Below are 175119 nucleotides of genomic sequence, written 5' to 3'. Positions count from 1 at the left end.
TATTTATATCGAACTTTATCGATAAGACGTACCATTTATAAATAAATGGCGGAGAAGGAGGGATTCGAACCCTCGATAGGGCTACAAACCCTATACTCCCTTAGCAGGGGAGCGCCTTCAGCCACTCGGCCACCTCTCCGTGTCGTGGGGCGTATAATATAGGCTAGAAAAAATATGTCAAACACTTTTCTTGTAAAATCAGGCCGTATGGTGATAGATTAACCAGCTTGGTTGAAATCCTCACTTGAATAGGTCCTAGAATTAATCATGGTCTTGAAAACGACTGAGGGTATGCCTATCAATGAGTGCTTTTTTAGAGTCTTTCAATTCAGCTAAATAAGCATCTTGATATCCTAAACGCTGGAATTCGCAAATACACATCCGACAATATTCCATTCTCAACTCATCATTATCATCTTTTGAAGGTTGATATTTTTGTGGTTCTTTCATTTTTATGATTATCCATTAACCGCGCTCCAGCAGTATAGGAAACAATCAAAGACTTGCCAGTTCTAGATTTAATGGCATATGCAGTACGTATTTCATCTGCATAGACTAGCTAGTTGTTTTATTTGAGTAATTCATCTAATTAGCATTAGACTAAAGTCGCATACTGAGATATATCGCACGCAAATAACAGAAAAGCGCCATGAAGGCGCTTTTCTCAATCGTATCACTCTCAGGTGTACTTAGTCCGTTTGCGGTCTCATATGAGGAAACAAGATCACATCTTTAATCGTTGATGAATCAGTAAATAGCATCACTAAACGGTCAATACCAATACCTTCACCTGCCGTAGGCGGTAATCCATACTCTAATGCACGAATGTAATCTTCGTCATAATGCATTGCTTCATCATCACCCGCATCTTTCTCTTCAACCTGACGTGCAAAGCGTGCAGCTTGATCTTCAGCATCATTTAGCTCAGAAAATCCGTTTGCCAATTCACGTCCACCAACGAAGAATTCAAAACGGTCAGTAATGAATGCGTTGTCGTCATTACGACGCGCCAGTGGAGACACTTCCCACGGGTATGCAGTAATGAAAGTCGGTTGAATAAGTTTATGCTCTGCCACTTCTTCAAAAATTTCACATAAGAACTTACCAGGTCCCCATACACAGTTTTCAGGGATTTTAACGTGTACTTGTTTAGCAAACACTTTTAGTGCGTCAAAATGATTTTCAGGGTCTTGGAAAATTTCAGCTTGCTTAGCCGCTTCTTCACTGTGCTCAATGATCGCATCTGCCATTGTTAAACGCACAAACGGCTGACCAAAGTCATACTCAACGCTATCAGTAACTTCACCTTCCGCATTCTTAGTGGTATTCACAATCGTCGTCGTGCCCAACACATCTTGTGCCACAGTACGTAGCATATCTTCAGTTAAATTCATCAAGTCATTGTAATCAGCATACGCTTGATAAAATTCAATCATGGTGAATTCAGGGTTATGGCGTGTTGATAAACCTTCGTTACGGAAGTTACGGTTTATTTCAAATACACGGTCAAAGCCACCCACAACTAAACGCTTTAAGTAAAGTTCAGGCGCAATACGCAAGTACATATCAATGTCGAGTGCATTATGGTGTGTCGCAAACGGGCGAGCTGTCGCACCACCAGGAATAACCTGTAACATAGGCGTTTCAACTTCCATAAACTCACGTTCAGCAAGGAAACGACGAATACCTTCAATCACTTTTGAACGAATGCGGAATGTTTCACGCGTATCAGTATTGGTGATCAAATCAACATAGCGCTGACGGTATTTGGCTTCTTGGTCTGTTAAACCATGAAACTTCTCGGGTAGCGGGCGCAATGATTTAGTCAACAATTCATATTGAACCATATCAACGTATAAATCGCCTTTGCCTGACTTGTGTACAGGCCCCGTTACACCAATAATATCGCCAATATCAAGCTGACCATATTTTGCTTTTAGATCTTTTTGAACATCTTTAGACGCATACGCTTGAATACGGCCTTTCATGTCTTGCAGCACTAAGAAAGGGCCACGCTTTGCTAAGACACGCCCAGCAATTGACGCCTGCTGGTTTAATTCAACAAGCTCTTCTTTCGATTTATCACCAAACTTAGCTTGTAGATCAGCCGTATAATCTTCACGGCGGAAGCTGTTAGGGTGGCCATTGGCACTGCAATTCTCGCGAATCGCATCCAACTTAGTACGACGCTCAGCAATGAGTTTATTTTCGTCTTGGATTTGATCTGTCATTTTATAGCTCTTAGTTTAGCTTGTTGATTAAAGGCCTGATTTCAGGCTAGCTTCGATAAATCTATCTAGGTCACCATCAAGTACGGCTTGCGTATTTCGATTTTCGACACCAGTACGTAAATCCTTAATTCGAGAGTCATCCAATACATAAGAACGTATTTGACTGCCCCAACCTATGTCTGACTTGGCGTCTTCTTGTGACTGCTTTTCTGCGTTCTGAGCTTGCATTTCAAGCTCAAACAACTTGGCTTTTAATTGCTTCATCGCTTGCGCTTTGTTTTTATGCTGCGAACGCTCATTTTGACACTGTACAACGGTATTTGTTGGTAAGTGCGTAATACGTACTGCTGATTCAGTGGTATTTACGTGCTGACCACCCGCTCCTGACGCTCTGTATACATCAATGCGCAATTCAGCAGGGTTAATATCTATTTCAATATTGTCATCAACTTCCGGATAAACAAACGCTGACGCAAATGAAGTATGGCGACGACCACTTGAGTCAAATGGACTTTTACGAACCAAACGATGTACGCCTGTTTCTGTGCGTAACCAGCCATAGGCATATTCACCACTGAAACGTACCGTGGCGCCTTTAATACCGGCAACATCACCATCGGTGGCTTCTACGAGCTCCACTTTAAAACCTTTTGCTTCACCCCAGCGTAAATACATACGCAGTAGCATATTACACCAGTCTTGTGCTTCAGTACCGCCTGAACCGGATTGCAAATCGAGATATGCATCATTGTCATCGTGTGGGCCTGAGAACATTCTACGAAACTCTAGCTTTTCAAGGCTTGCAACCAAACCTGCGAGCTCCTGCTCTGCTTCATCAAAAGTTTCTTGATCTTCCGCTTCAACGGCCAACTCAACTAACCCTTCCACATCATCAGCACCGGCCACCAAAGTGTCAATGGTTTCAACCACAATTTCTAAAGCCGATTTTTCACGGCCTAGCGCCTGTGCTCTTTCTGGTTCATTCCATACTGCCGAGTCTTCAAGTTCAGCGTTAACTTCTTCTAAACGCTCTTGTTTAAGAGCATAGTCAAAGGTACCCCCGAAGCAGCTCAGTACGTTCGCGAATGTCCTTGATTTGGTTAATCACAGGATTCACTTCAAACATGCACATTACTCCAAAAATTTCACTACAATGATTGGTTATTGCACTCACCCAGCGGTAATCTGCAACAGCCTAATTGTTAAACGCGCCATACTAACAAAATTTGTTCCTGCTATAAATGTCTTTATGCCGTTATTGCGCTGATTTCTCGCACGATTAACTGTAATGTAAATTTACCGCGAAACTCATTGATATCTAATTGATACGCAACTTGTGCCAATTGCGCTTGATTATTAGGCCAAGCCCTTACATCAACATTAAATGCAATTGCATCGACTAATTTTCCTGATGAATGCTTCAACACCAATTTAAGGTGTTTTTCTCCAACAATACGTTGTTGAATTAATTCAAATTCCCCACAAAAAACAGGCTCTGGGAAATGCTGCCCCCAAGGGCCTGCTTGTTGTAAAAGCTGTGCGAAATCCATGGTAAAACACTCAGCAGGCAAGGCCCCATCGGTCAACAATACGCTCTGTTTATGCTCTTCAGACAACAATTTACTAACTGTGGCTTCAAAGACAAGTTTAAACTGCGCAAAACTGTCTTCATATATCGTCAAACCTGCAGCCATTGCATGACCACCAAACTTTAAAATTAAACCTGGATGTTGGGTATTAAGCTGCTCCAATAAATCTCGCATATGTAACCCATCGATTGAACGACACGAGCCTTTTATTTCGCCATTATCACCTTGAGCAAAAATCACTGCGGGACGATGATACTGCTCTTTTAATCGACCTGCCAAAATACCTATTACACCTTGATGCCAATCATCTTGATACAAACAAACTGCATCAGGAACCCCCTGACTACTTAACACTAAGCGTTCGAGCACCGAGTGTGCTTCTTGTTGCATGCCTTGCTCTATTTCACGACGCTCATGGTTTAAACCATCAAGTTCACCCGCGATACGACGGGCTTGATTCATACCTTTTGATAACAAACACGCTATACCCAAACTCATATCATCTAATCGACCTGCAGCGTTCAGTCTCGGCGCAAGTGAAAAACCAAAATCGCTTGCACTTAAACGCGCGGCATTACGATTGGCAACTTCAATCAATGCTTGAATGCCAGGCCTGGTTTTACCACTTCGGATCCGTGCAAGCCCCTGATATACCAACGTGCGATTATTTGCATCAAGTGCGACCACATCCGCAACGGTACCTAACGCAACAATGTCCAATAACGCGGCCAAATTAGGTTCGCGGTTTGTTGTAAAATAACCTTGCTCTCTCAACTTATTACGCAGTGCAATTAATAAATAGAAGGCAACTCCCACACCGGCGATTGATTTAGATGGAAATCCACAGTCATGTTGATTTGGGTTCACAATGGCATCTGCATTAGGCAAGTGCGCTCCCTGTAAGTGATGATCCGTTACGATCACGGTGATCCCTGCTTGTTTAACAAGATCAATACCTGCAATACACGAAATACCATTATCAACCGTGATCACTAAATTAGGTTTAAGCGCCACGATTTGCTCTGCTAAAGCAGGGCTTAATCCGTACCCTAAACTAAATCTATCTGGTACCAAGTAATCGACATGCGTAAAACCAAACTGGGGAAGCCCTTCCATCAATACTGCGGTGCTTGTTGCGCCATCCGCATCAAAATCCCCCACAACCAACACGGTCGCATTTTTAGCCAACATCTCTACAAGGATATTACTGGCCTTATCCATATCTTTAAATAACTTAAAATCAAGTAACGTTTTTGCACTGTTATCTAATTCGCTTGCGTCTAAAACGCCTCTCGTTGCATAAATTTGTTTGATAACAGGATGTAAGTGGGCGGGTAAATGACTATCTTCTACAAATGGGCGAGTACGGATCTCTGTGTTCATTTAACATCTCAAATTTTTTAGGCAACAAAAAAGGCCTTACGGCCTTTTCTAATTATAGAATGAGTATACCAAACTTAAGATTTTTTGCTGTTCTCTTCTAACGCTTTAGACAGTGCTGCTGCAGGCTGATAGCCTGGGATCAATGAGCCATCTTCTAAAATAATCGCAGGCGTACCTGTGATACCGAAGCTCTGGCCTAGTTCATAATGCTCCGAAACTGGCGCACTACAGTTTTCAACTTTAGCAACTGTTTGTCCTGCTTTAGCATCTGTCAGTGCTTGTGCTGCATCTTTTGCACACCAAACATTGCGTAAGTCTTCATAACCTGACCCACGTAAGCCTCCCCGTGGGAACGCCATATATTTAACCGTAATACCTGCGGCCAAATAATCATCTAGCTCACGGTGTAACTTACGACAATAGCCACATGTAATGTCTGTAAATACCGTTATTTGGTGTTTTTCATTTTCAGCTTTATACACAATCATAGAATCTTGATAATCGGCAACACCTTCTTTGCGTAATCCACTCAACGCCCCTTCCGTCAAGTTCTCACGGTTTTCAAGGTCAATCACCGTGCCCTGAATAAGGTACTTACCATCCGCGCTCGCATATAAAACACCTTTATCGGTGATCACTGTTTTAATACTTGGGATTGGGCTATCTGATATACTTTTAACTGTCACACCTAAACCAGAAAACTGCTCAATAATAGGGTCAGCCAACAATGGGGTTGGTGTTTCTGGTATCGTATTCGCTAAAGTTGAAAAGCTACACGCCAATGCGGCAGCTAAAATTAGTTTTTTCATATTCTGCTCATTAATTATTATGCGGTTACCCACTAAGACCGGAAAACCTCTAAAAAATTCCACTATGCTCTGGGATGATGTTGCTGATGTAACGATTTTAACCGTTCACTGGCAACATGGGTATAAATTTGTGTCGTCGATAAATCACTGTGACCTAGCATCATTTGGACGACACGTAAGTCCGCACCATGATTAAGCAAATGTGTTGCAAAAGCATGACGCAACGTGTGTGGTGATAATGGCGACGTTACATTAGCCAAAATAGCATAGTGTTTAATACGATGCCAAAAGGTTTGTCGAGTCATACCAACTCCTCGCTTTGATGGAAAAACGAAGTCAGTCGCATGTTTTATCATTTGCGGTCGACCCAACTTCAAAAACTGTTCGATCCAATGCAATGCTTCTTCGCCCATTGGTACCAATCGTTCTTTACCGCCTTTTCCTCGAACCAAGACAACGGCTTGTCGCAAATTCACTTGTTCAATACGTAGCCCTACCAATTCAGTTACGCGTAATCCCGTAGCATATAAGAGCTCCAGCATCGCTTTATCCCTGAGACCCAAAGGTTCATCAACCTCAGGAGCATCAAGCAAAGCTTCCACTTCTAGCTCTGTTAATGTTTTAGGTAGCGATTGTATTATTTTTGGTTGCGCAATACTGAGCAATGGCGTCGCTGTTATTTTTTGTTCTTTTACCCAATATAAAAAAAATCGTTTTAGTGCACTAATTGACCGTGCTGTGCTGCGTGACTTCAGCCCTAGGTCAACTCGATACGCTAAATATGCTTCAATATCGCTACTTTGCACCTCCATCAAAGAAATGTCTCGCTGCGACTTTATCAAAAACTCGGTAAACTTGCCTAAGTCAGATCGGTATGCTGCTAAAGTATTGTCACTCAGCCCCTGTTCTAAAAACAAGGTATCTAAGAATGCCTCTATATAGTCATCATTACTCGATATATTGGTATTGTCGTTGGGAAATTCGCTCACAGGCTTCCTGTATCAATTTTTAACATCATAGGGTAGACTTCGCGCCTATCATAACAGTCAATTAGAAAGTGATAAATACAATGCAAATAGCGTTATTTTATGGTTCAACAACCTGCTATACAGAAATGGCAGCTGAAAAGATTCGTGACATTATTGGTGAAGATACAATTTCATTACATAACATCAAAGATGAGCCATTAATAAATGCAGAGCAATATGACTTTTTAATTTTAGGCATTTCTACATGGGATTTCGGAGAACTTCAAGAAGATTGGGAGTCTAGCTGGGATGACATTGAAAGTGTGAAACTTACAGGCAAAACCATTGCGTTATTCGGTATGGGTGATCAACAAGGCTATGGTCAATGGTTTCAAGACGCTTTAGGCATGCTACATGATAAAATACAGCCTCAAGGTGTTAATTTTATTGGTTATTGGCCCAATACAGCTGACTATGAATTCGAAGCATCAAAAGCACTCACTGAAGATGCGAGTCACTTTGTAGGATTGGCACTCGATGAAGACAGTCAGTATGAAAAAAGCGATGAACGAATCGCCAGCTGGATAGAACTGATAATGACCCAATACGGCGATTCACTATAGCTCTATCACTGAACGGCTTTTCATTCTGTCATACATTCGGGCCATTTTATTTAACGTCTCTCAATGCAGTTAAACCGTAGCGGGATCCGCCCATGATACTTCTCGGATCCAAGTCTTGAGTGCCGGAAAGTCTTCAATAGAATCAATCATCCCCCATGCGGCTAACAAAGGTTGGCCGTACAATTCATTCTTTTCAAAAACCATAATCAGATTCTCACTGGACCCTTTGTAACCACCTGAGTGTAATACGACACTGGTTGGCAGACCGATATGTTGAATAGCAGCCACGGACCATGCGATTGCCGCAATTTCCTCACCCTTCATCCAGTTTTTATTACTGCGACTTTTGTATACATCACCACTTAACAAGTGACGCTCAGTCGGCTCACATACGGCAATATGGCCAGCCTCATGTAATATATCACCGGCATAACTCAATTTTTCAACATCAATCAGTAATACACCTTGTTGTAACTTCAAACCGGGTAAAAACGTATCACTTGTTAAACGACTCAGCTGAAAGGGTACCTCAATAGTTTCTAAAAATGTCAAAATCTTGCGTATGGTCTGATCCATCAAATATCCCCTTCACGTTATCAATCAAAATTCGCATTCTATGCTATTTTGAAGCACTTCCTCTTATAAATATAGTCATTGTAAGATGCTGTAATTTTAGATAAAAACAAGTTATCTAAAATTATTTCTTCTATATTTACTCAGTGTTATTGATGATAAATAGAATAGCGTCGTCATTACATCTTCAAGTAAAAATCCCGACATAATGCAATATACTCCGGTGTATAGGTATTATTGCTATTACGCACACATAGCGCACTCATCAGTGTTGTATCACACGACATTAATGAAAACTCCATAAGGCGACGACTCACTGGTTTATTTGGTGTCATTTTTACATTGCAGACTCTGTGTAAATATAAGCCCATCACACGGCCACATTCGATAAAAATATCAGCTTCAGAACAAGGTAAAATGACCGTCAAAGTACTCTTTGCATGACTCACTTGAATATAAGCGCTGAGTAATTCACTGAAACTCAAGCCATCAGTATGTCGCGCTTTATTTCTTTGCTTATCAGGGCTTTTTAGACTGTTATTAAAGTATGGAGGGTTGCTAATAACGCAATCAAATGTATGATTTGATTCAAATACTTGAATTGCACATTGATGAACCATAATATCAGGCCATGGACTCTGTGAAATATTATGCCGCGCATCATTAACTGCCTCCGCATCAATTTCAACAGCATCAATGATTAAGTCTTGATTACGCTGTTTACACATCAGCGCCAATAACCCAGTGCCTGTTCCTATGTCTAATAAACGCTGTGCACCTACTAAATTAGCCCATGCCCCCAACAAAATACCATCAGTTGATACCTTCATGGCGCTCTTGTTCTGTTGAACCTTAAACTGTTTAAATGCAAAGCTAGTCATTATTCACCTTTTCGAAAATCACCATCACGCGTATAATTGAGACCATTGTCCTTTATTTATGATGTGCTATGCAATTTTCTGAATTTGATCTTGATACCAAAGTGTTGAACGCGATTGACAAAATGGGTTATCAATCCGCTACCAGTATACAACAGCTGGCAATTCCTGAAGCGTTAATCGGGCGTGATATATTAGCCTCCGCCCCAACTGGTACAGGGAAAACCGCTGCATTTTTAATCCCTGCAATTCAGCATTTGCTTGACTTTCCTCGTAAAGACCCAGGTTTTGCACGTGTGTTAATAATGACACCAACACGAGAACTTGCTTATCAAATACATGAACAATGCCAGTTACTCGCTGCAAACACACACTTGAAAATTGGTGTGGTAACGGGAGGCATTAACTATGGTACACATAAAGAGATCTTTGAAAAGAACAATGACATTTTGATCTCAACACCTGGTCGGTTGATGGAATACCTTGAAACAGAAAACTTCCACGCAGAAAATGTTGAACTGTTGATTCTAGACGAAGCTGACCGCATGCTTGACCTTGGTTTCAAAAAAGAAATGCTCCGTATTTGTGAAGAAGCCAAAAACCGTCGTCAGTGCTTTTTATTCTCTGCAACATTAGAAGGCGATAGCGTTGAATTATTTGCTGAACGTATTTTAAATGATCCGGCTTTACTGGAGGCAGAATCATCTCGCAAAGAAAAAGCCAAAATACACCAATGGGTGCACTTAGCGGATAACTATACCCATAAACTAGAATTACTACTGCATTTATTACAAAGTGAAACTGAAGTACAAAAAGCCATCGTATTTGTAAAGACCCGAGAACGCTTAGAACAACTTGTTGGAGAGCTCTATACGCATGGCGTAAAAACCACATGGCTACGCGGTGAAATGCCACAAGATAAGCGTATGACCGCCATGGCCAATTTCCAAAGTGGCCGCACGCGTATTTTGATTGCAACCGATGTTGCAGCCCGTGGTATTGATGTTCCTGACATTACGCATGTTATTAACTTTGATTTGCCACGCACAGCAGATGTGTACGTTCACCGCATTGGTCGTACTGCTAGAGCTGGTAAAAAAGGCACAGCCATCTCATTTGTCGAAGCCCATGACGTAGCCATTTTAGCCAAAATTGAGCGTTATATTGACTTAGGCCTTAAACGAAGAGTGATAAAAGGCTTAGAAGCACAAAATAAAGAAGCGCGCCCACCGAAGAAGAAGAAAGATCCGCTCAAAATGAAAGCGAAAAAGAAAGCAAAAGCCAAGATCAAGAAAAAGAAATAAATATGAAAGGCCTCTATGAGGCCTTTTTTATTCTGCAGTAAAAAAACGCGTCACACTAAATGGCGTTAAATCTAATGTGGTGTCTTGTCCTGTTACCAGCTCTGTGATCAACTGACCTGTGATAGCTGAAGTCACAATGCCTGTTCGAAAATGTCCACATGCATTAATGTATCCTGCAATGCCAGGGACATGACCTAATATCGGCAACTCATCTGGCGTACCAGGGCGTAACCCAGCCCAACAGCGCTTTATATTACTTTCTTTTAAGATAGGTAAACATTTTAATGCCCCTTGGGACAGTTCGGTAATTTTATCCAAACTATTTGTCGTATCAAAGCCCTTTTCTTCCGTGGAGGAGCCAATTAAAATTTCACCATTATCTTTTTGCGCAATGTAGCAGTCACTGGTACTGATACAACCATTGAGTACTTTCGGTAAACGTTCAGACAGAACAATTTGCCCTTTCACTGGGTATACTGGCATGTGCAACCCAGTTGCCTGATTAAACAACGTATCAGCCCATGCACCAGCAGCATTAATGAGCGTGTCGCATAGATACGTTTCTTCATTGGTCGTCACACCAGTGACTCGATTTACCTCGCGTAAAACCGATGTCACTTCATTGTTTAAAACCAGTTCAACACCATTTTGTCTTGCCCCTTCGATGTACGCATCCACTAGCCGATAAGGATTTACTTGATGATCACAAATAAAATCTATTGCACCAATCGCATCCGGTGTGACATAAGGCTCTTCGGCTTTTAACTGTGCTGCATCTAACCACCGAACTTGATCAGCAAGATGAGGAATACCGCTGGTAATTTGGTCGGCATAAATACGATCATCTTCGTTATACATGATGAACTTTAGCCCCGTGCGTTCAAACTTAAAATCGACACCATGTCGCTCAAGCATTTCTTGATGAAGTGCCGGATACATGGCGTTTGAAGTCAAGGCGAACTCAAAGAAACAATCTGGCAACTGGTGAGGCCGCATAACAGGGATCTCTTTGCCTTTTGCTTCACTTTGCAACTTAGATAAGGTTTTGAAAAAAATAACGCCACAACCTAACCCAACAGATTCACCAATAGCCCATAATCCACCAGCAGAAGCTCGCGACGCGTTCCCCGGTTTTTTTATATCGATGAGTGCAATCTTCAAATCCGTATCTCGACTTAAAAAATAGGCACACGCGGCACCAATCACACCGCCTCCTGCAATAACAATATCGAATTTTCTCATTCGTGCTCTTCCAAAAAAGTAAATGGGATTGGATCTAACGGGAAACGTGGTTTAATAGTCCCAATATCATCTATACACCCTGCTTGATGTAATCTATCTACCGCATAACTTGAACACGTTTTACCTTGGCAATCTCCCATGCCAATGCGAGTACGCATTTTCAAGCTTGTAATATCTTTAACACCTTGAGCGAGTGCAATATCGACTTGTGCACGTGTTGTTTTTTCACATCGACACACAATCGTTTCCGGTTGGGCAAGTGCCATTAAACCTTTTTGCCGCGCTGAGAATCGATCAAAACCATAACGAAATCGCTTAATTCGATCTAACTTCCTCATCACCTTTCCAGCATGCTGTGCCGCCTGTTTCGCATTGAGCACCCCTCTGCGTTCAGCAATTCGTATGGCTGCGATTTGTCCTTCACAAATCGCGGCATCAGCACCCAATAACCCACTGCTATCACCAGCGATATATACATTTTTTACATTACTATGTTGCCAGCGATCTAGAATCGGAATACTGCCACTGACATTACTATATTCATGCTCAACACCCAATAACATCGCCAATTGACTACGCGCCACAAACCCATAGCCAACCCCAACAGCGTCGACTTCTATGGTTTTAGTATTTTGCAAATCGGCTTGCCACTGAGCATTGTAAGGCGCAACAACCACGCTACTAACTGAATGGTCTCCTAGTGCTTTAACAATCCCCCAGCCATAGTGAAAAGGAATATCGTGCTTTTTCAAATACCCCATCATGCTTAAACCAGATAAAGTGAGCTTGGGTTTATTGAGTAAAGCAACGGCTTCTTTGGCTAATTTACCAAATTGACTTGCTTCATAGACACCAGCGACTTCAACCCCTGACTTATGTAATTGACACGCAACTAACGGTAATAGAGGCCCCGTTCCCACCAATGCCATTTTACTCCCTGGCTTTACCAACCCACTTTTGAGTTGTAACTGCACTCCTCCCATCAACATCACCCCCGGTAGCTGCCACCCTTGAAACGGAATACTCCTTTCATGACAGCCCGTGGCTACCACAAGCTCTTCGTAGGCTAAATTTTCTAATCTCTCATCTTTGCTTACCAGTAAGTTTTTCTTACCTTCAGGCCCCAAAACTCGTGTATTCGTCAATAACCTAATATGTTTCACATTATTATCATAACGCCTTTGTAAGGCCGCCATGGCGCGTTTTAAATTATCGTCTAGATGTGGCAATGTTAGTGTGCTACGTAATGGCCCTCGATAAATCACCCCGCCAATTTTTGATGCTTCATCCACGACTGTACTCGTAATACCAAACTTTCCTAGATGGGCAGCTGTCGCGGTACCAGCGGGGCCGCCGCCGACAATGACCACAGGGTGATTATGTGTCATTTTATACCCTCTTCGAAAAATCGATTCACCAGTGTCTCGACTGTCATTTGTGGCTGAACAACCGTTTGACAAGCACGCTTTTTAAATCGTTTGTTCACTTTTACATGACAGCAATGGCATACGCCCATGCCACAATACGCCCCTGAAACACCTTGATGGTCATTCACCATCAACTCCTTATGCTCCGTTGCAAGCAAAACCGATAAAATAGTTTCCCCTTCGCTTACCGCAACCTTTTGATGATTAACGGTTATTTCAAATGACGGTGATGTGATGGGCGTAATGTCCTTTGTTCGCCTTAAACATTTCATAACTTGCCTCTGCTAAATAAATTATCTTGAATAAATTTTAATTTACTCTTCGATGCGCAGATTAATAACAATGAAAACAAAAAACAAACACATTAATTACGTAAAATTAACTTTATTGCGATTTGTTGATCTAGATCTTGATTTACTATTATTTATCACTGTTTACGCGGTATATTAACCAGCTGAAATGATGATATAAAATCCTAAGGACAACATAAAATATGGAAATTTCTAGCCACCAATTAAATTTACTGTGTGGTGCGCTTGCACAGTTACGTTTACAGGCTGATTTAATCTTAGCGCCCAAATACCCTACATTTGCAGGCAAACCATACCCACTTGGTCGATGTAAAGAAATTCGTGATGAAGTGTATTTGTTGTTAAAAGACCAGAATAGCTACAAAAAACATCCCGTTTTAAACCTCCTCAAAACACAGGGGCAAGCGTATCCAAACATAAAAAAAGTGTGGGGTTCACTGCGTGACGAGTATTTTCAAAATGCCATGATAATTGAGCAATGGTATATAGATGTGGCCAATGATACGGTCGATGCAAATAAGCCAAGAGTCGAAATGGTTCTGTCATCTCATGCTGGATTTGGCCCCATCACCAGCTTTACCCAATTTGCCAATATTGCCCGGCCATACTGGCAAGTAGATTTATATCGAAATGACGTTTGCCCTGCATTGGCTCCTTTTCTGCCTATCGTATGTGTCGGAAAGAATAACGTAAGTTGGCTTGCTGCTGCCAATGACGACATGCTCAATTTAGCAATGCAAAGCGAATTTAAAGCATCTGAAGATATTTTAAATAACCTGCCTCAGCTACCTATGAATATTCGTAACAAATGGCAAGCACTATTGACAAAACACGCTGCAACACAACTACTTACATCAGAAGGTCAAGCTGTGACTTTTTGTCAAAAATATAGGGCACAGTCATTACATTTAGATCTGTCATTTAGAGACAACGTTGTTATTGCATATAGCCAATTACCAAAAGGTGTTTAAGCTACCTCAAGTACCTTTTGCTGCACAGTACTAAACCAATATATAATACCAAGCGCTAATATCATGATAGGAATTGTCCACATATTTAGCGTTTGCCATCCCACGACAGCTTCTAGCCATCCCGCACCTAAAGATGATATTGCCACCATACTAAATACCAAAAATTCATTACTTGCTTGTGCCTTTGCTCGCTCACAAGGGTGATATGTCTCACTGACCATCTGTGTGGCAGAAATAAACATAAAGTTCCATCCTATTCCCAGTAAACACAAGGCAAACAGAAAATGTTCATGGCTCACACCTTGTAAATTAACTATACAACACAGCAAAATAATCAATGCACCCACCGCCATTATTTTGGCTTGACCAAATCGCTCAATTAACTTACCAGTGAAAAATGAAGGTACAAACATCCCCAATACGTGCCACTCGATAACCAATGCAGACTCCGCCAAATCAAACCCGTGGCGATGCATCGCCAACGGCGTAGCCGTCATCAATAAATTCATGATGGTATAACTCAACATGGCAATCACGACCGCAGTAATAAATTGTGGTTGAGCCACTATCTCTTTCAATGATCGTGCACTTGCGTTACTACTTGTTTTTGCCACCTCATTAAATGTCACGACTTGTAATAAACACAGAGCTAATAAATACAAGCCACTCAATGAGATAAAGACATTAGCATAATTTAGGCTCGGGAAGTTATTTGTCACCCATACGGCTAAATTGGGCCCCAGTATTGCGGCAATAACGCCACTGGCCATTATTGTAGATATTGCCGTTGCGGGATTATCGCTCGCTTCAATTGCTGCAAAACGATATAAGGTTGCAAATCCAATACCTACCCCGATTAACAACGTCGCCGCACAAAATAGTAAAAATGCACTTTGGCTCAATGCGACATAACCCAAAAATGTGCCAATAAGCCCAATGAAATTACCAAAGCTAAATCCCCAGCGACGGCCTATTTTCGCCATCAGCAACGATGCTGGAATCGTCGCGATTAATAACCCGAACATTTGTGTAGCAACAGGCAAAGTTGTTAATGCTGCTGACGGACTCAGAGCTTGCCCCACTAAAGCTGCAATAGTGACTAACAAAATATTACCCGTCGTAATTAACCCTTGGCACATAGCCAATAACAACACATTCTTATTCATTGCATTCTTTACCGTTGTTAAGCAAGTATTTTACCACCCCATACTGGGTGTTGACTGGCTATTTGGATCATTTGGTGATACACGGCAACGATTTAATGCTTCGAAACACTTATCTAGGCAGCTATTCTGCTGCGCACCCGGTATCGATGTATCATCACGGCAGTAATTCGCACAATTTGCATGTGCTTGCTCACAGCTAATCGTACCATTTGTGACCGATGTGCCAAATTGAGCACTACACCCTATTGCCGTTAATACAATAAATATCACTATGACACTTTGTTTTATCATGCTTGCTCCGCTCTTAGAAATACAGGTTCATTGGCTTTCATTGTCGCTTCTTCACTAAAGTAGTACCCTGCTACATTAAACGCTTTTAGTGCTTCTAAGCTCGTAATATTTTGTTCGATTATGTAGCGTGCCATCATGCCTCGTGCTTTCTTTGCATAAAAGCTAATCACTTTAAATTGGCCGTTTTTGCAATCTTTAAAAATAGGCGTAATAATTTCCGCGTTGAGCACTTTTTTATTGACGGCTTTAAAATATTCATTGGATGCTAAATTGACCAACTGAGAAGCTTGCTGCGCTGCCAATGTTGCATTTAAATTTTCAGCAATGGTCGTGCCCCAAAACTCATACAGGTTCTTCCCTCGGCTATTCTCTAATTTTGTGCCCATTTCTAAACGATACGGCTGCATTAAATCCAGTGGCCGCAATACTCCATATAAGCCAGACAATATACGGAGAGTGTTTTGCGCATAATTAAGCGCGTCATCACTCAAACTCGTCGCATCTAATCCGGTATAAACATCACCGTTAAATGCCAGTACAGCCTGTTTCGCATTATTTGCAGTAAATGGTTGCGACCATTCACTAAATCGCGCGGCATTTAACCCTGATAGCTTGTCGCTAATTTTCATTAAGCTGCCTATCTGCTGCGGCGACAAGGTTCGACATACTGCCATTAATTCTTCGCTATGATCGAGTAATTGCCCTTGTGTATGGCGTGAAATATGCGCAGGAGTATCGAAATCTAAATTTTTTGCAGGAGATATTACCGTGATCATGGCTAGCCTATTGACTTGAAAATTGTTTAGTGTCAATTTCAACACTATCCCCGCAGGACTTCAAGCTTTGAATAACCCTTGAATCTCTAAGGGATAGCCCTAAATTCGTGTAATGACCCGCTAGCTCCTTCTGGTTGCGCTTACCTTGGTCTGTATCTGTTTAGATACGGACAATTGACCTATTAAAGCTAATCACAGTATTGCAACATAGCGGAATTACACTTTTATATTTGCTGCAAATAGGAATGAGGACAGCTAATGACATCAGCACTAGATAGGCTTAAACAGTATTCATCCATTGTTGCCGACACCGGCGACATCGAAGCCATACGTAAGCATCAGCCTGAAGATGCAACGACCAACCCATCGCTATTACTCAAAGCAAGTGAAATGCCTGCATACCAAGCGTATTTACAAAAAGCATGGGACTTTGCTAAAAAAAACGAATCAGATGCTCGACAACAATTAGAGCTCGCTTGCGATTACTTCGCAGTATTGATTGGTAAAGAAATAGCCGAGATTGTGCCAGGCTATATATCTACCGAAGTGGATGCTCGCTTGTCTTTTGATACACAAGCCATGATCAATAAAGCCAACACCTTGTTAAGGCTGTATGAACAAGAGGGTGTGAGCAAAGATAAAATACTGATCAAGATTGCATCAACGTGGGAAGGTATTAAAGCCGCAGAACAACTTGAAAAAGAAGGTATTAAGTGTAATTTAACGTTATTATTTAGCCAAGCCCAAGCCCGTGCCTGTGCCGATGCAAATGTATTTTTAATCTCACCTTTCGTGGGTCGAATCTTAGATTGGCATGTGGCGAATGGTCTTGAGAAGCCTACCGATCCACTTAACGATCCTGGTGTACAATCTGTTTGTAGTATTTATGAATTCTATAAACGCCATGATTATAAAACCGTGGTTATGGGGGCTAGTTTCCGTAATACTGGCGAAATCATTGCACTTACCGGATGCGACAAGCTCACCATCAGCCCTGGACTACTTGAAGAACTTGGCAACCTAACCGATGCACAAGAATACTTGCTAGAAAACAATTACCCTGTGGAAGCTAAACCTGCGCCGCTAACTGAAGCCCAATTCCGCTGGTTGCATAACCAAGATGCCATGGCGACTGAAAAACTGGCTGAAGGCATTCGTTCATTCGCAGATGCCCAAGAAACACTTGAGACACGCTTTAAAGCGCTATAAACCACCCAGTTTATCTACCTCAAAAAAACGCTGCCTATGCAGCGTTTTTTTATTCTACCATTTTGACCTTCATCAAACTGTCACTTTATTTTAACCTAGATGACACATAGTTGTTTTATTTTTAGCCGTGTTGTGATATACCAAAGTTGCTTGTAGTGCAGGCATGCACACTGAGCTCGCGTTATTGAGGTTAATAATCAATTAGGAGATATTCATGGATAGCCTAGACGATATGATTGAACTACTAGAAGGTCCTGAAACAAAAAAACGTGCCTCTCAAAAAAGTAAAAAACGAAAGTGGCGTGAAATCGAAGCGCTGAAAGACAAACAGCGTCTTCGCAAAGAACTACAGGAATTAGACTACTTTGCAGACAACCTAGACTTAGACGACTTAGATTTGGTCTAAGTCCATAAAAAAGGCTCCGATGGAGCCTTTTTAAATACTAAAAACCTAAAAAATCAGCCTATCTAGCTTCTTCATACTTGCCAATCAATCACTTTTTTACCCATCTTTATCAACAATTGATTCGTTTTAGAAAAGTGGCTACACCCGAAAAAGCCTCGATGTGCAGACAAAGGGGATGGATGCGGCGCATGCAGTATATGATGACGGTCAGTATCAATTTTTTTGCCCTTTTTCTGGGCATGCGCACCCCATAATAAGAAAATTGTACCTTGGGTGTGTTCATCAAGGTGTGCGATAACTGCATCGGTGAAGCGCTCCCACCCTAGCTTTTTGTGAGAATGCGCAGCACCTTGCTCAACGGTTAATACGGTATTGAGTAACAATACCCCCTGCTCTGCCCAAGGTAATAAGTAACCGTGTTGGGGAATCGTAAAGCCATTAATATCTTGCGCGAGTTCTTTATACATATTCGCCAATGAAGGTGGCGGCTTTATACCTGGTAGAACTGAGAAGCATAAGCCATGTGCTTGATCCGGTCCATGGTAAGGGTCTTGCCCAAGAATAACGACTTTGACTTGCTCTAGTGCGGTGGCATTTAACGCCTCAAAAACATGCTGCTCCTGCGGATAAACAATCACACCTTCCGCACGACGCTGAGCCACATAGTCCAACGTCTCTTGCAAATAAGGTTGCGCCTGTTCATGTGCCAGTAACGCTTGCCAGCAATTCATTAATACCCCCTTCTTTTATAAAGTGTACAACCAAAGCTGATCACCTTATTTCACCTGTGCTTGATAAAAAGCCTTTGATGCCAAAATTTTATCACACATATCTGTCACCCCATCAAGCACACGCGTGCTATAACGGTGTAATAAGTCGGCATTCACCGTTATAAATTGGTCATACTTTACTGCGGGGAGCTCCGGCCACTTATGCCAATCCACCATTTCAACCTGCTTCTTGGTTTTTTCATCAGGAACAATGATCACTTGAGGGCTTACTTTTATCACATTCTCGATACTGATTTGTGGGTAATCAGTGGCATTATTTGCAAATGCATTCTCTACACCGCACACCATCAACAATTGGTGGATCCAAGTGTTTTTATTCACCGTCATCATAGGCTCAGGCCAAAGTTGATAAAACACTTTAAGAGAAGGTGTGTCTGCGTAACGCCCTTTTATCGCATTAAATTGCGCTGTAAAAGCACCTGCCGCCCCCTCTGCCTGCTGAACGTTTCCCGTCAACTGACCAAATAAACGCAGTTCGTCTGCGACCTTATTGATGTCTTTGGCTTCGCTATACACCACTTTAATGCCTAACTTTTCTACTTTCTCTAAATCAATTTTTTTACTGCCTGTTTGCCAAGCGATGACTAAGTCAGGTTTAAGCGCTAATAACTTTTCGAGTTGAATACCATTATAACCACCAATTCGAGGGATCTGGTTTGCTTGCGCAGGAAAGTCTGCGTAATCAACAGTCCCCACGATTAAATCACCCGCGCCTACCGTGAATAAGTTTTCAACAATATGAGGCGCTAAAGCGACGATACGCTTTGCCTCAGCAGCTTGGCTATTAAGGCTGATGAGTAATAACATCAAAAGTAACGAGCTGTAACGTTGCATTAAAAATCAAACCCTTTTTGCGCTTTTATGCCTGCTTCAAAGGCATGCTTTACGTTGCGAACTTCACTGACCGTATCAGCAAGATCTGTTAAACGCCGATGTGCCGCTCTGCCTGTGATTATCACTGACTGCATTTTAGGACGATTTTCAATTGCAGTAATGACCTCATCTAAATCAATATATTCGTAGGTCACCATATAAGTCAATTCGTCAAGTAAGACCAGATCTATACTGTCATCAGCTAACCAAGCTTTCGCTTGAATCCAGGTGTCTTGTGCTGCTTTCGTGTCGGTCACACGGTTTTGCGTTTCCCAAGTAAACCCTGTTTTCATCACCGAAAATGGCACCCCCGCTTTTTCCAGTAAGTTGCGCTCTCCACACTCCCACATACCTTTAATAAATTGTGCTACTGCCGCATTCATACCATGGCCAACACAACGGGCTACCGTACCAAACCCAGAAGTCGACTTGCCTTTACCATTGCCAGTAATCACTTGAAATATACCTTGCTCTGTTTGTGCAGCCGCCACTTTTGCATCAACACTTTCTTTTACTTTCTGCTGACGTTTCTGGTGCTTATCATGCCTTTCTTGTTGCGACTGTTGTGTATTCTCTTGCTTATTTGTACTCATAAAGCCCTCTATTGACCATATGTTATGGCGGTGATTTTTGGTATATCTAAATATTGTTCACATACATCAGCAAGGCGCTCTAGTTGTGCCTCGCGATGCGTATTGAGATCAAACATTGTATTTTGTAATTGGCCATTGCTCGCCCAGCCTAATATTGATTGGGCAGCGCAGGCACTATCGAACAAGCCATGTAAGTAAGTACCCGCCATCAGATTATCATCAGAAATAAAACCATCATGCTCGTAACCATTGGGATGATCTGTAAAAGATAAAAAAGGTTGACACATCGCAGGGCCAGTACTGTACCCACAATGGATTTCATAACCCGAAATACTCACCTTTTCGTCATCTAGATGACATTTTCCGCTGACTTGAGTCAACACTTTATCCGCGGTTAATACCGTTTTGAACTGTGCTAATCCTAACCCCTTAATTTCTGTTACTGTTGACTCTATCCCTAACGGATCACTGATGGACTCACCCAACATTTGCAACCCGCCGCACACCCCGAGCACTTTACCACCATAGCGTAAATGGCGCTTAATCTCCTGTGACCAAGTTTCTGACTGTAAAAAAGCCAAATCACTGATCACGTTCTTGCTACCTGGAAGAATGATCAGATCAACATTACCAATCTGTTGAGTATGACGTATATAGCGCAAATCCACATTGGGGTGTAGACGCAGCGCGTCAAAGTCAGTGTGATTACTAATATGAGGGAATAATAATACAGCAATAGTGAGCTGTTTATCTTCGACGACATTATCCATAGCAACCGCATCTTCGGCATCTAAATTTAATGCATGTAAATACGGCAATACCCCTAACACTGGTTTTCCTGTGCGCGCTTCTAACCAATCAAGGCCAGATTGCAACAAGCTGAGATCTCCGCGAAAGCGATTGATCACAAACCCTTTTACGAGGGCTTGCTCTTGCTCACTGAGTAACATTAGCGTGCCTACCAAATGTGCAAATACGCCCCCTTTATCGATATCTGCGATAATAATAACTGGGCAATGAACCTCAGTAGCAAACCCCATATTTGCAATATCATTTTCTCGTAAATTGATTTCTGCGGGGCTCCCTGCGCCTTCCACCATAATCATATCGAATGAGGTCATTAAGCGAGTATGCGATTGTAAAACAGCCTGCATAGCCACTTTTTTGTAATCATGATATTTCGTGGCTTCCATATTACTAATGGCTTTGCCGTGAATAATCACTTGTGCGCCAGTATCGCTGTTGGGCTTCAGTAAGATTGGATTAAAATCCGTATCAAGCGGAACTTTCGCTGCAACAGCTTGTAGAGCTTGTGCTCGACCGATTTCCCCACCGCATGGCGTCACTGCACTATTTAGTGCCATATTCTGCGGCTTAAAAGGTGCGACTTTACGATGTTTCCTAGCAAAAACACGACATAACCCCGCGACAAGGGTACTTTTACCAGCATCGGATGTGGTGCCTTGCACCATCAAAGTTTTCAATCGTTTTATCTCTATTTAATGCGTAAGGCACAGCCGGCCATAATAAATTCAACTCTATCCGCTAACTGTGCAATATCTTGGTGTAACCACCCAGACTGATCGACAAATACACGACTCAGCTCACCTAAGGGAACAATGCCATGTCCTACCTCGTTGCTCACTAAAATAATGCGCGCTTGGCTTTTCTCCAGCGCAGTTAAAAGCGCGGATTTTTGTTGCAAAAAAGCGTCTACCCCCTGTTCGCATAAACCATACGTTAACCAAAGTGTTAAGCAATCTACTAAAATACAGGTGTTCTTATCTGCATCCGTTATAACTTCAGGTAATGACCATGGTTCTTCAACCACTGACCAATCCTCAGACCTTGAAACGCGGTGGTGTTTAACCCGTTGCGCCATTTCTTCATCTTTTACTTGTGCCGTGGCAACATACACTAACTGGGATACCAAATTACTATGCAGCCATTGCTCTGCTTGGCGCTCGGCCAAACGGCTCTTTCCTGAACGAGCTCCGCCTAACATCAATACTATTTTTTCATTCATAACCATACCTGAACGCAAAAACCGTAAATAACCAATTCAGCGATTTGCTGTGCTGCACCGAGACAATCTCCGGTATAGCCTCTTAATTGACTTTTAAACCAGGTAATACACAGAAAACGAGTAAGCCATAACACACAGATCAACAACAAGCACTCGATAAAAGAAAACAACTGAGTTAACCACATCAACAATAAAAGGCTACCAGCGCTACAATATAAAACCTTTAGGCTTTGCCGAGATAAAGCTTTTGCAACCGGTTTAACCTTACTTTGTGCATCTTCTTGTACATAAGCTAACCTGCCAATAATACTGGTCGCCATTGCTCTGCTTAACGTATGAGCACAAATCAGTGCTGCGCTAACCCATAGCCAATGATCGGCCAACAACATAAGTAGTTCATATTTAGCTAATAACAGTAACACCAGCGATGTTGCACCGTAGGTACCTAAGCGACTATCTTTCATAATGGTCAGTTTTTGTGAGACAGACCAACCACCACCAAAACCATCCCATACATCCGCAAAGCCATCCTCATGGAAGGCCCCTGTTAATATTAACCCGCTCGCAAGCACGATGATAATCGCCATTGAATCAGGAAATAAAAACTGTAACCCACAATACAATAACGTCAATGCCGCACCAATAGCACCACCCACAATGGCAAAATAGCGACTCGCTTCGTTCAACGCATTATCAGCAATCGGCATCTCAATGTTTACCGGTATTCGCGTTAAAAAACTCACCGCTAATAACAATCCTTGCCTATTCACCTTGTACAACCTGAGTAACTTGCGCATCTTCAAAACTGGCCATGTCATTATATAAAGCCAGAGCACTTTGCATAATAGGTAAAGTGAGGGCGGCGCCGCTACCTTCACCTAAACGCAGACCTAAATTGAGTAACGGTTTTACATTTAAATACTCCAGCATTTTTGCATGAGCTTGCTCACCTGAGCAATGTGCAAAAATCATATATTGCTGAGCATTAGGTGATAGCGCAATCACAATCATGGCCGCAGCAGTGGCAATAAACCCATCGACCACAATGACAGCTTGCAACCGTGCTGCCTGCTGCATAGCGCCCACCATTTGACAGATTTCAAAGCCACCTAAACAACGTAAAATGTTACGCGCATTGGTGAGCTTCGATTCATGAAGCACCAGCGCCTGTGCCAGTAGCTGTTGCTTTTTAATAACAACTTCGCCGCTCACTCCAGTTCCTTTTCCTACCGTTTCTTCTGGAGACAATCCCGAAAGCGCGGAAAAAATAGCAGCCGCTGAGCTAGTATTGCCAATTCCCATCTCTCCAAATGCATATACATTTGCACCTTTTTGACTTTGTAATGTCAGTATTCGCGCGCCAAGGTTAAGACCTTGCTCAAGCTGTGCTTCACTCATTGCTTCATATTCATGGAATGCTTGAGTTATATTGCCCAATCGTTGAGAAATCACCCCTAAATCAGCTTCTGGTACATTCAAAATACCACAATCTACAACACTTAATTGCCAACCAAATTGGCGGCACAAAACGTTAATCGCCGCGCCACCGGCTGCAAAATTAGCCACCATTTGCCCCGTCACCTCACTCGGTGCTATCGATACGCCTTGTGAGGCAATACCATGATCCCCTGCAAATACGATTAACTGGGGTGCTATAACAACCCATTTTTTTGATAAAAACTCAGAATCTGATGTGTGTTGAGAAAAAATACTCACCAACTGAAAAGCAACACACTCTAACTGCCCTAATGCGCCGAGTGGTTTGGTTTTTAAATCAATCTTTTGTTTTATTTGTGCTGAAAATTTATTATCTAATGGCTTTACCATATGTTTATTCTCATTATGTATTTCACAACCCAACTAGGCTGACCGCTTTCGAAACATCAGCAGACCTAAGAAAAAGACACTGCCAATTGCTGAAGTGATCACGCCAATCGGTAACTCTTGATTTTCTAATGCGACCCGTGCAATAACGTCAACCCAAATCATTAACAACCCACCACTCAACGCTGTTGCGAACAGCCCTAAAGTTGTCGCTTGAGACACAAAAAAACGTACAATATGTGGGATCATCAATCCTACAAACCCGACGCCACCACACATTGCGACTAACACAGCCGTTAACAACGAACTCAACAGCAACATACCTAAACGTAGCTTTTCAACGCTCACACCTAGAGTCGTAGCACTTTCATCACCCAGTAAAAGGGCATTGATTGAACGGCGTAACAGCAGCATCACCAACATGCAAGCACAGACCACAAAAGAGGGTAACCATAGCCACTGCCAATCGGCTCTGCTAAAACTGCCTAAGTTCCAAAATAAAATAGCGCTGATCGCCTGAGGATCGCTCCAATACAATAATAAACTTGTAAACGCACTGAATAGGAAGGACAACGCAACCCCAGCCAATAACATCGCCTCTACTTGAGCAGAGCCTCGCCCTTTTGCAATCAACAACAAGAGCGTCATGGCCAACAAGCTACCGGCAAACGCTGCCCCTGAAAGCGCAAGACCAGCTTGAATGCCTGTCAGTGCGAACAGTAATACAACCCCAAAAGATGCGCCAGATGAAATACCAAAAAGATAAGGATCAGCCAAAGGGTTACGAGTCACCGTCTGTAAAATGAGTCCAGCCAATGCTAAGCCACTACCTGCAATAAATGCGAGAATAACGCGTGGCAAACGTAGCTCAACCACAATTTTTTGTGAGAAGTCATTTGCTTGATATTGCCACAGTGCATTAAAGACATGCTCCCCCGTAATATCAATTGCTCCCAACTTCAACGCCATAAAAAAACTGAATACACAACCAAAGAACAGTACACATATTGTAACGATACGCTTCATAATGCATATCCGTAATGATACCGAATATGTGGGACTTGCTCGATGCCTTCATAAGGGCATGAAACAGAACTTACCGATGCACATACGCCATAAACATCCGCCAACAATTGTGCATTGAACACGTCAAGTGGTTTTCCATGTGCAACTAAAGCACCTTCCTTTAAAACGAGTATTTCATCGCACAATGCACCAGCAAGATTTAAGTCATGAAAAGAAGCGAGTACTGTGATGTTGAGTGATTTAGCAAGCTCCATTATTTGAATTTGATACTTCACATCAAGGTGGCTCGTTGGCTCATCCATAATCAAAAACACAGGCTGCTGTACTATCGCTCGCGCAATTAATACCCGTTGCTTTTCACCACCGGAAAGATAAGAAAATGGCTGGCGAGTTTTATCACTGAGACCTACTTTATCGATAGCACTGGCTACAGCTAATTTATCTTGTAAACTCACAGCACTAAATAATGACTTGTGAGGTAATACCCCCATTGCCACTACATCAAAAACACTCAAATTAAATTGGTCTGGGATCTCTTGTAACACCACTGCGACTTGCCTTGCGTAGTCTTGTCTTGAGTAATGGCATAAAGGCTTGCCTAAAAAGACAATTTCTCCCGTCGTTGGGGTTGTATATCGATATAGGCTTCGTAACAACGAAGATTTTCCAGCTCCATTAGGGCCAATTAAGCCAACAAACTTGCCTGTATCAATCGAGAAGTTAATATCACTGAGTATCTGATTATCATCAATTTTCAGCGCAAGATCACGTACTTCAATAACTTTCGTTTGGCACTTTTTAGCGTCTTCCACAGTGCCCCTTTAGCATCAGTTAAGCTTTAACAAGCGATTGAATAAATCAGCAGTGTACGCGTTATATCAAGGTGAGCAATATAAAAGACAACCCATCATATCATTTGAAATATGGGTATTATGAAGCATATTGAACAACTCAGAGTACGCCCGCTCATGAGAAAGTTGTTGGTCTTGGTATCTGACTTTCGTACTCACAGTACTTTACAGTTGCGGGGACAGTTGAACATTTGCAGTTCATTCCCAAGAAATACCAACAAACAACCGTATTATGCTGTCTAGACGTCTAAAATACAACTTTAGGCCAAGCGACACCTTGTTCATCATAGTACACCTGCACTTTTATTACGCTAGCATACCCAACATCAAAAATACTAAGCTGTTTCACGCTATTACTAGGAAACTGCAGAATCATAGCCAACAACTGTTTAATAACACCTGCGTGGGTTATTACCAAGCTACACTCATCGTTTGGGATCGCTAGCTGTGATTGCCACCAAGTTTGAACTCGTAAATGAAAATTCGTCATAGACTCTGCATCTTGTGGCGTATGTGACCAAGGATCAGCCCAAAAATCACCGATGCTCGGTTTATCAGTATTGCACCATAACCACTCAAAAGGCTTGCCATCCCACAGGCCAAAGTCCATTTCTTGCAAATCATCAACTATCTCAACAGATAATTGCCTTTGTTCGCTAATTTTTGTCGCAAACTTACTGCATCTAACTAGTGGGGAGCTGAAGATTTGCGTTACTGCGGTAATACCTTTCATTACATCTTCTAGTTGCTGCCAACCGAGAGGACTGAGATTTATATCAGAACGGCCACATAATATACCTTGCTCGACGATTTCACCATGACGCAAAAAATACCATGTGCTCTGCATAACCCCTCCTCCCAAAATTCAGATACAAAAATGCGAGCCTATAGCTCGCATTAAAATTAGCAACAACCTGCTACTAACGTCATTTTATTAGCATATTATAAAATTTGGTTTTCTTTCCAAATTTGCTCTTTAGCTAAGCGCTTTTTGCGTCGATCACATGGATCATCGCAGTCACATGCTTTATCAATACCAACAGAACCAAGGCCACCACAACTACTTGCCATAGATTTCTTCTGAACAATCACACCGATTGCCATTGCCGTAACAATTAAAATCAGTAAACCAAATGTAAGTAAAAACAGCGACATTGCACAGGCCTCTTAAAATGCAAAAAAACAACTCAACTATTGAGCTGACGACGGTATAAAACACCCCTCATTATAACGCGGTTACTCCTTACTCACAAATAAGGTTTAAACTGTTCACTGGCATAAGTAACTAATCCAGTATCACTTTTGCTTATCAAATATACAGCCAAGTTATGTTTTTCTGCGTAAGCCTTAGCTCGTTCTGCTCCCATTACAGTGAGTGCGGTTGCCAATCCATCAGCGGTCATTGCTGAAGGATGCAGCACGGTTACAGATACCAATTCATGCTTCACTGGCATCCCTGTCGCTGGATCAATTAAATGTGTAAATGTCTCACCATCCATTTCATAAAAAATCCGATAATCTCCAGAGGTTGCAAGACCATTATTCCCAGGTTCAATAATTTTATGAATTTGTCGCTGTCCCATCGGCGCATCAGGTTGCTCAATGGCAATACGCCAAGGCTGGTTATCCGCTTTAGTGCCTGAAATTCTCAGCTCCCCACCAATTTCCACCATATAATTGCTCAAGCCTTGCTGCTCTAATAACATCGCGACTTTATCAATACCATACCCTTTCGCCGTTGCCGAAAACGACAACTCTAAACCATGTATTGTTTTGGTAAGGCCTTGCTCATTAAGCACGAGTTTTTCAACACCAATACGTGTACGCATCTCATCGAGTTGTTCCTGACTTGGTTTTTTTGTAGGTCGCTTATCAGGACCAAATCCCCATAAGTCAATGAGCGGTCCCATGGTGATATCGAGTGTTTTTGTGGATTGACCTAACCGAATAGATTCAGCTACAACCGCTCTAAAATCATCACTGATCGCCATAAATTTATTGGCTTCCAAGCCATTAAACTGATTAATTTCAGAGTTTTCAACCCAAGGAGACATCGATGCATTTACAGCAATGAGCGTGTCGTCTACTTGCTGCTGTAAAGCCCCCGCTTCAATTTCTTTTCCACTAGTAAACACTTTTATATTATACGTTGTACCCATAGTATTCCCGTGCAACGTAAGCGGTTCGACTGAGCGACTTGCTGAATTATCACAACCAGCTAAAAATAATCCCAACGATAATACAAATATCCCACTTATACTTTTCATTAAATTACAGCTCCCTAATAAACAAAAAGCCCTCAAGTCCGTGACTTGAGGGCTAACATATATTTCAACATATGCTGATAGAATTAAGTGTGCTAATTAGCCACCGAAGTCATCTAGTAAGATGTTTTCTTCTTCTACACCCAAATCTTTCAACAAGTTGATAACTGCTGCGTTCATCATTGGAGGACCACACATATAGTATTCACAATCTTCAGGCGCTTCATGATCACGTAAATAGTTTTCAAACAATACATTGTGAATGAAACCTGTGTAACCTTCCCAGTTATCTTCCGGTTGTGGATCAGACAATGCGGTGTGCCATACGAAGTTTTCATTATCAGCTGCTAAGCCATCAAAATCTTCTACGTAGAACATTTCACGTTTAGAACGAGCGCCATACCAGAAAGACATCTTACGCTTAGAGTTAAGACGTTTAAGTTGGTCAAAAATGTGTGAACGCATTGGCGCCATACCAGCACCACCACCAACAAATACCATTTCAGCATCCGTGTCTTTTGCAAAAAACTCACCGAATGGACCTGAAATAGTTACCTTATCACCCGCTTTTAATGACCAAATGTAAGATGACATCTTACCACAAGGCAGTGTTAGGTTATTTGGCGGCGGAGAAGCAATACGTACATTAAGCATGATGATACCCTCTTCTTCAGGGTAGTTAGCCATTGAGTATGCACGAATTGTTTCATCATCAACCTTAGACTCAAGGTTAAAGAAGCCAAAACGTTCCCAATCGCCACGATACTCATCAGGTACATCAAAGTCAGCATATTTAACATGATGAGCTGGGGCTTCAATTTGGATATAACCTCCAGCACGAAACGGTACAGACTCGCCATCAGGGATACCTAATTTAAGCTCCTTAATGAAAGTTGCTTTATTATCATTAGAGATAACTTCACATTCCCATTTCTTAACACCAAAAATTGACTCTTCTAACTCAATATCCATGTCTGTCTTCACATTCACTTGACATGCTAAACGACACCCTTCTCGCGCTTCACCTTTTGAAATATGGTCAAGTTCGGTAGGTAGGATATCGCCACCGCCGTTATGAATATGTACGCGACACTGGCCACATGAACCACCGCCACCACATGCAGATGATACGAAAATACCCGCGTCTGAAAGCGCGCCAAGTAGTTTAGTACCAGCTGATGTTTTGATGCCCTTTTCAGGATCACCATTAATATTAATTAATATATCACCGCTCGCTACTAGCTTAGATTTAGCCGCAATTATGACTAAAACAAGTAGTACAACGATAGCAATGAACATTCCTACGCCTAAATATACCTCAAGCATGATTTTTCCTCGCTACCTTACAGTGAAATACCAGAGAATGACATGAAGCCAAGACCCATCAAACCTACAGTAATAAAGGTAATACCTAAACCACGTAGACCATCTGGTACATCTGAATACTTCATTTTCTCACGAATACCAGCAAGCAATACGATTGCTAACGCCCAACCTACACCTGAACCAATACCAAACACCACTGATTCAGTGAAATTTAAGTTACGTTCAACCATAAAGGCTACCGCACCGAAAATTGCACAGTTTACAGTGATCAAAGGTAAGAATATGCCCAGAGCATTGTAAAGCGCAGGGAAAAACTTATCCAAAGCCATTTCTAGGATCTGTACAAGTGCTGCAATTACGCCGATGAACGTCAAAAACTTCAAGAAGCTTAAATCTGCTTCAGGAAAACCAAGCCATTCTAATGCACCTGGTGCTAATACTGCGCTATATACTAATTGGTTTACTGGAACAGCAACACCCAATACAAATACAACAGCAACACCTAAACCAAGTGAAGTGGTTACTTTCTTAGATACTGCTAAGAATGTACACATACCTAAGAAGAAAGATAATGCTAAGTTTTCAATGAAAACCGCTTTAACGAATAAACTAATATAATGTTCCATCTCTCTCCCCTTACGCCTTTGCTTCTACTTGGTCTTTCTTATAAGTACGCAGTACCCAAATGAAGAAACCAATAATGAAGAAAGAACTTGGCGGCAGGATCAGTAGACCCATAGGCTGGTACCAACCACCCTCAGAAACCAAAGGTAAAATCTCAGCACCAAACAATGTACCTGAACCACCTAACTCACGGATAAAGCCAACGGTAAGTAACACGACTGAATACCCTAAACCATTACCAATACCATCCAAAAATGACATAAGTGGTGGAGACTTCATTGCATATGCTTCTGCACGACCCATTACAATACAGTTTGTAATAATTAGGCCAACGAATACAGACAACTCTTTCGCTGTTGCATAAACAAACGCTTGTAATGTTTGATCAACAACGATAACCAAAGAAGCAATAATGGTCATTTGCACAATAATACGTACGCTTGAAGGAATATGGTTACGAATTATTGAGATAAACAGACTTGAGAATGCTGTCACTAGCGTCAAAGCTATTGACATTATTAACGCATTTTTAAGGCTTGAAGTTACAGCTAACGCAGAACAAATACCCAACACTTGCAGTGCAATTGGGTTGTTAGCGAATACTGGTCCAAACAAGACGTCTTTCATTTCTTTTGTATTAGCCATTAGTTCAATGCTCCATTACGTACATTCGCAAGGAATGGGCCAAAACCTTTGTTGCTTGTCCAAAAATCGACTGTGTTACCTACACCAACCGAAGTCAGTGTGGCACCAGATAAACCATCAACTTTATGCTTGTCAGTGCCAGCTGTACCTTTCACTAACGTAATTGGTAAAGACTTACCAGCCCAAGTTGCAGTCCATTTTGGATTTTCAATTTCACCACCAAGACCCGGCGTTTCATTGTGCTTATAAAACTTGATAGCTTTAACTGTTTCAGTATCTTTATCTAATGCGATAAAACCATACATAATACCCCACAAGCCATAGCCTTGAATGGGTAAAATAATAGTCGATACTTGGCCTCTTGCATCTTTAGATAAGTAAACAGGTGAATGCTTAGTCATACGTTGAATGCCGGCTTTATCGTCTGCTTTGTCTAATTTAATGCTGCGCTTTGCATCAAACTTTGTGCTTTCAAAGTCAAACGTTGTATGGTCTTGCTCGACATGGTCTTGCTCAACAAACTCACCCGTTTCCATATTGATAACACGTGCTTCGATGTTTTGACCAAACATTTCTTCAACATTGGTTACATCATTAAAACCAGCAGCGGCAAGAATATTACGCTGTACATCTTGCGCTTTGTTTGCTTTTTGTAATGGACGTAATTGTACTGAAGCTACCGATACAACAACCGCACATACCAAACATAAACCAACAACAACGCCTAACGTTTTACCTATAGATTCATTGTTACTAGACACGTGCTAATCTCCTCTTAACGTTTGACTGCACAACAAAGTGGTCAAATAGTGGCGCAAATAAATTAGCGAAAAGAATTGCTAACATCATGCCTTCTGGGTAAGCAGGGTTAACCACACGGACTAACACAACCATTACACCAATCAATGCACCGTATGCGAATTTACCTTTATTTGTGAAAGACGCAGAAACTGGGTCAGTCGCCATAAAGAACATACCGAATGCAAAACCACCTAATACTAAGTGCCAGTACCAAGGCATAGCAAATGCAGGATTTGTTGTTGAGCCAATTAAGTTAAGTAACAACGACATGATAACCATACCTAGGAAAACACCTAGAACAATACGCCATGACGCAATACGCACATAAATTAAGAATAAACCACCTAGCATCAGAGCCAGTGTCGATGTTTCACCCATAGAACCTTGGATGAAACCATAAAATGCATCCCACCAAAGAACCATATTGTTGAAATCAACAGCACCTTGTGCTACCTGGCCTAAGTAAGTTGCACCCGAGAATGAATCTACGGCTGTCCATACTGTGTCACCCGAGATATCAGCAGGGTAAGCAAAGAATAAAAATGCACGGCCAGCTAAAGCAGGGTTTAAGAAGTTACGACCTGTACCACCAAACACTTCTTTAGCAACAACAACACCGAAAGTAATACCTAACGCGGCTTGCCATAACGGAATGGTTGAAGGAAGAATAAGTGAAAATAATACTGATGTAACAAAAAAGCCTTCGTTTACTTCATGCTTACGAATAGAAGCAAACAAAACTTCCCAAAAACCACCCACTAAAAAGACGGTTCCGTAGATAGGTAAGTAGAAACATGCTCCGTAGAACATCTTCGCACCCCAACCTGCTTGTGCAGTTAACTCACCGCCTAGCGCTTGGAAAATTGCGACTTGCCATGTGTTGGCTATTTCAAAACCGTTACCAAGCGCTAATGCTGCTTGATGACCGATGTTAAACATACCAAAAAACATAGCTGGGAAAGTAGCCATCCACACTAAAATCATGATGCGTTTTAGGTCGATGTTATCACGCACATGCGTGCCGCCTTTGTTAACATAACCAGGCGTATAGAAAACAGTTGCTATCGCTTCATACAAAGCGTACCACTTTTCGTGTTTACCACCCGCTTCAAAGTGAGGTTCAATGTCTTCTAAAAATTTCTTTAAGGCCATTTTAACCTTCCTTCTCGATAGTATTCAGGCAATCACGAAGGATTGAACCGTACTCATACTTGCCAGGACACACAAAAGTACACAATGCTAAATCTTCTTCATCTAGCTCTAGCGCACCTAAGGTAATCGCACCATCTAAGTCACCTGAAATAAGGTCACGTAGCAAAGGTGTTGGTAAGATATCGAGTGGCATAACACGTTCATAGTTACCGATTGGCACCATGGCACGTTTAGAACCACCCGTAGACGTTGTCATTTTAAATAAACGACTCGGTGCAAAGTGAGAAATAAACATTCGAGTTACAGAAAACTTATTACTACCAGGGGCAATCCAACCAAATAGTTCTTTTTCGCGACCTTCAAGTAAAACAGATACTTGAACATGGTAGCGGCCTAAGAAAGCATGAGGTCCGGCTGCTGTTTTACCAGCTAACACAGAGCCAGAAATGACTCGGTTATCACCGTCTTCAAGCTCACCGGCAACTAGATCAGTTAGCGATGCTCCTAATTGAGTTTTCACTAAACGCGGGTTTTTCACACGAGGGCCAGCAAGGGCAACAACACGATCTGCATTTATCTCGCCAGTTAAAAATAACTGACCAAAGGCAATAACGTCTTGGTAGCCTAAATGCCATACCTGCTTGCTTGCAGAAACCGCGTCTAGATGATGAATATGAGTACCAACCAGTCCCGCAGGATGTAAACCACCAAACTCGTGCACTTCTACTTGAGAAAGCGACGAACTAGGTACTTGACTACCAGCTTGCTTACAAACGAATACTTTACCATCTGTTAAGCGAGATACCACAGCAAGACCCGCTTCAAATGCTTCCACATTTTCAGCGATGACCACAGCAGGATCAGCAGCTAACGGATTAGTATCCATTGCAGTTACAAACACAGAGCTAGGGTTAGCCTCTAATGCCGCAACTTTGCTAAAAGGACGAACACGAAGCGCTGGCCATTGACCAGACTCAACAAGCACCTCTTTGACTTTATCACGCTCAAGGTTGCTTAATTCAGCAGCCGAAAACTTGTCAAAAGTGATTTGCTCATTGCCTTGCACTTCAATCACGACGGATTGCAGTACACGCTTAGCACCACGGTTGATTTCTTTAACTACACCAGCAGCTGGTGCAGTAAACTTGACGCCAGGATTCTTTTTATCTACAAAAAGAACTTGGCCTTTTTTGACTTGGTCATCCACACGAACATGCATGGTTGGACGCATACCAATAAACTCTTCACCTAGCACAGCTACTCGTTTGACGGCAGAGCCATCATGAATAACTTGCTGAGGTGCGCCCTCTATGGGTAAGTCCAGACCTTTTTTTATGTTGATCATACGCACTTGCATTACATTAACGGAAAGAAATTGAAAAATCTTTAATTACCACGGCGCTTGTTGCCTCATATTCGTCAGGTATAAAAGAGCCACCTGTCCAAGTACTGAAACAAGCATCGTAGTCGTGTTCTCACATATTGCCGAGATTTTAACATTAATCCTACGGACTATGCGAGGAGAAATATTAAATTAATACGTCTTTACAATGGTTTTTATGTAGTTATGGGTCTTGTGATTATCTCAACATAGACCAAAGTCGAATTGATGAAAAATATAGAAGGGTTTTGTGCAAAAATAAAGCTAGATATTATTAAAAGTGTAGAATAAGTGAACTAGGCCTATAAAAAATAGCGCCTAGCCCTCATTAATCATGCCATTACAATAGGTGATTAATCGCTACGATTGAGTCAACTTCTTGATCATAATCAAGCGTTTCTATGCCAAAACCAAACAAACGCAGAAACTCATTATGATAACCAACATAGTCAGTTAATTCGTCAATTGTCTCTGTGGTAACTGAATCCCAAATGCCTTGGATCCGAGCTTGAACATCATCTTCCAGTTCTTTGTAATTTTGAAATAAGTGACCGCCGTCATCAAAACGTGGAGTTTCACCATACAAACTTTCACGGAATAAACCATTAATTTGCTCAATAGTACCTTCATAAGTACCATCCGCTTTCATCACTTTGAATAATGCAGAAATATAAAGCGGCATAATTGGAATAGCAGAACTGGCTTGTGTCACAACAGCATTTAAAGACGAAACATAGGCTTCACCGTTTATCGACGCCGTAGACGCTTTTATCGCTGCAGTTGCTCTGTCTAAATCTTCCTTCGCTTTGCCAATCGTTGCATGACCGTATATCGGCCACGTCAGCTCCTTACCAATGTAAGTATAAGCGGTTGTTTTAAAGTTCTCGGCGAGTACATCTGCCTCTTTAAGCGCATCGACCCATAGTTCCCAATCTTCACCACCCATTACCTTTACGGTATTCGCGATTTCTTCCTCGTTTGCCGCTTCAACAGTAATATCACCAATTGCACGTTGAGAGGTATTGAGGTTCTTCGTCGTAACATCTTTGCCGATTGGCTTTAATGTTGAAGAGAACACCTCCCCAGTTTTTGGATCTGTACGACGTGGTGATGCCAAACTATAAATAACAAGGTCGACTTTACCCATTTCAGCTTTTATTGCTGCAATCGTTTTTTGCTTAATTTCGTCAGAGAACGCGTCGCCATTAATGTTTTTTGACCATAAACCTGCATCATCCGCGGCCTGCTGAAAAGCAGCGGTATTATACCACCCGGCTGAAGCTGTTTTCCTCTCAGTACCTTCTTTCTCAAAGAAAATCCCCAAAGTTTTTGCACCAGCACCAAAAGCGGCTGTAATTCGAGACGCCAACCCATACCCTGTTGAAGCACCAATAACTAATACATTTTTAGGGCCATTTGCAATGGGACCTTGTGCTTTTACATAATCAATTTGCTCTTGAACATGAGCAGCACAACCAGCTGAATGTGCATTGGTACAAATAAAACCACGAATTTTCGGCTTAACGACCATGATAAATCCTATTTATTTTTCAAAAACTGCCATAGTTTAATGGCTGATCAGACAAATACAGGTCTGATCAGCTAGTTATCAAACTTCGAACCACCTAAACAACTTGGTGAATCAGGTGTTTGTCCATTCTTTTCGCTATACTCATCAGGGGTGTAAGCATGAATTGATAACGCATGAATATGATTAGCAAGTTCATCTTTTAGCACTTCATTGATAAAGCGGTGACGAGGCAACAAACGCTTGCCTAAAAACGTCTCACTGACAATCACCACCTTGAAGTGAGATTCCTCACCTCGGCTGTGCATATGACTTTCATTCACGACGTTTAGGTGCTTACAAACAATTGCGTCGGCTAATTTGCTGTGGATCTGCTGCTGCATGGACATGCTAAGCCCTTCATTTAAGTTGCGATTAGAGGCTACTATACGCTTTTGCTTGCTATTGACCAACTGTGCGAAAGGTTAAATTTATACGCCCGCTATTCACTTTCATTTGTTTAGGTAGAGCATGTTGGTAATGACTTTGGCTCTGTCCGTGCATTAATAAGCAGCTGCCATTGTCTAGCATCAGATTTTGTGTTTGTTTAGAATGCGAATTTCGAATTGTAAATTTTCGGGATGCGCCAAGTGAAATAGACACAATAAATGGTTGACACCCGAGTTCTTTTTCATCATCACTGTGCCACCCCATACTGTCATGACCATTTCTATACCAATTAACTAACAAGGCATTAAAGCTATATCCGTAATGCACCTGCAACCGTCGACGCATCGCCTTTAAAGGTTCTGGCCAATTTTCAACAACTAAAGGGTGATTAGAGTAGCTGTAATTAACCTGCTTATCAGCAATAAAGCACTGCAAACGCGGAATTTTATGATGCTTGCCAAAAATGTTGATTTCGGGTTGTTGCCAATTCAAGATCTCAGTCAAATACGTATAGAGGGACATTGCTTTAAAGTGACTCATTACTTGCTCAATATAGTCAAATCCATTCGGTAACAGCTGTTCAGGGTTTTGCAATGTCATGATACCATCTCTTTATTCTCTTTGACTGCTACTATTTATTGATATGACCACAGAAGCTTTTTTGGGTACTCACCCTCTGACATTACACCGTTTTCCTTTAGATCAAAAAAATCGCAGTCTACAAGCTTGGGATGCCGCTGATGAATACTTAATAGAGTATACCTTCGCCAATTATGAAACACCAAAGCATGCACTTATTTTCAACGATAGTTTCGGCGGATTGGCCGCAGCATTAATAGCACAGCATCCAACCATAAAAGTGACAACGGTGTCAGACTCTTTTGTAAGTCATCAAGCCTGCCAGTATAATTTAGCTGAAAATACGCTATCAAAGACGCACCTCTTCCAGCAAAATAGTTTGGCGCCATTACCTTCAGATTGTGACTTAATTCTAATGAAAGTTCCTAAAAATGCGGGATTTTTGCAACATCAGCTCGCACAGTTAAGTCATTTACCAGCCAATATCCCAGTCATTCTTGCTGGAAAAGTAAAAGAAATACACAGCTCAACATTAAAAAGCGTTGCACACTTTTTATCAGCACCCACAACCAGTTTGGCAGTAAAAAAATCACGGCTCATCTTTACACACACCACTTGCAAACCGGTCGATGATAAATTTCCTACAGATTGGCCATTAGAAAAAACCGACTTCACAATTTCTAATCACGCCAATGTGTTCTCTCGTGACTCGCTCGATATCGGAGCTCGATTTTTTGCTAACTATTTGCCTCAAGGTAAAAAACCAATTAAAGTCATCGACCTTGGCTGTGGAAATGGCGTAATTGGCTTACTTACTCTAGCAAAAATGCCCAACGCCAAACTCATTTTTGTTGATGAATCTGCGATGGCAGTAGCAAGTGCAAAACAAAATATTCAGCACAATTTACCTGAACAGATAGATAATTGTGAATTTCACCAAAATGACTGCCTAACCAACTTCACCCCAGGTTCAGTTGATTTGGTGTTATGTAACCCCCCATTTCATCAAGCTCAGGCGATCACTGATCACATTGCTTGGCAAATGTTTATACAAGCAAAACATACGCTAAAGCAAGGTGGTGAATTGCGTATTATCGGTAACCGACATCTGGATTATCAAGACAAGCTACATCGTTTATTTGGCAATTGTAAAATTATCGGCAACAACAAAAAATTTACCGTACTGAGTGCCACAAAAAGAGGTTAATTCATGCTAAAAACTTACTTTATATCCATTGGTGTTTTTATATTATCGGGATGTACAGCACAGCCTAAGTCTGTCATTTTGAATCCAACTTACTCAGCTCAGGCAGTCAGCCATTTCAATACGACCATAAACGCACGAGTCTCTGATCATCGAACAACCAATTTTGTCATTAAAGTGCTCAATCAAGAGCCAGCTGTTTATTTACCTGATGCCAGTTTACCAATAAAAATAGAACGTATATTTTTTGATGCTTTACGCAGTAATGGTGCAACGCTTGGTACCACAGAAAACAAAAAAGTAACTCTACAAATCAATACCTTTTATAGCAAGATTACTGAAAGCATTACCCAACATGAAAGTAACGCAACCGCTGATTTTCAGATCTTTGCATCACACAATGAACGTACTTTTGAAAAACGTTACACCGGCACATCACAATTGAAAGGGCCTTTAAAACACGAACAAGCAAAAGTGGAAGGCCAATTGAATAACTTGACGCAGAAAATAATCACTCGCATTGTATCGGATCAAGAACTTATCAATTTTTTACAAGGACAATAATATGAATCGAGTAATCATTGCTTGCGCCATTTTTATTTTTTCAAACCTATCTTTTGCTGCAAATAAGGAAGGCCGTTTTGTACAAAAAGACAACTTATTCCCTAGAGTTGAAATCACAACGAGCTTAGGGGTAATCACTCTTGAGTTAGATAGATCTAGAGCACCGATTACCGTGAATAACTTTCTCACCTATGTTGTTAATGGTGACTATAAAGGTTCTGTATTTCATCGTGTTGAACGTGATGAGGCCAATGAACAAGACTTTGTCATTCAAGGTGGTGGCTATGACAAAGAGTACGATGGCATGTTTGAACGCCCTCCTATATTCAATGAAAGTGGTAACGGCATGAAAAACGACATATACAGTGTCGCTATGGCATATCAAGATAGCAAGCCGCATTCTGGAACAAGACAATTCTTTTTTAATATGGATAACAATAAACACTTGAATCCGGGACGTGATTGGGGTTTCGCTGTATTTGGTAATGTGATTGAAGGGTACGAAACACTTGATAAAATAATGCAGGTAGAAACGGGGTTCAATGAGAAACTGGGCTATACATTTATTCCAAAGAAACCAGTTATTATATACGATGTGGCAATCCTAAAAGCAATAGAACTCTAATTTAAAAGAAGCATAAAACATGATCCTTAAAGCGAGTTTAAGTGACTACTTAAGTTATTATAAAGATCGGCGTTTGATTACTATTTTCATGCTAGGGATCAGCAGTGGCTTCCCTTGGGTTCTGATCGGTTCAGTCATGTCCGCATGGCTAAAAGACGAAGGTTTAAGCCGAAGTATGATCGGTCTATTTGGGATTGTATTTGGTGCGTACACCATTAACTTTCTATGGTCACCTTTACTCGATCGTGTCAAGCTGCCCTTTCTAACGACACTATTAGGTCAACGCCGAAGTTGGATTGCCTTATGCCAAGTCATTACCGCACTGGCCACCATTGCAATGTCATATATTATTATAAAAGATAACTTGTTCAGTGCCGCCCTATTGTGCTTTTTAATAGCAGCAGCATCTGCTACACATGACATCGCTATAGACGCATATAGAATTGACATATTACCTGAAAATGAGAGTGAAAAAGCCACCGCAGCTGCTGCAATGGCCACCTCTGGTTGGTGGACAGGATATGCTTTACTGGGCGCTATTCCATTTTTCCTTGCTGATTCTCCCTATTTTGATTGGCCAAAAATTTACTTACTGCTTGGCATTATTATGGGCTTATTAGTGTTGGTTACACTGTTTGCAAAAGAACCTAGCTCACAAAGAGATCATGTTCATAAACAGTTGGAATTGGCATATCAAGCAAGACTTGGCAACTCAAAAAGTGTATTTAGTCGAGTATTCGCTTGGTTTGCAGTGACATTGGTCGAGCCCTTTAGAAGCTTTTTTACCAAAAATGGCGTCAAAACAGCGCTCGCTTTATTGTTATTCATATTCTTATTTAAAATAGGTGAGTCATTCTTAGCGAGAATGTCCATCGTCTTTTATAAAGAGATTGGTTTCAGCAATACCCAAATTGGTCAATATTCAAAACTGGGGACGGGTGTCATTACCATTATTTTTGCATTTTTAGGCAGTATTTTTAATCATAAATACGGTATTGTAAAAGGGTTATTCATCAGTGGGATCGCAATGGCAGCATCCAACTTAATGTTCTCATGGATTGCCATAGCAGGCCCCCAAGAACATCTTTATGCGATGGCAGTTGTCATCGATGGTTTTACACAAGCTTGGTCATTAGTCGCAATGGTTGCATTCATTTCTATGCTATGTGACCGTGCATTTAGCGCAACACATTATGCCTTATTAGCATCGCTTGGGAGTTTAGGACGAACGGTGATGTCGAGTTATAGCGGCGTGGTCATTGATGATTGGTTGCATGGTAATTGGGCTATATTCTTTGTTATTACTGCATTAATGGTATTACCGTCACTATTATTACTTTATATAATACGTAATAAATTGTTTCAGATCGAAATGTCTTATCATGCATCAAAAAATAGGTAAGAATGAGAGAGTTGAGGTGCAGTTCCTTGCACCCTCTTACGCTATGTTAAATATTAGTCTTCTTCTTTAACTAAGTTCAACCCTTCATAAGGGTCAACTTCTAATGCTTCGCAGTAGCGTAAAAACTCTATCACATCAAGGCGACGTTCTTGGTTTTCAATTTTACCAATAAAAGAATGTGGCGTACCCAGAACTTGAGCTAAGCTACGCATTGTATGGCCTTTTTCGTGACGCTTCGATTTTAACCACTTCGTTAACTTACCGTTTTCTTCAGAAGAAACAGTTTTACCCATCATATTAAACATCTCCTACTCGATGATTTCTTTAATTAATACCAATATGAAATTTGCCCGTCTCACATCAGCGGTGTACTGTATACCATAGGCTTGATACGAAAATCTATCATTTGTTCCTATGTACCAAATTAGGTATAGACTATATTTCTGTTAACACCTAATTAAAATTTAACTTTTTACCGACTTTTTATCCAAGCGTTAACAGGCATTAACTTTAACAAATTTTTTATAAAATGCACCAGAAAATGAAATAATTTATTTTTACCTTTAAAACAATCACTTACAAAATCAGATTAAGGAATAAATTGATGATAGAGAATTATTTATGATTAGACTACTGTTTTTAATACCTATTTTATTATGTGCTGGTTGGTTTTGGTTTTTAAGAAGCAACCATATTCCTCTGAAAAAAGGAAGGCGAGGGTTTATCTACATACTAACATTTAGCACTTTTGTATTAGCATTCTTTGCATTAATGATCTACGTGACAAAAAAATAAAAAAGCCACGTATTAACGTGGCTTCTTCTCTAACTTAGAAAAGCTAAACACTAAAACTCGCACCGCAACCGCATGTTGTAGTTGCATTTGGGTTACTTACAAAAAAGCGTGCTCCCTCTAGGCCCTCTGTGTAATCCACTACACCATCAATTAAATATTGAATACTCATGGGATCAACAACCATAACCACACCATTTTTCTCAATTTCTAAATCACCTGGATTGGCTTTTTCATCAAAAGTAAATCCATATTGAAATCCAGAGCAACCGCCTCCTGTTACATAAACACGCAGTTTTAACTCGGGATTCTCTTCTTCTTCGATTAACTCTTTTACGCGATGTGCCGCAGCATCACTAAATTGAATTGGTAACTGTTCAGACATACTATTCGACCCTTGTACATTTTATAGCTGGATTATCTAATACCCGAGTATTTTAATCAAGTATAGTCATCGTACCTTAATTGATTAAAATTACACCATATCAAGGTAGGCTCAAAGGCAATGTCTAGCTTAAGTCTTAAGATGAATATTTATAGCAAGCATAATATATAAATTCCCCCTCAAAATTTGAGTTTGCCACTAAGACGAAGTGACATTTTTTTGATAGACTTAAGTCTTTAATATGACATGGAATTAAGATATGTCGCTGGATACATTACGGCGTAGGTTAGCCAAACCCAAAACATCTGTACAACTGTGTTTACTCGGCGTATGTGCTGGTTTAATTGCGGCTATTCTGATCATCTTATTTCGTCTGACCATCATATTCATACAGTCTACTTTCTTAGACTCCCCAGACCACTTCTCGCAACTCCCTGAATTTCAACGCGTTGCACTACCGGTGTTTGCTGCATTACTCATTGCTTTGTTTGCTAATTTGACTGGCTTTAGACATTACCGACTAGGTATTCCTTTCGTGATACACCGTATTAAACATCACTATGGGCAAATGCCAATTTGGAACACAGCAAATCAATTTTTTGGCGGTGCCGTCGCACTTATTAGTGGATTTTCTGTTGGTCGTGAAGGCCCTTCCGTTCATATGGGAGCCACTGGTGCAAGTATTTTAGCTGAACGACTGCATTTACCAATGAATGCATCTCGTACCCTTGCGGGGTGTGGTGTAGCAGCGGGTATTGCCGCATCATTTAATACGCCACTTGCTGCTGTAATTTTTGTCATGGAAGTCGTTTTAAGGGAATACAAAATACATATTTTCGTACCCATTATGCTCGCGGCTGTCACAGGCGCCTTAGCCACTCAGTTTGTATTTGGCGCCAGCTCTGAGTTGGCGCTTATCAACATCACGCCATTGAGCTTTTGGCATTATCCCTATTTAATTATATGTGGTGTAATACTTGGTGCAGTAGCCTTTAGTTTCAATCAAAACCTCATGCTCATTATAAAAACATTTAAACCTCTAAGCATGTTACCAAGGTTACTTTTAGCAGGGTTAATTGCTGGCCTTATTGGTTATATGGTCCCCCAAGCCATGGGCTCTGGGATGAGTGCAATTACCATTGCTGTTGATGCACCTGAGAGTATTCAGCTACTCACAACCATACTCATCGCCAAATTACTTGCAACATTATTTGCTATTGGGCTGGGCATACCAGGGGGATTAATCGGCCCTGTCATAGGGCTTGGCGTTGTCATGGGGACTTTGATGTCGTTTTTTGCACAATTTATTACTCCAGGCGTCGATGTCAGTGGCACATATGGCGTTTTAGGCATGGCTGGACTATTAGCTGCCACATTACACGCGCCATTGGCCGCTTTAACCGCGGTGATGGAGTTAACATCAAGCCATGAAATCATTGTACCAGCCATGCTGGTGATCTCCGCCGCCTATGTTACTGCACTACAAGTGTTTGGCAATCGCTCCATCTTTTTACAGCAGCTTGACTTCCAAGGCTTACCGTATCAAGTTTCACCTGCCAGTGAAGCACTACAAAAAGTCGGAATTATGGATGACATGGATGAGCACTTTAAATTACTCTACTCTGATGACAAAGATCAGATAAAAGAAACGCTTGGCGCAGTAAATAGCCAAACCCCTCTCATTGTATTTGATGAAGAAAATGGTTACCGGTTAGCTGAGTACGACCTCAATCTAATGAGCGACCAAAACATGAATATCTCTTACATTCCTCTGCAAGGGTTAAGCAGTCAAGCGACGTTATCAGATGCATTTGATGTCCTAAAAGACAAACGCAGTGGCGCTGTATACATTTATAACCAAAAAGACAATCGACAAATTATGGGGATATTACGATGGGATCATATCCGCCATATTTTAACCACTCGAAACAGCTTACTTTAAATTTGAGGGCACAATGAGCTTACTTTTGACTTATAAGGCACTACACCTTTTTTTCATGATCGCATGGTTTGCAGGTATTTTTTATCTACCGAGATTGTTTGTGTATCACGCTATGACACAAGAGAAGTCATGCAGCGCTATGCTCAAAATAATGGAACGTCGCCTCTTATTCTTTGTGACACCGTTCGCCATACTGACGCTCGTTTTTGGCGTACTCACCATTGTTGAATACGGACGAGAATGGTTTCGTCATAGCATGTGGTTACATTACAAATTGGTCTTTGTGATCGTGCTATACCTTTACCATGGTCTGTGCTTTAAGTTACTCGCAGACTTTAAACATGATAGAAATAAACGTAGCGATCGCTTTTATCGCTATTTTAACGAGTTCCCTGTGCTCATGTTACTTGCGATTGTATTACTCGCAGTACTCAAACCAAGCCTTTAATTATGTTACAATGGCGCGCCAAATAACCATGCGACTGCATGCCCGTTATCATGGTGGTTTGCTGTGCCGCAAGCCCGTTGTCAATCTGTGATTAGGAACCACCCCATGTTAAGTTTCCAAGGTGAAAACATTCTTTCCGTGAATCAATTGGATCGAGAAGCAATTGAACATATTTTTGCTGTCGCAAAACAAATGGAACCTTATGCCAAAAAGCATAAGCGAACGCGTGTTTTAGAGGGCGCTATATTAGCCAACCTATTCTTTGAGCCAAGTACTCGTACCCGAGTGAGCTTTGGTACTGCATTTAACTTACTCGGTGGCATTGTCCGAGAGACAACAGGCATGCAAAGCTCTGCATTGGCAAAGGGTGAGTCTTTATACGACACTGCTCGTGTGATATCTGCTTACGCCGATGCCGTTGCAATGCGTCACCCAGACGCTGGGTCAGTGTCAGAATTTGCAACAGGTTCAGACGTCCCCGTAATTAATGGTGGTGATGGCCCCAATGAGCACCCAACCCAAGCATTATTAGACTTACTAACTATCGATAGAGAGCTTGGACGTTTTGAGCGTGGTATTGATGGGATGCATATTGCGTTAGTGGGGGATTTAAAATACGGTCGTACCGTACATTCCTTATCAAAATTATTATGCCATTATAAAGATATCCGCTTTAGCATGGTTGCACCAGATGGATTGCAAATGCCCGATTACATTTTAGATAGTGTCAGTAATGCAGGTCATAAAATAGAAATCGTGTCAAAAATGGAAGGTAACTTAGCTGCTGATATCGTCTATCAAACGCGTATTCAAGAAGAACGCTTTCCTTCTCAAGAAGAAGCAAACAAATACCGCGGTGGCTTTAGGATCAGCCAGGCCATTTATAACGCGCACTGTAAACCTAACTCAGTATTAATGCATCCACTGCCGCGCGATAGCCGCAGTGATGCAAATGAGTTAGACAACGATCTCAATAATAACGACAACCTCGCTATATTCCGTCAAGTACAAAACGGTGTCTTGATCAGAATGGCGTTGTTTGCGTTAACGCTCGGTGTTGAAAACCAAATTACCAAGTATGAAGCCGATGTACCTTGGTTTAGCCGCAAGCGTAATAGTTAAATAATAGGAACTAAAAATGACCATTAGCCAAGATTTATTCTCCCGTGCACAAGCTTCTATTCCTGGCGGTGTAAATTCACCTGTGCGTGCATTTAATGGCGTAGGTGGTACGCCTTTATTTATTACCAAAGCCGAAGGCCCTTTTACATTTGATGCTGACGGTAATCGTTACATCGATTATGTTGGTTCATGGGGACCCATGATTTTGGGGCACAACCACCCTGAAATTAAACGCTCAGTACTGGAAGCAGTCGAAAACGGTTTAAGTTATGGTGCGCCGACTGAAACCGAAATACTCATGGCCGAAAAAGTGAAAGCGCTTGTACCATCAATTGAAAAAGTTCGTATGGTAAGTTCTGGTACCGAAGCTACCATGAGTGCGATCCGCCTTGCTAGAGGGTACACACAACGTGATAAAATCTTAAAGTTTGAAGGTTGCTATCATGGCCACGCAGATTCTTTACTTGTTAAGGCTGGCTCTGGCGCTTTGACAATGGGAGTACCTAATTCACCAGGTATACCTGAGGACTTTGCTAAACATACCCTCACGGTTTCTTTTAATGATTTAGAAGAAGTGAAAGCCATTTTTTCTGAATATAAAGATGAAATCGCGTGTATCATTGTGGAGCCTGTCGCAGGTAATATGAACTGCATTCCACCACAAGCTGGCTTTTTAGAAGGCTTACGTGAGGTATGTGATACCCACGGTACGGTATTAATTTTTGATGAAGTTATGACCGGATTCCGTGTCGCACTCGGGGGTGCGCAAGCATATTACAACATCCAGCCTGATTTAACTTGCCTAGGAAAAGTGATTGGTGGCGGTATGCCAGTAGGTGCTTTTGGTGGTAAACAGGTAATTATGGATTATATTGCCCCAGTCGGCCCCGTGTATCAAGCCGGTACGTTGTCTGGTAACCCTATCGCGATGGCTGCGGGTCTAAAAGCGCTGGAGCTATTATCTGTAGATGGCTTGCATGACGAGCTAGAAGCGAAAAGTAAAGCGTTATGCGAGGGTTTTCAGCAAGCTGCTGATGCCGCTGGTATTCCACTCACAACAAACTTTGCAGGTGGTATGTATGGCTTTTTCTTTACCGAGGCACAAACTGTCACGAGCTACCAACAGGCGACACAGTGTGATCTAGAGCGTTTTAAGCAGTTCTTTCATCTAATGCTTGAAGAAGGCGTGTATTTAGCACCTTCAGCATTTGAAGCTGGCTTTGTAAGTACAATGCATTCAGATGAAGATATTAAAAATACCATTTCAGCAGCTGAACGCGTATTTGCAAAACTCTAACTGTGCATGACTTAAAGTCGTAATAAATCACTAAATTAAAGCCCATTAGGGCTTTTTTTATGTCTACTTACTTTATTTTGAACTAATATAAACATTTACACGGTCTACTATTCTCGAATATTTTTAACATTCAAAAGTGAACAATATGCAAGGATTAAGAACGCTCAGCGCGCCTGCAACACAATTTATGGCGCAATTAAAATATAAAACAAAAATTAGCTTAGTTTTCGGTATTTTGCTGGTTCCATTGAGTTTAAGCCTATTCTTTTTGACAAATATATTGTCAGACTCAATTCGGGTCAGTAAAGAACAACAACATGGTTTAAGCATTTACCCCAAATTGCTCTCAAATATAATGCAAGAGCGTACTGAAAATAACCGACGCGTTGCCACTGAGGCTGGGTTTAAAATTGCAGCTCAAGAAAATTCATCGGTTTTAGAGCTCGTATCAATCCAGTCAAAATTGGCAATTGATGATAATTTAACTCGCTCGTATATAAATAGAACTTTAGTTGAATCAACGCCTCGATTACTGTCACAAATTAATGCGGTAGCAGAGCAAGCAAACAAAGTCATCAGCGCAGGACGATTCACTCCTGATAGTTTTATTGCACTATCTAATCTCAATAAAGGGCTCCCCACCTTTAATGAACAATTACAAAGTAAATTACAAGTTGCACTGCGAGCAATGCCAAGCACAAGAACAATATTACAACGACATATTGATGCTCTTGAGAAAAGCTTAGATGAATATAAAGCCGCTGTGACAGATAAACTCCTAGAACCAGATGATTTACAATTATCTCAAAATCAGTTTAGGCGCTTTCATCAAACCGTTCTTGATGATGTCAGCTCACTCGTTAACTCAGCAACACCTCAGTTAAAAGAATTACTCACGCACAAGCTCGATCAACAGCGAATGATACGAAACACCGTTGCTGTTGCTGCGCTAGTTAGCTTATTAATGGCTGTTTACTTAATGCTTGGTTTTTATTTTGCTGTTTCCGATAGCATTTCTAATTTTTCCCACACAGCAGCCAGAGCAGCCAATGGTGATTTAAGCGCGAAAGCAACAGCTCATGGTAAAGATGAAATGTCTATCATCGTAGAACAATACAATAAAGTGATTGATGCGTTTGTACATATACTAGAAGATGTTAATACTACCAGCAGTGATTTACATACAGCCACAAACCAGCTAAGCCAAATCAGTCAAGATACCCGTGATGATGTGGGCCAACAGCAAAATAAGATCCAAACAATTCACGGAGCACTAAGTGAAATGGCGCACTCTGCTGATTCTGTTGAAACATCGGCACTACATGCAACCGAATTAGCCTCAACCGCAGCCCAACATGTCAAACAAGGGACAAAGAATACGACTGAATTGGCGCAACATATGACTGAACTACAACAAGAATTTGAAGAAAGTCGCGGAGCACTCGATAAGCTCGCACAAGATAGTCAAAACATTAGTAAAGTCAGCGCTGCAATTAGCGAAATAGCTGAGCAAACAAATTTACTGGCATTGAATGCAGCCATTGAAGCAGCACGAGCAGGTGAACAAGGCCGTGGATTTGCAGTTGTCGCTGATGAGGTACGTACACTTGCCAAGCGAACACAACAACAAACTGAAGAGATCCACAGCATTATTAGCTCCCTACAAAGTGCTTCTAACGACACGCAAAGTAAAATGCGCAACAGTGTTGAAAAAATGGAACTTGGTGTGAGCGCTGCTAACCAAACTAATCAAGTCTTGCAAGCTGCTGAGCAGAGCATGATAGATATAGATAAACAAGGTCATTTAATTTCTGATCTAGTTAAACAACAATCCAACGCGACCCAACAAGCGCTTGCTGATTCTAGTGAAATTAGTAGCTTAGCGGAACATACACTTACTTCTGCAGAAGCAACACAAGATGGCGCACACAAATTATCGACCATGGCAACTCACTTACAAAGTGCTATGAGCCAATTTAAAACATAAGCACATTTATTTAGCCCAACAGAGCTAACACTTAGGTCTTGGCTCAAATTCACTCACTCGCACCGGTAACTGAATGACTTTCCCACAACTTGGCGGTGCTTGTTTCCCTGTCTGTTCATTGACAAAAGCCCAACGTATATCACTTGGTCGATTGTCAGCAATGGCTTGTGGGTTAAGCGGTTTTAAATAACGTATATACAATTCAAGTGCACCACTGGCTCCCGTTAAACCTGTTGGTCGGTTATCATCTCGGCCTAACCACGTCACTGTCACTGTATTATGGTCAAATCCGGCAAACCAACTGTCTCGCAAGTCATTGCTTGTACCTGTTTTCCCTGCAAGTTGAATGGAAGGGAAATGCGCGTTGAGGCGTCGAGCAGTGCCATCTTTTGTCACTCTCTTCAGACCATACTTCGTCATATAACTAGCATCATCAGAAAAACGTTTCTCGGCATCTACTTGATGTTCATAAATTACTTTACCTAATGCATTCGTCATCGCCGAGATACTGGTTAACTTGCTATATTCGCCATTACGGGCAAGCGTGCTATATATTTGTGCTACATCAAAGCTTGATAACTCTAGGGCACCCAATAGCAAAGATGGATACCGGCTAACATGACCTTCAAAGCCGAGTTTTGTAAGTGAGTTCGCCACATTATGAACGCCAATATCAAGTCCTAAATTAACAACGGGGATATTGATACTACGACTAAATGCTCTAAACAGCGGCATACTACCACGAAATTTATGATCGAAATTCTCAGGTGTCCACGTATCCCCGGCTTCATCTGTGACTTGTAATGGCGCATCCTCTAATAAGGTACCTAAATTGTACTGGGGTTGTTCTAATGCAGTTAAGTAGACAGCAGGCTTCACCAGCGAACCAATATTTCGTTTAGTGTCTAAAACCCGATTAAAGCCACTAAAACGCACGTCTCGACCCGCAGCAAGAGCTGATACACCGCCCTTCTCTACATTAACTGCCACCATAGCCGTTTCAAGTTGCTTTGTTTTAAAACGTCGCTCTAAATAAGGCAAACCTTCACGAATAGCATCTTCCATTGCGGTTTGTTTTTGTAGATCAAAATAAGTAAAGATCCGCACTCCAGCATGAATAATTTCTTGGTTTGGAAGTAACCTTTTGAGCTCTCGGTCCACTAACTCTAAATAACCTGGGTAGCTTTTGTGCAAACTATTTTTTAACGATTGAATTTTTATTGGCCTGGCGAGTGCCGCTCGAAATTCATTTGTCGTGATATGGCCTGATTCAACCAGTAAACGCAGCACTAAATCTCTACGTTCTCGAACCCTTTCAGGGTAACGTCTTGGATTATAATATGAAGGTCCTTTCACCATCGCAATTAATAAGGCTATTTGATCAAACTCAAGTTCATCTACTGGTTTAGCAAAGTAAAACTCCGCCGCCAACCCCATACCATGAACGCCTTGGTTATATGCTTGACCTAAATATACTTCATTTAAATACGCCTCTAAAATTTCATCTTTGCTGTAGCGATAATCTAAGATCAGCGCAATAAAAGCCTCATTGATTTTGCGGACTATTGAGCGCTCTCGAGTTAAGTAAAAATTTTTAGCTAACTGCTGCGTTAACGTACTGCCCCCTTGTACCGTCCGGCCAACTTTAATATTGGTATAAAATGCCCGCATAATAGACCACAATGACACACCGTGATGCTCATAAAAGTCTCTGTCTTCGACTACAAGTAATGCTTGCTTCAATATATTTGGGAACTTATCTAAAGGAACAAATTCTCGATCTTGATTACTTTCATTACCAATGCGTGCTATTTGAACAGGCTCTAATCTGGCCGATTTCACTCTACGACCATCTTGACCAACAATACTCGCAAGCTTTTTACCTGCAAAGTTTAAAGTAAATATTTGTGCTTGCTCAGCACCATCATGAAAGTTAAACGTTCGTCGATGTACTTTAATCGTGCGGCCTTGTTGCACATACTGCCCAGTTCGATTGAGTCGATTAACATGCGAATAGTTAAGCCGCTTTAACTCCCATAAAACTTCGTCTTCTGATAAGTATTGGTCGGGATAAAACGTCATTGAACGTGCATAAACCTGCACCGGCAATTGCCATTTGTTCCCCTCGAACTGACGTGTAATCTTGGCATCTAAATACACGACATAAAACGCAACCATCACAATACACGCCAAACTGCCTTTCCAAAATAGATTCCAGATAGTTTTCAGAATGCGCTGTTTAATACGCTGTAATGTTGAGTGTTTAGAGGGCATTTTTGCCGCTTTTTTTCGAGGCTTTGCTTTTGTCGTTTTTACGTTTCTTTTACTGGGTGATTTAACTGTTTTATCAGTGTTTTTTTTAGAACCCGCGCTTTTTTCTGCCATGCCTACCGTACTAAAGGGAGCGTTAAATAGTGGATAAGCCTAGAGTACCTCAGATTAACCTGACCTGAAAGACACTGCGGGCCTAAAAGGCCCGTTATCTTGAGATATCGTGATGCAAGTTACTGTGAGCGAACACTCACAAACTCTGGATAGGCGTCAATACCACAGTCATGCTGATCCATTCCATTGATTTCTTCTTCCTCTCCAACACGAATTCCTATCGTGCTCTTTAGTAAAGCCCATACTAAATACGACACAATAAATACAAACCCTAAAATACTTATTAAGCCAATAAACTGAATTCCAAATGTCGCATCTGAATTAGAAAGAGGAACTAACATAATACCTAACATGCCACACGTACCATGAACTGATATTGCACCAACAGGGTCGTCTACTTTTGCCTTATCTAAAAACACGATACTGAATACCACTAATGAACCACCCAATGCGCCTAACAGACAAGCCAATAAAGGGGTCGGCGATGCTGGCTCGGCGGTAATAACAACCAAACCTGCCAAGGCACCATTTAACACCATCGTTAGGTCCGCTTTTCGCCATAATGCCTTACACACTAGAAGTGCTGCAATCGCGCCAGTTGCAGCAGCTGCATTTGTATTAAGCAAAATTTGGCTGACCGCAATCGCATTACTTTTATCTGCGATGAATAACTGTGAGCCACCATTAAAACCAAACCAACCCATCCATAAAATAAAGGTACCCAATGTTGCTAGTGGCATATTTGAACCCGGTATAGGGTAAATCTCACCGTTTTTACCATATTTACCTTTTCTTGCGCCTAACAATAATACACCCGCTAATGCAGCTGCTGCTCCGGCTCCATGAACAATAGCCGAGCCAGCAAAGTCTACGAACCCTAAGTTAAATAAAAACCCTCCCCCCCAAGTCCAATAGCCTTCAACAGGATAGATAAAGCCTGTCAGCACCACCGTAAATGCAAGAAATGCCCATAGTTTCATACGTTCAGCAACAGCACCCGATACGATAGACATCGCGGTCGCAACAAACACCACCTGAAAAAAGAAGTCGGCCTCTAAAGCATGGTCTGCTTCAGCGCTCGCAGCACCAATTAAAGCGCCAAAGCTAGGCACTACCCCACCCTCCGTGTTACCGACATACATAATATTGTACCCAACCAGTAAAAACATGGTGCATGCTATGGCATATAATGCAATATTCTTGGTCAAGATCTCTGTGGTGTTCTTAGAGCGGACTAAGCCAGCTTCGAGCATGGCAAAGCCAGCAGCCATCCACATCACCAGTACCCCTGAAATTAAAAAGTAAAATGTATTTAGCGAAAATTTAAGTTCTATAATTGCGTTTTCCATAGTTTGGTCCTCAAATAGCTTCTTCGTCTAATTCACCAGTACGGATCCGCACAATCTGATCTAGTTCGTATACAAATATTTTTCCATCACCTATTTTTCCTGTATGAGCAGCCCGTGTAAGTACATCAACAACACGTTGTGTATTTTCGCTGTGTGTTGCAATCTCTAGTTTAATTTTAGGAATAAAATCAACCTGGTATTCAGCACCTCGATAGAGCTCAGTATGTCCTCGCTGTCGGCCAAAGCCTTTTACATCAATGACAGTCATCCCTTCTACCCCCAGATCTGCCAGCGCTTCTCGTACTTCATCCAACTTAAATGGTTTTATTATTGCACTTATCATTTTCATTGTTAGTCCCCTTAGGACAGGCTTATCCTGTAGTGACAACAATCCAACCTTCATGCCAGTAATTTTTTGTTTTTTATTTCATTAAGTTAACTATCGAGGGAATATGAATTGCATAAAAAATGCACCAATAAGGTGCATTATTAAGATAGCTGGGCTGAACTGGTGCGTACAGATTAACTGTTCACTACAACACAATTACGCTGCTGGGCCTTAGCTTGATACAACGCTTTATCCGCAGCACGCATGATTTGGCTTAATGAGCCATAATTACAAAAAGCCAAACCTATACTGACAGTACAAAATAGGGTTTCATCATTAATGTCAAACTCTGTTTTTGCCAACCTATGACGAAAATCATTCATCGCTTGCTCTGCAACTTGCATATTATTCCCAGGTAAAACAACAGCAAACTCCTCGCCACCAATTCGCGCCACCGTACAATGGTTAAATGCACTTTTTAATAAGTCTGCAACTTGAGTTAAAACTGAATCTCCGCCCTCATGACCATATTTATCATTAATGCTTTTAAATAAGTCTAAATCAAGTAACGCTAAAATATATTGCTCAGGTTTAGATTTAAATAACTTTTCCGCTTGTTGACAAAAGAACCGACGGTTATAAAGCCCTGTTAAATAATCACGGTGTGCATATTCTTTTATCTCAGCAATTAAATTTAGCTGCTCCATTGTTTGCATAATGCGGCAATGAAACTCTTCATTCATAAAAGGTTTTGCTAAGAAATCATTAGCACCAAATTTAATAAATTTAGCCGAGAGACCATGACTGCCCGCACCTGATAAACCGATTATGGCCAATTCATCACGTCCACGACTATTACGAATAGCTTTCACTAATTCAAAACCATCCATCGTTGGCATCGCATAATCCGTAAGCAGTAACTTAATGTTATAGTCTTCTTTAAGCATATGCAAAGCTTGCTCACCATCTTGTGCTTCGAGTACAGTAAACAGTTGCTTTTCCAGCATCTGCCTCATAACTGCCCGGCTGATCATTGAATCATCTGCGACCAGCGCCTTGCATCCTTGATTACGTAACAAGCGCGAAACCAGTTTAACGGCGTAAAGGTATGAGTCTCGGTTATCTTTGATTACATAATCAACCACACCCAGCTCTAGCATTTGTTGGCGACTATATTCGTCAATTTTAGAAGTTAAAACCACGGTAGGTACATTTTGTCTTAATGTCAGTTGAACAACCTCTCCATCCATCGCATCTGGTAATGTGAGATCCACTAACGCCAATGTATATTGATGTTGGTTTAAATATTCTTGGCTTTCTTTTAAAGACCAAGCAAAATCTATCTCAACCTCTAAATATAGGCTGGCCAAATGACGCAGAACTTGCTGCACCACTTTACTGTCTTCAACAATTAACACTCTTTGCATGGGAATGAGGCTCTATTACTACTAAGAGAAACTTAACGGATCAAGAATTTAAGAAAATAAATACTTTAATACGACATAATTAAGTCGTAAATATACGCGATTTTTGTTACAAAAAAAACCACAAATACGTTACAAACTACAATCAATTGAGCATTTTTAACTAGTCTTATTTTATTACTTACAACAATCTCATTGAGCACACCATTAAACTCAAATCCTTTGCAATAATGGCCCAAACCTTATTTAATAGATCAATTGTGAAAAGTAGGACTGATATGAAACTCATTAAAGCATTGGTGCTTATCGTCACCTTTATTAGCACAGTGGCATCAGCCACTGAAAATAGCAGAGCTATTGATGTTGATAGCCATATTATTACTAAACATAAAGCGACTATTAATAATCAAAAAATAAATTATACGGTTAATACTGGCACCCAGCCAGTGTGGAATACGCTAGGTCATCCCATTGCAACATTACATTATACCTACTATAAAAAAGACAAAGTAAAAGATGACAGTAAACGCCCGCTATTAATTTCATTCAACGGCGGGCCGGGCTCTGCATCTGTTTGGATGCACATAGCTTATACAGGGCCAAGAGTTCTAAAAATAGATAATGAAGGGTACCCAGTGCAGCCATATGGCTTACAAGACAACCCTTTTTCAGTGCTGGATGTTGCAGATATTGTGTTCGTAAATCCAGTCAACACCGGATACTCTCGCGTACTACCCAATAAAGATGGCACAATGCCCAGCAAAGCGGACCAGAAAAAATGGTTTTTTGGGGTCAATGCTGACATTAAATACCTCAGTGAATGGTTGAACACCTTTGTCACTCGTCATAATCGTTTTCGCTCACCTAAATTTCTCATTGGTGAAAGCTATGGCACAACCCGTGTTTCTGGGTTAGCTCATGCATTACAAAATCAACAATGGATGTATATTAATGGAGTCGTTTTAGTATCACCAACTGACATTGGCATCAAACGCGAAGGTCCCATGAAAGCCGCTAACCGCCTGCCGTATTTTGCCGCAGCCGCGTGGTATCACAAAGCATTGGAGCCCAGCTTACAAAATAAAGATTTATTAGAAGTATTAGCTGAGGTAGAGACTTATACTATTGATCAATATTTACCAGCTTTGGCCAAAGGCGCTTTTATTAGTACCAAAGAGAAAGCAAGCACCATTGCACAAGTAGCCAAATACAGTGGCCTATCTGAAAAGTTCGTAGCACAAAATAACCTAGACATCCCCACTGACGCTTTTTGGAAAGAGTTATTAAGAAGCAAAGGATTTACCCTAGGCCGATTAGATTCGCGCTATTTAGGTATTGATAAACGAGATGCTGGCGACAGTCCAGACTATTGGCCAGAGCTGACATCGTGGTTGCATTCATTTACACCAGCCATTAATTATTACTTAAGAGAAGAGCTCAATTATAAAACTGATGTTAAATATAATATGTTTGGAGATGTCTCCCCTTGGGATCGCAGTAATAATGAAACAGGTGAACAACTTAGATTGGCTATGGCTCAAAACCCTTACTTGAATGTGATGATTCAAGCTGGCTATTATGATGGCGCTACTAATTATTTTGATGCTAAATACACTCTTTGGCAGCTAGACCCCAGTGGAAAAATGCGGGATAGATTAAGTTTTAAAGGGTATCGTTCAGGGCATATGATGTACTTACGCCGTGCCGACCTTAAAAAATCAAATCAAGAATTGCGCGAGTTTATTCAATCTTCATTACCTAATCCTGATGAAGCTGCAAAATATTGATATATAAAAGTGTGAAGATGTTAGCTAATGCATTTTCGCACTGGCTCCGATAAATAACGAACTGAAAGTTGGCCCTCCCTCCTGTGCTTTGATAATATTGCTTTTTTATAACATCTTTAGGGGCGTAAAGATGCAAGGTACCTTGAGTAAGTTAAAAGCACAACTCACTGATCCTATTCAGTATCAATTACCTGTTGGTGATGCACTAATAGATCTTAACCCGTTTATCGGCAAGCATATTACATTAACCCACACAGGCAATATATTTTGTAGCAACTGCGGTAAAAAAACCAAAAAGAGCTATTCTCAGGGGCATTGCTTTGTATGTATGAAAAAGCTCGCAAGTTGTGACATGTGTATCATGAAGCCTGAAACTTGTCATTATGATCAGGGAACCTGCCGAGAGCCTGAGTGGGGCGAAAACAATTGTTTCACTCCTCACTATGTATATTTGGCCAACACATCAGGTTTAAAAGTGGGTATTACTCGACACACCCAGATCCCTACCCGCTGGATAGATCAAGGCGCAACACAAGCTCTCCCTATTTTTAAAGTACAAACCCGATTACAGTCAGGACTGGTAGAAGTTGCACTTGCAGAGTTCATTGCGGACAAAACAAATTGGCGCAACATGCTCAAAGGCATTAGTGTTGATGCCGATCTCAAAGCTGCAGCGGAACAGTTAATTCCACAAATCCAGAAAAAACTCAGTGAACTTGCCGAGTTGTTTGGTGCAACCGCCATTGAATTACTCGACGAAGAGGTCGTAGACCTCTCATTTCCTGTTGACGTATACCCAAAAAAAGTGAGCTCATTCAACTTTGACAAAAACCCCGAGGTCAGTGGGACATTACAAGGGATCAAGGGACAGTACTTAATCTTTGACACTGGGGTGATCAATATTCGAAAGTTCACCTCTTATGAAGTCAACTTTGCGCAATTATAAAAATTAATCCAATTAGTCGCAGCCAGAGGCTTACAAAATAAGAAACCTTGTAGTGTATGACAACCCAGTTTTTGTAGAAATTGACGTTGCTCTGGCTTTTCTACTCCTTCTGCAACAACGTGTAAATTCAGTGCTTTCGCCATCGCAATGATCGCACTTACAATTTCACTATTGCCATATTCATCGGGGATTTTTGCAATAAAGCTGGCATCAATTTTTAAGATATCTATTGGTAGCTTGGTCAGATAACTTAACGCCGAATAGCCTGTTCCAAAGTCATCTAAAGCAATTGATACCCCCAAATTTTTCAGTTTTTTTAATTCAGCTTTGGCATCATGTAAGTTACTAATAAAGCTGCTCTCTGTCAGCTCAAGTTCCACATAACGACCATTTAAACTATGCTTATTTAGCGCATGTGCAACTGTCATTGCAAGATCCCCTTGACACAAATGCTGCGCGGAAACATTGATTGCAATACGTCGAATATCTACCCCCTGATATCGCCAAAACGCCATTTGCTCACACGCTCGATTAATCACCCATTTATCCAACTGTATTATAAGGCCCAACTCTTCGGCAAGCGGAATAAACTGCGCTGGTGAGATCATACCCAAGTTAGGATCATGCCAACGAAGTAAACACTCTACACTGCTGATCTTGTTACTTGTTAAGCATTGCAATGGTTGAAAATATAATTCAAATTCATTGTTATCAAGTCCGCTCTGGAACCGGCTAAGCATTGATAAGCGTTCCAACGAACGTGCATTCATTGAGGCCCTATATAATTGAAAAGAATTTCGACCAATTTCTTTTGAGCGGTACATAGCAACATCAGCATGTTTCAGTAGCGCTTCACTGTCCAACCCATCTTCAGGGTAAATTGCAGCGCCGATAGATGCGGTAGCCGTAACACATATTTCCCCCAGTTCAAATGGCACACTCAACTGTTCTAAAATCTTATTTGCAAACTCAACAACACTGTCAATATCACTCACTTCTGTGAGCAAAATAACAAACTCATCTCCCCCTAAACGTGCCAGAGTATCCCCTTCTCTGAGTTTTTTCTTTATGCGTTCACTGACTTGGATCAATAATTGATCCCCAGCACTGTGCCCTAATGAATCATTTACTTCTTTGAAACGATCGAGATCAATAAACATAACCGCTAACGTTTGCTTATCTCGATGTGCCCCGGCTAGGGCCATAGATAAGCGGTCATGAAATAAACGCCTATTTGGTAAGCTCGTTAGTTCATCAAAATACGCCAACCTTGCTATTTTTTCTTCTGCATTTTTACGCTCGGTAATATCACTAAAAATCGCCGCATATAAAACATCTTCGCTATAAGGCTCTTTGATCTCAATGATTGTTAGCCATTCAACATATACATCGCCATTTTTTTTCCGGTTACAGATTTCACCTTGCCAAACTCCTTTATCATGAAGTTGTATCCACATTTTTTCGTAATACTCTGCACCATGTATCCCAGAACTCAACAAACTCGGATTCTGACCTAGTACTTCATAATCCTGATAACCTGTCAGTATACTAAATGCAGGGTTTACTTGAATGATCTCTCCATCACATCGAGTGATCATGATGCCATCTAATGAGGCATCAATGATGCGGTTCGCTAAGTAGAGGTTCTTTTCTGATTTTTGTAATGCAACATCACGTTGTGCTAAAACCTTCTCAAGCTCACTGCAATAAGCAGTTTCAATTTCCGTTAAAACGTTCTTGAGTGCCAACAATCCAATCACTAACTCTGTTTTCGGATCTTTAACAACCAAGTGCCGAATCGATTTAGCTGTCATTAACCGGTAGGCATCAAACAAGCTGTCTTCCGGTGTCACAGAGTACATTGGGTAACTTGCTAGTTGCCAACAGACCATTCGCCAGTCAGGATTTAACACCATATAGGCGATATCTCGTTGCGTAATAATGCCATATTCAGCTAACGTTTCGTTAAACACTAACACCGCGGTATCACGTTTTTCTTTCATTGCATTGATGGCGACAGATATACAATCATCGCTTTTTAGTACGCTAATTTTTCGTTCAAAATGATCTGCGATCGATCGAAAATGTAAATAGTGATCTAAGCCTTGATTACGCACAATATCAGATAAAGACACCGCACCAATGGCCTGATTATCTTCATCTTTCACCAAAAGATGCCTTATCCCTAATTGGTGAAACTTGATTGTCGCCTCTCCTAAGGTTTTATTGATGCGAATGTCGTGTACAGGCGACGCCATCAATGCCCCTATCGGCGTGAGAGAAAATGTTGGATTCTCAAAATTCAATTTAACACTATCTGATTCCGTCCAAATGCCAACGATGCGCTCATTATCGGTGACAAAAATAGCACTCACTTTATCCACTCTCATTAGTTTTACAGCATCAACCAAAGGTGTGTCTCGCCCACAAGAGAGTAACCTATTAGAAAATATATCTTTAATTTGTAATTGACGGTTACCAGTTTCCATAAGCTCAGTCTCGCTTTTTAGCAATCCGAACCAGTATAATGTTGCTCATCATTCATACTTTGATTAAGAACAAAAAATGACAATAAAATCCTACCCTTTATTATTATGTCTTCCAGAGAGTATTGACTTTATTAATAATGAAGAATGCTTGAAAATATCATTGTATTACATTGATAAACAAACACTTAAAGATGTAATTGTGATATACGAAAATGGCGAATGTTATAATTTATCACAGCAACTAGTTAGCCCAATCAACCTAGATACATTAACCCGATTGGTGCAACAATCACTTATTAACGAAGGTCAGTGCTGCGTTGAAAAAATACTTTTAACTTCACCCTCTCAGGCTTTCCCATTGTTAAAAAGTATTTCGTAATCACTCTATTTTGACTCAGCCATTAACCAACGCTTTAATATGCGTGACAGCACTGCGCCCCAATGCTGACAAATCATATCCGCCTTCTAGATAAGAGATAATACCAAGTGCATGGCTATCATTAACAAATTGCACTACTTGCTCTGTGAACCATTGATAATCTGACTCTATAAACTTCAAACTGCCCATCTCATCTTCTAAATGCGCATCAAAACCCGCGCTAATAAAAATGAGCTGAGGAGAGAATTCAATCAGTTTCGGTAACCATTGTTGAGTGAATAAAGCACGTAAATCATCACCATCACTGGCAATTGGCAGTGGTGAATTTAACACTGTATCTGTATTTTCAATCGCTGTATTTGGATAAAAAGGATATTGAAACAAAGAGCAAAATAATACATTTGGATCTGCTTTAAAAATATCTTGTGTGCCATTGCCGTGATGAACATCTATATCCAGAATCGCAACCCGCTCTACTCCCTGTTGTTTGGCATATGCAGCAGCTATGGCAACATTGTTAAATACACAAAACCCAGCAGATGTGTGCTGGTTAGCATGATGCCCTGGCGGGCGAACACTACAAAAAGCGGCATCCAAATTACCAGTCAACACTTCATCGACAGCTAAGAGGCCTGCGCCAATAGCACGCTCAATGGCTTTAAATGAATCCGGACATAACCAAGTATCACCATCTAACTCACTCAGACCCTGTGTAGGTAATTGCGTCAACACTTTATTTATCAGCGCGCTATCATGCACCAAGCCTATATGTTCAAGCGTTGCCGCAGGTGCTTGTTTTTGTGCAACAGCAATATCTAATCCTGACGCCAACAGTCTATCAGCTATTGCATCTAACCGAGCGGGACATTCTGGATGTTCAGTTATCATCTTATGTTTACGGCAATAAGGGTGACTGATCACAGCTGTACGCATGTTAGCTCCTTTTAAGTAGTTTGATAGCAACTCATATTTTAACATGCAGTGTAGCAAAGCCGCCTGCACCGGACTTTGCGACTTTGGTGTAATGACCCGAGTTTATTTCGCCATTAACTTCAAATCGTGAAAGTCAAAGCTAAAATCCGAAATATCTGGATTCACAAATTCCATTGTGGCATGGCTGACAGCCTGCTCTTTATTCAGTTGAAAATAAATATAGGCATCAGCTTCAAGGCGCTGCTCATCCCACCGAATAACAAACTGATTGCCTGAAACATGTTCTAATTGGCCTTTTAACATTTTGGTATGTGTAAAATCGATACGCAACTTACCGTCCAGTGATTCGACAATAACATCTCCATACCACTGGCTCGTGAGCGTCCCAGTATAATATTGCAGCGGTAATGACGCCTGCTTTACCGCTGGCGAAACAACCCCAGCCTCCGCGTACAACTTCGTCTTTTCTGACTTATATTCAGTGGCTAATAATGTAACCCAATCTTTATCTGTTCGTCCCAAAGCATCTTCAAATACTTCATGGATTATCGCTGTCAGTGCTGGATATTCTTGTTGATTTGATAACACCACTACACCTAGTTTTTTCTCTGGGATCATCGCCACTTGTGATACCATCCCTAAAATCCCACCACCATGACCTAGTTTTTTATAACCAAAGTAATCTTCGATAGCCCAGCCAAGACCATACCCTCGAAACTGCTGACGATAGGCATCAAACGATGACTGCTTTGGCAATCTCATAATATGAGGATGCCACATTTGCACCTGATGTTCGGCATTATACAATTGCGCTCCTTGTTGTGTTTTACCAGCGGCTAATTGCGTCAACAACCACTTGCTCATATCATCTACATTGGATGCAATTGCACCGGCACCACGAAAGTCTTGCAAATAGTCGACGAAAAAAGGCGTTAGCTTACCATTATCAGGGATATTACCTGTCGCCCAATTCTTATTATCCTTTTCGATACGTGAGAATCCCGCTTTCGATGCTTCCATGCCTAATGTTTTAAAAATGCGCCGCTCAACAAATTCACGCCAACTTACACCTGATACTCGAGCGATCACTTCACCTGCAACAACAAACATTAAATTGTTATATGCATATTCACTACGAAAGCTGGAAGCTGGAGGAATATGCTGTAACCCTTGAATAATATCTTGCACTGATTTATCCGTATCAGGCCAAATCATCAAATCGCCAGCACCTAGCCCCAATCCACTACGGTGGCTTAATAAATCTCTGATAGTCATATGTGCTGTTGCATACTCATCGTACAGGCGAAACTCGGGTAAATGTTGAGTCACTTTGTCGTCCCAACTTAATTTTCCGTCATCTATGAGCATAGCAATACTAGCAGCAGTAAATGCTTTAGAGTTGGATGCTATACCGAACAGTGTATACTCATCTACTTTAGCGCCCGAAACGATATCTCTGACACCATAGCCTTTTGACAATACGACCTGATCATTCTCCACGACAGCAATCGCAATACCTGGAATATCAAATTGCGCCATCGCAGCATGGACAGCTTTATCGACATCGGCAACATTCACTGTTACCTGACTTTTCGCCTCTGCAAATTCGCTCTGCACTAATAGAAGAGCGGTTGCGACGAACGTTCTAAAAGGTTTCATTATTTTTTACTTCTTTATTTTTATAAATCGACAGCTCATTCTCTGAACGGCATTTTTGCACATCAACAACAGTACGCTGTTGCTGAATGCACTCTAAATAAGATATCGGAAAGCCATGCTCCAACGCGCCTGCATACACATGCTGAACATACCAATCAAATGGCAACTGATCCGCAATAAACGTATTTGCAATGTAACAATATGCACTCACCTTTTCTCCTGAGATCAGCTCCACCAAGATCTCAGTTCGGTCGTAACGAGTCCCTTCAATATTATCAAGCAACAATTGTTCCTGCGCGTTCAAGGCATAGAGCACACCAAAAACTACGTTATGCTCAGAATGGGTTCGGTGAATATTGCATTTTGCGGAACCATCTGTACTTAACATTGAAAATTTAAGTTCAAAACCATACAACCGTGCAACACCCACTTTTTTGGCCTGCGGCAAGCGCGCAAGCAGTCGTTTACTCGACATATTTGAACCAAACGCAAAATTATAATAAGTCGCTATTTCCATTGTTGCGTACTCATTAAATAACGACTCTAATCGCCAGTGCAATTAAAATCACGCCTATTCCTCTATCAAACCAATGACCCGCTTTGTGAAAAAATGCCCGTACAGTATCTTTTGATAGCATGACCGATAAGAAAGAAAACCACAGCCATGTGGCTATGGCCATGTAGCCACCATATATCGCCTGCACATAACTGGGTGTATCTGCGGAAATAACTAACGTAAACAAAGATAAGAAAAATAATGTTGCTTTAGGATTTAATGCATTCACTAAAAAACCGCGGCGTAATGCCATAAAGTTAGATTCAATATGCCCAATATGCTGAGGCTGTGCAACAGAGTTAGTATTGGCTTGCGCCTGCAATGCTTGCAGCCCCATGTACGCTAAATACGCACCCGCGACATATTTTAAAACATTAAAGGCAGTCTCTGACTGAGCTAATAAAATAGCAACACCAAATAGACAGTAAGTAACATGTACAAGAATTCCCAATGCGACCCCCGCACTAGTCCATAAAGCATTTGCGCGCCCTTGCTGGACACTTTGTTTTAACACAAGTGCAAAATCAGGGCCTGGGCTTGCTACCGCAAAAAAATGCGCAATCGCTATCAGCAAAAACTCATCAAGATAGGCGAGCATGACGCTGCTCCTCAAGGGCCAACAATATTGGGTTTGGCGTGTCATTAATATACAATCTCAACTGCTTTTGTGCTTTTTTGTAAACGCTGCGCAAGTGAGGCTTCAAATGCTTTTTACCATCAACTTGAGGTTTGAAATGACAAATTAACGCGTGCATAAAAACTGTTTGTGGTTCAGTCAACGCTGCCTGACGGTTCGCATATGGATTATAACATGACCCACATCCGCCCTTAAACTGATACACCGTATTACTCATCATGACACCAAACCCCAAAAAACAAGCCAACGCATCGCTTGCTGCGGCAATTTGCTCCTCACCTCCTGGGGGTAACACGCCTCGATGGTAAATCATCACAGTAGCGAGCGAACCAGCAAAGCTCGCAACTAAATCTTGTGGCTGATTGATCTGATTAGGGTTATAAGACAATTGCATATTCAGTGCAGGGGGTTTAACTAATTTCGCTTTTTCACCCCGTATTTCATCAATAAAGCTAAACATAGGCATACTTTGTTGCGGCATATGTTGTTGCGGGTTAACCACACTAATTGGCCATGCTTGCATGCCCGCATAATGGCTTACTCGATTAAATACGGTACTGGCCATCTGTTCGACACTCGTTACTTGGTCTGGAAAAAATGCGCCTGTGGGCTCAATGATCTGAGTTTCAGTCATAAAATATTGGCCATCAAACTGCTCACATGCCCATACAAAAGTGTCAATTAGCCACTCAACTTCTGAGTCGCTTAATAATGGTTGTGATTTAAAAAGTGTCAACATAACTTACTTTGCCTTATTTGCCCATTCCCATGCCTGTGTGCCGTACAATGGTACAGTAGACAGGGCATGGTGGTGACTACCACTGGTCTCTTTTGTTGAATACGATAAATAAATTAAACTACGTGTCGGTGCGTCAAAAATACGTCTCACTTTGAGTGACTTAAATAAAATGCTTTTCGAAGTTTTAAATACAATTTCACCACTTTTCGACAAATCAATCTCCTGTAACTGCGCAGCAGTTATTGGGCCTGTTTGGCGGCAAGCAATAGACATATCAGAGGGGTCTGAAAAATCAAGATCTGCTTCAACATGGCTAATATGACAAGTCACGCCGCTGACCAACGGGTCTTGCTGAGCTGACACAACAACATCTTTAGTGGTGAATAATCCTAGACTTACTTTCGCTGCATCATCTGAGCATGCAGATAAAGTACTAATGCACAGTAATAACCCAACCAGTTTATAATTAAACATTTGGCTTTGCTCCTTAACTTCCTTAATAATTGACATTTACGCATAAACTACACAATAAGTCACCATGCCACACCTGATCATTGAACATTCTCATAACTTGCCCATTTGTGACAATGACCTATTAGAAAGTCTACATAATGCTGCTGCGTCAACGCTATTATTTGACCCAAGCATGATAAAGTCACGCTTGATTCAGTTTCAGCAATACAAACTTGGTAATGAAAAGTGCGGTTTTGTTCATGTGCAAGCGCATATCATGACTGGTCGAACTATCGAGCAAAAGCAGCACCTCAGCGACACTTTATTTCAACAACTGCAAATACACCTGACCGACAAATGGCAATTAAGTGTTCACATTTACGATTTAATACCACAAATATATCGAAAAAACTGAACTGAGTCGGTAGCTATCGTATAATAGAGTATTAGTTACATTTTCGAATGAGTTTATATGAAATTTCCATGTCGAATTGACAAGTTTGTCAGTCATCTAACCGAGCTTCCACGGACTAAAGTCAAAGCTGGTATCAAAAAAAATAAAGTCACCGTTAACGGCGAAATAATTACTAAGTTTGATTATTCCATCACTCAAGATGATGTCATTACTTGGCAAGGAGAGCAAATAAAGTACTTAGGAAAACGCTACTTTATGCTCAATAAACCCGCAGGTTATGTGTGTGCAAACAGTGACGAATTACATGCAACTGTGTTCGATTTATTACATGAAACAAACTTAAAAGATTTTCATGTTGCGGGTCGTCTCGATCTTGATACAACGGGACTTGTGTTACTAACAAATGACGGAGAATGGTCGCATCAGATTACGTCCCCAAAAAAACAAAAGTACAAAACCTACCTTGTTGAAACTAAAGAAGTAATAACCGAAGATTCATTACAACAGCTACGCCATGGCGTACAACTTCATAATGAAAAAGTGCCAACATCACCAGCGTTGGTTGAACAACTTGCAAGTTATAGCTTACGCCTCTCTATTTATGAAGGTAAGTATCATCAAGTGAAAAGAATGTTAGCAGCTGTTGGCAATAAAGTTGTTGAATTACATAGAGAAAATATTGCAGGCATCGAGCTTGATCCAACACTCAAAGCGGGTGAATACCGATTACTTTCAGAGCATGAAGTCAACATAATCAATGCAAGGTAATCGTATTTTTATGGGATTATGAGTAAATATCATCTCATTTTCCCCAGAAATGCGTTATATCTTACTTACATGATATCGATAAACATGATAGTTGTTAAAGCTAAGCATGTTTAAAGGGGTTTTTTGTGTTTTCATCATTTACTTTAAGAATTAAAATAATACTTTTCGCAGCGGCTTTTTTTCTCTCACTGTTATTGGTCGCAATTTTAGGCTTGCAATCATTACGTCACGCAAGTGAAGCCGATAATATTGCCCGCATCAATCAACTAATGAAAAGTACCGTTAATATTGTTGAGCAATTTGAGCAATACGTTAAGCGCAACGAGTTATCAGAACCTCTCGCAAAAAAGCTCGCTATCGAAATGCTACGTAATAACAAATATCATGATTCAGAATATGTATATGTTGTTGACGAAAAACTGAATTTTATCGCAACGCCACATGATCCCCAATTACACGGCACAAGCTTTAATGACTTTAAAGACACCAAAGGGCAAAGTATTGGAAAAATGGTTGAACGCCTTGTTGGCAGAAAAACCAATCAAATAATTACCTACCACTGGGATTCTGTACGCAATAATGAAACTGTTGACCTTACCTCTGTAGTACAAAAAACAACTGGGTTTGGCTGGTATATCGGTACCGGCATCAGTTATAAAGAAGTCGATGAAAGGTACTGGAATACCGCGCAATGGTTACTCACACTCTCACTCATCATTGCGGTAGTTTTGACATTTGCGTTAAGTAAATTCGGAATTGGCTTATCAAATAAGCTAGGCGGTGAACTAAATGATGTACTCACGATCGTCAATCAAGTCTCTAGGGGTAACCTTACATCACCTATCAATACGTTATCAGCGCATCGAGATAGTATGATTTCCGCGATGGATTATATGCAAAAAGGCTTACAAGGTGTCGTTGGGGGGATTGTTACTGTCAGTGATTCACTTAAAGTACAAAGCTTTGATGGCGAGAAACGTTCAGATGAACTAGAGCAGCTAACACAGAGCTTAAGCGAAGAAACACAAATGGTTGCATCTGCAATTACTGAGCTTACGGCATCGGCCCACACGGTAGTGGAACATGCTGAACAGGCTGCTAATTCTGTTCAAGAAGCTGAAAGTCAGGGACAAAATGCAGATAGATTGACATCAAATGCAGCCGAGGCAATTGAAGTGCTTGAGCAACAAATTGACAATGCCGGCAATAACATCCAATTACTAGATGAAGAAGTGAACAATATCGCCAATGTACTGAGTGTTATTCAGAGTATTGCTGAACAAACCAACTTACTTGCATTGAATGCTGCGATTGAAGCGGCCCGTGCTGGAGAACAAGGGCGGGGGTTTGCAGTCGTGGCAGATGAAGTGAGGCAACTTGCTCAAAGAACGCAAACGAGTACAGAAGAAATTCATACTATGATTGGTAAACTTCAAACAGCGACGCAAGATGCCAAGTCTTCAGTATCATTGAGTATTACCACAAGTGAGAAAACCGTAACAATGTCTAAAGAAGCCAGCGAAGAGTTGCGTCGCGTTGCAAGCTCATTAGGTGCAATATCACAAATGAGTCATCAAATTGCCCATGCAGCTAAAGAGCAACTTGATGCAGGGGAAGACACTGCAAGACGGATCGTGACTATTTCTGATACCGCCTCGCAAACAGCAAACGTTTCTCAGCAAGCTCACCATGCAACAGATAGCATCAAAGAGCTAACGGCTAAATTAGAACAAGAAATGGATAAATTCAGTTATTAAACCGGCGTCCCCTAACAAACTACCGACAGAATAAAAGCACTGCTAACATTGTAGTGCTTTAGCTTATTAGAAATAATTAAAAAAAATCAAATGATTAAATACATATTTATTAATGCTCCTCAAAAAGATAGGCATTTCTAAAAAAGTTTAATTAATTCATTTTTATTTTTGTTTATTTAGTGTTAAATTCTTATAAGCTTGAAGGTCGTTGTTACACATTATTCATTTTAAAAATATCAATACTACCAGTAATTCTGATTGATTTAAGTATTTTGGGATTTTATGTAACTTAAAACCACCTTTTCGCGCTAAACTTTTTTAGAAGGAATATCGAAGATGAAAACACTATCAACAGATCTATGTAAAAAAGTCTGCGGCGCAAATATATGGGCTCCGGAGAAACCAATCGTAGCGCACAAACCAGTAAAATGTAACCTCGGTCAAAAACGTGGCTAAATACGATGAAATCTGAGAAAAGCTTGTACCGACTACTATTGATTTATGCAGTATCAATAGTTACTTTGTTTATCGTAAAGGACGACCCTGCTATTTTCACCTATTCACTGTTTGCACTGGGTGTATTGGCCTTATTTCTAGCTCTTAGAATTGGTGATGTTAACATTGCCACAATTATTGTTTTAGTCGCACTATCGCCATTGGCTGAACTCATTATTTTTGGCTTTGGACTAGTTGATTTAAGGTCATCGGATGGTGATCGCTTAATACAAAACAGCATTATTTTTGGTACCCACTTTGTAATTGATGTCATTGTCCTAGTACCTATGACTTATCGCGTTGAAATATCTAAAAAACTATTTCCAATAGCAAAAATTAAATACAACATTGCTGATAGCTTATTACCATGGGTACAACTTATTGGTATATTCGTCAGCGTTTTTGCATTAGTGGAAAATTATTTACGAAATGCAAAAGACTATGATATTGCTTTCTTCTTTTATTCTTTTTCGATATCCGGTTACATCGTGTATTCTTTCTCTGCTATTTTAATAACCATCTTGTTAGCAATGGCTTACAAAGACTATTATGGCTTTAAGACACCAACCCTACTATCAAGGTCGTCTAAGCGATTGTGATAAATAAAGGGCCTAACTGGCCCGTTATTTAAACTTTGCTATCGCTATTTAATTTCAACCCTTTGTGAACGCATGACGATTTCATCATTCAACTCAATACCAATTCCGGGTTCTTCTGATACTTTGAAAACCCCTTTCTCAGGTTGTGGGTCTTGAATACACAGCTCTCTATTCCACTTTTTAATCGCATAGGTATGGTGCTCGTGAATTAAAAAGTTTGGAATCGCTGTTTCTAAATGTAGCGATGCAGCGGTCGCAACAGGCCCACCGCATACATGTGCTTGTACGCGAACATCAAAAATATCAGCATAATCACATACTTTTTTCGTTTCAGTAAAGCCACCACACAAACCAACATCAGGCTGTAATACGTCAATACTTTGATCTTCAAAGTACGGCCGAACTCCCCAGCGATTATATAGACGTTCGCCACCAGCAATTGGCACAGCAACTTTATCAGCCACTTTTGCATGTAAAGAGTGGTTAAGATAATTAACTGGCTCTTCGTAGAACATACAATCAAATTCTTGTGCAATTCCCCCAATTTGAATCGCAGAGGTTGCACCTGGTAAACTATGACACTCAAATATTATGTCAACTTCATCACCAACAGCCTCACGTATTGCTTGCATACGCGCCCGATACAATTTCATCTCAGGACGTGAAATAAGCTTAGTACGGTCATAATATGTGTTACCCGCCTTGTCATACATAATGGGATCAACTTTAACCGCGTCATACCCTTGTGCGACTGCTTTTAAAGCAGCTTCAGCATACTCTTGAGGTTGCACAAGCGCCTTGAATTCATCATCCCAATCAAACTGTAGCTGTGATGCATAGGTACGTAGCTCTGGGTTTACCTTACCGCCCAATAGTTGGTATACAGGTAATTTCAATGCCTTACCTTTAATGTCCCATAGGGCGATATCAATTGCGCTCATCGCTGCATAAACGACAGGCCCTCCTCCTAATCCCCAAAAACTCTCTCGAAGCATACGCGACCAGAGTAATTCAGTTTGAAATGGGTCATGGCCGATCAGAAAAGCTTCAGCCATCTCTTTAATCATACTAGCGGCAGCACTGTGCCCTAAATCATACGCGAGCCCTGCCTCCCCTACTCCTGAGATACCTTCGTCTGTATGAATACGAATAAAGACAGGGGTCCAAGCCGGTCGTTCTGGACAATAAATATCAAATACTTCGACGCGATTAACTTTCATGTAAACTCCTATTTAGCAAAGCCTGAGTCAAGACGATATGCCTTTCTTAGCATAGCAGGCCAGGCTAATTGCCCTCCAGTACTGCCGCTATGTACTACGCTTGCTTGTTTATAAATATTGTCAATAATGGGCTGTGGTACTTGTACTGATTGCTGTCCAGTCGCTTGGATAGCCACTTGGATTTCACACGCTCGTTGTAAATCATAAAAACGCATAAACGCATCTCCAACAGTGGGGCCAACCGTTAAACCACCATGATTGACGAGTAACATGTGGTTTGTTAACCCTAAATCATCTTGTAAGCGTTGCCTTTCATCATCATTCACTGCTAACCCTTCATAGCCATGATAAGACAATGAGGGAAGAGAAAACATTGAGTGCTGACTTAAGGGCAACAGTCCTCCTTCACAGCTTGCAACAGCTATCGTTTCTTTAGTATGCAAATGAATCACGCAATGTGCATCTTCACGAACTTCATGTATCGCACTGTGAATGGTAAATCCAGCGGGGTTTATTTCAAATGGTGTGTCATCAATAATATTACCCGATAAATCAACTTTCACTAGGTTAGACGCAGTGACCTCATCAAAGCTTAAACCAAAGGCATTAACAAGATAGTGATCTGTACCGGGTAATCTTGCTGACATATGCGTGTAGATTAGGTCTCCCCACCGCATGTGCTCAACCAATCGATAACATGCAGCTAAGTCAATTCTCAACCGCCACTCTTGTTCAGTTACCTTACCTTTAAGATCAAGTTTTGGTAGCTCAAACATGTACGTTCCTTTTAGTTTAGTAATACACCCACATATATAGATGTTTAGAAGTCTAAATGACTAGCGCCTTTTGTTCAATTAAAAATAAAAACCACCGACGTGCGGTGGTTTTTATTTTTTACTAAATTAAGTGCTACTTAACTTTAGATAAATACTCTGCAATCGCGTCAATTTCTGCATCAGACACATTAGCTACCATGGCTTTCATAGCCATAGACATCCCGTTATTACGTTTACCCGACTTGATGTCTTTCATTTGCGCAACTAAGTAGTCTTTGTTTTGACCATTCAACTTTGGATACATCCCCATAATAGGTGCTTTCCCTTCTGCACCGTGACATGTTTGACACATTTTCGCTGTATACAAAGCTGCACCGTCAGCTGCATTTACTCCCGCTGACCCCACTGTCAATATCGCGATACCAGCCCCTATAATCACTTGCTTCATCTTACTCATAACTTTACTCTTTTTATTAATAAACGGATAAATCTTATATAGTGTAGACCAATAACTTTCACTACACATACGCACACATCAAGTTAAAAGGTCATCACAGCAGCATTCAATTACAGCCTTTTGTGTCTATAAAGAAAGGTTAAGGCCTAACAGCTCAGCATTAAAGTATGTCGCTTTGAAACATAGATAAAGGGACTTAAAGCGTTACCAGACCAAATCATCTGGAATTTCATAATCTGCATATGGGTCGTTTTCATCTGGCCCTTGACTATCATCTTCAACATGAAACACGATGTATTTCTCATTAACCTCTGCAACTTTTCTAGCAGGTTCATCTTGTAAAACAAAAAACTGCCCTTCTAAAACACAAATAGCCAAACGCCCTTTTGATAAAGCATTTTTAGTTGGCTCATCAACATCGAGTTCTTTTACTTTCTTGTTGTAAGTGAAGTTAAATGTGAGTTCACCACGGATTTTATCTTGATTATGATGCTCTAAGATTTGTTTTACCCGTGCAACTTGCTCACGCTCTTTAATTTCAGCTTTTCTCGCCTCATTTTGCTCTTCAGCTTTTTGCTGTTGTTCTAATTTTGTTTGCGCGATGTGTTTTTGTAAATCACTCGGGTCGCTGGTTGCCCCTTTCTTCTTTTTCTTTTGCGCTTTGCGCTTTTCAGACTTAGCCACTTTCGCTTTATGCTCTGATGTTAAACCTGCTTTCAAAAGCTGATCTTGTAATGACCCCATAATCCTATGCTCCATGAAAATATAATGCGCTATATTTTAACCTAGTTGATTTTTTTCACCAGACGCAAAATATAATTTTCTGCGGCTTATTTGCAATATTGGGCACAGCCAATAATTTAACAAGTTCAATGCCTGACACTATGATTTAGCGCAACTAATTGGTTACTATTTAATTTAAAGTTATCATAGCCACTCAATGCTTTTAAAGAGCACTCCCCCACCGACTTAATTGTTAGGTTTATGTATGCCCATATTATTGCTACTTTGCTGCTCAATCTTTACATTTTTTGTACTATACGCTCCCCAACCATTACTCATGGTGTTTGCCACACAGTTTGGGGTGAGTGTTGCCAGCAGTGGCAGTTTAATGTCTATTACTATGCTCCCTTTGGCAATTGCCCCTATCTTTTATGGGCTATTATTTGCCCATCACAATGCTTTATACATACTGAAATATGCAATGCTGATGCTGGCAGCCACATGCATCATATTCGTTTACGTCCCAAACTTTGAGTTACTGCTACTGACACGATTTCTCCAGGGCCTAATTTTACCTGCTATTTTAACAGCACTGACAAGTTATATTGGTCAGCAGTATCAAGGTAAAGCGCTGCATAAAAATATGACTCGTTATATTGCCAGTACTATTATAGGAGGGTATTTCGGTCGGATGCTCGCAGCAAACTTTGCTAGTTTTTACAGTTGGGAAAGTTTTTATTATGTTATTGCCGCTGCTTTAACCATGCTCGCGATAACAATCAATGTACATCTTTTTGAAAAACACACACCCCCTATTTCATCTCCTAAAGAGTACTTAAAACCACTCAAAGAGCCGACTCTATTGAGGTTGTACTTAGCTGTCTTTTGTATGTTTTTCTGTTTCTCTGCATTACTAAATTACCTCCCATTTATACTTTCAACACAGTTCAGTATTATAGATAGTCGGCTTATTGGTTGGATTTATAGCGGCTATTTTGTAGGTGCTATATTGTCACTTACTACTCCATTACTAAAACGCCACCTGTACAATAACTGGCTATTTCTAACTGTTATTTTTTCAGTATATAGTTGCTCAATTATCGTATTAGACACGACTAGCCTCAGCATTTTTGTCAGCGCTTTTACACTTTTCTGCGCGTGTATGTTTATGATCCATGCCACAGCGGCGCCATTAGCAAATGTATTGAGTACAGCGCCCGTTTCGGTAACCAACGGTGCGTATGTGTCGTTTTATTATACTGGAGGAGCGCTTGGTTCTTATTTCCCTGGGTTAGTCATAGAACATTTGGGGTATCATGCCTTTATAATCAATTTATTTGTTTTGTGCCTATGTGGTCTTCTTTTGATTCATAAAAACTATAAACAAGGAATATCAACCACTTTGGGGGAATGGCCTGTATGACGCCAAAATGTATACAAATCATATTGCTGTATCACCCATGTTTTATCATTTTCTAACGGGTGACATTGCCATTCTAATTCATTCAATAAACCACTGTCTAACCACAATTCTACTGAATTGTTAATATCATTTACCAACGACAGAGCCGAGACACAACCCGGTTTAACACCTAGATATTTGTCTAACCTTTCCGGTGATGCTAACCCTAAGCGAGATAACTTCTGTTGGCTAGATAACGCTTTAAGATTGACTTTCAATTGTGCTCGAGTCAAACAGAGAATATGTTGTTTACCTCGATTATCACGTAAAAATAAGTTTTTTATCTGCACTCCTGAACGCTTAAGCCCTAATCTCTGTGCGTCAGTACAAGTAGGTAGCGGTTCATGCTCATAACTTTTGAATTCAATACTCAGTGTACTCAATAAGGCTTTTAACTTGACCTGTTCTTTATTCATGAACACGCACCACGTAATTGCACACTTCTATTTTGCCAAAATACCTGATGCACTTCGTACCCTTTCTGGCAATATTGCTGCGTTTCAAGTTCAGCTTCTAGCAACGTCACGGCTTCTTCTTCAAGCGCTAACTTTAATGCTGGTGAGTCCTCTACTCGCTCATGCTCTGCGAAACGTTTTAACTCTCTACGCGTCATTGGTTTTTGGCTATTCACTTTCATCATGGGAGTTGCGGCAACAGTGACTATGAAAGCAAAGAGTTCATCACCTTGTTTAGATTTCTTAGTATGCAAAACTTGTTTTTCGATACTGTAACTTTCTTTTGGTACACTACTACAACCCAACATTAATACAATGCAACTGAAAATAACAAAAAGATTTTTAGTCAAAATTATCTACTCCATTAACTGCTTATGGCAGTCTAACAAAGCTCACGTAAAAAATATCAATTTTTTAATATTGAAATCGCTTGACTATTATAGAGAAACGCTATAAATTTCGCTTCGTCTTTTGACGGAATTTGGGGCTATAGCTCAGCTGGGAGAGCGCCTGCCTTGCACGCAGGAGGTCAGCAGTTCGATCCTGCTTAGCTCCACCACTTTCCGTTTAAATTTCAATATAAGCTAACTCCTTTTAGCTACTATTCAAAACTACTCTCTTATTTGCCCAGTCCCTGTAACTAAGAACTTTTCAGTTGTTAATGATTCTAAACCCATTGGCCCGTACGCATGCAATTTTGTTGTGGCAATGCCAATTTCAGCACCTAGTCCAAGCTCTGCTCCATCGGAAAAACGAGATGACGCATTAACCATCACAACCGACGCATCGACACTTCTTTGGAACAATACTGCCGCGGTATTATCTTCAGTACAAATTACTTCTGTGTGATTGCTGCCAAACTGTGCTATATGTGCAATTGCACCAGCAAAGTCAGGGACAATACGAATGGCAACTTCTAAACTTAAATACTCTTGTCCAAATTCATCGTCATTAATCACTACCGCCTGTTTAAAGTACTTTGCTGCTGACGCACCAGCATTCACTTTCACCTTTTGTTTCTCAAAAGCACTGGCAAGCATCGGCATAAACTGAGTGGCGATGGCTTCATGAACAATAATCGCTTCTAATGCGTTACACACACCTGTTCTTTGTGTCTTACCATTTATAGCCAAGCTCAATGCTATTTCTAAATCAGCAGCTTTATCAATGTATAAGTGACACACCCCTTTGAAGTGTTGAATAACAGGTACCGTACTATTTTCCGTCACAAAATTTATCAACCCCTCTCCACCTCTTGGGATGATCAAGTCTATCAGTCCTTTTTGTTGCATAAGCTCCATAAGCAAAGCTCGGTCTGGGTCTGGGACAATCGAAATAAGGGCTGCAGGTAGTGCGTGTCGTAATAACACCTCATGCATTACCGACGCAATTGCTTGAGAGCTGCCTAAAGCCTCTCTACCACCACGTAAAATAACGCCATTTCCAGATTTAAAGCACAGCGCACCCGCGTCAGCTGTCACATTAGGCCGAGCTTCATAAATCATACATATTACACCCAGTGGAACGCGCATTTTATTAATTTGAATACCATTTGGTCTGGTGCCAAATTCTCTTAAACGCCCAACCGGATCCTCTAATTCGGCGATCGTTTCTATACCTTGCGCCATGCTTTCTATCCGTTCAGGAGTCAGGGTGAGTCTATCTATCATGGCATTCGGTAATTGATTATCTCTAGCTCGTGATAAATCAGCTTCATTAGCAAGTAAAATAGCAGCTTGCTCCTGTCGTAGACTTGCTGCCATATCTAACAAGACTGTGTTCTTTTTCTCTGTACTTAATAATGCCAATTGCTTTGCTGCCGACGCAGCCCCTGCTGATAACTCCGTAATTAAGCTCATGATTATATTTTCTCTAATTTTGAATGCGCTACATCCGATAATTATCAATTAACTGTAGCGGTTTATTATTTGTAATGAAGACCTTATGCACAAAAATAACGCCCGAATTAATAATGGCTTTGCACCAAAATTACGGACTATCTCCCCTAAAGCATAGGCCTGGCGACCAAATGACCTATAGTTATAACTTGGTTAACGGCTAAAATCACGAGAAACTATATCAAACTGATAAAAACTCATCTTAAAATCAGCTGTCCCTCTACGGCTTAGTCGCTATTTATAGTTAAACCTTCGTTTCTTTATCTTGCATCTGAGTTGAATATACATTCAACACCATTTTCATGTGAATTTTCATTACTAAGTACGAGTAAAAGGTCTATTGTTAAAGGGAGGAATCTATTCAAAAAAACAATATCAAATTGTTTTCTATTCACTTAACTATGCTATAACCGCTAGTAAGTTTGATGATTAATTTTGCTGAAATTAAAGTCAGCTGGAGAAGATATGTCAGCTATTTATATTGCTGGAATCGCATTATGTTCTGTTTTTGCACAGTGGCTTGCATGGGTATTTAAAGTCCCAGCCATACTTTTTCTGTTACTTGTCGGCTTATTACTTGGTCCAATTTCTGGCCAACTGAGCCCCGACGACTTGCTTGGCGATTTACTGTTTCCAATTGTCTCTTTATCCGTTGCCGTTATTCTCTTCGAAGGCGCATTAACTTTACATTTTAGAGAGCTAAAAGGCATAGGGAAAATAGTGCGAAACCTTTGCTCTATCGGCATGCTTGCTACGTTTATAATAATCGCACTTAGTGGTTACTTTATACTAAATTTAGACTGGCGTGTAGCAGGTGTGTTAGGTGCAGTACTCGTAGTGACCGGGCCCACAGTTATAGCGCCAATGCTCAACGCAATGCGCCCAACTCAAGATATTGACCGAGTCCTTCGTTGGGAAGGCATTGTGATCGACCCTATTGGCGCGCTATTTGCCGTATTAGTATTTGAAGCGGTTAGCTTTGTGGGTAAAGGAGAAGTGTTAAGTCATACATTGATTGCACTATTTACCACATTAGCCGTTGGTTTAAGCGTTGGAATAGTGAGCGGCTGGCTAACAAGTTTACTTATTAGGCGGGAGTGGCTGCCTTATGAGTTACACAAATTTGGGATCTTGGCCCTCGTACTTTTTAGCTTCTCGCTATCAAATTTTCTTAGCCATGAATCTGGATTACTCGCAGTCACCGTATTTGGGATCTGGCTTGCTAATCAAGATGACTTAGAAATCGACTCTGTATTAGAATTTAAAGAAGATCTATCGATGATCTTAATCTCTAGTTTATTTATTTTGCTTGCCGCACGACTTCAGATCAGCGACCTTATGCTGTTAGATATCAATATTTTTATATTTTTAGCCATTGTGCTATTTATCGCACGTCCAATCTGTATTGCAATTTCAACATTCAATAGTGATTTACCATTCAAATCTCGACTGCTGCTTTCGTGGATTGCCCCTAGAGGCATTGTTGCTGCTGCGGTCGGATCTGTTTTTGCTCTAAGCATGCATGAATCCGGTATCGCTGATGCGAATAAAATCGTACCATTGATCTTTACGGTGATTATTGTCACGGTTGTTTTACAAAGCCTCACCGCGACCCCTTTGGCTAAATTACTTGGTGTGCGACAGCCTAGCCCTAATACTTTACTCATCATTGGGGCTAATCACGTTGCAAGAGCCATAGCATGTGGTCTTAAGGATCAAAACATTGAAGTGCACCTATCAGATCCTGCTTGGGAAAACTGTAAAATGGCAAGAATGGATGGACTACCGTGTTATTACGGCAACCCACAGTCAGAACATGCTGAAAGATACTTACCTCTCACTAAACTAAAATCTGTAATCGCACTTTCACCTAACAGACACCACAATGCGCTAGGAGTGCAATACTTTTCACATCTATTAAATGAGCAAAGCGTATTTTCATTGCGCTCATCAACTAACCACGCTAAAGCAAATAAAGACAGTGCGACTTTTTTATCTCGGCAAATATTATTTGGTGAACAAGGAAATTATGCGCGACTAAGTAGCCTCATTGCGAAAGGAGGTAAAGTAAGTGCCACTCGATTGTCTGAAGAGTTCACTTGGGATCAATACCTCGAGGTTAATAAAGAAGCAATCCCTCTATTTATAATTTCAGAGCGAAATAAAGAAGATGACCCTCTGATGATCAGACCTTTTATTATGGGTATGAAAAAAGCACCCGAAGAAGGAGAGAAGATTGTGGCGATGCAACCTCCAAAAATGACGATATTAAAAGAGCCAAGCATCAATAAGGAAACGAATGAACAAGCCAGTATCGAAAGCTAAAATATGACAGAAGACATCTCATAATAGTTAGATGTTTCTGAGCTTAATCACATTGGTAATCGAGCTCGGCGTACGACACTCTGTGGCATTTTCTGTGCAAGCTGACTCAACGCCCGCTCAATTTTCTTGTGCTGGGCTTTATCTGCTACAGCAGAATGAAACAACCAACGGTAAGCATCTTCATAGTCTCTTGGGCTACCATGCCCTTGATTAAATAGCCCGACTAAACGCAATTGCGCTTTTAAATTACCCTGTGCAGCGGCTTCTCGTAAATAGGTAATCGCCATTGCCTTGTCTGCTTGAACTAACTGGCCCACATCATAGTACCGACCCAGCTGCTCTAACGCAGATGCTAAACCTTGCTCAGCAGCGCTACGCATGTAATATAAGCCAAGCTCCACATCTCTATCAACACACACTGCATATGCCAGCATATCGCCATACAAGAACTGATATGAAGGCAACGCCATTGTCTCGGCCCTTGCTTCGATATCTTGCACTAATTGGCATTCATCGCTTTTTACCCGCTGTAAATGCTGATTGTTCTTTATGAGTTCGATTAACTCGGCTTGTGTATATAAGGGCACCGCTTCAATCGGTTCTTGCGCGGCATACACTTGCCAACAGAGTAAAAAGCTCAGACTACACCACTTTTTCAACATAAGTACCTTGACGTCAATAACCACATACTCAAATATTTATACAAAGACTATACCAACAATCAAATTTTAGGTATAAAAAAAGCTGCAAAAGCAGCTTTTTTTATTTGGTGAAGCTTATTCGCCAAATGGGTTGCGTAAAACCATGGTTTCTACGCGATCTGGGCCAGTTGAAATAATATCAATTGGCACACCAGTAATTTCTTCTAAACGCTTAACATAGTTAACAGCGGCTTCTGGAAGCTGTTCAACTGACGTTGCACCGAATGTATTCTCAGTCCAACCTGGCATTTCTTCATACACTGGCGTTACTTTGTCATAACCTTCAGCAGCCAATGGTGTGATATTTGTTACCGTACCATCTTCTAGCTGATAACCAGTACAAATCTTAATTGTTTCTAAGCCATCTAAAACATCAAGCTTGGTTAAACAAAAACCGGTAATGCTATTGATTTGAATTGCACGACGCATCGCAACAGCATCAAACCAACCAGTGCGACGTAAACGACCCGTCGTCGCACCAAATTCATGGCCTTTATCACCTAAATGCTTGCCTACAGGGTCTTGCTTATCTAAACCATCATATAGTTCAGTTGGGAAAGGACCAGAACCGACTCGCGTGGTATATGCTTTTACAATACCAAGTACGTAATCTAAGTTTAACGGACCAAAACCAGCGCCAGTCGCAACGCCACCTGCGGTGGTATTTGAAGACGTTACATATGGGTACGTACCATGATCGATATCTAGTAATGTACCTTGTGCACCCTCAAATAAGATGTGTTCGCCCGCAGCACGCTTTTGATCGAGTAATTCTGTTACATCAACAACCATTGCTTTTAGGATTTCAGCAACAGCCATTGCATCGTCATATGTCTTTTGGAAGTCTACTGCGTCAACTTTATAGTAATTAACAAGGGCAAAGTTATGGTACTCAAGAACTTCTTTCAATTTCGAAGCGAATTGCTCTGGGTTGAATAAGTCACCAACACGTAATCCACGACGGGCAACTTTATCTTCGTATGCTGGGCCGATACCACGACCAGTTGTACCAATGGCTTTCTCACCACGCGCTAATTCACGTGCTTGGTCTAAAGCTACATGGTAAGGCAAAATAAGAGGGCAAGCTTCACTAATCAACAAACGCTCACGTACTGGTACGCCACGCTCTTCTAGCATGCCAATTTCTCTCATTAACGCATCTGGCGCTAAAACTACACCGTTACCGATAACGCACTGTACATTGTCTCGTAACACACCTGACGGGATCAAGTGTAAAACGGTTTTTTCACCGTTTATGACCAATGTATGGCCTGCATTGTGGCCACCTTGATAGCGTACAACAAGAGAAGCCTTATCTGTAAGTAAGTCAACAACCTTACCTTTACCTTCGTCACCCCATTGGGTGCCTAATACAACGACGTTTTTACCCATTGCAAAATCACTTAGAAAAAATTAGGCGCAGATTTTACCAGAAAACCATGGTTAAGATCACCTTGTTTAGATTATTTTTTCTTCTTTCAATTTTATATATGCAAAACTCATTGAATTAAAAACAAAAAAAGCTCTGAAAAAATCAGAGCTTTTTATTCAGGTCAGTTTGTACTACTGCACATTTGGCCCTTTTAAGTAATTAAAGAAATCACTTTTTGGTGATAACACCATCACATCATTTTTATTTCTAAAGGTGTTTTTATACGCCTCTAAAGAACGGACAAAACCAAAAAATTCAGGATCTTTGTTGTACGCATCCGCATAAATTTTAGCGGCTGTGGCATCACCTTCACCACGTACTCCTCGTGCATTTCGCTCTGCATCAGCCAGCATAACCGTCACTCGGCGATCAACCTCAGCACGAATCGTCTCCGCTTTCTCTTGACCTTCAGAGCGGTGCTCTTTTGCCACCGCAGTACGCTCTGCGCGCATACGTTGATAAATAGAGTTGCTCACTTCATTAGGTAAGTTAATTTGCTTAACGCGTACATCTAACACTTCGATACCCAGCTCTTGCGCACTTTCAGACGCTTGCACCAATGCTTCAGCCATGAGCTCACTTCGCTCACCTGAAACAATTTCACGAATTGTACGAGAACCAAAATTCGTTCTTAAGCCATTATTTACTTTTTGCTTAAGGAGGGTTTCTGCATACTGCTTATCCCCTCTAGCACGCAAGTAAAATGAGCTAAAGTCATTAACACGCCACTTAACAAACGAGTCAACGATCAAATCTTTTTTCTCACTAGTTACAAACCGATCTGGCGCACCATCAAGTGTCTGTATACGCGCATCCAAACGACGAACTTGGCTAAAGAATGGGACTTTCAAATGTAACCCTGGCCCATAAACTACCGCTGCATCATCACTGTCTTTTTGTACTTTACTAAACAACAAAACAATGGCTCGCTGTCCCTCTGTCACCACAAATACAGATGAAAAAGACATGATCACCGCTAATAGTAATAGCACAACACTAAAGTTCTTCATTGCGATTACCTCCCATTGTTGAATCTGTCTTGTGTATAGCGATCATTACTGCTATTCACGGTGCTGTTACGAGATTGACCCAAGGTCTTGCGAAGTTGATTAATATCATTCTGACTTGGTAAGGTCATTGGATTAGTGCCCGTTGATTGATTCATAATTTTATCTAGTGGTAAATACATCATATTGTTACCCCCATCAACGTCAACCAACACCTTAGTGCTATTTCCTAAAACTTCTTCCATTGCGTCAATATACAAACGCTGGCGTGTTACTTCTTTTGCTGCGGCATATTCAGGTAACAGCTTTTCAAAGCGAGCGACTTCACCTTGAGCTTCCAAGGTAATACGTTCTCTATAACCTTCAGCTTCTTGCGTCATACGTGTAACACGACCACGTGCACTTGGTTCGATCTCACGTGCGTACGCCTCCGCTTCGCGAATAAAACGTTCTTCATCTTCTTGTGCTGCGATTGCATCATCAAAAGCATCTTTCACTTCTGATGGTGGACGCGAGTCTTTAAAGTTCACATCTGTGACTAAGATACCTAAGTTATAGGGTTCAATGATTTTGTTTAGCTCATCCCACGTGCGTTGACGAACCAATTCACGACCCGTTGTTAATACTTGATCCATTCGTGAATGACCAACAACATAACGAAGCGCACTGTCTAATGATTGCTGTAAACTGTGGTCCGCGTCCGTCACACTAAATTTATATAATGTTGGATCCATCACTCGATATTGCACTTCAAACTCAACACTCACAACATTTTCATCTTCTGTAAGCATAAAGCCGGATGCTGATAATGAACGTACCGCTTCAATATTAATCGGTATAACACGTTCAATAAATGTCATTTTCCAACGTAAACCAGGTTCAGCAATACGATCAAATTTGCCAAATTGTAACACTATGCCACGTTCAGCTTCTTTAACGGTGTACATTCCACTCAACGCCCAAACAAGCGCTGCAATAAATAAAACAAAAATAATCCCTGCACCACCAATGCCACCATTGCCGCCGCCACCGGATTTGCCACCGAATAGACCACCAAATTTATTGCTGAACTTACGGAATACTTCATCTAGGTCAGGTGGGCCCTGATCTCGTCCACCACGGTTTTTCCATGGGTCGTTATCATTGCCATTATTACCCGGTTCATTCCAGGCCATAGCTATACTCCATTGTAATTAAAATGAATTAAGATAAATCTAACAAATATAGAACGCATCTCATACAAAAATGCGTGCAAAACTGTAATTTAATGTGAAAATTTTATTTTATGATAAAATTTTCTATCTCTGAGCCTTGCTCTTTCTTGAGCTTTTCCCAGTCGACATGGGGTACTCTCACATCGATTAACCAATTTCCATGCTCATCGAAGCTCTCTTTTTGTACCGCACTGAGATTAAACAGTGCGCCACGTAGACGCCCAAAACTCGCTGGAATACATAAACTTTCTGAGAAGATCTTCTTTGCAAGTAATTCTGAAATTGCTTGCGAAAGTAGCTCAACACCAGCACCGCTGTGTGCTGATAACCATACCCGAATCGGCATGCCTTCATCATTTCGATCGATTCGAGGCCTTACATCATCCAACAAATCTATCTTGTTATATATTAATAACTGCGGGATTTCATCTGCTTCAATCTCTGTTAAAACAGATTGTACCTCTTCTATATTCTCTTTTCTTCTACTATCCGCCGCATCAATCACATGAATTTGTAAATCAGCTTCTCTCGTCTCGGTTAGTGTTGCCTTAAACGCTGCAACTAAGTCATGTGGTAAATGTCGAATAAAGCCAACGGTATCAGCTAATATCACCGACCCTATATCGTCTATATGTAGCTTTCTGAGTGTCGGATCAAGTGTTGCAAACAATTGATCCGCCGCGTAAACATCAGCATCAGTGATATGATTAAACAAAGTCGATTTACCTGCATTGGTATAGCCTACCAAAGAGACTGTCGGCACTTCATTTCTCGTACGCGCTCTGCGCCCCTGCTCTCGAACAGTCGCAACTTTATCTAAGCGTTTACGAATACTTTTAATCCGTTCGCGTAATAATCTACGGTCCGTTTCCAGCTGAGTTTCTCCTGGCCCTCGTAAACCAATGCCACCTTTTTGGCGCTCTAAGTGAGTCCACCCTCGAATTAATCGCGTTGATACATGACGTAGTTGAGCCAACTCAACTTGCAATTTACCTTCGTGCGTTCTGGCACGCTGGGCGAAAATATCTAAAATCAGCGTCGTTCTATCTAACACTCGACACTGGCAGATACGTTCTAAATTTCGTTCTTGCGAAGGGCTGAGTTGATGATTAAATATGATGACGTCTGCATTGTGGATTTTGACAGTTTCAGCTATTTCTTCTGCTTTACCCGTACCGACGAATAGTTTGGCATGTGGTGATTGACGGCTGCCTTGCACAACCGTCAAACTACTAACACCAGCAGAAGATACCAACATTTCCAATTCATGAAGATCTTCACGATCCCCTTCATTAGGAAATTCGATATGTACTAAAACTGCCTGTTCGCCGGCTTCATAACGGTCAAACAAGCATTACGCTCCTAGTTTTTATTGATAGCTACCTTCATCGCCTTGCTCAGCAATTTCATTGCCTTGCGCACTTTGAAAATTAACCGCGCGCGCTGGCACAACGGTAGAAATAGCGTGCTTATAAACCATTTGGTTTACTGTATTTTCAAGCAAAATTACAAACTGGTCAAACGATTGAATTTTACCCTGTAATTTAATGCCGTTAACTAAAAAAATTGAAACAGGAATGCGCTCACGACGTAAGACATTCAAAAATGGGTCTTGTAACGATTGGCCTTTTGCCATTTTCTTTTCCTTCGTTCTAGGTGTTATTATAATTTCGCTGTCATCAAATCGGAACAGATTGATTTAACAACTACTATTAGCTTAGCGAAGTTAGTACGCGTTGCAAGTTTTCTTGATCATCAGTCTCTAACCAATTCACATTTGGCCAACTTCTTAACCAAGTTAGTTGGCGCTTCGCAAGTTGTCTGGTTGCCGCAATCCCTTTGAATACCATTTCGTCATGATCGCAGTTTCCCGCTAAATGCTCCCACATCTGTCGATAGCCAACACAGCGTATCGATGGTAAATCTGGGTGTAAGTCTCCACGCTGATATAAGGTCAAAACTTCATTTTTAAACCCCTGATCTAACATTATATTAAATCTTTTTTCTATTCGCTCGTGCAATACTTTACGATCATGTGGTGCAATCGCGAATTGGTGAAATTGATACGGCAATGTAGGCTGTTTTTGCTTCTGTAAAACGGTCATCGTTTGCCCAGTTAACCTATACACTTCTAATGCACGATTAATACGCTGAGAATCATTTTCACTGATTTTTGCTGCTGCATCAGGATCAATATTGGTTAATTCTTGATGTAAAGCAGCCCATCCATGCGCTTTTGCTTGCGCTTCTAGCTCTCTACGTACTGCGGTATCAGCCTCTGGCAATGGTGATAAGCCTTCAATTAATCCCTTAAAATACATCATAGTACCACCAACTAAGATAGGTACTTTTCCTTGCTTATGCAACATATCGATTTTTTCAATCGCATCACGACGAAAATCGGCCACAGAATAACTTTCGAGTGGATCTAACATATCAATCAGGTGATGTGGCGCAAGAGATAATTCGTCAGCGTTAGGTTTAGCGGTGCCAATATTCATGCCTTTGTAAATCAAAGCTGAATCAACACTTATCACTTGTGTATCTAAATGTTGGCATAGTGCTATGGCCAACGCCGTTTTTCCAGCGGCGGTCGGGCCCATTAGTGTTACAACCGGTAAATTACTCACTCTCAGACCTTTGCTGTAATAACGTCAAAAATATACTGGGATCTATTTTAACTGCTTTTTCCTGAATACGCGCCAAACATTCGGTATTTTTTTCTACTGCAGGTTGAATCTTTGCAAAATGCTCCGATTCAAAATAGCGTGTGGGTGTATGGCTATTGAGCCATTCAAGCCATTGCTCTAATGACTCAGAGCCTGCTGTACAGCCAATCAATAGCTCCGTCATAAATGTTGCGACATCAATACTGTATAAGCTCAGTGGCATTTTTTTTATCATTGCATATCGCTCAAACAATGAAATTTCAAACCCCAATAAGGTTAACCATGAACTTTGGTTATGCAACTTTGCAAGGTCCGCTTTTTCCAAGTTAACTCTAACGGGTAATAACAACGCTTTCCCCAACAATGCAGCATCCTGCTCAATGACTTTTTGCCAGTAAATCGTCAAAGCATATTCAAAGTGCGAAATACAGATATCGCTACCTTGCTTAATTAACACCGCACCATTGGGCATACTCAACCAAGAAATTGGCTTAACGGAACTTACTGTTGGCTCTGCTACCTCAACGACATTATCAAAATAGCTGGCCTGTTGATGAGATAACCCCTGATAAAGCTGATTTGCATTATATTTCCGAGCGTTATTCTGTGGTTGCGTAGAATGAGCGACATAACCCGCCTCATCACTTTTTCCGCTTGCTCCTCGTTCACTACCAGAACGACAACTACCTTCTGAGCCCTTTTGGCGCATACTCACGTCTGCAGGACTGTGACTCCCCTCTAGATCAGCGTAATCGCCATTCGTTTCATTAACGCTTTGCAGCGAACTGCGATATGCTTGGTGCTGTTCATCCTCTTGATGCTGCGTTTGCATAGCGTAAGGTTCATCAGCCAATCCAACCTGTTCGCCTTCCAAAGACCCAGCTTGGTCAGCGGGCAATACAACTTGCTTAATCGCTTGCACAATAAAGTCATGCACTAATCTCGCCTGATGAAAACGTACTTCATGTTTGGCCGGGTGTACGTTGACATCCACTTGTCGTGGATCAATATCAACATAAATCACAAACCCCGGCAAAGCCAGCTCACCAACCACCTCTTCAAAAGCTTGTCGAATAGCATGCAGTATCAGTTTGTCGCGCATCATACGCCCATTTACATAGCTGTATTGCGTGGTATTACTACTGCCGACAGGCATAACCCAACCATTCAGTTTTAAGCCATCTGAACCTGACTCAATAAATGATGCACACTGTTCAAACTCTTTCCCTGCAACTTGCGCCACCCGTTTAACTCCGTGTGCGCTCTCCCTAGCACGGTATTGCCGCACAACCTTTTGGTTATGGGTTAACGTCAATGAAATATCAAATCGACTCAGAGCTATCCGTTTGAGTAACTCGTCAATGTGGCTAAACTCTGTTTTTTCTGTTCGTAAAAATTTACGACGAGCTGGCGTATTAAAGAAAAGGTCTTTCACTTCAATGGTCGTCCCTGAGGGGTGAGCCGTGGGTTGGATTTTAACCGCCATATCTCGGCCTTCAGCAAATGCTTGCCACGCCGTTTCTTGTTCCTGTGGTTTAGAGCTTAATGTCAGCCGTGAAACCGAACTAATCGATGCAAGCGCTTCTCCGCGGAAACCCAGCGATGATATACACTCTAAGTCATCAAGGCTTTTTAGCTTACTGGTTGCGTGTCGCGATAACGCTAATGTTAGCTCATCCTTATAGATCCCTTGACCATTATCTCGAATTCGAATGAGCTTATGACCACCTCGTTCAATATCAATATGAATTTTGGTCGCGCCAGCATCTATACTATTTTCAACCAGCTCTTTAACCACTGACGCTGGACGCTCAACAACCTCACCGGCGGCTATTTGGTTCGCTAAACGGGCTGGAAGGATTTCTATACTCATACTCTACGCTTTTGGGATAGTCAGAATTTGGCCAATGTATAAGGTATTTTTCTTCAAACGGTTGTGTTTTTTCAAGGCCGTCACGGTGGTGCCATAACGACTCGCCAACACACTCAAAGATTCTCCTCTTTTCACTTTATGCTTAACCGGTGTATTATTTTTTAAACTTGCAAATAAGGAATTATCTGGCGGGTTTCGTTTGTAGTAATTACGAATAGAAAAAAATATAGCGCTAGCAAGCTTTTGTTGATGCTCTGCCGTATTCAACTTCCGCTCTTCTCGCGGATTAGAAATAAAACCAGTCTCGACCAAAATAGAAGGTATATCGGGTGATTTTAGTACACCAAAGTTAGCAGCTTGTGGCTTCTTTTTATGTAATTTAGAAACGCTTCTTAACTCTTTTACAACTTCATCAGCCACTTGAAATGCTGTTTTCATAGAATGATCCATCGACATATCTAACAAAGCTTTTGCCAAATATTTCTCATTAGCAGTGTCTTTAATTAACCCAGCAGCACCTCCCAATAATTGGGAATGCTTTTCTTTATCTTCTAACCACTTACCAATTTCAGAATTCGCGCGCCGTAATGACAAAACCCATACAGAAGTGCCGTTAGGGCCAGGACTCGAAAATGCGTCTGCATGTACCGAAACAAAGAAATCAGCGCGTTTTTCTCTTGCTCGTGCCGTTCGGGTATTTAACTTTAAATAGTAATCCCCTGTACGAATTAAACGCGCTTTCATCCCTGGCTCTTTATCAACTAATCGGGCAATCCTTTTGGCAATTTGTAATGTTACATTTTTTTCATACGTGCCCGAGGGCCCTATCGAACCAGGATCTTCTCCACCATGTCCTGCATCAATCGCAATGACAATATCTCTGTCAGCAACGCGGGTACGTTTCTTTGCGTTGACTTTATCAGCACTGCGTGAAGTTGTATTTGTTGAATATAAATCGACAACTAATCTATTTTTATAAGGCCCTGTCGGTGCCAACGCAAAAATCACAGGCTTAACCGCACCACTTAGTTCAAACACCACTCGTGTACTGTTCTTTTTCTTTGGCTTACTGTAGCGTAATTTACTAATTAATTTATGTTTTTTTGGTACAGTCGGTAAATACTTTGCCTGCTGCGTACTTTGCAAATCAACGACTAAGCGCAACGGGTTTTTCAGCATAAAATAACTAAAGTCAGGCTTAGACGACATGTCGAAAACCACTCGGGTACTATCTGGAGAGGGCCATACACGAACGCCTTCCATTTTATTTTTAGCTAACACTACCGCACTGTTCATAAAACACAGTAATAAAGCACATAGCACTACAATATGATGTACAAAGCGTCTCATTTTATTCCAAATTACTGATAATATTTTTACCGCGCTCACTCTGTGCTGTAATTGTCACGCTGCGCTGTTGATCTTGATATTTCATCTCTATATTTAAATCTGGGGTTGGGATAAAGCCGACCCCTTTTTCAGGCCATTCAATAATACAAATTGCACTTTCAGCAAAATAATCTCGAATCCCCATATATTCCAACTCTTCTGGATCACCCAGTCGATATAGATCAAAATGATATACTGAGACATCTTTGAGCTCATAGGGTTCAACCAACGTATATGTTGGGCTTTTCACTTTACCTGTGTGACCTAAGCCCTGAACGATACCTCGACTTAATGTGGTTTTCCCTGCACCTAAGTCACCATGGAGGAACAATACAGCCCCTTTATTTATTACTTGAGACAAGCATTGTCCCATTTTAACCGTTGCCGCTTCATCAGCTAAATGTAGGCAAAAAACATCATTCATGTTCACCCCAGTAAACGTCTAATATGCTCAAATAAATCACTGGCAAGTAGTCCTTTTTCACCATCGGTTGCCGCTTTTTCTGCTGCTAATCCATGAATATACACAGCCAAACTCGTTGCGGCAAATTTCTCCATACCTTGTGCAAGTAAGCCCGCAATTATACCAGATAACACATCCCCCATCCCAGCACTGGCCATTGCTGAACTTCCCGAACGGTTAATATTCATACGGCCACAGTGATAAACTATGCTGCCTGGACCTTTGAGTACAACCGTACTGTGATATGCATGCGCTAAAAATGACGTTGTCGTGAATCTATCCGACAGTTCTATGTCTGAATCATTTTCTATCAGTCGCTTGGCTTCACCAATATGCGGTGTGATCACGCTATCACTAAAACGCTGCTGGGTATTTGCTAATAAGTTAAGTCCATCTGCATCGCATACGATCGTCCGCTCAAATTCGAAACACCTCTTAAACAGCGTTTGCGCCCATGCATCTTGTCCTAAACCTGGACCTACCACCAACACATCAGCTTTGATAAATAAATTATCAATTGCTTCTTGCTCGTTGTTCAATGATCTCACTCCATGAACCATAAGTTCGTAACGTCCTTGTTGTACCAATGCGACATTATCGGCGTGTGTTAATACACTCACTAAACCTGCGCCCGCTCTTAAACATGCCTCACTGGCCAATCGAATCGCGCCACCCATCCCTTTATTCCCACCAATGAGTAAAACATGACCGCATTGGTTTTTATAACAGTCTGGGTCCCGATTTAGCCTCTGCGCCATAAAGGTTTGCTGAGCACTATAATGAACGGCAGCTTTTACACGTGCTGAAAAAATTTCCGCAATGCCAAGGGGTGCAAATAGCAGTTTTCCACAAAAATGTTTTGCTCTCCCTGTCAACATACCTTGTTTTAACGCGATGAAAGTCATCGTAATTGTGGCTTCAAAAGCGCCCTCAGCGACCACTCCAGAAGACGCATCAATGCCACTAGGCACATCAATACTTAAACGCATTGCCGAGCTACAATTGCAATAATCAAATATCGTCTTAATTGATGCACTCAATTCACCAGAATACCCCGTGCCAAAAACACCATCAACTATCACATCATAGCTGCCTCTTTCAGCAAAGTTTGCTATAAAAGGCACTTTAGCGGATACAGCTTTCTCATAAGCACTCTGTGCATCCCCAGTTAATAACTGCGGAGAAAACAGACTCATCACCGAAACGACTCTGCCCGTCATATGAAGTAAACGCGCCAGTAAATAGGCATCTCCGGCATTATTTCCTTTACCCGCAAGAATAAGAATGCGTTCAGCATTCAGCAGCTCATGATCAAATAAAGAAAATACCGCATCTGCGGCTCGCTCCATCAGGTGCGATAAGCTAATGCCTATCTCGCTGGCAGCCTGACCTTCATTGTCCTTTACTTGCTGGGCCGTATACGCAAACTGTGGTAAATTACCATGGTATTTAGCTTCCAAGATCGATTTCCTGTGACTATCACTCATATTGACTATATTGAACTCGCAAAAAAAATTAAGCAATGGGGCGTAGAGCTTGGCTTCGCTGAAGTTGGTATCACTGACATTGATCTCAGCCAACATGAAGCGCAGTTGCAGCGTTGGTTAGACAATGGGTACCACGGGGAAATGGCGTATATGGCCGCACACGGTATGAAACGAGCACGCCCTGCGGAACTTGTGCCTGGTACCCAACGCGTCATCTCAGTCAAAATGAATTATCTACCTCCTGATGCCAGTTTTGCCAAGGCGCTCAATAATAAACAAACAGCTTACATCAGCCGCTATGCACTCGGTCGCGATTATCATAAAGTAATGCGCAACAGGTTAAAAAAACTAGGCCAAAAAATTGAACGTGAAGTTGAACAACTGGGATACCGACCTTTTGTCGACTCTGCACCAGTCCTTGAACGCCAACTTGCTGAAAAAGCGGGGCTTGGCTGGCGCGGAAAAAATAGTTTACTGATCAATAAAAAAGCTGGGTCATGGTTTTTCTTAGGTGAGCTGTTTGTCAGTATTCCATTACCCATTGATAATCCCAATGAATCTGAAGGCTGTGGAAAATGTAATGCCTGCATCACTTTATGCCCAACAGGCGCAATCGTTGAGCCTTATGTGGTTGACGCACGAAAATGTATTTCTTATCTTACAATTGAGCTACAAGGCGCAATCCCAGAACAGTATAGAGCACTATTAGGTAATCGAATTTATGGCTGTGATGACTGTCAATTAGTTTGTCCGTGGAACCGCTTTGGCCAACTCACTGATGAACAAGACTTTCACCCTCGTCAAAATATCAAAGACCAAGATCTAATAACCTTATTCTCTTGGGATGAAGCAACATTCTTAAAAAATACTGAAGGCAGCCCGATCAGACGTATTGGGCATGAACGCTGGCTCCGTAATATTGCAGTAGGGTTGGGTAATGCAGACTACAACCCCGCTATCATTCAGTTACTAACTGAGCGGCATCAGCATACATCGCCGCTCGTACAAGAACATATTGAGTGGGCTATTTCCCAGCAAAATGAAAAACAAATTAATACCGAGCGAAAACAAGCACGCCTGATAAGGATTATTGAAAAAGGCCTGCCTCGAGACGCATAGCGCTAAGACTTATCAGTTAATAATGATAAGTCCCCTTCAATCTCTTTAAAAGCGCTTTGCACCATTTCAATCGCCTCCTCACGCGCCACTGAATTTTGAATTGCCTCATCTACATTACTAAAAATGAAAATTTCTTGGTCCTCATCTAAACCCATTGTCGGGATCTTAGATTCAAAACGCTCTTGTAGTGATCTAAACACAGACTCATTTTGTCGCCGGTTTGTGTTAAGCATACCCATAAGACTTTTAAATTTACCATTGATCATTGTGAGGGCATTATCTAAATTGTCTTTTTGTGTGTTAAGTTCTTTGCGCGTCATAATTGCAAGTAGCTGCTGCTCTGTCACACTGACCAAAAAACAAATATGGTCACGAATACGACCATGCTTATTTTCATCGCTAGGCATATTTAGAATCAAAACACTCACCAAATCGTAGTTTACCAGTATACGACTGGTGAATTCATGAAGACGCCCTTTTGACTTTAATATATCAAATAACTCCACCACAATTGGTGAACATAAGCCACTGGTGGCAAAGTGGTGACGTTGTGTATCAACTCGCACCTCAGCATTGCAGTTCAAGCCAAAACTAGATAAACACTTTATCATCACATTAATTAATGTGGAAGCATCATCAACCTGTGAAATTTGTTCGATATAATTAACGATTTGCCCCATTTCACTACTGGTAGCCATTGCATCAAATGCGGTTGATGTCGCATCTTCTACTTGCTGTTCCAATATGTCTTTATCTAATAACATTTGACTTAAGTTCATCAGCTTACTTTTGAGCTCGCCTTGGCCAAATGGCTTAACGATATAATCTTCAGCACCAACAGCATACCCTTCCATACGCTCTTCGACAGAACCTCTTGCAGAAACAAACATAACCACAATATGGTGAGTCTCCGGATTCGCTTTGATCGCCCGACAAACATCATATCCATTCATTTGAGGCATGCTCACATCGAGCAATATTACCTGAGGGTCAAATGTTTCAATGATCTCTAAACACTCAGGTCCGCTACTGGCTGTCAGCAAATCAAAATTCAGGTCTTCTAGAATTTCTTCCAGTATTTCTAAATTAAACGGTTCATCATCGACGGCTAAAATACGCTGAAGGGCCATATGTCTATTCCTTTTGTATGTTTGTCACTAACTTTAGTTATAGTCGTGATTTTCGTGATTGCTAACTACTTCAACTGTTTAATGTTGGCTTAATGGCAATTCAATAAACACAGTTGCACCGCCACATGCGTTGTTATTGACATAAATACAGCCTTTATGAAGCAACACAAACTCTTTGCATATCGCCAGGCCTAAACCTGTACCACCGGCACCACTATTCGTTTTACTACTTTGCACAAACTTAGAAAAAACCTGCTCTAATTCATCGTCAGGAATTCCCATTCCTTGATCACTAATTGCAACATTTACCTTATTGTCTGAAAGCGTAACATCAACAATCACTTGACTATTCTCAGGACTAAATTTCAACGCATTTCCTAGCACATTACGAACTATTTGATTTATTTGCTCTTGATCGCAATACAATAAAATAGGTGCTTCAGGCACATTTAATTCGACCTGTATTTTCTTTGCTAAGGCGCTCCCTGCAACATCATCAATGCCTGTTTTCAAAATGCCTGTGAAATTATGGTTACTGGGATTAAATGGAAAGCGCCCAGCATCTAAACGAGATAAATCCAATAAATTGTTCAACAAAAGCAGCAGCCGCTCACCGCTGGTCTCTATCCTCGACAAGTATTTCTGTAGCTTTTCAAGAGGTGCTTCTCCAGAATTTAACTTGTCTAAACCAAATCGAGCGAAACTCAAAATTGAATGCATAGGCGTGCGTAATTCATGAGACATATTCGCTAAAAATTCGGATTTACTTAAATTCGCAGCTTCGGCGGCCTCTTTTGCACTTTGTAGTTGTGCTGTGCGAGCCTGGACTTCAGCTTCTAAAACTTCTTTAGCTTCTTCAAGCACTTGTTGTTTTTTCTTTAAATGCGCAACATTTTTAAAAATAACAGCAAAGGCAATCTCTCCATGGTGGTCAATTTCATTAAACGTGCCCATCAAGGGGATATCCCCCGATGTTTGCGGCAAAACTAACTCGCAATTAAAATGTCGCTGGATGCCAACTTCCTTAATTGCTACTTTTAATGTGTCAGTACAGTCTGTTGCAAACAGATCATAGATAGAACGCGCTTGTATCTCGCTTTGTGACAATTTAAGTAACCGCATCGAAGCATCATTTGCTTCAATAATGGCGCCATTTCGTTTAAATAATACAATGGGATCCGGTGTATGTTTATAAATCACCCGCAATAAGCTGTCGCGCTCAATTAATGCATCAACGGTTTCTTGCAATCGTTCAACAAGCTCTTGATTATGCCGCCGTAGCAACTCAGTTTGCCAAAGCTTATGCAATGATTGTAATAATTCACTTTCATCAAAGGGCTTAGTTAAGACATCTTCAGCCCCTTGACGAATTGCTTCCATCATATCAACTTGGCTTGCTCGGGATGTAAACAGTAAGCATCGACAGTTTGGGTTCAGTGTTTTCAATTGTACAAATATCTCAACACCCGTTCCCACTTGAAGATTGAAGTCACTGATCAATAAATCAATATGTTGTTTTTCTGCGACAGTAACAGCTTCTTCTAAAGAGCATGCTGTAAATACCACCAGTTGCGCCCCTCTTAAGCTAGTCGCTAACTCATCTAAGCGATCATCTGCGTGATCCACCAGCAGGACAGTTGGCAAGACTAAACGCTGATTGGCCCCCACTTCTAAGACCCGCTCTAGCAAATGTGTGATTTCCTTATTTGCAAAGAACGGATAAATCACAATACCATTAGGCAAAGCTTTATTAAACTGACTGAAGACCTCTAAATGTTCAGTGTTATCAGGCTTTGGGGCTAAAAGAATTAACTTACAGTGTTCTTTTAAGGGTAATAAAACCGTTAAATAGTCACTGGGGATCCCATGAGCAATCGCGATGACATCATAACTAGAGAATTGAACACCGTCATCGAGCATATTGTAATGAATATGTTCTACTTCCCCACCTAACAGCTCAAAGAGTACTTTTAAACGCATCGCAAGCACGCTGTTACTGTCTATAATTAGTACTTTATTCGACATAGTCTATTTCTATTTCCGTGTTCTAACACACAAAAGTGTAGTCGAATTTTAGGAGCTGTTAATCTTTCAGGTTCATTTTTGCAGCAGTTTGATTGGATTTCATACAAGGCAGAGGCTGTGTAGCATGGTTATTCCATGTGAGTCAGCCGATAACATAGTATAAAAGCCAATCAAGCGCTGCCTACCGGTTCTTTTGAGCACCCTTTTCTCTTTGTTGCTTAATATTCGCTTAGATCACTAGGCCACATATTAAGCGCCGCGATAAAAGGGTGCTCAAAGAGAACAAAAATAGAACAGCAAAGTCCAACAGCCCCTAATACTTGCGATTTAAGGTAAAGATAATTGTTTACCAAATATAGCTAAGCTATAGCGTTTTTGGTCCATTTTAGCTATATCGGGTAATTCTCCCCAACGGCTATAACCTTGTCGTTCGAACAGTTTTATGCTGGGCTCATTATGAGAAAAAATAAACCCAAGTAATGTATCTACTGCAATATTCCTTGCATGCTGTTCAGCAAATTGCAGTAATGTTGTACCTAGTCCATTGCCTTGTGTATGCGCGGTAATATAAATACTCAGTTCACACGTTCCAATATAAGCAGGTCGACCATAGAATGATTTAAAGCTTAGCCAAGCTAGCACCTCTCCCGCCTCTTCATACACAAAAAGTGGACGTTCAACATTATGGCTAAAAAACCAGGTTTTATGCGCTTCAACCGTCGTAGGCTCGATCTCAGCAGTGACCATTCGACTGGCTATTGTCTCATTATAAATTGACACAATAGCGGGTAAATCTATCTCGCGAGCAACTCGTATATTCATAGTGTAATAAAATTGATCAATTTAAGGTCTATTGACGTATCATAAGCAAGTTCAACTAACAAAGGAAAGCCAATGCTTAACAAACTACTGCAACTGAGCCTACTTGCATCCAGCCTCTTAATGAGCACCTATACGCTGTCTTCTACTTGCGATGACTTTACTAACGTTGAATTAAGAAAATTGCGTTCTAAAGAAACCCTCAATTTATGCCAGTTTAAAGACAAACCATTGCTTATCGTAAATACAGCCAGCAATTGTGGTTTTACGGGCCAATTTGAGGATTTAGAAAAGCTCCATAAAAAGTATAAAGACCAAGGTTTGGTTGTGCTCGGCTTTCCTTCGGACGATTTTTTTCAAGAAGAAGACGATGAACAAGATACTGCAAAAGTCTGCTTTGTAAACTACGGCGTGACGTTCAATATGTTTGCAACATCTGATGTACGAGGGGATAGTGCTAACCCTATTTTTAAACATCTTGGAAACCAAACAAGTTCACCAAAGTGGAACTTCTACAAGTACCTTGTCTCCGCCGATAGAAAATCAATTACTCGCTTTAACAGTCGCACTAAGCCTTTATCAGACGAAATGGTGAGTGCAGTTGAAAAAGCATTACAATGATATCGTGAGTTTTTAATACATCTGTATTAGAATAAATTCTGAATAAAAACTAATCACAAGCGAAATATGGAGAAGTTATGACAGTTGCAAGCGCAAGGCACATCTTAGTAGATAGTGAAGCGGAATGTTTAGACCTAAAGTCACGAATCGCTGCCGGTGAAGACTTTGCTGAACTAGCAAAACAATACTCTAGTTGCCCGTCGGGACAAGATGGTGGGGCTCTTGGTGAATTTGGCCCTGGCATGATGGTACCTGAATTTGATACTGTGGTATTCTCGGCACCACTGAACGATGTGCAAGGTCCGGTACAGACTCAATTTGGTTACCACTTGCTAGAAGTAACCAGTCGCACTGAATAAAGCTGTTGCACATTAGAGTAAGCCGCTAAATGCGGCTTTTTTTGTGAATATTTTAAAGGAACATTATTATGCAACTTTTTGGCTCAGACTCATCTCCCTATGCCCGACGTATTCGACTTTTTATTGCCTTACATAAGCTCGATATTGAATATATCCATCTCGATATTTTTTCTGCACAAGGTAGAGCTAAACTTATCGAACATAACCCAGCTAGAAAAATCCCATTTTTAGTGAATGGTGATATCCAGGTGAGCGATTCTAACGTCATTTTTCGTTATTTAACGACACAATATGCGCTGCCCACGCTTACCTGGTGGCAAGAGAATCAATTGACTAATATCAATGCATGTAATGATTCTCTCGTGGAAATTCTTATTTCTCAGCGCTCTGGGCTTGATACCAACAGTGATATACTGTTCTTTAACTTACAGCGAGAGCGTATTCACGAAGTATTAACTGACTTAAATGAACAATGTGTTAAAAATGAATTTTTAGACTGCCAGTACTTGCAGATCAGTTTATACTGCCTGCTAGACTGGATAATATTTAGAGATCTAACCGATCTAAATCCTTTTGCCGCCCTATTACACTTTCATAAGAATCAAAATGAGCGTGTTGGCGTACAAGAAAGCGATCCTCGCACATAAATAAACATATTTAATAAGGTATACACCATGAGCGACATTGAAATTGAATCAGAACTTGTCACCTTCGTTGAAAAAGTTCGCCTCGGCGCTCAAATATGGGCACTTGGGGCTGACGATGGTGGTGTGGTTGTGTGTGAATCAAACCAATTTGAAACAACTGATGTGTTATTGGTTTGGGATAGCGCAGAGAAAGCACAAAACCAATGTAAAGATGAATGGCAAGGTTATACTCCAACCCCTATCGCACTTGATGAATTTCTAGATGAGTGGGTAGAAGACTTAAATGAAGACCAAGCACTACTAGGCCTAAATTGGAACGATGAGAATGTGTGTCTTGAGATTGAGCCTACCGGCTTAGCGCGTGCACTCACTGACTAGCGCAATAAGTGTTCCGTCAATAGCACGCACATAAGCTTGTGTGTGCTCATTCTTATTGCAAGGTGGCATTAAAGGCTCCGCGCCCGCATTCACTGCTTTATCATAACTCTCACTCACATTTTTACATCGCATGGCTAATTCAAACCCCAATGCAGGCTGCTTTGGCTGAGCTCGAATATAACTTTGCTTAAATTGCGCTTGCGCAAAAGGATGACTTGCAAACCCGAGCTTAACTTCTCCGGTATTCAATTCACCATAATCAGCCGACTCAGTTAACTCCGTCGCATTTAAGCCAAACGCCTGATAATAGAAATCAAGTACCTCTTCCACATTATCCACATAAATAACTGTTTTTAAATACTGCATGTTACTCGCTCAAAAAATGTAAACGCTTAAGAATTGCCACCACATTAACTAAAGCATACATTTTGAGCTGGGTAAAATACAATCATATCAAGCGTAAAGATATTCACATGGTGACAGAAGTGTAAATAACCTCAGCTCTGGATAAGCGAATTTGCCCAATAAAGCTATTTTTCTCACTCTCGGCGTTGCTTTCATTTGTAATAGCCCGCTATTACTGCATAAAAGCGCCTTGATATTGACCAAAATAACATCATTGGATTGTACGTAAGTTTGTTTTCAAAACATTTTCTATTCAAAACCCTTATCCAAACCTGAGGTTAAATAAAAACGCAGAAAGCAGTCTTGCTTAGATAAATTAACGTATTTTCGCCGGTATAGATTAAAGGGCTGGATTCAGCTACCGACGGTTTGAAACACTGATTTCAACATTGCAATGGGGATGATACGAAAAAACAAAATACAATGGCGCTCTCGGAAGGGATCGAACCTTCAACTTAGCCTCCGGAGGGCCACGTGATATCCATTTCACCACGAGAGCAGCACAGTATTCTTTGATCGCGTTTATAATAATGCTATCGATAGCTAAATACTAGCGTTTGTGAGCTACATGCTTAATTTTTAATCTAAAAATCAAAAAAACACTATACATTGCACAAAAAACACGATATTTAACTATGCTTAGTTATACCTTCGTCGATGTAACATGCCTTTTATGTTCATCGAGCAATGTGCAATAAAGTCGTAACTCGATAACAACAACCGCATTGTGCTTAAAAAATATCAAGAGGATTATTATTATGACCCCGATGACCACTGAACAAGTTGCTGAATTTCTAGGCGTAAAAGTTGAGCGTGTAAAAAGACTTGCTAGAGAGAATTTACTTGTCGCAAAAGATAACGATGCTGATGGTCAGCCTATCTTTGATAAAACAGATGTTGAAAAATACAAAGAACTGGCGCAAAGGTTAGGCGGGATCTAATCTAGTAGACTCATTAGTTTATTCTCTAAGGGGCTTGCATGTGTGTGAGCTCCCTTGTTTTGGTACCAATTGATGCTTAGTAATAAATACGCAATTTGGTAAGCTTTTAATTTCGTACCCGCATATTCAGGCATATGGATATTACGCAACATGTAGTATTGCTGTAGCAATACCGCACACTCAATCTCACCTAAATCAAAACTACAACTCAATGCCGCTAAGTCAAAATAAATGTCATTGTATTGTGCATATTCAAAATCAATTATCTTCGCGCCGGTGTCTGCATTAATTAAGTTGTCATATACCAAATCATTGTGACAAAATGCCAAATCTTCTGGCAGTAAATTAATGACTGATACAGCCCTATCACATTGCTCCTTTGCATACATAAGCTGACACATGTCTAGTTGCATAACTTGTTGCACTATATCCAGCTTCTCGTGATCCAAAAAGCCTTGGTACTCATGAAGTTTAACTAAACTCCTCACTATTTTTTCATCTAGATTTACAAATGGTTTTTTTTGAGTAAAGAATTCAAATATCGCAGTATGCACCTCTGTGCTATAAGCTATCACAGCTTGCGTAATTCCTTGTGCGGCTAGCGCATGTTGTGCGTCTAACAAAGGCTGTGATAAGCCACCTCTATAACACTTCATCAGCAATGCCCCTCGATCAGAACTGAACAAAAAGTTATCATTATTGAAGCCTTTATGCAGGCGAACAATGTTATCAATTCGTATACCAGGTAATAACGCCTCCAGTTGGGCTCTGAGATACTTATCAGTCATATTCTAATTGATGTAGTGACTTCCCTTCACGTTGCTCGTGCTCGTCATACCAGCGCTTATAGCCCCAGCAAACCATAATGGTATAAAACACAAATAACACTAACGTTGGGTAATAACCTTTCGCAAAATAAAGGTAAATCGACGCTGCATCGATCACAATCCAATAAAGGAAATTCTCAAGCACCTTTTTGGCCACCAAGTATGTTGTCACAACGGCGAAACACGTTGTAAAGCTATCTAAATATGCGAGTTCTGCATGGGTATACGTGTCTGTTAAATACCCTAGTAATATTGCTACACTTGCCGTTATAATAATAATTTTCACGTGCCGCTGAAGCGACCAAGACACAATTGGCACCACTGATTGTTCTGCGGTTTTCCGCCACATTCGCCAACCGACTACAGCCATGATCATATAATAAAAGTTCAGTGCAGACTCCATCAATAATGCGCCATTCCAATACATTACTGTATAGATAAACGTACTAATAAACGCGGCAGGCCAACACCAGCTACTCTCTTTGATGGCTAATTGCAAATAAGCCAAAGACAAAAAGACCGCAATATATTCCCAGTATGACATCGCAACAAAACCTGAAAATGCTTTACTTATAAATTCAATCATTGGCTGACAAATCACCCGAAATAAATTTACATACAAAGACTATTTTTCCGTATTCTATATATGAACGTTTCATTTCTCGTTGCAGGACTTGCATCACGTCATCGTAATCTCCGAAGACCTGCGTTGACATATTATTTGTTATCACCTTTAGTCCTGAATGTTGATTCAAGCGCTCAATAAAGTCTTTAATAAAAGGAATGTAATCGTTGTGAAGCGGGTACTTACTGATCTCAACTGACAATTTCATTGATATTCTCTCTAGGGGCATAAACAAAGTTATTGTAGCTGCCGTAACCTTCTTTAGCGACCACTACTGTGGGTGGTTTAAATTAACACCCGTCATAAATTGCGACTTTGGCGTGTAATTTATCCAGTCTTGTTGATATAAAATTTTACCGTCAGATCCAAATTGTAATTTGATCAAAAACCGCCATGGACCCAACTCATTACCTTGGTAACGAAAACGATTAAAATATCCACTCAAAATCACGTGTTTTGAATGCACATCTATAAGTTTGTCAGTTACCACCAAAACAGCTTTATTATCAAGTACTGTTACTTTATTTGCTGTCCAATCAAAGAAATTTGCTATTGCTTTTCTATTGGATGCAGTATGACCATATACCATATCCTCAAATTTGGCATCCGTTGCATAAAAATCGATAAAGCGTACAAAATCAGTACGCTCTCCGTACACTTGAATATAATCGTCAACAATGACGGAAAGCGCTGAGGTGTTTGGTCGTGACGCACAAGCACTCAATAAACACATCATGACAAGACCGAAATATGCTCTGAAATGATATGTCATTGGTCTTTTCACCCTACACTGTCTAAATGTTCACGATACCTAATGGTTTCGCCGTTTTCCACGCTCCTCGAGTAAAATCAGGTACATCCACTGCATTACTTCGATCGGCTACCGATTTTGCTGATAATGGCGATATCACTGACCATGCAGCACCATCATAAACATCCTGATCTAGTGGCTCGCCATTACGCAAACAGTAAATCATGCGCCAAAACATCAGGAAATCCATACCACCATGGCCTCCATTACGCTGTGCTTCCTCACCCATTTTCAGCCACAAAGGATGATCATATTGCTCATACCATGATCCCATTTCGTGATCCCATTCATGATAACTCTTAGTGCCATTTTTTTCCAAAGCAATGCGATTAGGAAAACCAGCAAACACCCCATTCGTCCCCTGAATCAAATTATGGCGGGAATAAGGTCGCGGTGTTGTTGTATCATGTTGCACCATAATACTGCGCCCTTTAGCTGTCTTGATCATCGTTGTATTCATATCTCCCGCAATATAATCCAACTGATTGCGCCGATGATCAGCAGAAAACTCACGTTGTGCATATGCGCGGCGCCCCAATGCTGGTGAGCTCATTGAAGTTAGATAATCAAAACGATCACCACGGTTAATATTCATGTACTGTGACACAGGACCTAAACCATGTGTTGGGTACAAATTCCCATCACGTTTCGCATGCCATGCCGTACGCCATGATCCTGTTTTATGATCAATCTCTTTCATTTGCCAACGCAACTCGTGAATATAGGCCGCTTCTGCATGCAAAAGTTCGCCAAATAGGCCTTGCCTAACCATATTCAAAACCATGAGTTCATCGCGACCGTAGTTGACATTTTCCATCATCATACAGTTTTTCTGCGTTCTCTCAGCTGTGTCGACTATTTGCCACATCTCTTCGACAGTCAATGCCAGAGGAACTTCAACAAATGCGTGTTTTCCGCTATTCATAGTATCTATGGCCATCGGTGCATGCCATGCCCAAGGTGTAGAAATGATCACTATATCTATATCATCACGTTCTAGCATCTGCTGATAGGCGTGCTCAGTTCCTGTGTATAACGACGGCTTTTCCAACCCTTTCTCTTCTAAATAATGAGAAGAACGTTCCAAAACCGTATCATGTGTGTCACAGATCGCAACAATTTTTGTGCCTTCAATATGGCTCATACGCTTCACATGGCCATAACCCCGCTGCCCAACACCAATAAAGCCAACTCGAACAATTGGCATTTTTGGTACAACGAGTCCCATCACTGACTGACCATGTGCTGGTGGTAATTCTGGCAAGGTATGATTTTTTTGCGCACACCCAGCCACCACACTTGCAGCGGCGGTTGCGCTCGCTGCTTTTAAAAAATCACGGCGGTTAAATTTTTTCATTATTATTATCCTTTGATATTACCACTACATTTGACCATATATTACGGGTAAGCTGATGCGACCAGCAAATCAGGTAAACATTAAAAAAAGCGCCGAAGCGCTTTTTTTAATTTTGAGTAATTATACTCTGTAATGTCAACTCTTTCGCGACCACATCTTGATAAAGCGTAAACTGATTTTGAGCCCGCTCTAAATTATGCTTTTCATGCTTTGTTGCAAAATAATTGTCGCCGTCTAGATAATCGGTTAAAAAACGAAGGCCTATCATAAATGGCATCACTTTAGCACCTAATAAAAAACTGTGTTTTTCCTGTTCAGTTATCAAGCCAGACAAAGGTGTTACATAACCCTTTACAATCGCTTCAAAAATATCTTCTCTTACCTTAACACGATTTAAATTTGTCGAATCTTCAGCTTCTGGAGAGCAAAAAGTGCGCACCATATCACCAAAATCAAACAACCAGTAACCTGGCATACAGGTATCTAAATCAATAACCGCTTTACCTGAATCATTTTGATTACAAAACAGCATGTTGTTAATTTTAGTATCGTTATGACAAGGTCGCAGCGGAATAGCACCAGAAAGTGCTTTTAGTTCATCGGCGAGGTCAAATTGGCTTTGGCAAAATACTATATCAGCTAAGCAGCTATGCGCACGGTTATGCTTGTCTTGTGCAAGCACTTCTTCAAACATCTCGATACGCTTTGCTAAATTATGAAAATCAGGGATCACATGATGCAGTTCACTCGCATTAAAGTCCTCTAAAGCTTGCGCAAATTGGCCAAATGCATTCGCTGCTGTTTGTGCTTTAGAAGCACTATTGACCACATCTTCGCTATAACTGCCACCAATAAACTCTAACGCACGCCATACATCACCATTATGTACAACCAAATAACCTTCATCGATAGTTGGTAAGTGTTTAATTATATTTAATTGGTACTCACCCTTCTCAGATTTAATCGATAAGTGCTGTTCTATTGCTCGAGCATTTTCAACAAGCTGCTCTGGTTTTGGAAAAACCTCGGTATTGAGCTTTTGCACGACTATCGCTCGCCGACCATCTTTTAATAACATTGTGGTATTGATATGACCGTTGCCAATCGGGTTCATGACAGCTAGCTCACTGTTCAAACCAAACTGTTGCGATAAATATTGCGCTATCGCAGTATTATTCATGCGTACCTCATTAATTAACTGCGTTTCTGAAGCGGCTGAGATACCCTCATCCTTGACGTAATTCATTTAATTTTCCTGCCACTGTGTCTAATTCTTCTTTAAATGTAATGCCATACCAATGATCCATGGCTGAATAAACCGTTACGTGAGCTTGATTCGAGGATATACAGGCTTGAATACAATCTGGCAGATAATACTCTTTTTTGACAACGTTGTCATGAATATCTAAAAACCGCGAAAACCCGTCCGCTAAATGCATCATGAGTATAGGTGTGATCCCCCAAAATGTCATGGAGGCAAGTGTACTTTTACTAATCTCGGTAACCTGACCCGCACACTCACCAATGAGTATACTACCTTGTTTGCTGATGTTAAGACATTCAACCACGGATGAAAGTGAGCCTTGATCCAGCTTGCATAAACCACGATTAACTCCGCCCTGATTCGACAGCGTGAGTCCAATCGGATATCCCACCATAGCCATATGCTGCTCATCACCACATGTGTTAGCAAAATGCGCGACTAATTGATGGTATGCTTGTGGCCCATAATAATCATCCGCAGTTATTACAATGGCAGGCTTGGTAATATAGGCTCTGGCTGCTAACAATGCATGGCCGGTACCCCAAGGCTTTTTTCGTTTATCGGCTAATTCCAAGTACTGAGTAGGTACATCGGTAATGCACTGTTCAACTAAGTGGATTGTTAATGATTGCGGCAAGCGCGGGACAATATGCGTCTGTACAATAGGTTTAATTGCAGCATTGATCACTAATACAACTTCAGAGATCCCAGCATTATGCGCATCGATAATGCTGAGTTCCATGATAGATCGCCCTAAACCAGGAATTTCTGCAATTTGCTTATTACCACCAAAACGACTGCCTAAACCACCTGCAAGTACAACGAGTAGCGGTAAGTGCCCTTTTTTTCTTGTATTCCCAACAACCATATGTGACCACAAAATATAAACAGGCGAACAAGTTTACAGCGCTTTTAAAATAATAGAAAGTCATTGCAAAATTTGCGTTAATCAAACTTTTGGCTAAGATATTTCACTTCTAAGTATTCATCTAGTCCTTGTTTTGCACCTTCACGCCCTAATCCAGACTGCTTTATACCACCAAACGGTGTGGCTGAATTAGAGATCATCCCTTCATTAATACCTATCATGCCATACTCAAGCCTTCGTGACACTCGGTGGATCTGCGCAACATCTTGTGAGTAAAAATACGCCGCGAGCCCCTCCTCTACATTGTTCGCCAATGTCACACTTTGCTGTTCATCTACGAATGACATCACAGTTACAACAGGTCCAAAAATTTCCTGTCGCGCAATATCCATCTCTGGCAATACATCAGTCAAAATAATAGGTGACATAAATAAGCCACCTAGTTCAGTTCCTTGATAATGTAATTTTGCTCCTTGGCCAAGAGCTGCCTCAACCAGTGCCATGACTTTATTTTTCGCTTTTAAAGTAATTAAAGGGCCTAAATCTGTAGCTGGGTCCATACCCTCACCTACCCGTAGCCTCTTAGTCGCCTCAGTTAACTCCTCTATAAAGGGCACCATACAACTTTGTTCAACTAACACCCGATTGGCTGCCACACATGCCTGGCCGTTATTGCGAAACTTCGCAGCCATTAAGCCAGACACAGCACTTTTAATATTTGCTGTTTTATATACAATAAAAGGCGCATTACCACCTAACTCCATGGATGTCCGTTTTACCGTTTCAGCAGATTGTGCCAATAAAATTCGCCCGATTGTGGTTGAGCCAGTAAAGGTTAACTTACGAACCGCTGTGTGCTGGCAGTATTTAGCGATAAGCGCTGCAGGTTCTTGCGTTAATAAAACCTGCAAAGCACCAGCTTCCATACCAGCCTGATTTGCGAGCTTGGCTAACACTATCGCACTTAATGGCGTTTCTTCCGAAGGCTTTAATATAAAACTACACCCCGCGGCATACGCTGGCGCGACTTTACGGGTGATCATTGCTAACGGAAAGTTCCAAGGCGTTACGCCCAGTACCACGCCCACCGCTTCCTTTATCGTCATTAATTGGTGCTTACCATCCTGTGCTGGGATAACTTCACCGTAACTGCGCGTTGCTTCTTGTGCAAACCAATCCACAAAACTCGCCGCATAACGTACTTCACCTATGGCTTCATGCAAAGGTTTGCCTTGCTCAGATACCATTAACTCAGCCAAAGCTTGTTCATGCGACAAAATTAAAGCATACCATTTCTTCAAAACCTCAGCGCGCTGTATAGCTGACGTACACCGTAATTGCCTCAGTGCTTGCTGTGCACCGTGCAAAGCTAATTGACTGCCTTTCTCATCCACTGACGAGACCACTTTCACGACATTTTGATTCGCCGGATTTAATACGGTAAATGTATTAGTCGTTTGATAAGATGTACCATTGATAAAAGAGTGTTCATGTTCAAGAAGCAATTGCATTCGGGTATTCCTTCAATTTACCTATGACCGTCAATATGTCATAGTTATAGTGCTACAAACAAAAAACCGCAGCTCATGGGCTACGGTTTTCATCATAATAAATGACAGAGACTAAGGGCTGTTGATCTTTGCTGTTCTATTTTTGTTCTCTTTGAGCGTGCTTTTATCGCGGCGCTTAATGTGTGGCTTAGTGATCTAAGCGAATATTAAGCAACAAAGAGAAAAGGGCGCTCAAAAGAACCAGTAGGCAGCGCTTGATTGGCTTTTCTACTATGTTATCGGCTGACTCTCATGGAATAACCATGCTACGCAGCCTCTGCCTTGTATAAAAGCCAATCAAACTGCTGCAAAAATGAACCTAAAAGATCAACAGCCCCTAACTATTAATGATCTTCATTTACGATGTTTAAATTATACTTGGGAATTTCAACCACCAGATCTTCATCCGTGATAATAGCCTGACACCCTAAGCGAGATTCGGGCTCTAATCCCCATGCTTTATCCAGCATGTCATCTTCTAATTCGTCACTTTCATCTAATGAGTCAAACCCTTCACGTACCACAATGTGGCAAGTGGTACATGCACACGATTTCTCACATGCATGGGGAATGCTAATGCCATTTTTCAATGCCACGTTTAATACAGTTTCCCCTTTAGGTGCTTCAATAGCCGCGCCTTCAGGACATAATTCTTCATGGGGTAAAAAGATGATTTGTGGCATATTACACCTCGTCTACAGACTGCCCTTGCAGTGCTTGTTTAATTGATACATCCATACGACGTGATGCAAATTCGCTACTTGCGGCATCAACATGTTCAATGGCACTCTTAATTTGATCCGGTGACGTTGCTTGCTCACGCATGCTTGTCAACTTCGTCATCGCTTCACGTAAATCAGCAAGTTCTTGCTCATTTAATAAATTATTGTCTGTTAGCAAAGAGGCTTCCAAAGCTTCAAGTACTCTGAGCGCTTCTACTTGCTGCTCTTTTAGCATACGCGCTTGCATATCTTCTTTGGCGTTACTCATTGAGTCTTTGAGCATTTGAGCAACTTGATCATCAGATAAACCAAACGAAGGTTTAACTTGGATGTCAGCTTGGACACCAGTTGATTTTTCTGTGGCAGATACGCTCAGTAAGCCATCCGCATCCACTTTAAAAGTAACACGAATGTGAGCAGCACCCGCAGCCATCGGCGGTATGCCTTTTAAGCTAAATTTGGCCAGAGAACGACAATCGTCAACCAGCTCTCGTTCACCTTGGAGTACATGCAACGACATCGCCGTTTGACCATCTTTAAAGGTGGTGAACTCTTGCGCTCTCGCGACTGGTATTGTGGTATTTCGCGGGATTATCTTCTCAACTAAGCCACCCATCGTTTCTAGACCAAGCGACAAGGGTAATACATCCAATAGCAACATATCTGAGTCAGGCTTGTTACCGACTAAAATATCAGCTTGAATAGCCGCGCCTAATGCAACCACCCTATCTGGATCGATAGAAGTCAATGGCTGTTTTGCAAAAAAGCTTTCCACGTTTTCACGAATAACCGGCATCCGTGTCGAGCCACCCACCATGACAACCTGCAGTACTTCTTCGTTAGTCACACCGGCATCTTTCACTGCACGGCGACAAGCACGTAGAGTTTTCTTCACCAAAGGCATTACTAATTCTGCAAATTCGCCTTGTGTCACTGCTACGGTGTGAGTTTGCTGTCTAATGTCTAATTTAACGTTAACCGTTTTATAACCACTCAGCGCTTCTTTGCATGCTTTGGCTTTGTTCATAAATAAGCGTAATTCGTGCGCGTCTAAATCATCAATACCCACTTTTGATTTAAACAATGACACCAGCATAGAGTCAAAATCATCGCCACCTAAACTAGAATCACCGCCCGTTGCCAAGACTTCAAAAACGCCTTGGTTTAAGCGCAAAATAGAAATATCAAACGTTCCGCCGCCTAAATCATAAACCGCAATAACGCCTTCTTGGCCTGAGTCTAAGCCATAAGCCACTGCAGCTGCCGTAGGTTCATTTAGTAGCCTTAATATATTGAGCCCAGCAAGTTCAGCTGCATCTTTGGTGCTTTGACGTTGTGCATCATCAAAATAGGCCGGCACCGTGATCACTGCGCCCAGAATATCTTGACCAGCAAAACTTTCAACTGCACGTTGATTCAATGTTTTGAGTATTTCTGCTGATGCTTGAACTGGGTTAACTGCACCGGCGACAGTATTAATCGCAACGTTACCGCTTTGCTCAATAAACTCATAAGGCAACTGACCGTAACTTTGCTCGATTTCTGCTAACGTTTTACCTAAAAAACGCTTCACTGAAATTAAGGTATTAGTTGGGTCTTCAACAGATGCCTGCTGAGCTTGCTGACCAACAACGATCTGCTGCTGGTGATACCTAACCACAGAAGGTAACATAGCTGCACCAGATACATCAGTCAGCGTTTTAGCTTCACCGCTTTGTACCGTAGCAACTAATGAGTTAGTAGTTCCTAAATCTATACCAATCGCGAGTTTATGTTCATGTGGTGCCGCGCTCTGCCCCGGCTCAGCAATTTGCAATAAGGCCATTATGCTCTTCACTTTGCAGCTCACCTTCGAAAAGGTCAGCCTGTAAAATTAATCAAATAAACTGTCTTCAATACGTGCGAGTTCGTCACGTAATTTAAATACAAACTTAAGTTTACGAATGTTGTCAGCAGCTTCCTGTAATGCACTTTCATTGGCGTCATCGGCTAATTGCGTAAATAGCTGCGCACTATATTGTTTATCTAATGCGTCAATTTCAACTTCGAAGTCTTCAATGGCTTGTTCAACATCACTGCTATCAGGTAACTCTGAGAGCGTTTCACGTAATTCCATTTGCTGCATTAAAAAGAGCGGGTCTTGCAATGTTTGTTGTTCCGCTCGAATATCAACGCCACGCTCGCTAAGCATATATTCAGCACGCTTCAGAGGGTGTTTTAACACAGCCAATGCATCGTTAATTTCAGCTGTTTTTTGCACTGCAAGTAGCTTTTCACGTTCGCTCTTTCCAGCAAATTTGTCAGGATGTATAACGCGCTGTAAATCTAAATACTGTTTATTAATTTTAACTAAATCAACATCGTAGGCTACTGGAATACCGAACAACTCAAAGTAACGCATATCACTTATTCACTTATAAAAGGCTTTGCTAAAATACAATAAAGCCCCACTAAAGCAGGGCCCTATACCCAAAAGTATTTTTAGGTATGTTACATCCGTAAAACGAATAAGTTAAACAGTAAAGCTTTCTCCACAACCACACTCATCTTTCTGGTTTGGGTTGATAAATTTAAACCCTTCGTTCAAACCTTCTTTTGTGTAGTCTAGTTCTGTACCATCAATATACACTAAGCTCTTAGCATCAATGATGACTTTCACATCTTGGTGTTCAAAAACTTCATCACCTTCACTTAACTCATCAACAAATTCGAGTACATAAGCAAGACCTGAACAGCCCGTGGTTTTTATGCCAACACGCAAACCTAGCCCTTTGCCACGATTGTCTAAAAAGGTTCTAACTCGATCTGCTGCCGCGTCTGTTAATGTCACTGCCATAACTATTTACTCTTACTTTGCTTGTTTACTTTTGTAATCAGCAATTGCTGCTTGAATTGCATCTTCTGCTAGGATTGAACAGTGTATTTTCACTGGTGGTAATTCTAATTCTGCGGTGATATCGGTATTTTTAATTTCAGCAGCTTCATCTAGCGATTTACCTTTAACCCATTCAGTCACCAATGATGAAGACGCAATGGCGCTACCACAGCCATACGTTTTGAACTTAGCATCTTCAATAATACCGCCATCAGATACTTTGATTTGCAATTTCATTACGTCACCACATGCTGGTGCACCAACCATACCAGTTGCAACATTTGGATCATTTTTGTCTAAAGAACCTACGTTACGTGGGTTCTCTACGTGGTCAATTACTTTATCACTATACGCCATAATACTTTCCTCACTATATGCTCATAGCACTAAGCTACAAACAAAAATTGCTTAATGCTTAATGGTGTGCCCATTCAACGCTGTCTAGGTCTATGCCCTCTTGATGCATTTCCCAAAGCGGTGACATTTCACGTAAGCGGCCAATCGACTCTTTCATTAGTTTGACGGTATAGTCGATTTCTTCTTCTGTTGTGAAGCGGCCAATACTGAAACGAATTGAACTATGTGCAAGTTCATCGTTACGACCTAATGCTCTTAATACATATGAAGGCTCAAGGCTCGCTGAAGTACAGGCTGATCCTGATGATACCGCAATATCTTTCACGGCCATTAACAAAGACTCACCTTCAACAAAGTTAAAACTGATGTTTACGATACCTGGTACCGACTGTTCAATACAGCCATTGAAGTAAACTTCATCCATGCCATCTTCACCCATCACACCATCAATCAAACGCTGACGAAGCGCACTGATGTGTGCGTGATCTTTTTCGAAATCTTGTTTTGCAATACGAAATGCTGTGCCCATTCCAACTAACTGGTGTGTTGCCAAAGTACCAGAGCGCATACCGCGTTCATGACCACCACCATGCATTTGTGCTTCAAGACGAGCACGTGGTTTACGGCGAACATACAGTGCACCAACACCTTTAGGCCCGTATGCTTTGTGACCAGAGAAAGACATAAAATCAACTTTCAACTCTTTCAGGTCAATTTTAACTTTGCCTGCACTTTGTGCACCATCAACATGGAACATAATCTTGCGTTCACGGCACATATCACCAATAGTAGCAATGTCTTGAATAACACCTAGCTCGTTATTTACATGCATTACGCTCACTAAAATAGTGTCTTCGCGCATTGTCGCTTCTAACTTTTTAAGGTCAAGCAAACCATTTTCTTCAACTTCCATATAGGTTACTTCAAACCCTTGTCGCTCAAGCTCACGACATGTATCAATAACCGCTTTATGCTCGGTTTTTACCGTGATGACATGCTTACCTTTTTTCTGATAAAAGTTAGCCGCACCTTTAATTGCAAGGTTGTTTGACTCTGTAGCGCCAGAAGTGAATACAATTTCACGCGGATCTGCGTTAATTAAATCAGCGATATCATTACGCGCTTGGTCAACAAGTTCTTCTGCCTGCCACCCAAAACGGTGCGAGCGAGATGCTGGGTTGCCAAAATTCCCTTCCATTGTCAGGCATTGCATCATTTCATCGGCAACACGCTGATCAACCGGAGTGGTTGCTGCATAATCTAAATAAATCGGTAACTTCATTTGTTTCTCCGCTTGACGCCAACCTTAAAGTTGACAGCTCACTTGAATATTGTCTAATTGCTTCATCGCACTATTGACGCTGTTATCCTGACGTAATGCAACAGATTGCACCTCAGAATTCGCGACTAATTCGGCAAGGGAAATGTTTTTTAAAAAATCTTCGATACGCTGGCTTAAATCAGACCACAGTGTGTGCGTTAAACATCGCATCCCACTTTGGCAACCGCCCCCTTCTCCGTGACAACGTGTCGCGTCGACTGACTCATCGACCGCATTTATCACATCCCCTACAGAGATTGCTTGCGCATCACGACCAAGTAAATAGCCGCCGCCCGGACCTCGTACTGAGCTCACTAACCCATGTTTACGTAATCGAGCAAATAATTGTTCTAGGTAAGATAAAGATATTTCCTGACGACCAGAAATATCAGCAAGAGGGACTGGACCAGCTTTAGTATGCAACGCAACGTCTAACATTGCTGTTACCGCATATCTGCCTTTCGATGTTAATTTCATAAAGCCCCCGAGCTTGATTACCAAAGCGCAAATTTTAATTACCTGACTAAGATAGTCAAGTATTACTCACTTGTAATACCAGTCTAATCCAGATATTGCCCAAATACCCGACTAAACTACTCAAGTATTATCATATTGTAATTACCCGAGTAATTTAGTCAAGTATTATCTTGAGCAAATCGTGTTCGACTGAACAGCCTACTCACAATGATTATTTTTGTGTCGATTTATTTATCGAGGTTAAAATACCACGCAAAATATTGAGCTCTTGATCTTCAGGGCGTGCACGATTAAACAAACGCTTCAATTTAGTCATAACCATACCTGGGTGCTGCTTTACAATAAAATTAGTTTCATTAAGCGTACTTTCTAAATGCTCATAAAATAGTTCCATTTGCTTTGCGCTCGGATAAACTACGTCGTCCTCTTCAACTACCGCATCTTGTGTGGCAAGAAATGCCATACGTGTTTCATATGTTAACGTTTGCACTGCCATAGCTAAGTTTAAAGAGCTGTACTCTGGGTTTGCTGGAATACACACATGGAAGTTACATAGCTGTAGCTCTTCATTTGTTAAGCCACTATTCTCCCGACCAAAAACCAAGGCGACAGGGCCTGTACTTGACTCTTGAACTAGTTTCTCTGCGCATTCACGAGGGTTAACCATTGGCCATGACAGTGTCCGCGAACGTGCACTGGTACCAATCGTTAATGCACAACCATCAATGGCTTCTGATAAAGTACTGACGGTTTTCGCAGCACCAAGCACATCAGTTGCCCCCGCAGCTAAAGCACTCGCATGACTATCAACTTCACAAGCAGGGTCTACCAAATAGAGTTTGGATAATCCCATTGTTTTCATCGCCCGTGCGACTGAGCCAATATTGCCTGAGTGAGATGTATTTACTAATACAATGCGAATGTCTTCTAATGCCATGTTAATAAGCCCTGAGAAAAATAATGCGGGAGTTTATCACAGCTTGTGAACAGCTCCATAGTAAAACCCGTAGTAAAAAAATTAGTTCCACAAGATCATGAGCGTACAAAAAACCATCAATTTAATTTCACAATTATTGTTTACTTTGTATCAAAAGTCGCTAAAATACGCCGGCTTGAAATAATACTGTTCTTTTACAACCCAAAGGTAATGCTATGCATCCAATGTTAAACATTGCGGTACGCGCTGCGCGTAATGCAGGTAAAGTGATCTTACGTGCATGTGAAGATTTATCAAAAGTCGAAGCCCAACAAAAAGGCAGCAATGACTTTGTAACTAACATAGACAAAGACGCTGAAGCGATCATCCGCGATACGATTTTAAAAGCCTTCCCTGATCACTCTTTAGTGGGTGAAGAATTAGGTGTAATTACAGGTTCTGATGCAGATTACCAATGGGTTATCGATCCACTTGATGGCACAACTAACTTCATCAAGGGTATTCCTCACTTTGCAGTCTCAATTGCATTAAAAGTAAAAGGTCGCGTAGACCAAGCTGTTATCTACGATCCTATTCGTAGTGAATTATTCACAGCATCACGTGGACAAGGCGCTCAATTAAACAATACCCGCATCCGCGTTACTAAAAGTAACGAAATTGCAGGTTCTGTATTAGCCACTGGCTTCCCATTCAGACAAAAGCATCACCTAGACGCATACACAGAAGCGTTCAAAACATTGTTTATTCATACAGCTGACATTCGTCGTGCAGGTTCACCTGCATTAGATATGGCTTATGTTGCAGCAGGTCGTGTTGATGGTTTCTTTGAACTAGGATTAAAACCGTGGAACACCGCAGCAGGTGAACTACTCGTTAAAGAAGCGGGAGGTATGGTAATGGACTTCGCTGGGGGTGCAGGTTATAACCAAAGTGGTAACGTTATTTGTGGCTCACCTAAGCTTTGCCAACTAGTGGTTAAAGAAATTCGTCCAGTACTGACAGAATCATTACTGTGCTAATGAAATAAATATTCAAAAAAGGAGGCAATTGCCTCCTTTTTTATTGTCTTTAATATGCCTCGTTTAATTATTTTCAAAGTACGGGTTTCTCAACGTTATTACTCGTGCATCTTGCATTGGTAATGCGTTAAATTTAGCGGCAAAATACTGCTCAAATAGCATGTCAAATTCACCATTTTGTTGCATCAACGCCAATCCTTTTTTCAAGGCGTTAGCAACCTCAGGTTTCTTTTTACTTACAAAAAAATAAAATGCACTCGGGTAGTACAAATATAAATTGGGCAATATAACGAGGTCATCATTCTGTCGCTCAGCAAGCTCAGATCCGACTTCAATAAAAGAGCGTGGAAAATAATCAACTTTACCACGCGCTACCATAGCAAACATAGCTTGGTATTTAGACATAGGCCGTACTGGTAAATCATTAAATGCCAGTATTTTCGTATCAGGCCAGTCATGCCCTTGAACAGCGGTCAATTTTGCTAACTGAGCCTTTGTTTGTATTTTTTCAAAGCGTGACAAATGCGCACGGTTCACCAATAGCGCTCGTTTACCAATAAAACCTTTAAATAACGGGACCTGTATAGCAATCGCCAGTTGCTCTCTTTCAGGACTGGTCATACTCCAATGTAAATCCACCTCTCCTCTGCTTAAAGCAAGTAAAGTTCGCTGTTGATGTGGGTGAACTTGAATATGCTCTACTTTCGCGTCAAATTGCGCTGCAATTAATGCTCTATCAAGTAACTCATACAAATATAAATCGCGGTCATAAAGCACGCGCTGCTCTTTCGCTACATATAAAGTCGACACCGCATAAGATGTATTAGCCCAACTACACAATAGGCAAAGCCATATGAATCTCCCCATATGCTCGCTCCAAAATTGTTTTCATTTAAGCTACACGTTAGGTCACATTTACTCAAGGCTTATCGACTGCATTGAATAAAAAATCGAATTTACCTACTAAAGTATATATCAACTGTCATCATGCATTCTAAGGACGACACAGCTATTTAACCTCAGGTTTGGATAAGGGTTTTGGAATAGAAGATGTTTTGAAAACAAACTTACGTACAATCCAATGATGATATTTTGTTCAATATCAAGGCGCTTTTATGCAGTAATAGCGGGCTATTACAAATGAAAGCAACGCCGAGAGTGAGAAAAATAGCTTTATTGGGCAAATTTGCTTATCCACAGCTGAGGTTATTTAAACGGAACACTCGTGTACTGTCGTTTTTATTCTCACTATCGGGGCCGCTGGTTTACGACGATTGCAAACAAACAAATAACTATTGCGGTAGCGTTTCGCTTCTTTTTTGGCATCCGTCGCCAATGCAGCTACCTGATGACTGTTATTACAACTTTCTAAATCAGGTCTGACTAACCCGATTGACAGTGTTAATAAAGGCACAAACTGCTTTTGACCTTCCCTATTTGTCGCCCAATACCCCCCCGCTTCAACATGCTCAGATGTAAAAAATGCTTTCGACTGCAACTCAAACTGATTAATTATCTGATGACATAAGCGCTCAGCATCATCACCATCAAATACCACCATAAAGTCGTCTCCCCCTATATGCCCCACAAAACAGCTGCTTTGATCGCACACTTGAACCGTCACATCGGCCAATAACTTGATCACACTATCACCGCTTGCATAACCATATAAATCATTGAATTGCTTAAAATGATTTAAATCCACATAGGCCAATGAAAAGGTATTTTGTCTGCGTAAACGTTGTTCAATTGCTTCATTAATGGCTACGTTGCCTGGTAGCATAGTCAGAGGGTTTGCATGTTGAGCATGACGTATTTTTTCTTCGGTTATGTGCTTTAAAATATCTCGCAGCGGTGCAAGTCCTAGGTACTTAAGATCTCTCGTAACAATAATATGGCGTCGAATATCAAATTCTTGTTCTGTGATCTGCTGACTTACGACATCAAGCTTGGCGTTTTCATCGACAACAAGGGGCTGTTTATCCATCAGTTCAACAACCGACTTTTTAGCATACAATGCGTGACCATAAGGCGCAGCAAAAACTTCTGTCAGCTGATCCCGATGCAACAACCCAACAGGCTGTTGTTTCGCATTGATAACTGCTAAGCTCATCAGTGATTTATTCTGTTCAAACCGTTTATGGGCATCTTTACAGCGCGTACTTTGCCCTATTGCATCTTCAATTTGCGCTAAACACCCAACCGACATCGATGTTTCGTTATGATTACTTTGAGAACGTAAGTTCAATTGAGTGACTTGACTGGCTTCTAGTGCACGTGGGGGTTGGCGAGCGGGTTTTGCCAACAGAAAACCTTGTGCATGCACTATGCCCAGTTTTTCGAGTAGAGTGAGCTCTTCTAACCGCTCAATACCCTCTGCAATCACTGATGTTTTAGTGACTTTTGCCAGCTCAATAATTGATTTTAAAAACTCTTTTTTAACAATACTTTGATCACAATAATCGATAAAGTATCGGTCAACTTTAACAAAATCTGGACGTAATTCTGACCACTGCTTTAATCCCGAGTAACCCGCCCCTAAATCATCAATGGCAATACTAAAGCCTAATTGACGATAATGCTCGATGGTTTTGAGTAGCAAAAATCCATCGTCTACTTTATCTTGCTCTGTTACTTCAATGACGACTCGATTTGCAGACAAGCCATATTTTTCAACTAAGTGTAACGTTTCACCTTTGGGGTGACTTGGATCTAATAGCGTATTTGGGCTAACATTGATAAACAGCTTGCCTGGTAAATCCTGCTCAACAAACCGTGCGATAGCCTTTTCACGACACAACAGTTCTAATTCCGACAGCTTTCCTTGTTCACTGGCTATACAGAATAGACGCTCTGGAAACTCTAAACTCGTTCCAGAAATCCCACGACTCAAGGCTTCAAAGCCAAGAATATTCTGCTTAGAAATATCATATATTGGCTGAAATAAAGTACGCACAGCGCCCTGCTGCAATATATCTTCTAACGCTTGTAAATCAAGCAATGTTCTATTTGGCGCATTGTCCACTGAATTCAGACCAAGTTATTGAGTGATAATCGAACAAGCTACCAAGGTTGTATGACGTTTTTATTGCAACGCGCCAGTATGTCCCTATAAAGCGATATATGGCTCTGTTGTACACATAAAAAAACCAGTGACAAAGCACTGGTTTTTTATCATCGAATAATATGTTAGTAATTATTCAGCATCATCATAATCAATATCATCAGAAGGTGTTTTAAAACCTTCCTTTACGAGCACTTCTAAATAAAATGACGGTTGTTCTAAACGTGCTGCTTCATCGATACACTTATTAATTTCATGTACTTTGATAACATCTGCTTGCGACTCAGTGTGACCAAATCGACAATCGAAATCCCAATAATCAACCCCTGTTGGCAATGTCTTATTGCGCTCTCGACGAAGGTATTTCTTCACTTCATATTTGATTGCGTCAACTAAACGCGCAGGTTTCAACTTAGGGTGTGTCAAAGCAAAAGTTTTTTTCATGATGATCTCAATGTCAGGACAGTTGTTGTTACAGTCTGCCGAGTGATGGAAGTTAGTCTAACTATTTTACTGTAATTTATTGATGGTAGCGAATACTAAAAAGATATTTATGTAACGTCAGGTTTGGATAAGGGTTTTGGAATAGAAAACGTTTTGAAAACAAACTTACGTACAATTCAATGATGATATTTTGTTCAATATCAAGGCGCTTTTATGCAGTAATAGCCGGCTATTACAAATGAAAGCAACGCCGAGAGTGAGAAAAATAGCTTTATTGAGCGAATTCGCTTATCCAGAGCTGAGGTTATATAGACAGACTTCGGTATTTTCCCCGCAAACTTAATGGACGCAGTGTTATACGCTAGTATCGTACTACGGCATCTGCAATAAATGACATTCAGCTCTGCCTGATGTGTGACAAAATATAGGTCAATAGATTGCAGTTCACGCTAAATTACGTACACTCATTCTGTATAACATAAACAATACAAGCGAATAAAGATGCTAGGATTACCCGCTGCGAGAATCACGGATATGCATGTTTGCCCTATGGTCACTGGTATAGTGCCTCACGTTGGAGGCCCGATTTCTGGACCAAGTGTACCAAATGTATTAATTGGTAGCATGCCTGCTGCTGTAGTCGGTGACTTAGCGGTCTGTGTTGGACCTCCCGATAGTATCGTAAAAGGCAGTGTCACCGTTCTGATCAGTGGCCGACCAGCTGTAAGAATGGGCGACATGACAAGCCATGGAGGCAATATCATATTAGGGATGCCTAACGTGTTGATTGGCTAATTTTTGTGCGTTGAAATGGCTGTTAAAACAGCCATTTCTTCAATTTACAACCCCAATGTCAGATTTTGATACTCTTTCAATGGAAAACCCTTCATTGAACCGTGCCTATCAAGCCACTCGACCAAAATTTTCATCCATTGGTAACCCAACTTGAAATTCCAGATAGGGTTAAATAACGGAACATATTGCATTTGCACCAACTGAGCACGTAGCGTCTTCACATCTTGCTCACTTTCCATGATCCAAATGCGCCCATCAGGAAAATACACAACCGCTTCATAATCAATTTCATCAACCATAGGCCGACCAGCCTCATCGCTGTGATGCACCACCCAACCACCACTGCCTGCTTTCATGCATCCAGCATTTACCCGTACTGCAATTTCTTCCAATAGTAGGGACAAATTGCCCGTGTGTGCACCTTCCTGGCGGCCGTATTCATCATAAGTACGAATAAATCTATCACTGCCATCTACATCGCGTTGTAAGAAGTTATCTTTTTTACCGTTGGTTGCAGCCCTTACAACTTGCTGCTCTTCTTCAGAGAAAAAGCGCTCCTTAGGGAAAACCCCCCATAAGTCATAATCTCCAGTCTGAACACCTTTAAAATTAGAAGGCGCTTTAGCACCATATCCCAAAGGGTTTGTTAGCCCACACAACTGAGTGTAAGTTTGCCCTGACTCGAGCGTAATAACCTGCTTTCTGGCACCCGTGCACGCTTGAGCTAAGGCGTTATCTGGTGCATAACATACCGCCCAATCCCCGTTCCCTGGGCTATACGCTTTTGAGCCTTGTTGTAATGTGGCGACCTTAATCAAAACAAATTTATGATGCTGCCCGTCTTTTGCCGCAGCCGTAATGTTATACATATCATCACTGACTTTCTCTTCTTTGTAGTGTTTTTTCGCTCGGATCATCAATGCTGGCAACCCACTGCGACGCACTTCAGATATATACAATGGAATCGCCATCGCACCATACTTATTTATCGCCTCTGCAACTTTATTTTCTTGCCACCCAATTGCGCTGCCTCCTGTGCCTTTCTTCCCAAGTGCAGGATCGGCTAGTACAAAACCTGACATCGGACCCCAATCACATGATTTCGCTTTTACATGATAGCCCTTGGTCGCATAACCTTCATTAATCAACTGTGTGGCATAGATCCCCACTGCACGGGTTGAAACAACACAGTTTGTTTCTTCTGCAACCTTTGCAAACACGGCAGAGTGTGCCTCAGGTACACCCGCTAATAACTCCGCATTTTCACTGCCACTCTTCACAGGTTCTCCTTAATAATATGTCGAAATTGTTGTCATAAAAATCAGTGTTGTCAGCACTGGCCAAAACCATATGCCGGCAATTTTTTTGTAAAGTTTGGCATTACCGCGTGTCGCTTGCGCTTTATAGTATTTGTGCGCGATAAACATGAAGATTGACGCTAAGAAATACAGCAGAAAATAGAATATTTCAAAGTACACCACTTCATCTATTTGTAAGTGCTCACGGATGCTGTAATGCGCTAGCAATATGGTAAATACAACCGCTGTAATATTGTTCCTCAAGTCGCCATATGGGGTATATGCCATACTCACAATACATGCATACAATAAGCACACCATCACCATAACTGGTAATAGCGTCGTAACAAATGGGTCTAAGAATTCGCGCTCAATGTTAATACTGTAATTAAGTTCAGGGCTAATATCTTGATTGACAAAGCTATCCATTCCAAAGTTCGTATTGTAGTTTTGAAACGTATACTTAAAGTAACTTTGCTTGAGGCGTCATTCTTCCATCACAATATCTTTAGCCATAGCAGGATTATCTCTTTTTCCTAACTTTTCATAAGCTTCTAAGTCTGGTACCAATACAATACTGCTGCCCAAATCAGCTCCTTTAAGCCTCAATACGATATTTTTATGGTCAAATGGATATTTAGAGTAATCAAATTGCTGACGCGTAATCACTGAAAAGTACCAACCAACAACCAAACCGCCATCATTTAACTCTTTGCGGTATTGCTCTGTTATCGTTGATTCTATTGCTTCATTAAAGTTCACGCTGGCCGGGATCACATCGCGTTGCTTCGCCGTCAATTTTTGCCATACTAACCCCGTTAAGTGAACATTATTGGCATTTACAAACTCAATAGATTCAACATAAATACCTGTCGCCACATAGTTAGGCTCAGCAATGCGCATTTGCAACATGCGATTACGATAACTGGTCTCAAGTGCTTCTCGTTGTGCGGTTGATGTAATCACCACCGTACTGTCTTCTTCTATCGAGTTAAAACTCCGTGCAAACTCCAGCACAGTCACGGTGCTAAAAACCAATATGAGTGACACTGAAATATTATTCTGCGTCCAATTAATTTTACGCTGGCGAGTCAATAGAAAGATAGCAAACATCAATGCCGCAGCATAACAACTGACCGCAACAATATTCATTTGCCGCCTAGCATCTTTATCCATTTCGAACATATCCGCCGACATACGTGTGATCAAAACCCAATCAGTATGGGGGATCTTGGTACACGCGGCGTAATGTTCATCATTATCCATGGTTTCGCCATTAAAAAATAAATACGTCAAATCTTCGACAAAACAACCCTGTACTTTTTTTAAAAATTTAAACTCTGAATGTTCAGATAAACTCGCAGCATTTTCCCCTTCACGTACAAACGAAAATACCGGATGAGAAATCAAATTTTGCTGAGTCGAAAAAATAGTGCCGTAGCCACCTAAGCCAAATTTTAACTTCTTTAATGACGTTGTTAAATAATCTAAAGACACGTCGGAGGGCACCACCCCAATGGGCGCATCACCATTGCGCTGCGCCTCGACAGATGCAAAGAAAGGAACTGAGTAAGTACTCATTAACACGCTATTCTGCGGCTCGTAATAAGGCTCCGTCCAAATAGGACCTTCTTTTAATGGACGATGGTACCAACTAAACTCAATGTCAGGTTTATCATAATCCACCAAATTAAATTGACGTTCGACGCCCGTTAAGCGTTCAAAATAAGGGCTAAAATAGCGAGTGTAGCGTTCAAACTTATAGGGGTGAAACGTAACATTGAGAGAGAATAAATCCAAATTGTTATTGAACTCTTGCTCAACCATTTGTGGCACCAGCTGCTTATCTTCCAAAGCTGTTATACTTTGTGCGAAATTATCTACTGCGCTCATAGTCGCTGCTAACTTATCCCCCACTTGTTGGGCTGCGGAAAAAGTCTGTTGCTGCACTTGTGCCCGGATCTCACTCTGAAACCGACTATGTTTTTGATAAATAATAAAAGTACAGTACAGCGCTCAGCACACTAAATATAAGGCAAACAACTAAAACTGGCGTTGCTAACTGATTACCAATACTTTTCGCCGCTTTGATACTTTCTTGAGGGCTAATCGTCATTGTTCGTTTTTACTTTCATTTAATTTAACACACTCAAAGGTCATCTACGTTTTTCGAAAACTAACTATAGTAATGCCTGTAAAAAAACACCATGACCTTAATATTACATCGCATTTATACATGCTTAATGCTTTTGTCCTGCAATCACAGTATAACTGCTGTTCAATTTCTCAAGTTCCATGGCCAATGTTTGTAAAGCATTGCGCTCAGACTGAGCCGCGGCATTGAGTCGAGTCATTGCCGGCCTCCTCGGGCTGGTTCGGTGAGTTGCATCCAACTGAATCGCCCCGTGTTTGCCAGAGACTCTATAACTTGAGAAACTGGAACTATGAAAAAATCAAATCGCGATATATCAGAATTTCGTGAACGTGCAATTAGGCTTGTTACTACACAACAGCATGAATACCCTTCTCTTTGGGCTACGCTAGTATCGATTTCAGATAAACTTGGATGTAAACCAGAAATACTTAGAGCATGGGTCAAGAAATCTCAAGCTCAACCGTCTAAACCATCTTCTAACACTCAATCAACTGAAGAACGACTTGCCGCTTTAGAGCGCGAGAATAAAGAACTCAAGCGAACAAATGACATTTTGAGGCAGGCCGCCGCTTTTTTCGCCCAAGCGGAGCTCGACCGCAAACAGAAATAAGCGTGGCTTTTATAGATGCTTGTCGTGAGCATTACAGTGTCGAGTCAATTTGCAAGGAATTACCGATTGCACCATCAACGTATTATTCTCATAAACAGATACAAAGGGAGCCTGAGCGACTGCCTAACCGCAAAAAACGTGATGCTGAGCTGATGATACTCATTCGCGAAGTGTGGGAGGATAATATGTCAGTTTATGGTGCAAGAAAAATATGGAAACAGTTACAGCTTGACGAGCATCAAGTCGCTCGCTGTACGGTCGAACGATTGATGCGAATTATGGGCATTCAAGGTGTTCGTCGGGGGAAAGCACATAAGACAACGATACCTGACGAGCAACAAGATAAGCCATTGGATTTAGTTAATAGTCAATTTACTGCTGAGCAGCCGAATCAACTTTGGGTCGCTGATATTACCTATGTTGCCACATGGAGTGGCTTTGTTTACGCCGCTTTCGTGATAGATGTATTTTCACGATACATTGTAGGTTGGCGTGTATCAACGACAATGCACACAGAGCTTATTCTTGATGCGTTAGAGCAAGCTATTTGGCATCGTGGTAACCCCGAGGGGTTAATTCACCACAGTGACAGAGGCAGTCAATATTTATCGGTAAGGTACACTGAGCGACTTACTGAAGCTGGAATTCAGGCCTCTGTAGGGAGTGTGGGTGACTCTTATGATAATGCATTGGCTGAAACAATAAATGGTTTATTTAAAACAGAAGTTATTCGCAGAAATGGCCCGTGGAAAAATGTTGATGCTGTTGAATACGCAACGTTAGAGTGGGTTAATTGGTTTAAAAATCAACGCCTGTTATCTTCAATTGGGTATATTTCACCAGCTTGAAACAGGCTACTATGATAACTTAAATCAGTCAGGTAAAGTGGCTTGACTTAAACAACCTGGTCTCCGATGAACTCGGGGCGATTCACTAGACTGGGCAACATTCAGTAGGTTTCTTAGCTCTCTAAATTTCGCGCGCTGTTCTTTTAAGTAAATACCAACGTCTAATTCACTGTCTTGAGTAAATAGCAACATAAATGGCTAGATACTACTCCCTTGTAATTGCGATAAATTATAGAAACAGTTTGGAGCATATTAAGATAAAGTCAAGATAAGAATACACAGCCCCAACACCTCACACCACTTAACCAAAAATCTTATAATTAATTCCACAACCGTGACTAAAAAACACCTTAACCTTTGATAAATAACAAATTAAAATTTACACCACATCTCCATTTTTAATTCACTTTTTAGGAGTATTAAGCACTTAATTGGGTTTATATAATGATACTGAAATGTAATTAATATATTACAAAAAAGAATAAATTCCTCAGCAAAAGCAATAGATTTGTACTGAATTTATTCCATAAGAATACATCGATGTACACAATGACATAATGAATATTTCAAGTTAAACACTCAAAACTGTCTTCAATTAGAACCCAAGGCGACATCATGTAAACATGTAAAAAAGCAGGTGATATAACCTATTTTAATCAAGTGCCGATAGGTCCCTGTTCTTTCCCTGAATGTTTTAAAGGTAAACCACGGAAGCCTTATTAAAATGGCTAACGAAGCGTTAGAAGTTAGATAAGCTCATAAATTGAACTTATCTAATTAAATCACTATGACAGGTTGAGTTAAAGCGCTCCCTTTCGCTTTAACTACCAACTACTGTGGAACACTTTCTCAATTGAGTCACTTGCTCGAACCCGATTCCCCAGTTATCAGTACTCACTTCTTCAATCACCACAAACGTGGTAGCGGGATCTTTATTTAACACATCGACCATTAGCTGTGTGCACCCTTTAATAATGGTTTTTTTCTGGTCATTACTAACGTGTTCATCTGTTATTTTCACATTGATATACGGCATATTTTTGTTCCTTGTACATGAGTTTATGTATTTCTTTGGAGTCATTGCCCCTTAAGGTCCGTATACATTTTGCTGACTACTTGCCATTTCCCGTCTTCTTTAAGTAATCCTAAGAAATCAATATAATCAAATTCAAATATCGGGCAATGAACCTTAGCCATTGCTTGGTCTTTCACAACATCTACAGCCAATATTTGAAATGCATAGGGTTGATTGATGTGAGCTGGTACTGGTCGTTTATCAACATCGTTTAACCACTGTACCAAGGAGCGCCTTACTCCTGGTGCTTTTAGCCACACATCAGGATGAAATATCACTTTAAGCTTTTCAGCATCACCTTGATACAACCCTTCAAAATAGCATTGCAGTACATGTTCCACCGCAGCAAAGTCCTTATTCTGATCATCAGCAACTTGCATCACTTCCTCTCCATCAGTACGAAACTAGTTTTTTAACGTGGCCGCTTCCGCTTCATCGGCAAGTATAAAGCTCGGCATCGCTTGTACCCGTGATAGCATTGTTGCGGTTTTTTCTCCTATGGTAATTTCAATAGGAAAGTAATCTCCCCATCGTGCGTATACCGCGAGCATAATATCGGCAGCTGAGGGATGCTCGCCGCCTAAAAAATCCTGCTCCGCTAAACGATGCTCTACAATCTGCCATAACTGGCTAATACACTTCGCAGCACGATTTAATGTTTGCTGCTTTACTTTTTCATCATCGATATTCTGCGCCAAAAAAAATAATCGACCATATGCTGGATGCATCGTCGCGTTGGCAAACATGATATCTTGAATAGCCAGCTGCTTATTTCCCTGTGGAAACAACATATTCTGATGTTTGCTTAATATGTGTAACATGATCGCTGCCCCTTCAGTTAACGAGCGATCCCCATCTATTAAGACTGGTACCGTCGCAACCGGATTTACATCGGTGAAATTGTCGAGCTGACTTACTTCGATAAGTTTTACAGCTTGGCCTAGTTCACGTAATACAACATGAGTCGCAACAGAACATGCACCTTGTGCGTAATAAAGGGTATACATTACTTCTCCTTAAAAATAACACTGCTTAATTTGTTAATATCACCGCCAGTCAACCTTTCCTGACGACCCATCCTGCACCACGCACTCATGTCACAGGACAGCAACATATTAGCCATTCAATTTGTTTCCATATATAACAATAATGTGCATATACTGTTCTCAAATAGAGAACAGTTAGCACATACCAAAACACATAAACCACGGCAAAGAAGTGGGTATATAAAGCACATAAAAAATAGGGAGGATGTACCATGGATAAACTACGCGCCATGCAACTATTCGTTAAGCTCGCAGATTTAGGCAGCTTTACGCGTGTTGCTGAGCAAGTAAACGCATCAAAATCCATGATTAGTAAAGAAATTTCGAGATTAGAATCTGAGCTAGGTACGCGCCTGCTTCATCGCTCAACCCGAAATGTACAGCTGACTCACGCAGGAGAAGGGTATTTGCAACGTGCGCGTGAGATCTTAGCTAAAGTCGATGATGCCGATAATTTTGTCACTGATCTTCAACACAATATCCGTGGCAAACTCAAAATTAATGCCCCGATGGCATTGGGCCTTACTGATTTATCGATGCTATTTGCTGACTTTATGCACGCTCACCCTGATATCGAACTAGACATTCATTTAGGAGATGAAAATATCGACTTAGTTGAACAAGGTTTTGATTTAGGCTTTAGAGCATCCAGTACACCCATTGATGTAAACTATGTCGGCAAAGCACTTACTCAATTTACCTACAAAGTCTGTGCTGCCCCTCATTATTTAGCCCAACACGCTGCAATCTCAACCTCTCAAGATTTAAAAGATCACAATTGTTTTGTTTATAGCTACTTCCAGCACAAAAATATTTGGCCCATAGAGGATGGAATTGCTGTTAAAGGACGATTACGCGTAAACAACACGCAATTTATGATGGCCTCAATTCAAAAAGGGTTGGGCATCGGTTTTATTCCTGACTTTGTTTGCCAAAGCGCCATAGATAAAGGTGACGTAGTGGAAATATTAACTGACGCAACTAAGCCCAAATTAACCTTATACGCACTCTACCCAGCTCGGCATTTCGTACCCGCCAAACTAGTCACCTGTATTAATTATTTAGAGCAATGGTTTGAAAAAAAAAATTAGCATAAAAAGGTCGTTAAATACGACCTTCCCTGCAAATACAGTAACCGTATTTATAGTGGATATGAACACTAAGTCGCTACTGCACTCGTTCAATCAACCAAGTACACTAGCCACATTGCATGGCTAATGCTTGGGCTATATCTGATTGCCCCAATATGCGAGCATGGTGTGAAGAAACGTAATGCTTAACCGGCAAGCCTAATTTGCTTATTTTACTAACAAGTGTTTTTAAGCGTGAGTAAGTATCTAAGCTTGGCCAATTATTAGGGGAATGAAACGCGCTATTATAACTGCTGCCAAACATATCTTCACTAAACAGTATTTGCTCCGCTGGTAAATACATCACTAAATTGTGATCCGCATGACTATTTGGCACATCAAGTAACCTTACTTTTCCACCGGCCAATATCGTCTGGTTTTCTACCTTCACAATACGATCAGAGGGTAGATCAGGGAGGTGCTTTTTAATCCCGTCAATCGACGTTGGGTGTGCTAACAAATCTGCACCTTGAGCCACAATCTCTTTTAAACTCGACATATGATCAGTATGGTGATGGGTCACTAAGTGTTGTTTGACGGGTTTCTTATTCCCAGTAGTTGCCCTCAACAATGCAAGACTTTGTTGCCACGCGAGTGAATTATTCGCCTCACCCCACGCACCTGCGGAAATAAAATAGTCTCCCACATCTATAAATAATGTATAACCCCAGCCTTTACCGACAAAATACACCCCCGTGGCAAGCTCTCTTATGGTCATGCGAGATACGTCATAAAATGTATCAGTCGACGCACGCGAATAAGCCTTTGGCAAAGCAAAAATACGTGCCTGAGGTGGATCAAAATCCAACCCCCTTGAGTCCGTATAGTAAACAACCTGATTTGCTGTGCTCACAAACATGTTTTTTGCCCATACGATGCCATTTTTACGCTGATGTTCAAAGAAGTCATAGCTACGTAACTGCTGGCCATGTTTTTTTAATAACCGACTCACATAGCCTGTTTGCTGATCAATGAACACAGTGTACGCATCAAGTGTACTGTCATTCACTATTAACACATGCTGTGCGCGACCTTGAATGTAAGCTTCATCCACTAAACGCGCATGCATTCTCTGACGTACTAATTGCCTCACGATCAGTGGATCTAACAGTCGGCTAAAGCCTAAATCCGCATTGCTAAAATTCACTCTATGACTCTCAGTGTAGTTTTTTAAACAATGATCGGCTGTATACCCTTTTCCTTGTATAGATAGTCGATGAGTGCGCGTTTTATTCTTAACATCATGGTTGCCAATTAAGCGAGTCGTGTGCTGCTCCAATACCTTTTGTTCATTCTTAAAATCTATATAAACGTCAATCTGCTCGTTGCTCAAATGCTGGGTCATTGCGCCTTGTGACGAATACCCGCTTTGCATTTGAAAAAAGTGCTTTATGTTATCTCGATAGGTTATGTGTTTTAAATTCAGTAACTGCTCTCCCCCATAGGCAGAAACTGCTTTATCAATAATCTTGCGCTCAACTTCCCCCGCCATTGTCCCGACTGAACACAACAAAATTAGCATTGTCATCGCACACCACGCCATCGCCTTTCTATACACGCTATTCCCTTTCATTCATACCACCTCAGATTGAATTATTATGATTTGAGCCGATTAAATGCTATTTTCCTAGGTACACACAATAAAATGTACCTGATGAAATCATTAGGAATTACTGATGCTAAATATATGTATATTATTCAATGCATTATTGGAGTTAACAGCTCGACAGAGTGCGCAAGAATCCATTATATTCTTACTATTCAAGGTCGTAAAATGTAGGCACTATGTCTAAGGTAAATACTTTTTCTGTCGCTGGATTTGATATAAATCTCACGCGTTCGACAATCGTAAATCATCAGCGCCATACACATATTGAACCCAAAGTTCTCAAAGTGTTGTTATTGTTGGCACAACGACAAAATGAAGTGGTGACCCACCAAGAAATTATGACGCATGTTTGGGCTGGCACTGAAGTCGTACCCAATGCGTTACAGCGCTGTATTGCCATACTGCGCAAAGAGCTAGGAGACAATGCCAAAGAACAAAAGATTATCGCAACTCATCCGAAAATCGGCTATCGACTCATCGCGGATGTAACATGGCAAGTTCCTCATAAATCTGCCGTTCAAAACAATGAAAATGCACAGGTTACTTCATTGAAAAAGCCTGTGCTTTATACCTTGTTTAGCCTCGTGGTCGCCTTAATTATCACATTATTGACGATGAGTTATTGGCCAAAAGAAACGGCGTCAGCATTTCAAACCGTCTCAGTATTAACCCACACTGATGCCCATGAAAGCCATGCTATATTTAACCCCGATGCCAGTTACCTGATATTTAACCGATATGCCGGCGCATGTAAAAGCCATTTATGGGCCAAACACCATACCACTGGGAAAGAAACGCAGCTCACCAAACATGCCGGTTATTATGGCGCAACCAGTTTCACACCAGATGGCCGAGAGCTGGTATTTTCAGCCAAAACTGACTGTAATAATACACCATCAACAACAGAGACCAATAATGTGAACAACGCATGCTGGAGCATTGCCACACTTGATTTTGCGCAGGCTCTATCTGCACCTGTTGCGCCACAGCAGCGCTTTTTGTGCCAAGTAAATACCCTTAAAAAACCGCTGGCACTGTCAAATCATAACTATGTTTTTTTACACTCGCACGCGGGCCAATATAGCCTGATGCGATATAATGACTTGAACAAATCTATACAGGTTATTTATGAGCATAAACAAGATGTGATATATCATTTTGACTATGACACACGACATCAGCGTTATGCGATTATCAGCCGCAGCCCACAGCTGAGTACCTACCTCACCTTGCTCGATAAAAACGCCAAACTACTGAGTAAAAGCCCCATAGAACTCCCCAACAACGTCAGTAAATATACAAACGTATTGGCAAATTTTGACGCACAAGGACACGCCTTACTCGCCATTCTAAATGGGCACTTATACACCTTAGAAATAAACGGGGGCTTAACTGCGCAAAAAACGCCTCTTAGTAACTTTGTTTCTGTAGAGCAACACCCTAATGGCCACTCACTGATAGCCGTCGTGGGTAATAAAGACATAGACATCGCACAACTAAACAGCAGCACCACAAACACTCAACGGCATAAATCGCGGTTAAATAGCCAATCATTACCTTTTACTAGCTTGGCGCGCACGTCAGCGCAAGAACGCAATGCCACATATCAACCTCATGGCGACAACATCGCGTTTATTTCAGATAGAAATGGTCATGATCAACTTTGGCTTTGGCAAAATAGCCAGGTCACTCAAGTCAGTTCTCATACTGCTCGGCACCGTATTCACAATTACAGCTGGTCACCTGAAGGGAAACGTATGGCTTGGGTGTCTAACGATCAACTCATGATCTCTGACTTAAAAGGCAATATATCGACAGTAAACACTAATAAACTGTTATATTCTGCGTTAACTTGGTACACCGACAATCACATTCTGGTGTTATTACATGACCCAGTGCAAAACGGGCTTTATGACCTTAATATCTCCACAAACACCCTAACGGCACTCAATATTAACCATGTAGAGAATGCGTGGGTCAACCAAGAACAGTTAATTTATAGCACCTTAAACGGGCGAGTTTTCTCACGTGTATTCAATGAGACCCATGCACCCAGCCAGCATTTAACAGCACTGAATGGCAAAGCCATGTTTTTACATGATCAACAGCTTTATAGTGTGAACCCAACAACGAAAACCCTCAATCAATACAATCTCACTGGACAACGCTTAAAAACCGTCATGCAGCTCAAAGATACTGCATGGAAAGTCACAGATCTTAAAGACAATAAACTATTATTGAGCCAATTTATCGCCATTAACCAGGAAGTTGTTTTGTTGGAGTAAACACCTTTGTATATTTCAGACAGCAGCACAAATGCATGGTATTGTATTGACTTTTAATAACATACCCATTTGATTTTCGAACTCGTTTCATCGATGTTTTTTCAGTCGTTCCACCTTGGATATAAACATTAATAGACTCATAGCTCAGTACTCGTTCACCTTTTGCATTTTCTTCTTCAAAAATCCAAAGGCGAATTCTAGATAAAGTACCTTTTAGAAAATTATTAGGTGATGGCCGCTTTAACACATAGCAACCAGATTGCCTGTCTAAATCATATGAAATTAGGAAAAAACAAAAACTGATAGTTTAATGATAATTGGTGATATCCAATGATATTTTTAGATCACCGCACAGTGCTTACTTACTGACTTCTTGTTATTTCCGCAATTTTCTCATATTCTATCTTTGTTCATTATAGAGATAGAGCAATGACAGACGAAATACTGACAATTCAAGAGGTTGCAACATACCTAAAGTTGAATGAAAAAACGGCTTATCGCCTAGCGAGTGAAGGAAAGCTACCGGGGTTTAAGGTTGGCGGGTCATGGCGGTTTAAGCGTATTGATTTAGAAAAATGGATTGAAGAACAAAAACAATAAATAAGGATATAGTGTGATCCCCAATTATCAACAATTTATGCGTCCTTTTTTGGAAGCCGCAAATGCAGCAGATGGCAATGAAATAAAGCTTCGTGATGTCATTAATCAACTTGCCGAGCAGTTCAATTTATCTGATAAAGAAAAGTCTGAAACGCTGCCAAGTGGCAGGCAAAGTATATTAGATAATCGAGTTGGTTGGGCACGTACATATTTAACCAAAGCTGGTTTGTTAGAGGCTACTCGTAGGACACATTTTGTTATAACTCCTCGCGGCAAAGAAGCCCTGTTAGAAAATGTGGATATCAACAATAAATATTTCAAGAAGTTTGATGAATTCATTGCTTTTAAGCAAAAAAGTAATGATGACATCGAAGCTGAAAGTGAATCCAATCTCCTTGAGCAAGAAAACATTTCAACGCCTGATGAAATATTAAGAGCTGCGTATAAAAAAGTTAATGAAGCGCTAGCCCAAGATATTTTAGAACGCACCCGAAAAGTTACCCCTGATTTCTTTGAAGATTTATTGATCGAGCTTCTCATTGCTATGGGTTACGGTGGTGCTGGCGAAGGCGCAGCACATGCCCTTGGTAAAACGGGAGATAATGGTGTTGACGGTGTTATTGACCAAGACCCACTAGGTGTCGATCAAATATATATTCAAGCTAAACGTTACGCTGAAGGTAATAACGTTGGTGCTGGTGACATTCGAGACTTCTTCGGTGCGTTAAACCTTAAGAAAGCACAAAAAGGTATCTTCATTACAACATCTGAATTCACAGCATCAGCAAAACAAACGGCACAAGATTTAGGTACACGTATCGTACTGATTGACGGAAATGAATTAGCGAAGCTCATGCTGAGATATAACATTGGCAGCAGAGATGAACAGGTATTACACCTGAAGAAAATAGACGAAGAATTTTTTGAAGCTTAAACCATAGACTCATGTGTTTAGGCTCTACTTAAGAATTAGGAACAGTTTTAACTATGAATAAGCAACAACTAGCAGCCAAAATCTGGGAATCAGCCAACCAGATGCGTTCTAAAATTGAAGCGAACGATTACAAAGATTTTATTTTGGGCTTTATTTTTTATAAGTATGTCAGTGATCAACTAGTCAGCTTTGTAAAAGAACAAGGCATGACTGAAGATGATATAAAAGCCTTAAGTGAAGACGATCCAGAAACCCTAGAATACGTGAAAAAAGAGCTAGGCTATTTTATCTCTTACGATAATTTATTTTCTACTTGGGTTGATCCAAAAGCAGATTTTGATGAATCAAACGTGCGTGATGCGCTATCTGCCTTTGCTAGGCTTATCCATCCAAATCACAAAAAATTGTTTGAAGGTATTTTTACCACACTTGAAACGGGTCTTAGTAAGTTAGGTGAAAGTTCAGGTAAACGTACTAAAGCCATCAGTGATCTATTACACCTAATTAAAAGCATCCCTATGGACAGCAAACTTGGTTACGATGTGCTGGGTTATATCTACGAATATCTAATTGAAAAGTTTGCTTCAAATGCAGGTAAAAAAGCAGGCGAATTTTACACGCCACACGAAGTGTCATTGCTTATGTCCGAAATCACCGCGCATGAGTTAAAACATAAAGACAAAATTAAAATTTACGATCCAACTTCAGGCTCAGGCTCATTACTGATAAACATAGGTAGCTCTGTCGCTAAATATGCAAAAAGTAAAGATGACATACAATACTTTGCGCAAGAACTAAAAGAGCCTACCTATAACTTAACTCGTATGAACCTAATCATGCGTGGTATTAAACCAAACAACATCACCACCCGAAATGGTGACACCTTAGAAGATGATTGGCCATATTTTGATGAAAGCGACCCACTAGCAACTTACGAGCCTTTGTATGTAGATGCAGTTGTATCAAACCCGCCTTATTCACAAGCTTGGGATCCAAGCTTTAAAGACAGTGACCCTCGCTACTCACGCTTTGGGTTAGCACCTAAAACAAAAGCTGATTTTGCCTTTTTATTACACGACCTATACCACCTAAAACCCGATGGCATTATGACCATTGTATTACCGCACGGTGTCTTATTCCGTGGCGGCGAAGAAGGTGTAATTCGAGAACAGTTAATTGAGCAAAATCACATTGATGCCATTATCGGTTTACCGGCCAACATCTTTTTTGGCACGGGTATTCCAACCGTTATTATCGTATTGAAACAAAAACGACAAAACACTGACGTACTGATTGTTGATGCCTCTAAATACTTTGTTAAAGAAGGTAAAAACAATAAGTTACAAGCGTCTGATATTAAGCGTATTGCCGATGCTTATATTAATCGTGAAAGTAACGACAAATTCTCAAAAGTAGTAAGCAAGCAAACCATTTGCGACAACGCTTATAATTTAAATATACCGCGTTATGTTGATTCTTCTGCCGAAGCACAAAGTTGGGATTTACACGCTACCATGTTAGGTGGTATCCCCAACAATGAAATCGCCAGTTTACAAAGTTATTGGCAAGCCTTACCACACCTGCACGATGCTTTATTCAAGCCAAAATCCGCAGCATACAGTGAGCTTGCCGTTACCAAAGAGTCGGTAAACGATACCATTAGCCAACATCCGCAAGTGCTGGAGTTTATTACCACTTATAACCAAGCTTTTACAGGTGCTAATGGTAATAATAGCTATGAGGACTATTTAAATACTACCCTTATTCAAGAGTGGCAAACCGTTAATCGTGATCAAGTCGAAGCAGACCTTAGTGAAGAGTTGTTCAGCCGCCTAGCACCCATTGCCCTTATTGATAAATACCAAGCTTACCAATATCAAAATAACCAATGGCAAATCATTAGCGCCGACTTAGAAATGATGCAAACCGAAAGCTTTGCCGCCACTAAACAAGTGGATGCCAACATGGTGATAAAGAAGAAGGCAGGTAAAGATACCGAGGTGCAAGACCCTAATACCCCTTGGAAAGGCCATATACTGCCGTTTGACTTAGTGCAACAAACTCATTTGAGCGAAGAATTACAAGCTTTAGCAAGACAAGAAACTCGTTTAAGTGAAGTCGCCAGTAGCCTAGAAGGCATTTTTGAATCCTTGACCGAAGAGGATAAAGAGCAAGACACCGTCAAAGAAAGTAAAGACGCTTTTGTAAATGCTGAAGTTGGTAAAGCAGCTAAAGCATTCCTAAAAGAGCAAAAAGACAGCAAAGTTAAGTTTGAACAGGAAAGCTACGAAGCAAAGATAATTGCAGCTAATAAACTAATTAACGAAGAAAAAGCCTTGAAAAAAGCAGTTAAAGAAGCTGCAATGGCCTTGCACCTAAAAACAAAAAACACCATCGAAAATTTAACCGATGAGCAGGTGAATGAACTATTATATCTAAAGTGGATTGAGCCACTTAGCCAAGAATTGGCCGCAATGCCAAGCAATATTATTCGCCAACTCACCCTTCAAGTTCAAGCCCTTGCCGATAAATATGCGACAACTTATTCACAAGTAGCGAGTGAAATAAAAGCCACCGAACAAGAATTAGCCGAAATGATGGATGAACTGACGGGTAATGAGTTTGATCAGCAAGGCTTGGTAGAACTGACCAACTTGTTGAAGGGCGAATAAGATGAATGTAGAAAAGAAAACCCCTGAAATACGGTTTAAAGGTTTCGATGGCGAATGGAAGCTGTTCTCATTAGGAGAACTTGGTTCAGTTGCAACAAATAAGCGTATTTTTATTCATGAAACTTCGTTAATCGGCGATGTACCTTTTTATAAAATTGGTACTTTTGGCAGGGAGCCAAAACTGTTTATCTCTCAAGAGCTTTTTGATGATTATAAAAAGCGATATCCGTTTCCTGAAAAAGGAGATCTATTATTTTCAGTGATAGGTAGCATAGGTAGAGTTGTAGAATATACGGGTGAAGACGAATATTTTCAAGATTCAAATGTTGTATGGCTTAAGCATGATGGCGCTATTGTAAATTCATTTTTAAAACAATTTTATTCTATCGTGGAATGGGAAGGGATAGAAGGAAGCACAATTAAGCACCTATATAACCGAACTATCCTAGGGACAAAAATTCAGACGCCTTCCAGAGAAGAACAAACCCAAATAGGCAACACCTTCCAAAAGCTCGATAGCCTAATTAACCAACATCAACAAAAACATGACAAGCTCAGTAACATTAAAAAAGCCATGCTGGAAAAAATGTTTCCTAAACAAGGCGAAACCACCCCAGAAATCCGTTTTAAAGGGTTTCATGGGGAGTGGGAGAAGAAGGCTATTTGTGACCTATTTACTGTTACTCGTGGTAGTGTCTTGGCTACAACGAAAACAAGCCCAACACCAAGTCCTGACAAATGTTATCCAGTATATTCATCACAAACAAAAAATAATGGTTTGATGGGTTTTTATCATGAGTACTTATTTGAAAGCGCGATCACATGGACAACTGATGGCGCTAATGCTGGTACTGTAAATTTTAGGGAAGGAAAGTTCTATAGCACGAATGTCAACGGCGTCCTCTTGTCAAATGAAGGTTATGCAAACAACGCTATTGCAGAAATATTAAACAAAGAAGCTTGGAGACATGTTTCTCATGTCGGTAATCCTAAGCTAATGAATAATGTTATGAGTGCAATAAAAATAACAATTCCCAACTCTGTTGAAGAACAAACCGCCATAGGCAACTACTTCCTAAAGCTTGATGACCTTATTAACCAACACCAACAAAAAATCACCAAACTTAATAACATCAAGCAGGCCTGCTTGAAGAAGATGTTTGTCTAGCAAGGAGCATGATAGAAACATGACTACGTTTAAAACCGAAGCACAATTTGAACAGGCTTTTATTGAAATTCTTAGGCAAAAGGGCTGGGGTGAGTATCCTGTTCTAAAAAATAAAACTGAGGCTGATTTACTTCAAAACTGGGCGACCATTTTATTTGAAAATAATCGCCAACGTGACCGTTTAAATGATGTACCGCTTACGATGAGCGAAATGCAGAAAATTATTGAACAAATAAAAGAGCTGAAAACGCCGCTCAAGCTCAATGGTTTAATAAATGGCAAAACGGTTGCTATTAAACGTGATAACCCTGCCGACCCTGAGCACTTAGGCAAAGAAGTCAGCTTAAAAATATATGACCGCCAAGAAATAGCCGCAGGCCAAAGCCGCTATCAAATAGTACAGCAACCTAAGTTTGAACGCGGTAGTCCACTTCGTAACGACAGGCGTGGCGATGTATTGTTATTAATTAACGGTATGCCGGTGATTCATGTTGAGCTTAAGCGAAGCGGTGTACCAGTAAGCCAAGCGGTAAACCAAATTGAAAAATACAGCAAAGAAGGCATTTTTAGTGGGCTGTTTTCACTTATTCAAGTGTTTGTGGCGATGGAACCGAACGAGGCCAAATACTTTGCTAACCCGGGACTAGACGGTAAGTTTAATCCTGACTATCAATTTAACTGGGCTGATTTTATGAACGAGCCCAAAAACAACTGGAAAGATGTTACATCTGACCTGTTGTCGATTCCTATGGCACATGAATTAATCGGCTTTTATACCGTGGCCGATGATACCGATGGCGTGCTAAAGGTAATGCGCAGTTACCAAATAGCAGCCGCCAAAGCTATCTCCGATAAAGTAGCTAAAACAAAGTGGAAGCAAATAGGCTCTAATAGTGACCGATTAGGCGGTTTTGTATGGCATACCACGGGTTCAGGTAAAACCATGACCAGCTTTAAATCAGCGCAGCTCATTGCACAGTCTAAAGACGCTGATAAAGTTCTGTTTTTAATGGACAGAATTGAGCTAGGTACCCAGTCGCTAGAAGAATATCGCAACTTTGCTGGTGATGGTGAAGAGGTGCAAGCCACTGAAAATACCGATGTATTAGTCACTAAACTAAAAAGCTCTAAACCATCTGACACCTTAATTGTTAGCTCGATTCAAAAAGTAAGTAATATTTCTGACACCGTTGATGATGAAGGTACAGTCACTAACTCGGCTGATCTTGAAATAATGCGTTCAAAACGCATTGTATTCATTATTGATGAAGCGCATCGCTCTACCATGAGTGCGGGTAAAGAAGATAACGAAGGTATGTTAATTAAGATTAAAAAGACATTTCCTAACGCTTTATTTTTTGGCTTTACCGGCACACCAATTCATGATGAAAACCAAGTCAATAAAAACACTACCGCAGATGTTTTTGGTGACGAGCTGCATCGTTATAGCATTGCTGATGGAATTCGGGACGGTAATGTATTAGGTTTTGACCCTTATAAAGTACCTACCTTTAAAGACAGCGATTTAAGAAAAGAAGTTGCCTTAGCCCAAGCTAAAGCCGATTCTGTAGTTGATGCGATGGCTGAACCTGCGAAAAAGAAAAAGTTTAACCACTTTATGAACGACGTGGCTATGGTAGGCCACAAAGATGCCATGGGAAAGTACCACAAAGGAATTGAAGACTATGTACCTAAAAGCCAATATTTAACTGATGCCCACCAAGAAAAAGTGGTAACGGATATTTTAAATGAATGGGATGTGCTTAGCCAAGGAAGTAAATTTCACGCGATTTTAGCAACTAACAGTATTAGTGAGGCTATTGATTACTACCGTAGGCTAAAGGTAGCGAAGCCCGAGCTGAAAGTATCAGCTTTATTTGACCCTAATATTGATAATGATGGTGGAAACGACCGCAGCCCAACGTTTAAAGGTGATGGCCTAGACGAAATAATGGCCGACTATAATGAACGCTACGGGAAGAAGTTTGACTTTGCTCGCCATGCAGCCTTTAAAAAAGATTTAGCCGCACGTCTTGCTCATAAAAAGCCTTACGAACGTATTCATACTAAGCCTGCTCAGCAATTGGATTTACTGATAGTAGTCAACCAAATGCTAACCGGTTTTGACTCCAAGTGGCTCAATACCTTGTATTTGGACAAGGTAATGGAATACCAAAATATTATCCAAGCATTTTCACGTACCAACCGCTTATTTGGCCCCGATAAACCACATGGCATCATTCGCTATTACCGCTACCCACACACTATGGAGCAGCACATAAATGATGCGGTAAAACTCTATTCTGGTGACCGACCTATTGGTTTATTTGTAGACCGCATAGAAAGCAATCTTGAAGCCATGAATGATTTATCGGCTGACATTGCCGAGCTGTTTGAAAGTACGGGTATTGAAAACTTCGAAAAATTACCTGAAGATACAGAAGCTTGTGCTAAATTTGCTAAATTATTCAAAACATTTAACCAACACTTAGAGTCGGCAAAGGTGCAAGGTTTGCGCTGGGATAAGCTGACATATGCATGTGGTGAAAATAATGAACACGAGGTAACGCTTGCACTAAATGAGCAAACATACATAAGCCTTGTACAACGTTATAAAGAACTAGCAAGTAAAGCAGAAAATGTTAGCACTGGTGGGGCTGAAGTTGCCTTTGATATTAGTGGCTACTTGACCGAGTTTTATACAGGTAAAATTGATGCCGACTACATGAATAGTCGCTTTGATAAATATTTAAAAGAATTAGATCAAGGTTATGATAAAGCCTCTACTGAACTTACACTTAACGAGTTGCATAAATCATTTTCATCACTTACTCAAAGCGAGCAAAAATACGCTAAATTGTTTTTACATGATTTACAGCGTGGTGATGCGCAGTTATCTGAAGAAAAAAGCTTTAGAGACTATATTAATGATTACCAAGACAATGCGGAAAATGCTCGAATTAACGTTGTTGTGGAAGTACTTGGGCTTGATAAAGAGTTGCTTATAGAGTTAATTAAAAGCGATATTAACGAGAAAAACATAGCTGATTTTGGACGATTCAATGCGCTTAAAAATAGTGTAGATAAAGCAAAAGCTAAAGTTTATTTTGAAGAGAAAGACGGCAGCACAATTCCTCCATTTAAACTAAACATCCGTATAGATAAGTTTTTACAGCAATTCATTCTAGAGCAATCTGAAGATTTATTTAGTGATACATCAGCAGAGTTGGTTAACGATGCTCAGACTACAACTCCTTCACCTTTATTGCTTGGTGATAAAAAGTTATATCGGACACCCCAAATTTCAAAACTTCAGCAATCACAAGAGTTAGTCCGCATCAAATTATCAATTGACGCCGTGTATGAACACAAACCAGAGTCATTATTCACCACAGGGTATTACGCAGAGCTTAAGCAACTTGGAGTAGTATCAGATTCAATACTAGATGTAACTATAAGTACATTATCAGAGCTTGAATTGATGAACAAAGACAATGGGTTGCCCTTATATAGCGAAGGCGAAGATGGTGTAGTTTGGTCACTCCAGAAGGCAAGCGAGGGTTCGATAACTTTAGAAATAGTACTAAGTTACATTGCCTCAGGAGTTGGCATAGGAATAGGAACAGTTGCACCCTTTGCTTTTTTAAAGTTTCTTGAAAAATATCCGAAATATGCTGATGGGTTTGAAAGATTAAAGAAAGATCTTTTTGGTCGGTATCAAAAGCCCGATAAAAAGCTTGTTATCATAACGGATAATTTAGATGAAGAGCTTAAAAAACTAAGAACGAGTCAAAAAGTCCAAAATATGTAAACATGCCTTTCAAGAAACGAAGACTATCTATATGGCTTAACTATCAATGATTTAAGCTATTTTAGCTGTATATTATAAAGAGATTGTCTTCGTTGCTGAATCAAAAGTCTTCGTTTTATTTATCAGAAAACACTTGTGTAGCGATAATAAAGCTTGCCCGTAAGGAAAGTTTTATACCTTAAAGTTTGCCCGTAGTGCACCTAAATAAAATCTAACAGGAGCTTTTCATTAACCCTAGCCACTTTCCAACCATTAGCCTTTAGTCTTTCAAAGTCTTCACTTGTCCAATCTATGTTACTTTTGGCTGTTTTTTTATGAGATTCAGGAATAGCCAAACAAATGAGGTGAGTGGGCCTCGTTAACCCAACATAAAGTGTGTTTATCCAACCCTTTTGCAAACCAGTTGCTTCAGTAGCTTTTAATTCTCCTAGAAGATAAGGCTTCAATTGACCAAGTATTGGCCCCCTATTTGTGCTTTCAAGCAATAGAGTAGCTGTATGAGTCTGACCCTTGACCGAATGGATAGTACCAATCCTAAGTTCAATTGCGCCCTCACTGCCATTGAATTTATGCCTATATAAGTTATTTCTTTCGCCCGTGCCTTCTTCGAGCTGACTATCAGGAAGGTCCACTTCATGCCAATCAAGAAACTTGATTCCAGTTAGATCGATATCAGCTCTATCTATAAGAGATCTAATCACCTTGAGAACAGCTGCAGTTAAAGTTCCCCAGCTATGCTCATCTACTCTATTGGAGCTAGTCAATGACTGCAGAACAAGTTGGGTATAGACTTCTGACAAAGCATCACCGACTTCACGCTTAATAGCTCGATGTTTATTTGCCACTGACTTAATCTTCGAAAAACTTGTGCCTTTGATATTATCGAGGCTATCACTACAGATCAAAAAGCAAGCTCTCAATACACCCTCGGCAAACTTTTCCATACCTACAGATAGGCTCTTGGTATCTCTAATAAGATATCATCCATGATTTAGGTAATCAATTAAGTAGCTATGCTGCTGATATTCTTTAGTCATCTTATCAGCAATATATGGCGTATAATAATCCCTAATAGTTCTTGCAAACTCTTCAGTTGAAGGAGCTCCATCCCTCTCTTCATGTACATGGGAACACACCTTCACATTTGCAGATTCAAGCTCAAAAGAGGCTAGTTCCTTTGATAGAAGTTCTGCAAATGCTGGAATAACAAAACTTCTGGTCTCTTCAGTAAACACCAATACACAATGGTTACAACCTCCATTAGAAGTAGCTCTCACTCCTCTCATATCTACGCTTAAAGGATTTGTCTCAAAGTTCATAGCTATTGATGAAATACTCTGATCAAATCTATGGCTAACAGGTAAGGTCAACTTAAGAATATTTGATGAAGGGTATGGATCTAATCCATCTGGCGGAATGGGAGGCTCAAAAGTGTAGATGGTTTGATTAGCATCTCCAAGTCTCTGCCTCGTAACTATATCTACATCAGGTCTTTCAGATAAAAAAAGTTTGTGAAGCATTTCAGCCTGAGAAGAGGAGGTATCTTGAGCTTCATCAATAAACAGAAGAGGAAATCTTGCTCTAATTAATTTATATACATCTTCAGATGTATTCATTAGTGCGTTAGAGAAAACAAAGATATCACTAAAACACAAAACGCCCTTTCTCACCACCTCTTCGAGGCATTTTTTAAGTAACAACTCTAGATCTGCAGTAAGATCTAACGGCTGATCTCCTCCGAAAGCACTCACACGAACGGCGTTATAAGACTCATCAACTATCTTCCAATAAATAGGAATGCCCAATCGCCTTTCTGACACATCTTTCTTCTCGTGATCAGCTAACCATTGCTGAGCTTCAATATGTTTTATCGAAGTAGGTTTCGAACTAGAAATATTATCTAACCGTTTCTTAACTTGCTCTGCAACAAAGTGATCAGTTAAGAGGAAGTAATTTTCTTTTTGTAGCAACTTACGCCTTTGAGAGCGACAAAGATCATCATCAATACTAACTAATGGAATGCCTCTTGAGTTTAAATATGGTTTAGCTAAAAAATCACTAAAAAAACTGTGAATAGTTCCTATGAAATGAGGGTGACGAAGAAGCCTTTGCCCTTCAAATGTACTTCCTAGCCGCTCCTGAATTTCTTCTCTTGCTGCATTTGTCATAGACAGAACACAGATCCCCTTCGTTTTTGATGTCCAATAACGTGATAATAGAGCTAACTTAGCAACTAGTACTGTTGTTTTTCCGCTACCAGGGCATGCCTCAACATCTAATTCATCAAGGTTTTGTAAAACGGCTATTTGATGCTGATCAAAACCATTTTTTAACCCTAAAACTAATTCTACCCATTTGATATCTTCCTCAGAAAATGGAGGTTCATCTTTGTTCTGATTACAGCTTAGCAACGAGCGAATACTATTCATCACTATCGCCCTCAAGCGCCAAAGGAGTTGCTATTGTAATAACATGATTAATTGCCTCTATCAATGGCGGCGGAAGCACTCCCTTCCAGTAAGCTACGCGATCATATTCCAAGCCTTCGTCACACATCAGCTGATCATCTATATTTTCTAGTAATACACCAAGGTGCTGACCAGCAGCAGCTTTTGAAGCCTTTTTCTTCATAATCAATGAGGCGTTTTCATCACCTATGTAGTCAGATATACTAACTGGATTCAAGAAAAGCTCATAGATTTTACCCGCCAATACACCGATATCCGTATATTGCCCCGCTAAGAATTCATAATAACTTTCAGCAGCTGTCACAACCTTCGCTTGCTTAGACTTATCATACACAGTCGAGTGTTCGGCTTTAGCCAAACAAGCTGCTACTGTCATTTCTTTTGCTAAACCATGAAACGCTAAAGAGTATTCCAATGTCCAAGGACCAGAGTAAAAACCTTTAACACAATTCCCTTTGTATTCACGCTCAACTCCTTTGACTTTCCTATCATCTAATTCGTTTCCAGCAAGGCTAGAAATCATATTTTTAGGCAGCGCAGCATCTAATTCTTGAAAGTCTGGAGCTCCCCCACCTTGGATAGTTTCATATGCACTATTCCACAGTAACTCGAGTTGTTGCTTACCTTTTACACTATCAAGTTCAAGTTCACGAGCTGCTGGAAAAGGGATTAGATCCCAGTCATGCAAACATGCAACATTAATTCCTGGGTTTGGGTAAGCTTCTGTACCAGAAAATATATTTGCGTACCGACTAAGTCCTGTATGTCCTACATTGACAATAGACACACCATTTTCAGTGAAGTCCTTATCAAGTAGTTTAGCTATAGAAGGAACTAATAAGTTCTCTGCGTCTCCCTCAACAATCATCACTCCTCGACAGAAAAATAAATTCGATTTTGTTGCATCAATAAAGCGTTCTAGAAAAGTGCAATCATCTTCAGGTAGCAGGCCAGCAGCATTAAAAGGTAGCACTCTCCCTTTGTTAATCATCGTCATACATTTAATTGGTAATTTTGAAGCTAGTGTAGGGCTATGAGTTGATAGAATTATTTGTAAATGAACAGAGTGATCTTCTTTATGTTTTTGGACTTTGCTTTGGAGATATTGGATTAACTTTAATTGTCGTTGAGGGTGTAAATGAGCTTCAGGTTCCTCAATAATAAGTAAGGCAGGTTCATCTTTAGAGTCAGCAAGAAGAAGCATTTCACATGCAATATATAGTAAATTATTTGAACCTAATCCACGTTTACCACCGATATTATCCAAAGAGATACCAATTTTCTCTAACATCTGCCTCTTGAGCGCTTCTTCATCTGCATTAGGTCCAATACCTAACTTAGCCTGAAGGTTATCTCCAGACATTTGTAATGGCTTCAAAAAATTTGTATTAAGGGTTTCTGTTGTTGAACCTATCGCTGGCTGTCTTTCTAGAAGTTGATTCACTAGGCGAGCAATACCAACAACACCTATCTTATCAATAACTTCACCAAACTTATCTTCAGATACAGAAGATAAATCAATTTCATTTTCACCGAGATCTATTGCAGATTGCTTTCGCAATATTTTTGAAATTCGTGAGTTTCGCCCTGCATCCATTTCTTTTTCTGCATCGCGAAGCGGACGAAGGTAGGTAGCCCGAAGGTTATCTCTCACATCAGCATTTAATTCCTTTAGCCCATGAGCTGAAGTTGGAAGACCTGCAAAAATTGTAGTTCTTACTTTTCCGTTGCGTAGAACTGCATTTAGCGTAACTTTTAAAACAACAGGGTTATGCTCAGTTTCAGGCTGGTAAGTTAAATAGTCAGCAAAATAGCCCTGCTCAGCGAGAGATAAATCTATAAAAAGAGCTTCTATTGAGAATTCTTTTGCCTGAATTCCTTGAGGGGAACAATGGAAGTCATCAACTTTAGGCCTGAGACTTTCCTGATCTCGAGTGCCAAAAATCATTCTCAATGCGTCAATGATAGCAGTTTTCCCAGCATCATTTTCGCCAACTAATGTATTTAGACCAACTTGCAACGGAAGCGTTAGTTTATTTTCTTTCTCCCCGAAGCACCTAAAATTTTCAACAATAAGCTCACTTACAAACATAATCACCATCCATAGCCACTGAAATGAAAACCTACAATATCACTTAACTTATTAAGTGTGTTACTAAATTTATGTGTTATGGGGCTTACTTATCTAATACGTGATCACTAAATAAAAGTAATAAAAGGGGTCGGTGACATTTGAGCATAGGTCTGATTCGCAATTCTAGCCATTAGGGCAATGTTCACCCTTTAAATTATAATGATCGCTTGTGCAGTTCCCTTAAAGTTTGCCCGTAACTCTATTTTATTGAGCAAACCACAATCATTTTTACGCGTAGGCTTTGAAACCAAAGCTGGGTAATGAGTCAGGCGTTACTGGGAGAGGAGCCTAAATCTATAAAACAGTCATCGCTCTGTAAAGCTCAGAATATATATTATTAAGCTTATTGGCTCTAAATTTTCTTTTTATTACAGAAAGCTCTGTATTGTGTACTTCGCAATTTAAAGAATCGTACCAACTACATTTAAAATAACAAACACCATATTGGAATATCTGATCTTTAAAACACTCAGGGCAATAACTAACAGAGGGTTGCCAAATATTACAATTATCTATTACAAATTTATCATTAAAAAACGAATCACTATTAAAGAGGTTTTTATATATTGAAGTAAGATCAAGGTAACTCGGTTCGCAGAAGCAGCCAACTGCGGGCAATCTATTCAAGATATACTCATAAATCAAATTTTTAGGATATTCAGCTAATAAGTTATTAGTGCTCACTTTAGGATATTCAGCTAATAAGTTATTAGTGCTCACTTTAGGATAATTATTCCAATACCCATGGTAAGAAATTACCCAACCTAATTCTTTTTGTCTTAATGAGCCAGTATCCACCATAGCATTTCTAATAATCAGGCTATGAAGAGTTTCATCTGGAAGTGGTAAAATCATGGTATTACTTATGGTAATTAAGAAAACTTAATACGGTTCAACTCTAAACCCATCTTATAAATTGACCAACCAATCTAACCTTCAAACCCTGGAGCTAATATCATTGAGCCAATATCTTCCAGTTCGTGCCTATTCATTAATTGATATTGATAAGTCAAAGGATCAAGAGAGGCGTGTAGAGAGCAATCAACATGAAGGTCATGAAGTAAATAACCCGCAAGAACTTCATTTGTTTTAATGTTTATTACAGGCTCATCATTAAGCCCAAGATCTAAGCGCAAGCTCTCTTGTTGTTGATGTTTTGTATGAGGTGCAAGGGTTAGATATATATTTGTCTCCCATTCGCTATCTAATTGAACTACGAACGCATCAGATGATAATTTTGAGTTTAGAAACCTGACAAGTTTAAAAGTCCTAAATTCACCATTTTTACCGGATTCTTTTGAAAATGCTCTTGCATACCAAAGGTTTCCTATGCAAAAGATCTGTTGTGGTGAAATTGTTCTAAAGGCATTTTTAGAATTTGCAGCCAAATAGGTGGTTGATACACATTGTTTTAAAAAGCAAGCTCTAGATATTTGTGCGGCTATATCTTGATTAGGTAATTGTACCGGGAGCTCATTGGTTGCACTGAAATTTACTCTTGAAGTTTCAATAATTAACTTATTCTCAAAAATTAAATTTAAAGCAAAGTTAGTATCATGAGTGTATTGAGGAGTGAACTCTTTAGATGCCACATAACGTTTATTACTCACATCGTAATTGATATTTGTTTCATGCAATTCTCGATACTTTTTAATTTCTCGCGTAGCGCTAGCAGGAGAAATTGAAAGTATATTGCAAAGCTCCTTTCTTAAAAAACTTCCTTTGAAATATAAAAGACAATCGAGTATTTGTGCTGAGCTTATCATTGAAATTGATGATATTAATCAAATAATACTGATAATAATAGCATATTCTAATTAATTGATGATAGTGGTATCATTAATCCATTGACACAGAAGTCTGCTCAGTTGTCATATGAAGAAAAGTTAAAGTTGTCTAAAACGTATCGACCCGCATCAGACTATGATTTGGAAGTTGACTCTAACTGGTATTGCTCTTTTGTTTTAAAGAGCTAATTCAGTTCCTGCTTCCACTAGCTCTCTTTCAGACCTAGTGGTTACCACTTTATTCTACTTCTAATTTATTAAACACAGCCATAGTTACAGGTAGCTTGTGCTGCATTTGTATAAGCCACCCATGACCACCAAGCATTTTATCTAATTCAGCTAGAGAGATAGAGCTACTGGTATTATGCATGGCAACTCTAACTTTAGAAGCTAATTTAACATCTCTTTCTTCCCAGTTTATTTTTGAACGAACTTGGGGTTTTGTGGAAGAAGGTAAAGCTGAATTTAGCCAGTTTCTTTCATGGGCATAAAGCCAATGAAAAGCAGCATAACAAGACGATTTGATTTCTTGCTTTATCGCTTTGGGTTTTAGCTGTAAAGCTCTTATTATTTGAGCCTTGTATCTGCGCCTTTTGGATTCGAACTTATACCGTCGCCTTTTTTCAACCAGTCCGGGTTCCGATGATATTATTTGCTCAACGCTCCCTGTAGAAATATGAAAGTGCCTTGCAATGGCCTTACGATGAAAGCCTTTGTAAGCCAGTATTATAATTTGTTTTACAATGTTATCGGTTAGTATATAAGGCTTCTTTTGAAATGGTATATTATTCTTCAATGCTACAGATTTAACATAACATCTGCTCTTACCTATACACCTGCTTATTTCGGCTAAAGACTCCTGCTGCTTTAGTAATTTGACACATTGCCTTGCAACATTTTCATTCTTCACTTTTTCAGATGTTCCCATCTTTTCCGCTAACTCAGCCTTGACTGACTTTGCCGTATTATTAAGCCAAAAATCAACTATTAGATATTTAAAAGGATGTTGAGATACTTCTCCTGACAGCAAATATGATAAATATCTATAATCGTCTTCAGAGAATGGTAATAGATTTGGATCGTTATGCTTTAACCCTTTTATGAAATTGAATAAATCTGACGTTAATTCGACTCTATTAAATCGCTTTTCCCCAAGCGTGTAGCCTCGTTCTTGAATTCTTTTTAATAAATGCTTCTGGTCAAATGAATCATTGGTTACAGCAGTTCTTCTTAAAAATTCATCAGTGAATCTAGCAAATTCATAACTAAGCTCAGAGCAAATTTGTGCTTCATCAGAAGTTATTGGTAATAATTGTAATTTAAGGTGTGGCCTTTCTGGTAACTTATGGTGAATAAGCCAAACCTTGTGTGACGGGCAAGCTTCCACACCTGGTACTTGATGGGTGAGGTGCCAATACGAGACACCATAAAAACTCATATCTTCTTTAGCGCATATGGGGCAGTACTTAAGCGATAATGTCTCTGACTCTTTGAAACTTACCAACTGACATGTTCGAATCGCCGTATTACCATCTTCGGCTAGCAAAGCCTTATATATATTTGTTGACCTATGAGGTAAGAAATAAGAAAAGAGTCTACCTAAAGTTTGTTCTCTATAAATTTTGGCTGCATTCTCCTTAGATATTTGAGATGCCTTTGTTATTCCAATGGTTAAATATGGATGTATGCTGGCACGAGGTTTATTAAATAACCTTTTTAGATAATCCTTTTCATTCATACCTAGAATAGTCATATGCCGTATATATCGACTGAATAGAGTTTCATCAGGTAATGTTGTAGGTAGTTGCATTGAGACACCTTTGGTAAGGCTACTATCTACATTTTAGACTATTCTATCTAAACTGCTCCAAAGGGTCATCTAACAAGACATATCGAGATCTTAAATAGGCTATTGGATCATCAATATCTGCTGCTTGTTGAAATAGATCTGGATTTTTTATTCTACTTGAAAGATCTACAGCATCGATGATTTCAATAAGCTTAGCTGAAAATTCAGGATGTTGAGGCTTAGTAATATCACCCGTCTTATCTATATTCACTTTAGTTACTTGGTCAGCCTTTTGTCCCCGACGTGGCTTTCCGCTCGGTAAATTCATTTTTACTTTCAGCTTACTAACTTCTTTTGTTTGTCGTGATAAGCCACACGCCACTGCATTACCTGCTTCGAGAGTTGATACGGTAATCCTTTCATCCTCATCACCAATAATTAATCTTTGGGCTTCGCGATATGTACGACTTGCCATATCAATATTACCAACAGAAAGTCTATGTAAAGCAGAATTAAGATCTTCGTTTAATTCTGTGTAAATGTTAGTCCATTGGTAATTCCATAACTGCTTGATAAAGGCTTTCCACGATTCACTATCTTTTGAAAGCGCAGACATTTTACGGTGGTACGCACTCTCTGCTCGTCTAGCTGATTTTAACTCTGTAATTAAACTTTTATCAAATGGGGGGTTAGCAACAAAAAAAAGTGGGACGCCTAGCTTATTTACCAATCTATGTAAAAAACGGAGAAGATTATTTTCACCACCTGTTCGCTTAAATTGTAAGTTTTGCATCTCGTCGATCACTAACACCCCAAGAAAACTAGACTTTATATTTTGTTCTAATTGACGAATGAGTGTTCCAATATTTGACGCTGGCTTCGTCTTTACTTGCTCTAATGAAAGGTCTAGCGAAGAAAGAATTTCTTCACACAAATCCCTCACACTTGAATTACTCGGGCAGTCAACCTTTACCCAAACAACTTGTTTTTTGAACTCAACGGGCTTGTTATGGTAGGAGTCGTGTTCAATGACACTTGGAAAATAACTAAGTGTTTGTTCAAGCATTGATGTTTTACCTACACCACTTTCACCAATGAGTGTCAATCCTTCTCCTTTTGGTTTAAAAAAGCCAGTCCTAGGTTCAATATCTGGTCTTTCATCGACAGGATAGTGTAGATATTGAGCTGTAGTTGGCGTAAATGGATTTTTTGATGAATATCCTTTTTTTATTGCTCTTTCGATAGCTCTAAAGCATCCTTCATATTCAGTTAGTGGTTGCCTAATCTCATCTATACGATTGAGATATTCTTCCCTAACTAATGGATCAGGGTGTTCCGATATATCTTCTGCATAATCGGGGTAGTTACTAAATACCTCCATAACTTGTTCCCAAGGTAACTTAGGAGGGAGTGCCTCTATTAAAGGATTACCTTGATGTTCAGGAAGAATAGCTTGATGGTAAATAGCTTTAACTGTACTCATAAATTATCCCCTTTTATTTTCCTTTTTCTTCCTTGTGGTAAAACAGCCACTTTATTTTCAATTACGTTTGGAACGAGTGTGGAATCAACTTTCTGATTTTCTGTTTTGGCCGTGAGTATATTAGTGGTCGCCTCAAGCTCTTCTTGGCGATTTTGACGTATATTTTTTGTTTTTTCAGCGAAGGTAATTGTTTTAGAGTTTTTATTTCGTTGCTTAGCTTCTTTAGTCATTTTATTACGACTTTTATGATCATCAATAGATGCAACGGTTATAGGTGCCAGCTCTTTTTTTGAATCAAGCCAGTCTTGTATGAAGTCTGATTCAATCATTGATTTGTTACTAAACATACGACTACGAGACATTAAAGAGCATCGAGTAAAACCCTGATTTTTATCCAGTCTCACGTAAATGTAATTTGTTGTGTTTTCATCAATTCGAGCCTCTAGACGCCATTGTCCCGATGTTCTTGCAATTGACGTTAAATCTAGATCTTCAACTTCCTGACAGGAGTAATACAGGCCTTTAAAGTGAATTCCACTTCTTGTCATACTCACTTCAGCAGGAGGGAGCAAACGAGCGATTACTTCATCAGGGTTGGCAGATTGCAATTCATGCTTATGTTTTATTACGTGAATTTTCCAGTAATTTACTGGTGTTGGAGATAAGTCGTTTTCTATTAACAGTTGACTAGAGAAAGCCAAATCATCAAATATCGAGCTATTGTGCTCAAGCACCGCTTTAATTATTTCAGTAGTGACTTCTTTTAATGTATATATCGCATCCTTTCTTGGATCCCTACTCCCTCGGACAACGTTTCCTCCTTTCGTTGTACCCAAAAAATCATGAATAACTTCTTTATTAAGAATATCGAACCGTTTCTCTACTACCCCTTTGCCATCAGGTCTATAAGGTGGAGTGAAAGATAACTTGGTCATAGGTGTAAGAACTTTTCTTGGCTCCAGACCAACCATTTCACCATTATCACAAACAAGTTCTTTTGGGATATGCGCGCAAGGCCATTTAGAGTTATTTATATCTATTCCAAATTCTCGACAGTAATTAGACTTAGGTAAAAAGCAATTTACCAGTGCCTGTCGAGCTGCACGCCATGAGGCGTGATAGAGCGAAACGTGCATTCCAACAATCATCCTACTAGCCCTATCAACCACGATATAAATCGTAGGTCGACCCAGTATGTGCTGAGAGCCGAGTTCGGATACTATATGAACATCCGCGACGGTTGCATCTATTTCAAAGTGAGCCCCTGGTAAAAAGCTATCTTGAATGACACTTCCCAATAAACCTCTTTTATTTCTTAGATAATCATTTTCAGATGTTCTTTGCTTAATGATCTCATCTTTAGAAAATAGTTTTTTACTCCAATAATTAAACTGTTTTAAGGTAGGAACAAATGGAGGTTTTCCACAGGCATCAGCAAGCCTTACTTCGTCTGCATATTTATCTATTAGCATTTTTTTATATGTTTTTACCAGCGTCAAGCCAGACACTTTAAGATAGTATTTTTTAAGAATCAGCTTAAACATAGCCTTGTCAGTATCAGAAACAATGTACTTTTCTGCTCTTTCTACCGCTACAGTCCTTGGTTGTTTAGGTGCTCCCAATGGTTTGTTTGTTGGCTTTCTTTCTTTTCCTAACCCCCCACTTTTTGAGAATGCAGGAAGAAGAGCCATTTTATCTTGCCCATATCGCCAGTATTGAGTTAATAGCCTGGCTAAAGCTTTACGCTCTAATCCTACTTTACGTGCGTATTCAGCCAGTCGCGGTGTACGTTTCTTTGTTGCATAATCGAACAGAAAAGCTCGGTCTACAATAATATCTTTGATCAGGTTATAGTTTTTGTCTCTGCGTGCAATATGATCTTCTGAAATATTATCTTCAGCCACCAGAAGAAAATTAGGTACAGTGAACACTGATTTAGTAGCTTTATGATTTTTTATCTGCTCAGTAAATGCTTGTATTGATAGCGCTATAGGTCTAACTGTCGCCGAAGATCCATTAAGAGAAAATAGAACTACAGACTCAACATCATGCATAATATCCAATACCCTGTAAACACTATCCTCTGCTAAATCGGAGTCCTTAAATTCCCAAATACTATTTCTACGAAGCTCCATTAGCTACTCCCCTTTGAGCTACAGGCATTTCTTTTACGTTTAATATTCCTGATTCAGGAATATTAAACGACAGATCTACATCTATGTATTTCTCTGCTATCAAGTACCTAATCAGTGAAAGGGCATCGTCATTTGAAACAACATTTATCAAAACAAGTTGATTACAAAGCTCTTCGATAAAGCATTGACCTAGCTTGATTGTGGAAAGTGCATAATCAATCTGTTCATGAGAGAAAAAGGATGGGTTTTCACGAAATGGGGACGTTGCCCAATCAATATTTTGACTTTGGCACTTGCTTAGTTCGTTACCTGCATAGTAGCTAAAATTAACACCTAATAGCTCCCAACAAACTCTCTCTATATCAATTTTCTCTAGTACACGTCGATTATCTGATTCCTTTTCTGGCTTTACAGATATAGCATGAAAAGAAATACCTTGAGGGCTATCCAAGGTAAGCAACTGGTCAGTTGTCATAATGATATGTTCTTTAGTTTTAGAGTGTGTTGGATGTTGAATACCAAGAGTACTAGCTACTTTCTGTGTGTAATTAAGTGGCAGTATTGGAAATTGTTCTCTTATATCAACTACACTATCTGAGAACTCAGCCAAATAGAAATGTTCACTTTCTATGGAAGAAAGCATGTGATGGTCTCGCCTGGTCTTTCGGCCAAAGATTAATGACCTAGTACCTGGTGATGGTACATCCTGAATTCTAAGCCAAGGTTTATAGTCAGAGCCTTGGCCAATCCCATACTTATTTTTAAGGGCTCTCTGATAGTCTTTTAAAGACTCAAGCTTTCGTCCGCGGGGCATAGCTTATCTCAATAAAGTGCATTGATAAAAGTATAGTTACAGACACCTCTACGGGCAAACTTTATTGTCTCAAAAGAGTGTTAAGGGCGAACTTTAGTTGCTACGGGCAAACTTTATTGTCGCTACACATGACTAACACACTTGCCCAGCGGCAAAACCACAGCTCCATGCGTATTGGAAGTTGTAGCCGCCCAACCAACCGGTGACATCGGTCACTTCGCCAATAAAGTATAAGTCTTTGGCTTTTTTAGCTTCAAAGGTTTTTGAGCTGAGTTCATCCGTATCAACGCCGCCTAAGGTTACTTCTGCGGTGCGGTAGCCCTCAGTGCCATTGGGTTTGATTGTCCAGCTGTGAATATAATTGGCCACTGCATCAATTTCAGTATGGCTTAATTGATTAAGCGCTTTGTCTGGGATGGCTTGTTCGGTAATTAAAATTTCAATAAAACGCTTTGGCAATAGGGTGCTTAAGCTGTTTTTAAGCGACTTACTGCCCTGTTCTGCGCGCCATTGATGTATGGTGTCTGACAAGTTAAGGTCTGGCAACAAGTTAATCGTGACCGCTTGCCCTGCTTGCCAAAATGATGAGATCTGTAAAATCGCGGGGCCCGATAAGCCTCGATGGGTAAATAAGATATTCTCTTTAAATACCGTACCATCTTCACTGCTCACATCACACGCAATACTTACGCCTGACAGCCCTTCAAATCGCGCTTTATCATGATCATGCAACGTAAATGGCACCAGTGCTGCCATCGTTGGTAACACATTTAACCCAAACTGCTCAGCAATTTTATATCCTATAGGTGTTGCACCAAGCTTCGGCATGGTTAACCCACCCGCAGCGACGACGAGCGAATCACACTTGAAGTGTTGCTCTGAGGTTATCACCACATAGCCACCTTCTGGCTGTGCCTTTACACTTAATACTTCACTGCGTAAAAAATATTCTACCCCAGCCCATTCGCATTCCGTCATCAGAATATCAACAATATCTTGTGCACTGTTGTCGCAAAACAACTGGCCCAAAGTTTTATGGTGATAGGCCAAACCATGACGGTCAACTAATTCAATAAAGTCATGCTGTGTATATCGGCTTAAACACGATTTCACAAAGTGAGGGTTGCCACATAAATATTGACTTGGCGACGCCCCTTCGTTGGTAAAATTGCAACGTCCACCGCCACTTATCAATATTTTACGCCCTGGTTTTTTACCCATATCAACCACGGCGACTTTTCTGCCTCGGTAACCTGCCTGCGCAGCACACATTAATCCAGCAGCACCCGCACCTATTACAACAACATCAAATTGCAGCACACTTTTACTCGTCAAAATAAATTTATGCACGCATTGTAACAAAACTGAACTCTGAGCTGAAATACTTGCTTAAACTCCAGTCAAAAAAGCATATTCTCACTAAAATGTGAATTTTATTCACTTTGTTTACATTCATTTACAGACCTGTATCAGCAAATTTACGGAATAATTAATTTCAATAAAATGTAATAAAAACATAATACTAGGGTGTTTTTTGAGCGCTTTAGATGGCTGCTTATAACAAAAACAATAGTGCACATAACAAAACAACACTTTAAAAAAAATAACTTTAATTTTACCTTCATTAACCTTCTTGCAAATAAGAAGCATAAACAAAAACAAGTTAGGGGAAATTTATGACAACAAGAAATCTAAAATTAGGTGCACTTTCAATCGCTATGACAGCGGCTTTTACTGCTCAAACAGCTTTAGCAACAGAGATAAATAACAATATTAACTTTGCGCAAACAGCAGTAAAAATGCAGGATCAAGCGACTCTAGGCACACAGTTCATCATTAAGTATAAAGAAAACAACAGCCAAATGATGACAATGTCTATGGAAGATATGTCTGACGCGAATGTTCAACAACGCGCAGAAAGCTTTGTACAGTCGTTCAAAAGTACAAAATCAGCAGTAGCAACTCAATATGTAAGACCCATGGCATTGGCGAATCACCATGTTATGCGTGTTAACAAAAAGCTTACAGCCATTGAAGCAAATGCGTTAATGCAAGAAATCGCAGCATCAGGCAATGTGGAATACATTGAAATTGACCAAATGCTAAAACCATTCGCAACGCCGAACGATCCACGTTATTCAGATCAGTGGCACTATTTTGAAGCAAATGGTGGTTTGAACTTGCCAACAGCATGGGATAGTGCAACCGGTGAAGGTGTAACTGTTGCTGTACTTGATACAGGTTACCGCCCGCATGCAGACTTAAATGCAAACATTTTGCCAGGTTATGACATGATCTCTAACTTGCTCGTCGCAAATGATGGCGGTCTACGTGACAACGATGCACGCGATCCAGGTGATGCGACAACTCGCGGTGAGTGTGGTACTGACGCACAAGGTCAACCATCTCCAAAAGCTGACCGCAACTCTAGCTGGCACGGTACACACGTAGCGGGTACTGTTGCAGCAGTGACAAATAACGGCGAAGGTGTTGCTGGTGTTGCTTATGACGCTAATGTTGTTCCTGTCCGTGTACTTGGTAAATGTGGTGGTTTAACGTCTGATATTGCGGATGGCATCATTTGGGCATCTGGTGGTTCAGTTGCTGGTGTACCAGCGAATGCCAATGCGGCAGATGTTATCAACATGAGTTTAGGTGGCGGTGGCGCATGTAGCGCAACAACACAAAATGCCATCAACCAAGCGCGTAATAACGGTACTGTGGTTGTTATTGCTGCAGGTAACGACAACGACAATGCAAATAACTACAATCCTGGTAACTGTAATGGCGTTGTAAACGTTGCATCTGTAGGTCGTAACGGTGGTCGTGCTTATTACTCAAACTTTGGTACATCTATTGATGTAGCCGCACCAGGTGGCGCACAAAGCTTTGCTAACGACTCTGAAGGTGTTTTATCAACATATAACTCAGGCAGCACAGGCCCAGTATCAGACAGCTACCATTACTCACAAGGTACTTCAATGGCTGCGCCGCATGTTGCTGGTGTAGCGGCTCTCATCAAGCAAGTAAAACCAAATGCAACGCCTGATGAAATTGAAACTATCTTAAGAAACACGACACGTAGCTTCCCAGCAACATGTAATAACTGTGGTACTGGTATTGTAGATGCAGCAGCAGCCGTTGCTGAAGCAGCTGGTAATGGTAATAACGATAATGTACTAACAGATGGCGTTGCTAAAACAGGCCTAAGTGCAGCAAAAAATAATGAAACTTTTTATACGCTTGAAGTACCAGCTGGCGCAACTAAAGTGAGCTTCACAACATCTGGTGGTTCTGGTGATGTTGATTTATATGTAAAAGCGGGCAGTAACCCAACAAAAACTAACAACGCGTGTAAATCTGAGCAGTCATCTACTAGTGAAGTATGTGAAATCGCTAACCCTGCAGCAGGTACATATCATGTATTGTTAAGTGCCTACTCTGCATACTCTGGTGTGAGCTTAAAAGGTGATGTAACGTCAGGCGGAACTACACAGCCAGGTGGCGGTACTGAAACGAACCTAGGTGCAGCGAAAAACCAATGGTTACATTATACGCTTGACGTACCAGCAGGTATGAACAGCTTTAAAGTAACAACATCTGGTGGTACTGGTGACGCTGATTTATATGTTAAAGCTGGCGCCCGTCCTACAAGTGGCAGCTACGATTGTCGTTCATGGAACAATGGTAACAGCGAAACATGTACTTTCAGTTCTCCAGCAGCTGGCACTTATCACATCAGCATCAATGCTTACTCTACTTTCTCAGGTGTAACACTGAATGCAGAGTATAAGTGATTTAAACTAGAGACTCCGGTTTTCTAACACATTAAGTAATAATTCCCATTCCCTGGGGCAGGCCGACGCAGTAATGCTTCGGCCTTTTTATTTAGCCAAATTTTGCGGATATGAGAATCGATTATGCCAGCCCTAAACTCGCTCTAATGCGCTGCATTTGTTCCTGTAACTGAGCTTGAATGTCACTCACCTGCTGCCCAGACCCATTCACTTGTTTTTTCATTTGTAACATAGCCACACTGAAGTTTTCTAACAAACCATTTTGCTGTTGTGCCAGTTCCATTGCGTGATCAGCCACTTGATTGGCACTTTGCGCGCTCACTGCAACCCCTTCAGAGTTACGTTTTAATTCATGAGCGTGAGAGGTTTGCAATTGTGCATCTCCTGCCAATGCCGAGATTTGCGTCGACACCTTTTCAGAGTTGTCTCCCAAATCACTAAGCTGCTTATTAATATCCGACAGTGAGTCTTGCGTTTGCTGCGCTAACTTTCTGACTTCATCAGCCACCACAGCAAAACCACGACCATGCTCCCCAGCCCGGGCTGATTCTATCGCGGCATTGAGTGCTAATAAGTTAGTTTGCTCAGCAATGGTGCGGATCATTTCAATCACTTTGCCCACATCCGACACGCCGTTAAGTAGCTCATTTAAACTAGCGAGTCCTTGCTCAACACGGTGCTGTGTATCAGAGCTGGCACTTAACATCGCTTCAGCAAATTGCACACTTTGTGTCATTGCCTTATGCGTGTTACTGGCGTTATCAGACACTTGCGTGTTAATTTCATCTGCTTCAATACCTAATGTTTTTATTGTCTCTAGCATGGCTTCGGTTTGCTCAACCTGATCATAGGTGGTGTCTGATTGTGTACTAATCTGTGCAAGGTTATTGCTCATTTGCTGCATAAAGTCATTAATAACTTCCAGCATATGCGAACGCGCTTGTGCTTCATCACGCTGTCTGTCAATCAATTGATTGAAATACATGGCGATTTCACCAAGTTCAGTATTGTTATTTTTACTGTGAATGTTCTTTAATTCGTTACTTTCAATTAAGTCTGCAAATGCATCTCGCAAGTGACGTAATGGTGCGAGGACTTGTTTAAATTGCATTACATAAACCCCCACAGCCAGCAGCACCAATAAACCAATGGCAATGCCAAATATCAACAGTACTTGCCCTTTGAGTTGCTCTTGTTCATCTTTTAATTGTTGCTCTGCACTAAGCATAATGTCAGCAACCCGTTTAATATCATCACGCAGTGCTTTAATGCCTTGTTGGCGTTGTTTCACATGACTCAGGGTACTTTGTAAATCGCGGTCATAGCGTTTTGGCCAACTGACTAACTCCGCTTTTATCTCTTCGGCTAAGTCTTCAGCCTCTGCGCCAAAAAACAACTCATCCTCATCCACTTCCGACATCACACCTAAATTATCAAGTCCTTCTAACCTGCGTGCAGTGGCATTCAAACTGGCTATGGTTTTTTGTAAACTCGCTTCTGTACTTTTATCAAACCGCGCTGCTAACTGATACGTGTAAATCCCTAAATTACTCACCTGCGCATAGTAATCTGACGCCAATTGATAGTATTGCGTACTGAGACCATTGGCATCGGCTTTTAATGTATAACTAATTAAGGAAGAAGCCGAACCCGACATTTGCCTTAGCGCATTATCTAACAATGCCATTTCATTACCCGACAACTTACCTAACGCTCGATACTTGCCATTTATATCAGTGTCTAATAGGTTTAACTGTTGTGTCATCAGTTCACTTAAGCTATTGGGTAACGCTGTTAAACTGCCTGACTTTATCGTGGTAATAATTTCAGAAGAGCGACCTAAATATTGGCTATCACCCGCTTTTAGGTAATCTTCAATGCTGCCTTCTAAGTCAATTAAGATGGTATTTTTCAATTGGGTATATGCAGTATTTTGGGCATCTAAGGTACTCAAAATATGCGATGCCCAAAACAGTACGCCCGCTAAAAATACACTCGCTAAAGCCAATAGTATTGCTAATAATCGAGTAAATGAAGATACACGCATGGTCACACCCTAATAATGAAAAGCGCGGGTAGACTATTAACCTTTTATGACAGTTTAATGTAACTTGCTTGTTTTATGAGCTTGCGTGAATAAAAGCATACTTTTGGCGTACCTTTTTTCGATGTTTTTTTGGTACAAGCTATTTCATAGCCGACTTTACATAAACATCAAAACGATTTTTCTTGGTGGTGATCTGCATGCTTGGCTTTTTATCGTTCAAAAAAGGCGCATAGTCCGGACGCTTCACAACCACGCGCTTACTTGCCAGTTCATAGGCAAAATCTAGTAATCCATCGGCATCATGATCGTCTCCAACCAATGTTTGAAACACTCGCATTTCTTTTTTAACTAACGCAGATTTTTCTCGATGGGGAAACATCGGGTCCAAATAAACCACATCAGGTTGGCATGCCGTTGAGGCTAACAAGTCATGACTCGAACCAAAAGCCATAGCCATATTACTTTGCATCCAACTGCCAATATCATTATCCTGATAGGCGCGCTGTAAACCATCGTATAGCAAAGCTGCAACCACAGGGTGGCGCTCATGTAATGTTACTTGGCAGCCCAAAGAAGCCAACACGAAAGCATCTCTGCCTAATCCCGCTGTGGCGTCTAATACATGTGGAGTAGCTCCTTTGTTTAACCCAACCGCTTTAGCAATCGCTTGACCTTTTCCGCCACCGAACTTTCTTCGATGCGCACTGGCACCCGTTACAAAATCAACATATATTGCCCCCAACTTGGGCTCATCATTTTTAAAAAGCTGTAAACCGAGCTGATCATAAATCAGTTTAAACTCTTTGCCCTGCTGATGACTTTCCATCCATGCTGCCAATGCAAACTGTTGTTCGATTTGTTGTAAATACGGACGATTCTCTGGAAAAGGGGTGTGAATAACCAACTGCAAGCTCCTAAGTTCATAGCATACACAGTATATCTAATCGGTAATCTACACGACATAGAAAACTCACTTTAAATTGTAGCGCAATACCTAAAAACTCCTTTCATTACCTGATATTGACTAAAACAGTTCAATGTCAGTTTGCGCAGCAACCTCTTCCTCGCCCCAAGGCTTGGCTATTTTATTTAAACTTTCAATAAGCTGATGCCGCACTTCTGTAATTTCAGACAATTTAAACTTAATAATAGATAACTCATCATCAACAAATGAAAAGTGCTGATGTAGCTTTTCTAATTCGCTCACTTGTTCAATCGTTAAGGCTTGAGCGTCTAACGCTTGAGCCTGCTTTACTAGCTCACCAAGCTCCGCTACTTTATTTGAGTGATGTCCGCCGATTCCACCGAGCTGATCAGATAGCTCTTCAAAGACCCTACCGATTTGATCCACTTTACTCAATGCATCTTCACTGACTTCCATATCTTTAATTTTGGCGTTTGTCGCCTCTAAAATATGCGGGAGTAAATCTTTATAGCGACCATACATAGCATTATCATCAACAGGCATATTTTTGATTAGCAACGACACCTTTGGGTAATTGATGATAGTACGACGGCCAAAATCAACAAACCGACTGCCATCACGGTGCTTACTTAATAACTCTTGCTCAATGGGCTGTAATGCCCCATTGCCTGACAAAAAGACTTCACTATTGTGATACCAAAACGCCACCGCGACATCTAACTGAAGCGGCACAAAAAATTCAAAAAAGTATTCTGATAAAGTCGTCAAATCATGGGCATGATACGACTGACCTACATAGCGCATAATTCGGCCCATATCGCCAGAATCGGTCATGGCTATCTCGGCGGTCATTTCTGCCCGGCGTATATCCTGAGTTAACTTACGCGACTGCTGACGGTACGCATCAAGCACTTTAATGCGTGCAATTAATTCATCTCGGTTGAATGGTTTAACAATATAATCAGAGGCGCCAGAGTTATAACCTCGCATGCGCTCAGCCACATCGGCTTTTGATGACAAGAACATCACTGGAATATCAGCCAGCTTTTTAGACTTTTTGATTTTTTCACAGACTTCAAAGCCCGACATACCCGGCATTTCTACATCTAATAAAATGATATCAGGATGGTATTTCAATGCCAGCCGTAAACCTTCATCACCATTTTTAGCATGTATTAACTTACAAAAGTGCGATATCGCCTCTTCTATAATATGGTGTACTAACTTGTCATCATCTATGGCCAACACCAATTTGGTCATTGTGCTTTCCCTATCAAATCATATCTTTAAAAAGCATAGACCGAGTTGGTAAATTTGCGAGCTAGTTTCAGATAAAATAAAAGTACCCGTAGGTGCTTTTATTTTATAACGCATGTTAAATTGGCGCTCGGTTATGCGCCAACAACCTCTATTCCACAATGACGTAGCAATGCATCTACTTGCGGTGCTCTGCCACGAAAACGGGTAAACAATGTCATCGGTGACTCCGAACCACCTTTCTCTAATATATTTTCCATAAAGGCCTGACCGGTTTGTTTGTTAAATATGCCGTCTTCTTCAAATTTAGAAAATGCATCCGCTGATAGCACTTCTGCCCACTTGTAAGAGTAGTAACCCGCACTGTAACCACCGGCGAAAATATGACTAAAGCCATGTTGGAAACGATTAAATTCAGGCGCTTTAACCACGGCTACCTTAGCCCTTACGGTATTGAGCACTTGCTGAATTTGGCATGACTCATCACGTTGGTAATCAGCATGAATATGAAAATCAAATAAACTAAACTCAATTTGACGCAACATTTGCATCGCAGACTGATAATTTTTAGCCGCCAATAACTTATCTAGGAGTACTTTAGGCAAAGCGTCGTTGGTTTCATAATGCCCCGAAATAAAGCTCAGCGCTTCTTCATCGTAGCACCAGTTCTCTAAGAATTGGCTGGGCAATTCCACTGCATCCCATGCAACGCCATTAATGCCCGCCACAGGCGCAGCATCAACTTTGGTCAACATATGATGAATACCATGACCAAACTCATGAAATAAAGTGGTGACTTCATTGTGTGTAAACAACGCAGGCTTGTCGCCCACCGCTTTGTTAAAATTACACACTAAATATGCAACAGGCGTTTGCAGTTCGCCATTGGCCCGCACTTTTCGACCCATGCAATCATCCATCCATGCACCACCACGCTTGTGCTCACGAGCATACAAATCCAAATAAAAATGACCACGCAACTGGCCTGATTGGTCATGTATCGCAAAAAAGCGCACATCTGAGTGGTACGTATCAAAGTCAGTAATTTCAGTGACTTTAATACCAAATAAGCGATTTACCGTTTCAAATAACCCTCCTAAAACCCTGTTAGCAGGAAAATATGGGCGTAATTGCTCATCAGAAATTGCATATTTCTCTTGCTTCAGTTTTTCGCCATAGTAACCATAATCCCACGCTTGCAATTCGCTGACACCATGAGATTGTTTAGCAAACGCAAGCAATTCGGTTAATTCACCTTTGGCCTGAGATTGTGATTTTCCGGCTAGGTCATTTAAAAATTCAAATACTTGCTCTGGCGTGTCTGCCATTTTTGTCGCTAAGGATTTATCTGCATAGCTGCCAAAACCAAGCAATTGTGCTATTTCATGACGTAATGCTAAGGTTTCAGCCATAATCTCAGAGTTATCAAATTCATTGGCATTTGGCCCTTGATCTGATGCGCGCGTTGAAAATGCGCGATAGGCTTCTTCGCGTAACTCTCGGTTATCGGCATAGGTCATAACCGGTAAATAGGAAGGAAAATCTAAGGTAAATACCCAGCCTTCTAACTCTTTACTCTGCGCGGTGTGCGCAGCCAGTGCCAAAGCTGACTCAGGTAAACCTGATAATAGGGCTTCGTCTGTAATGTGTTTCTGCCATGCTTGTGTCGCATCCATCACGTTATTACCAAACTTAGCCCCAAGCTCTGATAAACGTGCGCTAATTTCGCCATAACGTGCTTGCTGCGCTTCATTCAAAGCTATACCCGATAGTGCAAAGTCGCGTAACTGATTATCTATCGTCGTTTGTTGTGCAATGGTTAAAGTGGCAAAATCAGCAGAATCTTTCACAGCTTTGTACGCATTATATAGCCCTTGATGTTGGCCACAATACGTTGAATACTCTGATATCAATGGTAAACACTCGTCATACGCTTGGCGCAATGCATCGGAGTTAACCACTGAATGCATGTGAGAAACCGGTGACCACATACGTGATAATTTATCATCCGCTTCTTCCATTGGAATTACCAAGTTATCCCAATTGAAGTCTGAATTTTTCAATACATCATCTATCGTTTGACGACAGTGAGCAATCGCTTCTTTTAGGGCTGGTACTACATGTTCTGGCTGGATCTGCGAAAATGGAGGTAGGCCTTCTAGCCCAATTAATGGATTGCTCATGTCATCTCTCTATTATTTTTTCATATAGATGTTGAAATTGGGGCAAACATCGCTATTTCAAGAAGTAATAATGAATTGTAGCGCGCGCCCACAGCCCCTCTACACATATCAATCACAGCAAGGTGCAATTCAATCATTGCGTTTAAATCACTGCCATTACATAGAAATGTCAGATATTTGTGCAATTTGGTATTACACTGTTATTTTTTCATCAGCTTGATGGTCTTACTACTTTAAGCGTAGAACATATTATTTAATTTTAAGGGTAAATTATGGCTCAACATTTTGATTATATTGCTATTGGCGGAGGAAGTGGTGGTATCGCTTCTGCTAACCGTGCTGCAATGCGTGGCGCAAAAGTAGCCATCATTGAAGCCAAACATATGGGTGGAACCTGCGTCAATGTTGGCTGTGTGCCTAAAAAAGTAATGTGGCATGGTGCACAAGTGGCTGAAGCCATCAAGCTCTATGCACCAGATTATGGCTTTGATGTAGAACTGAAAAATTTCGACTGGGCGAAATTAGTTGAAAGTCGCCAAGCCTATATTGGCCGTATTCACCAAGGGTACAATGGTTACTTGGCAAAAAATGGCGTGACCGTGATCAATGGTTTTGCCAAATTTATCGATAATAAAACGGTAGAAGTGAATGGCGAGCAATATACCGCTGACCATATTTGTATTGCTGTAGGTGGTCGCCCTTCAGTACCAAATATCCCTGGTGCCGAACACGGCATTGATTCAAATGGTTTCTTTGAACTCAACACACAGCCGCGCAGTGTCGCGGTGATTGGCGCAGGTTATATTGCCGTTGAGCTTGCCGGTGTACTGCATAGTTTAGGAACCGACACCCACTTATTTGTACGTAAACACGCACCACTGCGTAGCTTTGATCCGCTCATTGTTGAGACACTGACCGAAGTGATGGAGAAAGAAGGTCCAACACTCCACACCAATTCAACACCTAAAGAAATAACCAAAGAAGCAGATGGCTCAGTCACTTTACATTTAGAAAATGGTGAAAGTCACAATGTTGAGCAGCTTATTTGGGCCATCGGCCGAGAGCCTGTTACTGATTTAATTAATCTACAAGCAACCGATGTTGACACCAACCAACGTGGTTTTATCAAAGTTGACGAGTATCAAAACACATCTGTTTCTGGCATTTATGCCTTAGGCGACATTATGGAAGGGGGGATTGAACTCACCCCAGTTGCAGTTAAAGCAGGTCGTATGCTGGCCGAGCGTTTGTTTAACCCTGAACTTCCAGACGCTAAAATGGATTACAGCCTAGTTCCTACTGTGGTATTCAGCCATCCGCCTATTGGCACTATTGGCTTAACTGAACCAGATGCAATTGCCCAATATGGTGAAGAGCAAGTCACCGTATATAGCTCCTCTTTTGCTGCTATGTACACAGCTGTAACAGCCCACCGCCAGCCATGCAAAATGAAATTAGTCTGTGTCGGCCCTGAACAAACAGTGGTTGGCTTACACGGTATTGGTTTTGCGGTAGACGAAATGATCCAAGGTTTCGCGGTAGCCATGAAGATGGGCGCAACGAAGGCTGATTTCGACGCGGTTGTTGCTATACACCCAACGGGTAGCGAAGAATTTGTTACCATGACAGGTTAGTGTAGGAAAAGCATCCTACACATGTACGTAATTCTAGAAAACGGAACTCCCCTCATTAAAGAGCTTGTTTTTTAATGAGGGGAGTTTGTATTGCGTACGTTTCCATTTCATCTTCAATTAGTGTTTCACATATACACCCTAAGCCTTCATTAAATAAACCTATTGAGTTAGATGGTTTCCCAACCTTCTACAATGCAAACCATCAATACCTACTTCCAGTAAATCTATGATTCAACGACCTTGTTAACCTCAGGTTTGGATAAGGGTTTTGGCATAGGAAATATTTTGTAAACAAACTTGCGTCCAATCCGATGATGATATTTTGTTCAATATCAAGGCGCTTTTATGCAGTAATAGCGGGCTATTACAAATAAAAGCAACGCCGAGAGTGAGAAAAATAGCTTTATTAGGCAAATTCGCTTACCCAGAGCTGAGGTTTGTTAATTGGACTATCAGTACTAAACCTAATATTCGCCATTCAAAGTGACAACTATCGTCCGCTTTCCGCCTTGATTACGATGTTCGCAAAGATAAATTCCTTGCCAAGTTCCTAAATTGAGACTTCCATTTGATACAGGTATGGACTGACTTGTTCCGATGATAGTAGACTTTATATGTGCTGGCATATCATCGCTTCCTTCATAAGTATGCTGATAATATTGTGCGTTCTCTGGGACTATTACATTAAAGTGCGATTCTAAATCAGTACGAACTGTCGGGTCTGCATTTTCATTTATCGTCAGCGATGCTGATGTGTGTCTTATGAATAGGTGCAGTATTCCTACGTTAATTTTTCGCAGCTCTGGGATTTTCTGGATTAGCTCATCTGTAATTAAGTGGAAGCCGCGTGACTTCGATTGTAGGGTGATTTCTTTTTGAATCCACATGATAAAAACCTGCCTAAATGTAATGGCTTAAGTTAGCCATATTTATGACTTATTAATACTATGTTATTACAACCAGTTGTGCATTTGCCTAGCTGAACACAGAGATTATGTATCAAGTCGTCAGAGCATTACGACGTTGCAAGGTGACATAGACTAATACTGTAAAACCTGTCGTAACAAGGGGCTCATAGCTTATTCAATATATTCGTAACTGACTCTTGGTGTGATATTGCATAGCAGTTCATAAGGGATAGTATCGGCACATGCTGCAACTTCTTCAACTGGTAGGGCCCTTCCCCACATCTCAACTTCATCACCCACTTGGATCATGCCATCATTACCGGCAATATCGACCGTTATCATATCCATTGAAACACTGCCTACTATGCCGTATCGTTCGCCCTTTATTACAACGGGTGTGCCGTGCTTCGCATGCCTTGGATAGCCATCACCATACCCCATAGCCACAATTGCAAGCTGGGTATTTTTCTCGCTTTGCCAACGACCACCATAACCGACGTATTCTCCAGATAAGATACTCCGAATTGCAATGACTTTAGTAGTGAGGCGCATCACCGCCTTCAAGCCATGATCTTTACCAATGCAGTGCAACATCGGAGATACGCCATAAATCATTAATCCGGGCCTTATCCAGTCACAGTGGCTATCACGCCAACCTAATATTCCCGCCGAATTTGCCAAACACAAGGGTTCATTATAATTTAGCGTCAGCTGCTTAAACCCACGGATCTGTTGCGCAGTACGATCATTTTTAACATCATCAGCACATGGGAAGTGGGTCATCAAATAAACAACTGATTTGGCATTTTCAGTTTTTTTCAAACGCTGATAAAATGCGTTGAGTTGCGCAGGTGCTATCCCTAAACGGTGCATTCCTGTGTCTACTTTTAGCCACGTTGCAATTGGGGAGTCTAACTGCGCTTGCTCTAGCATACCTAGCTGGTTCTCATCATGGATGATAGTTTGAAAGTTATTAGCCAGTAAAATGGATACATCACTTTGGTTGAAAAACCCTTCTAGCAACACGATGGGTTTGGTAACCCCGCCAGCGCGCAATGCCAATGCCTCATCAATTCTCGCTACAGCAAACGCGTCTGCCTCATGTAGGTGCTGTGCAATAGTCACTAAGCCATGACCATAAGCATTGGCTTTCAGTACCGCCATAACTTTACTGTTTGGCGCCAGTGCTTTGGTTCTCTTTAAATTATATGATAACGCAGATAAATCTATTTCAGCAGTCGCTAATCTCATTACATCTCACTCAATAGCGTCGGGCCTACTTAATACTCATCATCAACAGCAGGACCTGTGTAGTTATCGAACCGAGAGTATTGCCCTTGGAATGTTAACCTAACCTTACCAATAGGCCCATTACGCTGCTTACCAATAATGATTTCAGCCACCCCTTTATCCATACTGTCCTCGTTATAAACTTCATCGCGATAAATGAACATGATTAAATCCGCATCCTGCTCTATGGACCCTGATTCACGTAAATCTGAGTTAATCGGGCGTTTATCTGCCCGTTGCTCTAGTGTACGGTTCAGCTGTGATAACGCCACCACCGGACATTGTAGCTCTTTGGCTAACGCCTTTAAGGAGCGAGAGATTTCAGCAATTTCTAGAGTACGGTTATCTGATAGAGAAGGCACCCGCATCAACTGTAAATAGTCAACCATAATCATACTAATACCACCGTGGTCACGGGCGATACGTCGTGCTCGAGAACGTACGTCTGTCGGTGTCAAACCTGACGCATCATCCACATACATTTTGCCTTTCTCCATAAGTAACCCCATGGTAGACGATAATCTTGCCCAATCGTCATCATCAAGCTGACCTGTACGTACTTTCGTTTGATTAATTCGTCCTAACGAAGCCAGCATCCTCATCATGATCTGTTCTGACGGCATCTCTAGTGAATAAATCAACACAGGTTTATCTTGTGTCATTGCTGCATGTTCAGCCAAGTTCATGGCAAATGTCGTTTTACCCATAGATGGACGAGCTGCAACTATAATTAAATCTGATGGCTGCAGACCGGTTGTCATTTTATCTAAATCGGTATAGCCGGAACTCACCCCTGTAATACCATCTTGCGGAGATTGGTAAAGCTCTTCAATTTTATCAACGGTTTTTTCAAGTATATTATGCAGGCTTTGTGGACCTTCACTGCTTTTTGTTCTCTGCTCGGCTATTTTAAATACTTTACTTTCAGCCAGATCTAATAGTTCGTGACTATCTCGTCCTTCCGGATTAAATCCCGCCTCAGCAATTTCATTTGCAACACCAATCATCTCTCTAACTACCGCACGCTCACGAACAATATTGGCGTACGCATCGATATTTGCAGCGCTGGGGGTATTTTTTGCAATCTCAGCCAAGTAAGCAAACCCACCAACCATAGCAAGTTGATTATTTTTCTCTAAATTCTCAGAAATAGTAATTAAGTCAATGGGCTCACTTAATTCAACCAGCTTTTCCATCGCTTCAAAAATCAGCTTGTGTGTGCGTGTATAAAAGTCTTGTGCCACCACATGTTCAGCAACTCTATCAAATGCCTGATTATCGAGCATTAATCCCCCAAGCACAGACTGCTCAGCTTCAATAGAGTGAGGAGGAACTTTTAACGAATCGACTTGGAGATCTGGTTTGGCCATAGCACTACATCTTTTACAAATAAGAGGGCTATTTTATCTCTTAGCGTGATAACTGCAAAGGAATAATCACCAGATGTGATTAAGATTTAAGTGATGTGCCGCTATCCATCGTATAGCGGCACCATTGATCAGTTTTTCTTAAGTTCAATTCGCCCGCTAACAGTATCAACTTCTACATCAGCACGACCACCATTAATTGAAAACTCGAGTTCTCTAGAGGGGCCATATTTGGCTCTCTTAACTTTGTCAGAACTTAATCCATTGACGATACGCCCACCTGAATGCGCATCTATGTCGAAACGTGCAGAAACATCTTGTGGGAAAAACAACCGAACATCTCCACTGACAGTGTCCATATTAATGCTGGCATTATCGCCCATTTTTGCAACACGAATATCTATTTCTCCATTGACGGTATTCAAACGTAATTCATTCAACTCTTTGATATTTAAATCAACTTCCCCATTCACATTTTCTAAGCGAATCTCTGTCGCGCTAGTGGTACTTTCGATGTCACCATTAACCGCATTAAAGCGTAGCTTGCCTTGCGAGTTTCTATCTTCAATTTCTCCGTTAACCGTTTCGTAGCGAATATTTCCAGATAGCTCTGTCGCATCGACATCTCCATTGACGGTTTCCAAAGAAACCTTGCCAGTTAATTTATCCGCTTTGACACTGCCGTTAACAGTCTTTATTTGTGCACCTGCGATCAAATTGGATGCAGACACATCAACATTCACGCCTTCAAAGCTCAACTCACTGTTTTTTGGCATATAAATCTTTAAGTTAGAACCTTGTCCACTCCCATGGTTCCAACCTCGGTTCAGTTTTGGCATTTTGACAATAAACTCAGTGACCGTACCCTGTGTTTCAAGTGAAAACCCAAGTGCTTTATCATCAAGTGTGCCCGTTACTTTAAATACATCTTGGTCCCATGCATTAATTGTCACGTCACCTCGTTGATTTTCAATCAGTACCTTGCCGCCATTGGGTATATTAATTTGCTCATTAATTTTATCTCCAGCAAATACCGATAACGGCAACATTGCTAAACTTACTAATGTATATTTCATATTCTTCTCCTAAATTTGTTGCCAACGCGGTGTATGCACCTTGTTTATTAAATCTAATTGCTGCTGATATACTTGAGCCAACATTTTTAATAATGCGGCATTTTGCGGGTCATTCTCCAAGGCTTGTTTAATCGCCAATTCCGCATTTTCTAACTCTTGTAACTGCGTTTGCCAACCGGTTACCAATGCTGGTTGTTGTTCATATTGAACAAGCAAAGTTTGCTTTTGCTGATCAAAGAAGTGCGTCATTGATGCCATTGCATCATGTTTTGGTTGGACCATAACAGCCTGCCAAGTAACCAATGCCGCAATAAAACACGCCGCTACGCCAGATACTTTTGGCCAGATATTATGAGGCTTTTGATCTGTAACAGGTTTACCAATTGCATGCTCTATGCCTGGCCATAAATCTTTTTCAGGCTGAATCTCACTTGGTTGTGCGAGGGAGCTTGCAACAAAATGATCAAATTCTGGTTTACTCATTCTCATACCACTCCCGTAGTAATTTTCTCGCCCGATGATATTGTGATTTACTAGAGCCTATCGCCATTCCTAACATGGTTGAAATCTCTTCATGTCGATATCCTTCAACTGCATGTAAAACAAATACCAGCCTTGCTCGCTCTGGCAGCCTTAGCACTAACTTATCAAGCCCATTGAGCCCCTTACACAATGCGATACTAGTTTCATCCATACCCGATTTTTCAATACTCACTACTTTTTGTAGCCAATGTTTATGTTTTCTCAAATAGCTAATAGCAATGTTGCTGGCCACACTGTGCAACCAAGTTGTAAATTTTGACTGACCTTTAAATTGCGATATTTTATACCAAAGCTGCACAAATACTTCTTGCGTTACATCTTCGGCGTAATGTCGATCCGCTAATAACCGCAGACACAATGCATATACTCGTCGGTTGTGTTGGGCATACAGCTGAGCAAATGCAGCTTGATCACCTTGCTGCACTCGGCCTATTAACTCCTCACAGGCACTTTCATCCGATGTTTTCGCAAATGCCTGATGGGCATCAATTAACATTCTCGTGTTCCTTTTTTATATTAAGCCTAGCTTGATATAAACCAATATAACTTTCAAGTTATAAAGTAAGACGCCAAATGGGTTAGAAAAGGTTTAAATGAAATGAATTTTTTGAGAAAAACTGCATAAATAGAAATATAAAACGGTTAAAGCCTTCTAACTTTAAGGTTTTAGCTACTGATTTGGTAATGCTGCCGGGTGTCGATAAAACCAACCTTTAAACTCGAGTTTTCCTTCTCCTCCTGTTTGACCTGCACCAATTTTAACGTGCTTTAATGCTTCATCAAAATGCACGCCACTGCCTCCTGATGAGTTGATCACTGCACCTCGTACCGAGCCATACAACTGACCACTACCAGATAACTTAATCGAAGTAAGAGGTGCATAAATAGACGCATACAAATCTGAGGCACCATTGACGATAATTCCATCAGCTCCGACAAATGAAGAGTACATACTAAACACCATATGCCCTGTCTTCGCCACCCCTTCTTGTTCCGTAATAACCTTTGCACTGGCGCCAAATTTTGCCTTACCCGTAACAAATACCGTTAAGGTTGTATCTTTAGTAATAGTGATGCTGGTATTCCCCGATAATGTAAAATCACCATCGACTAACCAAATTACATCACCTCCATTATTGCCCGCGTCGACAACAATTTTACCATTACTTCCAAGGCTAAAGTTTTTCATTTCAAAAACATATTCATTATCTACATCAGAATAACCATGACTTTGTTTCGTCACGTCAAAAATGTAAATATCATGTACTTTTGAACTCCAAAACCCTTTATCAGTTGCGCTTTTAGTAAAATATCCACGCTGTGGTGTAAATGTATACGCTTCTTGTGGTCCCACTGAAAAATCTAAATACGTACTGGTATCACCCATTACATTGGGCATATTTAAAAGTAGGGCAAGCGGATCACATTCTTTATCTGGATTGTCAGGGTCATAATCTGGTGACGTTGGATCGTACACTTTAACCGGTTCAACAACGGTTTCTTGAGTTGGGTCAAATTGATAAATATCATCGGAGTAATGGACACCATTTTGCTCAAAAGCGCTGCCCGTTTGAAAGGTGCCTGTGCCGCCATAGCGAATATCAAGTTCTGTCGGCGTTATCGAGTTTAGAATATCACTTCCCCAGTTCATAGTAACATCACCATGTGCTCGAACATATCCGGATATACTGCCACCTCGATGCGTCACAAAGCCACGGGAAAGTACATTCCCCTCAACTCGCAGACCTCCACCATATGAGATATCAACGCCAGTATTAGACTGCACATTCCCTATAACAGGTGAAGAACCTTTTAAATATACAATCCCTGAGGCTTTAACATCTCCTTTAATGGGAGAGTGACCATTAATAACAACATCAGAATCCCCTATAACCGTATTAACGTCACCATTATTTGTTTTTGTCTGCTCATAAGTGCCTTGTGATGAATCATAACTATCTACCGACCCACTACCAGATAGATTAACGCCTTTACACCCAGTCACTGCATTAGCAAATGGAGATTCATTTTCTGCGGGGATATAATCAAACTGTGCAACTAAATAACTGTTTGCGTCTTCATGATAGCGAAAGCCATGACTGCTAATTTCAACGATGCTGTCTTCAGGGTTAGTAATGAGTGCATTATATTGTGCATCATCCCCTTTGAGCCCACCGACTCCAGTTTGGGTGCCAAACTGAGTTAATAAATCTTCCATTGTCAGACTCGAGTCTTTTTTTATAGCCTCTTTAATCGCTGTCGCACTATCGAAAACGCCTTTCTCTGCAAGTAACCGTGCATTTAAATCTTTTTGAAAGTTACCAGTGAGACGCTCTTGAACAATTGCTTCTTGTAAAGCGCCAAACACCACCACACTCGCCATAGTACTCAGTAACATCACTTTGATGAGTGTGAATCCGTGCTGCTTATGATTTATGAAGCTCACTAAAAATCCGCCATTATCATGCGCGTCACCGCGATATCAATATCAATGCCATCGGCAAACTGTGTTGGTACATTATCTGGTGTTACAGTCACTTTGATTAATAACCCGCTATCTGAGCTCGTAAAATTGAGTGCTTGTACACCTCGTAATAAGTTAACCGGTACTGAAGCAGGGTTGCCAGTTAACGTTACCGAGCACACAAGATAACCCTCATTCAAGGTATATAGCTCAGTATACGCGCTAGCTGGAATAGTGCCTTGGCATGAGAGGATTTGCGCATCTTGATCTATGTGCAGCTCGGAACCATTATTTTCAATGCGAGGGAGAATATTTGTTTGCTTTATGCTTCTCGTAAACACTTGACTGGTATAACGGACGACCTCCTGTGCATGCGAAAGCTCTTGGGTCACTACGATGGTACTCTTAATAGCAGAGTATGACATACTTACCCCGGCTAATAAAAACATACCCGCAGCCATCGCGACCATTAATTCAAGTAAGGTATAGCCATGTACTTTCATCACAAAGGAGTACATCCTGGATCAAGGGTGATATAACTTGCATTGAGTGTGATCTGATCTTGTATATTATTATTTTCTTTAAACTCATTGTCAGTACGTTTATCTTGCCAACTCACTGTAACTTGCATTTCATTGGCATATGTATCAGGCAAAGTGATTGAGTAATGATAGGTCAATGAAGGAGCTGGGCCCAACCAAGTTTGTAAATTTTCATCGCTTAATAACAAAGTGCCTAGCTGTAATCGACATGCCCTAACCCATAAACGTTCAATGGCATTTTGCCCTTGCACTAAAGACATGGTGTAATCAAAACTATTATTTGCAAATTGCAAAGATTTAAGCTGTGTTGCAGCCAGTCCCAACAAAGCAAGCCCAGCAACAAGCATGGACACCATAACTTCTAAAAGTGAAAACCCATTTTTTCTCATGCGCAATTATTAACAGCCTTACCAACCCAGCTTTGTCCACTTTGTAAAATACACAAACGAAAATCAGCCGTTGAGTCATCTTTGTCTGATACTAAGATATTACTCGCCAAATTAAGTTCCCCTGTAGAGCGCACAATACGATCGACTAAATCGATTTCGATGGTTGCATGCAGTGGATCAAAGCGCTTTAATGTGACCGCTTTTCCATCTCGTGTCGCCTGTACCAACCAGCTATTATCACTTCTAGATAAAGTGATTGTTTCGACGCTCTTAACCGCTTCACTTCGCGCAAACTTATAGACTGCACTGAGTTGATTAACACTGTTAATCAACCTATCTTGTTTTACCTGCTTCGTGAAAGATGGCACAGCCAACACCGATAAAATTGCAATGATTCCAAGAGCAATAATGAGTTCAATCAATGTGAACCCATTGTTTTCTCTCTTGTTACCAGCAGTCATCTGATACTGCTCCTTTCACCCCTTGATGATTAAGTGTCAAAGTGCCACACCTATCTGTAATTTGCGGTCCTCCCGCAATTGCGACTGCAGAAAGAGTAAATGCGCGGCTACGAAAATTCCCTCCATCTTGCGGTTTATCCTGATTAAGGTATTTAAAGTTGTAACCTTGCGTCGTCAAAGTAATGTTAAATTGTGATGAGTCAGGATACCCACCGTTTCTAGAGTAGATACGCTCTAATAATGCAGCCACTTGCAACATCTTTTGTTGCGCTTCTGAGCGCCGACTTTCTTGCACATATTCAAAATAAGATGGCATAGCTAAACTACCGAGCACAGCCACTATCAATACTGAGATAAGTAACTCAGTTAAGGTAAACCCTTTTGATAAACGTAATTGCACAAAAACTCCAAAAACAAATGATAACGCTATCATAAAACCAATTACAGGAACAGATAGTATAGACTGAGTTACAAATAGTTAATACTTATTTATTAACCAAATTATCACATACAGCGACTATTTAAAAATCAGTTCTTGTTCAAATAGACATCAACATCGTGAACAAAAAATACGACTTTATGAACTTGGGTGGTTGGTTATGTACATCCTGTGTATTAATCTTATTGTTGTTATATCAACCGATTTTTACACTGAAAATATGAATTGTTTTTATTTTTCAGAGGGGAAGTCATTAAAAAGCCGCACACAGGCGTGCACGGCTTTGCTTAATAAGTATTAAGCTTCAGCAATAACGATTACTTTAATAGTAGCGGTTACGTCTGAGTGTACTGCGATTGCAACGTCAAATTCGCCAGTCTCACGGATAGTACCAAGAGGTAGACGAACTTCTGATTTAGCAACTTCAACACCAACAGCCGAAATCGCTTCAGCGATGTCGCGAGTACCGATAGAACCGAATAGCTTACCTTCGTCACCAGCTTTAGATACTAAAGTAACTTCTGCTAATGCTTCTAGTTTGTCAGCGCGTGCTTGAGCAGCCACTAACCCTTCAGCGATTTTCGCTTCTAATTCAGCACGACGTGCTTCGAAAGTTTCGATATTTGCTTTAGTCGCAGGAACTGCTCTACCTTTCGGGAATAAGAAGTTACGTGCGAAGCCAGATTTAACTGCAACCTGGTCACCTAGGCCACCTAGGTTAGCGATCTTGTCTAGTAGAATAACTTGCATGTCTCTACACCTTTTAAAAACTGTTAATCAGCTGCTTACTTATGTAAGTCAGTGTATGGAAGAAGGGCTAAGTAGCGAGCACGCTTGATAGCAGTTGCTAGCTGGCGCTGGTATTTAGCGCTTGTACCTGTAATACGGCTAGGTACGATTTTGCCACTTTCTGTTACATAGTTTCTAAGAGTAGCTAGATCTTTATAATCGATTTGTTGTACGCCTTCCGCTTTAAAACGGCAGAACTTACGACGTCTGAAATAACGTGCCATGAGTAATTCCTCAATTAATTCTTTCAATATGTTGTGCATGTAATACAAGTTGACTCAAACCGTTTCGGCTTTCGTGTCGGTTTAAAAAACCGCGTACCTGTATTGCTTGCCCAACGTATAAATGCTGAGTTTGATCCTGGAATGTTTCCCCACTTGCAACCACTTGAAGTCGAACATAACTATTGCGGTTAAGCTCTGCTTCAACTTGCATTGATTTATGTTCAAGAACAAAAATGCAATGTGGAATACCAGCAGGACTTTGACTAAATTTGGGTGTTTTACAAATCATGCCCGAAAGCACATATTGATTTGTATACAGGTCAGCCTGTTGTTGCACCGCAAACCCTCAGTCAATATCCAGAGTCAATAACGATTAAGCAGTAGCTGCTTCTTTTTTCTCTTCTCTTACAAGAGGAGATGCTTCAGTTACAGCAGTTTTAGTACGCATAACTAAGTTACGAAGTACTGCATCGTTGTAGCGGAAAGAAGTTTCAAGCTCGCTGATTACTTCAGTTGTTGCTTCAACGTTCATAAGAACATAGTGTGCTTTATGAAGCTTTTCGATTGGGTATGCCAATTGACGACGGCCCCAGTCTTCAAGACGGTGAATAGTGCCACCAGCTTCAGTGATAGAACCAGTATAACGCTCGATCATACCAGGTACTTGCTCACTTTGATCTGGGTGAACCATGAATACGATTTCGTAATGACGCATGGATATTCCTTACGGTTAATATAGCCTTGTCCCGTTTCGGCCAGTCGGGGTAAGGCAAGGAACTAAATATGATAGCCGAAATGAGCGCGTATTTTACGCGTAGTTTGAAAAATACGCAATAGGATTTTTTAGGGAATTAACAATTTATAGAAAGATAATATAATACAAGGGAGT

Annotated in this window: 166 protein-coding genes, 3 tRNA genes, 1 riboswitch and 1 other annotated feature; of the genes, 42 read left to right on the top strand and 127 right to left on the bottom strand. The window is 40.8% G+C overall.

Annotation, left to right across the window (positions count from 1 at the left end; translation table 11 throughout):
• Window positions 1-46: 46 nt before the first annotated feature.
• From J8L97_RS00840 to xerD, 7 genes are all read right to left on the bottom strand, one after another.
• Window positions 47-139: transfer RNA gene (locus J8L97_RS00840), tRNA-Ser, on the bottom strand.
• A gap of 122 nt (window positions 140-261) precedes the next feature.
• On the bottom strand, window positions 262-450 hold the full coding sequence (locus J8L97_RS00835) for a hypothetical protein (protein WP_192508730.1): 189 nt from the start codon (window positions 448-450) through the stop codon (window positions 262-264).
• Window positions 451-689: 239 nt separating this feature from the next.
• The gene (gene lysS / locus J8L97_RS00830) at window positions 690-2231 is read right to left on the bottom strand and encodes a lysine--tRNA ligase (protein ID WP_210995639.1); all 1542 of its coding nucleotides are present in this window, start codon (window positions 2229-2231) and stop codon (window positions 690-692) included.
• Between the two features lie 27 nt (window positions 2232-2258).
• A protein-coding gene (gene prfB / locus J8L97_RS00825) for a peptide chain release factor 2 (protein ID WP_192508732.1) occupies window positions 2259-3357 on the bottom strand; the annotation gives its coding sequence in 2 pieces (ribosomal slippage) (window positions 2259-3281 and window positions 3283-3357; 1098 coding nt in all).
• 121 nt (window positions 3358-3478) lie between these two features.
• Window positions 3479-5203: a single-stranded-DNA-specific exonuclease RecJ gene (gene recJ, locus J8L97_RS00820; protein ID WP_211047532.1), complete on the bottom strand. Its 1725-nt coding sequence runs from the start codon at window positions 5201-5203 to the stop codon at window positions 3479-3481.
• Window positions 5204-5277: 74 nt separating this feature from the next.
• On the bottom strand, window positions 5278-6012 hold the full coding sequence (dsbC, locus tag J8L97_RS00815; RefSeq protein ID WP_192508734.1) for a bifunctional protein-disulfide isomerase/oxidoreductase DsbC: 735 nt from the start codon (window positions 6010-6012) through the stop codon (window positions 5278-5280).
• A gap of 62 nt (window positions 6013-6074) precedes the next feature.
• A complete protein-coding gene (gene xerD / locus J8L97_RS00810; protein WP_211047531.1) occupies window positions 6075-7001 on the bottom strand; it encodes a site-specific tyrosine recombinase XerD in 927 nt (308 codons plus the stop codon).
• A gap of 80 nt (window positions 7002-7081) precedes the next feature.
• Between xerD and fldB the strand changes: the two genes are divergently transcribed.
• On the top strand, window positions 7082-7603 hold the full coding sequence (fldB, locus tag J8L97_RS00805) for a flavodoxin FldB (RefSeq protein WP_211047530.1): 522 nt from the start codon (window positions 7082-7084) through the stop codon (window positions 7601-7603).
• 69 nt (window positions 7604-7672) lie between these two features.
• Here fldB and J8L97_RS00800 read toward each other — a convergent pair whose 3' ends face one another.
• The gene (locus J8L97_RS00800; RefSeq protein WP_210995643.1) at window positions 7673-8179 is read right to left on the bottom strand and encodes a hypothetical protein; all 507 of its coding nucleotides are present in this window, start codon (window positions 8177-8179) and stop codon (window positions 7673-7675) included.
• Window positions 8180-8355: 176 nt separating this feature from the next.
• On the bottom strand, window positions 8356-9057 hold the full coding sequence (locus J8L97_RS00795; protein WP_211047529.1) for a tRNA1(Val) (adenine(37)-N6)-methyltransferase: 702 nt from the start codon (window positions 9055-9057) through the stop codon (window positions 8356-8358).
• Between the two features lie 68 nt (window positions 9058-9125).
• On the opposite strand from J8L97_RS00795, the gene srmB reads away from it, so the two are divergent.
• Window positions 9126-10358, top strand: coding sequence for an ATP-dependent RNA helicase SrmB (gene srmB, locus J8L97_RS00790; protein ID WP_192508739.1), 1233 nt, complete (start codon window positions 9126-9128; stop codon window positions 10356-10358).
• A gap of 27 nt (window positions 10359-10385) precedes the next feature.
• On the opposite strand, the gene J8L97_RS00785 is transcribed toward srmB, so the two are convergent.
• From J8L97_RS00785 to J8L97_RS00775, 3 genes are read right to left on the bottom strand one after another with little or no spacing between them, the layout of a single operon-like run.
• A complete protein-coding gene (locus J8L97_RS00785; RefSeq protein ID WP_211047528.1) occupies window positions 10386-11600 on the bottom strand; it encodes an FAD-binding oxidoreductase in 1215 nt (404 codons plus the stop codon).
• The gene (locus J8L97_RS00780; RefSeq protein ID WP_211047527.1) at window positions 11597-12988 is read right to left on the bottom strand and encodes an NAD(P)/FAD-dependent oxidoreductase; all 1392 of its coding nucleotides are present in this window, start codon (window positions 12986-12988) and stop codon (window positions 11597-11599) included. Before J8L97_RS00780 ends, J8L97_RS00785 begins: the two co-directional genes overlap by 4 nt.
• Window positions 12985-13299, bottom strand: a complete 315-nt coding sequence (locus J8L97_RS00775; RefSeq protein WP_192508742.1) for a 2Fe-2S iron-sulfur cluster-binding protein — start codon at window positions 13297-13299, stop codon at window positions 12985-12987. The genes J8L97_RS00780 and J8L97_RS00775 overlap by 4 nt, the downstream gene beginning before the upstream one ends.
• A 221-nt stretch (window positions 13300-13520) precedes the next feature.
• On the opposite strand from J8L97_RS00775, the gene J8L97_RS00770 reads away from it, so the two are divergent.
• Window positions 13521-14309, top strand: a complete 789-nt coding sequence (locus tag J8L97_RS00770) for a hypothetical protein (protein WP_211047526.1) — start codon at window positions 13521-13523, stop codon at window positions 14307-14309.
• On the opposite strand, the gene J8L97_RS00765 is transcribed toward J8L97_RS00770, so the two are convergent.
• From J8L97_RS00765 to yaaA, 3 genes are read right to left on the bottom strand one after another with little or no spacing between them, the layout of a single operon-like run.
• Window positions 14306-15475, bottom strand: coding sequence for an MFS transporter (locus J8L97_RS00765; protein WP_192508744.1), 1170 nt, complete (start codon window positions 15473-15475; stop codon window positions 14306-14308). The genes J8L97_RS00770 and J8L97_RS00765 overlap by 4 nt on opposite strands.
• Before the next feature lie 30 nt (window positions 15476-15505).
• Window positions 15506-15766, bottom strand: a complete 261-nt coding sequence (locus J8L97_RS00760; RefSeq protein WP_211047525.1) for a hypothetical protein — start codon at window positions 15764-15766, stop codon at window positions 15506-15508.
• Window positions 15763-16542: a peroxide stress protein YaaA gene (gene yaaA, locus J8L97_RS00755; protein WP_192508746.1), complete on the bottom strand. Its 780-nt coding sequence runs from the start codon at window positions 16540-16542 to the stop codon at window positions 15763-15765. Before yaaA ends, J8L97_RS00760 begins: the two co-directional genes overlap by 4 nt.
• 258 nt (window positions 16543-16800) lie before the next feature.
• Here yaaA and tal point away from each other — a divergent pair, with 258 nt between their 5' ends.
• On the top strand, window positions 16801-17751 hold the full coding sequence (tal, locus tag J8L97_RS00750) for a transaldolase (protein WP_211047524.1): 951 nt from the start codon (window positions 16801-16803) through the stop codon (window positions 17749-17751).
• Window positions 17752-17965: 214 nt separating this feature from the next.
• Window positions 17966-18157 carry a DUF3545 family protein gene (locus tag J8L97_RS00745; RefSeq protein ID WP_210995653.1) on the top strand — a complete coding sequence of 64 codons (192 nt, stop codon included), beginning with the start codon at window positions 17966-17968 and terminating at the stop codon, window positions 18155-18157.
• A gap of 71 nt (window positions 18158-18228) precedes the next feature.
• Here J8L97_RS00745 and ung read toward each other — a convergent pair whose 3' ends face one another.
• The 21 genes from ung to J8L97_RS00640 form a co-directional block, all read right to left on the bottom strand.
• Complete coding sequence (gene ung, locus J8L97_RS00740; protein ID WP_211047523.1) at window positions 18229-18888, bottom strand: uracil-DNA glycosylase; 660 nt, start codon at window positions 18886-18888, stop codon at window positions 18229-18231.
• Window positions 18889-18933: 45 nt separating this feature from the next.
• Window positions 18934-19782 carry a cobalamin-binding protein gene (locus J8L97_RS00735; protein ID WP_211047522.1) on the bottom strand — a complete coding sequence of 283 codons (849 nt, stop codon included), beginning with the start codon at window positions 19780-19782 and terminating at the stop codon, window positions 18934-18936.
• On the bottom strand, window positions 19782-20414 hold the full coding sequence (gene cobO, locus J8L97_RS00730) for a cob(I)yrinic acid a,c-diamide adenosyltransferase (protein ID WP_210995656.1): 633 nt from the start codon (window positions 20412-20414) through the stop codon (window positions 19782-19784). Before cobO ends, J8L97_RS00735 begins: the two co-directional genes overlap by 1 nt.
• 8 nt (window positions 20415-20422) lie before the next feature.
• Window positions 20423-21898, bottom strand: a complete 1476-nt coding sequence (locus tag J8L97_RS00725; RefSeq protein WP_211047521.1) for a cobyric acid synthase — start codon at window positions 21896-21898, stop codon at window positions 20423-20425.
• Window positions 21899-21909: 11 nt separating this feature from the next.
• Entirely contained in the window at window positions 21910-22440 is a 531-nt protein-coding gene (cobU, locus tag J8L97_RS00720) for a bifunctional adenosylcobinamide kinase/adenosylcobinamide-phosphate guanylyltransferase (protein ID WP_210995658.1), read from the bottom strand.
• Complete coding sequence (locus J8L97_RS00715) at window positions 22437-23210, bottom strand: adenosylcobinamide-GDP ribazoletransferase (protein ID WP_312037103.1); 774 nt, start codon at window positions 23208-23210, stop codon at window positions 22437-22439. Before J8L97_RS00715 ends, cobU begins: the two co-directional genes overlap by 4 nt.
• Entirely contained in the window at window positions 23203-24267 is a 1065-nt protein-coding gene (gene cobT / locus J8L97_RS00710) for a nicotinate-nucleotide--dimethylbenzimidazole phosphoribosyltransferase (RefSeq protein ID WP_211047519.1), read from the bottom strand. Before cobT ends, J8L97_RS00715 begins: the two co-directional genes overlap by 8 nt.
• A gap of 33 nt (window positions 24268-24300) precedes the next feature.
• A complete protein-coding gene (locus J8L97_RS00705) occupies window positions 24301-25290 on the bottom strand; it encodes an iron ABC transporter permease (protein WP_211047518.1) in 990 nt (329 codons plus the stop codon).
• Window positions 25287-26102, bottom strand: coding sequence for an ABC transporter ATP-binding protein (locus J8L97_RS00700; protein ID WP_211047517.1), 816 nt, complete (start codon window positions 26100-26102; stop codon window positions 25287-25289). The genes J8L97_RS00705 and J8L97_RS00700 overlap by 4 nt, the downstream gene beginning before the upstream one ends.
• A gap of 148 nt (window positions 26103-26250) precedes the next feature.
• Window positions 26251-26383: riboswitch (cobalamin riboswitch) on the bottom strand.
• 5 nt (window positions 26384-26388) lie between these two features.
• Window positions 26389-26988 carry a histidine phosphatase family protein gene (locus tag J8L97_RS00695; protein WP_211047516.1) on the bottom strand — a complete coding sequence of 200 codons (600 nt, stop codon included), beginning with the start codon at window positions 26986-26988 and terminating at the stop codon, window positions 26389-26391.
• A gap of 95 nt (window positions 26989-27083) precedes the next feature.
• Window positions 27084-27296 (bottom strand): (Na+)-NQR maturation NqrM, encoded by a 213-nt coding sequence (nqrM, locus tag J8L97_RS00690; RefSeq protein WP_192508759.1) that lies wholly within the window; start codon window positions 27294-27296, stop codon window positions 27084-27086.
• A 92-nt stretch (window positions 27297-27388) separates the two neighbouring features.
• Window positions 27389-28408 (bottom strand): FAD:protein FMN transferase, encoded by a 1020-nt coding sequence (locus J8L97_RS00685; protein WP_211047515.1) that lies wholly within the window; start codon window positions 28406-28408, stop codon window positions 27389-27391.
• A 96-nt stretch (window positions 28409-28504) separates the two neighbouring features.
• On the bottom strand, window positions 28505-29731 hold the full coding sequence (gene nqrF, locus J8L97_RS00680; protein WP_192508761.1) for an NADH:ubiquinone reductase (Na(+)-transporting) subunit F: 1227 nt from the start codon (window positions 29729-29731) through the stop codon (window positions 28505-28507).
• A gap of 17 nt (window positions 29732-29748) precedes the next feature.
• Window positions 29749-30357 (bottom strand): NADH:ubiquinone reductase (Na(+)-transporting) subunit E, encoded by a 609-nt coding sequence (gene nqrE / locus J8L97_RS00675; protein ID WP_192508762.1) that lies wholly within the window; start codon window positions 30355-30357, stop codon window positions 29749-29751.
• Between the two features lie 10 nt (window positions 30358-30367).
• On the bottom strand, window positions 30368-31000 hold the full coding sequence (locus J8L97_RS00670) for an NADH:ubiquinone reductase (Na(+)-transporting) subunit D (RefSeq protein ID WP_192508763.1): 633 nt from the start codon (window positions 30998-31000) through the stop codon (window positions 30368-30370).
• On the bottom strand, window positions 31000-31761 hold the full coding sequence (locus J8L97_RS00665; RefSeq protein WP_211047514.1) for a Na(+)-translocating NADH-quinone reductase subunit C: 762 nt from the start codon (window positions 31759-31761) through the stop codon (window positions 31000-31002). Before J8L97_RS00665 ends, J8L97_RS00670 begins: the two co-directional genes overlap by 1 nt.
• Window positions 31754-32953 carry an NADH:ubiquinone reductase (Na(+)-transporting) subunit B gene (locus tag J8L97_RS00660; protein WP_192508765.1) on the bottom strand — a complete coding sequence of 400 codons (1200 nt, stop codon included), beginning with the start codon at window positions 32951-32953 and terminating at the stop codon, window positions 31754-31756. Before J8L97_RS00660 ends, J8L97_RS00665 begins: the two co-directional genes overlap by 8 nt.
• 1 nt (window position 32954) lies before the next feature.
• Complete coding sequence (locus J8L97_RS00655; RefSeq protein WP_210995668.1) at window positions 32955-34298, bottom strand: Na(+)-translocating NADH-quinone reductase subunit A; 1344 nt, start codon at window positions 34296-34298, stop codon at window positions 32955-32957.
• A gap of 376 nt (window positions 34299-34674) precedes the next feature.
• Window positions 34675-35865 (bottom strand): enoyl-ACP reductase FabV, encoded by a 1191-nt coding sequence (fabV, locus tag J8L97_RS00650; protein WP_211047513.1) that lies wholly within the window; start codon window positions 35863-35865, stop codon window positions 34675-34677.
• 71 nt (window positions 35866-35936) lie between these two features.
• Complete coding sequence (locus tag J8L97_RS00645; protein WP_211047512.1) at window positions 35937-36251, bottom strand: BolA family transcriptional regulator; 315 nt, start codon at window positions 36249-36251, stop codon at window positions 35937-35939.
• A gap of 52 nt (window positions 36252-36303) precedes the next feature.
• Window positions 36304-36891 (bottom strand): alpha-ketoglutarate-dependent dioxygenase AlkB, encoded by a 588-nt coding sequence (locus tag J8L97_RS00640; RefSeq protein WP_211047511.1) that lies wholly within the window; start codon window positions 36889-36891, stop codon window positions 36304-36306.
• Window positions 36892-36934: 43 nt separating this feature from the next.
• On the opposite strand from J8L97_RS00640, the gene J8L97_RS00635 reads away from it, so the two are divergent.
• The 4 genes from J8L97_RS00635 to J8L97_RS00620 are packed head-to-tail and all read left to right on the top strand — an operon-like array spanning window position 36935 to window position 40665.
• Entirely contained in the window at window positions 36935-38077 is a 1143-nt protein-coding gene (locus J8L97_RS00635; RefSeq protein ID WP_211047510.1) for a methyltransferase, read from the top strand.
• 3 nt (window positions 38078-38080) lie between these two features.
• The gene (locus J8L97_RS00630; protein WP_211047509.1) at window positions 38081-38638 is read left to right on the top strand and encodes a YajG family lipoprotein; all 558 of its coding nucleotides are present in this window, start codon (window positions 38081-38083) and stop codon (window positions 38636-38638) included.
• A 1-nt stretch (window position 38639) separates the two neighbouring features.
• Window positions 38640-39263 (top strand): peptidylprolyl isomerase, encoded by a 624-nt coding sequence (locus J8L97_RS00625; RefSeq protein ID WP_192508772.1) that lies wholly within the window; start codon window positions 38640-38642, stop codon window positions 39261-39263.
• A gap of 19 nt (window positions 39264-39282) precedes the next feature.
• Entirely contained in the window at window positions 39283-40665 is a 1383-nt protein-coding gene (locus tag J8L97_RS00620; protein WP_211047508.1) for an AmpG family muropeptide MFS transporter, read from the top strand.
• Window positions 40666-40718: 53 nt separating this feature from the next.
• On the opposite strand, the gene J8L97_RS00615 is transcribed toward J8L97_RS00620, so the two are convergent.
• On the bottom strand, window positions 40719-40961 hold the full coding sequence (locus J8L97_RS00615; RefSeq protein ID WP_192508774.1) for a helix-turn-helix domain-containing protein: 243 nt from the start codon (window positions 40959-40961) through the stop codon (window positions 40719-40721).
• A gap of 542 nt (window positions 40962-41503) precedes the next feature.
• The gene (erpA, locus tag J8L97_RS00610; RefSeq protein WP_010362831.1) at window positions 41504-41842 is read right to left on the bottom strand and encodes an iron-sulfur cluster insertion protein ErpA; all 339 of its coding nucleotides are present in this window, start codon (window positions 41840-41842) and stop codon (window positions 41504-41506) included.
• Between the two features lie 259 nt (window positions 41843-42101).
• Between erpA and J8L97_RS00605 the strand changes: the two genes are divergently transcribed.
• From J8L97_RS00605 to J8L97_RS00585, 5 genes are all read left to right on the top strand, one after another.
• On the top strand, window positions 42102-43784 hold the full coding sequence (locus J8L97_RS00605) for a chloride channel protein (RefSeq protein ID WP_211047507.1): 1683 nt from the start codon (window positions 42102-42104) through the stop codon (window positions 43782-43784).
• A gap of 13 nt (window positions 43785-43797) precedes the next feature.
• Entirely contained in the window at window positions 43798-44232 is a 435-nt protein-coding gene (locus tag J8L97_RS00600; RefSeq protein ID WP_192508776.1) for a CopD family protein, read from the top strand.
• 105 nt (window positions 44233-44337) lie between these two features.
• Window positions 44338-45354, top strand: a complete 1017-nt coding sequence (locus J8L97_RS00595) for an aspartate carbamoyltransferase (RefSeq protein ID WP_211047506.1) — start codon at window positions 44338-44340, stop codon at window positions 45352-45354.
• A gap of 16 nt (window positions 45355-45370) precedes the next feature.
• Window positions 45371-46651 (top strand): glutamate-1-semialdehyde 2,1-aminomutase, encoded by a 1281-nt coding sequence (gene hemL / locus J8L97_RS00590; protein ID WP_211047505.1) that lies wholly within the window; start codon window positions 45371-45373, stop codon window positions 46649-46651.
• Window positions 46652-46796: 145 nt separating this feature from the next.
• On the top strand, window positions 46797-48638 hold the full coding sequence (locus tag J8L97_RS00585; protein WP_211047504.1) for a methyl-accepting chemotaxis protein: 1842 nt from the start codon (window positions 46797-46799) through the stop codon (window positions 48636-48638).
• A 24-nt stretch (window positions 48639-48662) separates the two neighbouring features.
• Here J8L97_RS00585 and mrcB read toward each other — a convergent pair whose 3' ends face one another.
• The 4 genes from mrcB to J8L97_RS00565 all read right to left on the bottom strand — a co-directional run bounded on the left by mrcB (window position 48663) and on the right by J8L97_RS00565 (window position 54127).
• Window positions 48663-51023, bottom strand: coding sequence for a penicillin-binding protein 1B (mrcB, locus tag J8L97_RS00580; RefSeq protein WP_211047503.1), 2361 nt, complete (start codon window positions 51021-51023; stop codon window positions 48663-48665).
• A 119-nt stretch (window positions 51024-51142) separates the two neighbouring features.
• Window positions 51143-52372 (bottom strand): ammonium transporter, encoded by a 1230-nt coding sequence (locus J8L97_RS00575; RefSeq protein ID WP_211047502.1) that lies wholly within the window; start codon window positions 52370-52372, stop codon window positions 51143-51145.
• Between the two features lie 10 nt (window positions 52373-52382).
• Window positions 52383-52721 (bottom strand): P-II family nitrogen regulator, encoded by a 339-nt coding sequence (locus J8L97_RS00570; RefSeq protein ID WP_192508782.1) that lies wholly within the window; start codon window positions 52719-52721, stop codon window positions 52383-52385.
• A gap of 173 nt (window positions 52722-52894) precedes the next feature.
• Entirely contained in the window at window positions 52895-54127 is a 1233-nt protein-coding gene (locus J8L97_RS00565; protein ID WP_211047501.1) for a diguanylate cyclase, read from the bottom strand.
• Between the two features lie 275 nt (window positions 54128-54402).
• Here J8L97_RS00565 and J8L97_RS00560 point away from each other — a divergent pair, with 275 nt between their 5' ends.
• Both J8L97_RS00560 and J8L97_RS00555 read left to right on the top strand, forming a co-directional pair.
• Window positions 54403-55911 carry a S10 family peptidase gene (locus J8L97_RS00560; protein ID WP_211047500.1) on the top strand — a complete coding sequence of 503 codons (1509 nt, stop codon included), beginning with the start codon at window positions 54403-54405 and terminating at the stop codon, window positions 55909-55911.
• A 130-nt stretch (window positions 55912-56041) separates the two neighbouring features.
• Window positions 56042-56857, top strand: coding sequence for a DUF2797 domain-containing protein (locus tag J8L97_RS00555; protein WP_192508785.1), 816 nt, complete (start codon window positions 56042-56044; stop codon window positions 56855-56857).
• Here J8L97_RS00555 and J8L97_RS00550 read toward each other — a convergent pair.
• Window positions 56830-59346, bottom strand: coding sequence for an EAL domain-containing protein (locus J8L97_RS00550; protein WP_211047499.1), 2517 nt, complete (start codon window positions 59344-59346; stop codon window positions 56830-56832). The two genes, J8L97_RS00555 and J8L97_RS00550, sit on opposite strands and share 28 nt — an antisense overlap.
• Window positions 59347-59422: 76 nt before the next feature.
• Between J8L97_RS00550 and J8L97_RS00545 the strand changes: the two genes are divergently transcribed.
• The gene (locus tag J8L97_RS00545; protein WP_211047498.1) at window positions 59423-59725 is read left to right on the top strand and encodes a DUF4144 family protein; all 303 of its coding nucleotides are present in this window, start codon (window positions 59423-59425) and stop codon (window positions 59723-59725) included.
• Between the two features lie 15 nt (window positions 59726-59740).
• On the opposite strand, the gene J8L97_RS00540 is transcribed toward J8L97_RS00545, so the two are convergent.
• The 6 genes from J8L97_RS00540 to J8L97_RS00515 form a co-directional block, all read right to left on the bottom strand.
• Complete coding sequence (locus J8L97_RS00540) at window positions 59741-60658, bottom strand: histone deacetylase family protein (RefSeq protein WP_211047497.1); 918 nt, start codon at window positions 60656-60658, stop codon at window positions 59741-59743.
• 102 nt (window positions 60659-60760) lie between these two features.
• A complete protein-coding gene (locus J8L97_RS00535) occupies window positions 60761-62317 on the bottom strand; it encodes a serine hydrolase (protein ID WP_211047496.1) in 1557 nt (518 codons plus the stop codon).
• A complete protein-coding gene (locus J8L97_RS00530; protein WP_247688478.1) occupies window positions 62304-62876 on the bottom strand; it encodes a gamma-glutamylcyclotransferase family protein in 573 nt (190 codons plus the stop codon). Before J8L97_RS00530 ends, J8L97_RS00535 begins: the two co-directional genes overlap by 14 nt.
• Window positions 62848-63471, bottom strand: a complete 624-nt coding sequence (locus J8L97_RS00525; RefSeq protein ID WP_211047495.1) for a LysE family translocator — start codon at window positions 63469-63471, stop codon at window positions 62848-62850. The genes J8L97_RS00530 and J8L97_RS00525 overlap by 29 nt, the downstream gene beginning before the upstream one ends.
• Window positions 63455-64249 (bottom strand): hypothetical protein, encoded by a 795-nt coding sequence (locus tag J8L97_RS00520; protein ID WP_211047494.1) that lies wholly within the window; start codon window positions 64247-64249, stop codon window positions 63455-63457. Before J8L97_RS00520 ends, J8L97_RS00525 begins: the two co-directional genes overlap by 17 nt.
• A 3-nt stretch (window positions 64250-64252) precedes the next feature.
• Window positions 64253-64723, bottom strand: coding sequence for a CreA family protein (locus tag J8L97_RS00515; RefSeq protein WP_211047493.1), 471 nt, complete (start codon window positions 64721-64723; stop codon window positions 64253-64255).
• Between the two features lie 64 nt (window positions 64724-64787).
• Here J8L97_RS00515 and J8L97_RS00510 point away from each other — a divergent pair, with 64 nt between their 5' ends.
• From J8L97_RS00510 to J8L97_RS00495, 4 genes are all read left to right on the top strand, one after another.
• Window positions 64788-65117 carry a 5-carboxymethyl-2-hydroxymuconate Delta-isomerase gene (locus tag J8L97_RS00510; RefSeq protein ID WP_211047492.1) on the top strand — a complete coding sequence of 110 codons (330 nt, stop codon included), beginning with the start codon at window positions 64788-64790 and terminating at the stop codon, window positions 65115-65117.
• A gap of 57 nt (window positions 65118-65174) precedes the next feature.
• Window positions 65175-65885: a pseudouridine synthase gene (locus J8L97_RS00505; protein ID WP_211047491.1), complete on the top strand. Its 711-nt coding sequence runs from the start codon at window positions 65175-65177 to the stop codon at window positions 65883-65885.
• A 125-nt stretch (window positions 65886-66010) separates the two neighbouring features.
• Entirely contained in the window at window positions 66011-67642 is a 1632-nt protein-coding gene (locus J8L97_RS00500; protein ID WP_211047490.1) for a methyl-accepting chemotaxis protein, read from the top strand.
• Between the two features lie 461 nt (window positions 67643-68103).
• On the top strand, window positions 68104-68736 hold the full coding sequence (locus tag J8L97_RS00495) for a hypothetical protein (RefSeq protein WP_192508797.1): 633 nt from the start codon (window positions 68104-68106) through the stop codon (window positions 68734-68736).
• 44 nt (window positions 68737-68780) lie between these two features.
• Here the strand turns inward: J8L97_RS00495 and J8L97_RS00490 are convergent, their stop codons facing one another.
• From J8L97_RS00490 to J8L97_RS00475, 4 genes are all read right to left on the bottom strand, one after another.
• Window positions 68781-69956: a mandelate racemase/muconate lactonizing enzyme family protein gene (locus J8L97_RS00490; RefSeq protein WP_211047489.1), complete on the bottom strand. Its 1176-nt coding sequence runs from the start codon at window positions 69954-69956 to the stop codon at window positions 68781-68783.
• An 8-nt stretch (window positions 69957-69964) separates the two neighbouring features.
• Window positions 69965-70732, bottom strand: coding sequence for a class II aldolase/adducin family protein (locus tag J8L97_RS00485; RefSeq protein ID WP_192508799.1), 768 nt, complete (start codon window positions 70730-70732; stop codon window positions 69965-69967).
• A gap of 133 nt (window positions 70733-70865) precedes the next feature.
• Window positions 70866-71189 carry a c-type cytochrome gene (locus tag J8L97_RS00480; protein WP_211047488.1) on the bottom strand — a complete coding sequence of 108 codons (324 nt, stop codon included), beginning with the start codon at window positions 71187-71189 and terminating at the stop codon, window positions 70866-70868.
• Window positions 71190-71393: 204 nt separating this feature from the next.
• A complete protein-coding gene (locus J8L97_RS00475; protein WP_211047487.1) occupies window positions 71394-71933 on the bottom strand; it encodes a DUF2058 domain-containing protein in 540 nt (179 codons plus the stop codon).
• 244 nt (window positions 71934-72177) lie between these two features.
• Between J8L97_RS00475 and J8L97_RS00470 the strand changes: the two genes are divergently transcribed.
• Window positions 72178-73335: an MFS transporter gene (locus J8L97_RS00470; RefSeq protein ID WP_211047486.1), complete on the top strand. Its 1158-nt coding sequence runs from the start codon at window positions 72178-72180 to the stop codon at window positions 73333-73335.
• Here J8L97_RS00470 and J8L97_RS00465 read toward each other — a convergent pair.
• Together J8L97_RS00465 and J8L97_RS00460 are read right to left on the bottom strand one after the other, a co-directional pair.
• Window positions 73290-73790: a prolyl-tRNA synthetase associated domain-containing protein gene (locus J8L97_RS00465; protein WP_211047485.1), complete on the bottom strand. Its 501-nt coding sequence runs from the start codon at window positions 73788-73790 to the stop codon at window positions 73290-73292. The two genes, J8L97_RS00470 and J8L97_RS00465, sit on opposite strands and share 46 nt — an antisense overlap.
• Entirely contained in the window at window positions 73787-74179 is a 393-nt protein-coding gene (locus J8L97_RS00460; RefSeq protein ID WP_247688477.1) for a hypothetical protein, read from the bottom strand. The genes J8L97_RS00465 and J8L97_RS00460 overlap by 4 nt, the downstream gene beginning before the upstream one ends.
• A gap of 133 nt (window positions 74180-74312) precedes the next feature.
• On the opposite strand from J8L97_RS00460, the gene J8L97_RS00455 reads away from it, so the two are divergent.
• A tRNA-Ala gene (locus tag J8L97_RS00455) sits at window positions 74313-74388 on the top strand.
• A 52-nt stretch (window positions 74389-74440) separates the two neighbouring features.
• Here J8L97_RS00455 and J8L97_RS00450 read toward each other — a convergent pair.
• Complete coding sequence (locus J8L97_RS00450) at window positions 74441-75688, bottom strand: glutamate-5-semialdehyde dehydrogenase (RefSeq protein ID WP_211047484.1); 1248 nt, start codon at window positions 75686-75688, stop codon at window positions 74441-74443.
• A gap of 504 nt (window positions 75689-76192) precedes the next feature.
• Here J8L97_RS00450 and J8L97_RS00445 point away from each other — a divergent pair.
• Window positions 76193-78052, top strand: a complete 1860-nt coding sequence (locus J8L97_RS00445) for a sodium:proton antiporter (protein WP_211047483.1) — start codon at window positions 76193-76195, stop codon at window positions 78050-78052.
• Between the two features lie 47 nt (window positions 78053-78099).
• Here J8L97_RS00445 and J8L97_RS00440 read toward each other — a convergent pair whose 3' ends face one another.
• The 11 genes from J8L97_RS00440 to J8L97_RS00390 form a co-directional block, all read right to left on the bottom strand.
• Entirely contained in the window at window positions 78100-78714 is a 615-nt protein-coding gene (locus tag J8L97_RS00440) for a tetratricopeptide repeat protein (protein ID WP_210995695.1), read from the bottom strand.
• A gap of 114 nt (window positions 78715-78828) precedes the next feature.
• Window positions 78829-80145, bottom strand: a complete 1317-nt coding sequence (locus J8L97_RS00435) for an adenylosuccinate synthase (RefSeq protein ID WP_211047482.1) — start codon at window positions 80143-80145, stop codon at window positions 78829-78831.
• Window positions 80146-80316: 171 nt separating this feature from the next.
• Entirely contained in the window at window positions 80317-81195 is an 879-nt protein-coding gene (gene hflC, locus J8L97_RS00430) for a protease modulator HflC (protein ID WP_211047481.1), read from the bottom strand.
• 5 nt (window positions 81196-81200) lie between these two features.
• Window positions 81201-82367, bottom strand: a complete 1167-nt coding sequence (gene hflK, locus J8L97_RS00425; protein WP_211047480.1) for an FtsH protease activity modulator HflK — start codon at window positions 82365-82367, stop codon at window positions 81201-81203.
• A gap of 103 nt (window positions 82368-82470) precedes the next feature.
• The gene (gene hflX / locus J8L97_RS00420) at window positions 82471-83757 is read right to left on the bottom strand and encodes a ribosome rescue GTPase HflX (RefSeq protein WP_192508810.1); all 1287 of its coding nucleotides are present in this window, start codon (window positions 83755-83757) and stop codon (window positions 82471-82473) included.
• A gap of 18 nt (window positions 83758-83775) precedes the next feature.
• Window positions 83776-84042 (bottom strand): RNA chaperone Hfq, encoded by a 267-nt coding sequence (gene hfq, locus J8L97_RS00415; RefSeq protein ID WP_192508811.1) that lies wholly within the window; start codon window positions 84040-84042, stop codon window positions 83776-83778.
• A gap of 76 nt (window positions 84043-84118) precedes the next feature.
• Window positions 84119-85036 (bottom strand): tRNA (adenosine(37)-N6)-dimethylallyltransferase MiaA, encoded by a 918-nt coding sequence (miaA, locus tag J8L97_RS00410; RefSeq protein ID WP_211047479.1) that lies wholly within the window; start codon window positions 85034-85036, stop codon window positions 84119-84121.
• Window positions 85029-86948, bottom strand: coding sequence for a DNA mismatch repair endonuclease MutL (gene mutL, locus J8L97_RS00405; protein ID WP_211047478.1), 1920 nt, complete (start codon window positions 86946-86948; stop codon window positions 85029-85031). The genes miaA and mutL overlap by 8 nt, the downstream gene beginning before the upstream one ends.
• Before the next feature lie 3 nt (window positions 86949-86951).
• Window positions 86952-88244, bottom strand: coding sequence for an N-acetylmuramoyl-L-alanine amidase (locus J8L97_RS00400; protein WP_409455143.1), 1293 nt, complete (start codon window positions 88242-88244; stop codon window positions 86952-86954).
• 55 nt (window positions 88245-88299) lie between these two features.
• The gene (gene tsaE / locus J8L97_RS00395) at window positions 88300-88761 is read right to left on the bottom strand and encodes a tRNA (adenosine(37)-N6)-threonylcarbamoyltransferase complex ATPase subunit type 1 TsaE (RefSeq protein WP_211047476.1); all 462 of its coding nucleotides are present in this window, start codon (window positions 88759-88761) and stop codon (window positions 88300-88302) included.
• Window positions 88762-88763: 2 nt separating this feature from the next.
• Window positions 88764-90260: an NAD(P)H-hydrate dehydratase gene (locus tag J8L97_RS00390; protein ID WP_211047475.1), complete on the bottom strand. Its 1497-nt coding sequence runs from the start codon at window positions 90258-90260 to the stop codon at window positions 88764-88766.
• Between J8L97_RS00390 and queG the strand changes: the two genes are divergently transcribed.
• Window positions 90243-91406, top strand: coding sequence for a tRNA epoxyqueuosine(34) reductase QueG (gene queG, locus J8L97_RS00385; RefSeq protein ID WP_211047474.1), 1164 nt, complete (start codon window positions 90243-90245; stop codon window positions 91404-91406). The genes J8L97_RS00390 and queG overlap by 18 nt on opposite strands.
• Window positions 91407-91408: 2 nt before the next feature.
• On the opposite strand, the gene J8L97_RS00380 is transcribed toward queG, so the two are convergent.
• The 3 genes from J8L97_RS00380 to J8L97_RS00370 form a co-directional block, all read right to left on the bottom strand.
• Complete coding sequence (locus J8L97_RS00380; protein WP_211047473.1) at window positions 91409-92536, bottom strand: PleD family two-component system response regulator; 1128 nt, start codon at window positions 92534-92536, stop codon at window positions 91409-91411.
• Between the two features lie 78 nt (window positions 92537-92614).
• Window positions 92615-94561, bottom strand: coding sequence for an ATP-binding protein (locus J8L97_RS00375; RefSeq protein WP_211047472.1), 1947 nt, complete (start codon window positions 94559-94561; stop codon window positions 92615-92617).
• Between the two features lie 327 nt (window positions 94562-94888).
• Window positions 94889-95383 (bottom strand): GNAT family N-acetyltransferase, encoded by a 495-nt coding sequence (locus J8L97_RS00370; RefSeq protein ID WP_211047471.1) that lies wholly within the window; start codon window positions 95381-95383, stop codon window positions 94889-94891.
• Between the two features lie 72 nt (window positions 95384-95455).
• Between J8L97_RS00370 and J8L97_RS00365 the strand changes: the two genes are divergently transcribed.
• From J8L97_RS00365 to J8L97_RS00350, 4 genes are all read left to right on the top strand, one after another.
• The gene (locus tag J8L97_RS00365; RefSeq protein WP_211047470.1) at window positions 95456-96001 is read left to right on the top strand and encodes a glutathione peroxidase; all 546 of its coding nucleotides are present in this window, start codon (window positions 95456-95458) and stop codon (window positions 95999-96001) included.
• Window positions 96002-96078: 77 nt separating this feature from the next.
• Window positions 96079-96360, top strand: coding sequence for a peptidylprolyl isomerase (locus tag J8L97_RS00360; RefSeq protein WP_010362781.1), 282 nt, complete (start codon window positions 96079-96081; stop codon window positions 96358-96360).
• A 68-nt stretch (window positions 96361-96428) separates the two neighbouring features.
• Window positions 96429-97007: a glutathione S-transferase family protein gene (locus tag J8L97_RS00355; protein ID WP_211047469.1), complete on the top strand. Its 579-nt coding sequence runs from the start codon at window positions 96429-96431 to the stop codon at window positions 97005-97007.
• Between the two features lie 27 nt (window positions 97008-97034).
• Window positions 97035-97385, top strand: coding sequence for a DUF2750 domain-containing protein (locus J8L97_RS00350; protein ID WP_211047468.1), 351 nt, complete (start codon window positions 97035-97037; stop codon window positions 97383-97385).
• Here the strand turns inward: J8L97_RS00350 and J8L97_RS00345 are convergent.
• Together J8L97_RS00345 and J8L97_RS00340 are read right to left on the bottom strand one after the other, a co-directional pair.
• Window positions 97362-97751 (bottom strand): VOC family protein, encoded by a 390-nt coding sequence (locus J8L97_RS00345; RefSeq protein WP_192508824.1) that lies wholly within the window; start codon window positions 97749-97751, stop codon window positions 97362-97364. The genes J8L97_RS00350 and J8L97_RS00345 overlap by 24 nt on opposite strands.
• A 463-nt stretch (window positions 97752-98214) precedes the next feature.
• Window positions 98215-98289 (bottom strand) — tRNA-Arg (locus J8L97_RS00340).
• 259 nt (window positions 98290-98548) lie between these two features.
• On the opposite strand from J8L97_RS00340, the gene J8L97_RS00335 reads away from it, so the two are divergent.
• Window positions 98549-98731, top strand: coding sequence for a helix-turn-helix domain-containing protein (locus J8L97_RS00335; protein WP_192508825.1), 183 nt, complete (start codon window positions 98549-98551; stop codon window positions 98729-98731).
• On the opposite strand, the gene J8L97_RS00330 is transcribed toward J8L97_RS00335, so the two are convergent.
• From J8L97_RS00330 to trmJ, 16 genes are all read right to left on the bottom strand, one after another.
• Window positions 98728-99519, bottom strand: a complete 792-nt coding sequence (locus tag J8L97_RS00330) for a phosphotransferase (protein ID WP_211047467.1) — start codon at window positions 99517-99519, stop codon at window positions 98728-98730. The two genes, J8L97_RS00335 and J8L97_RS00330, sit on opposite strands and share 4 nt — an antisense overlap.
• A complete protein-coding gene (gene pnuC, locus J8L97_RS00325) occupies window positions 99512-100141 on the bottom strand; it encodes a nicotinamide riboside transporter PnuC (RefSeq protein ID WP_211047537.1) in 630 nt (209 codons plus the stop codon). Before pnuC ends, J8L97_RS00330 begins: the two co-directional genes overlap by 8 nt.
• Window positions 100137-100391 (bottom strand): YkoF family thiamine/hydroxymethylpyrimidine-binding protein, encoded by a 255-nt coding sequence (locus tag J8L97_RS00320; RefSeq protein ID WP_192508827.1) that lies wholly within the window; start codon window positions 100389-100391, stop codon window positions 100137-100139. The genes pnuC and J8L97_RS00320 overlap by 5 nt, the downstream gene beginning before the upstream one ends.
• A 63-nt stretch (window positions 100392-100454) precedes the next feature.
• Complete coding sequence (locus J8L97_RS00315; protein WP_211047466.1) at window positions 100455-100955, bottom strand: nuclear transport factor 2 family protein; 501 nt, start codon at window positions 100953-100955, stop codon at window positions 100455-100457.
• 22 nt (window positions 100956-100977) lie between these two features.
• Complete coding sequence (locus J8L97_RS00310; RefSeq protein WP_211047465.1) at window positions 100978-102351, bottom strand: Gfo/Idh/MocA family protein; 1374 nt, start codon at window positions 102349-102351, stop codon at window positions 100978-100980.
• 106 nt (window positions 102352-102457) lie between these two features.
• Complete coding sequence (locus J8L97_RS00305) at window positions 102458-103531, bottom strand: phosphotransferase enzyme family protein (protein ID WP_211047536.1); 1074 nt, start codon at window positions 103529-103531, stop codon at window positions 102458-102460.
• Between the two features lie 46 nt (window positions 103532-103577).
• Window positions 103578-104483 (bottom strand): NTP transferase domain-containing protein, encoded by a 906-nt coding sequence (locus J8L97_RS00300; RefSeq protein ID WP_211047464.1) that lies wholly within the window; start codon window positions 104481-104483, stop codon window positions 103578-103580.
• Window positions 104484-104560: 77 nt separating this feature from the next.
• Window positions 104561-105994, bottom strand: coding sequence for an NAD-dependent succinate-semialdehyde dehydrogenase (locus J8L97_RS00295; RefSeq protein WP_211047463.1), 1434 nt, complete (start codon window positions 105992-105994; stop codon window positions 104561-104563).
• 383 nt (window positions 105995-106377) lie between these two features.
• Window positions 106378-106716 (bottom strand): ISC system 2Fe-2S type ferredoxin, encoded by a 339-nt coding sequence (gene fdx / locus J8L97_RS00290; protein ID WP_010362769.1) that lies wholly within the window; start codon window positions 106714-106716, stop codon window positions 106378-106380.
• A 1-nt stretch (window position 106717) separates the two neighbouring features.
• Window positions 106718-108580, bottom strand: coding sequence for a Fe-S protein assembly chaperone HscA (gene hscA / locus J8L97_RS00285; protein ID WP_211047462.1), 1863 nt, complete (start codon window positions 108578-108580; stop codon window positions 106718-106720).
• Window positions 108581-108628: 48 nt separating this feature from the next.
• Complete coding sequence (gene hscB / locus J8L97_RS00280) at window positions 108629-109156, bottom strand: co-chaperone HscB (protein WP_211047461.1); 528 nt, start codon at window positions 109154-109156, stop codon at window positions 108629-108631.
• A gap of 111 nt (window positions 109157-109267) precedes the next feature.
• Complete coding sequence (iscA, locus tag J8L97_RS00275; protein ID WP_010362766.1) at window positions 109268-109591, bottom strand: iron-sulfur cluster assembly protein IscA; 324 nt, start codon at window positions 109589-109591, stop codon at window positions 109268-109270.
• Between the two features lie 12 nt (window positions 109592-109603).
• Complete coding sequence (gene iscU / locus J8L97_RS00270) at window positions 109604-109987, bottom strand: Fe-S cluster assembly scaffold IscU (protein ID WP_010362765.1); 384 nt, start codon at window positions 109985-109987, stop codon at window positions 109604-109606.
• A 58-nt stretch (window positions 109988-110045) separates the two neighbouring features.
• Window positions 110046-111269, bottom strand: coding sequence for an IscS subfamily cysteine desulfurase (locus J8L97_RS00265; RefSeq protein ID WP_210995716.1), 1224 nt, complete (start codon window positions 111267-111269; stop codon window positions 110046-110048).
• 24 nt (window positions 111270-111293) lie between these two features.
• Window positions 111294-111785: a Fe-S cluster assembly transcriptional regulator IscR gene (iscR, locus tag J8L97_RS00260; RefSeq protein ID WP_010362763.1), complete on the bottom strand. Its 492-nt coding sequence runs from the start codon at window positions 111783-111785 to the stop codon at window positions 111294-111296.
• Between the two features lie 211 nt (window positions 111786-111996).
• Window positions 111997-112722 carry a tRNA (cytosine(32)/uridine(32)-2'-O)-methyltransferase TrmJ gene (trmJ, locus tag J8L97_RS00255; RefSeq protein ID WP_211047460.1) on the bottom strand — a complete coding sequence of 242 codons (726 nt, stop codon included), beginning with the start codon at window positions 112720-112722 and terminating at the stop codon, window positions 111997-111999.
• A 215-nt stretch (window positions 112723-112937) separates the two neighbouring features.
• Here trmJ and suhB point away from each other — a divergent pair, with 215 nt between their 5' ends.
• On the top strand, window positions 112938-113741 hold the full coding sequence (suhB, locus tag J8L97_RS00250) for an inositol-1-monophosphatase (protein WP_210995718.1): 804 nt from the start codon (window positions 112938-112940) through the stop codon (window positions 113739-113741).
• A 63-nt stretch (window positions 113742-113804) separates the two neighbouring features.
• On the opposite strand, the gene J8L97_RS00245 is transcribed toward suhB, so the two are convergent.
• The 3 genes from J8L97_RS00245 to J8L97_RS00235 all read right to left on the bottom strand — a co-directional run bounded on the left by J8L97_RS00245 (window position 113805) and on the right by J8L97_RS00235 (window position 117249).
• The gene (locus J8L97_RS00245; RefSeq protein ID WP_210995719.1) at window positions 113805-114608 is read right to left on the bottom strand and encodes an ABC transporter substrate-binding protein; all 804 of its coding nucleotides are present in this window, start codon (window positions 114606-114608) and stop codon (window positions 113805-113807) included.
• A gap of 343 nt (window positions 114609-114951) precedes the next feature.
• Window positions 114952-116766 (bottom strand): bifunctional diguanylate cyclase/phosphodiesterase, encoded by a 1815-nt coding sequence (locus tag J8L97_RS00240; protein WP_211047459.1) that lies wholly within the window; start codon window positions 116764-116766, stop codon window positions 114952-114954.
• 171 nt (window positions 116767-116937) lie between these two features.
• Window positions 116938-117249 (bottom strand): DUF6172 family protein, encoded by a 312-nt coding sequence (locus J8L97_RS00235; RefSeq protein WP_211047458.1) that lies wholly within the window; start codon window positions 117247-117249, stop codon window positions 116938-116940.
• 501 nt (window positions 117250-117750) lie between these two features.
• Here J8L97_RS00235 and J8L97_RS00230 point away from each other — a divergent pair.
• Entirely contained in the window at window positions 117751-118044 is a 294-nt protein-coding gene (locus tag J8L97_RS00230; RefSeq protein ID WP_211047457.1) for a PAAR domain-containing protein, read from the top strand.
• Between the two features lie 44 nt (window positions 118045-118088).
• Here the strand turns inward: J8L97_RS00230 and J8L97_RS00225 are convergent, their stop codons facing one another.
• The 3 genes from J8L97_RS00225 to J8L97_RS23335 are packed head-to-tail and all read right to left on the bottom strand — an operon-like array spanning window position 118089 to window position 121292.
• On the bottom strand, window positions 118089-119324 hold the full coding sequence (locus tag J8L97_RS00225; protein WP_211047456.1) for an anthrax toxin-like adenylyl cyclase domain-containing protein: 1236 nt from the start codon (window positions 119322-119324) through the stop codon (window positions 118089-118091).
• A gap of 9 nt (window positions 119325-119333) precedes the next feature.
• On the bottom strand, window positions 119334-119771 hold the full coding sequence (locus J8L97_RS23340) for a hypothetical protein (protein WP_247688476.1): 438 nt from the start codon (window positions 119769-119771) through the stop codon (window positions 119334-119336).
• A gap of 57 nt (window positions 119772-119828) precedes the next feature.
• Complete coding sequence (locus J8L97_RS23335) at window positions 119829-121292, bottom strand: Cache 3/Cache 2 fusion domain-containing protein (RefSeq protein ID WP_312037101.1); 1464 nt, start codon at window positions 121290-121292, stop codon at window positions 119829-119831.
• 494 nt (window positions 121293-121786) lie between these two features.
• On the opposite strand from J8L97_RS23335, the gene J8L97_RS00215 reads away from it, so the two are divergent.
• Window positions 121787-122955 (top strand): IS3 family transposase gene (locus J8L97_RS00215; protein ID WP_211047455.1). Its coding sequence is split into 2 segments (ribosomal slippage): window positions 121787-122066 and window positions 122066-122955, totalling 1170 coding nucleotides; the frame shifts between segments, so codons are not numbered across the junction.
• Window positions 122065-122181, top strand: a sequence feature (AL1L pseudoknot). (Overlaps the previous gene by 117 nt.)
• 820 nt (window positions 122956-123775) lie before the next feature.
• On the opposite strand, the gene J8L97_RS00210 is transcribed toward J8L97_RS00215, so the two are convergent.
• Genes J8L97_RS00210 through J8L97_RS00200 form a run of 3 tightly spaced genes read right to left on the bottom strand, consistent with a single transcriptional unit; the run spans window position 123776 to window position 125037 of the window.
• Window positions 123776-123991, bottom strand: a complete 216-nt coding sequence (locus tag J8L97_RS00210; protein WP_211047454.1) for a 2-hydroxymuconate tautomerase family protein — start codon at window positions 123989-123991, stop codon at window positions 123776-123778.
• 41 nt (window positions 123992-124032) lie between these two features.
• Window positions 124033-124410, bottom strand: coding sequence for a nuclear transport factor 2 family protein (locus J8L97_RS00205; protein ID WP_211047535.1), 378 nt, complete (start codon window positions 124408-124410; stop codon window positions 124033-124035).
• A gap of 24 nt (window positions 124411-124434) precedes the next feature.
• The gene (locus J8L97_RS00200; RefSeq protein WP_211047453.1) at window positions 124435-125037 is read right to left on the bottom strand and encodes a glutathione S-transferase family protein; all 603 of its coding nucleotides are present in this window, start codon (window positions 125035-125037) and stop codon (window positions 124435-124437) included.
• Between the two features lie 251 nt (window positions 125038-125288).
• On the opposite strand from J8L97_RS00200, the gene J8L97_RS00195 reads away from it, so the two are divergent.
• Complete coding sequence (locus tag J8L97_RS00195) at window positions 125289-126167, top strand: LysR family transcriptional regulator (RefSeq protein WP_211047452.1); 879 nt, start codon at window positions 125289-125291, stop codon at window positions 126165-126167.
• A 106-nt stretch (window positions 126168-126273) separates the two neighbouring features.
• Here J8L97_RS00195 and J8L97_RS00190 read toward each other — a convergent pair whose 3' ends face one another.
• Window positions 126274-127779 (bottom strand): MBL fold metallo-hydrolase, encoded by a 1506-nt coding sequence (locus tag J8L97_RS00190; RefSeq protein ID WP_211047451.1) that lies wholly within the window; start codon window positions 127777-127779, stop codon window positions 126274-126276.
• Between the two features lie 212 nt (window positions 127780-127991).
• Here J8L97_RS00190 and J8L97_RS00185 point away from each other — a divergent pair, with 212 nt between their 5' ends.
• The 6 genes from J8L97_RS00185 to J8L97_RS00160 all read left to right on the top strand — a co-directional run bounded on the left by J8L97_RS00185 (window position 127992) and on the right by J8L97_RS00160 (window position 139285).
• Window positions 127992-130100, top strand: a complete 2109-nt coding sequence (locus tag J8L97_RS00185) for a winged helix-turn-helix domain-containing protein (protein ID WP_211047450.1) — start codon at window positions 127992-127994, stop codon at window positions 130098-130100.
• A gap of 429 nt (window positions 130101-130529) precedes the next feature.
• Window positions 130530-130700 (top strand): methylation-associated defense system helix-turn-helix domain-containing protein MAD1, encoded by a 171-nt coding sequence (gene mads1 / locus J8L97_RS00180; RefSeq protein ID WP_211047449.1) that lies wholly within the window; start codon window positions 130530-130532, stop codon window positions 130698-130700.
• A 13-nt stretch (window positions 130701-130713) separates the two neighbouring features.
• Window positions 130714-131634: a restriction endonuclease gene (locus J8L97_RS00175; RefSeq protein WP_211047448.1), complete on the top strand. Its 921-nt coding sequence runs from the start codon at window positions 130714-130716 to the stop codon at window positions 131632-131634.
• A 53-nt stretch (window positions 131635-131687) separates the two neighbouring features.
• The gene (locus tag J8L97_RS00170; RefSeq protein ID WP_211047447.1) at window positions 131688-134306 is read left to right on the top strand and encodes a type I restriction-modification system subunit M; all 2619 of its coding nucleotides are present in this window, start codon (window positions 131688-131690) and stop codon (window positions 134304-134306) included.
• 1 nt (window position 134307) lies between these two features.
• Window positions 134308-135474, top strand: coding sequence for a restriction endonuclease subunit S (locus J8L97_RS00165; RefSeq protein WP_211047446.1), 1167 nt, complete (start codon window positions 134308-134310; stop codon window positions 135472-135474).
• 19 nt (window positions 135475-135493) lie between these two features.
• On the top strand, window positions 135494-139285 hold the full coding sequence (locus J8L97_RS00160) for a type I restriction endonuclease subunit R, EcoR124 family (protein ID WP_247688475.1): 3792 nt from the start codon (window positions 135494-135496) through the stop codon (window positions 139283-139285).
• Window positions 139286-139485: 200 nt separating this feature from the next.
• Here J8L97_RS00160 and J8L97_RS00155 read toward each other — a convergent pair whose 3' ends face one another.
• The 10 genes from J8L97_RS00155 to J8L97_RS00110 all read right to left on the bottom strand — a co-directional run bounded on the left by J8L97_RS00155 (window position 139486) and on the right by J8L97_RS00110 (window position 153215).
• Window positions 139486-140229, bottom strand: a complete 744-nt coding sequence (locus tag J8L97_RS00155; protein WP_211047445.1) for a hypothetical protein — start codon at window positions 140227-140229, stop codon at window positions 139486-139488.
• A gap of 36 nt (window positions 140230-140265) precedes the next feature.
• A complete protein-coding gene (locus tag J8L97_RS00150; protein ID WP_211047444.1) occupies window positions 140266-141714 on the bottom strand; it encodes a UvrD-helicase domain-containing protein in 1449 nt (482 codons plus the stop codon).
• Window positions 141707-143845 carry an ATP-dependent endonuclease gene (locus J8L97_RS00145; protein WP_211047443.1) on the bottom strand — a complete coding sequence of 713 codons (2139 nt, stop codon included), beginning with the start codon at window positions 143843-143845 and terminating at the stop codon, window positions 141707-141709. Before J8L97_RS00145 ends, J8L97_RS00150 begins: the two co-directional genes overlap by 8 nt.
• Window positions 143846-144181: 336 nt before the next feature.
• Window positions 144182-144742 carry a hypothetical protein gene (locus tag J8L97_RS00140; protein ID WP_211047442.1) on the bottom strand — a complete coding sequence of 187 codons (561 nt, stop codon included), beginning with the start codon at window positions 144740-144742 and terminating at the stop codon, window positions 144182-144184.
• Window positions 144743-144816: 74 nt separating this feature from the next.
• Window positions 144817-145653: a WYL domain-containing protein gene (locus J8L97_RS00135; protein WP_211047441.1), complete on the bottom strand. Its 837-nt coding sequence runs from the start codon at window positions 145651-145653 to the stop codon at window positions 144817-144819.
• A gap of 259 nt (window positions 145654-145912) precedes the next feature.
• The gene (locus J8L97_RS00130) at window positions 145913-147484 is read right to left on the bottom strand and encodes a TnsD family Tn7-like transposition protein (protein ID WP_211047440.1); all 1572 of its coding nucleotides are present in this window, start codon (window positions 147482-147484) and stop codon (window positions 145913-145915) included.
• A gap of 43 nt (window positions 147485-147527) precedes the next feature.
• Window positions 147528-148946 (bottom strand): ATP-binding protein, encoded by a 1419-nt coding sequence (locus tag J8L97_RS00125; protein WP_211047439.1) that lies wholly within the window; start codon window positions 148944-148946, stop codon window positions 147528-147530.
• Window positions 148943-151081, bottom strand: coding sequence for a DDE-type integrase/transposase/recombinase (locus J8L97_RS00120; RefSeq protein WP_211047438.1), 2139 nt, complete (start codon window positions 151079-151081; stop codon window positions 148943-148945). Before J8L97_RS00120 ends, J8L97_RS00125 begins: the two co-directional genes overlap by 4 nt.
• On the bottom strand, window positions 151068-151895 hold the full coding sequence (locus tag J8L97_RS00115; protein WP_211047437.1) for a TnsA endonuclease N-terminal domain-containing protein: 828 nt from the start codon (window positions 151893-151895) through the stop codon (window positions 151068-151070). Before J8L97_RS00115 ends, J8L97_RS00120 begins: the two co-directional genes overlap by 14 nt.
• Before the next feature lie 132 nt (window positions 151896-152027).
• Window positions 152028-153215, bottom strand: coding sequence for an NAD(P)/FAD-dependent oxidoreductase (locus J8L97_RS00110; RefSeq protein WP_211047436.1), 1188 nt, complete (start codon window positions 153213-153215; stop codon window positions 152028-152030).
• Window positions 153216-153571: 356 nt separating this feature from the next.
• On the opposite strand from J8L97_RS00110, the gene J8L97_RS00105 reads away from it, so the two are divergent.
• Complete coding sequence (locus J8L97_RS00105) at window positions 153572-155692, top strand: S8 family peptidase (protein ID WP_211047435.1); 2121 nt, start codon at window positions 153572-153574, stop codon at window positions 155690-155692.
• 121 nt (window positions 155693-155813) lie between these two features.
• Here J8L97_RS00105 and J8L97_RS00100 read toward each other — a convergent pair whose 3' ends face one another.
• The 4 genes from J8L97_RS00100 to prlC all read right to left on the bottom strand — a co-directional run bounded on the left by J8L97_RS00100 (window position 155814) and on the right by prlC (window position 162104).
• Entirely contained in the window at window positions 155814-157739 is a 1926-nt protein-coding gene (locus J8L97_RS00100) for a methyl-accepting chemotaxis protein (RefSeq protein WP_211047434.1), read from the bottom strand.
• A gap of 139 nt (window positions 157740-157878) precedes the next feature.
• Window positions 157879-158643, bottom strand: coding sequence for a class I SAM-dependent methyltransferase (locus J8L97_RS00095; protein WP_211047433.1), 765 nt, complete (start codon window positions 158641-158643; stop codon window positions 157879-157881).
• Between the two features lie 120 nt (window positions 158644-158763).
• Complete coding sequence (locus tag J8L97_RS00090) at window positions 158764-159924, bottom strand: PleD family two-component system response regulator (RefSeq protein ID WP_192508883.1); 1161 nt, start codon at window positions 159922-159924, stop codon at window positions 158764-158766.
• 131 nt (window positions 159925-160055) lie between these two features.
• Window positions 160056-162104 (bottom strand): oligopeptidase A, encoded by a 2049-nt coding sequence (prlC, locus tag J8L97_RS00085; RefSeq protein WP_211047432.1) that lies wholly within the window; start codon window positions 162102-162104, stop codon window positions 160056-160058.
• Window positions 162105-162376: 272 nt separating this feature from the next.
• On the opposite strand from prlC, the gene gorA reads away from it, so the two are divergent.
• Window positions 162377-163738, top strand: coding sequence for a glutathione-disulfide reductase (gene gorA / locus J8L97_RS00080; RefSeq protein WP_211047431.1), 1362 nt, complete (start codon window positions 162377-162379; stop codon window positions 163736-163738).
• 464 nt (window positions 163739-164202) lie between these two features.
• On the opposite strand, the gene J8L97_RS00075 is transcribed toward gorA, so the two are convergent.
• The 15 genes from J8L97_RS00075 to rpsF all read right to left on the bottom strand — a co-directional run bounded on the left by J8L97_RS00075 (window position 164203) and on the right by rpsF (window position 174945).
• Window positions 164203-164625: a secondary thiamine-phosphate synthase enzyme YjbQ gene (locus J8L97_RS00075; RefSeq protein WP_192508886.1), complete on the bottom strand. Its 423-nt coding sequence runs from the start codon at window positions 164623-164625 to the stop codon at window positions 164203-164205.
• Between the two features lie 192 nt (window positions 164626-164817).
• Window positions 164818-165897, bottom strand: a complete 1080-nt coding sequence (gene alr / locus J8L97_RS00070; RefSeq protein WP_211047430.1) for an alanine racemase — start codon at window positions 165895-165897, stop codon at window positions 164818-164820.
• A gap of 29 nt (window positions 165898-165926) precedes the next feature.
• Window positions 165927-167306, bottom strand: coding sequence for a replicative DNA helicase (gene dnaB, locus J8L97_RS00065; RefSeq protein ID WP_010365611.1), 1380 nt, complete (start codon window positions 167304-167306; stop codon window positions 165927-165929).
• Window positions 167307-167434: 128 nt separating this feature from the next.
• Window positions 167435-168379: a DUF4097 family beta strand repeat-containing protein gene (locus J8L97_RS00060; RefSeq protein ID WP_211047429.1), complete on the bottom strand. Its 945-nt coding sequence runs from the start codon at window positions 168377-168379 to the stop codon at window positions 167435-167437.
• 9 nt (window positions 168380-168388) lie between these two features.
• Complete coding sequence (locus J8L97_RS00055; protein WP_211047428.1) at window positions 168389-168862, bottom strand: hypothetical protein; 474 nt, start codon at window positions 168860-168862, stop codon at window positions 168389-168391.
• Window positions 168855-169418: an RNA polymerase sigma factor gene (locus J8L97_RS00050; RefSeq protein WP_211047427.1), complete on the bottom strand. Its 564-nt coding sequence runs from the start codon at window positions 169416-169418 to the stop codon at window positions 168855-168857. The genes J8L97_RS00055 and J8L97_RS00050 overlap by 8 nt, the downstream gene beginning before the upstream one ends.
• A gap of 174 nt (window positions 169419-169592) precedes the next feature.
• Window positions 169593-171368 (bottom strand): polymer-forming cytoskeletal protein, encoded by a 1776-nt coding sequence (locus J8L97_RS00045; RefSeq protein WP_312037100.1) that lies wholly within the window; start codon window positions 171366-171368, stop codon window positions 169593-169595.
• A complete protein-coding gene (locus J8L97_RS00040; RefSeq protein ID WP_211047533.1) occupies window positions 171368-171889 on the bottom strand; it encodes a PilW family protein in 522 nt (173 codons plus the stop codon). The genes J8L97_RS00045 and J8L97_RS00040 overlap by 1 nt, the downstream gene beginning before the upstream one ends.
• Window positions 171889-172317 (bottom strand): prepilin-type N-terminal cleavage/methylation domain-containing protein, encoded by a 429-nt coding sequence (locus J8L97_RS00035; RefSeq protein ID WP_312037104.1) that lies wholly within the window; start codon window positions 172315-172317, stop codon window positions 171889-171891. Before J8L97_RS00035 ends, J8L97_RS00040 begins: the two co-directional genes overlap by 1 nt.
• On the bottom strand, window positions 172314-172778 hold the full coding sequence (locus J8L97_RS00030; protein ID WP_210995750.1) for a GspH/FimT family pseudopilin: 465 nt from the start codon (window positions 172776-172778) through the stop codon (window positions 172314-172316). Before J8L97_RS00030 ends, J8L97_RS00035 begins: the two co-directional genes overlap by 4 nt.
• On the bottom strand, window positions 172765-173178 hold the full coding sequence (locus J8L97_RS00025) for a type IV pilin protein (RefSeq protein WP_312037099.1): 414 nt from the start codon (window positions 173176-173178) through the stop codon (window positions 172765-172767). The genes J8L97_RS00030 and J8L97_RS00025 overlap by 14 nt, the downstream gene beginning before the upstream one ends.
• Window positions 173179-173514: 336 nt before the next feature.
• Window positions 173515-173967 (bottom strand): 50S ribosomal protein L9, encoded by a 453-nt coding sequence (gene rplI / locus J8L97_RS00020; RefSeq protein WP_192508894.1) that lies wholly within the window; start codon window positions 173965-173967, stop codon window positions 173515-173517.
• A 35-nt stretch (window positions 173968-174002) separates the two neighbouring features.
• Complete coding sequence (gene rpsR / locus J8L97_RS00015) at window positions 174003-174230, bottom strand: 30S ribosomal protein S18 (RefSeq protein WP_002962753.1); 228 nt, start codon at window positions 174228-174230, stop codon at window positions 174003-174005.
• A 10-nt stretch (window positions 174231-174240) separates the two neighbouring features.
• Entirely contained in the window at window positions 174241-174567 is a 327-nt protein-coding gene (gene priB, locus J8L97_RS00010; protein WP_192508895.1) for a primosomal replication protein N, read from the bottom strand.
• A 36-nt stretch (window positions 174568-174603) separates the two neighbouring features.
• Window positions 174604-174945: a 30S ribosomal protein S6 gene (rpsF, locus tag J8L97_RS00005; protein WP_138591187.1), complete on the bottom strand. Its 342-nt coding sequence runs from the start codon at window positions 174943-174945 to the stop codon at window positions 174604-174606.
• Window positions 174946-175119: the final 174 nt, after the last annotated feature.

Source organism: Pseudoalteromonas sp. MMG012 (assembly GCF_018100875.1).
GTDB lineage: Bacteria > Pseudomonadota > Gammaproteobacteria > Enterobacterales > Alteromonadaceae > Pseudoalteromonas > Pseudoalteromonas aurantia.
Note: the sequence above shows the minus strand (reverse complement) of the source record. Positions and strands in the feature narration are given on the sequence as shown.

What these genes read in the sequence shown, in the direction of transcription:
- J8L97_RS00835 (WP_192508730.1), bottom strand. Translation starts at nt 450, where the DNA reads ATGAAAGAACCACAAAAATATCAACCTTCAAAAGATGATAATGATGAG.
- lysS (WP_210995639.1), bottom strand. Translation starts at nt 2,231, where the DNA reads ATGACAGATCAAATCCAAGACGAAAATAAACTCATTGCTGAGCGTCGT.
- recJ (WP_211047532.1), bottom strand. Translation starts at nt 5,203, where the DNA reads ATGAACACAGAGATCCGTACTCGCCCATTTGTAGAAGATAGTCATTTA.
- dsbC (WP_192508734.1), bottom strand. Translation starts at nt 6,012, where the DNA reads ATGAAAAAACTAATTTTAGCTGCCGCATTGGCGTGTAGCTTTTCAACT.
- fldB (WP_211047530.1), top strand. Translation starts at nt 7,082, where the DNA reads ATGCAAATAGCGTTATTTTATGGTTCAACAACCTGCTATACAGAAATG.
- J8L97_RS00800 (WP_210995643.1), bottom strand. Translation starts at nt 8,179, where the DNA reads ATGGATCAGACCATACGCAAGATTTTGACATTTTTAGAAACTATTGAG.
- J8L97_RS00795 (WP_211047529.1), bottom strand. Translation starts at nt 9,057, where the DNA reads ATGACTAGCTTTGCATTTAAACAGTTTAAGGTTCAACAGAACAAGAGC.
- srmB (WP_192508739.1), top strand. Translation starts at nt 9,126, where the DNA reads ATGCAATTTTCTGAATTTGATCTTGATACCAAAGTGTTGAACGCGATT.
- J8L97_RS00785 (WP_211047528.1), bottom strand. Translation starts at nt 11,600, where the DNA reads ATGAGAAAATTCGATATTGTTATTGCAGGAGGCGGTGTGATTGGTGCC.
- J8L97_RS00780 (WP_211047527.1), bottom strand. Translation starts at nt 12,988, where the DNA reads ATGACACATAATCACCCTGTGGTCATTGTCGGCGGCGGCCCCGCTGGT.
- J8L97_RS00775 (WP_192508742.1), bottom strand. Translation starts at nt 13,299, where the DNA reads ATGAAATGTTTAAGGCGAACAAAGGACATTACGCCCATCACATCACCG.
- J8L97_RS00770 (WP_211047526.1), top strand. Translation starts at nt 13,521, where the DNA reads ATGGAAATTTCTAGCCACCAATTAAATTTACTGTGTGGTGCGCTTGCA.
- J8L97_RS00765 (WP_192508744.1), bottom strand. Translation starts at nt 15,475, where the DNA reads ATGAATAAGAATGTGTTGTTATTGGCTATGTGCCAAGGGTTAATTACG.
- J8L97_RS00760 (WP_211047525.1), bottom strand. Translation starts at nt 15,766, where the DNA reads ATGATAAAACAAAGTGTCATAGTGATATTTATTGTATTAACGGCAATA.
- yaaA (WP_192508746.1), bottom strand. Translation starts at nt 16,542, where the DNA reads ATGATCACGGTAATATCTCCTGCAAAAAATTTAGATTTCGATACTCCT.
- tal (WP_211047524.1), top strand. Translation starts at nt 16,801, where the DNA reads ATGACATCAGCACTAGATAGGCTTAAACAGTATTCATCCATTGTTGCC.
- J8L97_RS00745 (WP_210995653.1), top strand. Translation starts at nt 17,966, where the DNA reads ATGGATAGCCTAGACGATATGATTGAACTACTAGAAGGTCCTGAAACA.
- ung (WP_211047523.1), bottom strand. Translation starts at nt 18,888, where the DNA reads ATGAATTGCTGGCAAGCGTTACTGGCACATGAACAGGCGCAACCTTAT.
- J8L97_RS00735 (WP_211047522.1), bottom strand. Translation starts at nt 19,782, where the DNA reads ATGCAACGTTACAGCTCGTTACTTTTGATGTTATTACTCATCAGCCTT.
- cobO (WP_210995656.1), bottom strand. Translation starts at nt 20,414, where the DNA reads ATGAGTACAAATAAGCAAGAGAATACACAACAGTCGCAACAAGAAAGG.
- cobU (WP_210995658.1), bottom strand. Translation starts at nt 22,440, where the DNA reads ATGAATGAAAAAATAGTATTGATGTTAGGCGGAGCTCGTTCAGGAAAG.
- cobT (WP_211047519.1), bottom strand. Translation starts at nt 24,267, where the DNA reads ATGGTAAAGCCATTAGATAATAAATTTTCAGCACAAATAAAACAAAAG.
- J8L97_RS00705 (WP_211047518.1), bottom strand. Translation starts at nt 25,290, where the DNA reads ATGAAGCGTATCGTTACAATATGTGTACTGTTCTTTGGTTGTGTATTC.
- J8L97_RS00695 (WP_211047516.1), bottom strand. Translation starts at nt 26,988, where the DNA reads ATGCAGAGCACATGGTATTTTTTGCGTCATGGTGAAATCGTCGAGCAA.
- nqrM (WP_192508759.1), bottom strand. Translation starts at nt 27,296, where the DNA reads ATGTCGCTGTTTTTACTTACATTTGGTTTACTGATTTTAATTGTTACG.
- J8L97_RS00685 (WP_211047515.1), bottom strand. Translation starts at nt 28,408, where the DNA reads ATGAAAAGTATAAGTGGGATATTTGTATTATCGTTGGGATTATTTTTA.
- nqrF (WP_192508761.1), bottom strand. Translation starts at nt 29,731, where the DNA reads ATGCTTGAGGTATATTTAGGCGTAGGAATGTTCATTGCTATCGTTGTA.
- nqrE (WP_192508762.1), bottom strand. Translation starts at nt 30,357, where the DNA reads ATGGAACATTATATTAGTTTATTCGTTAAAGCGGTTTTCATTGAAAAC.
- J8L97_RS00670 (WP_192508763.1), bottom strand. Translation starts at nt 31,000, where the DNA reads ATGGCTAATACAAAAGAAATGAAAGACGTCTTGTTTGGACCAGTATTC.
- J8L97_RS00660 (WP_192508765.1), bottom strand. Translation starts at nt 32,953, where the DNA reads ATGGCCTTAAAGAAATTTTTAGAAGACATTGAACCTCACTTTGAAGCG.
- J8L97_RS00655 (WP_210995668.1), bottom strand. Translation starts at nt 34,298, where the DNA reads ATGATCAACATAAAAAAAGGTCTGGACTTACCCATAGAGGGCGCACCT.
- fabV (WP_211047513.1), bottom strand. Translation starts at nt 35,865, where the DNA reads ATGGTCGTTAAGCCGAAAATTCGTGGTTTTATTTGTACCAATGCACAT.
- J8L97_RS00645 (WP_211047512.1), bottom strand. Translation starts at nt 36,251, where the DNA reads ATGTCCATGCAGCAGCAGATCCACAGCAAATTAGCCGACGCAATTGTT.
- J8L97_RS00640 (WP_211047511.1), bottom strand. Translation starts at nt 36,891, where the DNA reads ATGACATTGCAAAACCCTGAACAGCTGTTACCGAATGGATTTGACTAT.
- J8L97_RS00635 (WP_211047510.1), top strand. Translation starts at nt 36,935, where the DNA reads ATGACCACAGAAGCTTTTTTGGGTACTCACCCTCTGACATTACACCGT.
- J8L97_RS00630 (WP_211047509.1), top strand. Translation starts at nt 38,081, where the DNA reads ATGCTAAAAACTTACTTTATATCCATTGGTGTTTTTATATTATCGGGA.
- J8L97_RS00625 (WP_192508772.1), top strand. Translation starts at nt 38,640, where the DNA reads ATGAATCGAGTAATCATTGCTTGCGCCATTTTTATTTTTTCAAACCTA.
- J8L97_RS00620 (WP_211047508.1), top strand. Translation starts at nt 39,283, where the DNA reads ATGATCCTTAAAGCGAGTTTAAGTGACTACTTAAGTTATTATAAAGAT.
- J8L97_RS00615 (WP_192508774.1), bottom strand. Translation starts at nt 40,961, where the DNA reads ATGATGGGTAAAACTGTTTCTTCTGAAGAAAACGGTAAGTTAACGAAG.
- erpA (WP_010362831.1), bottom strand. Translation starts at nt 41,842, where the DNA reads ATGTCTGAACAGTTACCAATTCAATTTAGTGATGCTGCGGCACATCGC.
- J8L97_RS00605 (WP_211047507.1), top strand. Translation starts at nt 42,102, where the DNA reads ATGTCGCTGGATACATTACGGCGTAGGTTAGCCAAACCCAAAACATCT.
- J8L97_RS00600 (WP_192508776.1), top strand. Translation starts at nt 43,798, where the DNA reads ATGAGCTTACTTTTGACTTATAAGGCACTACACCTTTTTTTCATGATC.
- J8L97_RS00595 (WP_211047506.1), top strand. Translation starts at nt 44,338, where the DNA reads ATGTTAAGTTTCCAAGGTGAAAACATTCTTTCCGTGAATCAATTGGAT.
- hemL (WP_211047505.1), top strand. Translation starts at nt 45,371, where the DNA reads ATGACCATTAGCCAAGATTTATTCTCCCGTGCACAAGCTTCTATTCCT.
- J8L97_RS00585 (WP_211047504.1), top strand. Translation starts at nt 46,797, where the DNA reads ATGCAAGGATTAAGAACGCTCAGCGCGCCTGCAACACAATTTATGGCG.
- mrcB (WP_211047503.1), bottom strand. Translation starts at nt 51,023, where the DNA reads ATGGCAGAAAAAAGCGCGGGTTCTAAAAAAAACACTGATAAAACAGTT.
- J8L97_RS00575 (WP_211047502.1), bottom strand. Translation starts at nt 52,372, where the DNA reads ATGGAAAACGCAATTATAGAACTTAAATTTTCGCTAAATACATTTTAC.
- J8L97_RS00570 (WP_192508782.1), bottom strand. Translation starts at nt 52,721, where the DNA reads ATGAAAATGATAAGTGCAATAATAAAACCATTTAAGTTGGATGAAGTA.
- J8L97_RS00565 (WP_211047501.1), bottom strand. Translation starts at nt 54,127, where the DNA reads ATGCAAAGAGTGTTAATTGTTGAAGACAGTAAAGTGGTGCAGCAAGTT.
- J8L97_RS00560 (WP_211047500.1), top strand. Translation starts at nt 54,403, where the DNA reads ATGAAACTCATTAAAGCATTGGTGCTTATCGTCACCTTTATTAGCACA.
- J8L97_RS00555 (WP_192508785.1), top strand. Translation starts at nt 56,042, where the DNA reads ATGCAAGGTACCTTGAGTAAGTTAAAAGCACAACTCACTGATCCTATT.
- J8L97_RS00550 (WP_211047499.1), bottom strand. Translation starts at nt 59,346, where the DNA reads ATGGAAACTGGTAACCGTCAATTACAAATTAAAGATATATTTTCTAAT.
- J8L97_RS00545 (WP_211047498.1), top strand. Translation starts at nt 59,423, where the DNA reads ATGACAATAAAATCCTACCCTTTATTATTATGTCTTCCAGAGAGTATT.
- J8L97_RS00540 (WP_211047497.1), bottom strand. Translation starts at nt 60,658, where the DNA reads ATGCGTACAGCTGTGATCAGTCACCCTTATTGCCGTAAACATAAGATG.
- J8L97_RS00535 (WP_211047496.1), bottom strand. Translation starts at nt 62,317, where the DNA reads ATGAAACCTTTTAGAACGTTCGTCGCAACCGCTCTTCTATTAGTGCAG.
- J8L97_RS00525 (WP_211047495.1), bottom strand. Translation starts at nt 63,471, where the DNA reads ATGCTCGCCTATCTTGATGAGTTTTTGCTGATAGCGATTGCGCATTTT.
- J8L97_RS00520 (WP_211047494.1), bottom strand. Translation starts at nt 64,249, where the DNA reads ATGTTGACACTTTTTAAATCACAACCATTATTAAGCGACTCAGAAGTT.
- J8L97_RS00515 (WP_211047493.1), bottom strand. Translation starts at nt 64,723, where the DNA reads ATGTTTAATTATAAACTGGTTGGGTTATTACTGTGCATTAGTACTTTA.
- J8L97_RS00510 (WP_211047492.1), top strand. Translation starts at nt 64,788, where the DNA reads ATGCCACACCTGATCATTGAACATTCTCATAACTTGCCCATTTGTGAC.
- J8L97_RS00505 (WP_211047491.1), top strand. Translation starts at nt 65,175, where the DNA reads ATGAAATTTCCATGTCGAATTGACAAGTTTGTCAGTCATCTAACCGAG.
- J8L97_RS00495 (WP_192508797.1), top strand. Translation starts at nt 68,104, where the DNA reads ATGAAATCTGAGAAAAGCTTGTACCGACTACTATTGATTTATGCAGTA.
- J8L97_RS00490 (WP_211047489.1), bottom strand. Translation starts at nt 69,956, where the DNA reads ATGAAAGTTAATCGCGTCGAAGTATTTGATATTTATTGTCCAGAACGA.
- J8L97_RS00485 (WP_192508799.1), bottom strand. Translation starts at nt 70,732, where the DNA reads ATGTTTGAGCTACCAAAACTTGATCTTAAAGGTAAGGTAACTGAACAA.
- J8L97_RS00480 (WP_211047488.1), bottom strand. Translation starts at nt 71,189, where the DNA reads ATGAGTAAGATGAAGCAAGTGATTATAGGGGCTGGTATCGCGATATTG.
- J8L97_RS00475 (WP_211047487.1), bottom strand. Translation starts at nt 71,933, where the DNA reads ATGGGGTCATTACAAGATCAGCTTTTGAAAGCAGGTTTAACATCAGAG.
- J8L97_RS00470 (WP_211047486.1), top strand. Translation starts at nt 72,178, where the DNA reads ATGCCCATATTATTGCTACTTTGCTGCTCAATCTTTACATTTTTTGTA.
- J8L97_RS00465 (WP_211047485.1), bottom strand. Translation starts at nt 73,790, where the DNA reads ATGAATAAAGAACAGGTCAAGTTAAAAGCCTTATTGAGTACACTGAGT.
- J8L97_RS00450 (WP_211047484.1), bottom strand. Translation starts at nt 75,688, where the DNA reads ATGAGCTTAATTACGGAGTTATCAGCAGGGGCTGCGTCGGCAGCAAAG.
- J8L97_RS00445 (WP_211047483.1), top strand. Translation starts at nt 76,193, where the DNA reads ATGTCAGCTATTTATATTGCTGGAATCGCATTATGTTCTGTTTTTGCA.
- J8L97_RS00440 (WP_210995695.1), bottom strand. Translation starts at nt 78,714, where the DNA reads ATGTTGAAAAAGTGGTGTAGTCTGAGCTTTTTACTCTGTTGGCAAGTG.
- J8L97_RS00435 (WP_211047482.1), bottom strand. Translation starts at nt 80,145, where the DNA reads ATGGGTAAAAACGTCGTTGTATTAGGCACCCAATGGGGTGACGAAGGT.
- hflC (WP_211047481.1), bottom strand. Translation starts at nt 81,195, where the DNA reads ATGAAGAACTTTAGTGTTGTGCTATTACTATTAGCGGTGATCATGTCT.
- hflK (WP_211047480.1), bottom strand. Translation starts at nt 82,367, where the DNA reads ATGGCCTGGAATGAACCGGGTAATAATGGCAATGATAACGACCCATGG.
- hfq (WP_192508811.1), bottom strand. Translation starts at nt 84,042, where the DNA reads ATGGCAAAAGGCCAATCGTTACAAGACCCATTTTTGAATGTCTTACGT.
- mutL (WP_211047478.1), bottom strand. Translation starts at nt 86,948, where the DNA reads ATGAGTATAGAAATCCTTCCAGCCCGTTTAGCGAACCAAATAGCCGCC.
- J8L97_RS00400 (WP_409455143.1), bottom strand. Translation starts at nt 88,244, where the DNA reads ATGAACAGTGCGGTAGTGTTAGCTAAAAATAAAATGGAAGGCGTTCGT.
- tsaE (WP_211047476.1), bottom strand. Translation starts at nt 88,761, where the DNA reads ATGAATGATGTTTTTTGCCTACATTTAGCTGATGAAGCGGCAACGGTT.
- queG (WP_211047474.1), top strand. Translation starts at nt 90,243, where the DNA reads ATGGTATTTAGCTTCCAAGATCGATTTCCTGTGACTATCACTCATATT.
- J8L97_RS00380 (WP_211047473.1), bottom strand. Translation starts at nt 92,536, where the DNA reads ATGGCCCTTCAGCGTATTTTAGCCGTCGATGATGAACCGTTTAATTTA.
- J8L97_RS00375 (WP_211047472.1), bottom strand. Translation starts at nt 94,561, where the DNA reads ATGTCGAATAAAGTACTAATTATAGACAGTAACAGCGTGCTTGCGATG.
- J8L97_RS00370 (WP_211047471.1), bottom strand. Translation starts at nt 95,383, where the DNA reads ATGAATATACGAGTTGCTCGCGAGATAGATTTACCCGCTATTGTGTCA.
- J8L97_RS00365 (WP_211047470.1), top strand. Translation starts at nt 95,456, where the DNA reads ATGCTTAACAAACTACTGCAACTGAGCCTACTTGCATCCAGCCTCTTA.
- J8L97_RS00360 (WP_010362781.1), top strand. Translation starts at nt 96,079, where the DNA reads ATGACAGTTGCAAGCGCAAGGCACATCTTAGTAGATAGTGAAGCGGAA.
- J8L97_RS00355 (WP_211047469.1), top strand. Translation starts at nt 96,429, where the DNA reads ATGCAACTTTTTGGCTCAGACTCATCTCCCTATGCCCGACGTATTCGA.
- J8L97_RS00350 (WP_211047468.1), top strand. Translation starts at nt 97,035, where the DNA reads ATGAGCGACATTGAAATTGAATCAGAACTTGTCACCTTCGTTGAAAAA.
- J8L97_RS00345 (WP_192508824.1), bottom strand. Translation starts at nt 97,751, where the DNA reads ATGCAGTATTTAAAAACAGTTATTTATGTGGATAATGTGGAAGAGGTA.
- J8L97_RS00335 (WP_192508825.1), top strand. Translation starts at nt 98,549, where the DNA reads ATGACCCCGATGACCACTGAACAAGTTGCTGAATTTCTAGGCGTAAAA.
- J8L97_RS00330 (WP_211047467.1), bottom strand. Translation starts at nt 99,519, where the DNA reads ATGACTGATAAGTATCTCAGAGCCCAACTGGAGGCGTTATTACCTGGT.
- J8L97_RS00320 (WP_192508827.1), bottom strand. Translation starts at nt 100,391, where the DNA reads ATGAAATTGTCAGTTGAGATCAGTAAGTACCCGCTTCACAACGATTAC.
- J8L97_RS00315 (WP_211047466.1), bottom strand. Translation starts at nt 100,955, where the DNA reads ATGACATATCATTTCAGAGCATATTTCGGTCTTGTCATGATGTGTTTA.
- J8L97_RS00310 (WP_211047465.1), bottom strand. Translation starts at nt 102,351, where the DNA reads ATGAAAAAATTTAACCGCCGTGATTTTTTAAAAGCAGCGAGCGCAACC.
- J8L97_RS00305 (WP_211047536.1), bottom strand. Translation starts at nt 103,531, where the DNA reads ATGAATAATACTGCGATAGCGCAATATTTATCGCAACAGTTTGGTTTG.
- J8L97_RS00300 (WP_211047464.1), bottom strand. Translation starts at nt 104,483, where the DNA reads ATGGTTGTTGGGAATACAAGAAAAAAAGGGCACTTACCGCTACTCGTT.
- J8L97_RS00295 (WP_211047463.1), bottom strand. Translation starts at nt 105,994, where the DNA reads ATGCAATTGCTTCTTGAACATGAACACTCTTTTATCAATGGTACATCT.
- fdx (WP_010362769.1), bottom strand. Translation starts at nt 106,716, where the DNA reads ATGCCACAAATCATCTTTTTACCCCATGAAGAATTATGTCCTGAAGGC.
- hscA (WP_211047462.1), bottom strand. Translation starts at nt 108,580, where the DNA reads ATGGCCTTATTGCAAATTGCTGAGCCGGGGCAGAGCGCGGCACCACAT.
- hscB (WP_211047461.1), bottom strand. Translation starts at nt 109,156, where the DNA reads ATGCGTTACTTTGAGTTGTTCGGTATTCCAGTAGCCTACGATGTTGAT.
- iscA (WP_010362766.1), bottom strand. Translation starts at nt 109,591, where the DNA reads ATGGCAGTGACATTAACAGACGCGGCAGCAGATCGAGTTAGAACCTTT.
- iscU (WP_010362765.1), bottom strand. Translation starts at nt 109,987, where the DNA reads ATGGCGTATAGTGATAAAGTAATTGACCACGTAGAGAACCCACGTAAC.
- J8L97_RS00265 (WP_210995716.1), bottom strand. Translation starts at nt 111,269, where the DNA reads ATGAAGTTACCGATTTATTTAGATTATGCAGCAACCACTCCGGTTGAT.
- iscR (WP_010362763.1), bottom strand. Translation starts at nt 111,785, where the DNA reads ATGAAATTAACATCGAAAGGCAGATATGCGGTAACAGCAATGTTAGAC.
- trmJ (WP_211047460.1), bottom strand. Translation starts at nt 112,722, where the DNA reads ATGGCATTAGAAGACATTCGCATTGTATTAGTAAATACATCTCACTCA.
- suhB (WP_210995718.1), top strand. Translation starts at nt 112,938, where the DNA reads ATGCATCCAATGTTAAACATTGCGGTACGCGCTGCGCGTAATGCAGGT.
- J8L97_RS00245 (WP_210995719.1), bottom strand. Translation starts at nt 114,608, where the DNA reads ATGGGGAGATTCATATGGCTTTGCCTATTGTGTAGTTGGGCTAATACA.
- J8L97_RS00235 (WP_211047458.1), bottom strand. Translation starts at nt 117,249, where the DNA reads ATGAAAAAAACTTTTGCTTTGACACACCCTAAGTTGAAACCTGCGCGT.
- J8L97_RS00230 (WP_211047457.1), top strand. Translation starts at nt 117,751, where the DNA reads ATGCTAGGATTACCCGCTGCGAGAATCACGGATATGCATGTTTGCCCT.
- J8L97_RS23340 (WP_247688476.1), bottom strand. Translation starts at nt 119,771, where the DNA reads ATGGATAGCTTTGTCAATCAAGATATTAGCCCTGAACTTAATTACAGT.
- J8L97_RS00210 (WP_211047454.1), bottom strand. Translation starts at nt 123,991, where the DNA reads ATGCCGTATATCAATGTGAAAATAACAGATGAACACGTTAGTAATGAC.
- J8L97_RS00205 (WP_211047535.1), bottom strand. Translation starts at nt 124,410, where the DNA reads ATGCAAGTTGCTGATGATCAGAATAAGGACTTTGCTGCGGTGGAACAT.
- J8L97_RS00200 (WP_211047453.1), bottom strand. Translation starts at nt 125,037, where the DNA reads ATGTATACCCTTTATTACGCACAAGGTGCATGTTCTGTTGCGACTCAT.
- J8L97_RS00195 (WP_211047452.1), top strand. Translation starts at nt 125,289, where the DNA reads ATGGATAAACTACGCGCCATGCAACTATTCGTTAAGCTCGCAGATTTA.
- J8L97_RS00190 (WP_211047451.1), bottom strand. Translation starts at nt 127,779, where the DNA reads ATGAAAGGGAATAGCGTGTATAGAAAGGCGATGGCGTGGTGTGCGATG.
- J8L97_RS00185 (WP_211047450.1), top strand. Translation starts at nt 127,992, where the DNA reads ATGTCTAAGGTAAATACTTTTTCTGTCGCTGGATTTGATATAAATCTC.
- mads1 (WP_211047449.1), top strand. Translation starts at nt 130,530, where the DNA reads ATGACAGACGAAATACTGACAATTCAAGAGGTTGCAACATACCTAAAG.
- J8L97_RS00170 (WP_211047447.1), top strand. Translation starts at nt 131,688, where the DNA reads ATGAATAAGCAACAACTAGCAGCCAAAATCTGGGAATCAGCCAACCAG.
- J8L97_RS00165 (WP_211047446.1), top strand. Translation starts at nt 134,308, where the DNA reads ATGAATGTAGAAAAGAAAACCCCTGAAATACGGTTTAAAGGTTTCGAT.
- J8L97_RS00160 (WP_247688475.1), top strand. Translation starts at nt 135,494, where the DNA reads ATGACTACGTTTAAAACCGAAGCACAATTTGAACAGGCTTTTATTGAA.
- J8L97_RS00155 (WP_211047445.1), bottom strand. Translation starts at nt 140,229, where the DNA reads ATGGAAAAGTTTGCCGAGGGTGTATTGAGAGCTTGCTTTTTGATCTGT.
- J8L97_RS00150 (WP_211047444.1), bottom strand. Translation starts at nt 141,714, where the DNA reads ATGAATAGTATTCGCTCGTTGCTAAGCTGTAATCAGAACAAAGATGAA.
- J8L97_RS00145 (WP_211047443.1), bottom strand. Translation starts at nt 143,845, where the DNA reads ATGTTTGTAAGTGAGCTTATTGTTGAAAATTTTAGGTGCTTCGGGGAG.
- J8L97_RS00140 (WP_211047442.1), bottom strand. Translation starts at nt 144,742, where the DNA reads ATGATTTTACCACTTCCAGATGAAACTCTTCATAGCCTGATTATTAGA.
- J8L97_RS00135 (WP_211047441.1), bottom strand. Translation starts at nt 145,653, where the DNA reads ATGATAAGCTCAGCACAAATACTCGATTGTCTTTTATATTTCAAAGGA.
- J8L97_RS00130 (WP_211047440.1), bottom strand. Translation starts at nt 147,484, where the DNA reads ATGCAACTACCTACAACATTACCTGATGAAACTCTATTCAGTCGATAT.
- J8L97_RS00125 (WP_211047439.1), bottom strand. Translation starts at nt 148,946, where the DNA reads ATGAGTACAGTTAAAGCTATTTACCATCAAGCTATTCTTCCTGAACAT.
- J8L97_RS00120 (WP_211047438.1), bottom strand. Translation starts at nt 151,081, where the DNA reads ATGGAGCTTCGTAGAAATAGTATTTGGGAATTTAAGGACTCCGATTTA.
- J8L97_RS00115 (WP_211047437.1), bottom strand. Translation starts at nt 151,895, where the DNA reads ATGCCCCGCGGACGAAAGCTTGAGTCTTTAAAAGACTATCAGAGAGCC.
- J8L97_RS00105 (WP_211047435.1), top strand. Translation starts at nt 153,572, where the DNA reads ATGACAACAAGAAATCTAAAATTAGGTGCACTTTCAATCGCTATGACA.
- J8L97_RS00100 (WP_211047434.1), bottom strand. Translation starts at nt 157,739, where the DNA reads ATGCGTGTATCTTCATTTACTCGATTATTAGCAATACTATTGGCTTTA.
- J8L97_RS00090 (WP_192508883.1), bottom strand. Translation starts at nt 159,924, where the DNA reads ATGACCAAATTGGTGTTGGCCATAGATGATGACAAGTTAGTACACCAT.
- prlC (WP_211047432.1), bottom strand. Translation starts at nt 162,104, where the DNA reads ATGAGCAATCCATTAATTGGGCTAGAAGGCCTACCTCCATTTTCGCAG.
- gorA (WP_211047431.1), top strand. Translation starts at nt 162,377, where the DNA reads ATGGCTCAACATTTTGATTATATTGCTATTGGCGGAGGAAGTGGTGGT.
- J8L97_RS00075 (WP_192508886.1), bottom strand. Translation starts at nt 164,625, where the DNA reads ATGTGGATTCAAAAAGAAATCACCCTACAATCGAAGTCACGCGGCTTC.
- alr (WP_211047430.1), bottom strand. Translation starts at nt 165,897, where the DNA reads ATGAGATTAGCGACTGCTGAAATAGATTTATCTGCGTTATCATATAAT.
- dnaB (WP_010365611.1), bottom strand. Translation starts at nt 167,306, where the DNA reads ATGGCCAAACCAGATCTCCAAGTCGATTCGTTAAAAGTTCCTCCTCAC.
- J8L97_RS00060 (WP_211047429.1), bottom strand. Translation starts at nt 168,379, where the DNA reads ATGAAATATACATTAGTAAGTTTAGCAATGTTGCCGTTATCGGTATTT.
- J8L97_RS00055 (WP_211047428.1), bottom strand. Translation starts at nt 168,862, where the DNA reads ATGAGTAAACCAGAATTTGATCATTTTGTTGCAAGCTCCCTCGCACAA.
- J8L97_RS00050 (WP_211047427.1), bottom strand. Translation starts at nt 169,418, where the DNA reads ATGTTAATTGATGCCCATCAGGCATTTGCGAAAACATCGGATGAAAGT.
- J8L97_RS00040 (WP_211047533.1), bottom strand. Translation starts at nt 171,889, where the DNA reads ATGAAAGTACATGGCTATACCTTACTTGAATTAATGGTCGCGATGGCT.
- J8L97_RS00035 (WP_312037104.1), bottom strand. Translation starts at nt 172,317, where the DNA reads ATGAGAAAAAATGGGTTTTCACTTTTAGAAGTTATGGTGTCCATGCTT.
- J8L97_RS00030 (WP_210995750.1), bottom strand. Translation starts at nt 172,778, where the DNA reads ATGACTGCTGGTAACAAGAGAGAAAACAATGGGTTCACATTGATTGAA.
- rplI (WP_192508894.1), bottom strand. Translation starts at nt 173,967, where the DNA reads ATGCAAGTTATTCTACTAGACAAGATCGCTAACCTAGGTGGCCTAGGT.
- rpsR (WP_002962753.1), bottom strand. Translation starts at nt 174,230, where the DNA reads ATGGCACGTTATTTCAGACGTCGTAAGTTCTGCCGTTTTAAAGCGGAA.
- rpsF (WP_138591187.1), bottom strand. Translation starts at nt 174,945, where the DNA reads ATGCGTCATTACGAAATCGTATTCATGGTTCACCCAGATCAAAGTGAG.